Origin of the sequence: Blautia caccae (assembly GCF_040095955.1) — a bacterium.
GTDB classification, from domain to species: domain Bacteria; phylum Bacillota; class Clostridia; order Lachnospirales; family Lachnospiraceae; genus Blautia; species Blautia celeris.
Genome location: NZ_JBBMFP010000008.1, coordinates 57672 through 246538, shown reverse-complemented (window position 1 = coordinate 246538; position 188867 = coordinate 57672). Strand labels below are relative to the sequence as shown.

The window sequence follows — 188867 nt, the reverse complement described above, 5'->3', positions numbered from 1 at the left end:
CCACAGTATCTCCAATAGTATAGCATACAGTCCTTGGAGAGGGACTATAAACACTACTACTTTATAATACGAGGAGGTGGAATATGAACCAGCAGAAAATAGGAGAATACATTGCCAAAAAAAGAAAAGAACATAATATGACCCAAATACAGTTGGCAGAAAAGCTTGGGGTCTCAAATAAGACCGTATCAAAATGGGAAAACGGAAAGTGCATGCCTGATTACTCTGTCATAAAACAACTATGCCAGACACTTGACACGTCTGTAGGCGAGTTGCTGAATGGGGATGATGCGGTCAATAAAGCTGTAATGGAGGATCAGACCTTCTCCATTTTAGAAAGAATTTCTGTACTTGAGAAAGAACGGATTTATTTTATAGGTATCGGCCTTGTTTTCATGGGAATACTGCTGTTAGTTCTCTCAAAATTTATGGGAGGTACGAATGTACAGGATTTTATCTCGGGATTATTATTCGGTATCTCGCTGGGCGAGATTCTGGTCGGCATTTTTGTGATAATAAGAAACCTTGTTCAAAGGAACGCCGGATGAGAAGAAGGGACTGGAATAAGAAGAATGTCCCGGAACTGTGCAATGCGAAACATACTGCTGTGCACGCAGTGAAGAGTCATGACATAGACAACAAAATCTAAAAAAAATACACATTGCTATTTTCCCCATTTTGTTATATTCTTATAATTACCGCGAAAGACGAACTGAGACAACCAGGGCAGTGCACTCCCGGAGTCACAGGCGGCAATTGAAATACCAGGCAGAGCCTCGTAAGACCCTGCAGGGGAGGAGAATAAGACAGAGGATAAAGGAGGAACCGGCATGTGTGAGAGAACCGTTCGCTTCAATGAAATCAATGAAATTAAGGAGTTTGTGAGCGCGGCATGCCGATGTAATTTTGACATCGACGTTGTCAGCGGCAGGATTGTGATTGACGCTAAATCCATTCTGGGTATGCTGAGCCTGAACTGGGAAGAGGAACTCCGTGTGGTTTATGAAGAACAGGACCCGCATTTTGAGAATGTTTTACAGAAATATATGACCAGTTGAACAGAGTTGGATAAAATGGAACAAACCCCGCCTGCGGATACCGCTGCATGTTGATATGCTGCTGTATCTGTACAGGCGGGACTTTTTTATTTTGCCAGTTTCCGGTATTCTCTGGGCGAGAATCCCAGCTTCTGGTTAAAGAGATTGATCAGGCTGTTGCTGCTCTGGTACCCCACTTCATAAGCAATCTCCTCCACGGTCATGGAGGTACGGGCCAGAAGGATTTTAGCCTGGTCAAGACGTGTATTGATCACATAGTCTATAGGGGACAGGCCTGTCTCCTCCTTAAAGCGGTGTGAAAAATAATAAGTGCTGAGATTCGCAATGTCTGCCAGTTCCTCCAGCGTGATCTTATCCCCTACATGACTTCTGATATAACGAATCGTCTTTTCTATAGAAGTGTCCTCTTTCTGGTTATGCAGTTCCCTTTCACTGAGAAGCTGCAGCAGCTTATAAATCCTCATGGAGCTGTCAAACATATTTTCAACTCCGTCCTGCTCGTAAAACTTTACCATATTATAAATCAGGTTCCCCACCAGGGCATTATTCTGGTTCCGTATCAGCGGTCCGAATAATTTAAGGATATGTCCGCAGATCTCGTGGGAGTTGGAACCGTCAAAATGGATGTACACAAATTCAAGCCCTTCCATTGCCTGATAATAATGGGGCCTGGCACAGTCCAGAAGCACCACATCTCCTTTCTTCGCGTCAAATGTTTCCCCTTCATATTCCACATGCAGAGTCCCTTCTCTTATATAAGCCACAAGCAGCGGCGGAAAGTACTCCCTTCTCATAAAATACCTTCCTGTACAGAAATAATGCCCGCACCAGGTAGGGTAAAAGTACAACTGCCTGGCTGTATCGGAAGGAGTAAAAGAGAAGCAGACGGAGCGGGCCAGTACACCCGTATCTACACTTTTCATATCTATCCCCTTTCCTGTATTTTTACCCCATTATAATCTTTTTGCGTGATAAAAGCAATATCCATGAACTTTTTGGCAAAAATCCATATTTAAAAGCACGCTGTATATGCGTATAATACAACTATCGAAACAAACAAACCAATACGAAACACAAAACACCGCAGCAGCTCAGATACCTGGACGACAACGGTATTCAGCCATAAAAATCGCCTTATGGCAGGCTGATTTCCGCAGTCCATACGTCTTTTGACGGGCAGCGCAGAAATTGCGCAGACCTTGCCTGACCTGCTGCAGACATCACCAATATACAGAGAAAATGGCCGTTTTCATGGTGGGTCAACTGCGTGCAGTTGGAAAACAACAAAAAGAATAAACAATTAATAAAAAAGCAAATTAATGTGAATTTATCAGGAGGATATTATAATGTTAAACGGAGAAAAAAGAATCGAGAGACCGCTGCGCTGGGGAATGATCGGCGGAGGAAGAACAGGCAATGTAGGTTACAAACACAGACTGGGAGCACTGAGAGACAATACGGCATACGAGCTGGTGGCAGGAGCCTTTGACCTTGACTTTGAGCGCTGCAAAGATTTCGGAATGAATCTGGGCGTGGCTGAGGACCGTTTATATCCGGATTACAAGACCATGTTTGAGGAGGAAGCAAAACGTCCTGACGGCGTGGAGGTAGTTTCTATTGCAACACCAAACTTTACACATTATGAAATCACCAAAGCAGCTCTGGAAGCAGGACTTCATGTGATCTGTGAAAAACCGCTGTTCTTCAAAGTGGAGCAGGGAGAAGAGATTAAAGCCCTGGCTGAGAAGATGAACAAGATTGTGGGCGTTACATACGGATTTTCAGGAAGCCAGCTTCTCCTTCAGATGCGCCAGATGGTACAGAACGGAGATCTGGGAGATATCCACATGGTAGAACTTCAGTATACACACGGCTTTGCCTGCGATGAGATTGGCGACAAAGTTTCAGAAGGTCAGAAATGGCGTGTTGACCCGGAAAAATCAGGCCCATCCTTTGTACTTGGCGACCTGTCAACACATACCTTCTACATGTCAGAGCTGATCTGTCCGGAATTAAAGCTGAAACAGGTTCTCTGTGACCGCCAGAGCTTTGTAAAATCACGGGAACCCCTTGAGGACAACGCTTATGTTCTGATGCGCTATGATAACGGTGCCGTGGGACGTATGTGGGCTTCTGCTGTCAATGCCGGCTGCATGGACGGACACAGGATCCGCATCGTAGGCTCCAAAGCCTCCGTTGAATTCTCCGACAACCAGCCAAATGAACTGCTCTACCAGGTGCAGGGCGAGCCGATCCGCAAAATGATTCGCTCCATGCCGTACCTGTACGACGAATGCAATGCGGACGAACGCCTGGGTGCCCTGCATGCAGAGGGACTTCCGGAGAGCTGGGCAAATATTTATCTGAAATTCGCCATTGCCATTGACGCGAAAAACAGAGGCGATGAAGAAACTTTGAAAAATCTTGTGTACCCGGGAATCGACGCCGGTATCGAAGGCATCCGCTGGGTGACAAAATGTGTGGAATCCGCTGATAAAGGCGGCGTTTGGGTAGATTTTAAATAATCGGAAAAGAGGAGGAAATAAGAATGCAGTTAGCCATATGTACAGATGTTTTTGCGGATTTATCTTATACAGAGATGCTTGATAAAGTAAAGGCTCTCGGAATTGACGCAGTGGAAATGACAGCGGGAGGCTGGGGCGCCCGTAAGCACTGCGACACAGCCAAACTGCTGGCGGACCCTGCGAAGCTTGAAGCGTTCAAAGGTGAACTGGAGAAGAGGGGCATGCGCATTGCTGCCCTGAACACCTCCTGCAATCCCCTCTGGCCTTCCGAGACAGGAGAGGAGTACAAAAGGTCCATGTATGCCTGCGTGGATCTGGCAGAAAAGCTGGGGGTCAGGAAGATCGTAGCCATGGCCGGACTGCCGGCAGGCAGCGAGACAGACACCACACCGAACTGGATTACATCCACCGTTTCATGGCCGGATTTCATGGCGCCGGCCTATGAATACCAGTGGAAAGTCACCATTGCCTTCTGGAAGGAATTTGCGGAGTATGCTAAGAGTCACAATATTGAGCAGATTGCCATAGAAGAGTTCCCGGGAACCATGGTGTGGTCAGCAGAGACCATGCTGAAGCTGAGAGAGGCAACAGATCCCATCATCGGTATTAACCTGGACCCCTCCCATATGATGGTCCTGGGTGCTGATCCCATTGCCGCGGCGCGTGCGCTGAAAGGCTGTATCTTCCATGTACACGGCAAAGATGCCCGCATTGAGCGCGGACTGGCAGATACAAACGGCATTCTGGAACCGAAACCCGTGACAGAGTCTGCGGACCGTGTCTGGAATTACGTTGCAGTGGGCTGCGGAAAAGACCTGCAGTGGTGGAAAGAATTCTTCTCCGTACTCAGCATGATGGGTTATCATGGAGATGTATCTCTGGAAATGGAAGACCTGACCATGTCTGTGGAAGCTGGAGTAAACACCTCCATAGATGCCCTTCGCCAGACAATCAGCCGGTAAAGTAGGAGGAACAACCATGAAAATTGCATTTGACGTTGATGTCCTGGCAAAGCAGATGGACATCAACCGGATGGTGCATCAGGTGGCGGACTGGGGATATCAGTATATCGAACAGTCCCCCCACCCCCGCATCAATCCCTTCTATAAACATCCTCTCTTTTCAAAAGAATGTGAGGCTGAATACCGCAGAGCCCTGAGAGAGACAGGTGTGGAGATATCTTCCTTCATTGTGGTATACCGCTGGTCAGGCCCCACAGAGGAGGAGCGTCAGTTTGCAGTGCACAACTGGAAACGTATGATTCAAATTGCCGGGGATATGGGTGTGAAAGTCATCAATACAGAGTTGTCCGGGGATCCGAACCGGCAGGAAATCTGCAATGGCATGTGGTTCAAATCCATGGAGGAGCTGCTTCCCATAATAGAAAAGGAAGACATCCGGGTGGAAATCCAGTCCCATCCCTATGATTTCTGTGAGCTGAACAATGAGACCTGTGATATGGTGAAATCCTTCCGCTCCAGACATTTGGGATATGTGTATTCTTCCCCTCATGGTTTCTTCTATGATGAGGGAAAGGGAGATGTGCGTTCCATGCTGCACTACGCAGGAGATGAGCTGACCCATGTACTCTTTGCGGATACCTTTAACCAGACCCTGGACTGCCGCTATATTGCCAATCCCCCGTGGCTGAACGGACGTGGGAAAGCGGATGTGACCATTCACCAGCACCTGGCTATGGGTGAGGGAGATGTGGACTTTAATGGCATCTTTGAAACCCTGCGGGAGATGGATTTTGCCAATAAGCAGTTTGGTCAGAGTGCGCCGAAGGCAGGCGGTGACAACATTGCCTGTGTATCCATGTTCGGATTCCCGGAAAAAATGGACCGCCAGGCGCCTGAGGCAAGGGAGAGAATCGAGAGAGAACTTCTCTGAGAAGAGAAAGGAATGGAGAAGCGGTATGAAAAATGAAAACACTACAGGAATACAGCAGTCAGGCGGGAAACTGGGCTGGGGAACACGTGTAGCCTACGGATGCGGCGATACGGCCTGCAATGTGGTTTTCGGTATGATCAGTACGCTGCTCACACTGTTTTATACGGATTATGTCGGAATCAGCGCTGCCACGGTAGGTCTGGTCATGCTTCTGTCACGTATGTTTGACGGCGTATCAGATGCGGTAATGGGCATTATTGTGGAGAAGACAAATTCCAGATGGGGAAAATCCAGGCCCTGGCTTTTGTGGATGTGCGTTCCCTACGCAGTCTCCGCGGTACTTCTGTTCACGGTACCCCACACAAAAGCACTGCTGCAGTTTTTATATATGTTCGTCACTTATAATTTCTGTACCACGGTATGCTATACAGCCATCAACCTTCCGTACAGCAGCCTCTCTGCCATGATGACAAGAATCTCATCGGAGAGAGACATGCTGAGCATTGTCAGGATGGGCCTGTCGCCCTTCGGCCGTATTTTGGCAGTGACCTGCACCATGCCGGTAGTAAAATTATTCGGGGATGACCAGGCAGCGTGGGCCAAGACCATGGCCTTATGGGCAGCCATTGCCCTGGTGCTTCTGCTCATATGCTTTAAGAACTGTGAAGAGACGGTTGAGATCGAGGCTAAGAAAAGACAGGCAAAGGTGCCGGCAAAACAGGCATTTAAGGCGCTGGTATGCAACCAGTATTTTTGGGCGGTTGTGGTTTTGTGGACCATGCAGAACGCCATTTACTGCATCACCGGGACCATACTGCCCTATTACTGCAAGTATGTTTTTGAAAATGACACCTGGATGTACAGCACTCTTTACCTGACAGAGACACTTTTGATCGTGGCAGTGACCTTCTGCTGTCCTGTCCTGCTTAAGAAATTCGGGAAAAGAAATATGTCCCTGGCCGGTATCTGGCTGGCCCTGATCGGACAGCTGATCTTCTTCATTAATCCGACAAGCTTTCCCTGGATGGTTATGAGCTGTGTCATCCGGGCACTGGGGCTTGCACCGCTCAATGCTGTGGTATTCGGATTCCTGGGGGATGTGGTGGAGTTCGGACAGTGGAAGACGCATCTGCGGCAGGAAAGCCTGATCTTTGCGGGGAGTTCTGTGGGCATGAAGGTGGGAGCCGGCCTGTCCTCAGCGATCATCACCGGACTTTTATCAGCGGCCGGATATATCAGCTCCTCTGCAGGCGCTGCTGTACAGCCTCAGTCCGCGGTGGATATGATCATCAACATTTATAAATTCGGCCCTCTGGTGGTGTGGGTTACGGTACTGATCACACTGACACTCTATAAGCTGGATAAAAAATATCCTGCCATCATGCAGGAACTTATTGAACGAGAGTCCCGGGGTGAGTTATAATAATACTGTAAACATATGGGAACCATAGATAATGGAATAACTGGAAAGCCATAGCATCCGGCAGGATTATATGTCTGATATGCCTATGGGATCATCAGTCAGGAGGGATTCATATGCAGGAAAAGACCATCATCACCATCAGCCGCCAGTTCGGCAGCGGCGGCAAGGAGATTGCGGAAATACTGGCAGAGAAAATGGGTGTGCGCTGTTACGACCGCCAGATCCTCTATCTGGCAGCGGAGAAAATGGGGGACACAGAAGTGGACATTGAGTCCATTCTGGAATCTGCCTACCGGACACCCGACAGCAGCATAGGAAGTATGGGGACCTATGGTTTTGAGGCAGTTCCCTACTATAATAAAATGTTCCGGGAGCAGGCTAAAGCGATTCTGAAGATCGCGGAGAAAGGCAGCGCCGTATTTTTGGGAAGATGCGCGGACGCGGTACTGAGGGGGCATCCGGACTGCTTTTCCTTCTTCATCTACGCCGATGAGGAATTCCGCAGGGAAAGGGCCGGGACCCACTACGGCAGCCAGTCATTAAAAGAGCTGGAAAAGGAAAATAAAACAAGAGAGCGCTATTATAATTACTACACAGGGCAGAAATGGGGAGACCCGCAGAATTATGACCTGATGATCAATACCAGCAGATTTTCTCCGGATGCAGCCGCGGAGCTGATCTTGGATTATATTGAGAAGAGACAGGAAGCCTGAGAAAATCAGGGGGATTTAAACCGGAGGACCGTGCGATGAGAAATTGCCCGGTCCTCCGACTTTTTTCTTGTACTTCCGGGTAAGCGTGCTATAATGATGAAATACGGTAAACGATTCAGCAGGTCTTCGCATTTACTGCGCGGAACGGTTACAGTATACAAAAAACCAAAGGGGGCGCATTTCCATGGATATCAAATTGATCATGGCTATTATTACTATCACGCTTGCACTTGTTTTCTATACGATAGGTGTTTTTTCTGAGAGAAAGGCACATATCCTGAAGAAACAACATGTTTTCATCTTCTGGCTTGGCCTTGTCTTTGACACCACAGGTACTACCATCATGAGTTTTATCACAAAAGAAGGAGCCGGAGGACAGACCGGCATGGGGCTTCATGGCATTACAGGTGCTCTGGCAATCGTTCTTATGCTGTTTCACGCGCTGTGGGCAACCCTGGTGCTGGTGAAAAAGGATGAGAAGAAACAGGAAAGCTTTCACAAGTTCAGCATTTTTGTCTGGCTGGTTTGGCTGGTGCCCTATATTCTGGGGATGATCATAGGTATGAGCCATTGATTGTTATTATCAGCATCTGATGTCTGTTTGTTAAGCTCATAGAATATTTCATTTATGGGCGTAACAAACGGACAGACATTCTGTACACTTCTTATTTAGCAAACAGTCCTTCCAGATCAGGGAAACGGTTATACATTTCCTGCATTTTCTCTACGTTCACAATATATTTTGTCATCAGGCGTTCCAGATATGGATTGCATCCTTTGACTTCAATCTCTGTTTTCCATGTACTATGGGGCTTAAGCGCATCCTTCATCTGCCTTACAAATTTCTGAACCATTTCGCGCTCTTTGGGGCCGGTATTCTCTGTGGTCACATAGAACACCATCTGTTCAATCTCTGAAACCATTCTCCATAGAGTATTCAACAGACTTCTGTAGCATTCCATCTCTGCTGACGGATTCTTTGTCAGATATTCCATTGCCTGCCCATATGTCAGATTGAACTGCGCCAGGGCATCACTCATGATCTCATAGTCAATGGGGCGGAGACTTCCTATGTTCAGGAAATCCAAATAGCTGTACTCCATATGTATCACTTCCCGCAGATTAAACCGGAATTGCCCATACAGGCTGGTGGGAAAACAAAATCGATTCGCAAGCAGGACAAACACAACCGCGGTTATGACATAAATGAGCCGTAATTCAACCGCAGTTGTACTGTTTAAAGAAAGAGTGGTAAGCGTCAGCGCAAAGCCGGTTGAAAAGAAAACCTGCAATATGCTTCCCGGCACAAAACTGTACATAAAGGAGACCATAACTGCGGCCAGGATGAAATGTGCCGTCATCCCATTTAGATTCATCAGCACAAAAAAGACAAATGTACTGCCAAGAAAAGTACCGATCACCCTGTTTTTCAGACGCCGGGTACTCTCCTCATACATTGGCTGAACAAGGAGAAACGCATTCAGAGGGAGCCAATAGGAATGGCTGATGTCTAACAGCCTGCAGATAAGAAAACTCAGGGAAAGTACAAGGGACAGCCTGAGTGCAAACCGCATCTCAAATTGTTCCGGTCTGAGCCGTGCCTTTTTTTCTTTCCAGAAGCGTTTCCAATTAGCAGTATAATGGACGGTTTTCTGCTCCTTTGATGTGATTAGAGTCAATGCCATGACGAGCAGATGCAAAAAATTCCCCATATACGTCTGCAGCCGTTCACTGACATCATCTGTCTCATTTGAGAGTTCTCCGGCCCTTTGGATGAGAGCTTCGTTATCTTTGCTGTTCAGGCTTATTTTTATTTCTTCCATATAATCGGCCATTTTGCCAAAGAGACGGACATCCGCATTGCTGAATTTTTCTTCAAGCTGGAGATAATCCAGGATAAAATAAGCGGTTCTCTGAAATAAAAGCGCAAATATATATGGAATGCTTCCGTTTGTATCAGAGTGCTGGCTGGCTGCCGCGCCTGCATGGAAGCTGTTCTGTACAGATGCCATTTGTAAAGAGATATCCTTTATCCGTTCTCCACTGGCAAGACTTCGGAATCGTTTTGCCGCAATCCCAAACCCCTCCCGCACAGCCAGGTATTCCCTGTGTTTTCCTTTCAGGACCGTGACAATTCCAAGCGCTGCTGCCAGAAATATAAGAAGAATGGCATATACCAGAATCTGCTTTCCAAAGCCTGCAAAGCTGACCGGTCTGAGCTGGAGGAATACAAATCCCATGGCGTTTACAAAATACCCTTTTTGATTAAAACGGGTCGTTCTGAGCACCACCAGAATAAAAGGGACCATAGCATTCAGTATGATACATAAGGGCAGGTTCCGTGTGGCCAGAAATGCCAGGACGCACATTAAAAGCTGTTCTGCTATAATGATCAGGATTCCTTTTAATGTAAATCGTTTCTGATAATTCACTTTGAAAATCGTTGTACAAACAGAAACCAATAACAGGTAGGATGTTCCGAACAAAAAAATAACACAATAGAACAACACCAGAAAGAACAAGATCACCGGAAGTGCATTCCACAGATCACTGCCGAATCTTTTTAAATACTTTTTTGATTTTACAAACATTTCATCATTTCACTATCCAATCTTTTTTCATAAACCGGTCTTTTCTTTGTTTTCTGTACCGGTAAAAGTATAACATATTTCTTAATGAATTAGATATATATTCCGTTTTTTTATTTTTTGCTGCCGGCCGGTACGGAAGCTGCTTTCATATCGCGCCGCGTCCCATGAGGAAACACCTCCCGGAACAGTAACCTGCAGATACCATAGATTCAGAAAGACAAAATTTCCGGCTTTACAAAAAACAGGAAATGTGCTAGCATGAAATTTATAGTGGAAACACGAGGACGGAGAGAGTACGTGCAGATTTTTCTTTTACAGAGAAGTTCCGTATGCTGAGAGGAACGAAGAAAACTGTGCCGAAGATGGCTCCTGAGAGGCGCACCGAACGGAACCTGACATATTGTGCAGGGGAAGCCAGGCTGCGACAGGTTCCGCCTGTTACAGCGGAAAGGTATGCAGGTACCTGATAAGGTCTGTGCTGTGAGGCACAGATGAAAAGAAGTGGTAACACGGGTTAACGCTCGTCTTCTCAGAATGAGGGGATGGGTGTTTTTTTATTCTTCCACAGAAAAGTAAAGGAGATAAAAAATGGACAGGAAAAAATATTATATTACTACAGCGATTGCCTACACCTCAGGCAAACCGCACATTGGCAACACCTATGAGGCTGTTCTGGCTGACAGCATTGCCAGATTCAAAAGACAGCAGGGCTATGACGTGTTCTTCCAGACAGGAACAGACGAGCACGGACAGAAAATCGAGATGAAGGCAGAGGAGGCAGGCGTGACCTGCAAGGAATTTGTAGACCAGGTATCCGGAGAGATTAAGAATATCTGGGATATGATGAATACCTCTTATGATAAATTTATCCGCACCACAGACGACTATCACGAGAAACAGGTACAGAAGATCTTCAAAAAACTGTATGACCAGGGCGATATCTATAAGGGACATTACGAGGGAATGTACTGCACCCCCTGTGAGTCTTTCTTCACAGAGTCCCAGCTTGTGGACGGCAAATGTCCGGACTGCGGGCGCCCGGTGACACCGGCGAAAGAGGAGGCATATTTCTTTAAAATGAGCAAATATGCCCAGCGTCTGATCGACCACATCAATGAACACCCGGAATTTATCCAGCCGGTTTCCAGAAAAAATGAGATGATGAACAACTTCCTGCTTCCGGGTCTTCAGGATCTGTGCGTGTCCAGAACCTCTTTCAAATGGGGAATCCCGGTAGATTTTGACCCGAAACACGTGGTGTATGTGTGGCTGGATGCCCTCACAAACTATATCACCGGAATCGGATATGACTGTGACGGGGAGAGCACAGAGCAGTTTAAGAAAGACTGGCCTGCTGACCTGCATCTGATCGGCAAGGACATTATCCGTTTCCATACCATTTACTGGCCCATCTTCCTGATGGCTCTCGATCTGCCCCTTCCGAAACAGGTATTCGGACATCCCTGGCTCTTACAGGGCGACGGCAAGATGAGCAAATCCAAAGGAAACGTTATCTACGCAGACCAGCTTGTAGACTTCTTCGGTGTGGATGCTGTGCGCTACTTTGTGCTCCATGAAATGCCTTTTGAAAATGACGGAGTCATCACCTGGGAGCTGATGGTGGAGCGCCTGAATTCAGAGCTTGCAAACACCCTCGGAAACCTGGTAAACCGCACTATCTCCATGTCAAATAAATATTTCGGCGGAGAAGTATCCAGCACCGGAGTGACCGAACCGGTTGATGAGGATTTAAAGGCAGTTGTGCTCGGAACAAAGAAAAAAGTGGCGGACAAGATGGAGGAACTTCGTGTGGCAGACGCTATCACAGAGATCTTCGCCCTGTTCAAACGCTGCAACAAATACATTGATGAAACCATGCCGTGGGCACTTGCCAAAGACGAGAGCAAAAAGGACCGTCTGGCAGAAGTGCTTTACAATCTGGTTGAAGGCATCTGCATCGGTGCTTCCCTGCTGGAATCCTTCATGCCTGAGACAACAGAGAAGATTCTGTCCCAGTTGAATGCATCTAAGAGAACTTATGAAGAGCTGGATACTTTCGGGTCCTATCCTTCAGGCAATAAAGTGACAGAGAAGCCGGAAATTCTCTTTGCCCGCCTTGATGTAAAAGAAGTCATGGAAAAAGTAGAGGCTATGCGCGCAGCCGAGACAGCGGCAGACGCACCGAAAGAGGAGCAAAAAGAGGAAGAACCGGTGGTGGATATTGAAGCAAAACCGGAAGTGACATTTGATGATTTCATGAAAATGCAGTTCCAGGTGGGCGAGATCATTGCTTGTGAGGAAGTAAAAAAATCCAAAAAACTGCTCTGTTCCCAGGTGAAGATCGGAAGCCAGGTAAAACAGATCGTCTCCGGAATCAAATCCAATTATAAGCCGGAGGACATGGTAGGAAAGAAAGTAATGGTACTGGTGAACTTAAAGCCTGCAAAACTGGCCGGAATCCTGTCAGAGGGTATGATCCTGTGCGCAGAGGGACTGGACGGCGAGCTGGCACTCATGACACCGGATAAGGATATGCCTGCCGGCGCTGAGATCTGCTAAGAGACAGAATAGAAATATATACCGCGGGGATGTGCTGTGAATGGCACATTTCCGCGGCGTTTTTTATTTTATCAAGTCTTCCTGTAACTCACGGGTGACACCCCTGTCTGTTTCTTAAAAATCCTGCTGAAATACAGCGGATTGTCATACCCAACCAATGCCCCAATCTCACTGACCGTATAATCTGTGGTCTCCAGAAGTTCCCTGGCTCTGCGGATGCGGACGGAGGTGAGATACTGCAGGGGCGGCACGTTGGTGTACTGTTTAAAACTTCTGATAAACCAGCAGGTGCTCATATGCTGCTGTCTGGCATAGTCTTCGATTTTTATATCCCGGTAATAATTTTCATTAAAATAGTGGATGGCCTTTTCCATCTCCTTCTGAATCCTGTGCCGCTCCCCGGGGCCTTCGATCCGGTGGCGGCGTACCAGGAGCAGAAGCTGTTCCAAAAGGAGGGGGAGCAGATCCTCATAGGCCGGACGGAACACCTGAAGTTCCCGTATCATCTGGAAAAACAGGTCCCTGTATTCGGAAAAAACACCGGCATACAGAATTTGATTTTGTGCAAATCCGGCGGCATCCAGTAAGGCTTCTGCCCGGTACCCTGTAAAGTGTACCCAGAAGGCCTCCGGTTTATCTTTTCCATAGTAGACATACTCCTGTCGGACGAAGGGGCGCAGAAGGACCATGTTTCCCTCGCCCACTTCAATCTTTTCCTGGCCGAAAGTGAACCAGGCCCGCCCGGAGGCAATGTAGATAAGCTGGTAATCAGCCCGCCCTTTGGGCCTGAGCGTTGACATGGAAGGACGGGAGATGACCCTGTATATCCCGCTGCTGTTTATGCGCAGGGGGATCTGTGGGTTTTCCAGATCTGTTTCCGCATGGTTTAAATATCCGGTATTAACGTACATAGGCAGATGCTCCTTTGTTCCTTAAACTGCTTTTATTGATTGTATCATTTTGTGCATGTTTTGTCTAATACAGGATATGGATTTTGCTGTGACGTATTTTATAATAGGCAGTATGAGGTGACTTTTTGGCAGGCCTGCGCATTTCCTGCGCGGGCGCGGAACAGTTACAGTAAAAAATATATTTTCAGGAGGGCTATGACCAATGATTGTACCCAGATATTATGAGAACCTTCACATGCTGCACGAGAACACCATGCCGAACAGGGCTTACTATATCCCTGCAGGCACACAGAGAGACGATCTGTGTGAGAACAGAGAGAATTCCGACAGATTCCAGCTTTTAAACGGCAGCTGGAAATTCAAATATTTTGACAGCATCTATGACTTGAAAGAGGAATTTTTCAGAGAGGGATACCAGACGGGAAGCTTTGATGAGATTCCTGTGCCGGGATGCTGGCAGAATTTCGGATATGACAGACACCAGTATACCAACACACGTTATCCGTTCCCCATGGACCCGCCGTATGTGCCTCAGGAAAATCCCTGCGGAGCCTATGTGCATACATTCACCTATGCAGAGGATGAAAATGCGCCCAAAGCTTACCTGAACTTTGAAGGCGTGGATTCCTGCTTTTATGTATGGATAAACGGCAGTTATGTGGGATACAGCCAGGTGTCACACTCCACAAGTGAATTTGACGTGAGCAGCTTTTTAAGAGAGGGTGAGAATACCCTGGCCGTTCTGGTTCTGAAATGGTGCGACGGCAGTTATCTGGAGGACCAGGATAAATTCCGCATGAGTGGTATTTTCAGGGATGTATATCTGCTGAAACGTCCCGCACAGGGAATCTTTGATTATTTCCTCACAACAGACATTGCGCCGGATGGAAAGAGTGCGTCAGTCGATGTGGCAGTGACTTATTTTAACGAGGCAGTTCCTGTAAAAATCTCTGTTTACAATGCAGAGGGCAGTCTGGAAGCAGAGAGCAGCCGGGTATCAGAGGACGGCAGGATCCGCATGACCCTTGAAAATCCGGTTCTCTGGAACGCGGAGGAGCCGTATCTGTACAAAGTAGTGCTGGAAGCTGCCGGAGAGGTTATCACAGACCGTATGGGTATCCGTGAAATCTGTACCAGAGACGGAGTGGTTTACATAAATGGAGTAAAGGTGAAATTCCATGGCACCAACCGCCACGACAGCGATCCTGTTACAGGGTTTGCCATCAGCCTGGAACAGATGAAAAAAGACCTGCAGTTAATGAAAGAGCACAACATCAACTGCATCCGTACCAGCCACTATCCAAATGCGCCGCAGTTCTATCAGCTCTGTGACGAATACGGCTTCTTTGTTATTGACGAGGCGGACAATGAGAGCCACGGAACCGCTGATATCTATATGGAAGATGATTCCTGGGAGGAGAGGGCTTCCAGATGGAATCAGGCCATTGCGGATAACCCTGCATTTACGGAGGCGACTGTGGACAGGACACAGCGCTGTGTGCACAGAGATAAGAACCGTCCGTGTGTAGTGATCTGGTCCATGGGAAATGAATGTGCATACGGCTGTACTTTTGAGGCGGCACTGGCCTGGACAAAGGAATTTGACCATACCAGACTGACTCACTTTGAGAGTGCCCGCTACACATCCAAGGATAAAAAATACGATTATTCCAATATAGATCTGCACAGCCGTATGTATCCGGCTATTGAGGAGATCCACGACTACTTTGCAAAAAACCCGGATAAACCTTTCGTTATGTGCGAATACTGCCATGCAATGGGCAACGGCCCCGGAGATTTTGAGGATTATTTCCAGGTCTTCCAGCAGTACGACGGCGCCTGCGGCGGTTTTGTATGGGAGTGGTGTGATCATGCCATTTACATGGGCAAGACCATTGAAGGAAAGAAAAAATACGCGTACGGCGGCGACCACATGGAGTACCCGCAGGACGGCAACTTCTGTATGGATGGTCTGGTATATCCTGACCGCACACCGCATACAGGCCTGCGCGAATTCAAAAATGTACACCGTCCGGCCAGAGTAGTTTCTTTTGACCAGGAGAAGAAAGAGGCAGTTCTGCACAATTATATGGATTATGTAAACTTAAAGGACTACCTCTATATAACTTATACGGTAAACTGTGACGGAAGCATGATCGGGGAAGGATGCATCTGCCCGGATGACATGCCTGACATCAGCGCTCATGAAGAGGGTGTGATTGCCCTGGATTATGAGGTTCCGGAAGCAGGTAAATGTTACCTGAAGCTGGAATATTATCTGAAGAATGCCACAAGATTTCTGCCGGAAGGCTTTAAACTGGGCTTTGATGAGATTCAGCTCCAGACAAAGGATATGAGAAACCAGAAGGCAGTGAAGATTCTGGAAGTGACAGAGGAATCCGGAGAGGCGGGCAAAGAGGCAGGGCAGCCGCCTGTATTCAGCGTAGCCCAGGATGACAGGAATCTGTTCGTAAGCACAGACAAATTCTCCTATACTTATGACAAGCTGACTGGTCTCTTCTCTGAACTTAGTTATGTAAACTGCAAGGTTCTGGAGCGCCCGATGGAATACAACATCTGGAGAGCACCCACAGACAATGACAGAAATATTAAGAACATCTGGAGAAAAGCGAAGTACGACAAGATCGTGACAAGGGCCTACCGCACAGATTACACGGTTCTGGAAGAGGAAGTACAGATCCACACAGTTCTTTCCGTATCAGCAGTTATCATCCAGAGAATCCTGGATATTGATGCCACATGGACGATCCGTGCCAACGGAAGGATTGACGTGAAGCTGGATGTGAAGAAAGACCCGGAATTCCCGGAACTTCCGAGATTCGGCCTGCGCCTGTTCCTGCCCCGCGATATGGCGGACATCACATACTATGGACTTGGCCCTGTGGAGAGTTATCAGGATAAACGCAGAGCCAGCTATCATGATGAGTTCCATGCCGCCGTAAAAGAGCTGCATGAGGATTATATCCGTCCGCAGGAGAACGGCAGCCACGATGACTGTGATTATGTAAAGGCTGAGGGCAGCAGGATCAGCCTGGCAGCAGTGGGCGCAGATACCTTTGCCTTCAATGCGTCTGTATACACACAGGAGGAGCTGACGGAAAAGGCACATAATTATGAGCTGAAAGCCTCCCCCTACACAGTGTTCTGCCTGGACTACCGCCAGAACGGAATCGGCTCCAACAGCTGTGGACCGAGACTTCTGGAAAAGTACCGTTTTGTTGAAAATGAATTTACCTTTGCAATCAGCCTGCTTCCGGTGGTAAAATAAACAGAATAATTGAAAATATAAAATGGGGATGCGGCCGGCTCTCTCTGCGAGACAGCAGACAGGGCGGGCGGCAGCCCCATTTTCGTACGCGGGATTTTCTGATGCGGGCTGTTTGCGCACAGGAAACACAGGACAAAATGTTTATTCATGGAGGATACTATGTGCAGCAGAATTGAAATGGAAGGCCCTGTTTATAATACACGGGATCTGGGAGGGTATACAGTAAAGGACGGCAGGACGATCAGACACTGCCGCCTGTTAAGAAGCGGTGCCCTTGGAAAATGTACAGAGTCTGATATCAGACAACTGACAAAGGAGTATGGATTGAAAACAGTGGTGGACTTAAGGACAAACGGTGAGAAGACAGAACTGCCGGACCCGGAGATAATAGGGGTGGAATTCATACATAATCCTCTTTTAAGTGATGCCATGCTGGGAATCACCAGAGAGGGACAGGAGCAGGCGGACAGTCTTTCAGCCATGATCCTGGAACTGCTGAAGGAGGCGGAAAACCATCCAAAGGAAAACATGGAAAAAATTTATCTGGCTCTTGTCTCAGACGATTTTTCCGTCACCGGACTGAAGCATTTCTTTGATATCCTTTTAGCTCAAAAAGAAGGGGCTGTCCTCTGGCACTGCTCTGCGGGAAAGGACCGGGTAGGTACAGCCACTGCCCTTCTGCTGACTGCGCTTGGCGTGGAACGGGAAGTGATCATCCGGGACTATCTTCTGACAAATGGATATCTGGAACCGGAGACAGAAGCCATGGTCGCAAAAGTAGCTGCAAAAGTGCAGAATGAACGCATTCTCAATGGAATCCGCATTCTAAACGGCGCGGAGAGAAGTTATATAGAATCCATGTTCGCGGAGACGGAGAGACAGTGCGGAAGTACCGAAGCATATCTGAGGGAGAGGCTGGGGCTTACTGACGAGAAAACAGATATGCTGAGGGAGATGTATCTGGAATAGAGGGCAGAAGGCAGATGTGTGGTACCTCTCACGTTTACGCCTGCCGGGAGAGGTATCACGGATACAGAATATTGTATGATTTCAGTTTACGGGGGCAGTCTCATTGGAAAATGGGTATCTATTCAGCCAGCTAAATTAATAGGTACGGGTATTTGTCCGTTAGAGGTCGATTTGCGATAGGACGAATACCCGCTGTCACCACTCTTATGCATGGCGAGTGCAGTAAATACATAAAGTTAACTGCACAGTTATAAAAATTGAATTATGGATTCAGCAATGATATCAGGTGCTTCCCGGTGAACATAATGGCCGCATGTCAAATCAATGAAATGGGCATTACCATTAGCGGAAAAATATTCTCTGTGTATTCTGCCCCATGCAGGTACTGCTTTTAAATTTGTCTTGTCATTTGACAGAAAGCACAGCAGGGGAACCTGAGGGCATTTCCCACTTTCAACTTTATCAGCATTTTCTTTTACATAGTCTATTTCATCCATCATATTTTTGCTCAGCAGTTGTCTGGAAGTAATAACTTCCATTGCCGCCCGTTCCGCTTTATCCAACAGATTATTCTTCACAGCAGGATGATTTTTGACCATAGCAGCTGCAAGCGGCCTGCGCAGAAGATGTCCAAACCGGGCCAGGAGCGGAAAGTATTTTGGTATCTCCATAATCCGATATACCTGAGGAACAGCCATGTCAAGTCCAATGATGGCAGAGACTTCATCCGAATATTTTTGAGCCCAGTATATAGCTTCCAGGCCGGAAAGGGAATGGGCTGCCGGAATAAATGGACCGGCTATATCTGCCTGCTTTAAAACTTCCCGTGTTTCTTCCAGAATGGTGTCAATATCCCGCGGATGACTGGTCTGCCCGCTCCATCCATACCCCGGGCGTTCGACTGCCACGATGTAAAAACGGTCCTTCAGCAAATGCCATAACGGTTTAAAATCGTATGTAGGACATTCTGTGCCGGAACCGGACAGGAATACAATTGTGGGATGTATTGCCGTGTCTGAAGGGGATATAGAGAAGACGTGCATATATGTATCGTTAACTTTTACCATTTTGCCCGGAGCATTCATATTTTCCTCCTAATTGATTTAACAATTTTCCCGTATCACTCTGCAGGGACTTCCCACAGCGACACTGTTGTCAGGAATGGATTTTGTCACTACACTTCCTGCGCCGATGACCACATTGCTGCCGATGGTCACACCGGGCAGAATCACAGCGCCGCCGCCAATCCACACATTATCGCCGATAATAACAGGTGCGGTCCTGGTCTTGCAGAAAGAGAAACTGCCGTCCTCCTTTAAGGGGCCGAACCGGTCTGCCGCGTTGGTGGGATGGAAGGCTGTGTAAATCTGCACATTTGGAGCGATCAGCGCATTATCGCCGATCTCGATTCTGTTGTCATCCAGAAAGGTGCAGTTCATATTCACTTCACAGTTATTTCCGATATAAATATTGTTCCCGTAATCCACATAAAAAGGCGCGGTGATCCACAGATTGTCACCTCGGCCGCCCAGAAGACGGTTTAAGATGCGGTCCTTTTCCTCCAGATTCTCAGACGGAAGCCCATTATATTCCCGAATCAGATTTTTAGCCAGGTGCCATTGTTCTAAAAGCTCCGGGTCACCGCAGTCATACAGCTCTCCGGCCAGCATTTTCTCTCGCTCTGTCATTTCTCATCCTCCATAACTATCCGCCGTGGTATTTTAGCAGGACGGTGATATTTTTCCGCGTTTTTTTAATTATAAGTGTTCTATATTCTTTAAGCAAGGAAAACATTTCTTTCAGATAAGACATTGACACATTGCTACCATGTGGTACAATGTAGTTATATAAGGTACTAGGTGATACAAAGTAGAGGCGGTGAGAGAATGTATGACAAGTCACAGCTTATGAGGGGGACACTGGAAGGATGCATTTTAAAGATTATAAGTCTGGAGACAACGTATGGATATGAGATCGTGACAAAGCTACAGGGTTTTGGCTTTGGAGATATGAAGGAAGGTACTATCTATCCGCTTTTGGTACGTCTGGAGAAAAAGAAGATGATATCATCCACTATCCGCCCATCCCCATTGGGTCCCAGCAGAAAATATTATTCACTTACGGAAAGCGGAAGGGAACTTCTTGGAGAATTTGAAACGTGCTGGCATCAGGTGACAGAGACGGTAGACTCTATTTTGAAGCAGGGGGTGAACATATGAATGCAGGTGTAGAGGTTATTTTTCATAATCCTTATCTGAAAATCAGAAGGAACAATAAAGATGAAGCCGCAAAACTGGCAGGTCCTGACTGGAATGTATTAAATCTACTGATGAAAGCTTTAAGTCTGCCGAGGATTGGCTTATATGACCAGGAGCTCATTAAAAGAGATTTGATTGCAATGGCAAAAGAGGCGCGGGAGAGAGGGGAATCTCTGGCTGATATCATAGGAGAAGATCCCAAATACTTCTGTGATTCACTGGCAGAGAGCACTGGTGCAGCGACTGTCGGCGAGAAACTGCTGTACTGGCTGGAACTGTGTGTGAGTAATCTTTGGTTTTGGGCTATTGTTTTATTCCTCGAGTATACGCAAGAAAATGGAATCATGGAAATTCCGGTTGTATTTGGTTCTGTATATATGGCATTATTATTTTGCATCAGCGGAATCCAGATATTTGTGAGCAGTAAATACGTGTTTGGCAGAAGAATGCAGAGGCTGGTTCCGGCAGCGGCAGGTTTTCTGGGAGCAGCACTGTGTTGTCTGCCGCTGTATATTTTTAATGATCAGCAGGATTTGGTCTGGGAAATTCATGCCGGCATTGTGTTCGGCGTACAACTGCTGCTTTTTCTTTTGACAAAGCTTGTATTTTATATTCATATGTATCATGAGGCGGTGAAGGACGGCGGCTGACAGGAATATTTTACAAATTTATCATTGACAGTTCAAAAGCAATCGGTTATAGTATCCATTAATAAGAGGGAGTAGCTGGCGCCGTCGGCGTTTGCGATATCGTCAATCTCGATGGGAGAATATCCCGTCCGTATCGTGATGAAACAGCGAGACTTTTATTGCATGCTTGTTGTGCAGTAAAAGCCTCGCTTTTTTGCGTTGCAGGCCATGAAAAACCAATGGTTATGGCAGGGCATACGAGTAAAAGGTATGAAAGAGGTTTTTACAAAGCACACTAGAGATAAGCAGTACGTATCCACACATGGAACCATGGCAGCACAGCATGGGTTCCGCAAAAAACGTTTGGAGGAGAGCGAATGAAAGAATTTTATCAAATGTCGAGGACAGAGGCGCAGAAAACCATTAATGGAAGCACGCAGCCTCTGACAAACGAACAGATTAAGGCCAATCAGGAAAAATACGGCCCCAATGCTCTGTTGGAAGAAAAGAAAAAATCCATCCCGCAGATTTTTCTGGAGCAGTACAAAGATTTTCTTGTGATCATCCTGATCGTGGCAGCCATTGTTTCCGGTGTTCTTGGCGAAATGGAGAGTGCCATTGTCATCCTGGTGGTCATCACCATGAATGCCATTCTCGGAACAGTCCAGACCGTGAAGGCAGAGCAGTCTCTTGACAGCCTCAAAGCCATGTCAGGGCCTGAGGCGAAGGTCCTGAGAAACGGCGATGTGGCGAAGATACCCTCTGACCAGGTGACTGTGGGCGACATTGTCATGCTGGAAGCGGGCGACTATGTCCCGGCTGACGGACGGATCCTTGAAAATGCCAGCCTTAAGGTAGATGAGAGTGCCCTGACAGGTGAGAGCCTGGGCGTGGATAAGACGGAAGACCCCATCGAAGGCGAGGTACCGCTGGGTGACAGAACCAACATGGTATTCTCAGGAAGCTTTGTCTCTTACGGCCGCGGCTCCTTCCTTGTAACCTCCATAGGCATGGAGACAGAAGTGGGAAAGATCGCTAAACTGCTGAAAACCACTTCCGAGAAAAAAACACCGCTGCAGATGAACCTGGACCAGTTCGGCCAGAAGCTGTCCATCATAATTCTGGTTTTCTGCGGTATCTTGTTTGGAGTCAGTGTTTTCAGGGGAGAATCCTGGGGAGAGGCATTCTTGTTTGCCGTAGCGCTGGCTGTTGCGGCCATACCGGAGGCACTCAGCTCCATTGTCACCATTGTGCTTTCCTTCGGAACGCAGAAAATGGCAAGAGAACATGCCATTATACGAAAACTCCAGGCAGTGGAAGGTCTGGGAAGTGTATCTATTATCTGTTCAGACAAGACAGGTACCCTGACCCAGAACAAGATGACAGTAGAATACTACTATGTAGAAGGCCGTGAGATTCCCGCGGAAAATATTGACCTGGATGACCCGGCACAGAAGCAGCTTCTCCGCCACAGTATTCTCTGCAATGACTCCACCAACAAAAACGGCGAGGAGATCGGAGATCCCACCGAGACAGCCCTTATCAACCAGGGAGATAAGCTGGGACGCCCTGCGGAGGTGGTCCGCGACAAGTATCCCAGATGCAGCGAGGTGCCTTTTGACAGTGACCGTAAGATGATGTCCACCCTTCATAATTTAAGAGAGGGTGCCACCATGATCACAAAAGGCGCGGTGGATGTTCTGTTGAACCGTGTCTGTTCCATACAGAAAGATAGCGGGATAGTCCCCATCACAGAGGAAGACCGCAGAGCCATCGAAGAGCAGAACCAGAAGTTTTCCGGAAACGGACTCCGTGTTCTGGCATTTGCCTATAAACGGATGGAGGCCGGCACACAGCTCTGTGTGAACGATGAAGATGATCTGGTATTTCTGGGACTGATCGCCATGATGGACCCGCCGCGTGAAGAGTCCAAGGCCGCGGTTGAAGAGTGTATCAGTGCAGGCATTAAGCCTATCATGATAACCGGTGACCACAAGGTGACAGCAGCAGCCATTGCAAAACGTATCGGCATTCTGAAGGATGAATCCGAAGCCTGCGAGGGCGCTGTGATTGAAAATATGACGGACGAGGAGCTGCAGAATTTTGTGGAAGGTATATCCGTCTATGCACGTGTTTCACCGGAACATAAGATACGCATTGTCAGGGCATGGCAGGAGAAGGGAAATATTGTCTCCATGACAGGTGACGGCGTCAATGACGCACCCGCTCTGAAGCAGGCCAATATCGGTGTGGCCATGGGCATAACGGGAACCGAGGTGTCCAAGGATGCCGCTTCCATGGTCCTGACGGATGATAACTTTGCAACCATTGTCAAGGCAGTGGAAAACGGAAGGAACGTATACAAGAACATAAAGAGTGCCATCCAGTTCCTGCTCTCAGGCAACTTTGCGGGAATCCTGGCGGTACTGTACGCGTCCCTGGCAAACCTGCCCGTGCCGTTTGCGCCGGTACACCTGCTGTTTATCAACCTGCTGACAGACAGCCTTCCGGCTATTGCGCTGGGGCTGGAGCCTCACACCAAAGATGTCATGAAGGAAAAACCGCGTCCTATGAATGAATCCATACTGACGAAGGATTTTCTCTCCTATATCGGGACAGAAGGTCTTGTTATCGGTATCATGACCATGATCGGTTTTTACATCGGCTATCAGGAGAGCCCGCTCCTGGCCATGACAATGGCATTCGGAACCCTGTGTACCTCCAGGCTGGTGCATGGATTTAACTGTAAATCCGTAAGACCTGTTTTATTTACTAAGAAATTCTTTAATAATATTTACCTCATCGGTGCATTTGTGTTAGGATTAGTATTAATCACCTCTGTGCTGATGATTCCGGGGCTGCACAAAATTTTCAGCGTGCAGACATTGGATATGGCACAGCTTTTCACAGTGTACGGCCTGTCCATTGCAAACCTGCCGGTTATCCAGGCGCTGAAATGGGTACGTGCGAAACTGAAAAAGTAATCAAAGAGGGGAGAAGGAGAGGAGAAGTATGAACCTGAATAAAAAAGATATGAAGAATCTGATGCTTCTGATTCTGTTTGCAGTGGTTGTCTATGTGGGAATACAAAGGGCAGATGTACTGCTGGTCTTTGCACGTTTCATGGTAGGGATAGCCTATCCTTTCCTTCTGGGAGCCGCATTTGCCTTTGTACTGAATGTTCCCATGAGCTTTCTGGAAAAGAGACTTTTCGGAAGTGCCGAGAGTAAAGGAAAGATGAAAAAGCTGGGACGCCCGCTGAGTCTGATCCTCTCCCTCATTCTGGTGGTGGGCGTAGTGCTTGTAGTCATCCTTGTGGTTGTACCGGAAATGGGTCAGACCTTTATGAGTGTGAGTGCCAGCATAGAAGCCGCCATACCAAGGCTTCAGACTTGGGCTGTGGAAACCTTCCACAACAACAAACAGATTGCTGAGTGGATCCAGAACCTGGAATTTGACTGGAATTCCATAATCGGCACAGCAGTTGACTTCTTGAAAAACGGTGCCGGAAATGTGCTCAACTCCACAGTGGCAATGGCACGCACAGTGGTCAATGTACTTATGAATTTTTTCATCGCCCTTGTATTTGCCGTATATATCCTTCTGCAGAAGGAAAAGCTGACGGTGCAGGTTCAGAAAGTTTTCTACGCTTTTCTGTCTGCAAAGATGGTGAAAAAGGTTCTGGAGGTGTGTTCCCTCAGTTACAGGACATTTGCCAGCTTTGTCACCGGTCAGTGTCTGGAGGCAGTGATCCTGGGAACCATGTTTTTCGTATCCATGACCCTGTTTCGTTTCCCGTACGCTATGCTGATCGGTATACTGATTGCATTTACAGCGCTGATTCCCATATTCGGAGCGTTTATCGGCTGTGTTGTGGGTACCTTTCTGATATTGGTGGTGGATCCCATGAAGGGGCTGGCATTTATCGTGCTGTTTCTGGTGCTGCAGCAGATTGAGGGGAATCTGATCTATCCTCATGTAGTCGGGAACTCGGTGGGGCTGCCCTCTATCTGGGTGCTGGTGGCAGTGACCGTGGGCGGCAGTCTGATGGGTGTTGTGGGTATGCTGATCTTCATACCGCTTACATCTGTTGTGTACGCGCTGTTCCGCCAGACCGTTTACAAGAAATTGAAGGAGCGGAATATTCATGATATTTGAGACACATGCACATTATGATGACGAGGCGTTTGACGGGGACAGGGACAGCCTCTTAACCTCCATGGCGCAGCACGGAATCGGAACGATCATCAATGTGGGCGCCAGCCTGCGGGGTGTGGAGGATACGGTCAGGCTGACAGAAAAGTATCCTTTTGTCTACGGAGCAGTGGGCGTTCATCCCGACGAGGTGGGCAGCCTTGATGAGGAGAAAATAAAATGGCTCAGAAGCCTGTGTGATCTGGAGAAGATCGTGGCAGTGGGTGAAATTGGCCTTGACTATTATTGGGATAAGGAACATCATGAGGTCCAGAAAAAATGGTTTGTCCGCCAGATGGATCTGGCAAAAGAGACCGGGCTTCCCATTATTGTACACAGCCGTGATGCGGCAAAGGACACACTGGATCTTATGAAAGCAGAGAGGGCAGATAACCTGAAGGGCGTGATCCACTGCTATTCCTATTCTGTGGAACAGGCAAAGGAATACATGAACATGGGGTATTATCTGGGCGTAGGCGGAGTCGTCACCTTCAAAAACGGAAAGCGGCTGAAAGATGTGGTGGAATACGCACCGCTGGATTATCTTCTGCTGGAGACAGATGCCCCGTATCTGGCACCTGAACCCTACAGAAGACACAGAAACTGTTCTGTGTATCTGACTTATGTGGCGGAGGAGATTGCCAGGATCAAGGGCGTTTCCTATGAAACTGTGGTGGATGTGACCAGGGAAAACGCCAAAAAGCTGTTTGGTATATGATAGGGAGGAAGCGTCAGCCGTGAAGTCGGGCAGAGCGGCCTTAAACAAGAGGGTATTGTAAAAACGTATTTTACAACACCCTCTTGATTTTTTGTATACCGATTGGTATAATAATAGGCAGAACAAAGGATGAAAATAAAAAACAAAAGATAGATACAATGCAGAACAGCCGGGAGGCAGTTATGGATAATAAAGAATTGATATTAAAGTCGGCGCTTGATCTGTTTTATGCCAAGGGGTATGATGCGGTGGGCGTCCAGGAGATCGTGGATAAGGCCGGAATCTCCAAGCCAACTTTATATTACTATTTTGGAAGCAAGCTGGGACTTTTGCAGAATCTGCTGGAGACAGGATATCAGGAGTTTGAAAGCAGGCTGATCGATATAGCCAGGCCGGGGGAAAGCCTTCCGGGTGTGCTTTATCAGGCAGCGCGGACATTTTTTGACTATGCTGCGTCCAATCAGAAATTCTATTTATTCATGCTGTCTCTGTTTTATTCCGGAAGAGAGAACGAGGCCTATAAGACGGTTTCGCCCCTTATAGAGCGGTATTATAAGATCATTGTGAAGATATTTGAGGATGCATCCCCCCAATTGGGGAACATGCGGGGGCGGCAGGAATTATTTGCCGTGGGGTTTACAGGTGTGCTCAACCATCATATTATGACAGTGAGCTACGGGCTATCCGAAGAGGAAAGATTTGAAATTTCTGATGAGACCACATATGAGATTGTGCATCAGTTTATGTATGGGATATATTCGTAGTCAAGGAATGGCGTTCCTGCATGGTTTGTCTGGGCCTGCCGCATCGGGCAGAGCCGGAAAAGGAGGAAACGAAACATGGCAAAATGGTATGAAGAGGCAGTATTTTACCATATGTACCCTATCGGGATGACGGGCGCCCCCAGGGTGAATAGAGAAGAAGGTGTTGTACACCGCTTCGCGGAACTGGAGAAATGGCTGCCGCACCTTGCGGACATTAAGGCAACAGCAATCTATATCGGACCTCTGTTTGAGTCCACCACCCATGGGTATGACACCAAGGATTATAAGACTGTGGACCAGCGGCTTGGTGACAATGAAGACTTTACCAGATTTGTGAAAAAGGCGCACGAGCTGGGAATCAGAGTCGTGGTGGACGGTGTGTTCAACCACACGGGAAGAGAATTCTTTGCCTTCAGGGACATCCAGCAGAACCGGGAGGGTTCCAGGTACTGCGGATGGTATAAGGGCATCAATTTCGGATGGAACAATCCCTACAATGACGGATTTTCCTATGAAGCCTGGAGAAACTGCTTTGAGCTTGTGAACTTAAACCTGCAGAACCCGGAAGTAAAAGGTTATCTTCTGGATGTGATAGATGAGTGGATTGATACCTTTGATATTGACGGCATCCGCCTGGACTGCGCGGATTGTCTTGACTTTGGCTTCATGGAGGAAATGCGCAGGCGCACAGGTGAGAAGAAAGAGGACTTCTGGCTTATGGGGGAGGTCATCCACGGAGACTACAGCCGATACATCCAGGACGGACAGAAAATGCTGCACAGTGTTACGAATTATGAACTTCACAAGGGCATCTATTCCGGACACAATGACCACAATTACTTTGAGATCGCCCATACCATAAGACGGGAATTTGAGGAGAACGGCGGTATCTACAGGGGGATGAAGCTGTATTCCTTTGTTGACAATCACGATGTGGACCGCATTTACAGTAAGATCAATGTGAAGGAGCATATTTACCCCATCTATACACTGCTGTATACGCTTCCGGGGATACCATCCATCTATTACGGATCGGAATGGGGAATTGAGGGAAGCAAGAACAACGGCGGTGATGACGCTCTAAGGCCGGCCGTGGATATCAGGGAAGCCCTGGAAGAGCATAAGGATTCCGGGATCATGCTCTGGGTCAAGACACTGGGAGAAATGCACGAGAAGTATAAGACCTGCCTTGCAGAGGGAAGATACAGGGAATTGATGCTCACCAACAGACAGTTTGCGTTTGTCAGATTTACAGAGGAGGAAGGTCTTGTCACGGCTGTGAACAATGACGAGAATCCGGCACAGGTGAGTATTCCGGTGCCGGTGGAGAATAAACGTTATGTAAACCTTTTGACACAAGAGGAAGTGGAGCCGGAGAACGGCAGGCTGAATTTTACCATAGAAGCAGCGGGAAGTGTTCTGCTGGAAATCCTGCAGCAGGGTTAAAGTGCTGTAAAATCAGAGGAAGACAAAGGGGAAGGACTTATGGCTAAAGGAAAAACAATGAGATTCTCGGAGATGGACCGCTATTTATTCGGGGAAGGAACACATTATGAAATCTATAAGCTGATGGGTGCACATCCCACAACACAGCGGGGCAAAGACGGCGTCTATTTCGCCGTCTGGGCACCTCATGCGGAATCCGTGTCCGTTGTGGGGGATTTCAACAAATGGGACCCCGATAAAAATGTGATGAAGTGTGACAATGACATGGGCATTTACCAGCTCTTTGTGCCAAAGGTGCGGGAAGGTGATCTGTACAAATTCTGCATCACCACATACAAGGGCAAGCTGCTCTTCAAGGCAGACCCCTATGCAAACTACGCGGAGCACCGCCCGGGTACAGCTTCCTGTGTATATGACATCACCAAATTCAAATGGGGTGATTCCGTCTGGATGAAAAAGCGTTTGGAATACAATGCGAAGAAGGATGCCATGTCCATTTATGAACTGCACCCAGGCTCCTGGAAGAAACACCCTTTAAAAGACGGGGATGAGGACGGATTTTACAATTACAGAGAGCTGGCCCATTCACTGGCTGACTATATCAAAGAGATGGGGTATACCCATGTGGAGCTGATGGGTATTGCGGAACATCCCTTTGACGGCTCCTGGGGATACCAGGTCACAGGTTATTATGCCCCTACATCCAGGTACGGTACGCCTGAGGATTTCCAGTATTTCGTAAATTACATGCACAAGAATAAGATCGGTGTCATTTTGGACTGGGTACCGGCCCATTTCCCGAAGGACGCCCACGGACTGGCTGATTTTGACGGAACCCCCACATATGAATATGCGGACCCAAGAAAGGGTGAGCATCCGGACTGGGGGACCAAGGTATTTGATTACGGCAAGAATGAGGTGAAAAATTTCCTCATCGCAAACGCATTGTTCTGGATACAGGAATATCACATTGACGGACTCCGTGTGGATGCTGTTGCCTCCATGCTGTATCTGGACTACGGAAGAGAGGCCGGACAGTGGATACCAAACAAATACGGGGAAAATAAGAACCTGGAGGCGATCGAGTTCTTCAAGCACCTGAACTCCGTAGTTCTGGGCAAGAACAAGGGGGCTGTCATGATCGCGGAGGAATCCACAGCATGGCCCATGGTAACCGGCAAGCCTGAGGAGGGCGGCCTGGGATTCAGCTTAAAATGGAATATGGGATGGATGCACGACTTCCTGGAGTATATGAAGCTTGACCCATATTTCCGTAAATATAATCACCATAAGATGACGTTCTCCATGAGTTACGCCTACAGCGAGAACTACGTCCTTGTATTATCTCATGATGAAGTCGTGCATCTGAAATGCTCCATGATCAACAAAATGCCCGGTCTCGGACAGGATAAATTCGAGAATCTGAAGGCAGGGTACAGCTACATGTTCGGGCATCCCGGCAAGAAGCTGCTGTTCATGGGACAGGAGTTCGGTCAGTTCCAGGAATGGAGCGAGGCCAGGGAGCTTGACTGGTTCCTGCTGGCAGAACCGTGCCATCAGCAGCTTCAAGCTTACGTGAAGGAACTGCTTGCCTTATATAAGAAGTATCCGGCCCTCTACGCAAATGACGACAGCCAGGAAGGGTTTGAGTGGATCAATGCGGATGACGCCGCGAGAAGTATTTTCAGTTTTGTGAGAAAGTCGCCTACCGGAAGGAATAATCTGCTGTTTGTCATCAACTATACACCGGTTGCCAGAGAGGATTACCGGGTCGGAGTACCTAAGAGAAAACAGTATAAGCTGATCCTGAACAGTAAGGACCCTAAATTCGGCGGAGATACGCCGGTGGAGCAGACCGTTTACAAGGCTGTGAAGAAGGAATGTGACGGAAGGGATTACTCCTTTGGTTATCCGCTGCCGGCTTATGGGGTGGCTGTGTTCTTATATTAAAAATGATAATAAATTAAGGGAAGGTGCGTTTCCGCTCAGTGGGAACGCGCTTTCTTAATATCTCATGGAATAAATCAATATACTGGTAGAAAGAAGCCCTCAATTTAAGAAGGCAGAAACGGAGTTTTATTATGCAGATTATAGATATGCACTGCGACACCATCAGCAAAATCCGCCAAATGGAAAAAGAGGGCAGTCCTGCTTCCCTCTTCCATAATTCCCTCAGTGTGGATTTGGAAAAGATGAAAAAGGGCGGCTATGCCCTGCAGACCTTTGCCATCTACGTTAACTGGGAGGAGGAACCGGACGCAGAGGCGGCTGCCGGAGATATCCTGAAAATCTTTCAGCGGGAAATGCAGCGAAATGCTGACCTGATCTCCCAGGTCAGAACCTACAGTGAGCTGGAAGCAAACGAAAAGGCGGGTAAGATGTCAGCCCTTCTCTCCCTGGAGGAGGGCGCCATATTCCAGAACTCTCTGGATTCCCTCAGATGGTTTCACCGACAGGGCGTCAGAATGGCAACCCTTACCTGGAACTATGAGAACGATTTTGGCTTTCCCAACTGTATGGGGGACCCTCTTACGCAGAAGACCTGGAGCTGGGGTGATGACCGGGGACTGAAGAAAAAGGGCCTGGAGTTTCTGGAGGAGCTGGAACACCTGCATATCCTGGTGGATGTATCCCATCTGTCCGACGGCGGCTTTTGGGATGTGGCGGAACATTCCACCCGCCCTTTCCTGGCCAGTCATTCCAATGCAAGAGGCCTGGTAAAAGGTTCCGCCAGAAATCTCACAGACGATATGATACGCACCCTGGCTGACCGGGGCGGTGTGATGGGCCTGAACTACGCAGTCTCCTTCATGCGTCCCAACTGGAAACCCGGAGAAGCCGGCACAACAGTGGAAGAGATCGTACAAATGGCGTCCTACATTCTGAACGTCGGCGGAAGTGACTGCCTGGGTCTGGGCAGCGATTACGACGGCATCCTGGAACTCCCCGAGATCTCTGACTGCAGCCAGGTACAGCTTCTGGCAGAGCAAATGGAAAAACACGGCTTTACATACAGCCAGACAGAAAAGATTCTGGGAGGAAATGTGAGAAGGTTCCTGAAAGAAAATTGTAACGATTCAGCCGGCTGAATCGTTACGGTATTCGCCCATTAAAAATCGCTTTCAGATGGGGCCAATGCCTGCTCTTATCTATACGCCCCAGACCGAATCCCGCATGATTCCTGACATAACACAAAAACCTGCCGCCCCTGCTCCCAGCACGTCATCCACATGATCCGGTGTAATACCGCCAATGGCATACACAGGAATCCCAACCGATTCACAGACGTTTTTCAGAAAAGGCAGCCCTCTGGCGGCAAGTCCCTTTTTGCAGTCCGTCAGGAAAATATGCCCTGCCGTTACATAATCGGCCCCCATCTTCTCAGCAAAAATGGCCTCCTCCACCGAATGAACAGAAACACCGATCAGATCAAAATCCATAAGCAGCCTGCTCCTCCCATCAGAACCTGATAGACGTTCACTTTCGCCGGACTTTACACAGATATTATCCCCGCAAAACCTTGAAAAAGGCAGGTGGATACGAGGACAGCCAAGCTCCCTTGCCGCCTCTGCCCGGGAATGCAGAATACAGTCAACATCATATCGCCTGCATATCTTAAGCACCTTCATAGCCAGTTCTCTATATTCCCCGGCTCCCAAATCTTTTTCCCTCAACACAATTCCTTTTGGCTTTTTAGCAGCCACCGTCTCGATCCGCTCCAGAAAATCCCCATCACAAAGCAGCCGATTGGTAATCACCAGCATCTTATCAAACCTTACCCCATTGCTCATTTTACCCATAATACCACCTCTGCCAATTTGTGTGGAATAAAGCCAGCTCCCATATGGCAGTTTTCCTCCGCTTTTATTTAGTTTCCGTGATGACAGCAAGCATACAAAGGGATATCCACCCTGCCCGCTATACTACACCTCGCTGTTATACGAATACATAATCATTCATGACCACCTGCATTCCCCCGTCTCTGACAGCCCTGCAGACCTCCTCAACACCTCTGTCATCTGAAATCTCAAACTGGTCATCCCCCTTATCCTCCAGCTCCTCCACATGACTGCCGACTCCGGTACTTACCCCTGCAGAAATCTTAGTCGCTGCGATCGTGACCACATGATCCCGGAACTCGGCCCGTTCCCTGGTAGAAATCGTGATTCCGGCAAACGGCATAAAGAGTCTGTAAGCCATGATCACCTGAAGAAGCTGCGGTTCATGAACATCCTTAGGATTGATCTTATCATTATTAATGATCGGCCTGAGACGCGGGCAGGAAAACGCAATCTCAGCCTGCGGATATTTCCGCTGCAGATACCAGGCGTGCATCCCTGTAGCAAATGCATCCTTTCTGAAATCATCCAGCCCCAGAAGCGCCCCAAAAGCAACTCCTCTCATTCCGCCTTTCAATGCCCGCTCCTGCGCGTGAAACCGATAAGGGAAGATTCTTTTATGCCCGGCCAGATGCAGCGTCTCATACTTATGGGAATTATAAGTCTCCTGAAATACCGTCACATAATCAGCTCCGCATTTATGGAGATAGGCATACTCCTCACTGTTCATAGGATAGACTTCCAGTCCCACCATTTTAAAGTATTTTCTGGCGATCCTGCACGCCTCCCCCAGATATCTGACATCACTTTTTGCACGGCTCTCGCCGACCAGTATAAGAATTTCTTCCAGTCCTGTTTTGGCGATCGCAGCCATTTCCAACTCGATTTCCTCCGCGGTAAGCCTTGCCCTGCGGATATGGTTATGGCAGTTGAAACCACAGTAAATGCAGTGGTTTTCACAGTAATTGGAGATATAAAGCGGCGTAAAGAGATTTACACAGTTTCCGAAGTGTTTCCTGGTTTCAGCCCGCGCAGCCTGTGCCATCTCTTCCAGGAAAGGTTCCGCGGCGGGAGACAGAAGCGCTGCGAAATCCTCCGGTGTCCGTGTGTCATGGGATAGTGCAGCCAGTACGTGTGCTTCTGTATAACGGTGATAGTCATAGCTGTCCATGGCACTTATCACTTTATCCATAACATCAGAATCCAGAGCTTCCATACCCTCCATATATTCCATATGATTTGTTCTTGATGCAGTCATTTTTTCCACCTCCTTATTGTTCCAGAAATCCGGTGAGCGGAGAGGAGGCGCTGGCTCTTCCGTTTACAACGCGCCCAAGGCCGGACAGGTATGCGGTACGTCCTGCTTCAATGGCTTTTTTAAAGGCTTCCGCCATGGCGGGTATGTCGCCGGAAGTGGCAATGGCTGTATTTGCCATGACTGCGGCAGCGCCCATTTCCATGGCTTCACAAGCCTGGGAAGGGCGGCCGATTCCTGCGTCTACAATAATGGGAAGGTCAATTTCCTCGATAAGGATTTTGATGAACTCCCTTGTGCACAATCCTTTGTTGGTACCAATGGGGGCACCTAGCGGCATGATACAGGCAGCTCCGGCATGTTCCAGGTCTCTGGCGGCGTTTAGATCAGGGTACATGTAAGGCATGACAATAAAGCCCTCTTTTGCCAGCATCTCTGTGGCGCGGATGGTTTCCTGATTGTCCGGCAGCAGGTATTTGGAGTCTCGGATGACCTCAACTTTAACAAAATCCCCGCAGCCCAGTTCCCTGGCCAGGCGGGCGATCCTTACTGCTTCATCCGCAGTTCTGGCCCCGGAGGTGTTGGGAAGGAGTGTTATGCCGTCCGGTATATGTTCCAGTATACTGGCAGTGCCGCTGTTGGCTCTGCGTACAGCCAGAGTAATGATTTCAGCCCCGGCATTTTTAACGGCAGCGTGGATCAGTTCCGGATTGTATTTGCCGGAACCCAGAATAAAACGGGAGTGAAATTCGTGTCCTCCCAATATAAGTTTGTCATCTTTTATCATGTCTTTTTCCTCTTTTCTATACGTCTTTTTCTCCGAGAATGAGCCGCAGTATCATATTGGCCTGATGTGCTGCACAGAGAGTGACTCTGGGAGCTGTCAGGCTTATGCCGGAGGCAATGTCACTGGTGCCGTCCCCGCAGAGATACAGGTTTTTCATCCTCTTTTCTGTATGTATGGAGTTGCTGCTCCCATAGCCGGCCATGCCCGAACCGGATACAATGAAAGTATCCGGACGGTGTTCCAGCAGATAGTTGACCAGCATGGCCTTATTTTCTGCCCGGTCAAATGCTTCACAGATGATCTTGTCATCCCTAAACAGGCGGTCTATATTGTTCTCTGTTACCTTAACTGTGTCGGTGCGGACTGAGATGTAAGGGTTGATCTCTGAGATCTCTTCTTTCAGCGCTTCTGTTTTATACCTGCCTAAATGCTTCATCCTGTAAATCTGCCGGTTCAAATTGCTGGGCTCCACCCGGTCAAAATCGATCAGGTGAAGACTTCCGATGCCGGTACGCGCCAGCATTACAGCCACATGGGAGCCCAGACCGCCGAGGCCGGCAATGGCGGCACCGGCATTCCGGAGTTTCCGGTGTATGGGGAGGGTATGGCGTTCTATAAGAACTTCCTCGATTTCGTCTTTGGACAGGATCGTATGTCTTTCTTCCAAATCAGCCGCCTCCTACAAAGCTGACAATCTCATAGGTATCTCCATCCTGAACGATGGTGTCAGCGTAACGGTTTTTGGAAAGAATATCACCGTTTCTCTCCACAGCGATGCGCTGCAGGGAATAACCCCGTTCCACTAGGAGGGTTTCCACTGTACAGGGGGCAGTAAGCTGAATGGCATTTCCGTTGATTGTTATCATTTGATATACCTCTTTATGTATGTGCTGTGTGACTGCTTAACAGGTCTTCGTATTTGCAGTGCTGCTTTTATCATTCGTCATAGATGCTGACAATCTCACCTTCCAGGATACGGTTCATGTTCCTGACTGCGCAGAAATTACCGCACATGCTGCAGGTGTCCTCCTTTTCAGGCTTTGCCTCTGCCCGGTAGCGCCCGGCTTTTTCCGGGTCCAGACAGAGACGGAACATTTCTTCCCAGTCCAGTTTCTTGCGGGCTGTACTCATTTTATTGTCCCAGTCGGCAGCGCCTTTTACACCTTTAGCAATATCTGCGGCATGTGCTGCGATGCGGGAAGCGATAATACCTTCCTTTACGTCCTCCAGATTGGGCAGACGCAGGTGTTCCGCCGGGGTCACATAGCACAGGAAGGAAGCGCCGTAGGTGGCTGCAATGGCACCGCCGATGGCAGCGGTAATGTGGTCGTATCCAGGGGCAATGTCTGTCACCAGGGGACCCAGCACATAGAAGGGGGCACCCTGACAGAGTGTCTGCTGAATCTTCATATTGGCCTCAATCTGGTCAAGGGGCATGTGTCCGGGGCCTTCCACCATAACCTGTACATCCTTTTCCCAGGCGCGTTTTGTCAGCTCACCCAGAGTGATCAGCTCCTCGATCTGGGAAATATCAGAGGCATCCTGAATGCATCCGGGGCGGCAGGCGTCTCCAAGGCTCATGGTAATGTCGTATTCCCGGCAGATATCCAGAATCTCATCATAATGTTCGTAGAAGGGGTTTTCCTGGCCTGTCATTTCCATCCAGGCAAAGATAATGGAGCCCCCGCGGGAAACGATATTGGTCAGACGTTTGTTTCGTTTGAATTTTCCGGCAGTCTCTTTGTTGATGCCGCAGTGGATGGTCATGAAGTCCACCCCGTCCTCGGCGTGCATGCGGACAATGTCAAGCCACTGCCGGGAAGTGATCTCTTTCAGGGGTTTGTGATAGTAGACTACAGCGTCATAGATGGGGACGGTTCCGATGATGGCAGGGCATTCTTTTGTCAGGCGTCTGCGGAAGGTGCGGGTATCCCCGTAGGAGCTCAGATCCATAATAGATTCAGCACCCATTTTTACCGCGTTGTTGACTTTTTCAATTTCCATGTCCATGTCTTTGCAGTCCCTGGAAATGCCCAGATTTACATTGATCTTCGTTCTGAGCATGGAACCAATGGCGTTTGGCTCCAGAGAGGTGTGTTTTTTGTTGCAGGGAATGATGACCTGGCCTTTGGCCATGAGAGCCATGAGTTCTCTGACATCCATCTGTTCTTTTTTGGCTGCCGATTCCATCTCTTTTGTGATAATGCCTTTTCTGGCAGCGTCCATCTGTGTTGTGTACTGCATGTAAATCTCCTTTCTGTGTGACACGGAAATGCCCGGAAGGAGATAGAAGAGGTGAAAAAAATGCACCCCTGATGGGGTGCACCAAATATTACATAAACTTCTGGTTCGCTTCCTACGCCGGCATTATCCGTATCAGGTTCTCAGGGTCGAAATCCGTTCGTATTTCCTCTCAGCCGACGCGTCAGCTCCCCTTGCGTATTCAATTGTTTTCAGGTATTTTTCCTGCCATAATCATATAGCGGCTGGAGAAAATTGTCAACACTGAATTTTATATTATATATTTTTGATCAGATATTCCTGTCTGCCATCCCGCAGAAATACAGGAAGGGTATCCATGGAAGCTTCCGCTTCGATCCACTGTCCGCCTTCCAGAATTTCACCTGTATGGGCATTGGTCCAGGTGCTGCCCTCAGGCAGATAGACCTTCCGCCTGAAGGCGTGGGGTTCCACAATAGGAGCCGCCAGAATGTCCGGGCCGTACATGTACTGGGTATCCAGTTCCCAGGTGTTTAAATCCTCCGGGAATTCATAGAACATGGTACGCATAACCGGAGCGCCTGTCTCGTGTGCCTCAGCCATAAGGCTTCTGGTATAATCCCGCATCATTTCACGGATCTCAATGAATTTCTTCATGATCTGGTAATTTTCTTCCCCATAACTCCAAATCTCATTGTCTGCGCCGGTTCCCTCAGTCTCCTCTCCGTCTGCTTTGTAGAGCGGTGTGCGCGGGAGGCGGTTGCCGTGAAGGCGCATAACAGGGCAGAAGGCGCCGAACTGGAACCAGCGGATCAGCAGTTCCTGGAAGTCCTTGTCATAAATGTTGCCGCCGTGGAAGCCGCCGATATCTGTTGTCCACCAGGGGATTCCGGAGAGCCCCATCTGCAGGCCGGCCACGATCTGGTTGCGGAAATCCTGATAGGTGGAGTGGATATCGCCGGACCAGATCAGGGCACCGTACTGCTGGCTTCCTGCCCATGCACAGCGCACCAGGTTCAGAACGTCCTCCTGGCCGGCTGCTTTCTGGCCTTCATAGAAGCCGCGGGCGTATTCTCTGGGGTAAATGTTTCCCTGCTGCATGACGCTTCCGGCATAGTAACGGTAGTTTTCGTAATCATAGGTGGTATATTCCGGTTCCGCTTCATCCAGCCAGAAGAGTTTGATTCCGTTTTCCCTGTAATTCTTTCTGCATTTCTCCCAGACATATTCTCTGGCCTCAGGGTTGGTGGCATCATAGAATACATTGTTGCCCTGGAAATCCATCTGGACGTTCAGGCCGTGTTCTGTCTGGACGAGAAGACCCTTCTGGCGCATCTCCTTGAAGTTCTCACTGCGCCAGTCGATCTGGGGCCACACGGATACCATAAGTTCCATTCCGTAAGAGCGCAGTTCTTCCGCCATGGCCTTGGGATCCGGGAAGAAATGCTCATCAAAACGGTAGTCTCCGCACCGCGGCCAGTGATAATAGTCAACCACAAACACATCCACAGGAATGCCCCGGCGGTGATATTCTCTGGCAACAGACAATACCTGTTCCTGGTTATGGTAGCGCAGTTTGCACTGCCAGAAGCCCAGTCCGCATTCCGGCATCATGGGAGCGCGCCCTGTCACCTGGCTGTACTGGGATTCGATCTGAGCGGGAGTGTCGCCTGCTGTGATCCAGTAATCCATTTTTTTGGTGCTGTCAGCCCGCCACTCTGTCACATTTTTGCCAAAAGAGACACTGCCGATGGCGGGATTGTGCCAGAAGAAGCCGTAGCCTTTGCTGGATACATAGAAGGGGATGGATGCCTGGGAGTTTCTGTGGGCCAGTTCAATATTGCAGCCTTTCAGATCCAGGATATCCTGCTGATACTGGCCCATGCCGTATATTTTTTCATCCTTGTTGGCCTCAAAGCTGACCTTCAGACGGTAATCGCCGCCGATATAAGGGGAAAATTTACGGGCCCTGCGGATCAGGGCGCCGCCGCCGTCTATCTCTTTGAGCAGTATTTCCTTTTTGTCGTTAAAGAAGGTGACAACCGCTGCGCTGTTCCAGCCTCTTGTGTCAATGAGAGCGGAGATTTTGCCGTTTGTGATCGTGGCAGTTTCCTCGTCTGCCTGAATCTGTGTGTGTGACGGTTCCTGTTCTTTCAGGGCACTGCTTGAAAGGTCCAGGGGACCGGAGGGTACGGAAACAACTCTCAGGCTGTTTGCGCCCCATGCCATAATGCGGAGGGTTTCGCCGGCATTGTGGTATTCAATATAATTTTCGCTTTGGGTAAAGAATGACATAATTTTCCTCCTGTAGATAAATAAGTTGTGTAGCGCTCTGGCCGGACAATCACGGCTGACGTTCATTTTCCAGTATTATAAGATTATCCCAGGGAAAAAACATCTATTATGATGTCAGGGTATATTAAAATCATGTCATATTTCTAAACTGGCTGGGTGTCATTCCCGTTGCCTTTCGGAAAGATACGGCAAAGTAGTTGCTGCTGTCAAATCCTACAGCAAGAGCAATATCTATGACGGGAAGACCGGTCTCCCTTAACAGCGACATGGAACGGTTAATGCGGTAGCGGTTCAGGTAAGAGACAGGGGTGGAGCGGAAAGATTTTTTGAAAAAACGGCAGAACTGTTCCCTGCTCAGGGAGACGGATTTGGCAAGGGAATCAAGGTTTAAGGGGTTCTGGTAATTTTCATCAATGTATCTTAGAATCTTCTTTTTTCGCTCCTCATTTATATAGTCGGATGTGGATTTTATATTGTGCTTTTCTTCTTTTATCAGAAGATGAAATAAAATCTGGTAAAGGTATCCCTTGATCAGCAGTTCCCGATAGGGATGGGAGGCGTGATAGGCTGCTGTGAGTTCCCCGAGGAGATGCTGAACAGCCTCACATTTCAAATCCGTGCCGTATATAACATAGGAGGACACAAAGCTGTTCTCAAAGAACGGATTTAACTGTCCGGCCTGGATGGCATCCTGATTTTTACTGGAAATAAAGTCAGGGTGGAACACAATGGAGGTAAAACGGCAGGTTTGATCCCTGTATTGATAGGCACCATGAAGCTGGTTTGGGGGGATCAGTACAATGGTGTCTTTTCCGGCAATGATGGAAATGCCGTCTACCACCAGCTCCATCATGCCTTCTGTCACAAAGAGGATTTCTGCCTCCTCATGCCAGTGGTTGTAAAGGATCAGCCCGTTTTCGCAGTATTCCATGTCCTGATATACCTGAAGGGGAAATTCATGGCTTCCGTGGGCTGCTTGTTCTTTTAAATTATCATTGACGGCTGGATCGATATTCATATAAGGAGTCTCCTATAATAAAAAAAGGCATTCAGGATTAAGAAGCTTCCAGAATGCCTTTACATTAAGTTTAAGTTCAGGTGTTATCTGTTGAATTTGGCTGCCAGATCCTCAAACTCTGAGGCGAAATCCCTGACTGCATCCTCACTGGTTGCCCAGGAAGTACAGAATCTGAGGCAGGTGTGTTCCGGATCGGGTTTGCACTGGAAGGTGGTCAGAAATCTTTCGTTTACCGCTTCCGCCAGAGCATCCGGGAAGATAGGGAATACCTGGTTGGTAGGTGCCGGCGCCAGAAGCGGGATGCCTGCTTTTTCAAACACATCCTTAAGAATCTGTGCCATGGCAACACCTTTGCGTCCAAGCTCCAGATACAGCCCTTCTTTAAAAAGTTCCTCGAACTGAACGCCCATCATCCAGCCCTTTGCAAGGATTGCTCCGTGCTGTTTCATATTGAAGCGGAAATGGTCTTTAAATTCTTCTTTTACAATAACAAGAGCTTCGCCGAACATGGCGCCCACTTTCGTTCCGCCGATGTAGAAGGCGTCACATAGATCCGGCAGGTCCGGGAAGGTCAGGTGTGTCTCCTCTACAGCCAGGGCCATAGCAAGGCGCGCGCCGTCCATGTACAGATACAGGTCGTGGCGTTTGCAGAAGGCATACAGAATTTCCAGCTCTTCTTTGGTGTAAACAGTTCCCACCTCTGTGGGATTGGATATATAAACCAGGCGTGGTTCCACCCAGTGTTCATTTTCATGTAATTTTAAGACAGGACGGATCAGGTCCGGTGTCAGTTTTCCGTCATCCGCGGGAATGGAAAATACCTTATGCCCCGTGGATTCAATAGCCCCGGTCTCGTGAGTGTTGATGTGACCGGTATCGGCACTTAAAACAGCTTCATATGGACGCAGAATATGGGAGATAAAAGTCAGGTTGGTGAGAGTACCTCCGGCGATAAAATGAATGTCCACGCTGTAATCCTCAAGTGCTTCCTGAATCAATTCCCTTGCGTTGTCACTGTGCTCGTCCAGTCCGTATGAATTGTTCTGGTGATAATTGATGGTTTCCAGCGCCCTGAGTATGTTAGGGTGCGCTCCTTCACTGTAATCATTCTGAAAACTATACATGGCAAAAATCCCCTTTTCCTGTATTTCTATCCGCATCCGAAGTCCGTTTTTCAGGCTCCGAATGACATGCTGCTGTTTCAAGCTACATTCTATCACACTTTGCAGGAAAAACAAATCATTTCGTTGAAAATGTCCGTTTTTGTTGATATAATGGGCGCAACGAGCCAAGTGGGAGCTTGCTCACATTTGGCGACTGCAGAAGATTGGGAACGCAGTTCGCAATATAATGGGCGCAGCGATCCGGGTGAGAAGAGAGGTGAGGTTGTATCAAAATAGGTGAGGTTTCAAAATTACTGCATATATCCCAGGATACAATCCGCTACTACATGGAGCTGGGCCTTCTGGTTCCCGGGAGGCATGGGAATCTGTATGATTTCAGTGAGGACAGTATTGAGGACATCCGCTGGATACATAAGCTGAAGAAAATGGGATTTCTGTTGAAAGAAATCCAGAAAGTTTTGTCTCTGAGGCGCACTTCCAACTGGGTAGAACCCCAGGAAATAGCTGAGTACCTGATTCTTCTGGACAAAAAGAAAAAATCTCTGCGTAAGGATATTGAAAATATCGAAGATGAGATTGCACGCATAGAAGAGGAAGAGAAATCCTTCACCATCGAGACCGCAGGGGATAAAGTGCTGGTGGGCGCTCCCCTAAAGGCGTTGGAATACCTGCGCTGTCCTTTCTGCGGAGAAGCATTTGCCGTTGAGCAGGTGCAGATGAACAGCAGATATATTTATAATGGAAAATTGGCCTGTTCCTGCGGATATGCCCTTGAGATCAGGGACGGAATCCTTTTGTCACCCGGCGCGGCAGATGAAGCGGACGGGGGTGCGGATCTGGAGCGGGAAAAATACAAAGACCTTCCCGCATCTGTGGTGACGATGCTGCAGCGAAGCTATAACTTTCTCCTTCATCGTATTTCAGGAATGCAGCTCTATGACAGGGTGGTTATGGAGACGGATATCAATGAATTTTTCTATCTGTATACGCATTTCAGAAAAATAGAGAATCGTGTGCTGTTTATTATTACAGACCGCTACCCACAGGTGCTCAGAATGTACAAAGAGAGGATCGAGTACCTGAAGCTTGACCTTGATATTCTGTATGTTGCCGATGGCAGCGGTAATTATCCTCTGAAAAAGGGAAGCGTGGATCTGCTGATCGACTATTTCAGCTCGAATTACAGAGAAACATGCCATGGGAAATCGATGTCCGGCCGGATGCCGGAATATCTGAAGGAAAACGGCGAGATCATAGGCTGCTATTTCTCCGGAAAAAATGAAGGAAGAATATTTGATAAAAAACAATTCCTTGAGGAAATGAAAGGGAATGGATATGCCCTTATAAAGGAGCGTACCATCGAATGTCCGGTGGAAGTGGGAAAAGGGAACCAGCTTTTGCTGTATGAGGTCAAAGCAGAGGAAAGTACAGCGGCACAAAAGACAGTCACATAAAAGACAGCCACGCAGAAGACAGCAGTACAGAGGACAGCAGTACAGAGGACAGCCACACAGAAGACAGATGCACAAAAAACAGGCCGACGACCGGAAGGGGATTCTTTCGGTCATCGGCCTGTTTGTTTCATCCTGCAAAAAGTTTATGGGATTTTCTATTTAAAATATGGCCGTACTCAGAAAAATTACGGCGTAGACTGAAACTGGAAATCAAGCCTTTTCAGGATTTCAGCCGTATGGCTGCAGCATTGGCATGTCCCGGGAAACCTTCCCCTTCCGCCAGGTGGGAGGCAAGTGCTGCAACCTGATGAGCAGCCTCCTTTGTCAGCCGCTGGGTCGTGCAGACCCTGGAAAAGGTACCGATCCAGACACCGCCGCTGTACCGGGCAGCCTTTCCTGTGGGCAGGGTATGGTTAATGCCGTTTACATAGTCACTGTATACAACAGCAGAATATTTTCCCATAAACAGGGAACCGTAATTCTTAAATTTATCCGTATAGGCCTCTGCACCGGCAAACTGCAGCACCAGATGTTCCGGGGCAAAGGCATTGGCAAGACGGCATGCGTCATCCAGGGAGTCTGCCAGTATAACTTCACCGCAGGTGTTCCAGGAGGCGGATGCAATGTCCTCTGTCTCAAGCTCGGGAAGCTGCTTTTCCACCTGACGGATCACCTCAAGCCCAAGTGTCTTATCTGTGGTGATCAGCCGGGCAATCGCCTGGGAATCATGTTCAGATTCTGAGAGAAGGTCCGCCGCGATGCAGGCAGGGTCTGCCTCCCGGTCAGCGATAACCAGAATTTCACTGGGGCCGGCCAGAAAGTCAATACCGATACGACCGTAACACTGGCGCTTGGCCTCTGTCACATACTGGTTGCCCGGGCCTACGATCATGTCCACAGGTTCTATCTGTTCTGTTCCGCAGGCAAAGGCGGCAATCGCATGGGCACCGCTCAGCGCGTATATTTCACGGATCCCGGCAATATCCATGGCTACCAGGGTGGAAGGGTGGACACTGTCTGTCCCGTTGACGGCAGGCGTGCACATGGCAATTCTTCTCACATCTGCTGTCCGGGCAGTAATGCCCATCATCAGGGCAGTGGAGTACAGCGGATACCCGCCGCCCGGAACATAACAGCAGCAGGAGTCCACCGGAATGATCTTCTGTCCGAGAAAAATGCCCGGAGATATTTCATAATCGGAAAAACCGTGCAGGGAAGCCTTCTGCTTCAGGGCGAAATCCTCCAGACGCTGTGCCGTGGTTTTCAGGTCCTCGATCAATGCAGGGGAAGTAAGATCATAGGCCCGTCGGATTTCCTCCGGGGAAATGCGCAGGCTTGTGCGTGTATTTCCGTCAAATTGTGTATTGTATTCAATCAAAGCTCTGTCTCCCCTTGCGGAGACATCCCTGATAATGGCATGGACTTCGGCTTCCAGATTCTGTTGCTTCTGACGGTCCACAGGCTTTGCTTTTTTCAAATATTCCAAAAAAATCCCTCCCTTGCAGCTGGTTGTTACATCCAGTATACAAGAGAGGGAAATGCTTTGGCAAGCAGATTATTTCTGCCGGTATCCGTATGCCTCCAGATATTTTAGAGGGATGGACATACGCACCGTTTTGTTCGGATTTACAGTCTGGCAGATGGACAGGTCTGCAGCTATGGACTGGAGCATGATCGCCTCATCAGAGGTCAGTTCTGTTTCGGTTACCATGTAATCATGCAGGTACTCCACAGCTTTTGTCCAGGCCTCATCCACTGTTTTGCAGGAGGCAACAGCCATAACCTCTTTGTCAGTGACAACAACAGGGTAAGGTTTCTGATGATCGGGGATCACGGTCAGTTTTAAGGTGACCTCACCTGCGATTTCCACACCGCAGCCTCCGATTTCCCCGTCGCCCATACAGGCATGAAGATCACCCAGAGATAAAAGCGCACCTTCTGCAGCAACAGGGAAATAAATACTGGAACCTGTTTTAATCTGGGTACAGTCCATATTTCCGCCGTGGGAATCAGGTGTATCTGTGGGGATAGCCTGTCCTGCCGGGGCTACGCCGATGACACCGACCATGGGTTTTAAGTCAAGGGAAAGCCTGGGGCTGAAGCCGATCTTTCCGTTTCTTACCGGCAGACGTTTGACGGCAGGGGTTTTCACCAAATGAGCAAGGCAGCCAAATTCAGAATCAATTTCCGTTACGCCTGTGGGGGCGAGGGAGATATCCAGGATCTCTGCTTTCAGGGTATCCCCCGGTTTGGCGCCTTCAACAAAAATGGGGCCTGTGGCGGGGTTTAACTCATCAAAGAGCAGAGAGTCAAAGGAGCTGTCATCTGGGATCAGCCTGTCTTTAAAACAGTCATAGGTATGTACTGTGACGGTTTCACCGTTTTTAACTGTGAGAACAGGAGCGTGCTCTCTGCTCATGGTATAGATCACTTGGTCCCGGTTAAGATTTTTCATAAAGTTCCTCCAGAAAACAAACATTTTTATTCTTTAACAAGGCGTTTTCCCTTCTTTTCCACATACTGGTCAGAAGAAGGGTCATCCTCCAGCTTCATGATGGTCAGCCCTGTAAAGCCAAAGATGGCTGAGACGATAGGGCAGAGGATATTAAAGAAGCAGTAAGGCAGATAGGTCAGTGTGGGCACACCCAGGAAGCCGGACATGGTGGCACCGCAGGTATTCCAGGGGATGAGCGGGGAAGTGACAGTGCCGGCATCCTCCAGTACACGGGAGAGGTTCCTCGGGGCAAGTCCGCGCTTTCGGTATTCATCCTTGAACATTCTGCCCGGAATGGCAATGGCAATGCAATGGTCTCCAAGGAGTACATTGCAGAACAGGGCAGAGATAATGGTGACAAGCACCAGTGAGCCTGTATTTTTGGCAAATTCCAGCAGTTTGTTGGCGATTACGCTCATCATGCCGGTACATTCCAGTATACCGCCGAAGGACAGGGCGCAGATGATAAGGGAAACCGTCCACATCATGCTCATCAGTCCGCCTCTTGTGAGAAGTTCATCTACCATGGCATGGCCTGTCTCAACTACAACACCGTTCTGTACTGCATTGAAAACAATGGATAAATCCTGATGCTGGAAGACAACCCCGCAGATCATACCGAGCACTGTTCCGGCGAAGAGACCGGGGATAGCCGGGACTTTTAGGGCAATCAGGACAATTACAATGACAGGTACCAGGAGCAGCCAGGGGGTAATGTTATAGTTGGCAGCCAGAGCGTCCAGGATTCCGTTGATCTGTCCGTGGTCTAACTCCTGTCCGGCAAAACGGAAACCGATGATGCCGAAGCCCACAATGGAAATACCATAGGCAATGACAGTGGTGTACATCATATGTTTGATATGGTCTGTGAGTTTTGCGCCCGCAATGGCAGCAGCCAGGTTCGTGGTATCGGACAGGGGAGACATTTTATCACCGAAATAGGCACCGGATATAATGGCACCGCCTGCCAGACCGACAGGAATATCCAGTCCCTTTGCGATTCCCACAAGGGCAATGCCGATGGTGCCCACAGTAGCCCAGGAACCGCCTGCAGCAAGGGAGACAATACTGCACAGGATCATACAGGCTACCAGGAAGAAGGCAGGCGTGAGAATCTGCAGCCCGTAGTAAACGAGTGCAGGAACTACACCGCCCACGATCCAGGTTCCAATGGTAGCGCCGATGATGATCAGCAGCAGCACAGCCTGCATGATACTTTTCAGCGATTCAATGGCTCCATCCTCCAGATCCTGCCAGGTGTAACCCAGAAAGACAATGGCAATAAATGCCGTAATGCAGGTACCCAGTATAAGCGGAACCTGAACATCCACCTTCAGCACAGACACAGAAAAAATCAGGATGATGACAGTCAGCACTACCGGTGTCAGAGCCAGGAGCAGGGTAGGCTCTTTCTTCACTTTTTCTTTTACATTCATAAATCTTTTCCTCCATTCTTACTGAAAAACGCTTCAGCTTTTGATGAATTAAGACTATCATAGCCTGTAAAACCAATGTCAACAAGGAAAAAGAAGGATTTCATGGAGTATACTCCATATTTTGTATCAGAGTGTGTCGTAACGGTTCAGCTTGTCTGTACTGTTACAGCGTGTCAGAAAATTGCTCTTTTTCTGGACGAAAAAATCTTGCTAATTTCTATCAACATATGATAATATGATAAGAACGCAAAAGCGTTTTGGACAAATTCATGCACAGCAGGGGCGGAAGTGGTACTTTCGTCCCCTTTTACCGTGTTATGGCCGGGCAGGGAGATGCCGGCCGTGGACGGATATGAAATTGGCTGGATTTACAGGCAGATAATAAGTTTCAGACATACTCAGACACAATATAAATAAAATTAATTTTGAAAGGATGAGACAGAGATGACAAAGATTGACATTTTTTCGGGTTTTTTGGGAGCAGGTAAGACAACTTTGATTAAAAAGCTTCTGAAAGAGGCATACAAAGGCGAGCAGGTAGTGCTCATTGAAAATGAGTTCGGAGAGATTGGTATCGACGGCGGTTTTCTGAAGGAGGCCGGAATTGAGATTCGTGAAATGAATTCCGGTTGTATCTGCTGTTCCCTGGTCGGAGATTTTGGGGAGGCTTTAAAAGAGGTGATTCAGAAGTATGAGCCGGACCGTATTATCATTGAGCCCTCAGGTGTAGGAAAACTTTCCGATGTGATCAAAGCAGTTAAAAAAGTGGAAGGAGAGGTTGACATAAAACTCAACAGCTTCACAACACTTGTGGATGTTATGAAATGCAAAATGTATATGAAGAACTTTGGTGAATTTTTCAGCAATCAGATAGAGTATGCAGGGACTATTATCCTGAGCAGAACGGACAAAGCGGCAGAGGAGAAGGTGATCGCAGCCCTTCAGATAATCCGCGGATTGAATAAGTCGGCTGCAGTTATCACAACACCGATTGAAAAATTATCAGGGGCAAAAATTCTGGATACCATGGAAAATAACCGTTCTCTGGAAAAAGAGCTTCTGGAAGAGGAAGTATGCCCGGTATGCGGCGGACACCATGAGCATCATCATGAAGAGGAATGCGGTCATGAGCATCACCATGGAGAGGAATGTGGTCATGAGCATCACCATGGAGAGGAATGCGGTCATGAGCATCACCATGGAGAGGAATGTGATCATGACCATCACCATGGAGAGGAATGCAGTCATGACCATCATCACGGAGAGGAATGCGGCCACAGCCATCACCATGATGAGGAATGCGGCCACGGCCATCACCATGAAGAGGGATGTGATCACGACCACCACCACACCGAATCCTGCGGCTGCGGTCACACCCATGACCACCATGACCATCATCACCATCACGCAGACGAAGTTTTCACCAGCTGGGGACGCGAGACAGCCAAAACTTACACAGAAGAAGAAATCCATGCTATTCTGGAAGCACTGTCAGACGATGAGGAATACGGCATGATCCTTCGTGCAAAAGGAATGGTAGAAGGCAAAAACGGAAGCTGGATTTATTTTGACATGGTACCGGGCGAGGCAGATGTGCGCGAAGGTTCACCGGAATATACGGGCAGGATCTGTGTGATTGGTTCCAAGCTCAAAGAAAGCAGTCTGGAAAAACTTTTTAAACTGGCATAAGAACAAGCTCTAGGGAAAGGACGTGGAAAAATGGATGAAATTACAGTACCTATTTATCTCATGGCAGGATTTTTGGAGAGCGGCAAGACCTCTTTCCTGAATTTTACCATTGAACAGGATTATTTTCAGATAGACGGCCCCACACTTTTGATCTTCTGTGAGGAAGGTGAGGAGGAGTTTGACAAACAGGCATTAAAAAAGAGCAGGACTTCTGTGGAAATCCTGGACAACCCCGAGGAACTGACGCCGGAGCGTCTTGTGGCATACGATGCATTTTACAATCCGGCCCGCATTATTATTGAATACAACGGCATGTGGCAGCTGAGTAAACTGGAAGAGATGGATATGCCAAAGGGCTGGGGAATCGTCCAGCACATTGTGACGGTGGATGCCAGCACCTTCCAGGTGTATATGAACAACATGAAATCCCTTTTTGTGGAAATGATAAGAAATGCGGACATGGTTCTTTTTAACCGCTGCGAGCAGGGGATGCCGCTGGCAACCTTCCGCAGAAGTGTGAAAGTAGTGAATCAGGCAGCAGAGATCATCTTCGAGGATGAGGAAGGCGAGATTGAAAATATTTTTGAAGATGAAATGCCTTTTGACGTAAACGCAGATATTATTGAGATCATGGACGAGGATTACGGTATCTGGTTCATTGACGCCATGGACCATCCGGAAACCTACAAAGGGAAAAAGGTTTCTTTCACAGGCATGGTTTTAAAATCCAGAGAATTTGCGAAAGATATGTTTGTGCCCGGCCGTATGGCTATGACCTGCTGTGCGGATGATACCACATTTATCGGCTATGTCTGCAAAAGCCCGGAAGCACGTTCTTTAAGAACAGGAAAATGGGTGAAGGTCGTGGCAGAAGTGGATTATGAGTATATGGACTTCTACAATAAAGAGGGTCCTGTGCTCACCGCAGTATCCGTGGAACAGACAGAGCCGCTGAAAGAAGAACTGGTATATTTCAACTAAAAAAGCGAGGAAATAACTAAGGAGAACCAACCACATGTATTTAATTGCAGGACTTGGAAACCCGGGAAAACAGTATGAGAGAACCCGCCACAATATGGGGTTTGATACCGTGGACGAGCTGGTTGACCGGCATCGGATTCCCGGATCAGGCATCCAGCACAAGGCAATGTACGGCAAAGGGATGATCGCCGGTGAAAAAGTGATACTGGCAAAGCCCCTTACCTATATGAACCTGAGCGGTGATTCTGTACGGGAGTTCATCAATTACTATAAAATAGACCCGGAGACAGAGCTGATCGTCATTTACGATGACATAGATTTGGAGCCGGGACAGATACGCATCCGGAAAAAAGGCAGCGCCGGAGGGCATAATGGAATGAAAAGCATTATCGCACAGCTCGGCACCCAGAATTTTTACCGTATCAAGGTGGGTGTGGGCGCAAAACCGGCAGGCTGGGATCTGGCTGATTATGTGCTGGGCCGCTTTTCCACCCAGGAGAGGGAGGAAGTGGATAAAGCCATCGGGGAGGCTGCGGATGCAGTGGAAGTGATACTCAGTGAAGGCATAGATGCTGCCATGAACAAATATAATGCAAAAAAGAAGTAATGATTCAGTCAAATGGATTACAGCGGGTATCCGCCTATGAAAACCGTTTTGCGGCGGGGCGGATATCTGCACATAAATGCCGGGTAACAGGAGAGGGATATGCAAGCAGTCATACAGCCACTTTTAAATTTAAATGAATATCAGGAAATCAGAAGCCGCCTTCCAAAGAACAGGGGTGTTCTGCAGCTGTCCGGCTGCATTGAATCCCAGAAAGCCCATGTGATGTACGGCCTGTTTGAGGGCATGAGGCAGGACGGGAAGCGAGACAATACCAATTGTCTCATCATTGCCGAAAATGACCTGAAGGCAAAAGAACTCTATGAGGATTACCGTTTTTACGACAAAGAGGTGCTTCTCTACCCTGCAAAGGATCTGATTTTCTTCCAGGCAGATATCCACGGAAATCTGCTGACGAAACAGAGGATGCAGGTGATCGCAGCCCTTCTGCAGAAGAAAGGTGTGACCGTCATCACCAGTATGGGCGGCTGTATGGATTATCTGCTGCCGCTGTCCGTCATTGAGCAGCACGTGCTGCATTTTAAAAATGACAGTGTGCTGGACCTTCAAAAGCTGAAAAAAGATCTGATCAACATGGGATTTGAGTACAGCGCCCAGGTGGAAGCGCCGGGACAGTTTGCCATCCGCGGCGGTATTGTGGACCTGTTTCTTCTCACGGAGGAAAACCCTATTCGAATAGAATTGTGGGGCGATGAGATTGATTCTATCCGAAGCTTTGAGACAGAGAGCCAGCGCTCCATAGAAAATCTGGAGGAGATCACCATCTATCCCGCGGCGGAAATGGTGCTGACCCAGGAGGTACTGGAAAAGGGCTTAAAGGCCATTGAGAAGGAAAAGAATACATCTGTGAGAAAGCTCCGGGAGGCATTTCTCACAGAGGAGGCAGGCAGACTTAAAAACACGGTGGAGGAAGCGGTAAATGCCATGAAGGAGTTCGAGGACTTTGCGGCAGCAGAACACTTTATCCGTTATTTTTATAAGGAGCCTGTGACATTTCTGGACTATTTTGATGAGGATAATACCCTTGTATTCCTGGATGAGACAAACCGTCTTCTGGAAAAAGGGGAGGCTGTGGAGACAGAATTTCGGGAGAGCATGAAGAACCGCCTGGAAAAAGGCTACCTCCTTGCCGGTCAGACAGACCTGCTGTGCGGATGGAAAAAGGTGGTCTACCGTCTGAACCGGAAAAACTGTGTATCCGTCTGTACCATGGAGCAGCAGAAAGCAGACTGGGAAATAAACGGACAGTACCGCACAGTCACAAAATCTGTGAATTCCTATAACAACAGCTTTGAGCTGCTGGTTAAAGATTTGAAATACTGGAAGAAGAACGGCTACCAGGTGCTTCTCCTCTCCGGTTCCAGGACAAGGGCCCAGAGGCTTGCCCAGGACCTTCAGGAACAGGAACTCAACAGTTTTTACACGGAGGACATGGACAGAACCATATCCCCGGGCGAGATCATGACTGCCTACGGCCACGCAAAGCGCGGATTTGAATACCCGCTGATCAAATTTGTCCTGATCACCGAAACCGATATTTTCGGGCAGGAGAAGAAAAAGCGCAGGAAGAAGACTGAGTACAGCGGAAAGAAGATCCAGAGCTTTTCCGAACTGAATGTGGGCGACTATGTAGTCCATGAAAACCATGGCCTTGGTATTTACCGCGGCATTGAGAAGGTCACGGTAGACAAAATCGTCAAGGATTATATTAAGATCGAATACTCCGGCAGGAGCAATCTTTACATTCTGGCAACCCAGCTTGATATGCTGCAGAAATACGCCGGAGCGGATGCGAAAGCGCCGAAACTCAACAAACTGGGCGGTCAGGAGTGGAAGAAGACAAAGACAAGGGTAAGAGGCGCTGTAAAGAACATTGCCAAGGATCTGGTGGCGCTCTACGCTGCCAGACAGTCCCAGAACGGCTATCAGTACGGGCCTGACACAGTGTGGCAGAAGGAATTTGAGGAGATGTTTCCCTTTGAGGAGACGGAAGACCAGCTAAATGCCATTGATGCTGCAAAACACGATATGGAGAGCAGGAAGATCATGGACCGCCTGGTCTGCGGCGACGTGGGATACGGCAAGACAGAAATCGCCATCCGGGCAGCTTTCAAAGCCGTGCAGGAGAGCAAACAGGTAGTGTATCTTGTCCCCACAACCATTCTGGCACAGCAGCACTACAACACTTTTATCCAGAGAATGAAGGATTTTCCGGTCCGTGTGGACCTGCTCTGCCGTTTTAAAACACCGGCGGAGCAGAAGAAGACCATAACAGATCTGCAGAAGGGATTGGTGGACATTGTTATCGGCACCCACCGTCTTCTCTCAAAAGACGTAAAATACAAAGACCTGGGCCTTCTCATCGTGGATGAGGAGCAGCGATTTGGCGTGACCCATAAGGAGAAGATCAAAAGTCTGAAGGAAAATGTGGATGTTCTCACGCTGACAGCTACTCCTATTCCGAGAACCCTGCACATGAGCCTGATCGGTATCCGTGACATGAGCGTATTGGAGGAGGCCCCCATGGACAGAACTCCCATACAGACCTATGTCATGGAGTACAATGAGGAGATGGTCCGGGAAGCTGTCAGCCGGGAAATCGCCCGGGGCGGCCAGGTCTATTACGTTTATAACCGGGTCAATGACATAGATGAGATCACCAACCGGGTAGCAAAGCTGGTCCCGGAGGCAAATGTGGCATTTGCCCATGGACAGATGCACGAGCATCAATTGGAGAAGATCATGTATGGTTTTATCAACGGTGAGATTGATGTGCTTGTCTCCACCACCATCATTGAGACGGGTCTGGACATCTCCAATGCCAATACCATGATCATCCACGATGCGGACCAGATGGGCCTGTCCCAGCTCTATCAGCTCAGGGGCCGCGTGGGCCGTTCCAACCGCACCGCCTACGCATTCCTCATGTATAAGAGGAACAAAATGCTCAAGGAAGTGGCGGAAAAACGCCTTCATGCCATCCGTGAGTTCACGGATCTGGGAAGCGGCTTCAAGATCGCCATGCGTGATCTGGAGATCCGCGGTGCCGGAAACTTACTGGGCGCGGAGCAGCACGGCCATATGGAGGCAGTGGGATATGACCTTTACTGCAAGATGCTGAGTGAGGCGGTAAAGGAGGCAAAAGGAATCAAACAGCAGGAGGACTTCGAGACAACCATCGACCTGGATATGGATGCCTTCATCCCTCCCCGCTACATTCCAAACGAATACCAGAAGCTGGACATATACAAACGCATTGCCGGCATAGAGAACCAGGAGGAGTACGAGGATATGCTGGAGGAGCTCATGGACCGTTTCGGGGAGCCGCCGAAATCCGTACAGAACCTGCTGGCGATCGCCAATCTGAAGGCCCTTGCTCACAAAGTCTATGTGCGTGAGATCAAACAGAACGGCACAGAGGTGAAAATTTCCATGTTTGAGCGTGCAGAACTGGACGCTTCAGGATTCCCGGCTATTCTGGAAAAATATAAGAACAACATGACCATGCGTATGGAAGGCCAGCCATATTTCCTGGTATCTTTAAAGGGCCGCAGGCCAAAAGAGATTCTGGACGCTATGGAAATATTGTCCGGTATTCTCCACGAATTTGAGGGGATTTTACAGGAAAAAGAGGAAAATCCCTTGCCCTGAACGGAAAAAAAGCTTATACTATAAAGCGTCGGCGCACCCTATGGCCGATGCTTTATCTCATACCCCTTGGGGAAACAGGAAAACACAGGAGGACTTTATGAATAAATTTACAAAAACTCTCGCCTGCGCGGGACTTGTAGTGGTTCTGGGAACCACAAGCCTTGCTGGCTGCGGGAAATCACTGGACGGAACGAAAATAGCTGCTACCTGCGGTGATGATAAAATAACTCTGGGAACGGCCAATATGATGCTTCGCATGACACAGGCACAGATGGCCTCATACTATTCCATGTTCGGCGGCTCCACGGCCGGAATCTGGGATCAGGAAGGCGAGGACGGCAAAACTTACGGTGAAAACACCAAAGACGACATGATGGACCAGATACATAACATGGTACTCTTAAAACAGCATGCCAAGGACTATGACGTGACCATCACAGAGGACGAGCAGAAAAAAATCGAAGAGGCAGCCAAGAAATTCATGGATGACAACGATGCAGAAACCATTGCCAAACTGGCTGTCAGCCAGTCTGATATTGAAACCATCCTGGAGTTCTACACCTACCAGGAAAAAATGTACGACCCCATGACTGCTGATGTGGACACCAATGTGGAGGATTCCGAAGCTGCACAGAGCAAAATAACCGTCTGCCAGATATCCACAGCCGGAACCCAGGATGAGGAAGGCAAAACCGTGGAACTGACCGACGAAGAAAAACAGGCCAAAAAAGACCAGGCTCAGGCCGTCCTTGACAAAATCAATGCCCAGGAAGACCCGGCAGCCGCAGATATGGATGCCCTTGCCAAAGAGGTGGACGAGAACCTGACTGCATCCACCAAAACCTTCGGCAGCGACGACACTGCCCTGGACGATAAACTCAAGGAAGCCGTTAAGTACCTGACCGACGGACAGGTAGCCCCTGAAGTCATTGAAGGCGAGGACGCCTACTATGTTGCCCGCATGGATGCCACCTTCGACGAGGACGCCACTCAGTCCAAAAAAGAAAGCATCATCACCGAGCGCAAACAGGAAGCCTACAATGACCTCCTGAAAGAGTGGGGCAAAGACACCAAAATAGACGTAGACAAAAAAGTCTGGAAAAAAGTAACCTTAACTGATTCCGACTCCTACACCTTCAAACAGCCCGAAACCACCGACACAGGTGACACCGGAGCCGCTGACACCGGCGACACCAACACAGGAGATACCGGAGCTGCTGACACCGGCGACACCAATACAGGCGATACCGGAGCCGCTGACACCGGCGACACCAATACAGGCGATACCGGAGCCTCTGACACTGACAACACCGACGCAGCAAACGCCGAGTAACACTATCTTTAAATACCGGGTAATCACTATCCACCGAATAACTAAAACTGCAGGGTCCAGCCAACCAACTGAACCCCTGCAGTTTTTTTACTCCAGCCGCATCCAAAGTCAGGTAAAAGAGGCGCGGGGCCGGGGGCGGGAAAGCATTCCAGGCAGGCGAGGCTAAGCGGAGAGAGGCGAAGATCCACCGTCAGCAGTCACTTAATGAGGAGGCCTCTGCCGACGAATTTAGTGAATGCTAGGCGGTTAGCTGAGCCGCTCGGAGCCTCGAGCAGGCCTGGAATGCTTTCCCGCCCCCGGCCCCGCGCCTCTTTTACCGTCCCTTTTGCCCTCCCTTTTCCACAGCCATATCCATAAACCTCCTCCCCCCATCCGTCAAAAACTTATTCCTATGCCATACCACATAATGCACCCTCTCAAACCCCTCATCCTCAATCTCCCTCTTACAAACCCTTCCCTCCGATATTTCCCTCTCCACCAGCATCTCCGGCAGCACTGCCACACCAATCCCTTTCTGCACCCCTTTAATGATCGCCTGCGTACTGGCGCTCTCCCAGAGAGGCTCCGGCGTCATCCCTCTCACTGCAAACACATGGTCCACCAGTGTCCTGCCCACGCTCCCCTTCTCCCTTGCAAGAAGATCATACTCCTTTAAATCCCTTACAAACACCTTCTCTTTAACCGCCAGCTCATGCCCCACAGGCACAATGAGCACCAGCCTGTCCTCTGAGAAAGCCCGTGTCTCCAGCTCAGGCTCGGAAATCCCCCCTTCGATCAGGGCAAGATCCAGCTCATTATTCAGCAGCCCTCTCTGCAGGTTCCCCGCATTGGAGATCATCACCTTAACCTTCATGTCCGGCCGCTCCCTGCAAAATGCACTTACCAGATCAGGCAGAAAAAAATTCCCGAGGGAAATGCTTGCCCCCACCCGCAGCACACCAAACGCGTCCCCGTTCAGCAGTCCCTTTTCCAACCTATCAAAGGACTCCACAATATGAAGTGCCTGTGCATAGAACTGCCGCCCGGCTTCCGTTACGAACAGCCTTCTGTTCATTCGGTCAAATAATCGTACCCCGTAATGCTGTTCGATCTCCTGGATCGTTCTCGTAACAGCAGGCTGTGTCATGTGAAGGTTTTTCGCTGCCTGCGTGATATTTTCCAGCCGGTAAACCTCCAGAAAAATCTTCATATGTCTTATCGTCATGTTTTTCCTCCGATTCATAACTAAAATGATATTATATCAATAAAATAATAGCATTTTACATATTGATACACAAGGGATATGATGAAGAAAAGGAGGCATTATAAGGAAATGGAAAAGACAGAGACAAAGAAAAAATATCTGCTGCTGAAGTTGTTTTTCAGTACTCTGTATATCAGCAGTTTTACATTTGGCGGGGGATTTGTAATTGTCACATTTATGAAGAGAAAGTTTGTGGATGAACTCCACTGGATAGATGAGCAGGAAATGCTGGATCTGGCGGCGCTTGCCCAGTCCTCACCGGGGGCCATTGCCGTAAACGCCGCTATTTTAGTGGGCTGGCGTGTGTGCGGGTTTGCCGGGATGCTGACAGCGGTGCTGGGGACCATTCTTCCGCCCATGCTCATCCTGTCCGTTATATCATTCTTCTATGCAGCATTTGCCAGCAATGTGTATGTGGCATTGGTGTTAAAGGGGATGCAGGCAGGTGTTGCCGCAGTGATCCTCGATGTGGTATGCGGATTGGGGAGCAATGTGTTCAAAGAAAAAAGCGGACTCAGCATTGCCATTATGGCAGCGGCCTTTGCAGCTACTTTCTTCTTTGACGTGAATGTCATTTATATCATTCTGACTGCCGGTATCATTGGGGCCGGAAAGGCATTTTGGATATACAGAAAGGGGAAGACAGCATGATCTATATAAAGTTGTTTTTAAGCTTTCTTCAGGTGGGAATGTTCAGTGTGGGCGGCGGCTATGCGGCAATGCCCCTGATTCAGAATCAGGTGGTGGAGGCGCATAAATGGCTGACCATGGGTGAGTTTACAGATCTGATCACCATAGCGGAAATGACTCCCGGCCCTATAGCTGTCAATTCTGCCACATTTGTGGGAATCCGGATAGCCGGCTGGCAGGGGGCTGTCATCGCCACCTTTGGCTGCATTCTGCCATCCTGTCTGATCGTATCCCTGCTGGCCTGCATTTATTACAAATACAAAGGCGTATCTGCCATGCAGTCTGTACTGGCCTGTCTGAGACCGGCTGTGGTGGCCCTCATTGCGGCGGCAGGTATCTCCATACTGCGCGTGGTGCTTTTCGCGGGCTCAGGGATCAGCCTGCAAGCAGTCAACTGGGTCGGGGCGGGATTGTTTCTGGCAGCTTTTGCGGTGCTGCGAAAACTGAAATGGAATCCCATTTTGGTCATGAGCCTGTGCGGCGTCCTGAATCTGTGTATTGGGATCATAAGCGGAATGTGATGGAAACACAGGCCGATTATATCGTTTCCTTTTTCCTGTACTGCATGGGTGTCATCCCATAGGTCCGGCAGAAGGCCCGGGTAAAATAGTTCTGGTCCCCATAGCCGCAGGAAAACGCGATTTCTCCGATGCTGAGGGACGTACCCCGGAGGAGTCTGCATCCGTTTTCCAGACGTACCTGGCAGATATAGTCATGGATGGAAATGTGATAGGTTTCCCTGAATTTCCTGGTCAGGGAGGCCCGGCTGCAGAAAAACTGGCGGCAAAGGTCATCAATGGTGAGTTTCTGGTCATAGTGCTTTTGGATGTAGTTGTGCACTTCACTGACAAGCTCATTTTTAGACAGATTCATACGGTTGCTGAGTGTAATGTACTGGGCACAGACTTCCATGATGGTTACCAGAGAGTCAATAGTCCCCTGTTCCCGGACAGGAATGCCGGCAATGGCCTCCTCAAGGGCATTGGCATCGGTTACAAGGGGAAGGGCCATCTCATAAGGCGTCCGGTCTGCATCCGGTCCGGCCTCCAGCGTCTGTCCCATCATCAGATAACCGGTGAGGGTGCCGAAGCTGTACAGAGGGGCAACAGCCTCATAAAGTCCGAAATGACATTTATAGATATGGAGTTTTTCCTGTTCGCGCACACGTCCAAAGGCCATGGTATCATGTTCCACGCAGAGGCGTTTTCCCTCCGGATGCTTCTGGATCAGACCGCAGAAGCATCCCAGTTCCCTGGGATAGGCGGCAATTTCCCGGAAATTCGTATCATAAATGCTGATGCGGAAACCGGATATGTGATATAGCTCTTTAAGTATACGTTCAATAGACAGGGACTGCTCCATATGTTTTCTCCTTTGCATAAAAAAACTGGTGTAAAATCGGATTGTCCGTATCTTACGCCAGTTTTTTCTATTAGTCAAGTTCTGTTTACATATTTAGCCACGATTTTCTTCATTTCCTCCATCTTCCGTTCCATATCCGCCACAAGCGTGATCTGTGTCCTGCAGCGGTCCAGGTTGTGATGCTCCCTGTGGATGCGGAAATAGGTATCTCCGTTCAGATAATCTGTCAGGAAACGCATTCCGCACTCCAGGGTCAGAAGTTTGGCGGAGAACGGGAGAAGGCGGATCTCCTCATCTGTCAGGGATGCACCTGCCTCGGAGAGAAAACCGGCTGTGTAAGCCTCGAAGAGACCGAGATCCATAGAGACAAGAGAAAGATTCTGTTCATCCTCGTCAGCGGTGCTTGCGCCGAAACGGATGCTGTCACCGAAATCATAGAGCACGGAACCGGGCATAACGGTATCCAGGTCGATGACGCAGATTCCCTCGTCGGTATCATTGTCCATCATAATGTTATTTAATTTGGTGTCATTGTGGGTAACGCGCAGGGGAAGGCGTCCTTCCTTAATGGCGTCTACCACAACAGCACCGTCCGCCTTCCGGTCCAGGAAAAACCGGATCTCTTTTTCTACGGAGGCGGCCCGGCCTGCTTTATCTTCTGCCACTGCTTTTTCAAAGAGCTCATATCGGTTCACGGTATTGTGGAAATCCGCAATGGTCTCATGCAGCGTATCAGCCGGATAGTCAGCCAGCAGCTTCTGGAAATGTCCGAATGCTTTTGCCGCGTTGGTGAAGAGTACCGGACGGTTCACGGACTGGTGGCAGGCAGCATTTTCAATGAAAAGATAGCTTCTCCAGAATCCGCCGTCACTGTCCTCGTAGAGGAGCTTCCCGTCACGCGTGGGGACAAGTGTCAGTGTCTCACGCTGAGGGTCACCGCCCTGCTCCTGTATTTTTTTCCGGAGGTGGGAGGTGACGCCCTGGATATTCTCCATCAGGCCCTGAGGGTCCGTAAAAATAGTGGTGTTGACTGCCTGCAGAATGTAACGCACGGGAGGTTTTGTCTCCCGTCGGAAATACACGGCATAGGTGGCGTTAATATGTCCGCATCCAAATGGCTCCGCGTAGATAAAGTCTCCGTCAAAGAGGAAAGCTTTTACAATTTCGTTTTTGATCTTATCCAGCATTTTCATTCTCCTTTTCCGTTCCAGAGGGTTTCCGGGTATACGCCCTCGCCGATCATCTGCTCAATGAAAGCTACAATTTTTTCTTTATCCTCATGGTAGGTGACGCCATACCATTTGGCTGGGGTGTCCATAACCTTTACATCACATTTTCCGGCATCCATCAGCTCCTGAACCACGGAGGGCAGGAAAAATTCTTTTTTCGCAAGGCCGTCTGTGCTGTCTTTAAAGAACTTCTGCATCTGCAGTTCGATCTCACCGAATATATCAGGGGTAAAGCCCCAGCAGTTCATGGACACAATGCTGTTCTCATCAATGTCCGTCCAGCCCTGGCCCTCCTCGTAAAATTGTGTCTGTCCCTGGTTCCGCTGTATTTTGGTCCGCTCGGTAACCGTGGTCAGATATCCGTTGTCAGCAGTACACACACCTCTTGCCACGTGGCCGTTTTCCGTCAGGGTATTCCTGAGAAGGTAGCCGGCCATGCAGTAATGATATTTGGAGGTATCTTCGGGCTGTTCCAGGAAGAAATCATGAAGCAGCCTGAATGCTTCCCTTCCATAGAAATCATCCGCGTTGATGACAGCGAAAGGACCGTCCACCAGATTCCTGCAGCTCCACACCGCATGGGCTGTGCCCCAGGGTTTGGTGCGGCCTTCGGGAACCTTCACGCCCTCGGGAACCTCTGTGATCTCCTGGAACGCATATTCCACCGGAATGACTTTTTCCAGGCGTTTTCCCACGGTCTCACGGAATACATCCAGGTTTTCTTTCTTAATGATAAATACCACCTTGTCAAATCCGGCCTTGACGGCATCGTAGACGGAGTAGTCCAGGATAAATTCCCCGTGTCTTCCCACCGGATCAATCTGTTTCAGCCCGCCATATCTGCTTCCCATACCAGCCGCCATAATCACCAATGTCATCATATCTACCTTCTCCTTTTCCTTTCGTGTGCTTTGCTTTGTTAATTCTTATTATATCGAAAACAGGTATGGATTCTATGGAATTTTGTATCAAAATTAGCATTATCGGATAAAAAGAAGAATAGTGCTAATATCCAATGAGAGATAAAGGATTGCAGAAAAAAGATATATGGTTCATAATAAAAGACAGAACTGTCAGTCCCGAATAGCGGCAAAGTCAGGTGAAAAGCATGCAGACATGCCATGCTGTCTGCCGCAGAGATTTGGAAGGCTTACAGTGATATGCTAAAGAGGAGTTGTGAAATATGAGCAGTTTTGAGAAAGATCTATCTAAGGGAAATGTGGTAAAACAGCTGATCCTGTTTGCCGTCCCGTTTCTGGTGTCCAATATTATCCAGTCCTGTTATAATGTAGCGGATATGCTGATCGTGGGAAATTTCAGCGGTACGGTCAGTATGTCCGGCGTGAATATCGGAGGCCAGGTGACATTTATTCTGACGAATATTGTAGTAGGGCTCTGTACAGGAGGAACCGTACTCATAGCCCAGTATCTGGGGGCGCAGAAGAGGGAGGAGATGCGCAGGGCCGTGGCAACACTGATGACCACTCTGATCTGCGCCGCTGTCATCATTACCGTGGTGTCCCTTCTTCTGAAAACACAGATACTGGGGTGGATCCGCACACCGGAGGAATCCTTTGAGGAGGCCAGCCGCTATCTGACGGTGACTCTGACGGGTATTATTTTTATATTCGGCTATAATGTGCTGTCAGCAGTTATGAGAGGAATGGGGGACAGCAAAAGGCCCTTTTATTTTGTCCTGATCGCCTGTGTGACCAATATCGTCCTGGACCTGGTACTGGTGGCGGGCCTGGGATGGGGAGCCTTCGGTGCCGCGGTTGCCACCGTGATTTCCCAGGCGCTGAGTATGATCCTGTGCATTATCTATATGGTAAAGAACGGGTTTGTCTTTGATTTCCGCCCCTCCTCCTTCCGCATTTATAAACGGGAGCTGGAGATGATCTTTAAGATCGGCACGCCGGCAGCCATTCAGAATGGAGTGACCAGCTTTTCCTTTCTGATCATAACGGCACTGGTAAACTCCATTGGAGGTGTCAATGCATCCGCGGCCGTTGGTGTAGTGGGAAAATTCAACGGGTTTGCCATTATGCCTGCAGTGGCTATGGGAAGCTCCATTTCCACCATGTGTGCCCAGAATGTAGGGGCAGGGCAGTGGGACAGGGTGAAGAAGACCTGCAGAGTGGGAACCCTGGCCGCAGTGGTCTGCAGTTACCTTATTTTCATTCTGGTCAGAGTATTCCCGGAGGATATACTGCGGCTGTTTGACAGCAGCAATGCGGAGATGATAAAGATCGGTGTGGAATATATCAGTACCTTCAGCTTTGATTACCTGCTCGTGCCGCTCTGCTTCTGTCTGAACGGTCTTTTTATCGCCACAGGACACACCACATTTACACTGATGAATTCCATGCTCTCCGCGCTGCTTCTGCGGATTCCGGCCAGCGTATTCTTCGGCAGCATTATGGGAATGGGAATTATGGGTGTGGGAATCGGCGCCCCGGCAGCTTCAGCGGGCAGCCTGGTTCTGATCGTGTGGTTCCTGCTGTCCGGAAGATGGAAGAAAAATGTGGTGAAAGGCGGCTGATCCGGAACGGCTGCAATACCGGTACTTTTTTGAGCGGCTTTCGCGTAAACTAGAAGAAAGACGGGACAGCCGGTGAGTGTATGAGGATTTTGCTCTTTTTGTCGGAAGTTATCATTCCGCTTATTCTGTTTTACATAGTGGGATTTGGAATCCTGATGAAATGTGATGTGTACGAGGATTTTGTGAAAGGTGCAAAGGATGGTCTGAAGACAGTTGTGCAGATTCTCCCCACCCTCATAGGTTTGATGGTGGCCGTGGGGGTTCTGCGGGCATCCGGATTTCTGGATATGCTGGGCGGACAGCTTGGCAGGCTGACCGGAGCAGTGGGATTCCCGGCCCAGCTTGTTCCGCTGACTATAGTGAAAATGTTTTCTTCCAGCGCGGCCACAGGACTGGTACTGGATATTTTCAAAGAATTCGGGACGGATTCCAGGATTGGATTGATCGCCTCTGTGATGATGTCCTGTACGGAGACTATTTTCTATACCGTCTCCGTCTATTTTATAGCTGCAAAGGTAAAAAATACCCGCTATACCATACCCGGCGCTCTGCTTGCAACACTTGCAGGCATTGCGGCCAGTGTATGGCTGGCGGGGATGATGACTGTGTAGACAGCCATGGAAAAACACATGTTACGGGTCCGGCATGCCGGGCTCCTTTTTTACGCCAGATATTTCTCCAGGATACGATACAGCTCCCGCAGGTCGATGGGCTTAGACACATGGCCGTTCATTCCGGCTTCCAGCGCCTGCTCCTTGTCCTCCGCGAATGCGTTGGCTGTCATGGCGATGATAGGAAGCTCCTGCAGATCCGGTCTGCCTGTACTGCGTATCTTTTGTGACGCTTCGTACCCGTCCATGACAGGCATACGGATATCCATCAGCACAAGGCTGTAATATCCGGGTGCAGAGGAGGTTACCATGTCCAGTGCCTCCTGCCCGTTTACTGCTGTGTCTATCCGGGCATTTGTGACGGAGATCAGTTCTTTGGCTATCTCCAGGTTCAGTTCATTGTCTTCCACAAGAAGAAGGCGGCGGTCTGAATAATCTGCCTGTTTCTCTGATTCGGTGGCGGACATAAAGGGAAGTTCCTTGAAGGGATCAGGCCGGAGGGTATGGGGAACATCCTTTTTAAAGGGCAGTTCAATATAGAAGGTAGTTCCCTCACCTTCCCTGCTTTCAACACGGATATTTCCGTTCATCATTTCCGCGATATTCTTGGTGATGGCCATGCCAAGGCCGGTTCCCTCCATATGGGAAGCTCTGGGTGCGTCGGAGCGCTCAAAGGGCTGGAAAAGCCGCTGCAGAAACTCCGGAGACATGCCAATGCCCGTGTCTGAAAAGATAAAGCGGAACCGCACGGTATCATCCGAACCGGAGGGGATTTCCTGTACCTTCACGCGGATTCTGCCGCCCGGGTCCGTGAATTTTACAGAGTTTCCCACTATATTCAGGAACATCTGCTTGAACCGGAGCGGGTCGCCGATCAGGTCTTCGTGTTTGACTTCCTCCATATCCACAGTAAAGTCAAAATTCCCGCTGGCGATCTGGGGCTGGATGATTCCCGACAGAGTATCGAGCAGTTCCTTCAGGTTAAAACTTTCGCTGTTCAGTGTCAGCCTTCCGCTTTCAATTCTGGACATGTCAAGGACATCATTGATCAGGGAAAGCAGATGCGCAGAGGAAGAGGAAATCTTCTCAAGGCAGTCCCGTACTTTTTCCTTTTTATCAATATGGGCAAGGGCGATCCCCGTCATGCCGATGATGGCATTCATAGGCGTCCTGATATCGTGAGACATGTTGGACAGGAATACGGACTTCGCCTGATTGGCCCGTTTGGCTTCGTCCAGTGCTGCCTCCAGTTTCTTTTTGCTTATCTGCTCTTTGGCAAGTATCTCTTTGTTTTTTTCATCAATAATGCGCTGCCGTCCCGTAAAGTAAATCGTACAGAAACACAACAGCAGAACAACCGTCACCAGCACAGCGGCAATGATAAAATTCCGGAAAGAGCGGGTGGTGGTCTCCAGCACATTGGCCGGCACTGTGACCAGCAGGTACCAGGAGCTGTTGCCTACGGGCATATACACCAGATAATTGCGTTTGCCCATCCAGGAAAAGATCAGGGAACCGGATGCGCAGGCAGCCATGTCATTTCTAAGCTGAGTATCCGGCTTCGGTCCCTTCAGGTCGGACTGCGCCAGACTGTCCAGATAATTGTCTGTTATCATCATGGAGTATTCATAGTGCGGTTTCAGAAGGATATTTCCCTCTTTGTCTATGACCGTGGCATAGCTCTCTTCCGTATATACATTCAGAGCCAGAAGATATTCCAGCTCGTCAAAAGCAGGTGTCATGAAGATGCCCGCTATTTCTGAGGCGCTTTCCATGCTTTCCTCAAGTTCCACATAATATAAAAGTTCATCCCCGATACCAAAATTCACAATAGTCATGCTGTCATTATCAATGTATCCGGCTTTCTTTTCCTGAAAACTCAGGTCCTTCAGGCTTCCGGTGTCTCCGTCAACAGTCATGTACCCGCCCTCTTTATCCATGATCCCGGCAGTACGGTATTTCCAGATATTTTGTCTGCCCTTGAAATAGTCAAGAATATCTTCCCGGCTGACATATCCGTTGCGGTTCGCAGCCTCCAGGCAGCTTTCCAGGACAGAAAAATATTTGCTGTTCATCTGATCGAAGTGTGCGTCAAGCTGGGTGCCGAATGCGGACAGATTGCTCAGGTTGTCCCTCTCCACACCGAGGCGTATCTGCTGGAAAAAATAGAAAGCGATAATAAGTACCAGAACGGCAGCAGTCGTGGTGCTCAGGATGAAAGTTTTCCGCTTCTTAAACATATAACCCCCGATTATTTTTTTAGCGGTGATTCCGCGTATTTACCTGTATTCAGTATACCATATGGAGGTGGGCGGTTGCAATGATATAAGAGGAAGGGTGTTTTTTTACATAAACATCCGGAATTTCTCAAAAAGCGTGTTGACAACTTTATAGTCAGATGTTACTATGGTAGCACGCTAAAGTGAACGAAGCACAATACATATACTTATAAGGCAGAGCATACATGACATTATACAGAATAAAGAGCAGCAAAAGTGCAGCATACAGTATGAAAAATAACGCAGAAAGGCAGGGTCAGCAGATGAGATATTATGATAAGGTAACACCGGACGGAACAAAAGATTTGCTGTTTGGAGAGTGTGACCAGCGTTCTCAGGTGACAAAAACCCTTAAGGACCTGTTTGGAGCCCAGGGTTATCGGCGGGTGATGACACCTGCATTGGAATTTTATGATGTGTTTGGAAAGGCGGCAAAATATCTGCCAAAGGAGACCATGTACAAACTCACAGACCATAAGGGAAGGCTTATGGTACTGCGTCCCGATTGTACAGTGCCCGCGGCCAGATTGGCGGCTACCCGGTTAAAGGGGATGCCGATGCCGCTCCGTTTATTTTATAACCAGAATATTTACCGTATGTTCCCGGAATTGAAGGGAAAGAGTACGGAGATCAACCAGGTGGGCATTGAACTGATCGGCGGAGTGCCTCTGCGAAGCGACCTGGAAGTGGTAGAGCTGGCATCCAGAAGCTTGGATATCATAAGCGGAGGCAAATACCGCCTGGAGCTGTGCCATATCGGATACTTTAAGGCCATCATGGACAGCCTGGATGTGGATGAGGATACCAAGGAGGACATACGTTTCCAGATCGAACAGAAGAATTATGCCTCCCTCACAGACATGCTGGGAAAATACCAGGACAGCCGCGCTGCACAGGCACTGTTGAAACTGCCGAGACTGTTCGGCGGGTCTGAGGTGTTTGAAAAGGCATATGAACTGTTTGATGAGAACGGTGCCCGTGAGAGCCTGGATTACTTAAAGGGTATTTATGAATATCTGCAGACACTGGGACTGGGAGATAAAGTGATCATTGATCTGGGCCTTGTGAACCTGGCAGAGTATTATACAGATCTTATTTTCCGGGGATATTTCCGGGGAATCGGGGAGCAGGTGCTGTCCGGCGGGCGTTACGATACGCTCATTAAGGAGTTTGGGGAAGACCACTGTTCTGTGGGATTCTGCATCAATGTGGACCTGGCAAGCCAGAAGGTCCAGCCCATGCCGGAAGCTATACCGGAGGTTTTGGTGTTCGCACCGGATATGAAATTTTTATCAAAAGCAGTCCACCATCGCAGGACACTGGAGGACCAGGGCGTGCTGACGGAGAACTGTGTTTTTGATACCATGGAAGAAGCCTTTGATTATGCAAAAATGAGAGGGATACCGAAAGTACACCTGGTGGGAGAAGATATCACAGTTTGTTTAACCCGTACAACTCCCGGCAAATAACCGAGTCATCCGGTTATTTATCCTGAGAAAACAGGTACGGCCCGAGATAAGATGTGACCGCACTGTGCAAATTTACCGTGCGTGGATTGAAACACTGGGAGGCAGAAAAATGAAACCAATTAGAATCGCCCTGACAAAAGGGCGTCTGGAGAGTAAAACAATAGATATGCTGGAGCGTTTGGGATATGACTGTACCAACGCGCGGAAAAAGGGCAGAAAGCTGATCATGCCCATAGGAAACGGCGAGATCGAGGTGGTGCTTGCAAAGGCTGCCGATGTGGTTACCTATGTGGAAAGCGGCGTCTGCGACATGGGTGTTGTGGGAAAAGACACCATTATGGAAAAGGGAGGCACCTTCTATGAAGTGGCTGACCTGGGATTCGGAAAATGCAGGTTTGCCCTGGCAGTTGTAAAAGGAAAGAACCTGTACGAGGGCTACCACAACTTGACCATTGCCAGCAAATATGTGAATGTGGCGAAGAACTTCTTCGAGCAGAAGAGTATGGATGTGGATATTGTAAAGATAGAGGGCAGTGTTGAGCTTGCTCCTGTTCTGGGGCTGGCAGATGCCATTGTAGATATCGTGGAGACGGGAACCACACTGAAAGAGAACGGCCTGGTGGTTGCTGAGGACGTATGCCCTGTAAGCGCCAGACTCATCGTAAATATTGCCAGCATGAAGCTGCGGAAAAAAGAGATCGAGTGTCTGATCGACAAGATGGAAAATGATGTGCAGAAGCGCAGGGAAAAGGAGGCGTAGACCATGGCATATACGATTCCGGAGAAGTTAAAACGGCTGGAGATATATGAACCGGTAACAGAGATATACGATATCCGCCTGGATGCCAATGAGAGCTTTCAAAATCTGCCGGATGATATCCGCAGGGATGTGCTGAAGGCTGTGGAGCAGGTGGAATTTAACCGCTATCCTGACCCCTTTGCCACAAAGCTCTGTGAGAAATTCGGACGTTTCTTTCACGTGAAGCCCGAACTTCTGACCGCGGGAAACGGTTCGGATGAACTGATCTCCCTTATTGTGCCTAATTTTCTGGAGAGTGGGGACACCATGCTGGTGGCCCTGCCTGATTTCTCCATGTACACCTTCTATGCGCAGATGAACAACATCCGTGTGGAAGCCCTGCAGAAGGCAGAGGATATGGTGACCAGTGCTGCGGACATTCTGGAACGGGCGAAAGCGAAGAATGCCAGGCTGCTTATATTTTCCAACCCCTGCAACCCCACATCCCTGAAGCTGTCCAGGGATGACATCATAACCATCATCGAGGGTACGGACGCCCTGGTGATCGTGGATGAAGCGTATATGGATTTTGCGGAAGGCTCTGTTCTGGACGTAATAGAAAAATACGACAATCTCATTGTGCTGAAGACATGTTCCAAGGCCCTGGGTCTGGCCGCCATCCGTCTCGGATTCGCCGCCGCCGGCAAGGAGCTGACAGATATCCTGCACGCTCTGAAGTCACCGTATAATGTGAACTCTCTGACACAGGCTGTGGGCTGTGCCATTCTGGATCGTCCGGATTACATCAGGAGCTGTATCCGTTCGATCCAGAAGTCCAGGGATGAACTGTATCAGGAGCTTTTGGGGCTTAGGGAGAGAAAATCAGACATCCTGAATTTATATCCGACAACCACAAACTTCATTTTCATGAAGGTGAAAAACGCGGATAAAGTATTTGAAGAGATGAAAAAGAGGAGTATTTCCATCCGGTATATGAACGGTTACCTGCGTGTGACTGCCGGAAGAAAAACAGAGAATGAAGCGGTTATCCGCGTGCTGGATGATCTGTTGAATTGAAAATAAACGGGTAACTGTTCAGCACTCTTACAGTTACAGGAAAGGAGGAAGCTGATTGAGAATCGGAGAGATTACAAGAAAGACAAAAGAGACAGACATCAGGCTTAGATGGAATCTGGACGGCACCGGCCGTTACATGGGAACCTGCAAAGTGGGTTTTTTTGACCATATGATGCAGGCTTTCTGTGTACATGGCGGATTTGATATGGATCTGGATATGAAGGGTGACCTGGAGGTTGACTGTCACCACAGCATTGAGGATCTGGGCATTGTTATGGGGCAGGCATTTGTCAAGGCTCTCGGAGATAAGGGTGGTATCCGCAGGTACGGCAGCTTCTTTATTCCCATGGATGAGGCACTGGGATTCTGTGCCCTGGATATAAGCGGCAGGCCATTTCTGGTGTTTGACGCGGAGTTTGCAAATCCTTCTGTGGGAACCCTGGACTGCTGTATGGTAAAGGAGTTCTTCCGCGCGTTTGCTTTTAACGCCGGAATCACCCTTCATCTGAAATGTCCCTACGGAGAAAATGACCACCATAAGATTGAGGCTCTTTTTAAGGCCGCAGCGCACGCACTCAGGGAAGCGCTGGAACCAAATGGAGGAAAAATACTTTCGTCAAAGGGGATGTTGGCATGATAGCGATCATTGATTACGGGGCAGGCAATCTTTTCAGTGTGAAAAATGCCCTTGATTTTCTGGAGGAGGAGAGCATCATCACTGCAGACTGCAGGGAGATACGCTGTGCGGATGCTGTGATCCTGCCGGGAGTCGGGGCTTTTCCGGATGCCATGCGTATGCTGAGAGAACAGGGGCTTGCAGAAGTCATAAAAGAGGAGGCACAGAAAAAGCCGCTTCTGGGCATTTGTCTTGGTATGCAGATGCTCTTTGAAAAGAGTTATGAGTTTCAGGAGACGGAAGGTCTTGGGCTGATACCGGGCTGTGTACAGCTTATTGATGGAGGGGGTTTAAAGATTCCCCATATGGGCTGGAATGACCTGACGGTCTTAAACCCCTGTGCCATGACGGAGAACATGCCAAAGGGCGCGTATGTATATTTTGTCCATTCCTTCCGCGCAGATACCGGTGATGAGAACATTTCCTGTTACACCATCTACAATGAGCGGATTCCCGCTCTGGTACACCGGGGGTATGTGTACGGCGCCCAGTTCCATCCGGAGAAAAGCGGTGCCGCAGGTCTGGAACTTTTGAAAAATTTCGCAAGGCTGGTGAGAAAATGATTATATTACCTGCAATTGATATAAAAGATAAAACATGTGTGCGGCTTGTAAAAGGTGACTATGCCACTGCGCATCAGGTGGCTGAAAGCCCTTATGAGACAGCTGACTCCTTCCGGGAAGCCGGTGCCGCCTGGATCCACATGGTGGATCTGGACGGAGCAAAGGACGGAAGGCCGGTCAATGAAGAGATCTTTGAGAAAGTGGCCGGGGAGTCAGGCCTGAAAGTGGAGGTGGGCGGAGGGATCCGCAGTATGGATACCATTGAACGGTTTCTGGAAAAGGGTATTTCCAGGGTCATTCTTGGTTCTGTGGCGGTCAAAGACCCCTCCCTTGTAAAAGAGGCGGTCCGTAAGTTCGGTGATAAGATCGCAGTCGGTATTGATGCCAGGAACGGTATGGTGGCCACAGAGGGGTGGCTTGAAAAGAGTGATGTTACATATCTGGATCTGGCACGGGCCATGGAAGACGCCGGGGTGAAAACCATTATCTATACAGACATTTCCAGAGACGGGACACTTTCGGGTGTCAATACAGAGCAGCTTGGAAAGCTGAATGAGGCGGTATCCTGCGATATCATTGCCAGCGGCGGTGTCCGTTCCATTCAGGATATCCTGGACTGTAAAAAACTTGACTTATACGGGTGTATCTGCGGAAAAGCCGTTTACACCGGAGCACTTGATCTGGCCTTGGCTATAGAAAAGGCAGGTGAGCAGACATGTTAGCAAAGAGAATTATACCCTGCCTGGATGTAAGAGACGGCAAAGTGGTTAAGGGCGTGAATTTTGTGGGTATCAAAGAGGTGGGAGATCCGGTGGAATGCGCCATTGAGTACGACAGGCAGGGAGCAGATGAAATCTGTTTTCTGGATATCACAGCGACCCATGAGGGAAGAGGAACTATGGTTGATGTGGTATCCAGAACGGCAAAACATGTATTTGTACCCCTCACAGTAGGGGGCGGCATCCGCACAGTGGAGGATTTCAGGGAAATCCTCCGTGCCGGAGCTGACAAGGTTTCCGTCAATTCAGCAGCAGTCAGGAATCCGGAGCTTATCAGGGAGGCGGCTGCCATATTCGGAAGTCAGTGCGTGGTGGCTGCCATTGATGCAAAAAGGGATGAGAAGGGCAAATTTAAGGTCGTGGTGAACGGCGGAAGGATAGATACAGGTCTGGATGCCATAGAATGGGCACAGAAGTGCCAGCAGCTTGGAGCAGGCGAGATTCTCCTCACGTCCATGGACACAGACGGATGCCGTGACGGTTTTGATCTGGAACTGACTAACGCAGTCTGTGACGTGGTGTCCATACCGGTCATTGCCAGCGGCGGCTGCGGTAAGCTGGAGCATTTTTCAGAGGTTTTCAGGGAGAGCAAAGCAGATGCGGCACTGGCGGCTTCCCTGTTTCATTTCCGGGAGCTGACTGTGGAACAGGTAAAAGAGCATCTGAGAGAACAGCAGATTCCGGTCAGGAGGTAGACGATGGATGTAGAACGTTATTTTCAAAAAAGTGAACTGATACCGGCTGTTGTGCAGGAGGCAGGTACCGGGGAGGTGCTGATGCTGGCCTACATGAACCGGGAAAGCCTTGAAAAAACATTTGAGACCGGATATACCTGGTTCTACAGCCGTTCCAGACAGGAACTGTGGAACAAGGGAGCAACCTCCGGCCACATACAGAAGGTGATTGATATCAAAGCAGACTGTGATGATGACACCCTGCTCATAACAGTGATCCAGACAGGCGCGGCCTGCCATACCGGTGCACACAGCTGTTTCTTTAAAGATATATGGAAAGAAAAAGGAGGACGCCCCTTATGATAGACGTAATAAAAGGCCTGTACGAAGTGGCCCTGGAACGGAAAGGCACAAAACAGGAAGGTTCTTACACCTGCTATCTCTTTGAACAGGGATTGGATAAAATACTGAAAAAATGCGGTGAGGAGTGCAGTGAAGTCATCATTGCAGCCAAAAACGGAAAAAATGAGGACACGGCCAACGAAATCTGTGATCTTCTTTATCATCTGATAGTCATGATGGTGGAGAGCGGAATCTCCATGGATGAGGTGGAGGAGATCCTGGAGCAGAGAAGACAGAAAATCGGGAATTTGAAAAAGTTCCATGTCAGTGACCATGAATCATAAATAGAAAACAGGCGGAGAAAACAAGGGGCGGCTGTCCCGGACCGTGCGTTATGCATAAGTCCGGGGCAGCCGCTTTTTCATGTCTGAAAGATGCAGGATCAGGGTGATTCGGTACGGCTGCGGATATTCTGGCGGTACAGCGACGGTGAAAGGCCTACGGAGCGTTTGAAAGCCCTGGAAAAGTAGTATTCGTCTTTCATGCCTACATAGGAACAGATTTCCCGGACCGTGTAATCTGTGCGTTCCAACAGGAGTTTAGAGCGCTGAATGCGCAGATCCAGAAGATAATTCTGGGCTGTAGTTCCCGTAAATTTGTGAAATATCTTAGAAAAATAACTGCGCTCCAAACCGACATGCTCCACAATGTCCTGAACAGTGATTGGATAGATATAGTTGCATTTTATATAAGATTTGGCTTTTCCTATATGTTCAAAGAGAACTGTCTGGTTCTCCTTCTGATATTTTCCCGAGAGACTGTAGGACTGTGCAATGTTGGAAAAGATGGAGTACATGAGGGACTGTATGGTAAAATCATTACAGAAGCCCACCGATTCCAGATGTTCTGCAAGTGTCCGGATGGATTCATCTATGGAATACTGTGGATGCAGCTTATGAACAGGAGACTGCCTGGAAAAGCCCAGCTGCTCCGTGAGGGTATCTGCACTGTCACCGGTAAAGGCCAGCCAGGAAAAATGCAGGGGATCTTCCGGCGAGGTGTGATAGCTGGCAAGCTGTGAGGGATATATGATAAACAGATCTCCCTGCCGGATGGGATAGGCAGCGCCCTCACATATATATGTTCCCCGGCCCTGCGTGATATAGTGTATCAGATATTCGGAGCGGGTATGCGGAGGCATGCGGAAATCCGGTGCACACTCCTCATAGCCGCAGTATTTCAAATTCACATCTCTCTGGATCTTTGAAGCGTAATATTCCTCAATTTTCATAAAAAATCCCCCTTATTTAAACAGTATAATACTATTATGCACAAAAAACAACATGAATCCATCATAAGGACAAGAGAGTGTATTTTGTTTTAAGGCAAATCTTTTATAATGGAATCATAAGAAATGCTGATGGAAACATGCAAAACAGAGAGAAGGTATTACCTAAGGAGGTAAAAAGTATGTTAAGAAGAAAAATGTTAGCGGCAGCATTGGCAACAGGATTGGCAGGGGCTTTGGTGCTTGGGGGCTGCCAGGGCAGCGGCAGCAAAGGAAAGACTGCTGATGGAAAAGACAGCGTGCGTTTTATGGTCGGGGGATCGGCAGCCGAGCTGGAACAGTATAAGAAGGCCGTGGATGCCTTCAATGAACAGAGTGAGGATGTTGAGGTAACATTTGTAGGCGTACCGGGGGACAACTACAATGAGAAGATCATGACACAGCTCAAGTCAAAGGAAGCTCCTGACTGTTTCTATTCAGAGGAAGCCTCTTATGGAGAACTGAATAAATCAGACATGCTTCTGGATATATCAAAATATCTGGATGAAAGTGATTCCAATCTGAAGAGAGAAGATGTGCCTGAAAATTTACTGGAAAACTATACGTTTGAGGATAAGGTGACAGGAGTTCCGGTGGACTGTAACCCTATGGTGATCTATTACAACGCAGACCTGTTTAAAGAGCTGAACATAAAATCACCGCAGGAATATGTGGATGAGGGCAAATGGAATTTTGAGGCGCTTCAGCAGGTATCAGAACAGCTCAGGGATGCTTCAAAGGTTGGGTTTGTATATGAGAACTGGTGGGGACCGCTTTACTCTTTCCTTTTTTCCGCAGAGGATCCTGTCTATTCAGATGATATGACAAAAGCAGAGTTTGGTTCTGAGCGGGCAAAAGCCGGCCTGACCTATCTGGACAGCAATATCAAGTCAAAAGCCTTTACCTTTGCAGGTTCTCTGACCAGTGGAGAGTCACCGGACACGCTATTTGTATCAGGCCAGGCGGGGATGCTGTATGCGGGGCGCTGGTATGTGGCGGATTTTACGGATTTGAGTTTTGCATATGATGTAGCTCCGTTCCCGTACTATGAGGAACCCTCACAGGCAGTCTGCGCTATGCCGGCAACACCCATGGTCATAAATAAGAAGGCATCCAATCCTGATGCGGTGTGGGAGTTCGTATCCTTTTACTGCGGAGAACAGGGACAGAAGATCAGGATGGAAGGTCAGGGCAATGCGGTACCCACAGTTGACGGGCTGGATGAGATCGTGCTGACAGGAACGCCGGAACATGCACAGACTTTCCTGGATGCTGTGGATATTGCACTGGTGTATCCAAAGGCAGAGGCGCTTCATCCGGGTATGACAGATTCTATTACAGGTGAAGTGGAAAAACTGCTGGTGGGAGAGCAGGATGTGGAGCAGACCCTGACAAATATCGTACAGACAGTCGATGATGAACTTCAGAAATAAGCAGGTATGTGGGGAAGGGATGGACATATGAAAAAAAGTAAACTGGAAAAATCCAGAAACAGATGGGGGATCGTGTTTATCCTTCCACAGCTCATTAGTCTGGTCTGCCTGGGAATCATACCTATTGTGATCGCATTTGTGCTGAGCTTCTTTGATTGGAATGGATTTAGTGCTCCGGTATTTACAGGATTCCAGAATTTTAAGGCAGTGTTTACAGATCCGGATACAGGGATTGCCATTAAGAACACCCTGGTCTATTCCGTTATCTACGTGCCATGTTCCATTGTGCTGTCACTGGGGCTTGCCATGCTGCTTAATAAGGCATGGGGGAAGATGTTCTACCGCGCCGTTTTCTTTCTCCCTCAGATTGTTACCTCTGTGGGAATCGCAGTGGTATGGTCCTGGATCTACCAGCCGCAGTTCGGTATTCTGAACATGATATTGAGGTTTTTCGGAATAGAGGGGAAGGAATGGCTGCGTGACCCATCCACTGCAATGGGGGCAGTCATTGTCATGAGTATCTGGTGGGGGCTGGGGTACAATATCGTGCTGTTTCTGGCCGGTCTTCAGAATGTCCCCAGGACGTATGTGGAGGCAGCAAAGATTGACGGCGCAAATGAGCGGCAGGTATTTTTCAATATTACAGTTCCGCTTATCTCACCTACCACACTGCTGGTGACTATCACTACAATGATAAATGCATTTCAGGTCTTTGACCAGATGTTCCTGCTGACATCCGGCGGGCCGGCAAAGAAGACGTATACCATGGCGATCCATATATATCAGACGGCATTCAAGAGCTATGAGCTGGGCAAGGCATCCACAGCGGCACTGATCCTGTTTTTCGTGGTTGTGGCTGTATCTGTGATACAGTTTAAGCTTTCTGACAAATGGGTTCATTACGGAGAGTAGGTGAGATTATGGCGAACAGAAAGAATAAACAAAAGAGATTTTATACCCTGCTGGTTCAGGTAATACTGGTATTCATGGCTGTACTTGCTTTATTTCCGTTTTTGTGGATGATCTCTACTTCCCTGAAGGGTTCAGAGGAGGCATTTGCCTATCCGCCGAAACTGATACCGGAAATCTTCCACTGGGATAATTATGAAAAAGCCATGACAGCGCTGCCTTTTGGAAAGGCATACCTGAACAGTCTGAAGCTGGCTGTCATCAATGTGACAGGTCAGGTGCTCACCTCCGCTATGGCGGGATATGCACTGGGAAAACTCAGGTTCCGGGGATCAGGGGTGGTGTTCGGCGGCTTTATAGCGGTCATGATGGTTCCATATACGGTAATATCCATCCCGCTGTTCCTGATCTTCAGCCAGTTAAATCTGATCGACACACATTTGTCCATTATTTTGATGACAGTTGCCTATATGCCCATGGGAGTATTTCTGTGCAGACAGTTTATTATGGCACTGCCCGATGAGCTGATGGAGGCAGGAATCATCGACGGTGCAAACTATGGTTCCATGTTTTTCAGAATCGTGCTTCCGCTTGTGAAACCGGCACTGGCATCTCTGGGAATCTTCTCATTTATGTGGAATTGGAACAGTTTCTATACACCGCTTATATTCTTAAATTCCCAGGAGAAATATACGGTGCCCCTGCTTCTGAATATGTTTAAGGGGAAATATACAGTGGACTGGTCGCTGATCATGGCTGCCTCCACAATTGCAGTGATCCCTGTGCTGGCAGTATACCTGTTTGCGCAGAAATATATTATTGAAGGAATTACAATTACAGGAATGAAGAGTTAAAGACAGGAGGTAATTATGCCAAGAATAGCTTTTATGGGGGCAGGCAGCACAATATTTGCAAAGAGTGTGCTGGGCGACTGCATCCTGACACCGGAGATACAGGATCTGGAGATTGCGCTGCACGATATTGACCCGGTGCGGCTGGAGGATTCCAGGAAAATGCTGGAGAACATAGCCTCAAACGCGGGGCGCAAAGTGAGGATTGAGGCCCACGCTGACAGGAAACAGGCTCTGAGAGGGGCGAAATATGTTGTCAATGCCATACAGGTAGGGGGATATGATCCCTGCACAATTACGGATTTTGAGATTCCGAAGAAATACGGACTGCGCCAGACCATTGCAGACACCCTGGGGATAGGCGGCATATTCCGGGCACTCAGAACCATACCCGTGCTGGAGGAATTTGCTGCCGACATGATGGAAGTATGTCCGGATGCCCTGTTCATCAACTATTCCAACCCTATGGCCATGCTGACCGGATATCTGCAGACATACACGAAAATCAACACCATCGGTTTGTGCCACAGCGTGCAGGTCTGCATTCCCCAGCTCTTTAAGGCTCTGGATATGGAGGAACTGGTTCCGGAGACAAGATGGGAGATTGCGGGCATTAACCATCAGGCATGGCTTTTGAAGGTTCAGGACGGCAGAGGAAATGATCTGTATCCGGAGATTAAAAAGCGTGCAGCGGCCTTTTTAAACGGCGAGGCTTCATATGACGCGGGCTGGGATAAGGTCCGCTATGAGATGATGCTGAGGTTTGGATATTACATAACAGAATCCTCTGAGCATAATGCGGAATATACGCCATGGTTTATAAAAGACAGGTATCCGGAGCTGATCGAGCGATATAACATTCCTTTGGATGAATATCCGAAACGCTGTATCAAACAGATCGGAGACTGGAAGCAGATGCGGGGAGAGCTGGTACAGAATGCGGAGATCAAGCATGAGAAGAGCCGTGAATTTGCATCGTTTATCATAAATTCTATGGAGAATGATGTTCCCTACCGTGTACACGGCAATGTCCGGAATACGGGCCTGATTCCCAACCTTCCCCCCAATGCATGTGTGGAGGTTCCCTGCCTGGTAGACAGGGATGGAATCCATCCCTGTTATGTGGGAAATCTTCCGGAACAGTGCGCTGCCATAAACCGTACGAACATCAATGTTCAGCTTCTGACGATCCAGGCCGCAAAATCCAGACGGAAAGAGGATATTTATATGGCGGCCATGATGGACCCCCATACAGCGGCGGAACTGTCCATGGATGACATCAGGGCAATGTGCGATGAAATGCTGGAGGCACACGGTTCCTGGATGCCTGAATACAGATAATAAACGTAAAAAGCAAGGAGATAAGTCAGATGGAGAAAGTATTGAGAGTGGGTGTGCTGGGCATGGGAAATATGGGAAAAGCCCATGCGCGCAGTATGATGAGAATGGAGAATGTGGAGATTGCAGGACTGTGTTCTTCTCCGGCAGATGATGCAGAGGCTTTTGCCCGTGAAAATCATCTGGACTGCGGGATTTATGATGACGGTTTCCGCATGATAGAGGAGGCAGACCTTGATGCACTTTATATCTGCCTGCCGCCTTTTGCCCACAGCGGACAGCTTGAAGCGGCAGCAGACAGGGGAATCCATGTATTTATTGAAAAGCCCATTGCCCTGGATGTGGAGAGAGGAAAATCCATGTCGGATGCAGTGGAGCGTAATCATATTGTTTCCCAGGTAGGATACCATATGAGATTTGGAAGTGCGGTCAGGAAATTTAAAGAGTATATGGAAAACGGTACTGCGGGAAAACCTACGCTTTACATGGCAGATTATGAGTGCAACAGCCTTCACGGGCCCTGGTGGCGTGATGTTTCAAAATGCGGCGGTCAGGTTTTTGAGCAGGTCATCCATCTGTATGATATGGGGCTTTATCTGATGGGGGATGCGGATTGTGTGAACGGACATATTGCGAATCTCTGCCATCAGGATGTGGAGGGTTATACCATTGAGGATACCAGTGTCTGCAGTATACATTTTAAAAATGGCGCTCTGGGTTCCATATGCGGTTCCAACTGTTCCGTAAAAGAACAGTGGAACGGCAGATTTCGGGTCATCTGTGAGCATATGACAGCGGATTTCACTGACCACAATCACGGTGTTTTTACTTTTACAGATGAGAAAGAGCCCCGTACAGAAACGGTTGCGGAGGAAGTGGATGCCACGTATCTGGAGGACTGCTGTTTTATAGACACTATACGGGGCAGAAGGGAAAATACGGCAGGTGTGCCGGAAGGTTTAAAAGGTCTGCGGCTGGTGAGCGCAGTGGTGGAATCATCAGGAAAAAACGGGGCATGTGTTGTGCCGGAATAAGAAAGAAATGACAAAAAGGAGAAGGTAAAATGACAGGAAAAGAGATTGTTTCAACAGAACCGAGAAAAGCATACCTCAGAGAATATGAAGATGTTCCGGTGAAAGAGAATGAGATTCGCGTGAAAGTAGAATTTGCCGCGGCAAAACACGGAACGGAGTTTACTCATTTCAGGGGTGAAGACCCATTTTTGGAAAATATTTTTGATGAAGAATATCTTCTTTTCAGAAAGAGCAAAGAGGCAGCAGAGAAACCATTTTTTATGCGCCCCGGAAATATGTGGATCGGTCATATCACAGAGATGGGAAAGGAAGTAAAGGGATTTGAAATCGGAGAGCGGATAGCCGGTTATGGCCCTCTCAAAAGTACCCACACCCTCAAGGCAGAGGAGGCATTTAAGATGCCGAAACGTATGACATGGAAGGAAGCTGTGTGCTATGACCCTGCACAGTTTGCCCTTGGAGGAATCCGGGACGGTCAGGTAAGGGTAGGAGATAATGTGGTGATCTCAGGTCTGGGAGCCATCGGCCTGCTCGCTGCACAGTTTGCAAGACTGGCGGGAGCGGCAATGGTGATTGTATGCGATCCTATCGAAAAGCGGAGAAATGTAGCATTGGAGAATGGGGCGGATCTGGCTCTCGATTCTTCCTCCGTGGATGTGGGATTTGAGATCAAGAAAGCAACCGGGAAACGTGGGGCTGATGTAGTGATAGAGACCAGCGGTAATTACCATGCGCTCCAGCAGGCGATCAGGGGTGTGGCTTATAACGGAAATGTAGCTGTCGTCGGATGGTATCACGAATGTCTGGGCGGCCTGAATCTCGGAAGGGAAGCACACTTTAACCAGCCCAACATCATTATATCAAGAGCCTGCAGTGAGCCGAACCGGGAATATCCCAGATGGAGCTTTGAAAGAATCTGTAACACCTGTTGGGATATGCTGGCAAAAGGCCTGCTGAAATGTGAAAATATTGTTGACCCGGTTGTGCCCATAGACAAGGCCGCTGAGACCTATATGAGTATTGACAGGAACCCGTCCAGCAGTGTAAAGATGGGAGTAGAATTTTAACTGAATAAAGTTGGTGTATAACGGCCGGCCGGAGACATCCTGCAGGCCGTTATTTTCATGTTTCCCTTCCCTCCGTTGGAAGATTGTGTTAAACTAGACAAAGAAAAAGAGTGAAAAGTTAAAAGTACCGGGATGTGCCCGGTCTGTGAGAGAACGATTAAGGGATAAAAAGATGAAGATTTTGAAAACGGCGGGGAAAGTCATAGCAGCACCTGTGCTTTTCTGTGTATTTTTGCTGGCAAGGTGTTTTCAGTTTTTTTTAAAGGTCTGCGGAGCTGTGGTAACATTTGTGTGCATTCTGGCAGCCGTGGTGCTGACCATCGGCGTGGTGGCACAGATCGCGCTGCAGATGCAGGGACGCGGTCCGGGTATCGCAGCGATCATCATCAGTGTCCTGGTGGCGGCTGTTCTGGCATACGTGCCGGGCGCCGGTGTAGGTGCCGTGATGGTTGTTCTGGAAGGTATCTGCAGCTGGATCATGAAGTTTTATAAAACAGCGCTGGAGAGCGTACATATTGTGCACAAAAAGACAGGATACAAATGGGCCGATTATGACTGGGACAGCAATAAAGTCTACAACAGTGTCAGGAATTCTGCCATTGGAGAGAGCGAGAGAAGGATACACTACTTTAAGGGTATCCACACCCAGGAGGAGTTAAAGCGGCGCGCCTGGGCACTGCTGAAGATCTACCAGCCGGACAACCGGTTTGGGGAGGATGAGATAACGAGAAGCATTATGGCGGAATATGATTATTTAAAAAAGAAGCTGCCCAAAAGCAGCAGCGAGGAGTGACAGCAGGCGCCTTCCGGCAGCAGTACACTTCGCCTCATGTACCGCGAAAAATGCAAAAAGTGCCAAAAGAATCCCTGCGGATGCGTTGACAAGCCTTTAAAAAAAGTTATAATAATAAATAGAGAATGTTAATTGCAACAGGAGTATGGTTGTTGTGTGTTTTGAATGTATGTATTCGTAACAGTTCAGCTGACTGAACCGTTATGAACAAATTAATGATTGTGTGGAGGATATGAAATGAAAGTATTAGTGGAAACATCTGCAAGACATTTACACTTATCCCAGGAACATCTGGAGATTCTGTTTGGCAAAGGCCATGAGCTGACTGTAAAGAAAATGCTGAGCCAGCCGGGACAGTTCGCATGTGAAGAAAAAGTTGAAGTGATCGGTTCCAAAGGCAGCCTGAAAATGTCTGTTTTAGGACCTGTAAGAAAAGATACTCAGGTTGAAGTATCCCTGACAGACGCAAGAAGCCTTGGCGTTGCTGCTCCTATCCGTGAGTCCGGCGATATCGCAGGCACAGGCGCATGTAAATTAGTTGGCCCGGAAGGTGAAGTAGAACTGACAGAGGGCGTTATTGCTGCAAAACGTCACGTACATATGACTCCGGAAGATGCTGAAAAAGCAGGCGTAAAAGACAAAGACATCGTTAAACTGGAAATCGAGTCTCCAAACGGAAGATCTCTTACATTCGGTGATGTAGTTGTACGTGTAAGCGCTTCTTATGCAACAGCAGCACACATTGATACAGATGAAGCCAACGCTTTGGCTCCTGGAAAAGAGTGCTACGGAGAAATGACGAAATAATCTGAGACTGACAGATCTGCGCCCGGTATTGACCGGGCGCTTTTTTTTATAAAATTACTATTTACATTACCCTTGACAGAATCCCCCGGTTCTGTTACGCTGAGAACATATTCAAAACGAAAGCGTTCTGCTTTTGATTTCTTCGCAGTTTCTGCGGTTTTCCATTTTTAACAAATCTATAAAAGGAAGTGGGTGAGGCTTTGGGCGAAGTCTGTCTTTTTGTATTGTATTTTCCATTCTAAAAAGATATAATAAAGGGAGAAATGTATGGGAGACATTGCATATCAAAATAAAGATATTGCACTTAAATATTTCGGCGATGCACTGAAGAATAAAAAACTGACTGTATATGGCCTGCCGCATATAAAAATAAAGGATTCTAGGCCTACAAACCTTCCTGCTATAGAAGCCAATGAGTTAAGGATAGATAATCTATTTATCCTTGAGGACGATTCCTATGCGCTGATCGATTATGAGAGCACTTTCGGGATTCAGGACATCATAAAATATGTAAACTACATAGCCAGGATCTTGAAACGTTTTATCAGACAGGAAAAAGGCCGGAGATCAGGAAAAGGCAGAAAAAGGCTGCCGATCATCCATCTGATCATTATATTTTCAGCAGATATAAGTGATATAGATCCAAACATTCTGGACGTGGGATGTATGCAGCTGAAAATAGAACCGGTGTATCTTCTGCGCATGGATACAGCAAAAGTTTTATCAAAAATTCAGTGTAAAGTGGAAATGAAAGAAGCTTTGGATGATGATGAACTGCTGGAACTGATTGTTCTGCCGCTTACGGTAAAAGGCAGGGCAGAAAAGCAGGCATTGGCAGAGGAGACGGTAAGGCTGGCGCAGGAGATCCGGGATGAGGAGCAGCGCATGCAGGCCATTGCCGGAATCCTTACCTTTGCGGATAAGATCTTAGACAGGGATTATGCAAAAAGGATCAAGGAGGTGATAGGCATGAATAAGGTTGAACAGTTATTTTTTGATGAAGGAGTTGAGATGGGTATTGCAAAGGGCATTGCCAGAGGCAGAGTAAAAGGTGCGGCAGAGGGCAGAGCGGAGCTGATCGGATGTATAAGAAAGAAGTTAAAAAAGGGCTATGCGGTGATTGAGATTGCTGAAGTACTGGAATTGGAGGCCTTATACGTCAGGAGAATAGCAGATCTGATACAAAATGAGCCCGAGGATTCTGATGTGGAGATTGCCGAGAAGCTGTTCCGGGAGGAGAGCGTGCAGCAGACCGCCGGATAAATCGGGAATGCTGATAAAATGTTATTATATGGTATAGGAAAGCCGAAGAAAGAAGATATTAATAGGGATATCTTTTTGCCTTCGGCTTTTTATATTGTCTTGAGGAAATACAAAGAATATAAATGACTGAGTATGAACGAATGTGGATATATATACTTGGATACACATTAAAACATTCAAAACTGTGCATATTGCACCAAAACGAGTCGCTATTTTCGTGAATTAATTTGATTGAATTTGAGCGAATATGGCTGTATAATACAGATAGTGAAAGAAAGAGATAACCGGAACAACCGGACAGGAGGGAAGCATATGATTTACACGGTCACATTCAATCCGTCACTGGATTATATCGTTTCCGTCGAGGATTTTCAGCTTGGTATGACGAACAGGACAGATTCCGAACTGCTGCTTCCGGGCGGCAAGGGCATCAATGTATCCACAGTGCTCATGAACCTGGGTATTGAGAATACAGCACTGGGATTTACCGCCGGATTCACCGGCGATGAGATCCGCAGGAAAGTGGAGGAGATTGGCGTGAAAGCGGACTTCATCCAGATAGAGAAGGGAGTCTCAAGGATCAATCTGAAGCTGAAATCCATTGACGGTACAGAGATTAACGGACAGGGGCCGGATATCGGGGAAGAAAAGGTGGAGGAGCTGCTTCAGCGGCTGGATGGCCTAAGTGAGGGGGATGTGCTTGTCTTTGCAGGCAGTATCCCGGCATCTATGCCGGATGATATTTACAGGGATATCATGAAGCGGCTCACCGGGAGAGGAATCATGATCGTGGTGGATGCCACCAGAGATCTGCTGGTCAATGTACTGGAGTATCACCCCTTCCTGATCAAGCCCAACAACCATGAACTGGGAGAGATATTCGGTACGGAGATCAAAACCAGGGAGGAAGTTCCCCCATACGCCAGAAAGCTGCAGGAAATGGGGGCTTGTAATGTGCTGGTTTCCATGGCAGGGCAGGGCGCGGTGCTGGCTGCTGCAGACGGAAGCTGCCATATGGCGCCTGCCCCAAAAGGGAGGCTTGTAAATGCAGTGGGAGCAGGGGATTCCATGGTGGCCGGATTTCTGGCCGGATGGATGGAAAAGAAAGATTATGTCCACGCATTTCATATGGGAATCGCGGCGGGAAGTGCCAGCGCGTTCTCGGAATACCTGGCGAAACGCGAGGAAATAGAAGCTGTCTATCAAACCATATAAAGGAAGGAAACGGGTATGAGAATAACAGATTTACTGGACAAGAGAAGTATTTCCCTGAATGGTGCCCCAAAAAGCAAGGAGGAGGCACTTGACCAGGTGGTCGCTCTGATGACAAAGAGCGGTAAGATCAATGACGAGGAGGCCTACAGAAAGCAGGTATATGCAAGGGAGGAGGAGAGCACCACAGGAATCGGTGAAGGAATCGCCATTCCTCACGGAAAATGTGACGCGGTTGACAGACCCGGCCTGGCGGCCATGGTTGTGAAGAACGGTGTTGACTTTGATGCCCTGGACGGGGAACCCGTGACTCTGATCTTTCTGATCGCGGCACCCAACACGGAAGACAATGTACATCTGGATGTGCTCAGCAAGCTTTCCGTTCTAATGATGGATGAAGATTTTTCAGACTCTCTCAGAAATGCAGGGTCTGTGGAAGAATTTCTGGAGATCATAGATAAGGCAGACGATGAAAAACCGGACATTGACCAGCGCCTGGCAGAACCCGCAGAGGAGCAGGGAGGGCAGGCTAAGATTCTGGCTGTTACCTCCTGTCCCACCGGCATTGCCCATACCTATATGGCGGCCGAGGGGATTGAGAAAGCAGCCAAAGCCAGAGGCTGTTTTGTCAAGGTGGAGACAAGAGGTTCCGGCGGTGCTAAAAATGTGCTGACAGACAGGGAAATCCAGGAAGCGGACTGCATCATTGTGGCCGCGGACGCACAGGTTCCCATGGACCGTTTTGACGGCAAAAAGGTGATTGAATGTCAGGTTTCAGACGGTATCAGCAAGGCAGACACACTGCTTGAGAGAGCGGTAAACGGGGATGCTCCTGTATACCACGCATCCGGTGCTGTGCAGAAGAGCTCTCAGACAAAGAGCGGCGGCAGTGTGGGACATCAGATTTATACACAGCTTATGAACGGCGTATCCCACATGCTTCCCTTTGTGGTGGGCGGCGGTATCCTGATTGCCATTGCGTTTTTGATCGACGGTTTCAGTGTGGATATGAATTCCCTGCCCATGGACCAGAGGGCGGATTTCGGTACCATCACACCGGTTGCAGCTCTGTTTAAAAGCATCGGCGGTACAGCATTTGCCTTCATGCTTCCGGTTCTGGCGGGATTCATTGCCATGGCTGTCGGTGACAGGCCTGCCCTTGCGGTTGGCTTTGTAGGCGGCATGATCGCGTCCCAGGGACAATCCGGTTTTTTGGGCGCTCTGGCAGCGGGATTCGCGGCCGGTTATCTTATCCGTCTCCTTCGCAGGGTGTGTGATAAGCTTCCACAGGCCATCGAGAAGATTGCCCCGGTCCTGATCTATCCGGTTGTGGGGATTCTGGTTATGGGGCTGCTCATGACATTTGTGGTGGAACCCATCATGGGCGGTATCAACACAGCCCTGAACAATGGATTGACAAGTATGAGCGGTTCCAGTAAGATTATTTTAGGATTGATTTTGGGCGCCATGATGGCCATTGATATGGGAGGTCCTTTCAACAAGGCAGCCTATGTATTCGGAACAGCGTCCATCGCGGCGGGAAATTATGATATTATGGCAGCGGTTATGATCGGCGGTATGACACCTCCCTGTGCCATCGCTCTTGCAACACTGCTGTTTAAGAATAAATTTACGAGAGAACAGAGGGAGGCAGGCCCCACCAACTTTATCATGGGTCTGGCATTTATCACAGAGGGAGCCATTCCCTTTGCGGCTTCCGATCCCCTCCATGTGATTCCCGCATGTATGATCGGCTCCGGTGCTGCCGGGGCGCTGAGTATGCTCTTTAACTGTACACTGATGGCTCCCCACGGCGGAATCTTTGTTTTCCCTGTGGTTGGAAATGCGGTAATGTATCTGGTGGCGCTTGTGGCCGGAACTATTGTTTCTGCCGGGCTGCTGGGCGTTTTTAAGAAGAAAGTAAATGAATAAATAATCATAAAAGGAGAGAAAGATCATGAAAGAATTTAAGTACACCATCACAGACCCGGAAGGCATCCATGCACGTCCCGCAGGAGAGCTGGTTAAAGTTGCAAAAGGATTTGCCAGCAGCATCAAACTTGCAAAGGATGGAAAAGAAGGAGACTGCAAGCGGATTTTCGGTATCATGGGCCTTGGCGTGAAAAAAGGACAGGAAGTGACCCTGACATTTGACGGCGAAGACGAGGATGCCGCATATGAGGCAGTGAGCACATTTATGCAGGAAAATCTGTAATCAAAGCAAAATGAGTAAGAAATAGTTTAAAATACATTTGGGTAGGCAAGAAGCTGCTGCAGAGGAAAGCTGCAGCAGCTTTTTTCAGGTTACTGATCACACGCGGCTGTCCCGCCATGCACGGAGTGAACAGCAGCATTTTTCAGGCAGGAACATGTCAGAAAGGAGTACAGGGATGAAGGAATATAGAGGAAAAAGTGTATTTGGCGGTATTGCAATTGGAAAGATATGTGTATACCGGAAAGGGGAACAGCAGGTCAAACGCGTAAAGACAGAGGATACCGACGATGAGATGCAGCGCTACACCCGGGCAAAGGAGGAGGCAGTCAGTCAGCTGAAAGGCCTGTATGATAAGGCAGTAAAGGAAGTGGGGGAGGCGAATGCCGCTATATTTGAGATCCATCAGATGATGCTTGAGGATGATGACTATAATGAATCTGTCGAAAATATTATCAGGACACAGAAGGTCAATGCAGAGTACGCCGTCGCAGCGACCAGCGACAACTTTTCCCAGATGTTTGCCTCCATGGAGGATGAATATATGAGAGAGCGGGCTGCTGATGTAAAAGACATTTCCGAGCGTATCCTGGCAGTTCTGGGAGGCGGGTCGAAAAGTACGGTGAACACAGAGGAACCGGTGATTATCCTGGCGGATGATCTGGCGCCCTCCGAGACAGTGCAGCTTGATAAAGATAAGGTCCTCTCCTTTGTCACCGTCCACGGTTCCGTAAATTCCCATACTGCCATTCTGGCCCGTACCATGGGGATCCCTGCTCTTATCGGAACCGACATCCCTCTGGATGACCGTGTGGACGGAAAGCTTGCTGTAGTGGACGGCGCGGACGGCACAGTCTATGTGGACCCTGACCCGGAAATCCTTACTGAAATGCAGAAACGCCGGCAGGAGGAAGAGGAGAAAAAAGAACTTCTCCAGCAGTTAAAAGGAAAAGAAAATATAACGCTTGACGGTAAAAAAGTCATGCTATATGCTAATATTGGAAATATAAAAGATCTGGCTACTGTTGTACAGAATGATGCCGGCGGAATCGGCCTTTTCAGAAGTGAATTCATCTATCTGGAGAAGGAGGATTACCCCACCGAGGAGGAACAGTTTAAGATTTACAAAACGGTGGCTGAGACCATGGCCGGAAAGCGCGTGATCATCCGCACCCTGGATATCGGCGCCGACAAAAAATGCGGTTATTTTCATATGGATGATGAGGATAATCCGGCTCTGGGATACCGGGCCATCCGCATCTGCCTCACTCGCCCCCAGGTGTTCAAGACACAGCTCCGGGCTCTGTTCCGGGCTGCTGTCTACGGGAATCTGGCGGTCATGTATCCCATGATAACAAGCCTTTGGGAGATTAGGAGGATAAAGGAGATCGTGGAGGAAGTGAAAGCAGAGCTGGAGGAGCAGAATATGGATTACCGGATACCGGAACAGGGTATCATGATAGAAACGCCCGCAGCGGTCATGGTAAGCGCGGACCTGGCAGAAGAGGTGGACTTTTTCAGCATCGGCACCAATGACCTGACCCAGTATACCCTGGCTGTGGACCGTCAGAATCCACAACTGGATGCGTTCTATGATCCCCACCATCCTGCAGTCCTGGCCATGATTCGGATGACTGTGGAAAATGCCCACAGGGCAGGTATCTGGGCAGGAATCTGCGGAGAGCTGGGTGCGGACCTGACTCTGACCAGGGAGTTTCTGGCCATGGGAGTGGATGAACTCTCTGTTTCGCCCGGACGGATTCTCCCCATCCGCAAAATCGTTCTGGAGACAGATGTAGAAGAATACAAGAGGAAGAAAAATGCTGACTGAGAAACGTTTTGAAGAGATACTGAAGCTTCTGGATGAAAAGAAAAGTATAACGGTCACGGAGATAAAGGAAATGCTGAATACATCAGAATCCACCATTCGCCGTGACCTGACAGCCCTCGACCGGGCAGGAAAGCTGGTAAAGGTGTTCGGCGGTGCCGTGGCGGTGGATGCTGCGTTTACGGCTGCGGAGCCTTCCGTGGCCCAGAAAGTCGGTGTGAACAAGGAAGAAAAGCAGACCATAGCCCGCTATGCCGCCTCTCTGCTTGTACCGGATGATTTTATCTATCTGGACGCAGGGACGACCACAGGATACATGATCGACTATGTCACAGAGAGATCCGTAACCTTTGTGACAAACGCGGTATCCCACGCACAGCGCCTGGCAGCCCTGGATTTCCGTGTCCTTTTGATCGGCGGGGAACTGAAGGGCACCACAGAGGCGGTAGTGGGAAATCAGGCAATCTTAAGCCTCCAGAACTTTCACTTTACAAAAGGTTTCTTCGGCACAAACGGAGTCAGCAGAAAAGCAGGCTACACCACACCGGACTGCAATGAGGCCCTGGTGAAGAAAACTGCCCTGGAACAGTCCGGAAAACGCTATATCCTGGCGGATGCGGCAAAGTTCGGGAATATCAGCTCTGTCACATTTGCACCCTTTGAATCTGCGGAGGTCCTGACCGACCGGGAACCGCCGGAATCTTTTGCAGGGTGCAGGAATGTTTTGAGCATTAAATAGATAGGGGTTATATTCCATACGTGATTTCCTTTGATTATCAAAAGTTTTGATTGTTTTATATATATAAATCATATATAATAGAATCAAACATAACAAAGGAGTGATAAAGTGGAACCTTATGAAGTCTTTCATGACGTCCTGGTCAATCTTTTCCAGGAAATTATGGATATAGAAGAGAAGGCCCTTATTACTTCTGAATTCAAAGATATTTCCGTAAACGACATGCACATTTTAGAAGCAATCGGAGTGAACAGCGCCCGAAACATGTCATCCGTGGCAAAGACCCTGTCCGTGACCGTGGGAACCCTGACGATTGCCATAAACAGCCTGGTGAAAAAAGGATATGTGAACCGAGTCAGAAGTGAGGAGGACCGTCGGGTGGTGCTCATATCCCTGACAAAAAAGGGAGAAAAGGCCAATACCCACCATATGAAATTCCATGACGGAATGATTCAGGCTCTGATGAAGGACCTGGATGAAGAGCAGCAGAAAATACTGGTGAAGTCATTGCTGAATCTGAGAAAATTCTTTGATTCCTACAGGGATAAGAAAGAATAGAAATTTCAAAAATGCCGTAAGAACAGACTGCATCTCTGCAGACTGTTTTTACGGCATCTCTTTTTACTGTTTATATTCCATGAGCAGATATTTTTTCAAAACAGGAAACTGTGCAGGTCCCAGTTCCAGAATGTATCGGTGAAATTCCTTTAACTGGAAGGACTTCCCGGCAGCCGTCTGCGCTTCTTTTTTCAAATCCATAAAGTTCAGATATCCCAGATAGTATTTCAGATAATTCCCCGGATTTTCCACTATATACTGGAAGATTTCCCTGCAGGTATCCTGTGAGGCGATTCCGAAAGAGTTCAGTGTCTTTGTCACTGTCCCCAGGTCCCAGCCATGGTCATGGATGCCAATGTCCAGCAGGGAATAGAGGCAAAGGCTCACGGAGCGGTTCAGCCACAGAAGTTCCATCAGGGAATCATCCAGTTTCAGATATTCTGCGCCGTACCCATAGGACAGGGATTCCACGTAAGTGGCCCAGCCCTCCACATAACCGCCGAAACTCAGGAGATGCCGTATATCATCCGGTTCTGTTTTTCCGAAATACAATGTCTGGTACAAATGACCCGGAAATCCCTCGTGCGCCAGTGTAGTGAAGAGTTCCGCCTCGCTTACCTGACTGCTCTTGTTGATATAGATGATATTGGGACTCAGGGTATCGGCCGGTGGTGTGAGGTAAAAGGCAGGGCTGGAAAAGTTCTCCATGGATTCATGCACATATTTTACCTTGTAGGCAGGCTTTCCGCTGTCGGGGAAATCTTCGCAGATGGCTTTGTTCAGGTAATCAAGCATCTGTGCCGGCGTACTGCTGCAGGTTTCCGGCAGGGAGGAGGCATCTGCCAGCAATTTGGGATTGGATACAATCAGGCTCTGCATTTTTTTATAATCGGTCAGGAGTTGTGTGTAGAGCCGTTCTTCGATTTCCTTGATGGTCCTGTAATCCCCGGTTTCACTGCGGATCAGATATCGGTAGTATGATGTCCCTCCAGGGAGATTGGACAACCCTCCGGAATTTGTTCCGTTTCCCTTTAAGTCAGCCAGACCTTTGGCCAGGGACTGATAGGCAGGGAAGACACGTTTGGCCATGATTTTTTCATGCATTTTTATGTAAGAGTCAGCCTGCTTCTGAGTCATGGCTTTCCGGGAGACAAATCCCTTTATCTTATCCTTAAACATGGTGGAAAGATAATTGGCGGACAGGTCTTCTGTGAACGCATTGCACTGGGCAATGATGCGGTCCACGCTGGTATCACTCATAAACAGGCCTTCTTCTGCCTTTTTCTTTTCAAATTCCAGGATCTCGTCAAAATATCCGGTCATGGAGGAGAGAAGTGTAAAGTAATCCTTGATATCATCAGAGGTGCGGAAAGTATATTCCGCCAAAAGTACAGGAAGCTGGGACTGGATGCCCAGATTGGGGCTCAGCGGTTCCTGCAGCATATAATTATCTTTTATGGAAAGCTGTGTGGTAAAGTCAAGCTTCAGGATGTCGTAGGTGATACGGTTGTCTTTGGACAGCTCTTTGTAGGTGAACTTTTCCAGATTTTTCTTGTATTCCTCCACGGAATCATAGCTGTCCTTTAGTTTATCCGGGTCCATGGAACCCAGCTTGATCGGATAATTCTTTATCCCGTATTTTTCAGGATAGGCCAGAGTATAATGGAGGTTTAAGGTGTTGGATTTCACCTCCTCGGTAAAAAGCTGATGTGTAAATTTTTCAAAACGGGCATCTTCTGTAAGAAAGCGGTCTTTTTGGGTATAAATAATAAGGAAGAGGAAGACAGCCAGGACAATAAAACCGGGGACCAGAAATCTCTTCTTGGAAGATAAGAATTTTTTCAAAAGATGCTCCTTGGATGATACTTGAGAACTCTTTAACAGTTTATGAAAAAATCAGGCATGTATGCGTATTTTCATTGTAAAAGGGCACGGGGATGTGATAAACTTTTGGTAGTGGATGTAAAGGAGGTGACTGGTTTGAAGAAGAAGTTATGTATGGTATGCCTGCTGGCAGCGTTTCTGACGGCGGGCTGTACACAGAACGGGCAGGAACCCGCGCCTGAAGATGAGGACGTGATGACACTGCCGGATGAAGAACAAGCAGATGAGGAGACAAAAGAAGAACAAAAAGAATACAGCGTGGAGCTTTCAGATAAACTTTCAGATTTTCAGTTTTCCATCAATGAGACGGTCTACACACTTCCGGCAAAGCTGCAGGAGTGGAAGAATGCCGGCTGGACCTATGAGAAGGACAACGGCAAAAAAGCCCTTGATCCGGAATCTTTCCTGGAAAGTGAGACGCTGGACAGTGAGGGCGGTTCCCTTACAGCGGATATTGTCAACCTGGACGGGGAGAAGAAACTGCTTGGTGAATGCTATGTAGGCGGTGTACAGCTTGAGAGCGGGGAGGATGACAGCCGTGTCTACCAGCTTCCGGGAAAAATCAGGATGGGAATCTCCACTTTGGATGAAGTCACAGAGGCATACGGCATGCCGACGGACCAGTATGAAGAAAAGGATAATATCTACCTGACTTATGAATATGGAATTTACAAGCAGGCTGATCTTGTATTTGACGTACAGGATGAGATACTGTATAAGGCAGTGCTGAAAAATTACAGAGAGCCTGAGGATAGTAATGAAGAGGTAAGTAAAGAGACCCCGGCGGAGGTGCTGAGCTATCAGGCACCGGGAGCATTTCCGGAGGACATCATGGAGTTTGTGGTGCGGTACGGGGGCGATTTCTATAAGCTTCCGGCTCCGGTCTCAGAATTTACGAAGAACGGGTGGGAGATTTTGGAGGATGGTTCAGACAGCATTGTTAAGAGCGGCCGCCATGGTTATGTGACGCTGGAGCGTGACGGACAGACCCTGTATGCAGTGGTGAACAATTACGCTGATCTGGCAGTCCCTCTGGAAAACAGTTTTGTTATCAGCGTGCACGGCGACTTTGATGTCACCAAAGTATCTGTGGAGATTTACAGGGGAATCACCTTGGGTATGAGTGAAGAGACTATGAAAGCTCTGCTTGGTGATAATGTATATGAGACGGAGGAGCTGGACAATGGTGTTTCCTATTTTATCTACGCAGATGAGGCAAAACAGAATTACACCAGGATCTTTGTGGATAAGGACCTGAAGCTGGTCAGAGAAATAGAACTGTCCAACAGCCCGGACACACTTTCTGCGGCGGCCATCGGTACGCCAAAGGAAGAGCCGGACAGCGTGGATGCCGCGGCGATGTACGGGGATGACGATTTTCCCAGTGACGCAGGCGAAGAATAAAGAACAGAGGTAAAACAAAATGGAGCAGAAAATATACGACATCATCATCATCGGTTCAGGCCCGGCAGGGCTTTGTGCAGCGATTTATGCCAAACGGGCACAGCTTGATATGCTGGTCATTGAGAAAGATTTCTCCAGCGGGGGGCAGATGGTGAAGACCTACGAGGTGGACAATTATCCGGGACTTCCGGGGATGAGCGGCTATGATATGGCGGAAGCTTTTCGAGGCCATGCGGATAAACTGGGTGCGGTATTTGTCAGGGAGAATGTGAAAGAGGTACAGACAGCGGGTGAACTGAAGAAAATAATCACAAATAAAAACCAGTACCTTACAAGAACCCTTGTTATTGCGGCAGGTGCCCGGCACAGGACACTGGGAATCCCCGGTGAGGAGGAATTTTCCGGAATGGGTGTTTCCTACTGTGCTACCTGTGACGGCGCATTTTTCAAGGATGGGGTCACGGCTGTGATCGGCGGCGGCGATGTGGCGGTGGAGGATGCCATTTTCCTGTCCAGGATTTGTAAAAAAGTGTATCTGATTCACCGCAGAGATGAACTTCGGGCAGCAGGTATTTTGCAGGAAAGCGTAAAGGCTATTGAAAACGTGGAGATTGTGTGGGATACTATTCCGAGGGAAATCAGGGGCACAGACCAGGTGCAGAGTCTCGCAGTAGAAAATGTAAAGACAGGGGAGACGAAGGAGCTTGCCGTTGACGGTGTATTTATCGCAGTGGGTATCCTGCCTAACACAGAGGAATACGGCAGTCTTGTAAAATTAAACGAAGCCGGCTATATAGAGGCGGGAGAAGACTGTGCATCCAGCGTTCCGGGTATCTTTGCAGCCGGTGACATACGGACAAAACAACTGCGCCAGATCGTGACAGCAGCGGCAGATGGAGCCAACGCGGTGGATTCTGCCCAGAAATACCTGATGGAACAGAAATTATGAAAAAAATATAAGAAACATTCAGTCAGGTCCGGGCATTTACTGCACAGACCGTACAGCAGTATGATAAAGGAGGAATTACAAATGAAAAACATGAAGGTTCTGGCAGAGGAAATACTCCAGGGAAAATACGATGAGATTCTGAAAGAGATCTATGTGGATGAAAGCGTTCTGGATTACCAGAGAAAACGTTATAAAAAGGCAATTGAAGAATTTGAGAAAATTTTTGGCGAGAGTGATGTGGAAATCTACAGCGCTCCCGGCAGATGTGAAGTCGGAGGCAACCATACAGACCATCAGAACGGCATGGTTTTGGCTACATCCATTAACCAGGACGCGCTGGCTGTTGTGGGCAGATCAGAGGATGGCATGATCCATGTGCTCTCAGACGGATATGAGATGGTGGATGTGGATGTCAATGATCTGGAAGAGCGTTACGATGAGGAGGGCACAACGGCTGCCCTGGTACGTGGTGTTGCAGCCGAGTTAAAGGCAAGAGGGTATGAAGTACAGGGGTACAATGCTTATATTGTCAGTGATGTTCTGATCGGTGCGGGCCTGTCATCCTCTGCAGCGTTTGAGGTTATCCTTGGAACTATCATATCCGGCCTCTTTAATGAAGGCAGTATTGATCCGGTTGTGATCGCGCAGACAGGACAGTATGCGGAAAATGTTTATTTTGGAAAACCATGCGGCCTGATGGATCAGATGGCATGTTCCGTAGGCGGTATGATCCATATTGATTTTAAAGAGCCGGGCAGTCCGGTTGTGGAAAAGGTCCCCTCAGATTTTGAATCTTACCAGTACAGCATGTGTATTGTGGATACAAAAGCTTCCCACGCGGATATGGGGGATGACTATGCATCTATCCCGGAAGAGATGAAAAAAGTGGCAAAATTCTTTGGAAAGTCGTATCTGCGCGAGGTTGAGGAGGATGACTTTTACAAACAGATCTCTGGCCTGAGAAGTGTGCTGGGGGACCGTCCTATCCTGCGTGCGCTTCATTTCTTTGAGGAGGAGAGAAGAGTTGAGGGAGAGGTAAAGGCTCTGCGAGATGGGGATTTCAAAGAATTTCTGGAATTGGTAAAGGATTCCGGCAACTCTTCCTTTAAGTATCTCCAGAATATCTACAACAGCACCAATGTGCAGAAGCAGGCGATGTCTATTGCGCTCGCTGTCAGTGATAAGATTCTGAGAAAGCATGGAGTATCACGGGTACACGGCGGAGGATTCGCCGGTACCATTGAAATTTTTGTGGAAAACAGTTTTGTGGATGAGTATAAGGCCAGAATGGACAGGGTCTTCGGAAAAGGTTCCTGCCAGATTCTGAAGGTTCGTCAGTCAGGCGGAAGAAGAGTTTTATAATGATCTGATTAGGTGCTGCACCGGATAAATCCCTGATAGGGAGTGTCCGGTGCAGTTTTTATATAGGGGATATGTTATGGGGGATTGAGGTGTAGGGATGATGGGGATATAGATTCAGGAATGAATTCAGGAGTAGATTCAGGAGCAGGTTCAGGAATAAGTTCAAGTATAGGTTCAGGTATAGCTTTCAGGAATAGATTCAGGTATAGGTTCAGGTATAGGTTCAGTTAGTGTTTAGAGGGGGAATTCATGTAAGGAAAATAGAAATATGGTTTACACTGGTTTACGTAATTTTACTGTCGGGTTACATAACGAAATCTGGGACATGGGGATGCCGTCGAAGAGGGAAAATTGAAGAAAATAGTAGGATTTTTAAGACATAATTTTCAGAATATTCTCAATTGTAGAATATGCACAATGCTTGTCGAAAAAACCAACATTTACCACATTCCATCCTCAAAGTTATCCACACACAAAAATCCACAAAACCCTGTAAAAATGAAGTTATCCTCAAAGTTATCCACATTCTCCACAAAAATGTGTGTGGATTAATATGATTTACATAATAAAAGAAAGAACAAAGGTTTTGTACACTTGTGATAAAAAGAAGAATTTTGGGGAAAAGTGGGGAAAAGGGATTGACATTTTTGAAATCTATTATTTGACGAGGTGCGACAAAATATGCTAATATCCGGGAAAAACTGATGATATTTTCTGAAAATTGCTGGTTTCCATAAAACTGTGAGTTGACGGGTGTGGGAGAGTTATGGAGAGGGGAGTTGCGGGTGGCTCACGGACGGTGCGCAGGAGGTATCCGTGTGGGGAAAAAGTCAGGGGAGACAGGGGCCGCGAATAAGAGCAAGGAAGTCAGCCTGCTGATTTTAAATAGTAAAAACAAAAAGACATGGAAGGTTATATAAAAGAAGACTTCTTCTAAATTATATGTAAAATAAGAAGAAAGCGAAGTTGAGTGCTGTCAGATTACGGACGAAAGCTGAGGAAGTGCCTTAAATTATATGTAAAATAAGAAAAAAATGAAGCTGGGTGCTATCAAATTACGGACAAAAGCCGAGGAAGTGCTTTGGATTATATGTAAAATAAGAAGAAAGCGAAGCTGGGTGCTGTCAGATTACGGACGAAAGCTGAGATGTAAAGTGAGAAGAAGGGAAGTCAGGCGTATTTAGATTAAATGCAAATGTCAAACTGTCTTTATGATTATCTATTTGGCAGGAAAAATATTGGTTATCCTTTGTAGTTGTCTACAAAAAAGAGAAGATGCACGGAAATTTCTTATATACCTGGATTGACGAGTATCCAACATAACAAATTACTACTGAGTGTCTACAGTAACAACTGCATTATAGATATTGTTTTGATAGAAGAATGCGATTGACAAAACAACTATCTTGCATTACAATGTAGCTAACTATATTGCAATGCAAGATAGGAGGTAAAGCGGTGATTTCTTCACAGATGTTGAAGGGGACTTTAGAGGGGTGTGTGTTGGCTATTATTGGGAAGGGGGAGGCTTATGGGTATGAGATTTCGGAGCAGTTGGGGGAGTATGGATTTGGGAAAGTGGCTGAGGGGACGATTTATCCGCTGTTGCTGAGATTGGAGAAGAATCAGTTTATACAGGCTACATTTCGGGAGTCGGAGGTAGGGCCCAGAAGGAAGTATTATTCTATAACGCAGGAGGGAAAAAAGGAATTCAAAAGATTTCTGGAGAGTTATATGGAATTATCCGTTGCAGTTTCCAGATTGTTGGATGATGTGAAAGGGGATTTAATAAATGAATAAACAAACAAAGCAGTTAATGAAGGAAAATAATGACTTATCTTTTCATCTGAAAGCAGCAGATAATAAAATTCTGACTGATATGGTAGTCTATATCCGAGGTGCGGATATCAGCGGATACCAACAGGAACTGGTCAGGCGTGATATTACACAGATGATCCTGGACGGAGAGCAGAGGGGGGATACCATGGAGGACATAATAGGCAGTGATTACAAGATATTCTGCGACAATGTTCTGAGAGAGGTTCCACATCTCACCCGTGCGGAAAAAGCTGTCTCCTTTTTAGGAACGTTATGTGTCGCCTTAGCAGTCCTGCTTGCAGTCCGCCTTCTTTTCGGTCTGTCAGACATGTTTGGAGACACCCCCACCTGGCCTTATATCCCCGTAACCACAGGTGCTATCATAAGTATGGTCATACTTTTATGCTCCGTCCTCCTTCTGTATAACACCATCACCAGAAATTCCTTCAACATCAGTTCCCAAAACAACAAAAGAATTTCCGTACTTTTCGCAGCCATTATACTGGCCTGCATCTGTGCTGATTTCTTCCTGAAAACAGTCATTCTTTCCGTCCACATATCCATTGTCCTCATTGCCATCCTGCTCCTGCTCATCATCTATAAAATAACAGACACCATTAACTAAACCAAACTAAAACTATAGCTCAACCTGTAGTCAAAATGTATCTAAAAATTAGTAAAGCCACACTAAAATTGTAGTTATACAACAGCAATACAAATGCTACATATGAATCCATTATAAGAATAGAATCGAAAATCTTAGTTTTCAGTATATTAGTCGTTTTACAAAAACACTTACACAAAAACAGCATATACAACAACCAACAATTTTATAATATACATTTCAACCGCCTTAAACCAACAGATACTGACTTGCGGAACCCCAGACGGAATATTGGAGGAACGTGAATAGAGTTTCTTAATGAAAAACGGCCTCCGGGTGCGTGATGAAATTTGATTTCCCAATCAAATTTCAAGGATAGTTGAGCGGACTAATCATCAGATTAGTGCGCGGTTCTATCCGGTTCACGTACCCGGAGGCCGTTTTTCATTTAGAAACTCTTCACGTCCCGACTATTCCGTCTGGGGTTTCGCAAGTCAGAATCGTCCGCATAAGCCAAAGCAGGTTCCGCAAGTCAGAATCGTCCGCATAAGCCAAAGCAGGTTCCGCAAGTCAGAATCGTCCGCATAAGCCAAAGCAGGTCCCGCAAGTCAGAATCGTCCGCATAAGCCAAAGCAGGTCCCGCAAGTCAGAATCGTCCGCATAAGCCAAAGCAGGTTCCGTAAGTCAGAATCGTCCGCATAAGCCAAAGCAGATCCCGCAAGTCAGTATCCCCCGCTTAAGCAATAATACAGCAAAAAAGTCAACACTCCTTCCCCCACACCAGCCGAAACAAACTCCCTTCCCCCACACAACTCTCCAATTCCACCTGCGCCCCCAAATAAGCCGCGCCATGCTTCACAATCGACAACCCAAGCCCAGTGCCCCCAATCTCTTTGGAATGGCTCTTATCCACCCTATAAAACCGTTCAAACACCCTGGCCTGGTCCGTGGAAGGGATTCCGATGCCCGTGTCCGCAACAGATACGCTGATTGTATTCTTCCCATTCAGGACAGTGACAGTCACCTTCCCGTCCGGATGATTATATTTAATGGCATTATCGCACAGATTATAGAGAACTTCCTCCAAAATCGGCCTGGTAGTATTGAATACAGCATGTTCCCCCTCTAAGAAGAGCGAAACCTGTTTGCGTTTTGCAGGCTCCCGCAGCCGTTCCAATGTCTCTTTTGCCAGAGTATACAGATCTGTTTCCTCCTTTTGATAAGGAAGACACCCCTCATCGAGCTGTGATATCTTGATCACATCCCCGACTAAGGCAATCAGCCTCTGTGCCTCATCGAAAATCTTTCCGGCGAATTTATTGATGTCCTCCGGTTTCACAAACCCATCCTGTATGATTTCTGCAAATCCTGATATAGAAGTAAGCGGTGTCTTCAACTCATGTGACACATTGGCAGTGAATTCCCTCCGCAGATTTTCCCGCTGAATTTTTTCAGTTATGTCAACCAATAAAAGCACTGCGCCGGTCACTTCTTTATCTCGGAGCACAGGGTTGGCAATGACCTGGCAGAAGTTCTCACCAATCTGCAGATCGGAGGTGGTGTGTTTTCCGGATAGGACTGCATCCACGGTCTGCTGGAAGGATTCACTTCTGTTGAGAGAGAGAACGCTGGCATGTGCCTGTGCCTCTGTGGCATCCAGCAGATGCAGGGCGCTGGAGTTGTAGGAGAGAAGGTCAGTCTGGGCGTCAATGACTAAAAGCCCCTCACTCATATTTTCCGTGATGATGGAAAACTCCTGCTGCTGTCTTCTGGCATCTGAGAGCTGCCTGCGGATAGTGCGCTGTTGTTTGTTGATCTTTGTGAGCAGTGGTGATATCTCGTCGTAGGCCTCTGTGCGCTCCGGCTGATCCAGGTCCAGGCTGTTGATAGGTGAGACAATTTTCTTGGAAATGCGCGCAGCAAAAAGGGCGGAGAGCACTACCATCATGAGCAGCACATACAGCATGGGCTGTACCAGCTCTCCAATCAGGGCAGCTACAGTGTACTGGGTGCTGGATACACGGAGAATCTGGCCGTTTGAGAGCTGCTTGGCATAGTAAATTGTTTTTTCCGAAAGCGTATCGGACTGGCGTGTAGCCTTTCCGACACCCTTTAGTTTTGCTGCGATCACTTCCTGGCGGTTGGAATGGTTCTCCATTTTAGAGGCGTCAGCCTTGTTATCAAAGAGAACACTGCCATCCTCGGCGATGAGAGTGATTCTGGCGGATTCCGCAGGAAGATCATCTAAGGCGGTAATGCCCATGTTTTCCACAGAGATTGCCAGATAAGCAGTTTCAGATTTCAGTTCCTTTTCAATCTGGCTGCCGAAATAGTGATACAGAATGCCCATAATGAAGCCCAGTCCGATGACTAGCACAAGAGCAGATACAAGCATTATGGAGCGGAAGATTCGTTTTGTCATGCGGTTTTTCCTCCAATTTTATAACCCACTCCCCTTACGGTTTTGATACAGTCACCGGCGCTTCCCAGCTTTTGGCGCAGGGTGCGGACGTGGACATCAATGGTTCGGCTCTCCCCGTCAAATTCATATCCCCAGATGCGGTCCAGAAGCTGGGCTCTGGTAAATACGGTCTCCTGTTCCGACAGAAGGAGGCAGAGCAGTTCAAATTCTTTCAGGGTCAGGATGATCTCTGTGCCGTCCACCCGCACGATATGGCGCGAGGGGCAGACGTAGAGGGAGCCGAGGCGGTATTCCGGAATCTTTTCCTGTTCCTGGCTGCGGCGCAGCAGGGCACGGATGCGGGAAATCAGTTCCATCATCCGGAAAGGTTTCGGAATATAGTCGTCGGCTCCGTTGTCGAGTCCCAGTACCGTGTCATATTCACTTCCCTTTGCGGTCAGCATGATAACGGGAAGCTTTTTCGTGTCTCTGGATGTGCGGAGCTTTTTTAATATGCTCAGCCCGTCCTCCTCCGGAAGCATGATATCCAGGAGCACCAGGGAGGGGACAGCCACGGACATGGCATCCCAGAAGTCAGAGGGCCGTGCAAAGCCTTCCGCTTCCAGGCCCTGGCTGTTCAGGGTGTAAGTGACCAGTTCCCGGATATTTTCATCGTCCTCTACAAGATAAATCAATTTATTCACCTCATTCTTTTTCCGTATCCAGATGATGTTCATCGCTTTTATGGATACCTGTTATGGAATATTGTACCCATTCTGCCACATTTACGGCATGATCGCCAATCCGTTCAAAATACTTGGCGGCCATGAGAATATCCAGGGCGGCCCTTGGGTCCACGTTATTTTTCCGAATCAGATCCAGCAGCTCGCCTTTTACCTTGTTGAAGAGGTCATCCACTATATCATCGGAGATGACCACAGATTCCGCCAGCTCCAGATCATTTTTAACAAATGCATCTACGCTTAAGGTTACCATGCGGATGGTAGCTGCCGCCATGTCATGAATCTGTACTTTACTGCTGATGCTGCTGCTGACAATATATGGAGCCAGGTCTGCAATATCTGCTGCCTGGTCACCGATGCGCTCCAGGTCGGAGATCATTTTAAGGGCAGCAGATATGATTCTCAGATCGCGTGCTACGGGCTGCTGCTGTAAAAGAAGGCGCATACAGATATTTTCAATCTCCCGCTCTTTCTCATCAATTTCACCCTCCATGGCAGCTACCTTTTTCACAACATCCCGCTCCGGCTGATCCAGTGCCTGGGCGGCCAGAGTGATGGCCTGTTCACACAGGCTTCCCATTTTGATCAGTTCTACATGAAGCTGTTCTAATTGTTTGTCAAATCTTGTGCGCATATCAACCAAACCTCCCTGTAATATAGTCCTCTGTGCGTTTATCCTTTGGCATTGAGAATATTTGTTCTGTTTCACCGTACTCCACAATCTCGCCCAGCAGGAAAAAGGCAGTTTTATCGGAAATACGGGCTGCCTGCTGCATATTGTGGGTAACCATGACAATGGTGTAATCCTTTTTCAGTTCCACTGCCAGGTCTTCAATCTTGGATGTGGATATAGGGTCAAGGGCGGATGTGGGTTCATCCATAAGGAGGACTTCCGGCTGGACAGCCAGCGCTCTTGCGATGCAGAGCCTCTGCTGCTGGCCACCGGACATGCCCAGAGCGTTCTGCTTCAGGCGGTCTTTTGTCTCATCCCAGATGGCAGCATCCCGCAGGGATCTCTCCACAATGTCATCCAGCTTTGCCTTGGAATGGATACCGTGGGTGCGGGGGCCGAATGCAATGTTATCGTAAATACTCATGGGGAAGGGATTGGGCTTCTGGAACACCATGCCTACCCTTTTCCGCAGCAGGTTTACATCCATTCTGCCGTAAATATCCTCGCCATCCAGTAAAATACTGCCCTCGATACGGCAGCCCTCAACCAGGTCATTCATGCGGTTCAGGGATTTTAAAAGTGTGGATTTACCGCAGCCGGAGGGGCCGATGAAGGCGGTGATCTTATTTTCCGGTATCTTTAAATTTATGTTCTTCAGCGCCTTAAAGTCTGTATAATACAAATCCAGGCTGCTGATGGATATCTTTTCCGTATTGTTCATATTACATTCCTTTCGCCAGTTTTTTTGCCAGAGTGCCGGAGATCCAGTTGATGACCAGCACCAGCAGAAGCAGTACAACAGAGACAGCGTAGGCCTGGTCCATATACAGACCCTCTCTGGAGAGATTGTACATATGGACAGCCAGTGTGGAGCCTGAGGACATTACGCTTGATGGTACCTCAGCCACAGCTCCCGCGGTATAGATCAGAGCGGCTGTCTCGCCTACGATCCTGCCCACAGACAGGATAACACCGGCCAGTATGCCGGGAACGGCGCTGGGCAGTACGATGCGGAAGACGGTGCGCAGTTTTCCGGCGCCCAGGCCAAAGCTTCCCTCACGGAAGGAGTCCGGAACGGATTTTAGGGCCTCCTCTGTGGTCCGCATTATGAGGGGAAGGATCATGATAGACAGTGTCAGGGCACCGGCCAGCAGAGAATATCCCCATTTTAGTGTGGTCACAAAGAAGAGGGCGCCAAACAGTCCGTATACGATAGAAGGAATACCGGACAGGGTCTCTGTGGTAAGGCGGATGATCTCCACGAATTTGTTCCCGCGTTTGGCGTATTCCACCAGATAGATGGCAGAGAAGATACCAAGGGGGACAGCGATCAGCAGAGATAAAAAGGTGATGACCAAGGTATTGATAATGGAGGGCATCATGGACGCGTTCTCCGACGTATATGTCCAGGCAAAGAGTTCCGGTTTCAGATTGGGAACCCCGTTTATTAAAATATAGGCAATTAAGAAAAACAGGACGGCAAAGGTAACGGCAGCGCAGAGCATCACCAGCAGCATAAGGATAAATGAGCCGGGGGTGCGCTTGTACTCTCTCAGTTTCTGCCGCAGGTTATGATCATTATGCATGGCGGTTCCTCCGATTGAGCAGGGCTACACAGAAGTTGATCAGCAGAATGAAGACAAACAGGACCACACCTGTGGCGATCAGCGCTTCCCTGTGCAGGTCTGCTGCATAGCCCATTTCCAGTACAATATTGGCGGTCATGGTGCGGACACCCCTGAGGATACCCCTGGGCATTCTGGGCTGATTGCCGGCGATCATGACAACCGCCATGGTCTCACCGATGGCACGGCCAATCCCCAATACCACGCCGGCAATGACACCGGATTTGGCAGCAGGGAGCACAATGGCAAAAATACTCCTCTCATGTGTGGCACCAAGGGCCAGCGCCCCTTCGTAGTAGGTGCGCGGAACAGAGCGCAGTGCGGATTCACTGACACCTATGATAGTGGGCAGTATCATGATTCCCAGTAAAATAGAGGCGGTCAGCATACTGCTTCCGTTTCCTTCCCGGAACATGCCGCGGATCAGAGGGACAAGCACCACAAGACCGAAGAAGCCATACACGACAGATGGGATTCCGGCCAGCAGTTCTGTAGCTGATTTTAAAAACGGGTATATTTTTTTCGGGCAGTATTCAGCCATGAAGATGGAGGTCAGGATGCCTATGGGCACGCCAATGACAATAGCTCCGGCTGTCACATAGATACTTCCCATGATCATAGGGAAGATACCGAATATGTTGTTGCCCGGTTTCCAGCGCTCTCCTAATAGGAAACTGAAAAAGCCGATTTCCTTCATGGCAGGTATGCCGTTTACAAAAAGGAAGAGACAGATTAAGGCAACTGCGAATATGGATGCGCAGGCAGCTATAAAAAAGACTGCCTGCATTACTTGTTCCTTACGCTTATTTTGTTTGCAAAACGGGTTGTGTTTTTTCATACTTTCTAACCTCGGATAGGAGTGTGGGATCAAAGGGCTTCATCCCAGGCCAGAGCATCTCCGGTGAAGATGGATTTTACCTGGTCAGAGGTCATTTCATCGGTGGGGTTGCTATTGTTCACAATAACAGCAATACCGTCCAGGGCAATGACTGTAGGGGTCAGGCCAGCGTCCAGTTCAGAATCTTTCAGTTCTCTGGAAGCCATTCCGATATCACACACACCATCAATGGCATTCTGCATGCCGGTGGTGGAATCACTTGTCTGAATCTCAATCTCCACATTGCTGTTCATCTCCGCGTAAGCTTCTTTCAGCTTCTCCATGACGGGAGATACAGAGGAAGAGCCTGCAATGACAACCTTGCCGGATGCGCCGTTTGATGCGTAGGCTTCTGCGCTGTCCAGGGGGATGTAGTTGTTGTCAGCCACTACAGCCTGGCCTTCTTTACTCAGAATGAAGTTGATGAAGTCCTGTCCGGCTTCACTGAGACCTTCTTTTGTCGCAATATTGAAAGGTCTGGAAATTTTGTAGGTGCCTGCTTTAATGTTTTCCGCTGTGGCTTCTGTACCGTCAATTTTTAAAGCTTTCACTGTATTATTTAAAGAGCCGAGGGAAATGTAGCCGATGCTGTACTCATCCTGTGCTACACTGGACATCATGACAGAGGTGCTGTTTGTGATGTTTGCCTCCTCAGTTGTCATATCCATCTTTTCACCGTTTACTTCCTCTTCAATGCCGAACAGTTCAACAAAAGCACCACGTGTACCGGAACCGTCTTCCCTGGATACCACTGTGATGTCATTGGTGCTGTCCCAGTCACCTGATGTATCTTTTGAGCCGCTGTCGGCAGTTCCTTTATCAGATTCTGTACCGGATGCGGCCTCTGTGCTGTTTCCTGCATCTTCATTTCCGCCGCATGCTGCAAGTCCGAATACCATTACACCGGCGAGTATAACTGCTGCTAATCTTTTCATAGTTTTGATCTCCTTTTTCCTCGAATTGTCTAATGATTTGTCCTTGTTACGAATTTCAGTATATAGGGGGAAAGTAAAATACAAAATCTTGATTTTGTTAAATGTAAGTAAAGTTAAATAAGAAATATTTTGAAATGTAAAATGTTAAATGAAGCATAAATGCTATAATTACAGAAAATATGTGCTATAATCTTTTTATGGAGCTGCAAATTATAAAGACTGCTGCAGGAGGTCTATATGGATAAAAGCAGGAAGATTCTCCCGGTGGGAATCAGTGATTTCAGGAAAATTATAGAAGAACAGTATTATTTTGTAGATAAGTCACTGCTCATAAAAGAGATCATAAATTCAGGAGCAGAAGTAACGCTTTTGACAAGACCGAGACGATTCGGAAAAACCCTGAATATGAATATGATAAAATTATTTTTTGAAAAATCTGAGGAAGAGACGGCAAGTCTGTTCCAGGGACTTAAAATATGGCATTGTGAGGATACGGAAAACTACAGGTGTGAGCAGGGAAAATATCCGGTAGTATTTTTAACGCTAAAGGATATAAAATGTGACAGTTGGGGTGAAACTTACGAAAAATTGAAGAATATGATCCAGTTGGAGTATAATCGCCATGCATATTTGCTGCAGAGTGAATGTCTGACGAAGTTTGACCGGCAGTATCTGGGACGTATACTGAATATGGATGCTTCAGATGCCGACTGGCAGGATTCCTTAAATCGACTGACCGGATATTTAAAAGCTCATTATAAAACACCGGCAATTCTTCTTATTGATGAATATGATGTCCCTATACAGCAGGGGCATATGCTGGATTATTACGATAAAGTTATAAATTTTATGAGAAATTGGCTTTCAGGAGGCCTTAAAGATAATCAAAACCTAAAATTCGCTGTGTTAACAGGGATTCTTCATATTGCACAGGAGAGTATTTTCAGTGGTCTGAATAACCTGGATGTGTATACCGTACTGGATAAGACTTACAGGGAATATTTTGGTTTTACACAGGAAGAAGTGGATGAGATTGCTGCGTATTACGACTGCAAAGAGAAAAGCGGGGAGTTACGAACATGGTATAATGGCTATAATTTTGGCGGAATAGATATCTATAACCCATGGTCGGTGGTAAAATATATCCGTGCCGGAAATAAACCGGCGCCTTACTGGCTGTCCACAAGCAGTAATGATTTTGTGCACAGGATCATTGAAAGAAGTTCTCCTGAGACCGAAGATGCCTTAAAAAAGGTTATGGATGGCGGATACCTCATGACTTCACTTAACACACAGGTAGTATATCCGACAGTTTATGATAATCCGGATAATATCTTCAGTTTTCTGGTCATGACAGGATATTTGAAAGTCAATGCATTGGAGGAATTGGAATATGGTGAGGATTATGTTTTGTGTATTCCAAATGAGGAAATAGCTTGTGTTTATAAAGAGGAGATACTGTCAGTATTCGATGTGCAGAATGAGGGGATAATACGATACTCTGCCCAACTGCGGAGAGCACTGTTTACAGGGGACTTGGGACAGCTCGACGAACTGCTCCATAAGATAATAAAATGTTCAGTCAGCTTTTATGACATACATGAAAGCTTTTACCATGGATGGATGCTGGCCCTGACAAGTATGTTTTATGATACTCATTATGTGCGTTCCAACAGGGAATCTGGAAAAGGTCGGTACGATATTATGATGGAACCTAAAAGTGCTCGTTTTCCGGGGATTATCCTGGAATTTAAGGTATTGACTGAGAACAGGGCAAAAGAGGTGGAAGAAAAGCTGCATCAGTTAGCAGAGAGTGCCCTTCAGCAGATAAATGAATGTGATTATGAAGCAGAGTTAAGAGACAGAGATTGCAGGAGCATTATAAAATATGGTATTGGATTTTATAAAAAGGAGTTTTCAATCGTAAAAGGATGATTTCTATATGATTAAAATAGGGGCGGCCGGCGTGCATTTTCCGCACTTCCGGCCGCTTTTCTTATTTACCCTTTCTGCTGCATCCTCTTGATCACCTTCAGCCGGGTAAATTCTTCTCTCTCTTTTTCCTCCAATGCATTGGAAATAGATTTTGTCAGATCCTCAAATTTGGGGATTGTGATATTTTTCAGCGCGTTGGCGCGCTTCTGTGTTTTCTTAATATTGATAGCCAGCCTGTAGGCGGAATTTTCCACCATGGACAGGCGGATGGTGAGCTGCTTTACCTTCTCAAAGGCCGCTTTCGCTTCATCCAGGGAGGCTTTAGTGCCGTAGTAGGCATATGTGGGCGCCCCCGAGGCCGGATCAGACTGTACCAGGGGGATTTCTGTTCCCATGACACTTCTGGTCTTGATGCGGATGGAATCCTCCACAGGCACGGTGCGGGATATCTCCTGCACATTACTGATGCCGATTTCCATGTTGGCCTTCTGGAGTGCTGCATAGGCGGTGCGGAAGGTGATATCAATCTGGTCCTGGATATCCTTGGCCTGGTCGATCAAATCCATCAGCTCACGGATGAGAATATTCCTCTTCTTGTCCATCAGGTCAAAGCCCTGCCTGGACAGCGCCAGGGAATTCTTGGCTAATATGAGATTACCTTTGGTTGGAAAGGTATTTGGATCCATAACATCACCCTTTCTATGTTTTCAATCCATGTTCGGTCGATGATCTTGTTTTTGGTGATTTCCTTGTTTATGATTCCTCTTCCGAAGGATGATAATACTGATCCAGAATCTTGGTGTCGATACGGTCCAGTTCGTCTCTCGGAATCATGCCCAGCAGTTTCCAGCCCAGGTCAAGGGTTTCCTCAATGCTGCGGTTCTCATCCGGTCTTTGGCCTACAAAATTGTGTTCAAAGGCATCACCGAATTTCAGGTATTTCTTATCCAGAGGTGAAAGCTCATCCTCACCGATAACAGAAGCCAGCGCCCTTGCGTCTCCCACCTTGGCATAGCAGGAGAAGAGCTGATTGGCGACGTCCTGATGGTCGCCTCTTGTGTAGCCTTCACCGATACCGTCCTTCATAAGCCTTGACAGGGAGGGCAGTACATTGATAGGCGGATAGATGGCCTGTCCGTGGAGCTGCCGCTCAAGAACGATCTGTCCTTCTGTGATGTAGCCGGTAAGGTCAGGAATGGGGTGTGTGATATCATCATTGGGCATGGTCAGGATCGGTATCTGTGTAACAGAGCCGGTTCCGCCTCTTACAATGCCGGCGCGTTCATACAGGGTTGCCAGCTCACTGTACAGGTATCCGGGATAACCCTTTCTGGAAGGAATCTCGCCTTTTGAGGAAGAAACTTCACGCATGGCCTCCGCAAAGGAGGTGATATCTGTCAGGATAACAAGAATGTGCATTCCTTTTTCAAATGCCAGATACTCCGCAGCGGTCAGTGCCACTTTCGGGGTGATCAGTCGTTCCACAACCGGATCATTTGCCAGGTTCAGGTACATGACCACATGGTCTGCAACACCGCTCTCCTCAAAGGTGCGGCGGAAAAATTCAGCAACGTCGTATTTGACACCCATAGCGGCAAATACAATGGCGAATTTTTCATTGCTGTCCCCGCCAAGGGAAGCCTGCTGTACGATCTGAGCTGCAAGCTGGTCGTGAGGAAGGCCGTTTCCTGAGAAAATAGGAAGCTTCTGTCCTCTGATCAGGGTGGTCAGGCCGTCAATGGCCGAGATACCGGTCTGGATATAGTTACGGGGATATTCCCTGGTTACCGGGTTCAGGGGAAGTCCGTTGATGTTGGTGCGGACTTCCGGCATAACAGGACCCAGGCCGTCAATGGGTTTTCCGATGCCGTTGAAGGTTCTTCCCAGGATATCAGCGGAGAGCTCCACCTCCATGGGATGGCCTGTGAGTTTTGTGTGGGTGTTCAGAAGGGACATGTTTTCCGTGCCCTCGAACACCTGGATCACTGCTTTGTCTTCATATATTTCTACAATTCGGCCCAGCTTTTTGGAACCGTCGTCCACCTTGAACTCCACAATTTCATCAAAGGAGGCATCGCGTACGCCTTCCAATACAACCAGAGGTCCATTGATTTCGCTCAAGCCGAGATATTCTATTGCCATAATCGTTCCTCCTTATGCATTCTTTTCCATGACGGTATTGTAGAAGTCGTCAACAGCCTTCATGTAATCGTCAATAAGTTCCAGCTTGTCATTGGGAACATCATATTTGATGGATATGATCTTCTCAAATATATTCTCCCTGCGGAGCACGGACATGGGCATACCCATGGCGATCAGGCTTCGGCAGCGTTTGTATAGGTACAGGATGACTTCCATCATCTTAAACTGCTTATCCAGGGACACGCAGGTGTCGTCAGGATGGAAGGCGTTCTGCTGCAGGAAGCCCAGACGGATGACTCTGGCAATCTCCAGCGTCAGCTTCTGGTCATCCGGGAGCACATCGCTTCCGATCAGCTTTACGATCTCCATCAGGCTGCTCTCCTGGTTCAGGATAGCCATCATGCGGTTTCTGTCATCCACGAATTTGGGTGATACATTCTCACTGTACCAGTGGGACAGATCCCCCAGATACTCGCTGTAGCTGGTGAGCCAGTGGATAGCAGGGAAATGTCTGGCATAGGCCAGGGATTTATCAAGACCCCAGAAACAGCGCACGAAACGTTTGGTGTTCTGGGTGACAGGCTCGGAGAAGTCACCGCCCTGGGGTGATACGGCTCCGATAATGGATACGGAACCCTCCGTGCCGTTTAAGTTCTGCATCATGCCTGCCCTCTCGTAGAATGCGGAGAGGCGGGAGGCCAGATAAGCGGGGAAACCTTCCTCGGCGGGCATTTCCTCCAGACGGCCTGACAGCTCACGAAGGGCTTCAGCCCACCTTGAAGTGGAGTCTGCCATGATCGCCACATCATATCCCATATCCCTGTAGTATTCCGCCAGGGATATGCCTGTGTAGATGGAAGCCTCACGGGCTGCCACGGGCATGTTGGAGGTGTTGGCGATCAGCGTGGTACGTGCCATGAGGGCATTGCCGGTCTTGGGGTCATGGAGCTTTGAGAAGTCTTCCAGAACCTGGGTCATTTCGTTGCCGCGCTCGCCGCAGCCGATGTAGACAATGATGTCCGCATCTGACCACTTGGCGATCTGGTGCTGTGTCATGGTCTTTCCTGTTCCGAAACCTCCGGGAACGGCTGCTGTGCCGCCTTTTGCAATGGGAAACAGGGTATCCAGGATACGCTGTCCTGTCACAAGAGGTATCGTAGCCGGGTAACGCTTGTTTGTGGGGCGCGGAATACGAATCGGCCATTTCTGCGCCAGTTTGAGGGGATACTCACTGCCGTCGGCGAGCTGGACCACTGCCAGCACGTCGGTTACGGTGTAAGCGCCGTCTTTTACCACCTTGGACACTATGCCTTCCACCTGAGGCGGAACCATGGATTTATGCACAATGGACGGGGTTTCCTGCAGCTCCGCGATGATGGTGCCGCCGTGGACTTCCATACCGTCCTTGATAGTCATGTGTACGTCCCATTTTTTTTCTGTGTCCAGGGAATCTACCTGCATACCGCGGGAGATATATTTACCGGACTGTTTGGCAATCACGGAGAGTGGACGCTGGATACCGTCGAAAATATTGTCCAGGATTCCGGGGCCGAGCATAACGGAAATAGCGTCACCTGTGGCTGTTACCGTTTCCCCCGGCTTTAAACCGCTGGTTTCCTCGTAAACCTGAACAGTAGTGGTATCCTTTTTCAGAGAAATAACCTCGCCGACCAGGTGTTCCTTTCCCACGTATACCATTTCCGACATCTTGAATCCTGTATTACCTTTCAGATAAATGACGGGACCGTTGATGCCATAGATAATTCCTGTTCTATTCATGTAGCAGTCCTCCGTCAAAATTAAATTCTTCTTTTTCGCTTTCGTATAAGGTTTTAAATGTGTGGTCGATCAAAATATTCTTAGCCGGAATCACAGCGCGGACACCTCCCATGAAGGGAGTCTCCGAGATGTGAAGGGAAGTCCCGCATCTGGCCGCCAGTGTTTCCAGCAGGGAAGAATCCGCAGGGGTCAGATAGATCTGTACCTCATCCTCACCGGCAATGGTAAGGGCCTCCCGGATCTTTTCTTCCAGCCAGACCAGGTATTCGGGGCTGCTCATGAAAGTCTCCAGTTTATTTCTGACCTCCACAAACAGTACCTCACGCAGTTCCTGCTGTTTTTTTGACAGACGTCTTTTGATGTGAAGCTGCTCCGCAGACAATGCCTTGTTGATCTCGCGTTTTGCGTTCTCTGTCTCCAGCTTTAACTGGTTGCCGGCATTTTTCTGTTTATCTTCTTTATGTTCAGCGAGCATCTGGGAGAGGGCAGCGCGGTATTCTTCCAGAGCCTTTTCAGACTCATCCCGTGCGCTTTCCATGGATACTTCGTAGAAATGCTGCAGTTTTTCTTCGGTTGTCATGTCATTCACCTTCTTTATCTATAATTTCAAACCGATCGCCTCATTGACATAAGAGAGAATAAAATCTGGTGCACGGCCGGTACCATGTCGGTCGGGGATTTCTATAATGAGCGGCAGACGATGGTTCAGCCGCATGTCGTCAATGATATCGGGAAACTCTCTGCCGAACTTTTCCGTCAGCAGGATGATGCCGTTTTCCTTGTTGGCAATGGCGTCCTCCAGAGCTCTCCTGAGCTCCTCGCGTTCATGCACCACAACACCCTCCACGCCTGCAAGCCGCATGCCTGTATAGGTGTCAATATTATCGCTGATCAAAAACATTTTCATAATGCATCAGTCTCTTTTCTTTATCAAAATATAAGGCAGCCCTTATCCCAGTTTACCTAAGATCATGAAGGAGATGATCAGTCCGTACAGAGCAATACCTTCTGCCATAGCTACGAAGATCATGGATTTACCGAACAGGGAGCCATCCTCGCTGATAGCACCTAAAGCAGCGCTTGCGGAGGAGGCAACAGCGATACCGGAACCGATGCCGGAAAGTCCTGTAACCAGTGCGGCGCCGATGTAGCCAAGGCCCGTTGCGAGGCCTGCGGATGCTGTGTCAGTGGCAGCGCTTACGGAAGCGGTTCCGCCGATCATGACGATGGAAGCCACTAAAAGGGTTCCGAAGAAGAAGAAGCAGTTGACTCCCAGTGATTTTTTGTAGCGTTTTTTATTTTTCTCTCCCAGGAAAAAGTATCCGAAGGGAACAATGATGCTTAAGATCAGTGCGGCTGCTATAGTAAATTGAATTAATGTTGTCATAATAATGAATCCTCCTTAGGTTTTATGCATTTTTGTTTTCTCTTTTTACGCGCTTTAAGAATGGGTGGAATTCCCTGCCGCTGCCTTTGTAGAAGCGGCTGAACATCTCATAATATTCCAGACGGAGTACCTGGATACCTACGATCAGGCCCTCCATTGCGCATACGAAAGCATTGCCCAGCACGATGACCAGCCAGTTGATGCTGCCCCCGCTCTCAGCGCCCGCCAGCATGAGCACAACGCCCATCATGGCTGCATGGCTGACAGCAAATGCGCCGATACGGACGAAGGAAAGGGTGTTGGAGAGATAACTCAGCATGACCTCGAACAGTTCAAAGAAGCTCTGAACAAAGAACATGACCTTTCCGCCCTCCACAACGGGCTGTTTTTTCTTGATGATTCGCGTCAGCGGCTCTTTCAGCATGATCAGTATAAGCGGCACGCCGAACATAATGACCAGGATCGCGGTTGCCGGAAGGGAATGACCCGTCAGGTACAGCAGGATCATAACGGTCAGTGCCCCGTAGAATACAAGGCCGCAGACGGCATTCTGGTCAAACAGGATATTTTCCGTATCATGGCACCTCACCGCGTTGATGATGTGGAAGATCATGGTCAGCAGTATGAGGAACATACCAAAGACGATCGCCACGATGAACACGGTGTTCATGTTGCCAAGGCCCGGTACATTGGTCATGGCATCCACAGGCCGCAGCCATATGGGTGACAGCACATCCTCAAATCCGAAGATGCTGCCGAACATGAAGCCAAAGAAAGTGGAGAAGATACCGGCTGTGCCGATGATGGCAGCCAGATCCATTTTCTTAAATTTGTACAGCAGAAAACCGCCGATTGCCAGCAGAAGCCCCTGTCCCACATCACCGAACATGGCGCCGAAGATGAAGGAATATGTGATGGCCACAAACATGGTGGGGTCCATCTCATTGTAGGCGGGAAGGCCGTACATTTTAACATACATCTCAAAGGGTTTGAACACCTTGGGATTTTTCAGTTTGGTAGGCGGCTGTGTGCGAATATTGTTCTGGTCATCCTCGATGATGCAGAACAGCCTGGCATCGTCCTCAATGTCTTTTTGGAAAGCCAGGGCATCCTTCTCAGTCATCCATCCGCAGAGAATGTAGAAGGTCTCCTGATGCTCCTTGACGCAGGCAGCAACCTTTCTCACGTCAAAGTTGGTGGAGAGGGCACTTAAAGCCTCTTTTGCGGAGAGTATGGCAGATGCGTCGTCGCGGAGCATCAGCCGTATCTCTTCCTGGCAGGAAGCCATGTGTTTGTCCAGGGTCTCCAGCTTCATTTTCAGCTCCCTGTGTATGGCCTGAGGCGTGCCGTGGTAGTAATCCTTTTTCAGATAGATTCTTTCAAAATGCATGGAAGAGAAAATCGCGTCCACTTCCTCCATCTTGGTCCAGGGCACGAAATAGACGCCCCATACATATTCATCCTCATGGCATGGATAAAACCAGGTATCCATACCATCATAGACATACTCTTTGAACTTGTTGTAATATTCCTTCGCGATCCGGCCGAATCGGACCTGGACAAAACGGTAGTGCACCAGTTTATCCACATCTTCCGGCAGGTTCAGGAAGGGGGTGATTCGGTTTAAGTCTTCCACAACTGCCGTCCGCTGTGCCTTCAGGTCATCGCATTCTGCATTGATGTCTGAGAGCTTCTGGCTGAGGGAGTCAATAAGACCGGTGGCTTCATCCAGGGAAATATCCCTGACAGGCACATCCTCTGTGTTCTGCAGCAGCCCTGCAAACTCTGTGGCCTTGTTCAGAAGCTCCTTATAGGGGTTGATCTGAATATAGGGGGACAGGTGCTGCACCTGCGTCAGCTGTGCCATGGCATTTTCCAGATGGATTTCATACTTAGCCAGGTATTCGTTGACAACTCTGTCAATGTCAGACTTCGGACCGGTAATGCTCAAGAATTTCATTTTCTCAATCATGTCAATTACCTCCGAGGTTAGTTTTTGTGAATATAATCCAGCGTCTCAGCCGGGGACAGTCCGTAGCGGATACACTCTATGGCAGTGGTGAGCCGGTCTACTTCGTGTTCCTTGTGATAAAAATAGGAATAGATCATAATAACTGAGTGCGGATATTTTCTTGCTTCTGATTCCAGGATGTTCCTGAGATTCAGAGTGTAGTATTCTTCCAGGTTCTCCGGCGCAAGTTCCGGATAACGTTTTTTATAAGCAGTAGTATCCAGCACGCGGCGGAATTCTTCATTGTCCGCTGCCTCAACCAGTGCGGTGATCTCTTTGTGGGAGAGCTTATAGTGCACAGGTATGAGCAGTGCGTAGATATCAGCCGGGGCCATATGGTAATACCTGCGGGAACGATAGATCCACTGCAGGTTGAGCATATCGAATTTATTGCCGTAGGCTTTGATGATCTCTTGCAGATCTCTTTTTTTGAACAGCTTATCTTTCACTGACCAGATATTTGCAAAGTAATACTGGTCCAGCGCCATGCCGTAATCAAAAAGGAGCGGTGTATATTCTTCCCCGATTTTTGACAGAGGAGAGTAATATTCCGTACCTTTCAAACTGTTTACAAATTCTTCAATTGTATTTGCTTGGGTAAGCTTTTCCAAATCCAGTTTGGAATGCCGGTCAAAGAAATCTTTGAACAGCGACAGATCCAGCCCTTCCCGGGTCTTGTCAAACACCCTTCTGAGGCATTCCTTCATAACGGCGATCTCGTACCGCTTAAAGTACAGAGCCATAAAGGTGCGCTGGGAGGGATTGGCGAATTTGTAAATCTTAGCAAAGTTCTGATGGATCGTGTGGGTAAGCAGCTTTTCGATGTCACCCCTGTGGAGGGAGTTTTCATCCAGGTCAGTCCACAGTTCTTTGAATCCGGGCTGCTTTTTTAAGTAGGCAACCACCTGGGGAACAGATTCCAACTGAGAAATTTCCTGATACTGCTTTTCCGTCATGAGCTTGCTCTGCATGGCACGGATCTTGGTTGAAAGACCGCTGTAAGATAACAGGGTTCCCATAACATCACATCCTTAATATTTTGTCATACAGTTTCTGAGCCATCTCTTCGTGATGCGCTTCATAATACTTTTCCATTTTATGCAGGATTTCATCCGTCTCCGCCTTCTGGTTTTCCAGTTCTTTCTCCATGCTGACCTCCAGGTTCCTGCGGATGGACTCCAGTTCTTTGGCAGTCTGCCGGTCTACTTCCTCGTCAAAGGCTTTGATCTGGGCATCATTTTCTTCGGAAAGCCTTTTTTTCTGGACGGCAACGTCCTCCATGATCCGGGAAGCTGCGGCTTCTATTTCTGCCAGTTTGCTGATAACATCTTCCATAGATTTTCCTCCTTGTGTCTTCTTTATATCATACACCTTTTTCAGAAAAAATCCATAGAAATCTTCATAATTTTTAAGCTAATTTATACAAAAGATATAATTATTATGGTGGTTTTTCTCGTGTTTTTTGGCGAATTTTGCGGTAATCTTTGACAAAACAAAAAGTTTTCAGTTATACTGAAGGAAGGCGGAAAAAGCCGGCTCTGGGGCCGGCGTGCTTCGTCTGCAAGAAAGACAAGGAGAAAGGCTGGATATAAAATGCGTTTGAGAAACATACCCGGGGCAAAGGATGCCATTGCCGAGAGCGCTTATGTGATACAGAATCCTCAGGAAAATGCAGGAAAGTGGCATGAGATATTTCAAAACGGAAATCCTGTCCATATAGAGGTCGGCATGGGAAAAGGCCGTTTTATCATGGATATGGCGGCGAAAAATCCACACATTAATTATGTAGGGATTGAAATGTACGACAGCGTTCTTCTGCGGGCGCTCCAGAAAATGGAGGAGCGGGAAACAGAGGCAGAGGCGCTGAAAAATCTGTTTTTCATGAGAATGGATGCCAGGGAGCTGCCGCTTGTATTTAATCGGGGAGAAGTGGACAGAATATATTTAAACTTTTCCGATCCGTGGCCCAAGGAGCGCCACGCAAAGAGAAGGCTCACTTCAAGGCAGTTTCTGGAGCGCTATGATGCTGTTTTGGCAGAGGGCGGCACAGTGGAGTTCAAGACAGACAACAGAGACCTCTTTGATTTCTCTGTGGAGGAGGTAAAGGAAGCCGGCTGGAAACTATTGGCCTGCACCTATGACCTGCATCACGATGAGGAACTGAGCCGGGGAAATGTCATGACTGAGTACGAGGAGAAATTTTCCTCTATGGGGAATCCCATACACAAGCTGGTCACAGCCAGATAGGGATGCAGAAGCCGGGTTTCGGTCCGGGATTTTCGTCATATGATATAGAGAAGCAGTTTTACCTGAAAGGAAGTATCCTATGGCGAAGAAGAAAAACATGCAGAACTCCCTCTTTGAATGGGCATATACAAACAGGAAAGCGGGCAGCAAAACTGCTGATATTTTAAAATCAGTCGGAGAAGTGGAGAAGCTTTTAAGTTCAGCTGGAAAGAAGAAAAAGTGATCTAATGGGGAAAAACAGTAAAAACTACTATAAGAAAGCGTAAGAGCGCTTAACCGGAAAGGAGAAAATCATGGTTGAAGTGATTACGGAACAGAATTTTGACAAGGTTGTGATGGGGGCGGATCTTCCTGTACTGGTGGATTTTTATGCAACCTGGTGCGGCCCGTGCAAACAGATGGCACCTGTGATCGAGGAGCTGTCAGAGGATCTGGAGGGCAAAGCCCTCTTCGGCAAGGTCAATGTGGATGAAAATATCAATCTCGCGCAGAGATATAAAATCATGCAGGTCCCGACCTTTCTGTTCGTCAAGGACGGTAAGGTGATGAGCCGGGAGACCGGTGGAATCAGCAAGGAAGAACTGGCAGAGGAACTTGGGGTGTGGCTGTAAAGCCGCCCCCGGCCTGCGGCCGGCAGTCGAAAAAAGGCAGAAAATGCGTTAACGAACTGCAGTGTTACATGTATATGATAAAAAACATAAAAAAATGTAAAAAAGATACTTGCATTTTTCCAGTATATCGCTTATAATATGTCTTGCGTTACAAAATAAAGCGTATGCGCCTTTAGCTCAGTTGGTAGAGCAGTAGACTCTTAATCTATTTGTCCAGGGTTCGAGTCCCTGAAGGCGCACTAAAAAGCACTGTTTTTGCAGAGTTGGAGCTGCGGGGACGGTGCTTTTCTTTTCGTGTTCTGCCCAGCGCTGCGTAGAGTCCGGGTTTGGAAACGGATTGTGCAGATGCAGGATCTTTGTTATAATATAGAGCAAAAAGGACTGGGAGGATGATGGGTATGAAGGATGAGACAAAATATAAGATCATGCAGAACCGGGAACTGCTGAAAGCCTACAATGTTTCCGATGTCAATGCTGAGGCCACAGACCAGGAACAGAAGCTTGCGGCAGCGCCTTATGTGAAGGATAAAAGGGGCGGAGAGACCATAACTCTCACAACGGATTTTGACGGCATTGCAGGCAGTATGGACCTGTACGGGCTTCTTAAGAACAGGGTGAGCCGGAGAAAATACAGCAGTGAGGCGCTCACGTTAAGAGAACTGTCTTTTCTTTTATGGGCAACCCAGGGGATCCGGAAAGTGGTGGGGAAGAATAACTTTGCCACATTCCGTAATGTTCCGTCAGCCGGTTCCCGCCATGCCTTTGAGACCTACCTGTTTGTCAGTCATGTGGACGGGCTTGACAAGGGGATTTACCATTATCTTCCCATGGAACATGCGCTGGAAGTGTGGGATGGGAGGCAGGATTTTGAGGAAGAACTGACCCATGCGCTCTGCGGGCAGCGATTTGCGGCGTCTGCGCCTGTGACTTTTGTATGGAGCGCGGTTCCATACCGGATGGAGTGGCGGTATGGGCTGAAGGCTCATAAGTATATCCTTCTGGACGCAGGGCATGTGTGTGAGAATCTGTACCTGGCATGTGAGGCTGTCGGCTGCGGAACCTGTGCTATCGGCGCCTATGACCAGGATGCCCTTGACGAGCTTCTGGGCTTTGCCCCGGGGCCCTCCGCGGAGACTGATTATGAATGTGCCGTGTATGCGGCAGGTGTGGGTAAGGCTGTGACGGAGGAGTAGGCAAAGGGGGAGTTTTATGTCGGAATCGTATATTACCAAAAATGCCCTGGCTGCGTCCATGAAAAAGCTTATGGAGGAACGGGATTTTTCCAAAGTGACTGTGGCTGATATCTGTGAAGGCTGCGGGATGAACCGGAAGAGCTTTTATTACCATTTTAAAGACAAATATGAGCTGGTGAACTGGATCTTTTATGAGGAGTTCCTGAAAAACATGGATGTGAGCCGCTATAAGACATCGCGCGATATCCTGGAAGATCTGTGCAAATATTTTTACAGGGAGAGAACCTTTTATGAAAATGCGCTGATGGTGGAGGGACAGAATTCTTTCAGGGAATACCTGTTTGAGAGCATGCTCCCGGTGATCAAAACCCAGACAAAAGATCTGTTCCGGGACAGAGAATACAATCTGTTTTTTGTGTATTTCTTTTACGAGGCGTTTTTGGCTGCTATTATAAGCTGGCTGCGTGACGGTGAGAAGATACCGCCGGATGAGTTTCTGAGACAGCTTCATGCCATCCTCATAACGCTGGCAGAAAATTTCATAGAGGAGAGCAGAGAGTGAGAGCGGGCCTGATAAGGCCTGCTTTTTTTAGACATTTTTCGCTGGGTGTCCCAAAATGTGACAGTGTGAAAATTGTGGCCAATGACGGATAATTACCGGGGCCATATAATCATATTCATACAAGGAGGGATTATGTATGAGTAAAATAACACACGCAGCTACAAGAGCGGCTTTCGGAACTGCCATTGACGGAGTTCTGAAGTATGTCAGCAGGGACAGGAAAGAACATATGATGAAGCTGGTGGACCTGTCTGAGAAATTTTTGGGAGACACCTTCCGCCAGCAGACTTATGATGGTGCCAGAAACCTGATTCTGGAGGATGGGAAGTGGATGCAGTTCATTGACAGGGCACTGAGCGAGCTGGACCCTCATGTGCTGAAGACGACTGCGCTGAATCTGGGATTTGAGGCGGGATTTGCAGGGTTTAAGAAGACCAGGGAGCTTTCAGAGAAGCTGGATACCAACATACCCTGGATCATTCTCATGGACCCCACAAGCGCCTGCAATCTCCACTGTACGGGGTGCTGGGCCGCAGAGTACGGCAATAAACTGAATCTGACATTTGAGGATATGGACAGCATTATCACCCAGGGAAAAGAACTGGGGATCTATTTCTATATGATGACAGGCGGGGAACCGCTGGTGCGCAGAAAGGATATTATCCGTCTGTGCGAAAAGCACAGTGACTGTGCATTCCACGCTTTTACAAACGCCACGCTGATAGACGAGGAATTGTGCAGGGAAATGCAGAGGGTAGGGAACCTGTCTCTGTCTATCAGCCTGGAGGGATTTGAGGAGGTCAACGACGGAAGAAGAGGACAGGGTATCTACAAAAAAGTGCTGGATGCCATGGATCTGCTGAAAGCCCACGGGCTTATCTTCGGAACCTCTATCTGTTATACCAGGAACAATGTGGACGTGGTAAGCTCAGATGAGTTTTTGGATCTGATCATTGAAAAGGGCTGCCGTTTCACCTGGTATTTCCACTATATGCCGGTTGGAAATGACGCAGCCACAGAACTGCTCCCCACTCGGGAACAGAGGGAATATATGTACCACAGGGTACGCGAGATTCGAGCAAAAGAGGGAGGGAAACCTATTTTTGCCATGGACTTCCAGAATGACGGCGGGTATGTGGGAGGCTGCATCGCAGGGGGAAGGTTCTACTGCCACATCAATCCCAACGGAGATATGGAACCCTGTGTGTTTATCCATTATTCGGATGCCAATATACACAATAACACCCTGCTTGAATGTTTTCAGCAGCCCATTTTCCGGGCTTACCGCCGGGGCCAGCCTTTCAATGAAAATCACCTGCGCCCCTGCCCCATGCTGGAAAATCCGGAATGCTTAAAAGCCATGGTTGAAGAAACAGGCGCCAGATCCACAGACCTGCAGTCCCCGGAGAGCGCGGAGCATCTGTGCGAAAAATGTATGCCTTATGCAAAGGATTGGAAGGATAAGGCAGACGAACTGTGGGAGAACAGGAAAAGCAGAGGTTAATCAGGCGAAATTGCAAGTGGTGAGGCAAATGGCAAAAAGAAAATATATAAAATATGGCATAGTGGTTTTGATAACAGCTCTGCTGGTGTTTTATTTTCGTGATTCCTGGGGAGAAACTGCCCGGGAGATCATGCATACTCCCTTAAAAAATGTTCTGGCCGTCACGGGTCTCTCCACTTGCTTTTTCTTAATAGATGGGAGAATCATACAAATGCTGGCAGGGCGCACAAAACAGGAATTCTCTGTGCGGCAGGGAATCGGCTGTGCCTTCTACTGCGCACTTTTCAGGATGGTTACGTTCGGAAGCGGTACAGCCGTGGCCGAGGTGTTTTATCTGAACAAGAAAAAAGTATTGCCCGCAAAGGCCAGTTCCGCTGCGGTCGTGCAGTACACGGCCCAGAGAATCGCAGTCGGAGTCTACGGCACTGCGGGCTTTCTTTTCCTCTCCCTGAAGAACAGGCAGCTCCTGGGAAAATACCATACATATCTTCCTGCCGGAATCGGAATCTGCATTCTGATCGCAGCCGTGCTGCTGACCATCAGTGTATCGAAAACCGCAGCAGGATGTATCTTTCAAGCAGCGGATAGAGCAGCCGCAAAACACCCCAAATGGAAGGAAAAGCTTGAAAAAGCCAGAGAGCAGACGGAAATTCTCCAACAGGAAACAAGAGATCTGTTTCTCTATGACAGAAAAAGACTGGCTGAAATTTTTCTATGCAGTCTTGCGAAAATGACATGCTGGTATCTGATTCCCTGTGTCATGCTCTGCGGACAGAACGGAATTTCCTTTGACACAGTGCTGCCTCTGACTGCAGTTTCTTACATGCTGTCAGGCGTGATTCCCGTGCCTGGGGGCTTTGGGTCTGTGGAAGGCATATTTTATCTTCTTTTTTCACCTCTGACCGGACAGGGAGCGGTATTGTCTGCCATTCTCATATTCCGCTTCGCGGTGACATTTTTTCCGGCCCTTATAGGTGCCTTCGTCTTTTTTACCGAGTAATGCTTGTGTGCCGCGGTTTCCCGGGATATAATAAAACTTACAGACCGGGTGTACATCAAACCGGTAATTTTATGATTCGGGAGGACAAAGAGAGATGAGAGTGCTATTTATCGGAGGCACCGGAACCATCAGCATGGCGATTACCAGAAGGCTGCTGACAGAGGGACACAAAGTGTACCTGCTGAACCGGGGAACACGAAACGGGGAGCTGCCTCCGGGAGCCATCGGGCTTACGGGAGATATTGAGGATGAGGAGCAGATAGGCAGGCTTACAGAGGGCATGAAATTTGACGTGGTGGCAGACTTCATAGCATTTGTGCCGGAGCACGTAGAGCGTGATTACAGGATGTTTAAGGGAAGGACCGGACAGTATATATTCATAAGCTCCGCGTCCGCATACCAGAAGCCCCCTTCTGACTACAGAATGACAGAGGGAACCCCGCTTGCCAACCCAAAATGGCAGTATTCCAGGGACAAGATCGCCTGCGAGGCGTTTCTTATGGAGAAATACAGGGAAGAAGGATTTCCCGTGACCATAGTACGTCCAAGCCATACTTATGACGAGCGCAGCATCCCTATGGGACTTCACGGCGACAACGGAAGCTACCAGGTAGTCAAACGGATCAAAGAGGGAAAACCGGTGCTGATACCGGGAGACGGAACATCACTTTGGACGGTTACCCACAACTCCGATTTTGCAAAAGGCTTTGTGGGCCTTATGGGAAACATCCATGCCATTGGCGAGGCAGTTCAGATCACCTCAGATGAGACTCTGACCTGGAACCAGATCTATCAGACAGTTGCGGACGCACTGGGCGTACCGCTTCATCCGGTGCGCGTCTCCAGTGATTTCCTGGATGCCTGCAGCGATTACGACTTCAACGGCAGCATGATGGGGGATAAATCCAACTCCGTGGTATTTCTAAATGACAAACTGAAACGCCTGGTACCCGGCTTCACAGCCGTAAAACGCTTCGACCAGGGTGTCCGGGAAAGCCTTGCCTACATTGCATCCCATCCGGAATGCCAGAAAGAGGACCCGGAATTTGACGCCTTTTGTGACCGGGTAGTGGAAGCCCTGGAACGTGCAAAAGACTACGTGAGAAAAGGAATCTCATAAAACAAGGGACAGACATACCGGATAATTGTAAAATCACCGGTACGTCTGTCCCATTTTCTTCCTGATCCATAACCATTCGGCCGCCTGAACAGCTGCCTTAATTCATCATACTTCCCAACACCTGGTTCACCAGCTTGCCGTCTGCGATTCCCTTTACTTTCGGCATCAGGACCTTCATGATCTTTCCTTTATCCTTACCGGTAGGAGCCTCAATCTCCAGCTCTTTCAACACACCGGCGATCACTTCCCTGATCTCCTCCTCGTTCAGCATTTTCGGAGCAAATTCTTCATAGACAGCAATACGCTTTGTACACTCATCAATAATTTCACTTCTATCTGCAGGAGTCATTTCCAGAGTTTCTTTTGTCTGTTTGATCTCTTTTAACACCACTTCATTCTCTTCCGCCTCAGTCAGGTCTTCTCTCTTATCAATGGCTTTATTTTTCAGAGCTGACAGCAGCATGGACAAAGAATCCTTACGTTCTTTCTCACCGGCTTTCATAGCAGCGACCATGGCTTTTCTTACTTCATCAATTTTACTCATTGTCGGAATCTCCTTTTCATTTTTTATAACGCGCAAAACCTATCGCGTTCCCGTCCAATAGTATACCACTATCATTTCCCTCTTTCCACATTTTTATTTATAATGTCAGACGATGAGAATCGTCAAGATGTTTTTATCTTTTTATCTTTTATACCTCCCGCAGATGGTGTCAGGGATGTCGGGGCGGTGTCTTCCTTTGACAGACATTGCGGCAGTGAACCGGAAAATCCACCGTTTACGGAAACTTAGGCGCGACGGCTCTTCCGGAGCGTCTTAGTTGCAGTTAACGGTTAGTTGGAGGTGAACGGAGCTGGCTGTCAAAGGAAGACACCGCCCCGGCATCCCGTCCGCCCTTCTTCATCTAACCCGCAGCAAATTCCACCTAAAATAAGCCGCCAGCAGCCGAATCACCACCGTAACGATCAACCCCAAAATAACCCCCGCCGGCTCCCCCATAGAATCCCTGCACACAACACATACAATCCCGCCGGCAATAGAAGCACACGCATAAATCTCCCTTACCAGAATATAAGGCGTCTCCCCTGCCATAATATCCCTCAGCACGCCCCCGCCGACACCTGTGAGCACACCCACAAACACAAAAAAGAACGTATTATTATCCGTCACCACACTGGCTGCTGCCTGAATCCCCACCACCGTGAAAATCCCCAGCCCCAGAGTATCACACAGCATCATCACGTTATCATAATACTTATTCTTAGCCCTTGATTTAAGAATCTCCGGATTCGTATAAGTAATAGCAAAAAGCAATGTAGAAGTCAGTATGGCAAAAAGCACATACACCGGCTTGGCAAATGCGGTAGGCGGAGTGATTCCCAATATAATATCCCGCATCATACCACCGCCCACCGCCGTGGTAGCTCCCAGAATATTAACCCCGAAGATATCCATTTTTTTCTCAATGGCGATCATTGCCCCTGATGAGGCGAAAGCCACTGTGCCTATTATTTCCAGTACAAAGATAAAGGTATCCATATTTTCCCCTTTGAAATATATTTTATTATCCATTATACGGCATATATGTAAAAAAATCGTCAGAAACAGAGCTGATAAAACTGGATTTGACTTTTCCTCCTGTCTTTGATACATTAAAGCTACATACTTCAAAAAGCTAACGCATCAACCGGTCAGGGGACAAAAGCTGGCTGCCCCGGTACCGGATCACACGGAGGAAAAGAAAATGCAGAAACACAATAACGGCAGCTTCACCAATTCCCTGGGCTTTGTACTGGCCTGTGTGGGCTCTGCGGTGGGGCTTGGGAATATATGGATGTTCCCATACAGACTGGGAGAATACGGAGGCGCGGCTTTTCTGATCCCGTATCTCTTCTTTATCTGCCTGTTCGGTTTTGTCGGCCTGTCGGCTGAGTTTGCCATAGGGCGCCGGGCGGGAACAGGTACCCTTGGCTCTTACGAATACTGCTGGGAATCCAGAAAGAAGGGAAAGATCGGAAAGGTACTGGGCTGGATTCCGCTGTTAGGTTCTCTGGGGATCGCCATCGGCTATTCCATTATCATCGGCTGGGTGCTCCGCTTCCTGGCAGGCTCTGTGACAAATACAGTGCTCATAGAGGATTCCGCAGAATTTTTCGGACAGGTAACAGCCAATATGAAAAACCTGCCCTGGCATGTTCTTGTCATTGCCATTACCGTGATCATCCTGATCACCGGAGCGGTGAATCAGATTGAGAGGGCGAATAAGATACTGATGCCCCTGTTTTTCATCCTTTTTGCCATTCTGGCAGTGAGAGTGTTCTTCCTGCCGGGGTCCCATGAGGGATACCGTTTCCTGTTCGTGCCCAAATGGGAGGCGCTGGCGAAGGTGGATACCTGGGTCATGGCTATGGGACAGGCGTTTTTCTCATTGTCTATCACAGGTTCGGGCATGATCGTTTACGGCTCCTACCTGAGCAAAAAGGAAGATATACCCAAATCTTCCATACAGACAGCAGTCTTTGATACCATAGCGGCCATGCTGGCAGCCCTGGCTATCATGCCGGCTGTGTTTGCCTTCGGGATCGAGCCATCCGCAGGTCCGTCCCTGATGTTCATTACGATACCGAATATCTTCAAGCAGATGCCCATGGGCCGGCTTTTTGCCGTGATCTTCTTCCTCTCCGTCTGCTTTGCGGGTATCACATCCCTCATCAATATGTTTGAGGCGGTGATCGAGAGCTGGCAGCAGAAGTTCGGTCTGCAGAGGACAAAAGCAGTTGCCCTCTGCGGCGGTGTTGCACTTGCAGTAGGGCTGCTTCTGGAGGAGGAGTCTAAGGTGGGGCACTGGATGGATTTTATCACCATCATCATCGTGCCGTTCGGAGCCGTGCTGGGAGCTGTTTCCATCTACTATGTCCTTGGATTTGACAAGATTAGGGAAGAGCTGGAGGAGGGCAGGAAAAAGCCCCTTCCGAAAGCCTTTAAAGTGGCTGCAAAGTATCTGTACGTGCCCCTGGCAGTCATCGTATTTATACTGGGCCTCATCTATAAAGGAATCGGATGACGCTCCTGTCATAATGTAAAATTATAGTAACTGTTCAGCTGGCTGAGTAGTTACAAATTATATTTCGGAATGTTGTTCTCTGTACGCGGAGGGCGACATTCCGATTTTCTTTTTAAAGCTGTTGCTGAAATAATACTGGTTGGCATATCCGCACCGGCTGCTGATCTCCTTCAGAGACAGGGTGGAATTTTTCAGGTACTGGCAGGCCGCTTCTATTCTGAGGGCAGTGATGGTGTCGCTGATACTCTGCCCATACACTTTTTTAAAGAGGGCGCTGAGATAAGCAGGGCTTACATTGGCATGTCCGGCAATGTCACCTAAGCAGAGGGTATTGTCCTCATAATTTTCCCTGATGTAGCAGAGAACCAGCTCACAGACCTGGTCATGGTAGGTCTGCAGCGAGGTGTCCAGCTTCTCGCATACCTGGAGACAGAGATGGTTCATCCATTTGAAAAATTCTTCGTAAGTGTGAAACAGTTCAAAGTGGTTGTAAACGGAAATAATGTCATTTTCCAGGTCACCGGTGTCAATGTTCAGCTCATACAAGAATTTCAGGATACGGCCCAGAAGGGAGTAGATCCTTATGAACACTATATTCTTGGTCTGGTATTTCAGTGACACCTCCTGAAAGAATCCTCTGAGCCACTCTTCAATGGCAGGGGCGTTTTTCTGACAGAGGAGGCGGATCAGCTCCTCCTCCTTTGACTCGGAGAAAGAGAAGAGGCTGAACTCCCGTCCGAGAGCCTCCCGGGCATCAAAAATATTTTTATGAGGAAAGAAAAACCGGTATTTCAGCGCATGGGAGGCATTTTCGTAGGAGATATGCAGATCCCAGAAATCCTCCACCACAGTGCCGATGCCCACGTTCAGGGAGAACACCCCTTCCCGGTACTTCTCCATCAGGCCTGCAACAGCCTTGTGGGCGGCCTGAAGGAAATGCCCGGGACTGTTGGTGTTCTGGGCAAGTATGGCGATGATGCCGTTAAATTCCTTCACAAAATAAACCTGCCCGAAGCCTTTGCACTGTTCTCCTAACAGATCGCAGACATTTAAGAGCTCGATCTGGTACTGAGTGATGCCCAGCCCGTCTTCCGCCTGGGAGGCGTTTTCTACCTCCAGCTTCAGCACATTAAAACAGGAAAAGTCAAGGTTTAAGTTCAGGTATCCCGGATAGCGCCCCAGATGTCCGGCCGCGTCCTTGCCGGAATAGTGAAGAAGGTCCGAAAAGAATTTTTCCGTCATCAGAGGGCGGCTCTGCTCCACAAGCTCCCGGTTGTGCTGCTCCCTGTCAATGGCAGTGAAGGCGTTGCGTATTTTCTCTGTCAGGTAGCCGTAGTCCAGAGGTTTTTCAATATAGTCGCAGACACCCAGGCGGATGGCGCGTTTGGCGTACTCGAATTTGTCATAGGCACTGATGAGAATGATCTTCACCAGGGGATTGACGGACAGGGCAAGGCTGCTCATGGAAATGCCGTCCAGGTTGGGCATCTCAATATCCGAGATGATCAGGTCCACAGGGGCGCGCCGCATAGATTCAATGGCGGAATCCCCGTTGTTCTCCACATGGACCACCTCCGCATCCAGAAGCTCCCAGTCTATATTTCTTACAATGCCCTCTGCGGAGAGCGCATTGTCATCCACAATCATTACTTTCTTCATCGCTGTCCTCCATCTGTTCAAATGTGATCACAATTTCAGTCCCCTCGTTGAGTCGGCTGTCCACCCGGACGGTTCCGTTGCCGAAGGAGGGACTGGAGAGTCTCTTGTTTACGTTTCCAATGCCGAAATGTTTCTGATAGTCAACCGTCCTGTTTTCCAGTGTGGCGCGCAGATCCTCAAGCTGCCTGGGGGCAATGCCGGCTCCGTTGTCGGTTATGGTGATGATGACCGTATCATCCCCGTAAGAGACATCCAGGGAAATGTGCACACAGGGGGTCTGCCGGGAAATGCCGTGCTGGATACTGTTTTCCAGGAAAGGCTGCAGGGTAAAGCGGCATATAAGGAAGTTCTGGATGCCGTCCTCCGCCCGGATCTCCCAGCTCAGGCTGTCCCCGTGGCACAGCTTTTCCATTTCCAGATACAGACGCGCGATCTCAAGCTCATCCCGGATGGCGATCAGATCCCCGGACTTGCGCAGGGTGAGCCTGTAAAAGCGGGTCAGGTCTGTGATCATCTCATCCGCGGTCTTAAGGCGGTCCAGGCTGATGCAGGTCTTGATGGAACCCAGAATGTTGTAGAGAAAATGCGGGTTGATCTGAGACTGGAGAAGCTGGTATTTCAGCCGTTCCTCTGACAGGGAGAGTTCCAGGATGGAATCCATGTTCTGATTCAGGGATGCCTGCATGTTCTGGAAGGTGATCCCCAGCCGGTCTATCTCGTCATAGGAGGAGGGAGACTTTGCCGCGGAAACCAGCTCCGGTACCGGGGAAGGGGTATTCTTTCCGAGATGAAAGGATTCCATGGCAAGGGAAAGCCTCTTCAGCCGTTTGGTCAGATTGCCTGAGATCATAATGATGACAAGGACCGTAAGCGGCAGGGATACCAGCAGGGTAAATACAAGGGTCTTTAACAGAATCTGTGTGTTTTTCCGTATGTAGCTGCCGGGAATCTCCGTAACGTGATACCAGCCGTTGTCCAGCCTGGCAGTGTGGTAATTGATATCCCCGGCCTTTTGTGTTTCCGCCTCATCCCGGGAGATCAGGTCCAGGGTATCCTGATCCAGGACCGTGCCGCAGAGGGACGCATCGCTGTGTGCCATGATGGTGCCGTCCTCCGCTGCCAGATAGCTTGTGATATCCGTATCACTGAATGTGTCCGCAAGGGCATCGGAGAACTCAGCCGGGTCTATGAGGATCGTGTAGGCATACTCTGTGGCTCCCGTTCCCTGGTTGCGCAGGAGGCGGCAGCAGACGATCACATCCCTGGCTGTATAGCCGTCTGACAGGATGAAAGGGATCTGCATATCCGGATGATAGAACCAGATAGAATCCGTTCCGGGATTGAGCCGTTTCTGCCGGGGGATACGGAAGCTCTCCAGATCCTCCAGAGGGTAAAAATAAAGCCCCTCCCCTGCCCCTGTCTGCTCCCGGGGCAGAAATATGGAAATATGGTAATAGCCGAATGTAGTCTTGAACATGGAGATATCATTTCTCACGCTGCCGAACACAGACAGGGACTGTGTGGATGAGCTGTCCGTCTGTGACAGGGTATACATATCATACTGAATGGAATCCGCCACATTTTCCGTCTGCCGTATGCGGTCATTCATCTGTACATTGAGCTGGTCATCCGCCAGGAGGGCAGAGCTCATGATCTTATCCTCAGCAATCTGATAGGTCACATGGTAGAAGATAAAACCAAGGGTGCCCAGGGGCAGCAGGGTGCAGACCAGAAAGGCCAGCAGCAGTTTTGCCTGGAAATGGGAAAAGACGGACCGTATTCTGTCAGAAATTTTTTTCATACCTGACTCCTTCTTCATATATTTTAATGGTTCCCATTATAAAACACGGATAATCCCCATTTCAACAGAGATAAAAATAATATAAACGAATCAAAAAATATTGTATTTTGAAAAACAGATATCTTTGGTATTTTTATGCTATCAAAAAACAATGCAGACGGCACGAAAGAGAATGCCGGAAATGGAGGAATTATGAAAAAGACAGTTAGTATTCTACTTACAACAGCTTTGGCAGCCGGTATGCTGGCAGGCTGCGGCGGCAATTCCAGCGAGACGAAAGGGGAGGGCAGCAGCGCAAAAAAAGGGGATTATGACCTGACCCTCTACAGCATCAACACCACAGACCCCGACTTTGACGACTGGCTGAAAAATGTGGAGGATGCCACAGGGCTGAAGATCAATGTCATTGCAGCTCCTACGGATTCCGACACCCGCCAGCAGAAGATAACCACCATACTCTCCACAGGCGACAGCAGCGTGGATATCATTGAGATCAACGATGAGATGAGCGCTTCATTCAAGAATTCCGGCTGGCTGGAAGGCTTAAACGACACAGTTATGACAGAGGATATCCGCGGCGAATTTCCCCAGGGCTACCTGGAGGATATGATCACAGATAAAGACGGAAATATTATCGGTGTGCCGGGCTACTCCGGATATCTGGCTTTCTGGGTGAACCAGGAGATCATGGATGAAGTGGGCATTGCATCCATTGACACAAAAGAGGATTTTGTGAAATACATGGAAGCTGTCTCAGGGGACGGCAGATACGGCTACGGCGGTTCCTGGGAGAAGACCTATGTCTTCAATGAGATTGCCCAGTTTGTCAACATGTTCGGCGGTGATTATTTCGATTGGACCAACCCTGCCAACAAAGAGGCGATCCAGTTCCTGCATGACATGGTGCAGAACGGACAGACACCCATTGACCAGATCGCTGACAAATACGAGCAGATGAATCCAAAGGCCAATGACGGCAAATACGGAAGCTGGTTCATGTGGGGCCTGGGAACAGACTATGAGAAGGCAGATATGCTGGGCGCAGACAAGATCCATATGGCAATGGTACCGGATTTCAGCGGAAAAGGCCAGCGTGCCATCTTCACGGATTCCTGGAGCTATGTTCTGAACAAAGCATCCGAGAACAAAGAGGCAGCAGTCAAATTCCTGGAATATATGGCGAATGAGGGCGGTATGGAAGCCTCCTACAAGGCATTTGACCGTTATCCCGCCAGAGCTGACGTGGCTGCGAAGGTGGTTCCGGACACAGATCCTGCAAAGGAAATGTACAGCAGATACGCAGAGGAATGCAATGTGGCAGGACGTCCCATGCTTCCCCAGACCATGGAATTCATCACAGATATGGGAACTATTTACCAGTCCTGCATGAAGGATGAGATCACAGTGGACGATTTCTGTAAGAAAGCACAGGAGCTTGTGGATAAATACAGTAAATAATGTCAGGCACAGGCACCGCAGCGGATCCCATCCCGCGGTGCCTTTTTGAGAGGAGGAAGCCAATTGACCATCAGTAAGAAATCAATGAAATGGATACCGTGGATTCTGATCCTGCCGGTTATCCTGATCCGTGGGTTCACAACCCTGTACCCCATCGGGGCAACCCTGAAAAACAGCCTGTTTGACATTAAGGTGCTGTCAGGTGTCAATGAATTTGTAGGACTCAGCAATTATATCAATGTGTTTAAAGACCCCAAGATCATTTCCTCGATCAGTTTTACCGTGATCTTCGTAGTAGTATCCATGGTCTTCCATGTTGTGCTGGGAGTGGCGCTGGCTCTTATCCTGAACATGAAGTTTAAGGGGCGCCGGTTTTTGCGGACGATCGTGCTGATTCCCTGGGCCATGCCCGCTGTCGTGATCGGTATGGCAGCCAAATGGGGATTTAACAATGACTATGGTATGATCAATGATTTTATCCGCCGGTTCGTGTCGGATTTCCAGTTTAACTGGCTGATCAATACAGGGTCCGCCAGGGCTGCGGTGATCGCCATGGACCTGTGGAAGGATCTGCCGTTCTTTGCCATACTGGTGCTTTCCGGCCTGCAGTTTATTTCCGGGGATATCTATGAGGCAGCCAAGGTGGACGGGGCAAACGGCATACAGAGCTTTTTTAGGATCACGCTTCCTCTGATCACACGCAATGTGATCACCCTGTGTATTCCCTTTACTCTGTGGAGGCTGACCACCTTTGATCTGGTGTATGCCATGACATCAGGAGGACCGGGGGAGGATACGTCCCTGATCGCTTACCGGATCACCATGGAGGCGTTCACCAACCTGAACGTGGGGTACGCGGCAACGCTGGCGGTGATGCTGTTCCTTGTGATGGCGCTGTTTTCCTGGTTCAATATAAAGGTTATGAACAGGATGTCTGATTAGGAGGATGAACATGAGAGATACCAAGAAATACAGAATTTACAGAGGCTGCGTGACAGCCGGCAGATGGCTGCTGTTTGCAGTCGTGGCTTTCCTCATACTCTTTCCGGTGTACTGGATATTTATTTCATCCATCACACCGCCGGGTGAGCTGTTCCAGACACCCATTCAGTATCTGCCAAAACATCCCACGCTGGAAAGCTATCAATTTTTGATTGAAAATGTAGGATTACTTGCTAAAATAGGAAATACAGTATTGATCGTAGGTGTGACACTGGTTGTCAGCACAGTGCTGTGCGCCATGGCTGCCTATGGTTTTTCAAGGTTCCAGTCAAAGGCTGTCAGCATCGCGTTCGCGTTCATCATTGCGACCATGCTGATTCCTGAAGTGGTGACTGCAAGACCTTTATATGAGTTCATGCGGAAGGTTGGGCTTTATGATACATATCCGGGGCTTATCATTCTCTATATCAGCGCTGTGATTCCCTTTACCGTGCTGATCCTCAGGAATTTTGTGTCGGAGATACCGGTATCCTTGGAGGAGGCCGCGGCCATTGACGGGGCAAGCTTTTCCCAGAGACTCTTTTTAGTGGTCCTGCCGCTTATGAAGCCGGCCATTGCCACTGTATGCATTATCAACTTTATCACATGTCTGAACAACTTTTTTACACCGTTATACTATTCAAACGGCATCCAGGTGCTCTCCGTGGCCATTGTGCAGCTTCCCCTCCGGGACAATATGTACGGCGTACCGTGGGATCTGGTAAGTTCCATGGGATGGATCATTCTTCTGCCTATCATTCTATTTGTGGCAGTGTTTGAGAAACAGATCATGGATGGAATCATGGCAGGCGGAGTGAAAGCTTAGAGAAGGAACAGGGAGGAAAAAATATGTACGATTATTTGGGCGGAAGTCTGGGAACACTGGCTTATGCAAAGCACGGAAGGAGCAGGGCCATTAACGCGGAGAACCCCACAGGGGAAAAGGGAAAGGGCGGTATGGCGGCAAGCCATCTGGGAGCATCCAGAAAAGGCAGCCCGTGTCTGCACCATATCGGCAGCGGGGAGACGGTCACACTGGCTGAGATAGAAGGGCCGGGAGTGATCAATCATATCTGGGTCACAGTGACGGATAAGACGACGGAGGCGGACTGTTTTGTGCTCCGGGACCTGGTGCTGCGCATGTACTGGGATGATGAGACGGAGCCGTCTGTGGAAAGCCCTCTCGGAGATTTCTTCTGCTGCGGGTTCGGAAGGGAATGTATCGTCAATTCCGTTCCCATGGCAGTGGTGCCAAGCCGGGGGATGAACTGCTATTTCCAGATGCCTTTTGGCAGGAAGGCCAGGATCACCCTGGAGAACCAGCACGCAAACCCCATACCCGCCTTTTTCTACCAGGTGGATTACTGTCTCTATGATACGCTGCCTGAGGATATTGCGTATTTCCATGCCAGGTGGCGGCGGGAGAGGATGACCAGGCTGCAGGAGGATTACGTGATCCTGGATCAGGTGAAGGGAAAAGGCCACTATGTGGGTACGTATATGGCGCTGACTACACTGGAACGTTACTGGTGGGGGGAAGGGGAGATCAAGTTCTATCTGGATGGGGATGAGGAATATCCCACCATCTGCGGCACCGGGACGGAGGACTATTTCGGAGGCTCCTGGAGCTTTGCAAAGCAGGTGGACGGCAGGACGGTGGAGCAGAATTACTGCACCCCGTATCTGGGATATCCCTACTATTCCGCCCATGATACGGCAGTCCATAATCTTTACCACAATGATGACTGCCCGCCTATGAGAGGCTTCTACAGGTGGCATATTCAGGACCCCATCTGCTTTGAGGAGGATCTGCGGGTGACCATACAACAGATAGGTGTGGGCCACAGGGGATTGTTTGAGCGCCAGGACGATGTGGCAAGTGTGGCATACTGGTATCAGGCAGAGCCTCACAATCCTTTCCCTGCCCTGATGAAGAAAGAGGAGCGCTGGCCCAGATAAGGTGTAGAAGGTGAAAAAATATATATTGGGGATTTTATTGGGAGCAGGTATTTTATGCGCCGGGTGCGGCGGGAAGGACCATAAGGTACAGGAGGTACCTGCGGATGAAAAAGCGTACGGGGAAGAGATCACACTGATGCATCCGGACGCGGACAAGGCGGAATTCAGGCAGTATATAGAGGCGGCAGAGAAGGAGCTTGACATGAAGATCCATCTGCTTGCCAGTCCCATCAATGCGGATAACCGCCATGCCAGGATCTCTACCATCCTCTCATCCGGGGATGATTCGGTGGATGTGATTGCTGTGAATGATGAGATGATCAATGAATTTAAGTATCAGGGGTATCTGGAACCTCTGGGGGATGATGTGATGACAGAGGAAATCTGCACCTGTTACCCTCAGGACTATATGGAGAAAATCGCCATGGCGGAGGGGAAGGTGTATTCAGTCCCCTACATGATGGACCTTATGGTTTTCTGGGTCAATGAAAAGTTTCTGGACAAGGCAGGCATTGCGGCTGTGACAAGCCGCGGGGATTTTGAGAAGCTTCTGGACGGCAGATACGGGTATGGTAACTACGGGTACGGAAGCGCCTGGGAGACTACTTATGTCTACAATGAATTGTCACAGTTCATCAACATGTTCGGAGGGACATACGGGGACTGGAAGGATGAAAATACAAGACAAGCACTGGTGTTTTTACACGATATGGCCGAAGCGGACAAGACGCCCAGGGAGCAGCTTGTGGACCAGTATGAACAGATGGAGCAGAAATTCATACAGGGAAAGTACGGAGCCATTTTCATGTACAGCGGGGCCATGGACACCTTTTTAAGGGCAGGCGTGTACGGGAATGACAAAATCCATGCAGCGCCCATGCCTTTATTCAAAAAGAACGCCACAAATGTGGCAACATGGCAGTATGTGCTCAACAAGGCCTCTGTCCACAAGGAGGCGGCAAAGAAGTTTTTATCCTATGCGGCAGGGTATGAAGGAAGCGCTGCCTATGCGGAGCACATGAAGAAGCTGCCTGCACGTCTTGACATTATCCTGGAGGGAAATCTGGACATTCCGGACCTGGATATCCTGAAAAAATACGCGGAGGAGCTGGAACTTAAATCACGCCCCCTGTCGAAGACACCTATGAAGGACATTAAGGCCATAGGGGAACTTTTCCAGAAATATATCACGGATGAGATCAGCCTGGATGAATTCTGTCAGCGGGTAGAAAACGTGTTGCCCTGAGGCTTTTCTTATGCTAAAATAAAAGCGTACGCAGCCCGGGAAATTTCGCGGCTGCGGCTGTACAAGCAAACAACATGAGATTCCACAGGAAAAGGAGATAAATCATGAATGCAAAAGAATTCGCTTTAAAACAGCATGAGGATTGGAATGGCAAGATTGAAGTGATCAGCCGTGCAAAGCTGGAGACCCCGGAAGACCTGGCAGTGGCTTACACACCTGGTGTAGCTGAACCGTGCCTGAAGATCGCCGAGGATGTAGATTTATCCTATAAGTATACAAGACGCAACAATATGGTAGCAGTTGTGACCGACGGAAGCGCGGTTCTGGGTTTGGGCGACATCGGACCTGAGGCGGGTATGCCGGTTATGGAAGGAAAATGTGTGCTCTTTAAAGAATTTGGAGATGTGGACGCGTTTCCTTTATGTATCAGAAGCAACGATGTGGATGAGATTGTAAATACCGTCCGTCTGCTGGCAGGAAGCTTCGGCGGTGTGAACCTGGAAGACATCTCCGCGCCGCGCTGCTTTGAGATAGAGAGGAAGCTGAAGGAATGCTGTGATATCCCTATCTTCCATGATGACCAGCACGGCACAGCCGTTGTCACTGCTGCGGCAATGCTCAATGCTTTAAAGCTCACAGGCAGAAAGCTGGAGGACATCAAAGTGGTCACATCAGGTGCGGGAGCAGCCGGAATCGCCATCATTAAGCTGCTGGTAAGCCTGGGACTGAAGACTGTCATCATGTGCGACAGAAAAGGCGCCATCTATGAAGGCCGCGGCGACTTAAATGCCGAGAAAGAGGAGATGGCTAAGATCAGCAACCGAGGCATGGAAAAAGGCAGCCTGGCTGATGTTCTGAAGGGCGCTGACGTCTTTATCGGTGTCTCTGCTCCGGGAACTGTGACAGAGGAGATGGTCAAGACCATGGCTCCCAATCCGATTCTCTTCCCAATGGCAAACCCGGTTCCGGAGATTATGCCTGACCTGGCAAAGGCAGCAGGAGCAGCCGTTGTGGGAACAGGAAGAAGCGATTTCCCCAACCAGATCAACAACGTTCTGGCATTTCCGGGTATCTTCCGCGGCGCACTGGACGTGAGGGCAAAGGACATCAACGATGAAATGAAAGTGGCGGCAGCGTATGCCATCGCCGGTCTTATTGACGAAAAAGAGCTGAACGCGGAATACATTATCCCGAATCCTTTTGACAAACGTGTGGCAAAGGCAGTTGCCCAGGCAGTAGCAAAAGCAGCCAGAGAAACAGGTGTCAGCAGAATCTAAGCCAGGCTCTGCAGGTTCCTGTTATCATGAATAAAAGAGCTGCATTTCCGGCATCCGTATGGATATTGGAAATGCAGCTCTTTTTTGACGCATATGATCACGCGGAGAGTCCCTTTTTTCTCTTTCTGCCAAAACCGGCAGATCTGCCTGTGAAATGGCCCGAACTCTTTCCCGGCCCGTTTCCGAAGAAGGACGGAACAGGGAAGGAGGAAACCTTTGTCACGAAACGGTTCGGTGCGTCCATGGACAGAAGCCAGGAAAGTGTCAGGCAAAACCCGATCAGCAGAATGCCCTGCCAGATTTCAGACACGGATTCCAGGAGCGGTGTGGCGCTCAGCACACTGTACACAAGGCCGTGGAACAGATAGATAGGCATGGTCCGCTGTCCAAGTCTGGAATAGCTGTGGGGTTTCCTGGAGATTATGGTGCTTATAAGGAAAACGGTCAGGAAAGAGACCCCATAACAGGCCAGTCTTACCAGAAGCCCCGCCCCATATCCTGTATCCATTTCTTCGTAGGAATATCTGCCGTAGAAGATTTTCGGTGTCAGGTGTACTTTGAAGGTAAAGGCCAGGGACAGACAGCCTCCCAGGTAAAGGGAAAATGCGGCCAGCAGCCTTCCTGCTTTTGCTTTGATCCTCTCAAACCAATCCCTTTCAAAGTGGTATCCTGCCAGGAAGAAGGGGAAGAATACCAGGATGCGGGGAATGCTGAAGAAGTTGTCGAGCTCCGTCATCCCCACCAGCAGTCCTGCGGTGACGGCGATGAACATGTGGCCCGGTATCTTTTTCAGATAAGGGGTGACAAGACGCCAGAAAAACAGGGCCATAATGTACCACAGGGAGAATTTCGGCCTTGCAAAGTACAGGCCTGTATCTTTATGTATGATGAATACATATAAAAAATAATAGATGAGTTCATAGACAAAATAGGGGATGACCAGTTTCTGCACCAGCTTTCCAAAGCTGATCTCCCTCTTGGAAAAATACCCGGATATAAAAATAAAGGCAGGCATGTGGAAAGAAAAAATAACCCATTTCAGCCCTGATAAAAACAGGTTGTTGTCATAGCACGGTTCTATAAAATGTCCCACCACTACCAGAACAATGAGAAGGGCTTTGTAATTATCGAAAAAGTAATCACGGTTTTTGGTTGACATAATTATACCTCTCACCTTAATAGATAAGATTCACAGTCTCGTTTTGTATGATACACCGTATGGAAAACAGGCGCAAATAGAAATTTTAGCCTGTTTAGCGGCAAGTGTTGGATAAATTTACTATTAGAACGTTGCCTTGGACAGCCCGATTGGCCTAGGATAGGTGTAAATCAAGATTGACCGGAAAAAGGCTGATATATATAATGGAAGAATAGGTATTGTTTGCAGAAAATACGGCACGTAGTGAAAACAGAGAAATAGATACGGGAGGGTGGAAAGTGTATCAGGTATTATTTGCAGAAGATGAACTGTTAGTAAGACTGGGGCTTCAAAACTCTATACCATGGGAAAACTATGATATGGAGTTGACAGCTCAGGCGGATAATGGTATTACTGCTTTTGAGTTATTTCAGAAGCTCCGTCCGGATGTTGTACTTACTGATATCCGTATGGAGGGAATGGACGGATATGAATTGATTGAGAAGATTAGAGAGATTGATGAGGAGTGTGCGATTATTGTCATTTCCTGCCTGGATGATTTTGAAACTCTGAGAAAGATGATTCCCTATAAAATTATTGGATATATTCTGAAAGCAAGTATGAGTATGAAAGAAATTTATGATGTTTTACAGGAAACAAAGGATTATCTGGAGAGAACAGGCCGAAAGGGGTTACGGAGAAAAAAGAAGGAAACAATGAGTTTGGAACAGACGCTGGCAGAATATCTTTCTGGTGAAGGGGAAATGCCGGAATGGAATGGAGAGAAGCATACAGGGCTCATACTGGATTTTTATTTGGAAGATACGGAGAAGGAAAAGATTAATGAGCTGGCCATGAAATTTATCTATGAGCTGGTAAATAGGCAGGTTCAGGGCAGCATTCTGGTGGAGACCGGAGAAAAGGAGTTTTGTCTTCTGGTATCCGGGAGAATGGAAGATGTGGATGAGAAAATAGAGAGGATCAATCGTTCCACAGAGGGATTTCTAGGGGTCAGATTCTGTGTAAATACAGGCAAAAGAGAACCGGACGAAACCTTACGGGAGCTGTATCTTCGGCTTCAGAGCAGAAGAAAGGCAGAAAAACCGGAGGAGAGAAAGTGGGACCGGCTGATACAAAGGGCAGTATACTATATGAGAGAACACCATGAGGAATCCCTCAGTCTGCCGGAGATTTCCGGAATCCTTGGTATCAGTCCCAGCTATTTTTCTCATCTTTTCAAGCGGGAGACGGGAACGAATTATGTGGAATTTTTAAATCAAATACGTCTGGAAGAGGTGCTGAAGGATCTGCAAAACAGCAGCGACAAGATTGTTGTAGTAGCCGAAAACCACGGCTTCCATAATCCGGAATATTTCAGCAGGTTTTTTAAGAAATCCATGGGCATCTCACCGGCAAAATGGAGGCAGCAGAACAAATGAAAAGAAAAGGTAAAATTGACTGGAAAGTAAAACTGGTGTTTTCTATTCTCTGCGGAACTATTTTGGTGATAGGCCTTTTGTTTGGGATTACCTATGGTTACTTTGTAAGGAAGCTGACACTGAATAATGAGAAAATTGTGCATATGACATTTGAGGAAGCGGAAAAGGACCTGAAGGTGATGATGGGAAATGCGGAAGATCAGCTGAACAGGTTTTCCAACAATGCGCTGGCCTGGGAATTTTCAGCCAATAATTTCTCCAGTACGGTACAACAATCCATAGTCATAAAAAAGATTATACAGAATTTTGATGAAATGATATCTGCAAATACAGATGTCTATGGATTTGCTATTCTGAATGGTGATGGGAGGACCGCGGTGTCAACTGCGGAGAAAAAAAGCAGAACCGGAGAGACAAAGATATCTGATTCCATGCAGTCTTTTTTGAGGGAATGCAAAAAGAACTATCCTTATGTGAACTGGCGGGCAGGAAATGAGATAGAGATTTCCGATGAAAGTCAGCTGTGTACACTGACTAACAGACCGGTTCTTCTGGGAGTTAAGGCTTTGGGGGAGGCTGACGGTTCTTGGGAGGATAGCTATCTTCTGGTAGCCTTGGATGAGGAGGACGTACAGAAAAGTTATGGACAGGCTGTATATAATGGCAGTGAGGCAGTTCTGGTAAATGGTGAGAGGAAAATCATCTCGGCCACCGGTAAAGAATTTCTGGGAACTGTTTATGAGCCGGAGGAAGAGAACCAGAATATTATACATGATATCTCTTATAATGGCTGGACGCTGATTAATATGATACCCAAAAAGAATTACTTAAGAGAAGCAAAAGATATCAGAAATTTTGGTATTATTCTTGGGATACTGGCCTCTTTGGGGATGATAGTGGTTGCCATAGGCTGGAGCAGGAAATATACTGGACCGATTCAGAGTCTGATGGAACAGATGGAAAGTGTAGGAAAAGAACAGCTGGATATTGTGAAGCCTAAAAAGGCAGGGCTTCCGGAGCTGGATAATTTGAATGAAGAATTTTATTCTACCGTACAAAAGTTGAAGAGTTATATCCGAAGGCTGCAGGATGTAGAACAGGAAAAGGCCAAAGAGGAGCTTCTTGCCCTGCAATATCAGATTAACCCTCATTTTCTTTATAATTCGCTGAACTCCATCCGATGGATGGCTCTGATGACAAACAATACAAAGATTGCGGATTCACTGGTCACTCTCAGTAAGGTTATAATGCCGATTTTGAGGAATCCTGCTTTTACATGGAAACTGAAGGATGAGATTGAGTTCCTGAAAAATTATACGGAGATGATGCAGATCCGGTATGGGAATTATATGGAGTATCATGTGGACTGCAAACCGTGTCTGCAGGAAGAAGTTTTTCCGCGGTTTATCTTGCAGCCGGTGATTGAAAACTGTTTTGTCCATGGGGGAAGTACAACGGAGGTCAGAGAAATTTTCATCAGAATCAGAAAAACAGAAAACGAAAATTTTTTCATAGAGGTACAGAATACAGGTGTGAGGTTGGATGGGTGCAAAATTGCGGAAATAAATCAGGCAATGCAGAAACCAGGAAAGGATGGAAGCCATATCGGTTTATCGAATATCTATAAAAGGCTGAAACTTTTGTATGGTGAAAAAGGAAACGTATGGATGGAATCGGATTCCGGCGGAGTTTTTGTATACATTGCCTTTTAAGTACCAAAAGGGCAGCGTGGTTTCGTTTAAATGACGAAGCTATGCTGCTTTTGATTTTTTTATTAAAAATATAACGGCAAATCAAAAGAAAAGTCAAAATAATAAGTGCACAATATACAAAATAGAAAAAAAGTACAAAGGGAAGAAAAGATAAATCATTCAAATACAGGGAAAGAACAGGTACAATATATTTACACTCAATCAAGGAAATGAAGTGCCCGGGAGCTTCATGGTGATGAAAAAAGGAGGATTATATGAAGGCGAAAAGAATACTGGCTTTTATTTGTTCCATAGCTTTAACAGCAGGAATGTCTGCAGGTTGCGGATCAAAGGATAATAAAGAAATAGGTGGGGATGGATATGGAAAGGCATCGGATGATACCTCTGAACATGTGGAAATTACTCTGGGCGGCATCAATCTGACCAATTCGGATTCTGTAGAAGGATGGCCTACAGAGGTCGTGGAAAAGCTGGAAAAGAAGTTCAACGTAACACTGAAGACCAAACAATATGACAATGAAAGCCTGAACCTTGATCTGTCCGGCGGTACAACCTGTGATATTGTACAGATTAATGATGATCATATCGAGGGAGTTTTGAAAGGAAAACATGCGGTAAATCTGGAGGATTATAAAGACACGCTGGCTAAAAATATTTTCTCTGAAGATATGAGTTTCAGGAACGAAGTAATGAAAGAATTCAAGAGCAATGGTGAAAAGACTCAGTATTTCGTAACACCGAGGGTTACCTTTGGAGATACGGAAGCTAATTATGGAACGGTGCTGAATAATGGATATGTAGTACGCTGGGATCTGTACAAGGAAATCGGATGCCCCGAAATCAACAGCGACGAGGATTACATAAAAGCATTGAAGGCCATGAAAGAGATTTATCCGGAGACAGAGGACGGACTTCCTGTTTATGCTATGAGCGCTTATAACGATTCTCAGCTGCACACATATTTTTATAAGGGATGCTTAGCGGAAGGTTATGTAAATCTGGAAGGCGGTATTTATGTACAAGATGTGGAGACGAATGAGCTGCTGCCGGATATTTACGATATGCACAACCCGGATATTCTGACCCCATTCTGGTCAGGTATCAAATTCTATAACCAGCTGTACCGTGAAGGTCTGCTGGATCCGGACTGCTTTATCACAAAAACAGAGGACCTGAAAGAGAAGTATACCAAGGGTCAGTACCTTGGTGGAAATGTAAATTGGCATTACGGAACTTATAATGACAACCAGAGAGCAGAAGACCCGGAAACTCTGAAAGAGTATGTGACCCTTCCTGCAAAATTGGGCTGGGCAAATGAAAAGAACCTGGCAGGATGGTTTGGAAAGTACTTCTTCGTGTCTTCTCATTCACCGAACATAGACCGTGCAGTAATGATTTTGGATTATCTGCAGAGTGAAGAGTTTTCCAGAGATATCGACTCAGGCATAGAGGGCAGATGGGATAAAGGTGAGGGTGGAAAACCAGCTTTAAAAGAAGATACCATCGCTATGAAGACAGATGGAAACCGTCTGGATGAATGGAAGAAAACAGGAATCGGTGAAGGGAATCTGTCGGCAGTATGCGGAGAAGATTATTATAACGTGGCAGATGACGGCGGAAGAGTGGATCTGTGGTTTGAGGATGAGGTACTGCCAAAGAGCATGACATATGCGGAAAAAGATATGTGTAAGACTCTGGGACTGACGATTCCAAGTGATTTGCTGAAGAATAAAGTGGAGGCCGGTACAAGCATAGATTTGGGCAATTGTCTGAATGCGATTCAGATGGGTATGGAGACAACACCGAAGAACATTGTCCGTATTGACAGCAATTGTGAAGAGATTACACTGAATGAGATTCCAAACCTGGTACAGGCAGAAACTGATGAAGAGTTTGAAGCAGCAAAGGCAGATCTTATGGAGAAATTGCAGGGCGCCGGTGCAGAAGAGTCCGTGGAATGGTGGATAAATGCATGGGATGAAGCAAAGAAATCTATTGAAGAATTGAGATAACAAACGTATGGGACGCTGCTGCATATGTAGATATAAAAAATCCTGCAGCAGCGTTTTTATTTTGAAAGGAGAGATGACAAATGGCAAAGGCAATCGCTGTGAAGCAGAGACCCAGGAAAAGATACAGTCTGCTGTTCATGGTACTTCCTTTTATGCTGATAGTGCTGCTGTTTAATTATGTTCCTATTTTTGGATGGCTTTATTCTGTCTATGATTATATTCCTGGCGTGCCCCTTTTCGACTGTGAGTTTGTGGGGGCCGATTATTTCAAAATGATTTTTACGGATGCCAATGTGCTCAGAACATTGAAAAATACTGTAATATTTGCGGTAATCAGCATCTGTCTGACACCCCTTCCTATGATTTTTGCAATTCTGCTCAATGAGATCAAAAACGGACCGGTCAGAAAATTTGTACAAACCTTTACTACCCTGCCAAACTTTATCAGTTGGGTCATCATCTTTTCTCTTGCATTTGCGCTGTTTTCAACAGACGGTATGATGACTGCGCTTCTGGTAAAACTGAGAATCATGGATGAAGCTCAGTCGGTTTTAAGTTCCAAGGAGTCTGTGTACTGGTTTCAGACGTTTCTGGCCCAGTGGAAGATGCTGGGATGGAATTCCATCATTTACCTGGCGGCCATTGCCGGTATTGATCAGGAACAGTACGAGGCAGCAAGAGTGGATGGCGCAGGGTATTTCCGCTGTGCCCTTCATGTGACACTGCCTTCCATGATGGAGACCTATGTGGTGCTTTTCATACTCAATATTGGAAACTTCCTGAATACAGGATATGAACAGTATATGCTGTTTAAGAACTCTGTAACTGCGCCGAATATCGAGGTTCTGGATCTGTATGTATACCGTATTGGTCTGGAAAATATGGATTATTCCTATGGTGTGGCAATCAGTATTGTCAAATCTATGGTAAGTATTGGGTTGGTAGTTATAGCAAATTTGGTAGCGAAGAAAATTCGCGGCAATACGATAATTTAGTGAGGGGGCCATGGTGCAATGAAAAAGGAAAGAATAAAGACATCCTCATCCAGGAAAATATTCCAGATATTCAACTATATACTGATGCTGGGGGTTACCCTGATCTGTATATATCCGTTCTGGTATATCATGATCTACACCTTCAGTGAGGCAAGCCTGGCAGATGTGAATCCGCCGGTTTTGCTGCCGAGAGGATTTTCTCTGGCAAACTACAGAGATATCTTTGAATTAAATGGTTTTTTTCATTCTCTGCTGATCTCTGTACTCAGAACTGTAATCGGTACGGCAGCCTCTGTTTTGGCCTGCTCTTTTCTGGGATATATGTTTACAAAGGAGGAGATGCCAGGAAGAAAAATCGTATACCGTTTTCTTGTCATGACTATGTATATAAACGGCGGAATGATTTCCACATATATTGTGATTAAATCCTATGGCCTGCTGAATAATTTCTGGGTATATATTTTGCCCATCTTGATTTCAGCTTACAATATTGTACTGATTAAGACGTATGTGGAGCAGCTGCCGCAGTCCCTGGAAGAGTCAGCAAGACTGGACGGAGCGGGATATATTACTGTGTTCGTGAAGGTGATATTGCCGTTGGCCAAACCGATTATTGCGACTGTAGCAGTTTTTGTGGCCGTGGGACACTGGAATTCCTGGTTCGACAATCATATTTACACAAGAGGGAATGCAGACCTGACAACACTGCAGTATTTGTTGTATAATTATCTGAATGAAGCCCAGAGACTTGCGGAGCAAATCAAAAATACATCAAATATGAATGGCGTGAGTCAGATGATGTCATCTATTTCCCCCAAGGGAATCCGAATGACGATTACAGTATTGGCATCCCTTCCCATATTCCTGGTATATCCTTTTATGCAGAAGTATTTTGTAAAAGGTATTATGGTAGGGGCTGTAAAGGGCTAAGCTATAGACTTGGCAGCCGTTTTTTCTGAAGGAAACGGACACAATATAGCAGAAAGGATAAGACATGATTGAATTTTTGAGAGAAGCAGCGCGTGTGAAGCCATCCCAAAAACAGCTGGACTGGTTTGACATGGAATTTTACGGATTTATACATTTTGGTCCAAACACTTTTACAGACAGTGAATGGGGGCAGGGATCGGAGGCTGAGGAAATCTTTCATCCTGAAAAACTGGACTGTGATCAATGGGTGGAGGCTATCAGGACAGCAGGAATGAAGGGAATGGTGCTCACGGCGAAACATCACGATGGTTTCTGTCTGTGGCCCTCAAAATACACGGAACATTCGGTAAAGAACAGTCCCTGCAAGAGGGATGTGGTAAGAGAAGCCGCAGAAGCATGTAAAAGAGGCGGTATCAAATTCGGTTTTTACCTGTCACCCTGGGACAGGAATTCAAAATATTACGGAACACCGGAGTACAATGACTATTTCTGTAATCAGCTGACAGAGCTTCTGACGGAGTACGGGGATATTTTCTATGTTTGGTTTGATAATGCCTGCGGAGAAGGACCTAACGGCAAAAAACAGAAATATGATTTTCCCCGGTATTTTGAACTGATTCATAAATATCAGCCAAATGCATTGATTTTTAATGATTTCGGACCGGATATCCGCTGGTGTGGAAATGAAGCAGGAGCAGCCCGTCATTCTGAATGGGCGGTAGTGCCTTCAGAGCTGTGTTTTTATGGTGATGTGCAGACAGGACCGGGGCCGATGGCAGAGGAAGGAAACCTGTCCTACCTCTATAATACGGAGCAGGAGCTGGGGACCATGCCGACTATCCTTTATTCCAAAGGGCTGGTATTTACACCTTCGGAAATTGATATATCTATTCGTCCGGGCTGGTTCTGGCATGAAAAGGAAGAACCCCACTCTCTGGAGAGACTGTTCCATACATATCTTACCAGTGTAGGAGCAAATGCGTGTCTGCACCTGAATATTCCGCCGAATAAAGACGGGCTGCTGGATAATCGGGATGTAAAACGGCTGAAGGAGTTGGGAGAACTGATTCAGAAGGAATTTGGCAAAGAAATTCCGTCAGTTATTGAAAAGCAGGAAAATGAACCGGCGACGCAGCCGGTATACACCATTGTTTTGGAAAAACTCATGCCTCTGAAGAGACTGAAATATGTGATTTTGCGGGAAGATATTGCTCGGGGACAGAGAGTGGAAAGTTTCCGGGTATCAGCTGTATTTACCAGTGGAGGACAGTATCCGCTGTATCAGGGAACGTGTATCGGAAATAAAAAGATCTGTCAGCTGCAGAACCCGTTTGCACTGCAAAATCCATTGATTGATGATTCAGATGAGTACATCTCAAAACTGAAGGTACAGGTGACGGCGGCAAGGGATGAAGTGGTGATGAAGGAGATAAAGGTATATTAATATATGTTTGGCGGGCGTAGGTTCTAACCGGTGTGAATCCGGAATCCGTCCGTAACAGTATTGTTGGAAAGATTTGCGGTCAAAGCATCGGGTTTTAACCGGTATTTTGGCCGCTTATTTTTTTGCAAGGAAGTATCGCATCAAATATAAAAGATAATATTGCAGTTATTCTGTATGGCAGTAAGCGGCGAGTTATGGTATAATTCTGTTGTTGGGAATTGACCAACAACTCAGAATTGAACGGAGGTATTTTATGTGTACAGCAGCAACTTATAAAACAAAGGATTTCTATTTCGGCAGAACGCTGGATTATGAGTTTTCCTATGGAGATGAGGTTACAATAACACCGCGTAATTATCCATTTCATTTTCGCCATATCGGGACTATGACAAAACACTATGCAATGATTGGTATGGCATATGTTGCTGATGATTTTCCACTTTATTATGAAGCGGTTAATGAAGCAGGGCTTGGAATGGCAGGCTTAAATTTCGTGGGAAATGCAGATTACAAAGGAAGAGAATCAGACAAGGACAATGTAGCACAGTTTGAATTTATTCCATGGATTCTTGGCCAATGTGCTTCTGTAAAAGAAGCGAGGGTTCTGTTGGAAAAAATAAATCTCATAAATACTCCCTTCAGCCAGGAGTTGCCATTGGCTCAGCTCCATTGGATCATTGCAGACCGTAATGAAGCTTTAACAGTGGAATCGGTCATGGAAGGCATTAAGATATATGATAATCCCGTGGGCGTTTTGACAAACAATCCACCTTTTAATGAGCAGATGTTTCAGTTGAATAATTATATGAATTTATCCCCGCAAGCCCCGCAGAATCACTTTTCTGATAAGTTGCCATTACATGCATATAGCCGCGGCATGGGAGCGTTGGGGCTTCCGGGAGATTTATCCTCTCAATCCCGTTTTGTAAGAGCTGCCTTTGTAAAAATGAATTCTGTTTCCGGTGATTCGGAATCTGAAAGTGTCAGCCAGTTTTTTCATATTCTGGGAGCTGTTGACCAGCCGAGGGGATGCTGCGATGTTGGTGACGGAAAGTTTGAAATTACAATTTACACATCCTGCTGTAATACTGACAAAGGAGTTTATTACTATACAACTTATGACAATCATCAGATTACAGCAGTAAATATGTACAAAGAGAACCTGGACGACAGTTATCTGGTACGATATCCGCTTATTCACGGCGAACAAATTAAAATGCAAAATTAAACAGGAATCTAATAATCGAATCAGGCAGAAAAGGGTGAATATATGAACGAAGATGAAAAAAGAGAGCTTGAGAGAAAGAAAAGGATTCAGGCCCGTGAAGCAAGACGGCGTCAGCAGGTGATGAAGCAGAGAATGATTCTTGCGGGGGCGGCTGTTCTAATATTGCTGGTAATCATTGTGAGTGCCGCTGTGAACAGCCACAGGAAAAAAGTAAAGCAGGAAGAGGAGATCAAAGCAGCCCAGCAGAAAAAAGCGGAGGAAGAGGCAAAGAAAGCAGAATCGGACAGTGAACTGCACTTCCTCGCAGTGGGAGACAACATCCTGCAGGATGCCCTGCTTGAGGCGGGGAAAGAAAGTGAGGAGACCTGGAATTATGATTTCCTGTATGAGCAGGTGGCAGGTGATATCCAGGCAGCTGACCTGGCAGCCGTCAATCAGGAGACACCTCTGGTCAACGACCACAAGGATGTATCGGGAAGCGGGCTCATGGGAACACCCCTTGAGGCAGGCGACGCGCTGGCAAAGGCCGGATTTGACATTGTGACACAGGCAACTAATCATGCATTTGACAAAGGCAGGCCGGGAATCCTGAATTCCGCTGCATACTGGCAGACACAGCATTCCGATATTCAGCTTCTTGGCATCCATGCGGATGAGGCGGACGCGGAGAACCGCGTGAAAGTCATTGAAAAGAAGAATATGAAGATCGCAGTGATGAACTACACGTACGGGGTGGATGAGGATGCGGGCTTTTCTGAGGCAGATTCCTTTATGATCGATGTCTACTCTGAAGACAAGGTAAAGGCAGATGTGGAAAAGGCAAAAGGAGAAGCTGACTTTGTCATGGTATTTCTCCATGCGGGAGCTGAGTATACTGAGGAATTTTCTGATACGGCTAAGCAGAGGATAGACTTCCTGGCGGAGCAGGGTGTGGACGCGGTGATCTGCAGCAATCCTCATGTCCTGCAGTCTTACGGCATGATGCCGCGGCAGGATGGAAAAGAGATGCTGGTTTACGGCTCACTGGGCAATTTTGTATCCGCGGATAATCAGATCAAAGGTCTGATCGGTGGCATGGCGGACATTACCCTGAAAAAGGATGGCAAGACCGGGGAAGTGACAGTCAGTGATTATAAGATGATACCGCTGGTGATGCACTATGACAGTGAAAAGAAAAACTGCGCGGTGTATAAGGTATCAGATTACACCGAGGATCTGGCAAAGGCACACGGCATCCATCAGGAGACAGAGGAGACATTTACTCTGGACAGCATCAAAGAGCTGACTGCCAGGTATGAGTCACCGCAGGCATTTTCAGCATCCGGACAGACCGGTTCTGAGGGAACGGAGACAGAAATAAAGGGAAAAGGCGTGTCTGATACGGACAAAAAAGACGACCGTACTTCAGGTGAGGAAGGCAAAATCTGAACTTAGGGCGGAGATGTGTAAAAATACACAGCTCCGCCCTTTATACGGGAAACGTCTCATTCCTCCGTATATTGTTCGGGAGAGAATGGATAGACCTCTTTATAGGATTCCAGTTCTGCCTGGCTGGCGGGCGGTTTATACATAAGTCCTGTCATTTCCATGGCTGCCTGACCGTCCAGTCCATCGGAGGAGCTGGATTCCACATGGTAGGCATCCTTGCTGCCGCCCTTTCCTCCATTGCCGCCTCCCTGGCCTCTTCCGCCTTTGCCGCCTCCTCTGTGGCAGTTTTCAGAATTATCTTTCATTTCGCGCATCTCCTTTCACCATTTCTTTTAGTATGTGCGAAAAACATGGGAAAATGCATTGACAAACAAAACCGGCATAGTCTATGCTTTTATCTGATGAAGAGAAACGGAAAAATCTTAAAGGAGTGGACTTATATGGAAAATATTAAAAAAAGCGCAGCACAGCTTATCGGCCACACACCTCTTATGGAGCTGTGTAATTATGAAAAAAAATATGAACTGCAGGCACGCATTATCGCAAAACTGGAGTATTTTAACCCGGCCGGAAGCGCAAAGGACAGAGTCGGCCTGAGCATGATTGAAAAGGCAGAGCAGGAAGGGAAGCTGAAACCGGGCGCCACGATCATAGAGCCCACTTCAGGAAATACGGGAATCGGTATTGCCTCCGTAGCTGCAGCCAAGGGATACCGTGCGATTCTTACCATGCCGGAAACCATGAGCGCGGAGCGCCAGAAACTGCTTAAGGCTTATGGAGCTGAGGTGGTCCTCACTGACGGCAGCAAGGGAATGCAGGGAAGCATCGAGAAGGCAGAGGAGCTTAAAAAGAGCATTCCCGGCTCTGTCATTATGGGACAGTTTGATAATGAGGCCAACCCGGCGGCACATGAGGCATCCACGGGACCGGAGATTTACAGGGATACAGACGGTAACGTAGATATCTTTGTAGCCACAGTGGGAACAGGGGGAACCCTGACGGGCACCGGCAGATTTCTGAAAAAGCAGAATCCTGCTGTTCAGATCGTTGCAGTTGAACCTGCGGAGTCCCCGCTTTTATCAGGAGGGCAGGCCGGGGCTCACGGCATTCAGGGTATTGGGGCTAATTTCATTCCAGGTATTCTGGACAGGGATATTTACGATGAAGTGATCTGTGTCACAACAGAGGATGCTTATAAAACAGGAAATGATATTGCAAAGTGTGAAGGTATTCTTGTAGGAATCTCCTCCGGGGCTGCTGTGTGGGCAGCCGCACAACTGGCAAAACGCCCTGAAAATAAAGGAAAAAATATAGTGGTACTGCTTCCGGATACGGGAGACCACTATCTATCAACAACCATGTATGACTAGAGTGTGTTTGAAAATTTTTCAAACCCGCTCTAAGGTAAAGGAATGACTTAAAATGAAACAGACAGAAAATATCATGGGAACAAAAAAGATACTTCCTCTTCTTGTTTCCATGTCCATACCGCCCATGGTGTCCATGATGATCCAGGCGCTTTACAATATTGTGGACAGCATGTATGTGGCAAGGGTCAGTGAAGATGCTTTGACAGCAGTTTCCCTGGCTTATCCCCTTCAAAATCTGATTCTGGCAGTGTCCGTTGGCTTCGGCATCGGCCTGAACGCCTGCGTTGCCAGAGCTCTTGGGGCCAAGAATGAGAAAGAGACAGAGTCGACTGCGACCCATGGTATTGTGCTGACAGGCGTGCACAGCGTTCTTTTTATACTGATTGGCCTTTTATTGGTGAAACCATTTATAGGAATGTTCACTGACAATGCCCAGATCTACAAGATGAGCTGTGAGTACGCAGGCATAGTGCTCTGTTTTTCTTTCGGGAGCATGTATCACCTCTTTGCAGAGAAAATCTTTCAGTCTGTGGGAAATATGGTGCTTCCCATGCTCTTTCAGGCTATGGGCGCGGTGCTGAATATTATCCTGGATCCCATCATGATCTTCGGCCTGCTGGGATTTCCCGCCATGGGAGTGAAGGGAGCGGCTGTTGCCACTGTCACAGCGCAGATCACAGCGGGGATCATAGCCATGGTCTGCTATCTGAAGAAATGTACCCAGGTAAAACTGGACTTTCACGGTTTCTATTTTGACCGGGGGATTGTAAAGAAGATTTATATGGTGGGAATTCCTTCTGCCATTATGATGTCTATGCCTTCCCTGCTTGTGGGGGCATTGAACTCCATACTGGCAGCATTTTCCGGGACAGCTATCGCTGCGTTTGGGCTTTACATTAAGATCCAGTCCTTTGTGTATATGCCGGCTAACGGCGTTGTGCAGGGAATGCGACCCATTATGAGCTATAATTACGGCGCCGGCAGCAGAAAGAGGATGATGGAGACACTGAAAAGCAGCCTGCAGTTGGCAGGGGCCATTATGCTTCTGGGAACCGTACTTTTTCTGGCCTGCCCTGAGCGGATCATGAAGCTGTTTGACGCCGGGGATGAGATGATGCGACTGGGTGTTCCCATGCTGCGGATCATCAGTCTTGGTTTTGTGGCGTCCACAGTGGGATGTGTACTCTCCGGTTCTTTTGAAGCGCTGGGACAGGGCCTTCATTCTCTTATCATATCCATGCTGAGGCAGCTTGTGATCATTGTGCCGCTGTCTGCACTGTTCTGCAGAATCTGGGGTATATACGGCGTGTGGGTCACATTTCCGCTGGCAGAGCTCATTGCAGCAGCAGCGGCAGTGGTCCTCTTTAAACGGTTCATGAAGAAATTAAAAGTTTAGGAGTGTGGTTAAAATGGCAAAAAACAAAGACAAAGAAGTGAAGACAAATGCCATGAGAATCCTGGATAAGAATAAAATTTCCTATGAGACCATCACCTACGAGTGCGACGAGTTCATAGACGGTCTGCACACGGCAGAGAAGACCGGCGCCCCCGTGGAGCAGTCCTTTAAAACCCTGGTGGCGCAGGGGAAAAGTAAGGAATACTATGTACTGGTCATCCCCATCGCGGAGGAAGTGGACTTAAAAGCAGCGGCCAGAGTGCTGGGAGAAAAGTCCATTGAGATGATCCATGTAAAAGACATCACAGCAGTGACGGGATATGTCAGGGGCGGATGCAGCCCCCTTGGCATGAAAAAGAAGTATAAGACCATCATCCAGGAGAGTGCAGAGAAATACAGTGAGATCTATGTGAGCGGTGGAAGGATCGGCTCCACCATAAAGGTAAACCCGGTGGATCTGGCCCGGGCAGCCGGGGCGGAGTTTGCCGCGTTTACGGTAAAAGAGTAAAAAAATAGAACTGTTGCGGAATATTGAAGCACCTGTATGGATGGGGTTTCAACATTCCGCGACAGTTCTTTTGCATTTGAGCAAAGGAGCAACGCTTACAATTTAAAAGCATTTCTGACGATTTCCGCCAGAACCTTCTGTCCGAGGACGGTCAGGTGGATGCCGTCTGTGGTGATGGCGTCGTAACCGTGCTTCTCGATTTCCTGTTCCAGAGGCTTCTGCAGCGGGATGAAATGCGCACTGTAATTTCTGGCAAGCTTGCGGATATTTTTGGACATTTTGTGCTGCCAGGGAACCCAGTCATCGTATTTTCCCTGTTTCGGAAAAATAAACGGTTCCAGTGTGATAACTGCTGCTGTGGTCTCTCTGGACAGATCAAACAGCATTTCGTGGTAAGCCCGGATACTGTCCTCCAGCATATAGAGCTTCTCCTGCTCTGAGACATCAGCCTGTACAATAAGGCCCACATCATTGATCCCTACCAGGATGCTTACATAATCCGGGTGGTAGGAAATGCAGTCCCTCTGCAGTACACCGGCAATTCGTTCTGTGATATTGCCGTCCACACCCTTATTCAAAACCCGCCAGTTGGGGTCAGTTCCTGTAATATAGGCCGCGAACTCGCTGACATATCCGTCTCCCAGAGGATTGTCAGATGTCATTCTGCCGGCATCGGTAATGCTGTCTCCTAAAAATACAATGATACCCATAGCGATTCTCCTTCGGCATATAACCATTTTCAGGCCATCTGATTGTATAATATACTATTTTAACTGAAAATGACCGTTATTGCAAATAGTAATTTTGTGAAGGGTTGCCAAAAAGACGTTTTGGTTATTTTTTCTATGGACAAGAGGCACCGGGAAGTATATAATCATTTTCAAGCTAAGTCGTTAGCTTTTCTGTTTTAATCAGCCGTTCGGCAGATGGATTCCACGTTGATCACAAAAGTAAATAGTGAAGAGAGGTGTTTTTATGTCTTTAGAGACAGGTATGGCACTGTTTTTTTCCGCCGGGGCAGTCTGCACGGATTTATTCCTGGAAAAAGTGCCGAACAGATGGATCGTTCTGGGGCTTGCGGCAGGCGCAGTATGCCAGGGGCTGCTGCACGGCGCAGGTGGAATCCCATTTTATCTGGGCGGGGTATTCCTGCCTCTGGTTCTGCTGTTTCCGCTGTTCTGCTTCCGTATGATGGGGGCAGGTGACATCAAGCTTATGGCTGTCATGGGCGGAATCCTGGGAAGCTGCGGTATCCTGAAAGGGATGTTCTGTGCCTTTATTCTGGGCGCTGTTTTATCTTTGGCATTTCTTATTTCCTGCGGGAATCTGCGGGAGCGTTTTTCTTATTTTTTCCACTATCTGAAAGTTTGTAAAGAGAAGCATTGCCCTGTACCATACAGGAGGCAGGGCGCGCAGGCGGAGAATCTGCACTTTACCGTGCCGATACTCTTGGGGATCATGCTGTATGCGGGAGGTTTTTGTTGAGAAAGAAGATATTGGCAGTCTGCGATGAGGAGGCGTCTTATGCCTGCAGCTTCACCGCATGGCTGGAGAGGAAGGGGCACTATCCCTTTGAGTTTATTGCTTTTACCGGGGCGGATAAGGTCTGCAGCTATGCCAGGCAGCATTCTGTGGAGCTGCTGCTGGTTGCGGAGGGGACCATGTGCCCTGAGATCAGGGAGCTGCCTGTGGGCAGGCTTGTGATTTTGGACGAGGAGAACGGCACAGCGCCGGTAGAGCTGCCCGCTGTGTCAAAGTACCAGTCCTGCGAAAGAATCATGCAGGAGGTAACAGCCCTCTATGGGGAAGAAGTACGGTCAGAGGAAAGCGGGGCCTCTCCGGGAAGGAAGATGCACATTCTGGGAGTCTATTCCCCTCTGGGCCGGACGGGCAAAACTTCTTATGCGCTTGCGCTGGGCCAGATACTGGCAGTACGGTATTCTGTTCTCTTTCTGAACCTCGAAGCCTACTCCGGTTTTGAGGACCTGCTTTCCTGCAGCTTTGAGCGGAACCTGGGAGATTTATTTTACTGCATAAGGCAGAAGAAAGGCCAGCCCGCAGTACAGCTTGCCGCAATGGTGCGGGAGGCCGGGGGTATGCATTATGTTCCTCCGGTCACCATCCCGGAGGATGTGGAACAGGTGACACAGGAAGAGTGGCAGGTCCTGTTCGAGGAGCTGAGACTTTACAGCACATATCAGGTGCTTCTCCTTGATTTTGGCACAGGGGTCAGCCGGGCGTCAGGGCTGCTGGATGAATGCAGCAGGATCTATATGCCTGTTCTGCAGGACCGGATTTCCGCGGCGAAGCTTGCCCAGTATGAGACATGGCTGAAAACTGCGGGAAGAGAGGATGTACTGGAAAAGACAAAGAGGATTCTCCTGCCGCCGGTGGACGGGGAAGGGGAGATGCCGTGGCCGGAGTGCCTTACCTCCGGAAGATTCGGAGATTATGTGAGAAAGCAGGTGCAGGATGGAGGCATTTTCTGAGCTTAGGAGCCGTCTGATGGAAAGGCTGGACAGCATGTGGGAGAGTACGGATGAGGAGGTGATGGAGCTTATTGACAGCCTGATCATGGAGGAGGGAAGAATGCTGGGCCTGAACCTTGGGCAGAAAAGCGCACTGCGGCAGGAACTATTCTGCTCCGTCCGGAAACTGGATGTCCTGCAGGAGCTATTGGAGGATCCCGGCGTTACGGAGATCATGGTGAATGGCTGGCAGCACATTTTTGTGGAGCGGGAAGGAAAGCTCTCCCCCTGGGGGAAACATTTTACATCCCCGGAAAAACTGGATGATGTGATACAGCAGATCGCCGGAAGGTGCAACCGGGTCATCAATACTCTGCACCCTATTGTGGATGCCAGACTGGAGAACGGTTCCAGGGTCAATGCGGTCATAGCACCCGCGGCGCTGAACGGCCCGATCCTCACCATCCGCCAGTTCCCGGAGGAGCCTGTCACTATGGAGCGGCTGCTGTCTCTGGGAAGTGTGACTGAGGAGGCACTTAGGATGCTGATCCCTCTGGTGCAGGCCAAGTACACAATCCTCATAGGAGGGGGAACCGGGGCAGGGAAGACAACTATGCTGAATGCACTGTCCGCCTTCATTCCAGGGGATGAGAGGATCATAACCATTGAGGACAACGCGGAGCTGCAGATACAGGGGATTCCCAATCTGGTCAGGCTGGAGTGCAGGGCAGCCAACATTGAAGAGTCGCAGGAGATTTCCATGGCAGACCTTCTCAAGACCGCACTCAGAATGCGGCCTGACAGGATCATTGGTATATACGGAGCTACCACCCCTATAATCCCTTGTTTTCGGTATTTATTACAGAGTTTATATAATTCCTGTAGGAAAGCCTCTGTTTAAAGGCTTTTCTATGTAAAAAGACAAGCAACCTGAGTTACTTGCCTTTTTGCGGTGAAGTTAGAGTGATTATAAATGGTCTGGTAAATTAAGGCTATATGCCTCGTCTAATTGAGATTTGAGTTTTTTAATCTCCTCTAAGGCTTCTTCATATTTTTCTTTGTATTTATTTTCAGAAATAATGTCCTTTTTTATTTTATCCAGTGCTTTCTTCAAATCTCTGTTTTCTCTTTTGAGGATTTGAATATAGGTATCGGCTGAATCTTTACTTCTGTTTTTACAGTATCCAGTTGGAGTTATGTATTTATCAGCCAATTCTTTCATATCTGGATGCTTAGAAAAATAAGTCCTGCTTACATTTGCCTCTCTGCAAAGATCGGCAAGAGTAAATTCTCCTTCTTTTCGTAGTTTATTGATGGCTTTCTTCACATCATCAGCTTTTTTCTGTTTAACGGCTTCATTATGTTTTTTAACGCCAGCCATCTTTTTTTCTTTAGCTGTCATTTTTCTTTGCCCCTTTCTCTAGTTTTAAAATGATGTTCTCCAGAGCCTCTTTATCTCTAAGAGCTTTTTTAAGCATCATGGAGTAGCCATTCGCCTCAGCTATTTTAACAGTTGCCTCAATCTCCAATAGCTGTATATTGTAAGCATTTAGATATTGAATACTTGGAATGAACATGGAACAGTTAAAACAAGCATTTGCTTTTGCACATGGAGTGGTCAAAGGATTTTTACCACAATAGCCGTTACAAAGAGCAACTGTTTTTTCTGGAATAATTTCAGCCATGTCTTTTCCTTTCCCAATGTTGCGAATGAGCATATCATCTTTTTCAAGTCTTGGTTTTAATTGCTCTTTTACGACATCAGTCGTAACTGTTGCATAGTGACTCAGAGAGCTTAATGTGGTTTGACCTAATAGTTGAGCAGCTATATCAACGCTTGTACCCTCGGAGATTAGATTAGTTGCTACTGTTGCCCTGAATCTATGGGTGGTAACATGAAGCACTTTTCCATCTCTACCAAGTACGTTGTTTTTGACGAGTATCTTATTGATGTTTTCATTTATTGTTCCAATATTGACGGGCGTGTTCTTATCTGTAACAAAAACATATTTTACATTCTCTTCGCCAAAACGCTTTTTATTTCGTTCTATCTCTGCTTTCATGATTCTTATGGTATTTTCAAAGATAGGTTTATTATTTACTGCTTGTGTTTTGAATTGCCATAAATCAAGGTAGTAACTTCCGTCATCATTTTGTTTGATGGCATTAACATCTAATTTTGCCAACTCACAGAATCGCATACCAAGAAACAACAGACAATAAACCATGCGTCCGTAAAGTTTTGGCATTTGAGGAAGAACATTTAGTAGTGCTTTTACTTCTTCATCTGTAAGATAGCGACTCTCCTTTTTGATTTTCAAAGTGTAATCATTGTTTAACATTAACATAGTCTGTGGCATATTATCTCTTTCGAGTAGTTGTCCCCAGTCAAGGAATACTTTTAAGTTGAGTATAGCAACATTTGCTTTGCGAGAATTATAGCCGCTGTTTGTTCTTATCCAAGTAAAATATTCTTCCAAAATAGGTCTGGTTAAGTCGGCAAGACTTTTTAGAGGGTGGTTTTCATCTAACCAACGAATGAATATCTTTAAATCAAAAAGATACGCATATACAGCACCAAAAGTAATCTCTCTTAATTTGAATAAGCAAAAATCCTGCACATTTTTTAACGTAGATGGATTCTTGATTTCTCTAAAATCTAATACCTTATCACTTTCCATATATTTACAGAAAGAAAACTTTTGAGGGTGCCAGATTAATTTTTTGGTTTCTGGAATGTCTTTCTCATAGTATTGTCTTATTATAGATTGTGCATAGGTAATAAAAGTGGTAAATCTACTTCTTCTGCTTGCTCGTTTAAATTCTTCACCAACAAACTGTATGCCATTTTCAATAGTAGTCTTGTTTTTCTTATGTGTAGAGAGGAAAAACTCAAATAGAGATAAATCTTCCAGCTCAAGAATACTTTCACTATTAACCATATATGTATTGACATATTCAGCAAGAATTTTGTAGCGATCATAGTATTCAGCAAATGTATTGATTCTAATTTGCTTAATTTCGATTATGTAATACATGAAATATTTGAACTCTTCTGCAATAAATGGGTTTTTACAGAGAGTAAATTTAAAAATATTATCCGTAGTATTTGAACGGGCGTTCCAGTCAGATTTTCTTTTTGCTGGAGCATTTATATAAATATCCCATTCTTTAATTTTCCACTCATCTTCTTTATATTTATCTGGAATATCAAAGGTTGGTAGTGCTGGTATTAACTTTAATTGTTTCGCTGGCATTAACTCCCTCCTCTTCTTCTATTTTTTGTATGATATGTTCAAGTTCTTCAATTTGCCTTTTAGCTGTGAGGATATTTGGTGTCCAGTTATTTGCTTCATATATCACAAGCCTTATTTTAATTTTTTCAAGTTGTTCCTTGTGTATTTGCAAAAACTTTTTTGATGTCATAAAGTGTGGACATGACAGACAAGCATCTACAGCAGGGCAAGTTCCTAATTTTGGAGATAGTCCGCATACACCATTAGGCAATATATAATCTTGCAGATTTTCTTTCAGCCATTCGGAAAGCTCCGTTGCTCCTGCTTTTGAGAAATATCTATCAGCTTTCATTTTTCTAAACTCATCTGGACGCTTTACATAGGAAAGTGTCATTTGTATTTCTTTATGCCAAAGAACAGCTTTTTGTATTGTGACGATTGGCACGTTATAGTTTTGATATAGGTCAGTAGAAATTGTGCGTCTATAACTATGTGTTGTGTAATTGTAAAGTGTTCCATCCTCGTTTGTAATACCCCATTCATTGCATAATACCTTGAAGTTATGTCTAAAAGTAAGAGCATTGTATGGATGATTCCTTTTTCTCTCTGACGGAAAGAGGTATTCTTCTTCATAGTCAAGAGCAGTGATAATTTTGATTTGCTCTTGAATTTTTTCAAATAGAGATTTAGGAATGAAGTTCATGATTGTTTTTTTCATCTTTTGACATATATTGACTCTAATAAAGTAACCATCTTTTCCATCTGTGTATAAGCAATCAATTTTAAGTTGGCATACATCAGAAATTCTCATACCTGTACAATAATTGATTAAATACATAAGCTGATAATTAAAAGGAGCTTTGTGGATATTATTGAAAATCTGTAATATTACATGCTCAGATACAAGCTCATCAGATGCTTTATGTTTGTTTTTCCTGCACATTCCTAAATCTACAGGAATAGGATTCTTCATAATACCTTCTACTGTTAGGTATTCATACATGCCATATATGCGAGAGATATTATGGTTATAAGCATCATTCGACAGTTCCTTTTTAAAATCCAAGTATTTTCTAAAGTCTTTCTCTGTAACATCCAGTATGCTTTTGGGGTAGATAAAATCGCAAAACCTACAGATGTGTGAAAAATAGTTTATTACTGTTGAAAGAGATTGTTCTGTACATCCAAGCAGATACTTTATATATTTTTTTGCATATTCTCTGTTTTCCACATTTTCAATTTGTCTGAAATAAAAGTTATATTCACTGGACGACTTATTTACTCGTTCATCGGATACTTTAAATATGCTACTATCCCAAGTATCCCTTTCAAAACCTTTTCTTGTATCATACATTTCAAGCAAAGTATTTTTACAGGTAATAATGATTTTTTTACAATCCTTAGCATAATGATTTTCATCGCAATACTTATTAAAAAGATCTCTGAGATTATTGTCTGGAATTTCTGTGATTCCATCAAGGTTTGACATAAATCCAGCCAGTCTCAAAACATAGTAGATTCTGTCAGAAGCCCTTTTGTAAGGAATTTCTCTACAGAAAATGGAAAAAAGTAAATCTCTGAATTGCTGTCTTGATGTATCGTTTTTAATCAAGGTGAAATCAATCACAACTTTATAGAAGCGTTTACTTACATCTTTAAAGGGGATTGATTTCAATTCCAGAGTATCTTTATTTAACAGTTCCAAAGTTTTGCTTTCCTGTGGTGTCGTGCAGGCTATACAGCTTTTTCCTGCATTTTCTATAGATGGTTTCTTTCGGCTTTTCGCCATGTCTATAATCTTCGCCATAGTATTAATCCTCCATATCTTGTAATAGAAAGTCTACAAATTCATCCGTAGACATGCCCTCTGGGTGAAAATCTTTATTTGCTTTATCATAATATGTTTTCATAGCAGCCTGCCTTGTAGGTGTGTCTGCTTTTGCATATATAGAAGCAGTTGTATTGACGTTTTTGTGTCGCAATGTATCTTTGATCTCCACCATATCAGAGCCTTTCTGGAGCATATCCACAGCCAGTCCATGCCTGAGCATGTGAGGGTGAAGTCCTTCAATGCCTACTTTTTTGCCAAGTTTGGAAACCATATCTTCAATGGTGTCACGTCTCATAGGTTTATATTTGTTTGTATCCCTGTATAAATTGATGATGACATAATCTGTATCAATATCTGATAAAGTTTCAATTAAGTAATTGTTAATTTCTCTAGCAAGAGTATCTGACACAAATACAGTGCCTTCTGAATCATATTTCACAGCGGCATCAGGATTGTTTGGATCGTTTCTTTTTGTGATATAGATTTTGTTGTTTCTAATATCTCTAAGGTCTGAAATATTTAATCCAATTACTTCTGAAACCCTAAGACCACCTTCAAACATAAGTCCGATGATAATTTTATTGCGCTGGTTTGTTGCTTTTTCGTAAAGAAGCTCATATTGGCTTCGGGTAACATATTCAATTCTCTTTTTAGGAACTTTCTCCTTTAAAATAGAGGTAAGTTTCTTTTCTTTTTTCAAAGTCATTTCTGATAAAAAAGAGCCAAATTGAGAATTTTTGCGTGTTTCTTTATAAAGATGTAGCGTATCTATTCCTTCGTCAAATTCCAAAAAATCATAGAAGGAAAGGACAGCATTCATGATCTGGTTTACAGTAATAGCTTGCCTCTTGGCTACATATCCATTGATGGGAATAAGATTCTCATTGAAGTCTGGATATTTGAGCCAGAATTTAAAAGCGGATAAGTTTGACAAAACTACTGATTTTTTATTCTGCCCGACACCAACTGCTGAGTGATAATCAAGTCCCACAAGGGAAAGCCATTCATAATAGAGCTTTAAGTGCTGGGCATATGTCTTAGTGGTATTGGTGCTAAAACCATTACTCATCATATGTAACATAAAGCGATAGACTGGCATAATAGGTCTATTGTTATCACCCACCAAAAAATAAATGGTGCCGACAGCCTTTGTAACACTTTTGATTTCCATGCTGGTTCCTCCTTTCTTAAATTTTCAAAGTGCAAAGAATAGCGCTAATCTTTATGCAAAAATCGTAACAGAAGATTGCGTTTTTAAAAATCTGCTATAAACGGTTGGATTCGTGACCTCTTTTTATTGTTCACAAATACTTTTTATGGTATGATACATACAACATACATACAATATATGTGTAAATCACATTAAGAATTTTAAGGAGTATTTTACGATGAAAATAGAGAAGTCACCATATTCAGCAAAACTGGTAGATTTAAGCAAAGAGAGCAGTGCTGGGCTTAAATACAGGGTAAGAGAAGCTGTTTGCAAAGCATTAGAGCAAGGTCGTCCGATTGACATTTACAACATATCCAAGATGACTGGAATAGCCAGACGGACAATCTATAATGACAAAGAGCTTAGAACTTTAATCGAGTATTATAAGGAATACTGCCAACATAACTTGTCTGCTTATAAAGGGGAATCTAAAGAAGATGCTAAGAAGAGAATGAAGAAATTTCGCTATCTTGCGGATCTGCCATCGCTCCAAGGCATGGAGCCTGTGATGGATGAGCTTATAGAAGAAAACCATAAGCTGCATACACAATATCTCAAACTGCAAACAAAGATATTTGCATTAGAGAATGGGATAGAGGTAGAAAACTAACCTCTACCCCATTTCCTTATTATTTTTTATCATAATAAAATTCATCCATTAACTTCCTGCAATCTTCTTCGCTGGCTAAGTTATAATGCCCATAGTTTAGGCTCTTAGTTTCTTCATTCCAGCAAGTCCAGACTGCATATGTATCGTCATTTTTCTTTGCCGATACCATATAAAGATAGGAATCGTCTGGATGGTATGATTTTCTTCTTACATTCAAAACAGTGTATTTAGGCAAATGTTCGTTAAAATATGCCTTTACATCTTCCATAACTTCTACTAATCCATATAATTTGCTCATATTCGTATTCTCCTTATCTATGCGCTGGGTTTTCAGGGTTCTATGCTTATTCCAAAATCATCTGTAATACAATGCTCTATCAATGATCTGCATTTATTTACGGAATCAGTTACCAAAATATGACCAGAAATACCCCATTGCCAAGAAAAAGATTTTCCAGTGTTTGAAAATATAGTACAGGTATGATTGTCACCTTTGGTTAATCTGAACATAGTTTCATTTCCATTGAAACATCCCAGACAAATAAGCTGCATCTGCATATTATCTTTGACTTTTAAAATTACACATTCGTCATTGTTTTCTAAAAGTTCCACTAAATCATATAATTTGCTCATATTCGTATTCTCCTTTGAGTGCTTAGATTAAGGGCAACATATAAAACTTATCACCAAGTGTATCCGTCAGGTTGGCTGTTTCCGTCTCACTACAGGTAAGCTGTAAGTGATAGAAGATAAGGCTAGAAAAAGTTTGCTGTAATGTTCTATGGTCACAGGACATAATCTTTGCAACCTCTGCCATTTTACTGTTATCTACAGAATCTATTTTTGTTCTGATAAATGGAACAGTAGCTAGTAAGCGTCCAATTTTTGCCGACTGCTCATTTCTAAGATCAGTCCTGTAGTTCTTATCAGAAAGAAGCTTAATCCAGCACAGGTCTAAATCTTTCATGTCGGGAGAATCAATCTGCTCCGTTGCAATTTTCGCAGGTTTGAATAAAAAATTATTCACCTCATATGAAAAGTATCTTGCTATTTCTTTTACCTCTGTATTTTTTAAATCCATCATTTTTCCTGTATCCTTTCTCTTAAATCTTCTGAACAGATCCGTTTTCGTCAATGTAGGTCATATTCAGTTTTGCATAAACTCTAACCTCTTGTGACTTTACTTGTTTTCGTGTATTGGCGTAAGGAGTGCTTACGCTAATAACGTCATAGTAATTTTCAAAATCTGCTACAATTTTATCAATTTCTTTTTGTGTTCCTGTTAATCTTATATCCATAGTAGTTTTTCTCTTTCTTAAATTTCTCTACTATGAGTAATATGTTTCGTAATACAATTCCCAAACAAAATCATTTTCGTCTTTTAATTCCCAGTTATTCTGTTCGCAAAACTTTCTGGCTTCTTCTTCGTTTTCCGTTTCAAATAGCGGAATATATAATGTTTGTGATGCCTTAAAAACTTTAAACTTCATAGCAGTCTTTCTCCTTTTTTAGAATAAAAGGGGCATTACCAAAAGTGATAATACCCCTAAAGCGATTTACAATATTCTTAGTACAGCTTATGCGTCTTGTTCAACCAGATAAACCTCATTGTTGTCGGAAAGTTCTTCTTCTTCGGAGACTTCTGCAGGAGGATTCATAAAAGAATCTTCTTCCTGTGTAGTATCTTCCGATTCGCTTTCTTCCGTAAAGGATTCTGTGTCACTGGTTTCAGCATTTTCTTCTTCGCTAGAAGTTTCGCAAGCGTCTACCAACTCTTCATTGTCGGAAGTGGTTTCTTCGTCTACAGTGTCATCGGAATCAGTTTCTGGTGTATCTTCTTCACTTTCAGGATCTTCTGCCTCGGCAGAATCTTCCAGTTTGAAGTGCTTCGTGAAGTGAGCTTCCATGGTAGAAAGCCTTCCATTAACTTTTTCCTTTTTGATAGAGCCGCTACTACAATACTGGCTGTAATCCTTGCAACTTACAAAGAAATAAAGAAACCAATCGTGAAATTCGTTAGGCTCAATATCTTTCTTCATTGCTACATCCGCCATCATAACTACCATGGGAATATTAATCTTTTTGAGCATTTTTTCTTTGTCGTCAAAAGCCTCATCCAGATAATCAATAATTTCCAAAAGCAGGTCTTTCTGGCTGTCGGAATAGTTATTCTTAATAGCAGCACTGTATTTCATAACTTCATCAGCGGAAATGGATGCATATTCATAATCGCCATACTTATGATCCAAAAGCATCATACTCTGCAAAAGGGTACACATATCATCGGACTTCCTTAACTGGAGCTTGCTAAAATTACACTTTTCTGTAAAAAAGCTGCCAGTGAGAATCTGATTGATAAATCTTGCATTTTCAGTTCCCATTAAAGGTCTTGCCTTCTGCGGCTTGCTAAGTGGTGTGGAATTATTCAGACGGAAGAAGATTTCTTCAATCTCGTCATCCGTTGCATCCTCAAACGCAAAGATGGAAAACTTAAAACGTAATAATTCCTGTCTAACATCCTCGTCAAGTTCTTCAAAAGTTTTGCCAGCAAGTTCATATGTTTCGCCTTCAACCTCAGCCGCTGGAGTTTCTTCATTCAGAGCATAATCGCCGTTGATGAATGAAAAAATAGTTGTCATTCTCTGCTTGCCATCAAGTACAGAATACTTATAGATTGCTTTTCCCTTATCGTCTGTTTCAGCGGAATCTGTTTTTTCCACATAGATTGCAGGAACAGGGAAGTTTGCCAAAATACTATGTACAAGCAGGCTCTGCTGGAGGTTTGTCCACTGTGCCGACTGCCTCTGAATAGGATGGTCAAAGTCTAAGGTTTCCTTGCTGTCGTGCATTGCCTTTAAGTTCTTAATTGTCCAATTCAATGTTGTTTTAATCATAGTTCTTTTCTCCTTTTCTCTTTTAGGGTATATTTATTTTTCTATATTCAGTTGTCTATTAAATTGTCTGGCTCAAAACGCTAAGTTTAAAAGTGAGCCTATATTGTCGGATAAGTAATAAATTCCAACAATTTCTTTTGCCAAATCTTCTGGAGATATATTTTTCATATAAGAATTGAAATAGTCTCCAAAGTAGAAGATAGGGCTGGCAAAGGAATCTGGCTGTGAGATAATAAAAGCGTCAAATCTTTGCCTTTTTGTATAAACTGTAAAAGTAATTATTTTTGAATTGTCGGCTAATATATTTCTCATAGCTTGTAACAATTCTTCTTTCATTTGCTCATACATTATTTTGTCTTTCTGCTTAATATAAGCTGTCATACTTAGTTAATTGACGGATAAGGTAAGCTGTGATTCTTTCGTATTTTTTTATTAAAGAGCTTTTTGAGCCTCCTTTGATAAGTTCCTGATAGCGATCATTTTCTTTTTTGATGCTATCAACCATCTCAGCAAATTCCTTTGCCTTATCGCCGTCTTTGTTCTCAAGTATTTCAAGATAGCCATTAATGAAAATTATTTGTGAATCAAACAAGCCTATAACGGGCATTTCTTGAAAATACTGTTGGTTACTTTTTTCATACTTGTACTCATCGAGCTTCATAGCAATTTGAAGCTGGCTGAGTGTTTTTTTATCTACTGTCATTTTTAATTCTCCTATTACTATCAATATTTATTTACTTCTCTTTGCTTATTTCCAAAGATAGTTGTTTACGACAACGCTATTTCTGGAATGCTGCAAGTTATAGCTTACCGCCGCAAGGATGCCTTTATCGAATGAATGTCCAATCATATCAGCCTTGCAGTGATATATTTTGCCTGTAGCAACGTCGCCACGAGCTTCATAGTATTGATATAAGTCTTTTGCGTAATCAGCTCTCATATCGTGAATACTGCCTTGTGGCAACTGTGCTTTTAGAAACAACCTATTTTCTCCGTTTACAGGATATGTTTCAGCGTTTTTTAGAAATTCTCTTAGTTCTTCAACGTATTTGGGATTTACTAAACACCAACGCTCAATGCCGCCTTTGCCCTTTTTAAACACTTCCAGATTGCCGTCTTTGCCTTCCCTAAAATCTTCTTTTCTAAGCCTTAGAGCCTCTGCTCTTCGGCATCCAGTAGCTTTTAGGATTAACTTTGCTTTATCCCAGCGTTCTTCTGGATAACGGTAATCAGAGGAATTGACGCCCCTGGAACGCTTGATATTTGCTCTGTGACGGACAGGATAATCATAGTTAAAATCATTCTTTCCGCAGTTATAGGCAGATGCAAGGGCGCATCCATATTGAGCAAGAGTCCACGCTGAAGCACCAGCATCTTCCTTATTTTGAAGAAATTCTGTGACATACTTTTTACAATCCTTAAAGGTTTTCACTTCCTTATGGTTTGCAATAGTATCAGCAATAAATTGTTTGCAGACTTTTACATAGCTGTTATAAGTGTTTGTGCTATAGATACCTCTTACAGTAGCAGCACTTTCACCAGATTTTTTAGCAGCCTGCTTTGCCTCGAATTTAGATTCGCCAAACTTTTTTTGCTTATTTAATTCTTTTAAACATTGGTGAGTAATGTTGGATTTTTTACCCATTTGATATACCTCCAATCTGGAGACAAATACTTATGAGTAAAAGCTATTATGAAACAACAAATTGCTTAGATACCCAATCAAAGATCAGGTTAGAAAGTTTAGAAATGATATCCAGTGTTGATTTTAATTCTTTTAAATCCTTACTTCCCCAAGAAGCGATATACCCGAAGCTATATTCTTCACTGGAGAGCTTTTCCATATTGGTTTCATTCGCAAGCATTTCAATCACGCAGTAAGCACAGCTTTCAGCGACAACTTCTTTTGTGTCACGATCAAAGTCTTTTGTATGCTCTTTAAAAAGCGTTTCTTGATAGTAGTGGCTATATTCGTGAATAATGGTTTTTAGCTTATGTAAAGCCGCAAGCGCAGGCTTTAAACATATCTCGTTCTTCATAGGACTATAATAGCCGTTTGCGTCGTTTTCTTTGAGGTCGTAATCGTATTTGATCGGCACCTCAGATGTTGCGAATAACTTGCTAAGTAGTTGGTTCAGTTCTGGTGTTTCAAGTTCTAAATTTCTTGCTAATGATGGTAGCTCGTCACCTGTGGTCTGGGAGTAATCGAACACATGCCCAATTTTAAAGTATAATTTTCTGTGTTCCACTTTTTTTGTGTATTTGCTTCCATCGGCTCTGGAACATTCTTCTTCCACATAATATTTTTTTGGAGTAGGAACAAGAATCTTAATTCCACGAGAACCTTTCTTCACAATTCTATGGAATTTTTCTGTCCAGTCCTTGTAGGATGCCACATGACTTGCTGTCGGGCATTGCATCAGAATGAGAATTGTGTTATTGAAGCTGTAGTTATGGAATTTGCTAAATGTTTCCAAATACCTCACATAATTCTCTGATGTGAATACCTCTTTTACGCCATCTTCGAGATTTTTCAAAATCTCTGCCATTTGTTGTTGCCGCTCTTCAAGCGACTTCCCCGTATACTGTTTACTCATAATCTGTTTACCTCCTGTTTTTATTCCCTTAGATTCGTTCAAATCTAAAGCATGGTCAGGGTTTAGCCTTTATTTATCCATTACCATGGGAATGGATAGGCGTTGTGAAATAAAAATTTACGAGTTACTTTATATGCACACATCTCACTAAAGAAACGTGGAACATAACATCCAGAAGCAAGCATGGCTTCTTTATCTATATAAAGAGCGTCTTTGTTGCAATACAAAAAGACCTCATTAAAAATTTAAAAGGATAATTCAAATAGTTATCACTATTTGCAGATATTTAATTGACAAAATAAGGGATTATATTGCCGATCTGTAATCCTGCCTAGACTTTAAAATCCTTCTTGCATTCGTCTCGACTGTTACGAGCTAGTTCAAGGATATAGACATTAAACTTAAGATTCTTGTGAAAAGAATACCTATTACTTAAAAGTGACGAGCTTCATGCTCCGTCATCCCTCTGGCAACTGTCTCGGCTACGAGCTTGCTCAGGGATATATATTTTACTTTGAGTTTCTGAAAAGAAACATCTAATAACTTGTGATTATATTTTATTACGGAAATACGTTTTTTGTCAACATTTGCTAAAAAGAACAAAATAAAACGAAATATTGTTTATGCAATATGCACAATAAAGCGATAAAATATAAATGAAATAAAGAAAACCAGCAGATTGCTCTACTGGTTTGGAGATTATTGATAATATGGATTCTGGAAAGGATTTGTGTATGTAATCAATGCATTTTTTATTAGATTTTGAAATCTTGCCTCTTCATTGAGAAAACACTGGCTACAATTTTTAAAGTAAGGATTGGGAAAAGGACAAGTGGGGCATGTCAATATAGGTGTCATATTATTATTGAATATTTTTAATATTAATTTATATGCTGAAGTCAATGTATAGAGGTTTGCACTTAACAAATTTCTCAGAATTTCCAATTTTTTATCATAGTCATTGTAATTCAAAATATCTACAAAAACATTAGGATGTGTATAATTATTAGTTTTTGATGATATGGTCAATAAATCTCTAGGAATATTTTCATTGTACATTTGTGTTGCTATTTTATATTTTTTGGGAATATTACATGATCCCCTGAGTATAGAATGATATTTAGAGTTATACTGTTTATTTCTGTCAGCACAATGTTCCATAACAGATAAATAATCTGAATCATGGCTGAGATTAACTAAATCAAGAAATGCTTCGATGGAGTGACGGGTATTTCGCTGAAGAACAGAAAAACCCAGACATTCTAAATCAATGTCGGCAGTATATAGAGAAAAGTAGTTTGCAGTAAAATCCTCCTTAATATAGAAAAAAAGCATATACTCTTTTCGGCTTAAAATCACAGTATTCATGTTTATTAATGCCTGTATTGAAGAATTAATATAGCCAAGAATATTATTGCTGTTATAAAAATCACGATTTAGAAATTGCATAGCCAGTCTATCCTTTCTTAAAAATTAGCTCAATTATATAGCGAAATATAGTAAATATCAAGACAAAATCAATAAGGGGCTGAAACGCCCATAATAAGGTGCCAGAAATGGCACAAGTTTTTTATGCTGCCGAAACTGTGTCGGCTGGGAATTTACGTTCTCGCATGTGTTAGTCGCTGTTTATCTTGTTAAAGTTTGGCTTACCAGCGCAAACTTTAAAAGATAACCAGCGACAAGTCTACGCCCTTTATTGCTTCCAAAGGTCAGCATATATTTTTAGCAAGCTAAAAATATATATCTTCCCAATGGAAGCAAATCCATAAATGATTCTTTTTTCGTTTTCGCTGTAATGGAAAACGAATTTAAAAGCATAAAAAATATTTTATATACGAAATGTATAAACGAAATTTAAAAAATATATTGACTAAAATTAAATTACGATCTAAAATTAATTTAGAGAAAAGGTATGGATTTAGTTTTTTAACTTTATTAGAAAACAGATCTATACTTTTTTGTTGCCTAAAATCAAAAGCGCAAAAGAGGATATCCTCTTTTATTTGTATATTACCATATACAAATAAAACCTCTAGCGCAGTCTTAAAATTTTTAAATATTGACTCTATTATCCTCTTATATAGATGCTGTAAAAAGCAGTTATATCCTCACTATATGAAAGTCAATACTTAAAATAGAAATATGAAAGGAGATAGAAGTTAATCAAAAAAAATAATAAAATCGGCAAAGCCGTAGAGAAAACTCTTTCAGCGATTTTAGCAGCCTGTGTCATATTTACATCAGTACCTGTAAATGCCTTATCAGAGGTGAGAACGAACACAGGGGAAGAAACGCTGAATAATTCAAACACAGAGATCTCAACAAGTACGAATGAATCTAATGCTACTTCGGAAGAAGTAGCAACGGATTCCAATAGCGATAAGCTGGATAACAATGTTACATCAGAAGAAATATCTATATCTGATATATCCTCAAACGATATGGAAAATTCAGAAGAAGCAACAAATAATACTGTGTCATTGCAAAGTGATGATACAGAAGATGAAGAAGTATCTACTGACAACTGGGAACTTGGTCTTGTTTTTTATGATTCAACAGTAGATAATGGAAAAACACCCTTAACATCTATTGAGTGGGATGCGTCAGATGGTGAAGCTGGAGAGGGAATACCTAGGGTAATTACAGTTCAAATAAATTACAAAAACACTAATGCTGTGACAACTTACAACCCTGGAGAATTAAAGATAAAAATTCCAAATCTTATGTATAATCAAGATGCTAACCCAAGCCAAAATGGTGGTGGTGAAAGTAGACTTGGTTGGAGTTCTATAGTGGGAGCAAATGATTCTACTCATACAGGTTATGATTGGAATTTTAATGGCGTTAAATATAATCAAGGAACATCAGATTCTATTTATACTTCATTAAACAGTTCTGTTGAAGATATGGTTTTTACAAATGCAAATATCATAGAAGAAAAATCTAATTTTGAAGGAAGCATTCAGGTTGTGTATACATTAACTCCTTGGATGGAAAATGGTTCAATAAAAACTTCTGCAAGTAGCAGTACCCCATACACACCAGAAAGATTTGAAGATGAATGTATCCATAATTTCTACAAAGAATTACAGGCAGAAATTGAAAACATTGCCAGAAGTAATAAAGTTATATTCGATTACACAAGGACATATATACATCCATGGAATATTGTCCCTGTAACTTTGAAGAAAACAGCAGCAAAAATATCATCTTATGATGGACTTGCTGAAAATGCATCAGATTATATTTGGGTTAATTATAAATTTAATGCACAGGGATTAAGTACTTCTACAGATTATAGTGAATCTTATCCTGATTTGCATGTGTATTACTATCAAGCAACTATCCATGACAATATACCAGATGAATGTGTAGTTTATAATAATTCTGGAAATTTATTAGAGAAATCAGATAATGGGGAATATATATGGGATTACAAATCAGGTGGAATTTATGTTGGTTATCCTAAATCAATATATAATGAAAACAATGGAAATCTTATAATAACAAACACAGCAGATATTTATGGAGCATATCGAAACAGAATACCAGATGCTAAATTAGATACCGCTTCTGTTACTATTAATTTAGCTGAATTTGATTTTATATATTCTGGAGACCTTTATAGAGTAGATAAAACAACTAATGAGCCATCTAAAAAAGATTATGTATCTATGAGATACCAAGATATTGTAAATAATTGGACGCATAATTCAAGCGGTTGGTATTTATTTCCTACAGCTATATATACAGGAACACCCATGACAGTAAGAGTTGGTGATGATCTTTTATATGCAACAGATGAAAATAATAATTATGTAAAACTTGAAGATGATGAATATTATTTTTCTTCTATTCAAAGTTTTTCTTTAAAAAATGGTAATGGAAATAGTATACCTTATGGAAAATATGATTGTGAGTTATTTATAAGATATGCAGGAGAAACAGAATATGTTTCGTATGAAAAGTTTAAAAATGGATATGGCGGAGATAAATCAAAATATTATCCAGATGGTAAGGGAGTTTGGGTATTTTCCGAAGAAGATAAAGTTGTAGGTTGGTATATTAATATTTACGATATGAAAGAAAGTTTAGTACCGACAAGTATCGGTACTAATGCAGAATCGTTTATAACTTATGTCCGTATGAAAAAGGAAGATATTTCTCAAACAGGGACGCTTTACAACTTTGATTATGTACAAGTTTATTTTAAAGATAAAGATGGAAATTACGTTTTACAAAATAATGTTGGAGAAGATTCATATGTAACACCTATTACAAAACAAGAAATAATGAATTATGATATAGAAACTTATGGCCATTATATACAAAGAGATTGTGCATACCAATTATGGAATTATTATTCAGTCAAAAAAAAGAATAATTATCTTTATAGTCCTAAATCATTTAGCAGTATAACTCAGGATGCTACAAATGAACAGTTTTTGGGCAGTTTTAATATTGGTGGAATAATTTCTATGGATAATAATTTTAATAGTAATTATATAGAGCAATATGATGAAAATAGTCTTGTTAAAGGATTTGTTATATATGATTTGCTGCCAGAGGGTATGAGACTAATATCAACAAAAGAGGAAATTTTAGCATCAATAGTAACAACAAATTCTTCCCAAAGTAACCAAATGAGTGGGACATTATATCCATCTTCAACGACTATCATTAATCAAATATTTCTTTATAGATTAAACGGAACAAGAGTTAATGTAGATGAATATTTGAAAATGTTTAAAGAAAATGCAACTGTAAAAATTAGTAATAACTGGAATAATACAGGAAGAACAAAGATAGAAATAAAATTAGATTTATCAGACGATCCATTAATATTTGGTAGTACTTCAAGTAGTCTTTATTTAGGAATAAGAGCAACCTGTAAATACGCCATTTCCTATGATTCTTTCTTAGAATACGGAAATGTTTGGGAAAACTATTGTTATGGAAAATCGTTGGGCGGGAATCTTTATGAAGGTATGAGTATACAAGATAATGGAAAATATGATTCTGATGCATCTGATATAAATGAAAATGGAAATACAACAGAAAAAATTTCATATCAGAAGGCAACTACAACGATAACTTCTGTAATATCAACTCATCAAGATGTCACAAAATACGTTCAAACAGATAAAAGTAATTATTCGACTGGAACTGTAAAGGCAAGTCCTGCATCTGAATATACTTATAAATTAAGAGCAAGAATTGGATCGGCAGATGTTACAAATTTTGTTATATATGATTCTATTGAAGAATATGTACAAGATCCTTATTCTTTTGAACAGAGTTTTATAACGGCTTATGGAACTAAAAAACATTGGAATGGAGAGTTTTTAGGGGTAGATACGTCTTATGCTGAATCGAAAGGCTATAAAGTAAAAGTCTATTATTCAGAGGATGTCAAAGCAGGAAATCTATCAGAAGATAATTCGTGGAAAGAATATTCTGATTCAGTAGATAAGAGCAAAGTAAAATCTTTAGCTTTTGAATATCTTGATAAAGATGATGAAACATTGAAAGCTGTTTTGCCTGCTAATTCTCAGACTTATGTACTTGTAAAGATGCAGGCACCACCAGAAGAAAATAGAAAAATTTTATCTTATAATGGATGCCGAACACAATGGAATGCACTTGATGATTATGATAGGCCTGTAGATTTTATAACAGGTATAAATTCCAATATCGTCAAAGTAAGTCTTAGTGATTATTATGATTTGACTGTTAATAAAATATGGATTGATGAAGATAATAAATGGGAATTGCGTCCAGATAGTGTTGATATTATTCTTAAAAAAGATGGTATAGAAGTAGATAGAAAGACTATTACAAAGGATAATTTATCCGTAACTTTTACAGATTTGCTGGTAGAAGATTCAGACAGATATACTATCGAAGAGGAATCATTATTATTGTATTCAAGCTCTATCGAATATAATGAATTAGAAGATTGCTACGAAATTACAAATACTTTAAAAGATAATATTTTCAAAGATATATCAGGAACTAAGACATGGGTAGGAGATACTGAATCAAAACGTCCCAAGAGCATTACAATTAAGCTATTAAAAGATGGCAAGGTTTATAGGACAACCACAACTAATGCAGAAAAAGATTGGAAATATACATTTTCTAAAGTACCTATTTACAATGCAGATGAAACTAAATGCGTTTATTCTGTAGAAGAAGAACCTGTTGAGAGGTATACTGTACAATATGTTCTTCCAAGTAATGGATTGGCAATTACATTCAATAGTAAATGCCAAACAGAAAAGGTGACTTATGACTATGTTGAAATCTATTATAAATTAGATGGAGAAACTTATAAACTAGGCAAATGGGGTGGAACAACGCTTGCAGGACAAACTGTAAATATACCTACAAATGATTTTTATTTGTATTGGAGAACAGATGGATCTGGAAATAATTATTATGGATTTTCTATTGATTCTATAGAACCAGCAGATGTAAGTGTAACAGGAACAAGAGCTACATTGCCTAATTACACAGTTACTGAATTGTTTGGAAAAGAATATCCAGAGACAGCGCACAATCCTTATCCGAATAGTCAAAACTTGTTATGGCATTATACAGGTAGTCCTGCTAATGAATTTGACATTATCAATACATATGAGGGAGCTGATGCCATAAATCTCAGCTTTATTAAAGCAATCAGCGGAACAGACGAAGCATGGAAGTACATGAAACTTGATAAAGATGCTTTGTATAAGTTCCAAGTGACAATGAAAAATCAAGATACAGGAGATATAATTTCTGTGCCTATTGACAATAAAGAAACTATCACAGTGAGAGAAGTTCCTGTCGGAACATACACGATAACTGAAAAAGATGATATGTACTTTGATTTTGTAGATATGGAAGCACTTAATTCCGCAGAGGGCGTTACCTTTGAAAAAGTCGGCAACGATTATGTTTTGACAATAACAGAGGATGCGTCAGACGAAGAAACACTGCAAATCAAGGTCAATAATAAAATAGAGCCAGATCGACCATACGAGGACAAAGAGGATAAAACAAATCTTTTCAGTTTCTCCGATTCGTCTGGTAGTGAAGAGGTAAGCCTATTCTCACGAATTGCTGATTTTTTCACTAATTAGATAAGAGATAAGCCACAGGCGATGAACCTATGGCTTATTTTTTTGTATCAAAATTCTTTTGTAGATTACCTTCAGATATCCTTCTGCGTTGTCGGCGGTATAATAAGTGCCATCTGCTGGCAATTCGGGGGAGCAAGAGTGTGGCAGAAGTATTTGTGCTGCTTCCTCCTTTACAAGTTCCAGTTACACGAACAGGATTGATGTATTTTTTAGTAGGAGCAGCTTCAAATGCGTCCGATCCTGTTGTTATCCCTAAGATTTTAAATTGATTTGGGTTGTATTTTGCAATAAAGGTAACAGGCACACCCATGATTCCATCGTAGTCACAAGGAATCTCTGAGAGCTTGTTGACATTGATCGCATTGTAGTTATCGTAGCGGGGATATTTGTCAGGGGAATAGGATTCTGTCAGGACTAAATCGGTGAATTTTCTTTCGATGGGAAGATTCGTGTACCAAGCAATATTGCCAAGAGTTGCATATCGGCATCCATCTGCATGAACTTTAGTAACGCCTATATCGTAATCATCAGGAACTCTAAAAAATTGGTGTTGGTTGTTGGAGCTGATCCAGATTTGATGGCTCTTTATCAAGGGGAATATATCTCTGTAGCCGACAGCGTTTAAACTTCCTATGACGGAAAACTTCTTTTCGTATTGTATGAGCTGTGCAATATATTCTCTGAACAGGGAAAAGGGTGGATTCGTTACTACAATATCTGCTTCTTTCAAGATTTCAATGCATTCAGGACTTCTAAAATCTCCGTCACCGAAAAGGGGCGTTTTTGTTGGCTCTTTGCTTCCAGAGCTTAATACATACTTATATGTAGTGCCGCCAGAATCAAAGTAAGTTGCTATGAGCTTTTTTAGCTCTAAGTCCTCAAAGTTGTCTTTGAAATATTTCCAGAAATTGCTAAACTCTGGATTATCACAGTTACAATAGATTGTTTTTCCCCTAAAGTGTTTCTTATAGTTTTGAAGCTCTGCCTCTATGTCGGAGAGCAACGTATAAAACTCGTCATTTTTTCTTCTTTTTGAATCATTCAAATTTTTATTCTTTACCATATATGTTAATTCCTTTCTGTTGATTGTTTTGGGCACAAAAAAAGAGCATTGAGAAGTAGCTCGTAAGCTGATCTCAATGCCCTGCGTTGGTATTTGTTCTATGTATAGCGGTGTATCGCCGCTTTTTGTGCTAATTAGATTGTATAATTTTTAAAGTCCTGAAGTCAATGGATCTCCGTCAGAGGGGATTTAGCCGCCAAATATCAAAGAATTTTGCAAAAATGGGTTGTCTAAAACACAGGTTTGAAATATAATAGATATAAATTTATTTATATATGTTGTATAAGTAAATTTGAATTTTATGAAAGGGTGAAACATATGGAATCAGTAATTGACAAGATGACGAACAATGTCTATAAGGTTTTGAAGTACATGTATTCCTGTCAAATTAAGCTACCAGATGGAACTGAGTACATTCCTCTCTCCCAAGCGGATATGGCACCCTTGATCGGCGTAAGTACTATAACCATGAATAAACTATTTAAACAGCTCAGAGATGATAATTTGTTGCTTCCGATTGAGGGGAAAAGAGGAAAGTATAAACTTACGGATAAGGCGATTATCATTATAAAGGATATGGAAAAACTTGAAGATAAGATAGGAGAGATAGAATAGATGGCAGTATTTAACGAAGATACCAGAGTGAAAATTCCTGCAACAATTCAGTTCCTGAGACTGGAATACAATTATCAGTCGCTTAAAGCAGATGATATTGATATAGATTTCAACACAAAGATTTTTGTAAACAGATTTAAGCCTGCACTGGAAACCATAAACGGCAGGAAGTTTTCTTATGATGAGATAAAAAGCATTATCACAGACATTCATAATGTGTTGAAAAATAATGATTTGGGTAAAGAATTTTATAATTGGCTTATTGATCCAAAAGACAAGGTAAAACTGATTGACTTTGAAAATATCAAGAACAATGATTTTGCAGTTGTGGATGAATTGCCTTTTAGTGTGGTAGAGGGAACAGAGGAAGGCTCCTTTAGACCAGATATAAATATTTTGATTAATGGTATGCCGTTGGCATTTCTGGAAGTAAAGAAACCAAATAATGATGGCGGCATACAGAAAGAATTTGACAGAATGATAAATAAGAGATTGCAGAATCCAGATTATAGGAAGTTCTTCAATCTTATTCAGTTTGTTTCTTTTTCAAACAATATGGAGTATGAGGAAGATGACGATGCGGAAGATGTAAAGGCTGGCTCATTCTATACCACACCAAACGGAAACAACACCAGCTTTTCATTTTTCAGAGAAGATGATGAAAAGTTCCATATCACTTATCCGTATAAAGATATTGATATGGACACAATCAAATTTGTAATGAAAGATTGTGGATATAACCCAGCGGAAACAGATACACCAGAGTTTGCCGAAAACCTAAAGACAACAACTCCCTGCAATAGCTTTGTGACTTCTGTGTTTGATAAGGAAAGGTTTCTGTATTTTTTGCAGTATGGAATTATGTTTATAAGTAGCCAGATTCCTGAGAAGCATATTATGCGTTACCCTCAGTTTTTTGCTACCAGAAAAATCATTGAAAGACTGGATTCTGGCGGTAAGGGTGGAATTATCTGGCATACACAAGGCTCTGGAAAGACAGCAATAGCAGCCTTTTCCAATCGTGTTATCAGGGATTACTATGCTAAGAAAGATATTAGCACCAGATTTTTCTTTGTCGTGGATAGATTGGATCTGCTTACACAAGCCAGTATTGAATTTACTAATAGAGGACTCAAAACTGTAAACTGCGAGAACAAAACAGAATTTTCAAAGGAGCTAACAAGACCATTATCTAAAAATGTTGGAAGTAAAGCCATTGGTGAAATTTGCGTGGTGAATATCCAAAAGTTTGAAGGGAAAATGCCGCAAGCAAAGAATGATTATAATGCAAATATCCAGCGTATTTTCTTTGTCGATGAAGCACATAGAAGTTATTCATCCACAGGGGAATTTTTCAAAAATCTTATGACCTGTGACTTGGATGCTGTTTATATTGCTCTTACTGGTACGCCTTTGCTTTCCAAGAAAGAGCGTTCTAATTTAAAGTTTGGTGACTATATTCATAAATATTTTTATGATAAGTCAATAGCCGATGGATATACACTTAGAATCAAAAAGGAAAATATTGATACAGTAGCAAAATCAGAAATAAAGAAGAATCTGGAAATAGAAGATAAGCAGCTTGAAGATAAAGATGTCTATGAATCGGATGCCTATGTAAATGCCCTGGGTGAATTTATTGAAAGAGATTTTATCAATTTCAGACTCCAGAACTCAGATACATCTATCGGCGGTATGATTGTGTGTAGAACAAATCCACAGGCGAAAAAGGTACATCAATGGTTCAAAGATAACTCTAAGCTAAATACAGGACTTGTTATTACAGATACAGATGATCCAAAGCAGAAGAAAATAAATCATAATAATCAAGTGGATTTTAGGGAGACACTGGCTCCTGATATTTTGGTTGTGAATTTTATGCTGACTACAGGTTATGATGTGAAGCGTCTTAAAAAGATGTATCTTCTCCGAGGTCCGCATGCACAGTCACTCCTGCAGACTATTTCAAGAGTAAACAGACCTTATAAATCTCCAACTGGAAAAGTTTATAAGTATGGTTATATCGTTGACTTTGTAGACATAGAGCAGGAATATGATAAGACTATTGAAGCCTACATAAAAGAACTTGAAGCAGACCTTAATGAAAATGGAGAAAATGAAGGCTCTCTTTCTGGATTGGTGGTTGATAAAGAGGACATCAATAGAAAATATCATAAGTACATGGATGAACTGGAAGATATTATTTCTACAGATAATCTGGAAAGGTTTTCAAAGCAACTAACTTTTTACAACAAAGAGACATTGCTGAAAATCAGGAGACTTTTAAATGGTATCAAAGAGTGCCAGACAGAATTTATTCTTTCAAGAGCTATGGATTATGCTGCACAGATAGATTCCAACAAGAATAAAAAGCTCCTAAAATCAACACAGGAAAGAATTGATTTCATAAATCTTTCCCAAAATACTGTTGATATGATGGATGTTATCTCAAATGAAGAAGTGGTGGAGATTCTTTACGAGTTTATCAAAGTGAAAATTATCATCATGGATCTCGGACAGATGACACAGGACAACCCTAAGTTCCAGCGATTTTCTAAGGTTGTCAGAGATATTCAAAATGAGATAAAGAAGAACCAAAATAAAGGCGATATTAAAATCAGAAAGCTGGATGAGCTTTTACAGAAGATTTTCAATGACTTATCTATTTCAGACTTAAATGATTTGGATTCTATCACCGATGAACTATTAGAAGCTCTGGAAAGGGCAAGAAATATCAATTATGAGAATGAAAGATTATCGAAGATTTACGGCGGAAATTATGCTTTTGTGAAAACATATCAGGATGCAATAGAAACATATCCAGCCGACAAGTCGGAGATAGAAAGAACCTTAATTATCATATATAACGCAATAGAAGATGCCTTAGATAAAGAAATTGTAACGATACAGGGTAGAAAGAACTTTGCCGATTCCATAAAATCAAAGGCTACAAAGGTTCTCTTGAAAGAAAAGCTATACGGAAAAATTAAGGGATTTTATGCACAGTTACTTAACGATTTATACACTAATATACAGATATTCAAATAGGAGGATTTACAAATGCCAGACATTTTTACATTAGAGAACAAGATAAAACAGATGATTGATGAAATGAAAGGACTCTGCCAGACCAACGGACTATCCAATCAAGCGAGTGAAGAAGTGGTTATTACATCTGTATTCCTTTACAAATTCTTAAATGATAAATTCATGGCGAATATGAAGGATTTTGCAAAGGAAATGGAAATGAGTACAGAGGAAGTTCTGCAGGACGAGGATATGTTTGCAGGATTCTATGATACATACCCACAGGATGTGGCTTTTAAGTACGAAGATACGATTGAGTGTCTTATTAATAAGGTTGGCAATAATGACTTTTATAAGCTCTTTGATGACGCATTGGAGAGGATTTCTAATTATCCAGAGAATGAAGAGTTTAGCATTGATACAGCAGATGGTGGAAGAAAGCCACTATTTACCAGAGTTACAGAGAATGTAGAAGCCTCTAAGAGAAATAACTTTGCTAAGAATATCTTTGGAATTATCAGTCAGGATAAATTTGATTTCGGAGAAGCATTTAAGAATAACTTTGATTTCTATAGTGCTATCTTTGAACATCTGATTAAGGATTACAATGTTGCCAGCGGCGTATATGCAGAGTATTTCACGCCACAGGCTATTTCTGCCATTATTGCAAAGATTCTGGTAGAGATGTCACCTGTAGAGGATAAGATTTACGACGTATATGACCCCTCGGCAGGCTCTGGATCGCTGGTACTTCACCTTGCTAATGCTTTAGGAAAGGGGAGCTTCGGAGATAAGGCACAGGTTTACACACAGGATATTTCTGGTAAGTCATCCAGATTTTTAAGGACAAATATGCTGCTTAACGGACTTACAAACAGCCTGGACAATATCATAGAGGGCGATACCCTAGAGACACCAGCACACTATAAGGTGGCACACGATCCGAGTTCAGGAGTAAAGCAGTTTGATTATATTACGTCAAATCCTCCGTTTAAAATGGACTTTTCTTCTACCAGAGACACCATTGAGCAGAAGTGGGAAGATTCCGAGGTAAGAGACGGGATCAAGAGATTCTTTGCAGGAGTACCCAAAATACCGAACAAGAAGAAAGAATCCATGGGAGTATACCTGTGCTTTATTCAGCACATTCTCTGGAGTTTAAAAGAGGATGGAAAGGCAGCTATTGTTGTGCCGACAGGCTTTATTACAGCGCAATCGGGCATTGAAAAGACAGTGCGCCAGACAATCGTTGATAAACACTGGCTAAAAGGTGTAATATCTATGCCCTCAAATATCTTTGCGAACACAGGTACAAATGTATCAGTTCTTTTTATTGATAAGTCCAATAAAGAGGGTAATATCATGCTTATAGATGCATCTAAGCTGGGTGAAAAGAGGAAAGAGGGAAAGAATCAGAAAACAGTTTTGCGTCTTGATGAAGTGAAAAAGATAGAAGATACTTTTATCAATCAGGATGTAGTAGAAGATTTTAGTGTTTCTGTTACATATGAGCAGATTGTAGAGAAAAACTATTCCCTATCGGCTGGGCAGTATTTTGAAGTAAAGATTGAGTTTGTGGAGCTTACACAGGAAGAATTTAATCAAAAGATGGATACATATACCTCAAATCTTGAAAAATTATTTTCAGAGGGAAAATCTTTGGAAGATGAAATAAGACAAAGATTGGGGGAATTGAAATATGAATGAATATTATAAGATAGAAGAAATATGCAAAGTAAAAGGTGGAAAAAGAATCCCTCAAGGCTGTACATTGCAAGACGCTCCAAATGAACATCCATATATTAGAATTTTAGATATGTATCAAGGAAGAATTTTAAATATTTCAGATGAAATGCAATATGCAAAAGAGGAGTATTGGAGCATTATCAAAAACTATATTGTGAAAAAGGGTGATGTTATCCTTGCGATAGTAGGAAATACCCTTGGAATGGTTAGTATCATAGGTAACACTCTCGATAAAGCTAATTTGACAGAAAATTGTTGTAAGTTTGACGATTTGGATACTGATAAAGTTAGAAAACTATTTTTGTACTATTCACTAATTGCACCTTTAAACCAAAAGAATATTGAAAAATTTAAAGTTGGTTCTTCTCAGCCTAAATTGCCGATATATAACATAAATCAATTATTAATTCCCAAGTGGAGCGTAGAAGTACAAGATAAAATTGTGGGTGTTTTATCAGCTATTGACTTAAAAATAGAAAATAATAATAAAGTTCTTCAAAATTTAGAAGCAATGTCAAAAATAATTTATGATTATTGGTTTCTGCAGTTTGAATTTCCAAATGAAGATGGAAAACCATATAAATCATCTGGTGGAAAAATGGTCTGGAATGAAGAATTGAAAAGAGAAATTCCAGAGGGATGGAGAAAAGCTTCTTTTTCAGATATGATGGAGATTGGAAATGGCAAAGACCATAAAGAGCTGAATGATGGTAATATCCCCGTTTATGGTTCAGGTGGTGTTATGCGAAAAGTAGATGCTTCTATTTATGATGGAGAGTCTGTGTTAATACCACGAAAGGGAACATTGAATAATATAATTTATGTTAATGGAGCTTTTTGGACAGTAGATACAATGTTTTATACAAAAATGAAAAAAGCTCATTCTGCAATTTTTGTTTATTATTCGGCAAAGTTATATGATTTTGAAAAACTTAATACAGGAACTGGTGTGCCGAGCATGACATCAACAATAATATATAACTTAAAAGTAGTAATGCCACCAGAAGAAATATTAGAAAGATTTGATAATTATGTTCAAGCATTTTATTTACAAATACAAAAGAATAAAATAGAAAACGAAGAATTAAGTTCTCTTAGAAATTTTCTGTTGCCATTGCTGATGAATGGACAGGTTGGATTCAAAGATTAACTATATGTGAGGAAAATACATATGAACAAGGAGCAAATATATGTTGAGTTTCGTAAAAAGGCTGAAAGTGATGAACACTATTTTACTTTTGGGCGATATGGCATTATCGAAGAAACACTGGCTTATTTTGGATTGGTTTCAAAAGAATTTAAAGGCGCACATTCCTGTGTACATGAGGATAATCTGAAAACATTACATAACTTTATGGTAAATGAAGCAACGGATGAGCAGTTAAGGTTGATTTATCAAGTGGCTACTGGAAAAGAGAAAATTCCAGAAATTAATCCAGTGTTGCAATCATCGGGTATGGTATTTGTGTCAATGCCTATGAATAGAGAGAAGTATGATTGCGTGGATCAGATTCGACAGGGAACAAAGAGAGCCATAGAAGCGACAGGAAATGAAGCGTATTATGTTGATCTCGATGCTCACAATGGTAATATAAGCGATAAGATTGTGGAAGAAATTCGTAATTGCAAATTTTTAGTTGCAGATTTTACTTGTCAGAATACAGGCGTATATTATGAAGCTGGCTATGCTAAAGGTATAGGAAAAACAGTAATATATACTTGCAGACAGGATGATTTTATAAATGTTCATTTTGATATAAAACAGATTCAGTTTGTAGTCTGGACTGATGCGGAGGACTTGAAGAATAAATTGCAAGAGCAGATCACAAAGTCTGGATTAAGTATTGTATAAAAGGGGAATAAAATAGAGAATGGATAAAGCACTGGATATTATTGCAACGCTTGTTGATAAGTTAAAGGTAAAAGAGGTAATAACAGCTATATTGATTGCATGTATGGTAATATTGTTTGTTCCAGATAAATTTTTAGAAATATTAGGACTCGTAGATTGGAGAAATATACATAGGACTGAAATAGGTGGAACCTTATTAGTCTGTGGAATACTTTGTCTAATTTGGATTATTACTTGGGTATTTAATGCAATTCGTAGTGGGAACGGAGCTGCTAAGAGAGTATCCAGAGCTTATTTAAAAAAGCTAATCTCCAATGATGAAAAGGAGTTTTTGATAAGCCATTATTTTAATCTTGATACAAATGAATTTGATTCATGCGGAAGAGTTGATATGACAAGTGGGTATCTGGCTCCACTAGCACAAGCAATGATAATATATCAAGCAACTAAGGTAGGGCATGGTGTAGGACACTGGGCATTTAATTTACAGCCAGATGTAAGAGTTTATTTGAATAAAGCTGTTAAAAGAGGGAAGATTGTCGTGTCCAGAGATGGTCAATACAAATGGAATCTATAAAAAAGAGAGCATCAGCTCTCTTTTTTGGTGGGATTAAAGGATATAATAGTGTCAATAAATGTTTTGATAATAGCATCAATAGAATAGTTTGTTTTTTGAATATAATCTAAGAGATAATTATTCAAACCAATAATACAAGTGCAATCGGAAGTATACTCTAAGCCTATTTTTTGAAGAACAATTTTTATAATATTTTCGTTCTCAGCACCTATTATTAATGCTCTTAAATATTGCTCTTTAATATATGATACTTTCATTTTGGGTTTTTCGATTTTATAGCCAGCCGACAGGATAACATTTTCATAATCAGTGCCGCTTTTAATTTCCTGTCCTATTTTATTATCAAGAATATAGCGTAGTCCTGATTGAGCTTCTGGAGGATTATTCCCTGGCTGTGGGCAGAAAATAGGGCAGTTTTGCTTTTGTGCAAAGTTAATAGATCTCATAGAACCACTTTTTTCTTCACATTCCATCGCTACAGTAACTTTTGCTAGACCTACAATCAAACGATTTCTGCGAACAAATCTAAATTTTGTCGGTTCTGTCCCAACAGGATATTCAGATAGCAGAGTGCCCCCGCATGACAGTATTTGTTCAGCCAGCTTTTTGTTTGATGCAGGATAAACTTTATCCAATCCATGAGCAAAAACAGCAATAGTCTTTCCATCCTCAGCTAAACAGGCAATATGTGATAAGCGATCCACACCAAGAGCCAAGCCTGATATAATAGAAAATCCCTCGTTTACCCATTGTGGTATTAAGTAATTGATAGAGTTAAAACCAAATTGTGTCGGGTTTCGTGTTCCGATAGATGCAATAGCTTTATCAAATCCATCATTAGGATTAGCTCCTTTGTAATAGATGATAGCTGGTGGATTATCTATTCTCATTAAATTTTTGGGATAATTAATTGTATAATACAAAGCAGTATGGATTTCCTGCTCGGCATTAATCCTTAGTATTTCATCAGCTTTTGTCAAAGCAGCATTAACTTTTTTTCTATCTTCAAAAAGGAATTTGTAAGGTAGCCATTCTATATTTGAAAGAAAGATATCGGAGTTTTCTTCAAACAAATTACTAATGAAAGAAGAATCATATTCAGTTATCAGTTTTAATAACAATTCATTTTTAGCACCTAGCTCTTGCAAGGCAATAAAATATCTTTCCATATTGATTACTTCCTATCTATTATGAGTTGAAAATATTATATAACTCGTCAATCTCATTTTTGGCAGCATAATTATAAGTCAAATTTTGTTGGGTTGATTGTACCAGTTGATAAGTATACCCCAATTTATACACATCGCCGTTTATTATATAATCTTTTTTTTGAAATGGGCGAGAAAAATTTCCCAGTGAAACAAAAATGATCTTATTTACCCCTAAGTATTTTAAAAGATTTCGTACAGCATTAAACGTATTTCCATGTGTCATATAATCATCAAAGATACAGACATTAAATCGTCCTTGCTTTTTTAATGTTTCTATCTTTTTCTTAAATTCAGGATTAATGCATAACGTACTAAATTCTTGGCAAGCTCCCATGGTTGCTCTTACTGATTGATTTGGCAGCATATGAGCTTGTGTTTTTGGAACAACTCTTTTGATAAGATTGGGATCAATCATATTATTTTTAGGAAGTCTTTTGCCTTTAATGTATCTCACTTGTGTCATGAAACTCAAAATATCATGATTTAAAGAACAATTAGATGAAGGGATCATGCCAAACAATTCAATATCATCAAAGAAGGTGCTGTTTGTCATCCCTGCTAAGAAGTGATATAACAAAATTGCATAATAATTTCGGCTGCTCCCTTGCTTTAGTAGTTCTTCAAAATGTTTCATCATATCCTGCTCATTAGATGTAAATGCTTTATATTTATACCTACCATCCATGAGAGACAGGGCAACAATATTTGTTTCGATTTCTAATGTTGCATACCAATTGTTTTGGTTATTCAAAGTCCGTATAAATTTTTCTAATTGAGCTGGAGTATCAACGTGCACCCCATAATATATTGATTTATCGTCTACGGGAATCCAAGTTGGAACAATGAATAGGGATTTTGAATGGACAGCGAGATGAAAGTCCACTTCTTTTCCGCTTATAAAAACAAAATGGTTGTTCATGTTTCTGTGATTCATTACGAAAGAGCGTGCTTCTTCCCTCGTTGTAAAGTTATAATTCTTGTTGTTTTGCTTATTAAAAAAATCATTAGCACTATCTAGCAATGCCTGATCTCTGCTAATAAAATATATTAAATTTTCTGGATCATTACATACTGAATCAACCCAATTTAAAAAAGCAATGTATTTTTGAGTAAGATCTGGATTATTATTAGGCGATTTTAATAAATCAAGGTTACAAAAGAGAAGTTTTTGCATACGGCACCTCCTGTTGAAATATATCAATATTCTAACATATTTTTGAACGATTGAGAATAATTAAGCAGATAGACTGAAAAGTTATGTAAAACATCGTTAAACACTAATGAAAGCATTTGACGTAAAAACAGTATATATTGTGTTATGTAAGTAAATATAAACAATATATTGTAAAAAAGATATAGAAAAGCACTTCATAAATATTCTCGTTTCTGACAGCTACAAGGTTTTTCAATCATCAGATATAATCGTCTTATCAAAAGGAAACAGCGCTGAACTCCTTTGAAAATACAGAAAAAGGAGGATTATATAAATGCCAAGTTGGGTAAAGAACAGAATAACATTACATGGAGCAGATCAGAAAGAAATTGATAAGGTGATTGATTTTCTTAGGAGTAAGGACTCAGAGGTTGATTTCAATAACATTATTCCGATGCCAGCAGAGCTTATGAATACAGAAGTAGGAAGCAAGGCAGATACTGCATGGGCATATTATCAAGCAAAGGAGCTTGGAAATTACGTGGAGCTTGACAAGATGCTTACTTATGAGTGGGTAAAGGCAGCAAAGATTACAACAAGAGAAGAACTTCTTGATTATCTTTTAAAGGAGCATCCTAATATTGAAGTTTATGGAAAGGAGCTTTATGAGTTAGAAAAAATATATGGATGCCATGACTGGTATGAGTGGTCTTGTGAACATTGGGGTGTAAAATGGAATGCCTGTGATGCTAGGAGCGAGGGAAATGTTCTTATATTTGAAACGCCTTGGCGTGGAGTGACCAATCTAATGCTCATGGTGTCAAAAAAGTTTCCAAAAGTCACAATGGATTACGAATTTGCGGATGAATGGTTTGGATATAACACTGCAAGATATACGTTTGTCGGTGGTGAAATCGTGGCAGAGTATGAACCGACGGACAATACAACTGAATCTAAGCAGCTTGCAAAGTCTATTTTAGGCTGGGAGCTTTCAGATTTTGATGATGATACTGACGACATAGCATAAAGAGGGAGGTACAGAATGAACGTAAAAGAATTAAAAAATATTTTTAGAGAAGTTGATGAGGAATTGATGGTTTTATTGTATGAAGCAAGCGGTAAGCATTTATTTAGAAAGTCGCTTGGGGAACTCATGAAAGATACTACTTTTGACAAGTATCACTGTGAAGAGACGACATGTGTATTCAATTATGATTGTGATGCCAAGTATGAATCAGCAGAGGAAATAAAAAAGCAATTTTTAATATGTGTCGAAGTGACTAAAAAAGCAGATCCTTCAGAGTAACTTACAATTCATAATTTTGAATATGGGTTTTGGGATTGTGCTGGTATGGCATATAGCAATCTAATGCATAAGAGCCTTGTCTATGATATAGAGCATATTTTTGATTATGACGAAGAAGCTCAAAGAGAAATAAGAAGTATGTTGAAAAAGTATGGGAATTTTCCGCTTGATTATTTGAATCTATATTTTGACGAGGATGAAGTATTTGAGATGTATGAAGATGATCCAGAAGCAGTAGAAAGTGGAAATATCTTAGCTGTAGATATGTTCCCTGTTCTACCAAAGGGAATGTGGCTGTTCGGATAAGGTATGAAATTTCGGCAGAATGAGTTTTATTTTTTGAAACGACTATTTACTCGTTTCAAGCATTTAAAAATGATTGTACAGAATTTTTACAATTCTATACATATATAGTATTCTTCTCTTGCTTACGGAGTAGATATGAGATGCATACAAAAATGTAAGCACAAAATCCTTTTCTTTTATTTTGGGGATTCTGGAGTAAAATCTGGAATCCTCATTTTACGTTAAAATGCTAAAGATAGAGATAAGCTCTTTAAAAGGGCGTATATAACAGCTTGATGGTGGCTACTCCCCCAAACCCCTGTAGATTCGCTACTTATGAATACCTAAAGTGCAGGTATTCATAAGTAGCGAATTTAAAAGGTTCCTACCCGACAAGGCTCTGGTAAACTGTAGGACTGGCGGTAAAATAAATCTTTTGCTATTCATTTACTGTTATATGTGGTATATTAGAGAGCAGAGAGAAGCAGAAAGGAGACTATGAAGCGAATATTAAAGTTTAACGAGGATGGACTCGAAGGATTACATTTCTTTGCAGAGCGTCTAAACTTCCCTGTTGCGGTGGCTTCCTACAGCGATTGGGAGGAACGACAAATTTCTTACCTGGAAAATAATTTCCAGTCGGGAGGATTCACCACAAAGACTATTTGCCAGTGGTGCATCAATCATCGTATCCAGTATCAGATCATTTACCCACTTAGTATTAAAAGCATTTTTAAAAACCCTTATAAGTACATGAAATTTTTGGAACTAAAGTATATGCTAAACAAAGTTTTACAGCAAAGCTGAGTATTCTCTCTAAAAGAAAAGAGCTACTGGATATGTGCATCCAGTAGCTCTTTGTCAGTCTTTTTCTTTAGCTGGTACAAATTCAAGCAAATCTTCAATTTTACAGTCCAAAGCATTACATATTCGGGCTAAAACAGCAGTATCAAGTCTTGTGGCTTCATTGTTGCAGTAATTGTTAATCTGGGTACGTTGCATTTCTGCTCGATGAGCCAGCTTATTTTTGCTTATGCCTCTGTCTTTAAGTAAGTCATCCAGTTTGATTTTGATATACCCATAGTCATATTCTTCCATAATATCCGTCTCCTTTTTCGTTTAATACATACTTAGATATAGTGTAAGAAATGGAGTATAGGAATATAAGTTCTATGAAATCTGATTAGACTTCTTGCACAATCATATGAGGAAAGATTTTATTGATGGTTCTCTTTTATACTTTCTTTCGGCACAAATTCCAGTAAATCCTCAATTTTGCAGTCCAAAGCATGACAAATCCTAGCCAAAACAGCAGTATCCAGTCTTGTGATTGTTTCATGGCAATAATTGTTGATTTGAGTTCTTTGCATCTCTGCCCTGTGTGCCAGCCTGTTTTTACTTATCTTTTTATCCCTTAGTAGTTGATCGAGCTTGATTTTAATATAGCCATAGTCGTATTCTTCCATATGAACCTCTCTATAATTGTCGAAAATTGACAAATAATGTAAATCGAAAATAGTTGACATCTATAGTGTAAGAAATCTAATATATAAATATAAGTTCTAAGAAATCTGATTAGACTTCTTACACAATCCAAAGGAGGAGAACACATGGAACAGTTAATAAACAAGCTACTGAATATGGGAATGGGGCAATTTATGGATAACAGCCGATATGACCTTGTTATGACAGATGAGATATATCTGCATGACATAGAGGATGAAGGGGAGCTGGAACGTCGGTATACAAATCTGGATTTGCCTGATGAGCAGAGAATCCTTATTAATGATTACATAGCCTGTGTAAAAACCTGTGATAATCGCTATTCAGATATTTCATATATGGCAGGCATTAAAGATGCGGTGAGAATGTTTGTATATTTGGGATTATTGAAAGATTATAATATTTCAGAACAGGGAGCATGTGCAGATGGACAGGTTTGATAATCTTACAGATAAAGAAAAAGAGAGATTGGCTGAGTTTGTTAGAGAAGCCATATATTTGTCAGAAGAAGAAAATGCAGCCATAGAGCATCAGATTCCAATGACACAGGAGTTATTTGAACAGTGTGTAGATCACTGTATTCAGATTAACGCATATTTCCGCATGACTTGTCTTTTGAGTGAGTATCCTCAATTTACTGATGAGTATGTAAGGAAGATTGAAGAAGAAACGGCTGACTTTGAACTGCCTAAAGAAGCAGAAGTGGATATTGAGGAAAGTCTGCAAAGGTTTTATGCTAAGGTAAGAGCAAAGTATGGAGAAAACGCAATATAGATATACTTACAGCTGCCGATCTGGTATGATCGGTGGCTATTTTTGTAAAGAAATGTCTGAAAGTGATTGAAAGACCATTATTCTTTTGGTAAAATTCTATGTATTATTTATATCAAACAAATAGATGATTTGGAAAGTGAGAGAGGGTGAATTAGTTGCCTGGGAATAGGAGAAATAAGCCATTTATATTTGAAGGAATGGAAGCGGAACAATATAAACAGATGAGAAATAAATGGATTCGCTTAGCAGTGGTAAGTGTCTTTTTGCCGTTACTTTTTGCTACAGTAGTGAGTTACTATAATAATACATTTGATTTGCTTGCATTATTTGGCAATGGCGAAATTCTATTGTCGTTGTTTTCATTAACTATACCTATGTTATTTGATTTGTTTGAAATGAAAAGTAAAAAAGATGAATATTTATCTTGGGCTTTCTTTTTCTGTGCAATATTAGTTTGTTTTCAGATATTATTGTATTGTTTGACGAGAATAGATTTTTCTGAGAAAAAGGAAATAAAAAGTATTATAGTATCTGTGATTATGTTGATGGCTTCTTGGCTGTGTTGTGGATATTCAATTAAAGCAATGTTTCAGCATAGTATAATGGACGAGGGAGGTGAAGGCAGCGATGTTTGATAATATGAATATAATTTTAGCTATTATAGCATTGTGCGTTTCTATCATAAGTAATATTCTAATGATAAGTAGAAATGCAATAAAATATAAAAAAATGAAAATGGATTTTAAAGATATAAAACTAATATTAGAAACAAGTGAAAAAATAGACCTTGGTCAATTTGATATAGAAGACTATTCTAAAGAATTGATTGAAAAAATAAGCAAAATATATCCAAAGGCAATATTTAGTCTTTCAATTAAATTAGTAAAGAATGTAGATAAAGAAAAACCAGAAGAGAGTAAAATTTTTACATGGTTTAGATTTCCCCAGCAAGGACAAAGAGAAGAAAATTTGTACACAATAAAAAATAATACTGATTTTTATACATTGATTGAGGAATGTGGTAAATTTTTCTTTGTTTCTGATTTAAAAAAATATAGTGCATTAGTGGATTATAAAAATGAAAATCAAAGTTATATACAAAAATATAATACAACTATTGTTTATCCAATTCGTAAAAAAGGAAAAGATAAAAAGTATGATACAATCGGATTTCTGTGTGTAGATTCTCCTCAAAAATTAAATAATGTAAAGAAGAATGAAAAAGTGCTGAGCCTAGTTGAAACAGCAGCTTCAATTATTTATGATTTTTTAAGCCAAAATAAAGATAAACAAGAGATTCTTTCAATAAAGCAATAATCAAATAGTAAAGAGCTACAGACATAATGTCGATAGCTCTTTACTATTTAATCTGTGACGTTCATTAAAATATCTATTGTAATCTCTTCTTTTATCGTATCTGTAATAGTAAGCAAGTAGCAATCATCTTTCTTTTCTATAATAATACCATCTATATGAGTAGCCAATTCAAAGGAATGATGTTTTGCAAATAAAGTATATGTTCCCCATATAATCCCTTTAATTGTATCTTCCCCGATGCCATTATAAAGTTTTTGCCCTTTAGGTGTCGTTATTGAATAAGAAAGGAATCCTCTATTTTTGCAGTTGGGAATAATATGCAATTTGATTTTTGGCATACTTTGTAAATATTCTAATCTTTTTTGGCTGGACTGAATTGCTTTTTTGAGCCTCTTGTTTTCTTCTTTAATCAACCGAAAGGTCATCATATAAGTTTCGTATAACTTCCTTTTCGTTTCTTCATACTGTAAGAGCATATCATCATGGCGCATCTTAGGGTTAATATCCAATTTTCCATGAGTATTTGGTGATATATGATTATACTTAGCTCTTCCCTCATCCAGAGCTTTTGCTTCATTGAACAGCTTTTTAGCCTTTTCATTTTGGTAAAGGTAGCTTTTGCTTAGTCCTGAGAGTTCACAAACTCTGGCAACAGTGACTTCTTCTTTATTATGTATCATATCTTCTAAGACAGTCTTTAAGGTGTTGTATTTCTCTTGAACGATCTTTTGTCTGGCTTCTTGCATGGATGAAGTATTTCTCTTATGGTCTTTTGGCATATCGGCAACCTCTTTCCATTCGTTGATATTATCTATTTTACATTAAGTTTAGTCATGGGAAAAGGTGTTTTCTATTTATTT

The 188867-nt window shown here is 45.5% G+C and carries 173 protein-coding genes, 1 tRNA gene and 1 riboswitch; of the genes, 106 read left to right on the top strand and 68 right to left on the bottom strand.

All coding sequences use genetic code 11. The features are described from left to right. Nucleotides 1-83 precede the first annotated feature (83 nt). Nucleotides 84-548, top strand: coding sequence for a helix-turn-helix domain-containing protein (locus WMO65_RS11240; protein ID WP_033142935.1), 465 nt, complete (start codon nucleotides 84-86; stop codon nucleotides 546-548). A gap of 282 nt (nucleotides 549-830) precedes the next feature. Continuing rightward, complete coding sequence (locus WMO65_RS11235; RefSeq protein WP_033142934.1) at nucleotides 831-1058, top strand: HPr family phosphocarrier protein; 228 nt, start codon at nucleotides 831-833, stop codon at nucleotides 1056-1058. An 86-nt stretch (nucleotides 1059-1144) separates the two neighbouring features. Here the strand turns inward: WMO65_RS11235 and WMO65_RS11230 are convergent, their stop codons facing one another. Then, on the bottom strand, nucleotides 1145-1981 hold the full coding sequence (locus WMO65_RS11230) for an AraC family transcriptional regulator (RefSeq protein ID WP_033142933.1): 837 nt from the start codon (nucleotides 1979-1981) through the stop codon (nucleotides 1145-1147). A 423-nt stretch (nucleotides 1982-2404) separates the two neighbouring features. Here WMO65_RS11230 and WMO65_RS11225 point away from each other — a divergent pair, with 423 nt between their 5' ends. The 6 genes from WMO65_RS11225 to WMO65_RS11200 all read left to right on the top strand — a co-directional run bounded on the left by WMO65_RS11225 (nucleotide 2405) and on the right by WMO65_RS11200 (nucleotide 8186). Continuing rightward, nucleotides 2405-3583, top strand: a complete 1179-nt coding sequence (locus tag WMO65_RS11225; protein ID WP_148391958.1) for a Gfo/Idh/MocA family protein — start codon at nucleotides 2405-2407, stop codon at nucleotides 3581-3583. A gap of 23 nt (nucleotides 3584-3606) precedes the next feature. After that, nucleotides 3607-4545, top strand: coding sequence for a sugar phosphate isomerase/epimerase family protein (locus WMO65_RS11220; RefSeq protein ID WP_033142931.1), 939 nt, complete (start codon nucleotides 3607-3609; stop codon nucleotides 4543-4545). 16 nt (nucleotides 4546-4561) lie between these two features. Continuing rightward, nucleotides 4562-5476, top strand: coding sequence for a sugar phosphate isomerase/epimerase family protein (locus tag WMO65_RS11215; protein ID WP_148391957.1), 915 nt, complete (start codon nucleotides 4562-4564; stop codon nucleotides 5474-5476). A 25-nt stretch (nucleotides 5477-5501) separates the two neighbouring features. Beyond that, entirely contained in the window at nucleotides 5502-6899 is a 1398-nt protein-coding gene (locus WMO65_RS11210; RefSeq protein ID WP_033142929.1) for an MFS transporter, read from the top strand. A gap of 113 nt (nucleotides 6900-7012) precedes the next feature. Then, nucleotides 7013-7612, top strand: a complete 600-nt coding sequence (locus WMO65_RS11205) for a cytidylate kinase-like family protein (RefSeq protein ID WP_118593840.1) — start codon at nucleotides 7013-7015, stop codon at nucleotides 7610-7612. 184 nt (nucleotides 7613-7796) lie between these two features. Further along, on the top strand, nucleotides 7797-8186 hold the full coding sequence (locus WMO65_RS11200) for an HsmA family protein (RefSeq protein ID WP_054350387.1): 390 nt from the start codon (nucleotides 7797-7799) through the stop codon (nucleotides 8184-8186). A 91-nt stretch (nucleotides 8187-8277) separates the two neighbouring features. Here WMO65_RS11200 and WMO65_RS11195 read toward each other — a convergent pair whose 3' ends face one another. Next, nucleotides 8278-10203 (bottom strand): FUSC family protein, encoded by a 1926-nt coding sequence (locus WMO65_RS11195; RefSeq protein ID WP_148391956.1) that lies wholly within the window; start codon nucleotides 10201-10203, stop codon nucleotides 8278-8280. 588 nt (nucleotides 10204-10791) lie between these two features. Between WMO65_RS11195 and metG the strand changes: the two genes are divergently transcribed. Next, a complete protein-coding gene (gene metG, locus WMO65_RS11190) occupies nucleotides 10792-12762 on the top strand; it encodes a methionine--tRNA ligase (protein ID WP_148391955.1) in 1971 nt (656 codons plus the stop codon). A 71-nt stretch (nucleotides 12763-12833) separates the two neighbouring features. Here metG and WMO65_RS11185 read toward each other — a convergent pair whose 3' ends face one another. Continuing rightward, nucleotides 12834-13673 carry an AraC family transcriptional regulator gene (locus WMO65_RS11185; RefSeq protein ID WP_148391954.1) on the bottom strand — a complete coding sequence of 280 codons (840 nt, stop codon included), beginning with the start codon at nucleotides 13671-13673 and terminating at the stop codon, nucleotides 12834-12836. Nucleotides 13674-13875: 202 nt separating this feature from the next. Between WMO65_RS11185 and WMO65_RS11180 the strand changes: the two genes are divergently transcribed. Together WMO65_RS11180 and WMO65_RS11175 are read left to right on the top strand one after the other, a co-directional pair. After that, a complete protein-coding gene (locus WMO65_RS11180; protein ID WP_148391953.1) occupies nucleotides 13876-16962 on the top strand; it encodes a glycoside hydrolase family 2 TIM barrel-domain containing protein in 3087 nt (1028 codons plus the stop codon). Between the two features lie 159 nt (nucleotides 16963-17121). Then, nucleotides 17122-17931 carry a tyrosine-protein phosphatase gene (locus tag WMO65_RS11175; RefSeq protein WP_187370554.1) on the top strand — a complete coding sequence of 270 codons (810 nt, stop codon included), beginning with the start codon at nucleotides 17122-17124 and terminating at the stop codon, nucleotides 17929-17931. A gap of 248 nt (nucleotides 17932-18179) precedes the next feature. Here the strand turns inward: WMO65_RS11175 and WMO65_RS11170 are convergent, their stop codons facing one another. Further along, nucleotides 18180-19016: an alpha/beta fold hydrolase gene (locus tag WMO65_RS11170; RefSeq protein ID WP_148391951.1), complete on the bottom strand. Its 837-nt coding sequence runs from the start codon at nucleotides 19014-19016 to the stop codon at nucleotides 18180-18182. Nucleotides 19017-19034: 18 nt separating this feature from the next. Then, on the bottom strand, nucleotides 19035-19619 hold the full coding sequence (locus WMO65_RS11165; RefSeq protein ID WP_148391950.1) for a sugar O-acetyltransferase: 585 nt from the start codon (nucleotides 19617-19619) through the stop codon (nucleotides 19035-19037). Nucleotides 19620-19817: 198 nt separating this feature from the next. Here WMO65_RS11165 and WMO65_RS11160 point away from each other — a divergent pair, with 198 nt between their 5' ends. The 9 genes from WMO65_RS11160 to WMO65_RS11120 all read left to right on the top strand — a co-directional run bounded on the left by WMO65_RS11160 (nucleotide 19818) and on the right by WMO65_RS11120 (nucleotide 31029). Then, nucleotides 19818-20150, top strand: a complete 333-nt coding sequence (locus WMO65_RS11160; protein WP_148391949.1) for a PadR family transcriptional regulator — start codon at nucleotides 19818-19820, stop codon at nucleotides 20148-20150. Next, nucleotides 20147-20839 carry a hypothetical protein gene (locus WMO65_RS11155; protein ID WP_148391948.1) on the top strand — a complete coding sequence of 231 codons (693 nt, stop codon included), beginning with the start codon at nucleotides 20147-20149 and terminating at the stop codon, nucleotides 20837-20839. Before WMO65_RS11160 ends, WMO65_RS11155 begins: the two co-directional genes overlap by 4 nt. A 356-nt stretch (nucleotides 20840-21195) precedes the next feature. Beyond that, nucleotides 21196-23802: a cation-translocating P-type ATPase gene (locus tag WMO65_RS11150; RefSeq protein WP_148391947.1), complete on the top strand. Its 2607-nt coding sequence runs from the start codon at nucleotides 21196-21198 to the stop codon at nucleotides 23800-23802. A gap of 28 nt (nucleotides 23803-23830) precedes the next feature. Next, nucleotides 23831-24976 carry an AI-2E family transporter gene (locus WMO65_RS11145; RefSeq protein WP_033142913.1) on the top strand — a complete coding sequence of 382 codons (1146 nt, stop codon included), beginning with the start codon at nucleotides 23831-23833 and terminating at the stop codon, nucleotides 24974-24976. Beyond that, nucleotides 24966-25730, top strand: a complete 765-nt coding sequence (locus WMO65_RS11140) for a TatD family hydrolase (protein WP_033142912.1) — start codon at nucleotides 24966-24968, stop codon at nucleotides 25728-25730. Before WMO65_RS11145 ends, WMO65_RS11140 begins: the two co-directional genes overlap by 11 nt. A 182-nt stretch (nucleotides 25731-25912) precedes the next feature. Then, nucleotides 25913-26494: a TetR/AcrR family transcriptional regulator gene (locus tag WMO65_RS11135; RefSeq protein WP_033142938.1), complete on the top strand. Its 582-nt coding sequence runs from the start codon at nucleotides 25913-25915 to the stop codon at nucleotides 26492-26494. Between the two features lie 75 nt (nucleotides 26495-26569). Then, complete coding sequence (locus WMO65_RS11130) at nucleotides 26570-27940, top strand: alpha-amylase family glycosyl hydrolase (protein ID WP_148391946.1); 1371 nt, start codon at nucleotides 26570-26572, stop codon at nucleotides 27938-27940. 39 nt (nucleotides 27941-27979) lie between these two features. Beyond that, the gene (gene glgB, locus WMO65_RS11125) at nucleotides 27980-29890 is read left to right on the top strand and encodes a 1,4-alpha-glucan branching protein GlgB (protein WP_033142910.1); all 1911 of its coding nucleotides are present in this window, start codon (nucleotides 27980-27982) and stop codon (nucleotides 29888-29890) included. 131 nt (nucleotides 29891-30021) lie between these two features. After that, nucleotides 30022-31029 (top strand): dipeptidase, encoded by a 1008-nt coding sequence (locus tag WMO65_RS11120; protein ID WP_148391945.1) that lies wholly within the window; start codon nucleotides 30022-30024, stop codon nucleotides 31027-31029. A 60-nt stretch (nucleotides 31030-31089) separates the two neighbouring features. Here the strand turns inward: WMO65_RS11120 and WMO65_RS11115 are convergent, their stop codons facing one another. The 9 genes from WMO65_RS11115 to WMO65_RS11075 all read right to left on the bottom strand — a co-directional run bounded on the left by WMO65_RS11115 (nucleotide 31090) and on the right by WMO65_RS11075 (nucleotide 40478). Further along, complete coding sequence (locus WMO65_RS11115; protein WP_306799856.1) at nucleotides 31090-31740, bottom strand: thiamine phosphate synthase; 651 nt, start codon at nucleotides 31738-31740, stop codon at nucleotides 31090-31092. A gap of 136 nt (nucleotides 31741-31876) precedes the next feature. Continuing rightward, entirely contained in the window at nucleotides 31877-33037 is a 1161-nt protein-coding gene (gene thiH, locus WMO65_RS11110) for a 2-iminoacetate synthase ThiH (protein WP_033142907.1), read from the bottom strand. A gap of 13 nt (nucleotides 33038-33050) precedes the next feature. Next, a complete protein-coding gene (locus WMO65_RS11105) occupies nucleotides 33051-33821 on the bottom strand; it encodes a thiazole synthase (protein ID WP_103731083.1) in 771 nt (256 codons plus the stop codon). Between the two features lie 16 nt (nucleotides 33822-33837). Beyond that, nucleotides 33838-34488 carry a sulfur carrier protein ThiS adenylyltransferase ThiF gene (gene thiF / locus WMO65_RS11100; protein ID WP_148391944.1) on the bottom strand — a complete coding sequence of 217 codons (651 nt, stop codon included), beginning with the start codon at nucleotides 34486-34488 and terminating at the stop codon, nucleotides 33838-33840. Nucleotide 34489: 1 nt separating this feature from the next. Beyond that, nucleotides 34490-34687, bottom strand: coding sequence for a sulfur carrier protein ThiS (gene thiS, locus WMO65_RS11095; protein ID WP_148391943.1), 198 nt, complete (start codon nucleotides 34685-34687; stop codon nucleotides 34490-34492). A gap of 70 nt (nucleotides 34688-34757) precedes the next feature. After that, the gene (thiC, locus tag WMO65_RS11090) at nucleotides 34758-36065 is read right to left on the bottom strand and encodes a phosphomethylpyrimidine synthase ThiC (protein WP_148391942.1); all 1308 of its coding nucleotides are present in this window, start codon (nucleotides 36063-36065) and stop codon (nucleotides 34758-34760) included. 93 nt (nucleotides 36066-36158) lie between these two features. Further along, nucleotides 36159-36267, bottom strand: a riboswitch (TPP riboswitch). Nucleotides 36268-36338: 71 nt separating this feature from the next. After that, a complete protein-coding gene (locus WMO65_RS11085; protein ID WP_349064144.1) occupies nucleotides 36339-38336 on the bottom strand; it encodes a glycoside hydrolase family 31 protein in 1998 nt (665 codons plus the stop codon). A 130-nt stretch (nucleotides 38337-38466) separates the two neighbouring features. Next, the gene (locus tag WMO65_RS11080) at nucleotides 38467-39354 is read right to left on the bottom strand and encodes an AraC family transcriptional regulator (RefSeq protein ID WP_052099643.1); all 888 of its coding nucleotides are present in this window, start codon (nucleotides 39352-39354) and stop codon (nucleotides 38467-38469) included. Between the two features lie 83 nt (nucleotides 39355-39437). After that, nucleotides 39438-40478 carry a threonine aldolase family protein gene (locus WMO65_RS11075; RefSeq protein ID WP_148391940.1) on the bottom strand — a complete coding sequence of 347 codons (1041 nt, stop codon included), beginning with the start codon at nucleotides 40476-40478 and terminating at the stop codon, nucleotides 39438-39440. Between the two features lie 266 nt (nucleotides 40479-40744). Between WMO65_RS11075 and WMO65_RS11070 the strand changes: the two genes are divergently transcribed. Beyond that, nucleotides 40745-41932, top strand: a complete 1188-nt coding sequence (locus tag WMO65_RS11070; RefSeq protein WP_148391939.1) for a MerR family transcriptional regulator — start codon at nucleotides 40745-40747, stop codon at nucleotides 41930-41932. A 220-nt stretch (nucleotides 41933-42152) separates the two neighbouring features. On the opposite strand, the gene hisD is transcribed toward WMO65_RS11070, so the two are convergent. The 3 genes from hisD to nhaC all read right to left on the bottom strand — a co-directional run bounded on the left by hisD (nucleotide 42153) and on the right by nhaC (nucleotide 45862). Further along, on the bottom strand, nucleotides 42153-43418 hold the full coding sequence (gene hisD, locus WMO65_RS11065; protein WP_148391938.1) for a histidinol dehydrogenase: 1266 nt from the start codon (nucleotides 43416-43418) through the stop codon (nucleotides 42153-42155). A gap of 69 nt (nucleotides 43419-43487) precedes the next feature. After that, nucleotides 43488-44387, bottom strand: a complete 900-nt coding sequence (locus WMO65_RS11060) for an acetamidase/formamidase family protein (RefSeq protein WP_187370553.1) — start codon at nucleotides 44385-44387, stop codon at nucleotides 43488-43490. Nucleotides 44388-44413: 26 nt separating this feature from the next. Further along, nucleotides 44414-45862: a Na+/H+ antiporter NhaC gene (nhaC, locus tag WMO65_RS11055; RefSeq protein ID WP_148391936.1), complete on the bottom strand. Its 1449-nt coding sequence runs from the start codon at nucleotides 45860-45862 to the stop codon at nucleotides 44414-44416. A gap of 444 nt (nucleotides 45863-46306) precedes the next feature. Here nhaC and WMO65_RS11050 point away from each other — a divergent pair, with 444 nt between their 5' ends. The 5 genes from WMO65_RS11050 to WMO65_RS11030 all read left to right on the top strand — a co-directional run bounded on the left by WMO65_RS11050 (nucleotide 46307) and on the right by WMO65_RS11030 (nucleotide 54141). Beyond that, complete coding sequence (locus WMO65_RS11050; protein ID WP_148391935.1) at nucleotides 46307-47551, top strand: GTP-binding protein; 1245 nt, start codon at nucleotides 46307-46309, stop codon at nucleotides 47549-47551. Between the two features lie 30 nt (nucleotides 47552-47581). Beyond that, nucleotides 47582-48532: a TIGR03943 family putative permease subunit gene (locus WMO65_RS11045; RefSeq protein WP_148391934.1), complete on the top strand. Its 951-nt coding sequence runs from the start codon at nucleotides 47582-47584 to the stop codon at nucleotides 48530-48532. Between the two features lie 34 nt (nucleotides 48533-48566). Continuing rightward, complete coding sequence (gene pth, locus WMO65_RS11040; protein WP_033144205.1) at nucleotides 48567-49139, top strand: aminoacyl-tRNA hydrolase; 573 nt, start codon at nucleotides 48567-48569, stop codon at nucleotides 49137-49139. Nucleotides 49140-49238: 99 nt separating this feature from the next. Then, complete coding sequence (mfd, locus tag WMO65_RS11035; protein ID WP_148391933.1) at nucleotides 49239-52808, top strand: transcription-repair coupling factor; 3570 nt, start codon at nucleotides 49239-49241, stop codon at nucleotides 52806-52808. Nucleotides 52809-52905: 97 nt separating this feature from the next. Further along, nucleotides 52906-54141: a peptidyl-prolyl cis-trans isomerase gene (locus WMO65_RS11030; RefSeq protein ID WP_243128788.1), complete on the top strand. Its 1236-nt coding sequence runs from the start codon at nucleotides 52906-52908 to the stop codon at nucleotides 54139-54141. A gap of 313 nt (nucleotides 54142-54454) precedes the next feature. Here WMO65_RS11030 and WMO65_RS11025 read toward each other — a convergent pair whose 3' ends face one another. Then, entirely contained in the window at nucleotides 54455-55345 is an 891-nt protein-coding gene (locus WMO65_RS11025; protein ID WP_148391932.1) for a LysR family transcriptional regulator, read from the bottom strand. A gap of 108 nt (nucleotides 55346-55453) precedes the next feature. Between WMO65_RS11025 and WMO65_RS11020 the strand changes: the two genes are divergently transcribed. Next, a complete protein-coding gene (locus WMO65_RS11020; protein WP_148391931.1) occupies nucleotides 55454-56035 on the top strand; it encodes a chromate transporter in 582 nt (193 codons plus the stop codon). Continuing rightward, entirely contained in the window at nucleotides 56032-56595 is a 564-nt protein-coding gene (locus tag WMO65_RS11015) for a chromate transporter (protein ID WP_148391930.1), read from the top strand. Before WMO65_RS11020 ends, WMO65_RS11015 begins: the two co-directional genes overlap by 4 nt. Before the next feature lie 16 nt (nucleotides 56596-56611). On the opposite strand, the gene WMO65_RS11010 is transcribed toward WMO65_RS11015, so the two are convergent. The 3 genes from WMO65_RS11010 to WMO65_RS11000 all read right to left on the bottom strand — a co-directional run bounded on the left by WMO65_RS11010 (nucleotide 56612) and on the right by WMO65_RS11000 (nucleotide 59546). Next, nucleotides 56612-57436 carry a PocR ligand-binding domain-containing protein gene (locus tag WMO65_RS11010; RefSeq protein WP_187370552.1) on the bottom strand — a complete coding sequence of 275 codons (825 nt, stop codon included), beginning with the start codon at nucleotides 57434-57436 and terminating at the stop codon, nucleotides 56612-56614. Between the two features lie 74 nt (nucleotides 57437-57510). After that, complete coding sequence (locus WMO65_RS11005) at nucleotides 57511-58623, bottom strand: phosphotransferase enzyme family protein (protein ID WP_187370551.1); 1113 nt, start codon at nucleotides 58621-58623, stop codon at nucleotides 57511-57513. A 2-nt stretch (nucleotides 58624-58625) separates the two neighbouring features. Then, nucleotides 58626-59546 (bottom strand): nucleotidyltransferase family protein, encoded by a 921-nt coding sequence (locus WMO65_RS11000; protein ID WP_103731218.1) that lies wholly within the window; start codon nucleotides 59544-59546, stop codon nucleotides 58626-58628. A 302-nt stretch (nucleotides 59547-59848) separates the two neighbouring features. On the opposite strand from WMO65_RS11000, the gene WMO65_RS10995 reads away from it, so the two are divergent. Beyond that, nucleotides 59849-61207 (top strand): MATE family efflux transporter, encoded by a 1359-nt coding sequence (locus WMO65_RS10995; RefSeq protein WP_033142107.1) that lies wholly within the window; start codon nucleotides 59849-59851, stop codon nucleotides 61205-61207. 80 nt (nucleotides 61208-61287) lie between these two features. Beyond that, on the top strand, nucleotides 61288-61818 hold the full coding sequence (locus WMO65_RS10990; RefSeq protein WP_033142108.1) for a spore maturation protein: 531 nt from the start codon (nucleotides 61288-61290) through the stop codon (nucleotides 61816-61818). Nucleotides 61819-61868: 50 nt separating this feature from the next. Here WMO65_RS10990 and WMO65_RS10985 read toward each other — a convergent pair whose 3' ends face one another. Continuing rightward, entirely contained in the window at nucleotides 61869-64058 is a 2190-nt protein-coding gene (locus tag WMO65_RS10985) for an ATP-binding protein (RefSeq protein WP_052099556.1), read from the bottom strand. A 302-nt stretch (nucleotides 64059-64360) separates the two neighbouring features. Here WMO65_RS10985 and hisZ point away from each other — a divergent pair, with 302 nt between their 5' ends. The 9 genes from hisZ (at nucleotide 64361) to hisE (ending at nucleotide 70760) form a co-directional block, all read left to right on the top strand. Next, complete coding sequence (gene hisZ, locus WMO65_RS10980; RefSeq protein ID WP_227210444.1) at nucleotides 64361-65566, top strand: ATP phosphoribosyltransferase regulatory subunit; 1206 nt, start codon at nucleotides 64361-64363, stop codon at nucleotides 65564-65566. A 109-nt stretch (nucleotides 65567-65675) separates the two neighbouring features. After that, nucleotides 65676-66326 carry an ATP phosphoribosyltransferase gene (gene hisG / locus WMO65_RS10975; protein ID WP_033142109.1) on the top strand — a complete coding sequence of 217 codons (651 nt, stop codon included), beginning with the start codon at nucleotides 65676-65678 and terminating at the stop codon, nucleotides 66324-66326. 3 nt (nucleotides 66327-66329) lie between these two features. Next, nucleotides 66330-67382, top strand: a complete 1053-nt coding sequence (hisC, locus tag WMO65_RS10970) for a histidinol-phosphate transaminase (protein ID WP_033142110.1) — start codon at nucleotides 66330-66332, stop codon at nucleotides 67380-67382. Nucleotides 67383-67437: 55 nt separating this feature from the next. Next, complete coding sequence (gene hisB, locus WMO65_RS10965; RefSeq protein ID WP_054350415.1) at nucleotides 67438-68019, top strand: imidazoleglycerol-phosphate dehydratase HisB; 582 nt, start codon at nucleotides 67438-67440, stop codon at nucleotides 68017-68019. Then, nucleotides 68016-68621 carry an imidazole glycerol phosphate synthase subunit HisH gene (gene hisH, locus WMO65_RS10960; RefSeq protein ID WP_054350416.1) on the top strand — a complete coding sequence of 202 codons (606 nt, stop codon included), beginning with the start codon at nucleotides 68016-68018 and terminating at the stop codon, nucleotides 68619-68621. Before hisB ends, hisH begins: the two co-directional genes overlap by 4 nt. Beyond that, nucleotides 68618-69343, top strand: a complete 726-nt coding sequence (hisA, locus tag WMO65_RS10955) for a 1-(5-phosphoribosyl)-5-[(5-phosphoribosylamino)methylideneamino]imidazole-4-carboxamide isomerase (protein ID WP_148391927.1) — start codon at nucleotides 68618-68620, stop codon at nucleotides 69341-69343. Before hisH ends, hisA begins: the two co-directional genes overlap by 4 nt. Further along, the gene (gene hisF, locus WMO65_RS10950; protein ID WP_033142114.1) at nucleotides 69337-70095 is read left to right on the top strand and encodes an imidazole glycerol phosphate synthase subunit HisF; all 759 of its coding nucleotides are present in this window, start codon (nucleotides 69337-69339) and stop codon (nucleotides 70093-70095) included. The genes hisA and hisF overlap by 7 nt, the downstream gene beginning before the upstream one ends. Before the next feature lie 3 nt (nucleotides 70096-70098). Further along, nucleotides 70099-70437: a phosphoribosyl-AMP cyclohydrolase gene (hisI, locus tag WMO65_RS10945; protein ID WP_033142115.1), complete on the top strand. Its 339-nt coding sequence runs from the start codon at nucleotides 70099-70101 to the stop codon at nucleotides 70435-70437. Further along, entirely contained in the window at nucleotides 70434-70760 is a 327-nt protein-coding gene (hisE, locus tag WMO65_RS10940) for a phosphoribosyl-ATP diphosphatase (protein WP_186970994.1), read from the top strand. Before hisI ends, hisE begins: the two co-directional genes overlap by 4 nt. A 98-nt stretch (nucleotides 70761-70858) precedes the next feature. On the opposite strand, the gene WMO65_RS10935 is transcribed toward hisE, so the two are convergent. Next, nucleotides 70859-71707: an AraC family transcriptional regulator gene (locus tag WMO65_RS10935; RefSeq protein WP_054350418.1), complete on the bottom strand. Its 849-nt coding sequence runs from the start codon at nucleotides 71705-71707 to the stop codon at nucleotides 70859-70861. 179 nt (nucleotides 71708-71886) lie between these two features. Between WMO65_RS10935 and WMO65_RS10930 the strand changes: the two genes are divergently transcribed. The 15 genes from WMO65_RS10930 (at nucleotide 71887) to WMO65_RS10860 (ending at nucleotide 87787) form a co-directional block, all read left to right on the top strand. Next, complete coding sequence (locus WMO65_RS10930; RefSeq protein ID WP_186970993.1) at nucleotides 71887-73176, top strand: ABC transporter substrate-binding protein; 1290 nt, start codon at nucleotides 71887-71889, stop codon at nucleotides 73174-73176. 27 nt (nucleotides 73177-73203) lie between these two features. Continuing rightward, complete coding sequence (locus WMO65_RS10925; protein ID WP_052099558.1) at nucleotides 73204-74088, top strand: carbohydrate ABC transporter permease; 885 nt, start codon at nucleotides 73204-73206, stop codon at nucleotides 74086-74088. A gap of 8 nt (nucleotides 74089-74096) precedes the next feature. Further along, complete coding sequence (locus WMO65_RS10920; protein WP_033142118.1) at nucleotides 74097-74939, top strand: carbohydrate ABC transporter permease; 843 nt, start codon at nucleotides 74097-74099, stop codon at nucleotides 74937-74939. Nucleotides 74940-74954: 15 nt separating this feature from the next. Then, nucleotides 74955-76277, top strand: a complete 1323-nt coding sequence (locus tag WMO65_RS10915; protein ID WP_148391925.1) for an alpha-glucosidase/alpha-galactosidase — start codon at nucleotides 74955-74957, stop codon at nucleotides 76275-76277. Between the two features lie 29 nt (nucleotides 76278-76306). Then, entirely contained in the window at nucleotides 76307-77308 is a 1002-nt protein-coding gene (locus tag WMO65_RS10910; RefSeq protein WP_148391924.1) for a Gfo/Idh/MocA family protein, read from the top strand. A gap of 29 nt (nucleotides 77309-77337) precedes the next feature. Beyond that, nucleotides 77338-78375: a zinc-dependent alcohol dehydrogenase gene (locus WMO65_RS10905; protein ID WP_033142120.1), complete on the top strand. Its 1038-nt coding sequence runs from the start codon at nucleotides 77338-77340 to the stop codon at nucleotides 78373-78375. Nucleotides 78376-78547: 172 nt separating this feature from the next. Then, nucleotides 78548-79168: a hypothetical protein gene (locus tag WMO65_RS10900; protein WP_103731210.1), complete on the top strand. Its 621-nt coding sequence runs from the start codon at nucleotides 78548-78550 to the stop codon at nucleotides 79166-79168. Between the two features lie 237 nt (nucleotides 79169-79405). Beyond that, nucleotides 79406-79975 (top strand): phosphate propanoyltransferase, encoded by a 570-nt coding sequence (gene pduL, locus WMO65_RS10895; protein WP_033142122.1) that lies wholly within the window; start codon nucleotides 79406-79408, stop codon nucleotides 79973-79975. Nucleotides 79976-80242: 267 nt separating this feature from the next. Beyond that, the gene (locus WMO65_RS10890) at nucleotides 80243-81238 is read left to right on the top strand and encodes a hypothetical protein (RefSeq protein ID WP_148391923.1); all 996 of its coding nucleotides are present in this window, start codon (nucleotides 80243-80245) and stop codon (nucleotides 81236-81238) included. A 312-nt stretch (nucleotides 81239-81550) separates the two neighbouring features. After that, nucleotides 81551-82453, top strand: coding sequence for a 1-phosphofructokinase (gene pfkB / locus WMO65_RS10885; protein ID WP_054350427.1), 903 nt, complete (start codon nucleotides 81551-81553; stop codon nucleotides 82451-82453). 15 nt (nucleotides 82454-82468) lie between these two features. Next, nucleotides 82469-84382, top strand: coding sequence for a PTS fructose transporter subunit IIABC (locus WMO65_RS10880; RefSeq protein WP_033142124.1), 1914 nt, complete (start codon nucleotides 82469-82471; stop codon nucleotides 84380-84382). A gap of 25 nt (nucleotides 84383-84407) precedes the next feature. Further along, nucleotides 84408-84665 carry an HPr family phosphocarrier protein gene (locus WMO65_RS10875; RefSeq protein WP_033142125.1) on the top strand — a complete coding sequence of 86 codons (258 nt, stop codon included), beginning with the start codon at nucleotides 84408-84410 and terminating at the stop codon, nucleotides 84663-84665. Nucleotides 84666-84840: 175 nt separating this feature from the next. Beyond that, nucleotides 84841-86493, top strand: a complete 1653-nt coding sequence (ptsP, locus tag WMO65_RS10870) for a phosphoenolpyruvate--protein phosphotransferase (RefSeq protein WP_033142126.1) — start codon at nucleotides 84841-84843, stop codon at nucleotides 86491-86493. Continuing rightward, a complete protein-coding gene (locus WMO65_RS10865; RefSeq protein ID WP_148391922.1) occupies nucleotides 86483-87229 on the top strand; it encodes a DeoR/GlpR family DNA-binding transcription regulator in 747 nt (248 codons plus the stop codon). Before ptsP ends, WMO65_RS10865 begins: the two co-directional genes overlap by 11 nt. Before the next feature lie 108 nt (nucleotides 87230-87337). Beyond that, the gene (locus tag WMO65_RS10860; RefSeq protein WP_033142134.1) at nucleotides 87338-87787 is read left to right on the top strand and encodes a MarR family winged helix-turn-helix transcriptional regulator; all 450 of its coding nucleotides are present in this window, start codon (nucleotides 87338-87340) and stop codon (nucleotides 87785-87787) included. A 63-nt stretch (nucleotides 87788-87850) separates the two neighbouring features. On the opposite strand, the gene WMO65_RS10855 is transcribed toward WMO65_RS10860, so the two are convergent. Beyond that, nucleotides 87851-89632 carry a DUF885 domain-containing protein gene (locus WMO65_RS10855; RefSeq protein WP_148391921.1) on the bottom strand — a complete coding sequence of 594 codons (1782 nt, stop codon included), beginning with the start codon at nucleotides 89630-89632 and terminating at the stop codon, nucleotides 87851-87853. Nucleotides 89633-89758: 126 nt separating this feature from the next. Between WMO65_RS10855 and WMO65_RS10850 the strand changes: the two genes are divergently transcribed. The 5 genes from WMO65_RS10850 to WMO65_RS10830 all read left to right on the top strand — a co-directional run bounded on the left by WMO65_RS10850 (nucleotide 89759) and on the right by WMO65_RS10830 (nucleotide 95829). Next, on the top strand, nucleotides 89759-91075 hold the full coding sequence (locus tag WMO65_RS10850; protein ID WP_243128794.1) for a hypothetical protein: 1317 nt from the start codon (nucleotides 89759-89761) through the stop codon (nucleotides 91073-91075). A gap of 19 nt (nucleotides 91076-91094) precedes the next feature. Then, the gene (gene trxB, locus WMO65_RS10845; protein WP_148391920.1) at nucleotides 91095-92024 is read left to right on the top strand and encodes a thioredoxin-disulfide reductase; all 930 of its coding nucleotides are present in this window, start codon (nucleotides 91095-91097) and stop codon (nucleotides 92022-92024) included. Between the two features lie 81 nt (nucleotides 92025-92105). After that, nucleotides 92106-93386, top strand: a complete 1281-nt coding sequence (locus tag WMO65_RS10840; protein WP_148391919.1) for a galactokinase — start codon at nucleotides 92106-92108, stop codon at nucleotides 93384-93386. A gap of 1458 nt (nucleotides 93387-94844) precedes the next feature. After that, nucleotides 94845-95186: a PadR family transcriptional regulator gene (locus WMO65_RS10835; protein ID WP_148391918.1), complete on the top strand. Its 342-nt coding sequence runs from the start codon at nucleotides 94845-94847 to the stop codon at nucleotides 95184-95186. Continuing rightward, complete coding sequence (locus WMO65_RS10830; RefSeq protein ID WP_148391917.1) at nucleotides 95179-95829, top strand: hypothetical protein; 651 nt, start codon at nucleotides 95179-95181, stop codon at nucleotides 95827-95829. Before WMO65_RS10835 ends, WMO65_RS10830 begins: the two co-directional genes overlap by 8 nt. 739 nt (nucleotides 95830-96568) lie before the next feature. Here the strand turns inward: WMO65_RS10830 and WMO65_RS10825 are convergent. The 7 genes from WMO65_RS10825 to WMO65_RS10795 form a co-directional block, all read right to left on the bottom strand. After that, on the bottom strand, nucleotides 96569-98230 hold the full coding sequence (locus WMO65_RS10825; protein WP_033142679.1) for a sensor histidine kinase: 1662 nt from the start codon (nucleotides 98228-98230) through the stop codon (nucleotides 96569-96571). Continuing rightward, nucleotides 98227-98904 carry a response regulator transcription factor gene (locus WMO65_RS10820; protein ID WP_033142724.1) on the bottom strand — a complete coding sequence of 226 codons (678 nt, stop codon included), beginning with the start codon at nucleotides 98902-98904 and terminating at the stop codon, nucleotides 98227-98229. The genes WMO65_RS10825 and WMO65_RS10820 overlap by 4 nt, the downstream gene beginning before the upstream one ends. 10 nt (nucleotides 98905-98914) lie before the next feature. Beyond that, entirely contained in the window at nucleotides 98915-99586 is a 672-nt protein-coding gene (gene phoU / locus WMO65_RS10815; RefSeq protein ID WP_033142680.1) for a phosphate signaling complex protein PhoU, read from the bottom strand. A gap of 1 nt (nucleotide 99587) precedes the next feature. After that, a complete protein-coding gene (gene pstB / locus WMO65_RS10810) occupies nucleotides 99588-100346 on the bottom strand; it encodes a phosphate ABC transporter ATP-binding protein PstB (RefSeq protein ID WP_033142681.1) in 759 nt (252 codons plus the stop codon). A 1-nt stretch (nucleotide 100347) separates the two neighbouring features. Further along, entirely contained in the window at nucleotides 100348-101211 is an 864-nt protein-coding gene (gene pstA, locus WMO65_RS10805) for a phosphate ABC transporter permease PstA (protein ID WP_033142682.1), read from the bottom strand. Beyond that, nucleotides 101204-102037 carry a phosphate ABC transporter permease subunit PstC gene (gene pstC, locus WMO65_RS10800; RefSeq protein ID WP_033142683.1) on the bottom strand — a complete coding sequence of 278 codons (834 nt, stop codon included), beginning with the start codon at nucleotides 102035-102037 and terminating at the stop codon, nucleotides 101204-101206. Before pstC ends, pstA begins: the two co-directional genes overlap by 8 nt. Nucleotides 102038-102117: 80 nt before the next feature. Continuing rightward, nucleotides 102118-103062 (bottom strand): substrate-binding domain-containing protein, encoded by a 945-nt coding sequence (locus WMO65_RS10795; protein WP_148391916.1) that lies wholly within the window; start codon nucleotides 103060-103062, stop codon nucleotides 102118-102120. 237 nt (nucleotides 103063-103299) lie between these two features. Here WMO65_RS10795 and WMO65_RS10790 point away from each other — a divergent pair, with 237 nt between their 5' ends. Beyond that, nucleotides 103300-104997, top strand: coding sequence for an AAA family ATPase (locus WMO65_RS10790; protein ID WP_349064130.1), 1698 nt, complete (start codon nucleotides 103300-103302; stop codon nucleotides 104995-104997). Between the two features lie 65 nt (nucleotides 104998-105062). On the opposite strand, the gene WMO65_RS10785 is transcribed toward WMO65_RS10790, so the two are convergent. The 9 genes from WMO65_RS10785 to WMO65_RS10745 form a co-directional block, all read right to left on the bottom strand. Beyond that, nucleotides 105063-105683 carry a V-type ATP synthase subunit D gene (locus WMO65_RS10785; RefSeq protein ID WP_033142686.1) on the bottom strand — a complete coding sequence of 207 codons (621 nt, stop codon included), beginning with the start codon at nucleotides 105681-105683 and terminating at the stop codon, nucleotides 105063-105065. A 67-nt stretch (nucleotides 105684-105750) separates the two neighbouring features. Beyond that, the gene (locus WMO65_RS10780; protein WP_103731600.1) at nucleotides 105751-107139 is read right to left on the bottom strand and encodes a V-type ATP synthase subunit B; all 1389 of its coding nucleotides are present in this window, start codon (nucleotides 107137-107139) and stop codon (nucleotides 105751-105753) included. Nucleotides 107140-107151: 12 nt separating this feature from the next. Further along, nucleotides 107152-108918 carry a V-type ATP synthase subunit A gene (locus WMO65_RS10775; protein WP_033142688.1) on the bottom strand — a complete coding sequence of 589 codons (1767 nt, stop codon included), beginning with the start codon at nucleotides 108916-108918 and terminating at the stop codon, nucleotides 107152-107154. Further along, a complete protein-coding gene (locus WMO65_RS10770; protein ID WP_103731599.1) occupies nucleotides 108911-109498 on the bottom strand; it encodes a V-type ATP synthase subunit E in 588 nt (195 codons plus the stop codon). Before WMO65_RS10770 ends, WMO65_RS10775 begins: the two co-directional genes overlap by 8 nt. An 18-nt stretch (nucleotides 109499-109516) precedes the next feature. Further along, entirely contained in the window at nucleotides 109517-109825 is a 309-nt protein-coding gene (locus WMO65_RS10765) for a V-type ATP synthase subunit F (RefSeq protein WP_033142690.1), read from the bottom strand. 42 nt (nucleotides 109826-109867) lie between these two features. Then, the gene (locus WMO65_RS10760) at nucleotides 109868-110305 is read right to left on the bottom strand and encodes an ATP synthase subunit C (RefSeq protein WP_033142691.1); all 438 of its coding nucleotides are present in this window, start codon (nucleotides 110303-110305) and stop codon (nucleotides 109868-109870) included. Nucleotides 110306-110327: 22 nt separating this feature from the next. Next, the gene (locus WMO65_RS10755; RefSeq protein ID WP_103731598.1) at nucleotides 110328-112277 is read right to left on the bottom strand and encodes a V-type ATP synthase subunit I; all 1950 of its coding nucleotides are present in this window, start codon (nucleotides 112275-112277) and stop codon (nucleotides 110328-110330) included. A 17-nt stretch (nucleotides 112278-112294) separates the two neighbouring features. Further along, nucleotides 112295-113335 (bottom strand): V0D/AC39 family V-type ATPase subunit, encoded by a 1041-nt coding sequence (locus tag WMO65_RS10750; protein WP_033142693.1) that lies wholly within the window; start codon nucleotides 113333-113335, stop codon nucleotides 112295-112297. A gap of 4 nt (nucleotides 113336-113339) precedes the next feature. Then, the gene (locus tag WMO65_RS10745) at nucleotides 113340-113651 is read right to left on the bottom strand and encodes a hypothetical protein (protein WP_033142694.1); all 312 of its coding nucleotides are present in this window, start codon (nucleotides 113649-113651) and stop codon (nucleotides 113340-113342) included. 258 nt (nucleotides 113652-113909) lie between these two features. On the opposite strand from WMO65_RS10745, the gene trmB reads away from it, so the two are divergent. The 9 genes from trmB to WMO65_RS10700 all read left to right on the top strand — a co-directional run bounded on the left by trmB (nucleotide 113910) and on the right by WMO65_RS10700 (nucleotide 120553). Continuing rightward, a complete protein-coding gene (gene trmB, locus WMO65_RS10740; RefSeq protein ID WP_054350432.1) occupies nucleotides 113910-114563 on the top strand; it encodes a tRNA (guanosine(46)-N7)-methyltransferase TrmB in 654 nt (217 codons plus the stop codon). Between the two features lie 79 nt (nucleotides 114564-114642). Next, the gene (locus WMO65_RS10735) at nucleotides 114643-114786 is read left to right on the top strand and encodes a hypothetical protein (RefSeq protein ID WP_156120879.1); all 144 of its coding nucleotides are present in this window, start codon (nucleotides 114643-114645) and stop codon (nucleotides 114784-114786) included. A gap of 70 nt (nucleotides 114787-114856) precedes the next feature. Further along, nucleotides 114857-115174, top strand: coding sequence for a thioredoxin (gene trxA / locus WMO65_RS10730; protein ID WP_018595538.1), 318 nt, complete (start codon nucleotides 114857-114859; stop codon nucleotides 115172-115174). Between the two features lie 166 nt (nucleotides 115175-115340). Then, nucleotides 115341-115413 (top strand) — tRNA-Lys (locus tag WMO65_RS10725). A gap of 159 nt (nucleotides 115414-115572) precedes the next feature. After that, a complete protein-coding gene (locus tag WMO65_RS10720; RefSeq protein WP_054350433.1) occupies nucleotides 115573-116367 on the top strand; it encodes a SagB/ThcOx family dehydrogenase in 795 nt (264 codons plus the stop codon). 16 nt (nucleotides 116368-116383) lie between these two features. After that, the gene (locus WMO65_RS10715) at nucleotides 116384-116929 is read left to right on the top strand and encodes a TetR/AcrR family transcriptional regulator C-terminal domain-containing protein (protein ID WP_033142696.1); all 546 of its coding nucleotides are present in this window, start codon (nucleotides 116384-116386) and stop codon (nucleotides 116927-116929) included. A 136-nt stretch (nucleotides 116930-117065) separates the two neighbouring features. Beyond that, nucleotides 117066-118433, top strand: coding sequence for a radical SAM protein (locus WMO65_RS10710; RefSeq protein ID WP_148391914.1), 1368 nt, complete (start codon nucleotides 117066-117068; stop codon nucleotides 118431-118433). Nucleotides 118434-118461: 28 nt separating this feature from the next. Then, a complete protein-coding gene (locus tag WMO65_RS10705) occupies nucleotides 118462-119433 on the top strand; it encodes a lysylphosphatidylglycerol synthase transmembrane domain-containing protein (protein ID WP_187370550.1) in 972 nt (323 codons plus the stop codon). A gap of 94 nt (nucleotides 119434-119527) precedes the next feature. Continuing rightward, nucleotides 119528-120553: an SDR family oxidoreductase gene (locus tag WMO65_RS10700; protein WP_103731595.1), complete on the top strand. Its 1026-nt coding sequence runs from the start codon at nucleotides 119528-119530 to the stop codon at nucleotides 120551-120553. Between the two features lie 97 nt (nucleotides 120554-120650). On the opposite strand, the gene WMO65_RS10695 is transcribed toward WMO65_RS10700, so the two are convergent. Then, a complete protein-coding gene (locus tag WMO65_RS10695; protein ID WP_033142700.1) occupies nucleotides 120651-121097 on the bottom strand; it encodes a GatB/YqeY domain-containing protein in 447 nt (148 codons plus the stop codon). Between the two features lie 357 nt (nucleotides 121098-121454). Continuing rightward, nucleotides 121455-122093: a trimeric intracellular cation channel family protein gene (locus WMO65_RS10690; protein WP_033142726.1), complete on the bottom strand. Its 639-nt coding sequence runs from the start codon at nucleotides 122091-122093 to the stop codon at nucleotides 121455-121457. A gap of 205 nt (nucleotides 122094-122298) precedes the next feature. Here WMO65_RS10690 and WMO65_RS10685 point away from each other — a divergent pair, with 205 nt between their 5' ends. Next, nucleotides 122299-123618: a sodium-dependent transporter gene (locus tag WMO65_RS10685; protein WP_148391912.1), complete on the top strand. Its 1320-nt coding sequence runs from the start codon at nucleotides 122299-122301 to the stop codon at nucleotides 123616-123618. A gap of 57 nt (nucleotides 123619-123675) precedes the next feature. Here WMO65_RS10685 and WMO65_RS10680 read toward each other — a convergent pair whose 3' ends face one another. Together WMO65_RS10680 and WMO65_RS10675 are read right to left on the bottom strand one after the other, a co-directional pair. Beyond that, complete coding sequence (locus WMO65_RS10680) at nucleotides 123676-125277, bottom strand: helix-turn-helix domain-containing protein (RefSeq protein ID WP_148391911.1); 1602 nt, start codon at nucleotides 125275-125277, stop codon at nucleotides 123676-123678. Then, nucleotides 125252-127078: a sensor histidine kinase gene (locus WMO65_RS10675; protein ID WP_187370549.1), complete on the bottom strand. Its 1827-nt coding sequence runs from the start codon at nucleotides 127076-127078 to the stop codon at nucleotides 125252-125254. Before WMO65_RS10675 ends, WMO65_RS10680 begins: the two co-directional genes overlap by 26 nt. 192 nt (nucleotides 127079-127270) lie before the next feature. On the opposite strand from WMO65_RS10675, the gene WMO65_RS10670 reads away from it, so the two are divergent. The 6 genes from WMO65_RS10670 to WMO65_RS10645 all read left to right on the top strand — a co-directional run bounded on the left by WMO65_RS10670 (nucleotide 127271) and on the right by WMO65_RS10645 (nucleotide 133999). Continuing rightward, nucleotides 127271-128536, top strand: a complete 1266-nt coding sequence (locus tag WMO65_RS10670; protein ID WP_207727851.1) for an ABC transporter substrate-binding protein — start codon at nucleotides 127271-127273, stop codon at nucleotides 128534-128536. Between the two features lie 84 nt (nucleotides 128537-128620). After that, nucleotides 128621-129478: a carbohydrate ABC transporter permease gene (locus tag WMO65_RS10665; RefSeq protein ID WP_033142728.1), complete on the top strand. Its 858-nt coding sequence runs from the start codon at nucleotides 128621-128623 to the stop codon at nucleotides 129476-129478. Nucleotides 129479-129488: 10 nt separating this feature from the next. Next, nucleotides 129489-130343, top strand: coding sequence for a carbohydrate ABC transporter permease (locus tag WMO65_RS10660; RefSeq protein ID WP_033142704.1), 855 nt, complete (start codon nucleotides 129489-129491; stop codon nucleotides 130341-130343). A gap of 23 nt (nucleotides 130344-130366) precedes the next feature. Then, on the top strand, nucleotides 130367-131476 hold the full coding sequence (locus tag WMO65_RS10655; protein WP_148391909.1) for a glycoside hydrolase family 172 protein: 1110 nt from the start codon (nucleotides 130367-130369) through the stop codon (nucleotides 131474-131476). 10 nt (nucleotides 131477-131486) lie between these two features. Beyond that, complete coding sequence (locus WMO65_RS10650) at nucleotides 131487-132722, top strand: ABC transporter substrate-binding protein (protein ID WP_148391908.1); 1236 nt, start codon at nucleotides 131487-131489, stop codon at nucleotides 132720-132722. A gap of 104 nt (nucleotides 132723-132826) precedes the next feature. Then, a complete protein-coding gene (locus tag WMO65_RS10645; RefSeq protein ID WP_148391907.1) occupies nucleotides 132827-133999 on the top strand; it encodes an NAD(P)-dependent malic enzyme in 1173 nt (390 codons plus the stop codon). A gap of 97 nt (nucleotides 134000-134096) precedes the next feature. Here WMO65_RS10645 and WMO65_RS10640 read toward each other — a convergent pair whose 3' ends face one another. Next, nucleotides 134097-135158, bottom strand: coding sequence for an acyltransferase family protein (locus WMO65_RS10640; RefSeq protein ID WP_148391906.1), 1062 nt, complete (start codon nucleotides 135156-135158; stop codon nucleotides 134097-134099). A gap of 278 nt (nucleotides 135159-135436) precedes the next feature. Here WMO65_RS10640 and WMO65_RS10635 point away from each other — a divergent pair, with 278 nt between their 5' ends. The 8 genes from WMO65_RS10635 (at nucleotide 135437) to WMO65_RS10600 (ending at nucleotide 146325) form a co-directional block, all read left to right on the top strand. Next, nucleotides 135437-136576, top strand: coding sequence for a response regulator transcription factor (locus WMO65_RS10635; RefSeq protein ID WP_148391905.1), 1140 nt, complete (start codon nucleotides 135437-135439; stop codon nucleotides 136574-136576). Next, a complete protein-coding gene (locus WMO65_RS10630; RefSeq protein ID WP_187370548.1) occupies nucleotides 136573-138288 on the top strand; it encodes a sensor histidine kinase in 1716 nt (571 codons plus the stop codon). Before WMO65_RS10635 ends, WMO65_RS10630 begins: the two co-directional genes overlap by 4 nt. A 254-nt stretch (nucleotides 138289-138542) precedes the next feature. Further along, entirely contained in the window at nucleotides 138543-140300 is a 1758-nt protein-coding gene (locus WMO65_RS10625) for a type 2 periplasmic-binding domain-containing protein (RefSeq protein WP_148391657.1), read from the top strand. An 80-nt stretch (nucleotides 140301-140380) separates the two neighbouring features. Continuing rightward, on the top strand, nucleotides 140381-141295 hold the full coding sequence (locus WMO65_RS10620) for an ABC transporter permease subunit (RefSeq protein WP_148391658.1): 915 nt from the start codon (nucleotides 140381-140383) through the stop codon (nucleotides 141293-141295). 18 nt (nucleotides 141296-141313) lie between these two features. Then, nucleotides 141314-142225 carry a carbohydrate ABC transporter permease gene (locus WMO65_RS10615; protein ID WP_148391659.1) on the top strand — a complete coding sequence of 304 codons (912 nt, stop codon included), beginning with the start codon at nucleotides 141314-141316 and terminating at the stop codon, nucleotides 142223-142225. Nucleotides 142226-142289: 64 nt separating this feature from the next. Continuing rightward, on the top strand, nucleotides 142290-143669 hold the full coding sequence (locus WMO65_RS10610) for an alpha-L-fucosidase (RefSeq protein WP_148391660.1): 1380 nt from the start codon (nucleotides 142290-142292) through the stop codon (nucleotides 143667-143669). Between the two features lie 253 nt (nucleotides 143670-143922). Beyond that, nucleotides 143923-144897, top strand: coding sequence for a choloylglycine hydrolase (gene bsh, locus WMO65_RS10605; protein WP_148391661.1), 975 nt, complete (start codon nucleotides 143923-143925; stop codon nucleotides 144895-144897). 42 nt (nucleotides 144898-144939) lie between these two features. Then, nucleotides 144940-146325, top strand: a complete 1386-nt coding sequence (locus WMO65_RS10600) for a CapA family protein (RefSeq protein ID WP_148391662.1) — start codon at nucleotides 144940-144942, stop codon at nucleotides 146323-146325. A gap of 56 nt (nucleotides 146326-146381) precedes the next feature. On the opposite strand, the gene WMO65_RS10595 is transcribed toward WMO65_RS10600, so the two are convergent. Further along, nucleotides 146382-146630: a hypothetical protein gene (locus WMO65_RS10595; RefSeq protein ID WP_148391663.1), complete on the bottom strand. Its 249-nt coding sequence runs from the start codon at nucleotides 146628-146630 to the stop codon at nucleotides 146382-146384. 135 nt (nucleotides 146631-146765) lie between these two features. Between WMO65_RS10595 and cysK the strand changes: the two genes are divergently transcribed. From cysK to ybaK, 3 genes are read left to right on the top strand one after another with little or no spacing between them, the layout of a single operon-like run. Further along, the gene (cysK, locus tag WMO65_RS10590) at nucleotides 146766-147695 is read left to right on the top strand and encodes a cysteine synthase A (RefSeq protein ID WP_148391664.1); all 930 of its coding nucleotides are present in this window, start codon (nucleotides 146766-146768) and stop codon (nucleotides 147693-147695) included. Nucleotides 147696-147747: 52 nt separating this feature from the next. After that, complete coding sequence (locus WMO65_RS10585; protein ID WP_148391665.1) at nucleotides 147748-149091, top strand: MATE family efflux transporter; 1344 nt, start codon at nucleotides 147748-147750, stop codon at nucleotides 149089-149091. A gap of 13 nt (nucleotides 149092-149104) precedes the next feature. Continuing rightward, nucleotides 149105-149599, top strand: coding sequence for a Cys-tRNA(Pro) deacylase (ybaK, locus tag WMO65_RS10580; protein WP_054350442.1), 495 nt, complete (start codon nucleotides 149105-149107; stop codon nucleotides 149597-149599). A 95-nt stretch (nucleotides 149600-149694) separates the two neighbouring features. Here ybaK and WMO65_RS10575 read toward each other — a convergent pair whose 3' ends face one another. After that, a complete protein-coding gene (locus tag WMO65_RS10575; protein ID WP_148391666.1) occupies nucleotides 149695-150309 on the bottom strand; it encodes a GDSL-type esterase/lipase family protein in 615 nt (204 codons plus the stop codon). Between the two features lie 265 nt (nucleotides 150310-150574). On the opposite strand from WMO65_RS10575, the gene WMO65_RS10570 reads away from it, so the two are divergent. The 3 genes from WMO65_RS10570 to WMO65_RS10560 are packed head-to-tail and all read left to right on the top strand — an operon-like array spanning nucleotide 150575 to nucleotide 152968. Beyond that, on the top strand, nucleotides 150575-151084 hold the full coding sequence (locus WMO65_RS10570; RefSeq protein WP_033142713.1) for a prepilin peptidase: 510 nt from the start codon (nucleotides 150575-150577) through the stop codon (nucleotides 151082-151084). Further along, the gene (locus tag WMO65_RS10565; RefSeq protein ID WP_033142714.1) at nucleotides 151081-152088 is read left to right on the top strand and encodes a P-loop NTPase family protein; all 1008 of its coding nucleotides are present in this window, start codon (nucleotides 151081-151083) and stop codon (nucleotides 152086-152088) included. The genes WMO65_RS10570 and WMO65_RS10565 overlap by 4 nt, the downstream gene beginning before the upstream one ends. Further along, the gene (locus tag WMO65_RS10560) at nucleotides 152072-152968 is read left to right on the top strand and encodes a TadA family conjugal transfer-associated ATPase (protein ID WP_148391667.1); all 897 of its coding nucleotides are present in this window, start codon (nucleotides 152072-152074) and stop codon (nucleotides 152966-152968) included. The genes WMO65_RS10565 and WMO65_RS10560 overlap by 17 nt, the downstream gene beginning before the upstream one ends. A 66-nt stretch (nucleotides 152969-153034) precedes the next feature. Here WMO65_RS10560 and WMO65_RS10555 read toward each other — a convergent pair whose 3' ends face one another. From WMO65_RS10555 to WMO65_RS10540, 4 genes are read right to left on the bottom strand one after another with little or no spacing between them, the layout of a single operon-like run. Then, nucleotides 153035-153469: a DUF6262 family protein gene (locus WMO65_RS10555; RefSeq protein WP_148391668.1), complete on the bottom strand. Its 435-nt coding sequence runs from the start codon at nucleotides 153467-153469 to the stop codon at nucleotides 153035-153037. Further along, nucleotides 153459-155324, bottom strand: a complete 1866-nt coding sequence (locus WMO65_RS10550; RefSeq protein ID WP_349064114.1) for a tyrosine-type recombinase/integrase — start codon at nucleotides 155322-155324, stop codon at nucleotides 153459-153461. The genes WMO65_RS10555 and WMO65_RS10550 overlap by 11 nt, the downstream gene beginning before the upstream one ends. Next, nucleotides 155278-157110, bottom strand: a complete 1833-nt coding sequence (locus tag WMO65_RS10545; RefSeq protein ID WP_148391670.1) for a tyrosine-type recombinase/integrase — start codon at nucleotides 157108-157110, stop codon at nucleotides 155278-155280. Before WMO65_RS10545 ends, WMO65_RS10550 begins: the two co-directional genes overlap by 47 nt. A gap of 4 nt (nucleotides 157111-157114) precedes the next feature. Continuing rightward, entirely contained in the window at nucleotides 157115-158305 is a 1191-nt protein-coding gene (locus WMO65_RS10540; protein WP_148391671.1) for a tyrosine-type recombinase/integrase, read from the bottom strand. Between the two features lie 217 nt (nucleotides 158306-158522). Here WMO65_RS10540 and WMO65_RS10535 point away from each other — a divergent pair, with 217 nt between their 5' ends. Continuing rightward, entirely contained in the window at nucleotides 158523-158957 is a 435-nt protein-coding gene (locus tag WMO65_RS10535) for a hypothetical protein (protein WP_148391672.1), read from the top strand. Between the two features lie 19 nt (nucleotides 158958-158976). Here the strand turns inward: WMO65_RS10535 and WMO65_RS10530 are convergent, their stop codons facing one another. From WMO65_RS10530 to WMO65_RS10480, 11 genes are all read right to left on the bottom strand, one after another. After that, nucleotides 158977-159255 (bottom strand): hypothetical protein, encoded by a 279-nt coding sequence (locus tag WMO65_RS10530; protein ID WP_148391673.1) that lies wholly within the window; start codon nucleotides 159253-159255, stop codon nucleotides 158977-158979. Nucleotides 159256-159287: 32 nt separating this feature from the next. Beyond that, nucleotides 159288-159590, bottom strand: coding sequence for a hypothetical protein (locus WMO65_RS10525; protein WP_148391674.1), 303 nt, complete (start codon nucleotides 159588-159590; stop codon nucleotides 159288-159290). 22 nt (nucleotides 159591-159612) lie between these two features. After that, nucleotides 159613-160041: a hypothetical protein gene (locus WMO65_RS10520; protein ID WP_243128783.1), complete on the bottom strand. Its 429-nt coding sequence runs from the start codon at nucleotides 160039-160041 to the stop codon at nucleotides 159613-159615. Nucleotides 160042-160060: 19 nt separating this feature from the next. Further along, nucleotides 160061-160255: a DUF3970 family protein gene (locus tag WMO65_RS10515; protein ID WP_148391675.1), complete on the bottom strand. Its 195-nt coding sequence runs from the start codon at nucleotides 160253-160255 to the stop codon at nucleotides 160061-160063. Nucleotides 160256-160285: 30 nt separating this feature from the next. Next, entirely contained in the window at nucleotides 160286-160447 is a 162-nt protein-coding gene (locus WMO65_RS10510) for a hypothetical protein (RefSeq protein WP_256157701.1), read from the bottom strand. Between the two features lie 87 nt (nucleotides 160448-160534). Beyond that, nucleotides 160535-161851 (bottom strand): DUF262 domain-containing protein, encoded by a 1317-nt coding sequence (locus tag WMO65_RS10505; protein ID WP_148391676.1) that lies wholly within the window; start codon nucleotides 161849-161851, stop codon nucleotides 160535-160537. Between the two features lie 72 nt (nucleotides 161852-161923). Beyond that, a complete protein-coding gene (locus tag WMO65_RS10500) occupies nucleotides 161924-162199 on the bottom strand; it encodes a hypothetical protein (protein ID WP_343309762.1) in 276 nt (91 codons plus the stop codon). A 16-nt stretch (nucleotides 162200-162215) separates the two neighbouring features. After that, nucleotides 162216-162554, bottom strand: a complete 339-nt coding sequence (locus WMO65_RS10495; RefSeq protein WP_148391678.1) for a hypothetical protein — start codon at nucleotides 162552-162554, stop codon at nucleotides 162216-162218. Nucleotides 162555-162599: 45 nt separating this feature from the next. Further along, on the bottom strand, nucleotides 162600-163496 hold the full coding sequence (locus WMO65_RS10490) for a site-specific integrase (RefSeq protein ID WP_148391679.1): 897 nt from the start codon (nucleotides 163494-163496) through the stop codon (nucleotides 162600-162602). Between the two features lie 46 nt (nucleotides 163497-163542). Continuing rightward, nucleotides 163543-164448 (bottom strand): ArdC-like ssDNA-binding domain-containing protein, encoded by a 906-nt coding sequence (locus WMO65_RS10485; protein ID WP_148391680.1) that lies wholly within the window; start codon nucleotides 164446-164448, stop codon nucleotides 163543-163545. Nucleotides 164449-165147: 699 nt separating this feature from the next. Further along, a complete protein-coding gene (locus WMO65_RS10480) occupies nucleotides 165148-165897 on the bottom strand; it encodes a hypothetical protein (RefSeq protein WP_256157703.1) in 750 nt (249 codons plus the stop codon). Between the two features lie 821 nt (nucleotides 165898-166718). Here WMO65_RS10480 and WMO65_RS10475 point away from each other — a divergent pair. After that, nucleotides 166719-171578 (top strand): Cna B-type domain-containing protein, encoded by a 4860-nt coding sequence (locus WMO65_RS10475; protein WP_148391682.1) that lies wholly within the window; start codon nucleotides 166719-166721, stop codon nucleotides 171576-171578. Between the two features lie 34 nt (nucleotides 171579-171612). Here WMO65_RS10475 and WMO65_RS10470 read toward each other — a convergent pair whose 3' ends face one another. After that, the gene (locus WMO65_RS10470) at nucleotides 171613-172641 is read right to left on the bottom strand and encodes an adenine-specific methyltransferase EcoRI family protein (RefSeq protein ID WP_148391683.1); all 1029 of its coding nucleotides are present in this window, start codon (nucleotides 172639-172641) and stop codon (nucleotides 171613-171615) included. Between the two features lie 318 nt (nucleotides 172642-172959). Between WMO65_RS10470 and WMO65_RS10465 the strand changes: the two genes are divergently transcribed. Genes WMO65_RS10465 through WMO65_RS10440 form a run of 6 tightly spaced genes read left to right on the top strand, consistent with a single transcriptional unit; the run spans nucleotide 172960 to nucleotide 180458 of the window. Continuing rightward, nucleotides 172960-173256 carry a helix-turn-helix domain-containing protein gene (locus WMO65_RS10465; protein ID WP_148391684.1) on the top strand — a complete coding sequence of 99 codons (297 nt, stop codon included), beginning with the start codon at nucleotides 172960-172962 and terminating at the stop codon, nucleotides 173254-173256. After that, nucleotides 173257-176304 (top strand): DEAD/DEAH box helicase family protein, encoded by a 3048-nt coding sequence (locus WMO65_RS10460; protein WP_148391685.1) that lies wholly within the window; start codon nucleotides 173257-173259, stop codon nucleotides 176302-176304. It abuts the gene before it with no gap. A gap of 12 nt (nucleotides 176305-176316) precedes the next feature. Continuing rightward, nucleotides 176317-177990: an HsdM family class I SAM-dependent methyltransferase gene (locus WMO65_RS10455; RefSeq protein ID WP_148391686.1), complete on the top strand. Its 1674-nt coding sequence runs from the start codon at nucleotides 176317-176319 to the stop codon at nucleotides 177988-177990. Next, nucleotides 177983-179179, top strand: a complete 1197-nt coding sequence (locus WMO65_RS10450; protein WP_148391687.1) for a restriction endonuclease subunit S — start codon at nucleotides 177983-177985, stop codon at nucleotides 179177-179179. Before WMO65_RS10455 ends, WMO65_RS10450 begins: the two co-directional genes overlap by 8 nt. A gap of 21 nt (nucleotides 179180-179200) precedes the next feature. Further along, entirely contained in the window at nucleotides 179201-179881 is a 681-nt protein-coding gene (locus WMO65_RS10445) for a hypothetical protein (RefSeq protein ID WP_148391688.1), read from the top strand. A 19-nt stretch (nucleotides 179882-179900) separates the two neighbouring features. Next, nucleotides 179901-180458: a super-infection exclusion protein B gene (locus WMO65_RS10440; RefSeq protein WP_148391689.1), complete on the top strand. Its 558-nt coding sequence runs from the start codon at nucleotides 179901-179903 to the stop codon at nucleotides 180456-180458. An 11-nt stretch (nucleotides 180459-180469) separates the two neighbouring features. On the opposite strand, the gene WMO65_RS10435 is transcribed toward WMO65_RS10440, so the two are convergent. Then, the gene (locus tag WMO65_RS10435) at nucleotides 180470-181627 is read right to left on the bottom strand and encodes a DNA-processing protein DprA (protein ID WP_148391690.1); all 1158 of its coding nucleotides are present in this window, start codon (nucleotides 181625-181627) and stop codon (nucleotides 180470-180472) included. 19 nt (nucleotides 181628-181646) lie between these two features. Next, entirely contained in the window at nucleotides 181647-182843 is a 1197-nt protein-coding gene (locus WMO65_RS10430) for a hypothetical protein (RefSeq protein ID WP_148391691.1), read from the bottom strand. Between the two features lie 313 nt (nucleotides 182844-183156). On the opposite strand from WMO65_RS10430, the gene WMO65_RS10425 reads away from it, so the two are divergent. The 4 genes from WMO65_RS10425 to WMO65_RS10410 all read left to right on the top strand — a co-directional run bounded on the left by WMO65_RS10425 (nucleotide 183157) and on the right by WMO65_RS10410 (nucleotide 185220). Beyond that, entirely contained in the window at nucleotides 183157-183849 is a 693-nt protein-coding gene (locus WMO65_RS10425) for a DUF1281 family ferredoxin-like fold protein (RefSeq protein ID WP_148391692.1), read from the top strand. A gap of 15 nt (nucleotides 183850-183864) precedes the next feature. Continuing rightward, nucleotides 183865-184128 carry a hypothetical protein gene (locus tag WMO65_RS10420; protein WP_148391693.1) on the top strand — a complete coding sequence of 88 codons (264 nt, stop codon included), beginning with the start codon at nucleotides 183865-183867 and terminating at the stop codon, nucleotides 184126-184128. Between the two features lie 45 nt (nucleotides 184129-184173). Next, entirely contained in the window at nucleotides 184174-184434 is a 261-nt protein-coding gene (locus tag WMO65_RS10415) for a hypothetical protein (RefSeq protein ID WP_148391694.1), read from the top strand. A gap of 477 nt (nucleotides 184435-184911) precedes the next feature. Continuing rightward, a complete protein-coding gene (locus tag WMO65_RS10410) occupies nucleotides 184912-185220 on the top strand; it encodes a hypothetical protein (RefSeq protein WP_148391695.1) in 309 nt (102 codons plus the stop codon). 54 nt (nucleotides 185221-185274) lie between these two features. Here the strand turns inward: WMO65_RS10410 and WMO65_RS10405 are convergent, their stop codons facing one another. Together WMO65_RS10405 and WMO65_RS10400 are read right to left on the bottom strand one after the other, a co-directional pair. After that, on the bottom strand, nucleotides 185275-185511 hold the full coding sequence (locus WMO65_RS10405) for a helix-turn-helix domain-containing protein (protein WP_148391696.1): 237 nt from the start codon (nucleotides 185509-185511) through the stop codon (nucleotides 185275-185277). 119 nt (nucleotides 185512-185630) lie between these two features. Continuing rightward, the gene (locus WMO65_RS10400; protein WP_148391697.1) at nucleotides 185631-185879 is read right to left on the bottom strand and encodes a helix-turn-helix domain-containing protein; all 249 of its coding nucleotides are present in this window, start codon (nucleotides 185877-185879) and stop codon (nucleotides 185631-185633) included. Between the two features lie 144 nt (nucleotides 185880-186023). Here WMO65_RS10400 and WMO65_RS10395 point away from each other — a divergent pair, with 144 nt between their 5' ends. The 4 genes from WMO65_RS10395 to WMO65_RS10380 all read left to right on the top strand — a co-directional run bounded on the left by WMO65_RS10395 (nucleotide 186024) and on the right by WMO65_RS10380 (nucleotide 188007). Next, complete coding sequence (locus WMO65_RS10395; RefSeq protein WP_148391698.1) at nucleotides 186024-186356, top strand: hypothetical protein; 333 nt, start codon at nucleotides 186024-186026, stop codon at nucleotides 186354-186356. Further along, complete coding sequence (locus WMO65_RS10390) at nucleotides 186343-186690, top strand: hypothetical protein (protein WP_148391699.1); 348 nt, start codon at nucleotides 186343-186345, stop codon at nucleotides 186688-186690. The genes WMO65_RS10395 and WMO65_RS10390 overlap by 14 nt, the downstream gene beginning before the upstream one ends. Nucleotides 186691-186845: 155 nt before the next feature. Next, the gene (locus WMO65_RS10385; protein WP_148391700.1) at nucleotides 186846-187325 is read left to right on the top strand and encodes a hypothetical protein; all 480 of its coding nucleotides are present in this window, start codon (nucleotides 186846-186848) and stop codon (nucleotides 187323-187325) included. Then, entirely contained in the window at nucleotides 187318-188007 is a 690-nt protein-coding gene (locus WMO65_RS10380; protein ID WP_148391701.1) for a hypothetical protein, read from the top strand. Before WMO65_RS10385 ends, WMO65_RS10380 begins: the two co-directional genes overlap by 8 nt. A gap of 47 nt (nucleotides 188008-188054) precedes the next feature. On the opposite strand, the gene WMO65_RS10375 is transcribed toward WMO65_RS10380, so the two are convergent. Beyond that, nucleotides 188055-188786, bottom strand: coding sequence for a DUF6262 family protein (locus WMO65_RS10375; protein WP_148391702.1), 732 nt, complete (start codon nucleotides 188784-188786; stop codon nucleotides 188055-188057). Between the last annotated feature and the right edge of the window lie 81 nt (nucleotides 188787-188867).

Bases quoted from the DNA above. Each gene is read 5' to 3' on its own strand.
- mfd (WP_148391933.1), top strand. From the start codon at position 49,239: ATGCAAGCAGTCATACAGCCACTTTTAAATTTAAATGAATATCAGGAA.
- WMO65_RS10985 (WP_052099556.1), bottom strand. From the start codon at position 64,058: ATGTTTAAGAAGCGGAAAACTTTCATCCTGAGCACCACGACTGCTGCC.
- WMO65_RS11180 (WP_148391953.1), top strand. From the start codon at position 13,876: ATGATTGTACCCAGATATTATGAGAACCTTCACATGCTGCACGAGAAC.
- WMO65_RS10745 (WP_033142694.1), bottom strand. From the start codon at position 113,651: ATGGAAGATGTTATCAGCAAACTGGCAGAAATAGAAGCCGCAGCTTCC.
- WMO65_RS11230 (WP_033142933.1), bottom strand. From the start codon at position 1,981: ATGAAAAGTGTAGATACGGGTGTACTGGCCCGCTCCGTCTGCTTCTCT.
- WMO65_RS10625 (WP_148391657.1), top strand. From the start codon at position 138,543: ATGAAGGCGAAAAGAATACTGGCTTTTATTTGTTCCATAGCTTTAACA.
- WMO65_RS10470 (WP_148391683.1), bottom strand. From the start codon at position 172,641: ATGGTAAAGAATAAAAATTTGAATGATTCAAAAAGAAGAAAAAATGAC.
- WMO65_RS11025 (WP_148391932.1), bottom strand. From the start codon at position 55,345: ATGACGATAAGACATATGAAGATTTTTCTGGAGGTTTACCGGCTGGAA.
- hisH (WP_054350416.1), top strand. From the start codon at position 68,016: ATGATAGCGATCATTGATTACGGGGCAGGCAATCTTTTCAGTGTGAAA.
- WMO65_RS10610 (WP_148391660.1), top strand. From the start codon at position 142,290: ATGATTGAATTTTTGAGAGAAGCAGCGCGTGTGAAGCCATCCCAAAAA.
- WMO65_RS10520 (WP_243128783.1), bottom strand. From the start codon at position 160,041: ATGATGGATTTAAAAAATACAGAGGTAAAAGAAATAGCAAGATACTTT.
- WMO65_RS11200 (WP_054350387.1), top strand. From the start codon at position 7,797: ATGGATATCAAATTGATCATGGCTATTATTACTATCACGCTTGCACTT.
- WMO65_RS10615 (WP_148391659.1), top strand. From the start codon at position 141,314: ATGAAAAAGGAAAGAATAAAGACATCCTCATCCAGGAAAATATTCCAG.
- WMO65_RS11075 (WP_148391940.1), bottom strand. From the start codon at position 40,478: ATGTATAGTTTTCAGAATGATTACAGTGAAGGAGCGCACCCTAACATA.
- WMO65_RS10865 (WP_148391922.1), top strand. From the start codon at position 86,483: ATGCTGACTGAGAAACGTTTTGAAGAGATACTGAAGCTTCTGGATGAA.
- WMO65_RS11085 (WP_349064144.1), bottom strand. From the start codon at position 38,336: ATGTCATTCTTTACCCAAAGCGAAAATTATATTGAATACCACAATGCC.
- WMO65_RS10380 (WP_148391701.1), top strand. From the start codon at position 187,318: ATGTTTGATAATATGAATATAATTTTAGCTATTATAGCATTGTGCGTT.
- WMO65_RS10465 (WP_148391684.1), top strand. From the start codon at position 172,960: ATGGAATCAGTAATTGACAAGATGACGAACAATGTCTATAAGGTTTTG.
- WMO65_RS11050 (WP_148391935.1), top strand. From the start codon at position 46,307: ATGACAAAGATTGACATTTTTTCGGGTTTTTTGGGAGCAGGTAAGACA.
- WMO65_RS10620 (WP_148391658.1), top strand. From the start codon at position 140,381: ATGGCAAAGGCAATCGCTGTGAAGCAGAGACCCAGGAAAAGATACAGT.
- WMO65_RS10685 (WP_148391912.1), top strand. From the start codon at position 122,299: ATGCAGAAACACAATAACGGCAGCTTCACCAATTCCCTGGGCTTTGTA.
- WMO65_RS10550 (WP_349064114.1), bottom strand. From the start codon at position 155,324: ATGCCAGCGAAACAATTAAAGTTAATACCAGCACTACCAACCTTTGAT.
- WMO65_RS10400 (WP_148391697.1), bottom strand. From the start codon at position 185,879: ATGGAAGAATACGACTATGGCTATATTAAAATCAAGCTCGATCAACTA.
- WMO65_RS10705 (WP_187370550.1), top strand. From the start codon at position 118,462: ATGGCAAAAAGAAAATATATAAAATATGGCATAGTGGTTTTGATAACA.
- WMO65_RS10575 (WP_148391666.1), bottom strand. From the start codon at position 150,309: ATGGGTATCATTGTATTTTTAGGAGACAGCATTACCGATGCCGGCAGA.
- WMO65_RS11130 (WP_148391946.1), top strand. From the start codon at position 26,570: ATGGCAAAATGGTATGAAGAGGCAGTATTTTACCATATGTACCCTATC.
- WMO65_RS10420 (WP_148391693.1), top strand. From the start codon at position 183,865: ATGAACGTAAAAGAATTAAAAAATATTTTTAGAGAAGTTGATGAGGAA.
- WMO65_RS10680 (WP_148391911.1), bottom strand. From the start codon at position 125,277: ATGAAGAAAGTAATGATTGTGGATGACAATGCGCTCTCCGCAGAGGGC.
- WMO65_RS10930 (WP_186970993.1), top strand. From the start codon at position 71,887: ATGTTAAGAAGAAAAATGTTAGCGGCAGCATTGGCAACAGGATTGGCA.
- WMO65_RS10425 (WP_148391692.1), top strand. From the start codon at position 183,157: ATGCCAAGTTGGGTAAAGAACAGAATAACATTACATGGAGCAGATCAG.
- WMO65_RS10790 (WP_349064130.1), top strand. From the start codon at position 103,300: ATGGATAAAAGCAGGAAGATTCTCCCGGTGGGAATCAGTGATTTCAGG.
- WMO65_RS10530 (WP_148391673.1), bottom strand. From the start codon at position 159,255: ATGAGCAAATTATATGGATTAGTAGAAGTTATGGAAGATGTAAAGGCA.
- WMO65_RS10545 (WP_148391670.1), bottom strand. From the start codon at position 157,110: ATGGCGAAGATTATAGACATGGCGAAAAGCCGAAAGAAACCATCTATA.
- WMO65_RS10525 (WP_148391674.1), bottom strand. From the start codon at position 159,590: ATGAGCAAATTATATGATTTAGTGGAACTTTTAGAAAACAATGACGAA.
- WMO65_RS11150 (WP_148391947.1), top strand. From the start codon at position 21,196: ATGAAAGAATTTTATCAAATGTCGAGGACAGAGGCGCAGAAAACCATT.
- hisA (WP_148391927.1), top strand. From the start codon at position 68,618: ATGATTATATTACCTGCAATTGATATAAAAGATAAAACATGTGTGCGG.
- hisZ (WP_227210444.1), top strand. From the start codon at position 64,361: ATGAGATATTATGATAAGGTAACACCGGACGGAACAAAAGATTTGCTG.
- WMO65_RS10505 (WP_148391676.1), bottom strand. From the start codon at position 161,851: ATGATTAAAACAACATTGAATTGGACAATTAAGAACTTAAAGGCAATG.
- WMO65_RS10750 (WP_033142693.1), bottom strand. From the start codon at position 113,335: ATGGGAACCCTGTTATCTTACAGCGGTCTTTCAACCAAGATCCGTGCC.
- WMO65_RS10585 (WP_148391665.1), top strand. From the start codon at position 147,748: ATGAAACAGACAGAAAATATCATGGGAACAAAAAAGATACTTCCTCTT.
- WMO65_RS10390 (WP_148391699.1), top strand. From the start codon at position 186,343: ATGGACAGGTTTGATAATCTTACAGATAAAGAAAAAGAGAGATTGGCT.
- WMO65_RS11010 (WP_187370552.1), bottom strand. From the start codon at position 57,436: ATGGAGCAGTCCCTGTCTATTGAACGTATACTTAAAGAGCTATATCAC.
- WMO65_RS10485 (WP_148391680.1), bottom strand. From the start codon at position 164,448: ATGAGTAAACAGTATACGGGGAAGTCGCTTGAAGAGCGGCAACAACAA.
- WMO65_RS11210 (WP_033142929.1), top strand. From the start codon at position 5,502: ATGAAAAATGAAAACACTACAGGAATACAGCAGTCAGGCGGGAAACTG.
- hisG (WP_033142109.1), top strand. From the start codon at position 65,676: ATGAAACCAATTAGAATCGCCCTGACAAAAGGGCGTCTGGAGAGTAAA.
- WMO65_RS10915 (WP_148391925.1), top strand. From the start codon at position 74,955: ATGCCAAGAATAGCTTTTATGGGGGCAGGCAGCACAATATTTGCAAAG.
- WMO65_RS10500 (WP_343309762.1), bottom strand. From the start codon at position 162,199: ATGTATGAGCAAATGAAAGAAGAATTGTTACAAGCTATGAGAAATATA.
- WMO65_RS10670 (WP_207727851.1), top strand. From the start codon at position 127,271: ATGAAAAAGACAGTTAGTATTCTACTTACAACAGCTTTGGCAGCCGGT.
- WMO65_RS11185 (WP_148391954.1), bottom strand. From the start codon at position 13,673: ATGTACGTTAATACCGGATATTTAAACCATGCGGAAACAGATCTGGAA.
- WMO65_RS10510 (WP_256157701.1), bottom strand. From the start codon at position 160,447: ATGAAGTTTAAAGTTTTTAAGGCATCACAAACATTATATATTCCGCTA.
- WMO65_RS10715 (WP_033142696.1), top strand. From the start codon at position 116,384: ATGTCGGAATCGTATATTACCAAAAATGCCCTGGCTGCGTCCATGAAA.
- WMO65_RS11175 (WP_187370554.1), top strand. From the start codon at position 17,122: ATGTGCAGCAGAATTGAAATGGAAGGCCCTGTTTATAATACACGGGAT.
- thiS (WP_148391943.1), bottom strand. From the start codon at position 34,687: ATGATAACAATCAACGGAAATGCCATTCAGCTTACTGCCCCCTGTACA.
- WMO65_RS11225 (WP_148391958.1), top strand. From the start codon at position 2,405: ATGTTAAACGGAGAAAAAAGAATCGAGAGACCGCTGCGCTGGGGAATG.
- pstA (WP_033142682.1), bottom strand. From the start codon at position 101,211: ATGCATAATGATCATAACCTGCGGCAGAAACTGAGAGAGTACAAGCGC.
- WMO65_RS10840 (WP_148391919.1), top strand. From the start codon at position 92,106: ATGAAAAACATGAAGGTTCTGGCAGAGGAAATACTCCAGGGAAAATAC.
- WMO65_RS10560 (WP_148391667.1), top strand. From the start codon at position 152,072: ATGGAGGCATTTTCTGAGCTTAGGAGCCGTCTGATGGAAAGGCTGGAC.
- WMO65_RS10710 (WP_148391914.1), top strand. From the start codon at position 117,066: ATGAGTAAAATAACACACGCAGCTACAAGAGCGGCTTTCGGAACTGCC.
- pfkB (WP_054350427.1), top strand. From the start codon at position 81,551: ATGATTTACACGGTCACATTCAATCCGTCACTGGATTATATCGTTTCC.
- WMO65_RS11220 (WP_033142931.1), top strand. From the start codon at position 3,607: ATGCAGTTAGCCATATGTACAGATGTTTTTGCGGATTTATCTTATACA.
- WMO65_RS10630 (WP_187370548.1), top strand. From the start codon at position 136,573: ATGAAAAGAAAAGGTAAAATTGACTGGAAAGTAAAACTGGTGTTTTCT.
- WMO65_RS11115 (WP_306799856.1), bottom strand. From the start codon at position 31,740: ATGGGTAAAATGAGCAATGGGGTAAGGTTTGATAAGATGCTGGTGATT.
- WMO65_RS11060 (WP_187370553.1), bottom strand. From the start codon at position 44,387: ATGAAAAATCTTAACCGGGACCAAGTGATCTATACCATGAGCAGAGAG.
- WMO65_RS10655 (WP_148391909.1), top strand. From the start codon at position 130,367: ATGTACGATTATTTGGGCGGAAGTCTGGGAACACTGGCTTATGCAAAG.
- WMO65_RS10775 (WP_033142688.1), bottom strand. From the start codon at position 108,918: ATGAATAGAACAGGAATTATCTATGGCATCAACGGTCCCGTCATTTAT.
- WMO65_RS10405 (WP_148391696.1), bottom strand. From the start codon at position 185,511: ATGGAAGAATATGACTATGGGTATATCAAAATCAAACTGGATGACTTA.
- WMO65_RS11205 (WP_118593840.1), top strand. From the start codon at position 7,013: ATGCAGGAAAAGACCATCATCACCATCAGCCGCCAGTTCGGCAGCGGC.
- WMO65_RS10905 (WP_033142120.1), top strand. From the start codon at position 77,338: ATGACAGGAAAAGAGATTGTTTCAACAGAACCGAGAAAAGCATACCTC.
- WMO65_RS11160 (WP_148391949.1), top strand. From the start codon at position 19,818: ATGTATGACAAGTCACAGCTTATGAGGGGGACACTGGAAGGATGCATT.
- pth (WP_033144205.1), top strand. From the start codon at position 48,567: ATGTATTTAATTGCAGGACTTGGAAACCCGGGAAAACAGTATGAGAGA.
- ybaK (WP_054350442.1), top strand. From the start codon at position 149,105: ATGGCAAAAAACAAAGACAAAGAAGTGAAGACAAATGCCATGAGAATC.
- WMO65_RS10880 (WP_033142124.1), top strand. From the start codon at position 82,469: ATGAGAATAACAGATTTACTGGACAAGAGAAGTATTTCCCTGAATGGT.
- WMO65_RS10830 (WP_148391917.1), top strand. From the start codon at position 95,179: ATGAATAAACAAACAAAGCAGTTAATGAAGGAAAATAATGACTTATCT.
- WMO65_RS10415 (WP_148391694.1), top strand. From the start codon at position 184,174: ATGGCATATAGCAATCTAATGCATAAGAGCCTTGTCTATGATATAGAG.
- WMO65_RS10455 (WP_148391686.1), top strand. From the start codon at position 176,317: ATGCCAGACATTTTTACATTAGAGAACAAGATAAAACAGATGATTGAT.
- WMO65_RS10440 (WP_148391689.1), top strand. From the start codon at position 179,901: ATGGATAAAGCACTGGATATTATTGCAACGCTTGTTGATAAGTTAAAG.
- WMO65_RS11030 (WP_243128788.1), top strand. From the start codon at position 52,906: ATGAATAAATTTACAAAAACTCTCGCCTGCGCGGGACTTGTAGTGGTT.
- WMO65_RS10765 (WP_033142690.1), bottom strand. From the start codon at position 109,825: ATGAAAATGTTTTTGATCAGCGATAATATTGACACCTATACAGGCATG.
- WMO65_RS10495 (WP_148391678.1), bottom strand. From the start codon at position 162,554: ATGACAGTAGATAAAAAAACACTCAGCCAGCTTCAAATTGCTATGAAG.
- WMO65_RS11170 (WP_148391951.1), bottom strand. From the start codon at position 19,016: ATGAATGCTCCGGGCAAAATGGTAAAAGTTAACGATACATATATGCAC.
- hisC (WP_033142110.1), top strand. From the start codon at position 66,330: ATGGCATATACGATTCCGGAGAAGTTAAAACGGCTGGAGATATATGAA.
- trxA (WP_018595538.1), top strand. From the start codon at position 114,857: ATGGTTGAAGTGATTACGGAACAGAATTTTGACAAGGTTGTGATGGGG.
- phoU (WP_033142680.1), bottom strand. From the start codon at position 99,586: ATGCGCACAAGATTTGACAAACAATTAGAACAGCTTCATGTAGAACTG.
- WMO65_RS10990 (WP_033142108.1), top strand. From the start codon at position 61,288: ATGAGGATTTTGCTCTTTTTGTCGGAAGTTATCATTCCGCTTATTCTG.
- WMO65_RS10875 (WP_033142125.1), top strand. From the start codon at position 84,408: ATGAAAGAATTTAAGTACACCATCACAGACCCGGAAGGCATCCATGCA.
- WMO65_RS10675 (WP_187370549.1), bottom strand. From the start codon at position 127,078: ATGAAAAAAATTTCTGACAGAATACGGTCCGTCTTTTCCCATTTCCAG.
- WMO65_RS10920 (WP_033142118.1), top strand. From the start codon at position 74,097: ATGGCGAACAGAAAGAATAAACAAAAGAGATTTTATACCCTGCTGGTT.
- bsh (WP_148391661.1), top strand. From the start codon at position 143,923: ATGTGTACAGCAGCAACTTATAAAACAAAGGATTTCTATTTCGGCAGA.
- pduL (WP_033142122.1), top strand. From the start codon at position 79,406: ATGAAAGTATTAGTGGAAACATCTGCAAGACATTTACACTTATCCCAG.
- WMO65_RS10780 (WP_103731600.1), bottom strand. From the start codon at position 107,139: ATGGCAATAGAATATCTCGGCTTGAGCGAAATCAATGGACCTCTGGTT.
- WMO65_RS10540 (WP_148391671.1), bottom strand. From the start codon at position 158,305: ATGGAAATCAAAAGTGTTACAAAGGCTGTCGGCACCATTTATTTTTTG.
- WMO65_RS10535 (WP_148391672.1), top strand. From the start codon at position 158,523: ATGAAAATAGAGAAGTCACCATATTCAGCAAAACTGGTAGATTTAAGC.
- WMO65_RS11000 (WP_103731218.1), bottom strand. From the start codon at position 59,546: ATGATGACATTGGTGATTATGGCGGCTGGTATGGGAAGCAGATATGGC.
- WMO65_RS11215 (WP_148391957.1), top strand. From the start codon at position 4,562: ATGAAAATTGCATTTGACGTTGATGTCCTGGCAAAGCAGATGGACATC.
- WMO65_RS10410 (WP_148391695.1), top strand. From the start codon at position 184,912: ATGAAGCGAATATTAAAGTTTAACGAGGATGGACTCGAAGGATTACAT.
- WMO65_RS10375 (WP_148391702.1), bottom strand. From the start codon at position 188,786: ATGCCAAAAGACCATAAGAGAAATACTTCATCCATGCAAGAAGCCAGA.
- WMO65_RS10795 (WP_148391916.1), bottom strand. From the start codon at position 103,062: ATGAAAAGATTAGCAGCAGTTATACTCGCCGGTGTAATGGTATTCGGA.
- WMO65_RS10690 (WP_033142726.1), bottom strand. From the start codon at position 122,093: ATGGATACCTTTATCTTTGTACTGGAAATAATAGGCACAGTGGCTTTC.
- WMO65_RS10490 (WP_148391679.1), bottom strand. From the start codon at position 163,496: ATGGGTAAAAAATCCAACATTACTCACCAATGTTTAAAAGAATTAAAT.
- WMO65_RS11105 (WP_103731083.1), bottom strand. From the start codon at position 33,821: ATGATAAAAGATGACAAACTTATATTGGGAGGACACGAATTTCACTCC.
- WMO65_RS10570 (WP_033142713.1), top strand. From the start codon at position 150,575: ATGTCTTTAGAGACAGGTATGGCACTGTTTTTTTCCGCCGGGGCAGTC.
- WMO65_RS11020 (WP_148391931.1), top strand. From the start codon at position 55,454: ATGGAAAAGACAGAGACAAAGAAAAAATATCTGCTGCTGAAGTTGTTT.
- WMO65_RS10595 (WP_148391663.1), bottom strand. From the start codon at position 146,630: ATGAAAGATAATTCTGAAAACTGCCACAGAGGAGGCGGCAAAGGCGGA.
- metG (WP_148391955.1), top strand. From the start codon at position 10,792: ATGGACAGGAAAAAATATTATATTACTACAGCGATTGCCTACACCTCA.
- WMO65_RS11120 (WP_148391945.1), top strand. From the start codon at position 30,022: ATGCAGATTATAGATATGCACTGCGACACCATCAGCAAAATCCGCCAA.
- WMO65_RS11045 (WP_148391934.1), top strand. From the start codon at position 47,582: ATGGATGAAATTACAGTACCTATTTATCTCATGGCAGGATTTTTGGAG.
- pstB (WP_033142681.1), bottom strand. From the start codon at position 100,346: ATGAACAATACGGAAAAGATATCCATCAGCAGCCTGGATTTGTATTAT.
- pstC (WP_033142683.1), bottom strand. From the start codon at position 102,037: ATGCAGGCAGTCTTTTTTATAGCTGCCTGCGCATCCATATTCGCAGTT.
- WMO65_RS10515 (WP_148391675.1), bottom strand. From the start codon at position 160,255: ATGGATATAAGATTAACAGGAACACAAAAAGAAATTGATAAAATTGTA.
- WMO65_RS10785 (WP_033142686.1), bottom strand. From the start codon at position 105,683: ATGGATCCAAATACCTTTCCAACCAAAGGTAATCTCATATTAGCCAAG.
- WMO65_RS10935 (WP_054350418.1), bottom strand. From the start codon at position 71,707: ATGAAAATTGAGGAATATTACGCTTCAAAGATCCAGAGAGATGTGAAT.
- WMO65_RS10665 (WP_033142728.1), top strand. From the start codon at position 128,621: ATGAAATGGATACCGTGGATTCTGATCCTGCCGGTTATCCTGATCCGT.
- WMO65_RS10395 (WP_148391698.1), top strand. From the start codon at position 186,024: ATGGAACAGTTAATAAACAAGCTACTGAATATGGGAATGGGGCAATTT.
- WMO65_RS10770 (WP_103731599.1), bottom strand. From the start codon at position 109,498: ATGACAACCGAAGAAAAACTGCAGCATTTCTACGAAGTATCCATGGAA.
- WMO65_RS11015 (WP_148391930.1), top strand. From the start codon at position 56,032: ATGATCTATATAAAGTTGTTTTTAAGCTTTCTTCAGGTGGGAATGTTC.
- trmB (WP_054350432.1), top strand. From the start codon at position 113,910: ATGCGTTTGAGAAACATACCCGGGGCAAAGGATGCCATTGCCGAGAGC.
- thiC (WP_148391942.1), bottom strand. From the start codon at position 36,065: ATGCAGTACACAACACAGATGGACGCTGCCAGAAAAGGCATTATCACA.
- WMO65_RS10450 (WP_148391687.1), top strand. From the start codon at position 177,983: ATGAATGAATATTATAAGATAGAAGAAATATGCAAAGTAAAAGGTGGA.
- WMO65_RS10760 (WP_033142691.1), bottom strand. From the start codon at position 110,305: ATGACAACATTAATTCAATTTACTATAGCAGCCGCACTGATCTTAAGC.
- WMO65_RS10555 (WP_148391668.1), bottom strand. From the start codon at position 153,469: ATGACAGCTAAAGAAAAAAAGATGGCTGGCGTTAAAAAACATAATGAA.
- WMO65_RS10825 (WP_033142679.1), bottom strand. From the start codon at position 98,230: ATGACAAAACGAATCTTCCGCTCCATAATGCTTGTATCTGCTCTTGTG.
- trxB (WP_148391920.1), top strand. From the start codon at position 91,095: ATGGAGCAGAAAATATACGACATCATCATCATCGGTTCAGGCCCGGCA.
- WMO65_RS10755 (WP_103731598.1), bottom strand. From the start codon at position 112,277: ATGATTGAGAAAATGAAATTCTTGAGCATTACCGGTCCGAAGTCTGAC.
- WMO65_RS10430 (WP_148391691.1), bottom strand. From the start codon at position 182,843: ATGCAAAAACTTCTCTTTTGTAACCTTGATTTATTAAAATCGCCTAAT.
- WMO65_RS10900 (WP_103731210.1), top strand. From the start codon at position 78,548: ATGAAGATTTTGAAAACGGCGGGGAAAGTCATAGCAGCACCTGTGCTT.
- WMO65_RS11005 (WP_187370551.1), bottom strand. From the start codon at position 58,623: ATGCTGGATAAGATCAAAAACGAAATTGTAAAAGCTTTCCTCTTTGAC.
- WMO65_RS10640 (WP_148391906.1), bottom strand. From the start codon at position 135,158: ATGTCAACCAAAAACCGTGATTACTTTTTCGATAATTACAAAGCCCTT.
- nhaC (WP_148391936.1), bottom strand. From the start codon at position 45,862: ATGAATGTAAAAGAAAAAGTGAAGAAAGAGCCTACCCTGCTCCTGGCT.
- WMO65_RS11240 (WP_033142935.1), top strand. From the start codon at position 84: ATGAACCAGCAGAAAATAGGAGAATACATTGCCAAAAAAAGAAAAGAA.
- WMO65_RS11140 (WP_033142912.1), top strand. From the start codon at position 24,966: ATGATATTTGAGACACATGCACATTATGATGACGAGGCGTTTGACGGG.
- WMO65_RS10460 (WP_148391685.1), top strand. From the start codon at position 173,257: ATGGCAGTATTTAACGAAGATACCAGAGTGAAAATTCCTGCAACAATT.
- ptsP (WP_033142126.1), top strand. From the start codon at position 84,841: ATGAAGGAATATAGAGGAAAAAGTGTATTTGGCGGTATTGCAATTGGA.
- WMO65_RS10660 (WP_033142704.1), top strand. From the start codon at position 129,489: ATGAGAGATACCAAGAAATACAGAATTTACAGAGGCTGCGTGACAGCC.
- WMO65_RS10435 (WP_148391690.1), bottom strand. From the start codon at position 181,627: ATGGAAAGATATTTTATTGCCTTGCAAGAGCTAGGTGCTAAAAATGAA.
- WMO65_RS11165 (WP_148391950.1), bottom strand. From the start codon at position 19,619: ATGACAGAGCGAGAGAAAATGCTGGCCGGAGAGCTGTATGACTGCGGT.
- WMO65_RS10600 (WP_148391662.1), top strand. From the start codon at position 144,940: ATGAACGAAGATGAAAAAAGAGAGCTTGAGAGAAAGAAAAGGATTCAG.
- WMO65_RS11195 (WP_148391956.1), bottom strand. From the start codon at position 10,203: ATGTTTGTAAAATCAAAAAAGTATTTAAAAAGATTCGGCAGTGATCTG.
- WMO65_RS11145 (WP_033142913.1), top strand. From the start codon at position 23,831: ATGAACCTGAATAAAAAAGATATGAAGAATCTGATGCTTCTGATTCTG.
- glgB (WP_033142910.1), top strand. From the start codon at position 27,980: ATGGCTAAAGGAAAAACAATGAGATTCTCGGAGATGGACCGCTATTTA.
- WMO65_RS10890 (WP_148391923.1), top strand. From the start codon at position 80,243: ATGGGAGACATTGCATATCAAAATAAAGATATTGCACTTAAATATTTC.
- WMO65_RS10995 (WP_033142107.1), top strand. From the start codon at position 59,849: ATGAGCAGTTTTGAGAAAGATCTATCTAAGGGAAATGTGGTAAAACAG.
- WMO65_RS10695 (WP_033142700.1), bottom strand. From the start codon at position 121,097: ATGAGTAAAATTGATGAAGTAAGAAAAGCCATGGTCGCTGCTATGAAA.
- hisF (WP_033142114.1), top strand. From the start codon at position 69,337: ATGTTAGCAAAGAGAATTATACCCTGCCTGGATGTAAGAGACGGCAAA.
- hisI (WP_033142115.1), top strand. From the start codon at position 70,099: ATGGATGTAGAACGTTATTTTCAAAAAAGTGAACTGATACCGGCTGTT.
- hisE (WP_186970994.1), top strand. From the start codon at position 70,434: ATGATAGACGTAATAAAAGGCCTGTACGAAGTGGCCCTGGAACGGAAA.
- WMO65_RS11135 (WP_033142938.1), top strand. From the start codon at position 25,913: ATGGATAATAAAGAATTGATATTAAAGTCGGCGCTTGATCTGTTTTAT.
- WMO65_RS10720 (WP_054350433.1), top strand. From the start codon at position 115,573: ATGAAGGATGAGACAAAATATAAGATCATGCAGAACCGGGAACTGCTG.
- thiH (WP_033142907.1), bottom strand. From the start codon at position 33,037: ATGACTGCATCAAGAACAAATCATATGGAATATATGGAGGGTATGGAA.
- WMO65_RS10925 (WP_052099558.1), top strand. From the start codon at position 73,204: ATGAAAAAAAGTAAACTGGAAAAATCCAGAAACAGATGGGGGATCGTG.
- WMO65_RS10700 (WP_103731595.1), top strand. From the start codon at position 119,528: ATGAGAGTGCTATTTATCGGAGGCACCGGAACCATCAGCATGGCGATT.
- WMO65_RS10910 (WP_148391924.1), top strand. From the start codon at position 76,307: ATGGAGAAAGTATTGAGAGTGGGTGTGCTGGGCATGGGAAATATGGGA.
- WMO65_RS10480 (WP_256157703.1), bottom strand. From the start codon at position 165,897: ATGCAATTTCTAAATCGTGATTTTTATAACAGCAATAATATTCTTGGC.
- WMO65_RS10645 (WP_148391907.1), top strand. From the start codon at position 132,827: ATGAATGCAAAAGAATTCGCTTTAAAACAGCATGAGGATTGGAATGGC.
- WMO65_RS11235 (WP_033142934.1), top strand. From the start codon at position 831: ATGTGTGAGAGAACCGTTCGCTTCAATGAAATCAATGAAATTAAGGAG.
- WMO65_RS10735 (WP_156120879.1), top strand. From the start codon at position 114,643: ATGGCGAAGAAGAAAAACATGCAGAACTCCCTCTTTGAATGGGCATAT.
- WMO65_RS11155 (WP_148391948.1), top strand. From the start codon at position 20,147: ATGAATGCAGGTGTAGAGGTTATTTTTCATAATCCTTATCTGAAAATC.
- WMO65_RS11080 (WP_052099643.1), bottom strand. From the start codon at position 39,354: ATGAATATCGATCCAGCCGTCAATGATAATTTAAAAGAACAAGCAGCC.
- WMO65_RS10445 (WP_148391688.1), top strand. From the start codon at position 179,201: ATGAACAAGGAGCAAATATATGTTGAGTTTCGTAAAAAGGCTGAAAGT.
- cysK (WP_148391664.1), top strand. From the start codon at position 146,766: ATGGAAAATATTAAAAAAAGCGCAGCACAGCTTATCGGCCACACACCT.